Source organism: Streptomyces sp. NBC_00316, assembly GCF_036158715.1.
In the GTDB taxonomy this organism is placed as follows: domain Bacteria; phylum Actinomycetota; class Actinomycetes; order Streptomycetales; family Streptomycetaceae; genus Streptomyces.
Map to the genome: position 1 here is coordinate 7868090 of NZ_CP108023.1, position 229896 is coordinate 8097985.

Sequence of the window (229896 nt, forward strand, 5' to 3'; positions counted from 1 at the left end):
CGCACGTCTGGATGCCGAGCATGTAGCTCGGGTCGGGGCCGGTGCCCCAGCTGTCCATCAGCATGTCCCAGTCGCCCTTGGCGAGGTTGTCGTTGAGCTTGGTCATGCCGAACGGCTGGATGGTCACCTCGATGCCGATGTCCTTGAGCCAGCCCTTGACGTAGGACGAGATCTGCGCGTCGCCGGTGCTGTCGGAGTGGATACCCAGGCGCAGATTCAGCTTCTTGCCGGACTTCGGGGCCGTTCGCACCCCGTCCTTGCCCTTCTTGTAACCGGCCTCGTCCAGCAGCGCGTTGGCCTTGGCGAGATCGAAGTCCACCGCCTTGCCGGCCTCGGGCGTCCACGCCCACTGGCTCCAGGCGGGCGGAAGATAACCCACGCCGGGTGCGCCGAGGTCGTTGAGGACCTTCTTGACCAGGGTCTTCTTGTCCGTGGCGTAGGCGATGGCGGTGCGCACGGCCTGGTCGGCGAGCACGGGGTTCGCCGTTCCGATCGGCTTCTCGTTACGGGTCTTCGCCCCGGCGTTGATCTCGATGGCGGTCCAGTGGTGGCCGGGCGTCTGGAAAGCCGTGACGTCCTTCTCGCTCTGCAGAGCCTTGAACTGCGTGGAGTTCATCGAGGTGACGTAGTCGATCTGACCGCTGCGCAGGGCGGCCACCGCGGCGTCGGTGGTCTTGTACTGCTGCTCGAGCAGGTGGTCGTACTTGGGGGCGCCGAGGAAGAAGTCCTTGTTGGCGTCCAGCTTGGCGTACTGCTCGGTCTTGTACGTGACGAGCTTCCAGGGGCCGTAACCGACCAGCGGGAAACTGTTGTTCTTGAAGTTCTTCAGGTCGCCGGTGTGCTTCTCCCAGATGTGCTTGGGCACGATCGGGATGCTGCTGGGGGTGGAGACGTACAGCATGTTCGACTGCGGGGCCTTGGTGGTGATCACCAGGGTGTTCGCATCGGTCGCCTCGACCTTGGCGAAGTTGCGGACCAGCGAACCGTTGGCGGTGGCCGCGGTCTCGTTCGTCATGATCAGGTTCAGCGTCCAGGCGGCGTCCTCGGCCGTGATCGGCTGGCCGTCGGACCACTTCAGACCCTTGTGGATCTTGAAGGTCCAGCTCAGCTTGTCGGCGGAGGTGGTCCAGGAGTCGGCGAGGTACGGAGTCGCGCTGCCGTCCGGCTTGAGTGAGTTCAGCGAGGGATAGACCTGGCCGAAGATGTCCAGAGCGCCGTCGAAGTACGCAAGGAACGGGTTGAGTGTGTCCACTCCGGAGGTGTCCATGGTCACGCGGAGGGTGGTGTCGCCGGATGCGGCCGCCGGTGTGGGCAGCGCGACGAGCGGCAGGGCCAGCGCGGCGAGGGTCGCAGCGGTTCTGCGAAGTATGCGCACGTTCAACGGGGACAACTCCCTTGTATGTGAGCGGTGGAGGTCGATGTGGCGGCGCGCCTGGCGGCACCTTAGTAAGTAAAATTCGCCACACTCAGCTTTGACGTCGAAAAGTTACAAAGATTCGGTGGTCGGCTCCGCGGCGCGGAGCCGACCACCGTCACTCGCCGCGCGTCAGTCGGTGAGGTGGTAGTACCCGAGCAGGTCCGTGTGCGACGCGACGGTGTCCTGCCGGACGTACGTGCCGGTGTGCGAGGCGTTGATCATCATCGCCACCCCGTCCACCTTGCCGATGTAGACGCCGACGTGGTGCACGGTCGACGGCGTGCCGCCGAAGTACACCAGGTCGCCCGGGACCGCCGTGGCCGCGGTCACCTGCGCGAGGCGCGGGTTGACCACCTGGTCCCGGGTGGTCTGGCCGATGTTCCCGGCCCCCGCCCGCCAGTACAGCCAGCGGGTGAAGCCCGAGCAGTCCAGGCCCACCTCCTTGTCCGCCGGGCACGGCGTGATCGAGCCCGAGTAGTCGTCGCAGATGCCGATCGACGGGCCGAAGTCCGTCTCGTGGCCGCCGCCCCAGACGTACTGGATGTTCTGGCCGGTGGCCTCCTGGGCGAAGCTCACGACGGCGGCATAGCGCCCCGCGCCGAGGTCCGCCGGCTGCTGCGGCGCCGGGTCGCCGTACAGCTTCGCCTTGGTGGCCGGGTTCACTTCCCCGGTGGACGGCAGCCCCACCGAGGACTGGTAGGTGCTCACGGCGTTCGTGGTGGCGGTGCCGAGGACATGGTCCACGGTCAGCGCGGCCCCGTGCGCGTTGAGCTTGTTCTGCAGCTCGGTGACACAGCCGTCGTTCTCGTTCGGTTCCAGGTCCGCCGGGCAGCGCAGCGAACGCAGGTCGATCGCCACCGCCGGGTCCTCGTAGTACAGCGAGGCCTTGGTCGCCGGGCCGACCAGACCGTCCGAGGTGAGCCCGTGGGACGTCTGGTACGCCTGGACCGCCGCGGTGGTCGCCGGGCCGAAGTCTCCGTCGACGGTCAGCGTGGCCCCACCGAAGTTCAGAAGCGTCTGAAGCTCCGTCACACACCCGCTCGCCTGCCCCTGCTTGATGGTGCTCGGGCAGTCGGAGGAGAGCAGATTGGTCCGTGCGGGTGCGGTGGCCGCCGCCGCGGGGGCGGCGGCGCTCAGCGCGAGCAGTCCGGCCGCGACCGCGACCGCCAGACCGCGGCCTGCCCGCCGGCGAACTCCGTACGCAGACATGGTTCTCCTGTGAATCGTCATGGGGTGGGGGTCACTTGCCGGCTTGCAGGGCGGTCCAGGTCAGACTGCCGACGATGCCGTCGGCGGTGAGGCCCTGGGAGGTCTGGTACGCCTTGACGGCCGTGGTGGTCGCGGGGCCGAAGTCGCCGTCGATGGAGAGCGTCTGGCCGCGGGCCGCGATCAGCGCCCGCTGAAGACGCTTGACGTCCGTTCCGGTGGCACCGGACTGGAGTGTCGGCCGGGTGCCCGCGGACAGCAGGGCGGTCCAGGTGTGGGAGTCCACGGTGCCGGTGACCGGCAGAGCCTTGGCACTCTGGAACGCCTGGACGGCGGTGGTCGTGCCGGCGCCGAACGCCCCGTCCACCGCGCCGCTGTAGTAGCCCTGGCGCTGCAGCAGGCACTGGGCCGCGCTGACCGTGCCGCCGGAGGAACCGGCCGAGATCGAGCCGTACAGCGAGAAGTCCAGGTTGGCGGAGCAGGAGTTGCCGAACGGCCCCGTGCCCACGTCCAGGTAGTCCCGGTCGATGTTGATGGTCACGCCGCCCCAGGTCTCGTCGGTGTCCCCGGTGAGCTGGTGGATGCGCTGGTGGTCGGCCCAGTAGTCGTCCGGCACGTACGGCTTGGCGTCGGTGTCGGCCGCGCTGTTCCAGCGGGCGAACCAGATGTGGTCCGGCAGCGTGTAGGTGCCGGTGGTGTACTCCCCGGCCAGGTCCACCATGCCGGAGCCGGCGGAGGAGTAGACGCCGGAGAGGTAGCCGTTGGTGTGCAGTTCCTCGGTCCACGCGCTGAGGAACGTCATCACCGCGTCACTGCAGGCGGCGTTGTTCTGGTCGTACGCCTCCATGTCGTTGTACAGCACGCTGCCCTGCGGCAGCCCGAGCGCCGCTGCGGCGGCGAGGGACTCCTGGGCCTCGGAGCGGCCCTGGCTCGCGGCGGTGGACAGCGTGTACGACACCTTGTGGCTGAACGTGTTGCACGGCGCCTGGAGACCGACGTGGATCGGGATGATGTGCCAGCCCGCCGACGTCTGCGTCTGGATCCACGGTGCGGTCAGGTTGGGCTGGTCGCAGGCCGCGCTGATGCCGCTGATGTACACCCCGATGGCCCGGAACGGCGAGGCGGACCAGGCGGACATCTGCGCGTTGGACGGTGCGGCGCACGGGTCGAAGCCGAGCCCCGTGTACGTGCCGGGCTGCGGAGCCACGGAGGCCGCGGACGCGGCCTCCACCTGGGCCGAAGGGGCGGCCGACAGCGTGACGGCCTTGGCGTCCGTGTCCAGGACGGCGCTGTCCAGGATCGTCTGCGCGGCGGCATCGTCCGTGCCCACCGAGGCGGTGACCAGCACGCCGGCGGCGGGCACCGCCTGGTGTATCCGCCCGGACGGGGCGGCGGCGGTGCGCGGGACCGCTGCCTTGGCGGATCCCTTGGGCGCGATGCGGGTGGAGCCGTCCACCGACTTCCGGCCCGTCGCGTCCAGCGGTTCGATCACCAGTGCCTCGGTGCGGCCCACCAGTCCGGCCGGGCAGGTGGTCTGGCCGGCCGCGGTGGCGTGACCGAGGTAGACCGCGTGGCGGTCGAAGCGCACACAGGTGCCGGGGTTCGCGGCCAGGTCGATGACCGGCCAACTGCTGGGCACGCGTACGTGGTAGCCGCGGTAGGAGACGTCCTTGGCACCCTCGGCGGCGGCAGGTGATGCGGCGGCGGTACTCAGTGCGGCGGTGCTCAGTGCGGCCAGCGCGGTGAGCACCGTGCTCGCGGCGCGCAGTCGTGCTCGTGGGGGTCTGGGCAGGGTCATGACACTCCAGGTCGGCCTCTGGGACGGACAGGACAGTGCACCTCACACCCGGACTACGAGGCCGTCGAGCACCGTTGTGCGACGCCGTCGAAGGCCGGGCAGGCGAAAGGTAGCGCGTCATTGAGTTGCGTTGCACTACCTCTTCCTGAAAATTTTTAACCAAACAGCGAGCGGCAGCCGGGCCAACGGCTCGGGCCGGTACGGAACTTCGGCAACCGGCTCCTGCGGAGCGGGTCACGGGTGCGGCGGTGCCGGTCGTTTCCGCCGGGGGAATGCGCGGGGAATGACGGAATGCGCAACGGCGTTGGGCCGTCATGACCTTTTTTGTCGATGTGACGGTCCGCGGCTACGAACTCGATACACAGGGACATCTGAACCAGGCCGTCTATCTGCAGTACGCCGAGCACGCCCGCTGGGAGTTGCTGCGGGCCGCCGGTCTGCCGCAGGAGAAACTGCTGGCCGGCGGCGTGGGCCCGGTCGCGCTGGAAGTCGCGGTGAAGTATCTGAGGGAGCTGCGCGGCGGCGAACGGGTCCGGGTGACCTGTCAGTTCGTATACGGAAGCGGGAAGACCTTCGAGGTCGCACAGAAGATCATCAAGGAGGACGGGGCTGTGGCGGCGGAGATCACGGGTGTGGCGGGCATGCTCGATCTGACCGCCCGCAGACTCATCGCCGATCCGGCCGGCCATCTCGCCTCGCTGGCGGAGAATCCGGACCTGCTCAGCGGCTGACCGCGGGCCCGGCGTCGCGCGGGCGCCGGGGACCGGTGCGGATGCGGGGGACACTGCGGCGCCTGCTCTGCCGGGGTGCCCTCCCTGCTCCGCGCGTCCAGGACCGCACCTGTCCTGTCCCGTTCTGCCTCCGTGGTGCGATGCACCGCAAAGTACGATGAATCTCGTACCATGGACCCGTCCGGACGCAGCGACGAAGTGGAGCCACCGTGACCGACGCCACCGCCACCAGCGCGGCCGCCCCGGGCGCCGGCGTCCGTATTCTCGCCCACCCCGCGCGCGAGAAGATCCGGATCGAGTCGGTGCTCCACGCGCTCTCCGACCCGATGCGTCTGCGGGTGGTCCGTGAGCTGGCCGCCGCCGAGGACGAGCTCACCTGCTCCCGCATCGAGCTTCCGGTGTCCAAGTCCACGACCACGCACCACTTCCGGGTGCTGCGCGAGAGTGGCATCATCAGCCAGACCTACCGGGGCACCTCCAAGATGAACGGGCTGCGCCGCGACGACCTCGACGCGCTGTTCCCCGGGCTGCTCGACAGCATTCTCGCCGCCGCCAACCGGCAGGCGGACCGGCTGGGCGAAGGCTGACACGACGCCGCAGTACCGGTTCCGTGGCCTCGTGTCAGTGCGCGCTGCCGTGCGCGGCCTCCAGCAGTCCCGCCCAGTCCGGGATCTTCACCGGCCCACGGCCCAGCGACCGCCCCCACTCCGCCTCCGCCCGCTCGATCGACTGCCAGCCGTCCCATTGCACCGGCCGCAACCCCCATGCCCGCAGTGCGGCCAAGGGATCGGGTGCCGTCGGCCGACCGGAGAGCTGCGGTGCGTCGTCCAGCAACGACGCCACGGTCTCCTTCGCGCACGACCGGTTGGAGCCGATCACCCCGGTCGGCCCCCGCTTGATCCAGCCCGCGACATACTCACCGGGCGCGGGTACTCCGTCCCGGAGCACCCGTCCCGCCAGATGGGGCACGGTGCCGCGGGCCGGATCGAACGGCAGACCGGGCAGCGGCAGCCCGCGGTAGCCGACGGCCCGCAGGACGAGCTGGGCGTCGATGTCCTCGTACGCTCCGGTGTCCTGTATCCCCCCGCTGCCGTCCGGAGCCGTGTGCGCGAACCGCACCCCGGCGACCCGCCCGTCCCGTTCCAGGAGCTCGACCGGGCGCAGGAAGAACCGCAGGTGGATCGTGCGCATCGGGTCAGGCCCGGTGGCGTGGGTACCGGCCTCGGCCCACCCGCGCAGCACCTCTACATTGCGTCGGGCCACCGCGGACAGGGGTGCGGGTGCATCCGGTGGTGCCGCGCCGGGGGCGTATGCCGGATCGCGGGCCAGTTCCGCCTCCTCCACCACGACCCGTGCTCCGGGCAGCGTGCCCAGCTCGCGCAGCTCCTTGGTGGTGAACCTGGCCTGCGACGGTCCGCGCCTGCCCGCCATGTGCACCTCATGGACCTGGCTGCCGGCCAGCACACCGAGCGCCGGGTGCGGCACATCGGTGGGCCGCAGCTCCTCGGCACTGCGCGCCAGGATCCGCGCCACATCGACCGCCACATTTCCCACGCCGATCACCACGACCGAACGGGCCTGCAGGGCAAAGCCGTTGGCAGCCGCATCGGGGTGGGCGCTGTACCAGGAGACGAACTCCGTCGCCGAGTGGCTGCCGGGCAGATCCTCGCCCGGCACCCCGAGACTGCGGTCGGTCGCCGCCCCTACGCAGTAGACCACCGCGTGATACAGCTCCCTGAGCCGTTCGGGTGGGAGTCCGTCCCCGCCGACCTGGACATTTCCGAGAAAGGTGATCCGCTCGTGCTCCAGGACGGTCCGCAGACTGTTCTGCAGAGACTTGATCTTCTCGTGGTCGGGGGCGACGCCGTACCGAACGAGGCCGTACGGGCAGGGCAGCCGGTCCAGCACGTCCACCCGGACATCGGGCACCCGGGTCTGCGCGACCAGAGACTGGGCGGTGTAGACCCCGCTGGGTCCGGAGCCGACGACGGCGACACGGAGCACGGCGCACCTCTTCCCTGAGGGTGCCTCCAGCATCGCACCGGTTGCCCGGGCAGGGGAGAGGCGCGGCCGTGCGGCCCGTCAGGAAGACAGGGCGCGCATCCGGTCGATCTCGACCGTCTGCTGGGCGACGACATCGCCCGCCATCTCCTCGACCTGGACGTTGTTCCCCTCCGAGAGGGCCTCGGTCGCCATCGTGACCGCTCCCTGGTGGTGCGTGATCATCAGCTTCAGGAAGAGCTCGTCGAAGGCCTTGCCCTTCGCCGCCCGCAACTGTTGCAGCTGTGCCTGCGTCGCCATGCCGGGCATCCCGGCGTGGTCATGCCCGCTCTGCGGCTTCCTGCCGCCGTGGTGCGTGAGCCAGCCCTCCATGGCGCCGATCTCCGGCTTCTGCGCCGCGGAGATGCGCTCGGCGAGCCGCTTGACCGCGCCGGAAGAGGCCCGTGAGGGCACGAGGCCGGTCAACTCCACGGCCTGCGCGTGATGCTGGATCATCTGCTGCACGTAGCGGAAGTCGGCCGAATTGGGAGTGTCGTCCCCGGCCGCCTTCGTGGCCTCCTCGACGGACAGCGTCTGCGCGGGCTCGCCCGGCTTGCCCGGGGCCACCACCGAAGGGCCCCTGTCCGCCTTGGTGTTCGTGGCGGTGTCGCCATCGCCCGCTTCGCACGCGCCGAGGGAGAGCGCGACTGCCGTGACGGCGGCGGCGACCACGGATCTGCGTACCTTCGCAGCCTGACGGTAAATCAACAAAGCTTCCTCCGGCGTCACATGGGGTAGTTGCGGATCATTCGGCACGCATCAGGAATCTCACGTGTCGGAAACTTTCATTACGTCTCTGTTGCCATCTGTTGGGATACCCATGGGGAGGACGATACTGCCGGGGTCGATCGATAGTTCAACTACGTACTGGTCCAGGGGAGGACGCAGTGACTTCGTTGCACACCACCCAGGTGCGGCGCAGACGTCTGGGTGTGGCGGCTGCCGCCGCCGGACTCTTCGCCGCTCTGCTGACGGCCGGACCCGCGGCCGCGACGCCCGACCCCGGTGATTCATCCGCCACCCGTACCGGCCTCTCCGCTGCCCAGGAGGCGGTCGCCACGGCCGCCATCGAGGACGGCGAGATACCCGGCGTGGACGAGATCGTCCACAGCGACAACATCACCCCGCTGGTCAACATCCCGAAGGACGCGCTCAAGGGCCTCAACACGGACCTGGCCTTCCAGGGGAAGTACGCGTTCGCAGGGAACTACGACGGTTTCCGGATCTACGACATCAGCAACCCGAGGTCCCCGAAGACCGTCACCCAGGTCCTCTGCCCCGGGTCCCAGAACGACATCTCGGTCTCCGGGAACCTGCTGTTCCTGTCCACCGACTCCTCGCGCAGCGACAACTCGTGCGCCAGCACCACCCAGCCCGCCACGGAGAAGTCCTCCTGGGAAGGCATGAAGATCTTCGACATCAGCGACAAGCGCAACCCCAAGTATGTCGCGGCCGTCGAGACCGCATGCGGCTCGCACACCCACACGCTGGTTCCGGGGCGCAGCAGCGTGTACGTGTACGTGTCCTCGTACTCGCCGAACGAGACGTTCCCCGACTGCCAGCCGCCGCACGACGGGATCTCGGTCATCAAGGTGCCGCGCAAGGCGCCCGAGCAGGCCGAGATCGTGAACTTCCCGGTGCTCTTCCCGGACGGCGGCAACCCGGGCGCGCCCACCAACCCGGGTGTCTCGAAGACGACCGGCTGCCACGACATCACCGTGCTGCCGTCGAAGGACCTGGCCGCCGGTGCCTGCATGGGTGACGGTCTGCTGTTCTCCATCAAGGACCCGGAGAACCCGAAGATCATCGACCGGGTCCAGGACAACGTGAACTTCGCGTTCTGGCACTCGGCGACGTTCAACCAGAAGGCCGACAAGGTCGTCTTCACCGATGAGCTCGGCGGCGGTGGCGCTGCCACCTGCAACGAGGAGATCGGGCCGAAGCGCGGCGCCGACGGCATCTACGACATCGTCGGCAAGGGTGATCACCGCAAGCTGGTCTTCCGCAGCTACTTCAAGATCGACCGCCCGCAGGCCGCCACCGAGGTCTGCGTCGCCCACAACGGTTCGATCATTCCGGTCAAGGGCCGCGACCTGATGGTTCAGGCCTGGTACCAGGGCGGGGTCTCGGTATGGGACTTCACCGACTCCTCGGCACCGAAGGAGATCGGGTACTTCGAGCGCGGTCCCGTCAGCCTGGACGCCGTCACCACGGCCGGCCCCTGGTCGGCGTACTACTACAACGGGTACATCTACTCCAACGACATCGCCAAGGGCTTCGACGTGCTGAAGCTCGACGACCGGCGGACCGACCCGGCGAAGCGGGTGCGGATGCCGGAGCTCAACGTGCAGACGCAGCCGGACTACTTCGACAGGTGATCCGACTGCACGCGTGACGGTGAGCGCACGGGCCCTGACGGACCCGTGCGCTCACGGCGCCTCCCGCCGGGCGGTTCTCCGCCCGGCGGGAATCCGCTCGCGGCGGAGCGCAGTGCGACGCCTCATTGACCGATGCGCCCCGCGGGCACATGCTGTACCTCTGCGTTGACCGGTGCATGCTGTCCGTCATCGGCGCAGCCGCCGACCGGTGCCCTGCGGGGCAGGTCGACCGGGGCTGCCCGATTCCGGCGACACGGGGGATCGTCGGAATCGGCTGTTCCCCCGGGCGTCCGGGAGCATGGTTCACGCGGCCGTCCGTGCGTTCCCGCCCGTCACCGCGGCCCACTCCACGAGCAGTCGCTGGTACTGCTCCTCGTCGTCCGGGGAAAGGCATCCGCCGGAGCGCTGCCACAGGTCGCGAATCTCTTCATTCACCACGGCGGCGGAACGCACGGAATCGGATGAGTACGGAGAACGGGACATGCCTACAGGCTAAGGCCCCGGTGTGACAATCCGACCCATTGGGCGTCAGGGACATCTCTCACATGTCCCCCCGACCGCATCAGGGAACCAGCCCGAGCGCCCGCAGGCCGTCCGGCCGTTCCTCCACAGGCAGGTGGTCCACGATGCGCACCTCGCACCCCAGCGCCGCCGCTCCGCCGTCCGCGCGCCGTTCGTCACCGACCATCACCACATCCGTCGGATCCTGACCGACACATGTGCAGGCGATGTGAAAGAGCCGTGGATCCGGCTTCTGGATGCCGTGCTCGTAGGACAGGACATAGGCGTCGACGAAGCCGTCCAGACCGTGGGCGCGGAAGATCGGCCGCAGGTCCCAGCCGATATTGCTCACCACACCGATCCGGACCCCGCTCGCATGCAGCGCCCCCAGCACCCCCGCCGCATCCGGGTACGGGTGCCAGGCCGCCGGTGACCTGTGCCGGTCGTACAGCGCGTCGTACAGTCCGGGATCCGGCAGGGCCACCTGGCGGGCCAGCCCGGTGTACACCTCCCGGTGCCGTTCCGCGTTCTCGTCGCGTGTGGCCCACGCCTCGGCGAACCGGTCGGGCACGTGCTCCGGGGGCGGGCCGCCCGGCAGCGCCCCGGCGGCCGTGAGTTCCTTCACGTACCGCTCGAAGTCGGCATCGGCCACGGTCACCTCCCGCTCGGCCAGCACCGCACCCAGCCAGGACCGGACCGGTTCGATACGGAACAGGGTCCCGGAGAAATCGAAGAGCACACCCTTGATCGGCATGGACCGATCCTCGCCCGGTCAGGGGCGAGACGGCAAGGCCACCCGCTCGCGCCGCTCGTAGCCGGCGACCGAGAACGTGGCCACCGCCGCCCCCAGGAGCCAACCGCCGAGCACATCCGTCATCCAGTGCACCCCCAGGTACAGGCGGGTCAGACCCACCCCGATCACGGAGACCCACGCCGCCACGAGTGCCGCCCGCCACACGCGCCGCCCCGCGCCGTGCCGGTGCAGCAGCCACAGCAGCAGCCCGCACGTCACCGCCGCCGTCATGGCGTGTCCGGAGGGGAACGCGGCGTAGTGGGCGGAGTCCACCGGGTCCGGCCACTGCGGCCGCTTCCGCCCGACGGCGGCCTTCAGCCCCTGCTGCAGCAGCGTGGCGAACAGACAGGTCGCCGCCACCCATCCCGCGAGCATCCGGGCCCCGCGGCACCACAGCCACACCACGGCGACGGTGATCAGCACGCGCATCGTCCAGGGGTCCCACACCCAGTCCGTCAGGATCCGGTTGGCATGGACGAGCCCGGGCTCGTCCACCGCCCGCCGGTGCAGTGCGTCGGCGACGGAACGGTCCAGCGACATCAAGGGGGACCAGTGGACCGCGACCAGGACCAGCAGCGCCACACCGAGCACCCCGCAGACGATGCCCGTTCCGAGGCCCGGCACGGGGGCAGGAACGCGGACCGGCGGGGAAGGTGGCGAGGAGGGGGAGGGCATGGGGGTGATCCTCGCGGACGGACCACCGCACCGGCTATCCCAGCGCGCTGAGTCCCGGGACGAAGGCCACCAGAAGGGGTACCACCGGCACCAGGGCAGCCGCCGCCGTCAGCCGCAGCCGACGTCCGGCGGTGAGCCGCTCCACCGGGGACAGCAGCCGGTTCACCCGCAGGGGCAGCTGCGCGTCCGGCGTCGGGGCGGGGCCGAACACACCCCGGTCCTCGTTCAGTTCGACCAGCGCCAGAGCGATCGTCAGCCGGCCGAAGCGACGTGACGCCACATCGTCCGCGGCCAGTTCGACGAGCCGGTGCATCTCGTCACGGAACGCGGCGAACACCGGCACCTGCGGGAAGCCTGTAGCCAGCGCGGCGGAGCAGTGCAGCAGCCAGTCGTGCCGTGCCTGCGCGTGCCCCTGCTCATGGGCCAGCACGGCATCCAGCTGACGTCCCTTCAGCCGTCCAAGTGCCGCAGTGGTAATGACCAGTTGAGGTGCGGCCCCCGGCAGCCACCAGGCGTCCGGGCGTGCTCCCTCCAGCACCACGAGCCGGTCGCTGCCGGGCTTCTCGCCGGGCATCAACGGGGAGCGGACCAGCAAGTCGGCCCGGCGTTGCCTGCGCCGCCGCCGCGCCCGGCGGACCTCCCGGGTGAGCATCGCGCCGGTCCAGATCCCGCCCAGCGCCAGCAGTACGGCGATGACGGCGGACCACGGCCCGTACGCGGCCAGCGCATACGCCTCCACCACGGCGTGGGGCGCGGGCGCGAACACCTGCCCGCGCACCGCCTGCCAGGCGGCGGCCGCGCTGAACGTCATGGAGAGACCGAAGGACAGCAGCACCCCCGCCACCACGCACTGCCACACCCACAGCGCCACAATGGGCTCGCGCTCAGGCCATTCGGCCCGCGCCATCAGACGCGGGGTCACGACGGCGGCCAGTGCACCGAGCAGCAGAAGCGCCAGGGAGACCAACATGGGCGTCAGCCTATGAGTGGCGCACTACCCACGGGTATGGGTGCGCTCGGCAAGTGACGCACGCCACGGCCGGCGGCGCCCCCTGTCTCACAACGTGAGCAGCATGGCGAACATCGCAATTCCCATCGTCAGCCGGCAGGCCAGCGCAAGCTCCGGTCGTGCGCCCCAGGTGCGCCCCCCAGGGACCTGCCCGCCACCCGCGTCCGCCGTGGCGGCGACAGGGATCAGCCGCACCCCGGACCGCAGCACATAGACCGCGTAGTAGACCAGCAACCCCCCGGTCAGCAGCGGCAGACCCCCGGCGGCCTGTGCCATCTGATGTCCGCCGTGCCCCCCGTGGCTCGCCGCGCCACTGCCAGGCGCCGCCATCACCACCGCCATGTAGACCATCGCGAGCGAGCCGATCAGATGGTGCAGATGGTGGCCGTTGCGCCGCGCGAACCACAGGGCGCGCACCGCAGCCCCGCCGAACAGCGCCACGTACACCGCCCACCCCCACACCGGCGGTGTGATGACGGCTGCGGGCACCGCCATGGCGGCCATGCCGAAGCCCATCAGCGCCTCCGCGCGCGCCGTTCTGCGTTGCTCCTCCGTCCCGCTGCGCATCCGGAGCAGACAGTACGCACCCGTCACCCCGCACAGCGCCATCAGCAGCCAACTGGACATCGCCGGTCCGTGCACAGCGCACCTCCCCAGGACGTACGACGTCGCTGTCGACTAGTCGATGCCCCGCCCGCGCAGGTCGTACGCGGCGCACTGATGTATGAGGGGAGCGCGCCGCGGGCATGCGCCGCAGCGAGTGGCCCCGTGCGCGCCGTCGAAGGATCAGGGCCGGTACCGCATGGGATGGTCCGCCGGTACCTCGACGACGGCGATCCGCACCCCGTCCGGATCACGGATCCACATCTCCACGAGCCCCCACGGCTCGCGCACCGGCGGACGCTCGATGTCGACACCGCGGGCCGCCAGCTCCTCGTGCGCCGCGTGGACGCCCTCGACCTGGAGCCACAGCCGAAGACCGGGCGAGGGCGGCGCGGCCGAGCGTCCGGAGACCTCCAGGAAGCCACCGCCGAGGAAGTAGACCGTGCCCCGCTCGGGGCCGGTGCCGAACTCCCGGTACACCGGGAGCCCGAGGGACTCGCCGTAGAACTTCCGTGACCGATCGGGGTCCGTCGGGCTCAACAGGATCCTGCTGCTCAGCACATGCACCATGCGCCAGACCCTAAGGGCTGTCCCGTCATCCCCGGTGGATCAGCGCGCGGCGTCGGATGTGGTGCATCGCAAGGCGCGGGGAGCGTCCTCGTACGGGGTGTATTCGGGCGTTCCGGCAACGCAGCGAGGTGCCGCAACTGTCGTCGTGCGCCCGCCGGGGATGACGGGACAGCCCTTGGGCGGGCACCACCGGGATACCCTGCTGCGGCACGGCCCAGCAGAGAAACGGAGACCCTGACCATGGACACCGCCCCGCCCCGTGACTCGGGACAGCTGACCTTCCGCGACGCGACGGACGCCGATGTTCCGGCACTCGTGGCGCTGATCGAGTCGGCGTACCGAGGGGACTCCAGCCGGGCCGGATGGACCACGGAGGCGGACATCCTGCAGGGGCAGCGGACCGACCCGGACGGGGTCCGACAGGTCGTCGGTGCTCCCGGCAGCCGGCTGCTGGTGGTGGAGCGGGACGAGGTGCTGATCGCCTGCTGCCAGCTCGAGCACCGCGGTGAGGCGGCCTACTTCGGGATGTTCGCGGTGCGGCCCGACCTGCAGGGCGGCGGGCTCGGCAAGGCGGTCATCGCCGAGGCCGAGCGGACCGTACAGGAGAGCTGGGGCGCGACCGAGATGCACATGACGGTGATCTCGGTGCGCGAGGAGCTGATCGGCTGGTACGAGCGCCGCGGCTACCGCCGTACGGGAAGGAGGAGCCCGTTCCCGTACGGCGACGACCGTTTCGGCATTCCGCAGCGCGACGATCTCGCCTTCGAGCTGCTGATCAAGGACCTCGAGGCGAACCGGACCCTGACGGGCACGTGACCCTCGAGGTGAAGTAGACCCTCAAGGGCCGCCGGCGCCGTTGTGCGCGGCGGCTACGCGGTGAAGCGGCCAGCGCGGCGGATCTCCGGGAAGTCGGTGGTCGCGCCGTCCAGCCCCAGGCCGCGAGCCAGACGCAGATGATCCTGGGTGTTCACCACCCAGCCGATGACCTTCAGACCTTCGGCGTGCGCCTGCTCGACGACCTCCAGGGTGAGGCGGCGGATGTTCAGCACGAGCGTCGCCGCGCCCACCGCTTTGGCCCGGTCCACCACATCGCTCTTCCAGCGGCTGGCGACGAGCGCGGTCCGCACCCCCGGCACGAGTTGAGCGATCTCGGCGACCGCCTCGTCGTGGAACGACAACACCTCGACCCGGTCGACGAGATCGCGCCGCCGCATCACGTCGGCCAGCGCCCTGGCGGCCGCCGCATCCTTGATCTCCGCCTGCACGGGGGAGCGCACGGCGTCGAGCACCTCTTCGAAGACCGGCACCCGCTCACCCTGCCCGGCATCGAGTTCGCGCAGCTCGGCGAGGGTCTTCTCGGCGATCGGGCCCGTACCGTCGGTCGTACGGTCCACGTCGGCGTCGTGCATGACGGCGAGCGCACCGTCCTTGGTGAGATGAAGGTCCAGCTCGATGACGTCCATCCCGGCTCGTTCGGCATGGACGAACGACCGCAGGGTGTTCTCCGGTTCGACACCCATGACCCCGCGATGACCGATGGTGAGAAAAGGCAAGGCATTCTCGCTTCCGTCGACGGCGACTCCCGCGTGCTGCTCCTACCCACGCGGCGATACGGCATTACGGCAACTCGGCATGGGGCAGCCTAAGGGCTGTCCCATGTTCCCCGGTGGATTAGCGCGCGGCTTCAGACGTGGTGCATCGCACGACGGAGGAGTGTCCTCATACGGGGCGTATGCGGGTGTTCCGGCAACGCTGCGAGGCGCCGCAGCTGTCGTCGTGCGCCCGCCACGGATGACGGGACAGCCCTTAGCGACCCGGCCACGTGAGGTGACCGGTCACGCGCGGCGGATTGGCGCCGTGTCCCTGGACTTCGGCGGCGCCGAGCAGGAATCCGGTGATGACGGCAGCGACCAGGACGGCACGGATGCTCACGCGGCAGTTCTCCCGAGGGTGGTGTGCCGGGCGCAGAGCCGGCGGGTTCCATGCCGTCCGTCCTACCGGCGGCAGCCGGTGCGCCGCGAGCCGTGTCACTCGTGCGTGGGCGCGCCGTGCGCTGCCTGAACGCTCGGGTGTGCGAGTGCGGGCCTCCCCGACCTCCGGCAGGCCGACGGAAGAGGTCGCGGAACCGCCATGCGACAGGAAGAATCGCGGTGACCATGGGGGGTCGGCAGGATAATTTTCTGGGGTGCACTTGTCTGGAGGAACCACACATGGATACGGTGTCTTGACGCGAGGTTCTCCCGTAGAGGAAGTGTGATGACGGAAATTCTTGTGCATGAAGCCGCCGCCGGCGCGATAGATACTGCCCAGCGCGTTGTTGAGCAGTCGGCCTGGCCTGCGCTCAAGAATGCCGTGGAGGAGATCCGCCCCTGGCAGTCGAAGGACGGCTCGATCGACTTCGACGCCGACGGTGCCCCCGCCCCGGCCACTGTCCGGGCCGCACTGGACCGCGTGATCGCCGCGGTCGAGGAGCTCGCCCCACTGCTCCCGCACGACGCCGCGTACCACCGTGCGCTCGTCGTGGACCTGCGCCGCTGGGCGGCCGAGGGCTTCGGTGTACCGGACTTCCTGGACTCGCTGCTCGCCTTCCAGCCTGCCAAGGACCGTGCCGACGGCCGCCAGCACCTGGTCGTCTTCGCGATGTACACGCAGAACGGCAACCCGGACCGCAACCTCGAAGCGGTCGTGCTGCGGATGGTCTGGCCGGAGTGGCTCGCCCAGCTCGAGGCCACCCGTTACGACAACCCGCTGTTCTGCGGCATCACCTTCGAGGACTTCACCACCGGCTACGACACCAACTCCGCGGTGCTCTTCCCGGAGACGATCGCCGTGCGCGAGGCCCCCGAGCGGTTCAGCTGGGGCGGCATCTTCTGCGACCGCGAGGCCGCCCGCTTCCGCCGCGTCACCGAGGCCTCCGTCGACATCCTGGGCGTCCACCTGCCCGACGACATCCGCGAGATGGTCGGCGATCAGCAGCGCTGCGAGCAGGCGTTCGTGCTCTGGGACATGGTCCACGACCGTACCCACAGCCACGGCGACCTGCCGTTCGACCCGTTCATGATCAAGCAGCGCCAGCCGTTCTGGATGTACGGCCTGGAGGAGCTGCGCTGCGACCTCACCGCCTTCAAGGAGGCCGTGAAGCTGGAGGCCGACGGCTTCCCGCAGGGCCGTGACGTGCAGTTCGCCGTGCTGTTCGACCGGATGTTCCGCTTCCCGGTCACCGGCGAGCGGGTCCGCAACTACGACGGTCTCGGCGGCCAGCTGCTGTTCGCGTACCTCCACAAGCACGACGTGATCCGCTGGACCGACAACACCCTGAAGATCGACTGGGACCGGGCTCCGCAGGTCACCAACCAGCTCTGCGCCGAGATCGAGGAGCTCTACCGCAAGGGCATCGACCGCCCGAAGCTGGTCCACTGGTTCGCCGCGTACGAGCTGGTCTCGACCTACCTCGCCCCGCACCCGGGTTCCCGCTGGGCCAAGGGCCCGGACGCTCTGGACCTGTCGCAGCCGCCCCGCAAGCTCGTGGACGACGTGCTTCCGGACGAGTTTCCCCTGAGCATGTTCTATGAGGCGCTCTCCAAGAAGCTGAAGCACGTGATCGCCTCCACGCGCGGAATCACCGCGGCCGGCGCCGAGCAGGCAGCCGCATGAGCGCTCGTTCCAAGGAGGCGGTGGCCATGAACGCAAACGGCAACGGTGCGCTCGAAGGTGCCGTGATCGCGGTCGCCGGAGCCGCCGGACCGGCCGGGCGGGCGACGCTGCTCAGGCTCGCCGAGGCCGGCGCGATCGTCGTCGCCTCGGACGCCGACCCCACCCGCCTGGCGGAGGCCGTCGACGCCGCGCGCTACGCCCACGGCGGCGCCACCGTCACCGGCGACACCGTCGATCTGCTCGACCTCGCCGCAGCCCGCGCATGGGCGGACAAGACCGAGAAGGAATTCGGCCGGATCGACGGGCTGGTCCATCTCGTCGGCGGCTGGCGCGGCAGTGCCACCTTCGCCGAGACCGACCTCGCCGACTGGGATCTGCTGGAGAAGCTGCTGATCCGTACCGTTCAGCACACCTCGCTGGCCTTCCAGGCAGGGCTCCAGCGCAGCGACCGCGGCCGGTATCTCCTGATCAGCGCGGCCGGTGCGAGCAAGCCCACCGAGGGCAACGCCGCCTACTCCGCGTCGAAGGCGGCCGCCGAGGCCTGGACCCTTGCGCTCGCCGACGCCTTCCGCAAGGCGGGGGGCGACGAAGGGCCGAAGACGGCGGCTGCGATCCTGATCGTCAAGGCACTGGTGCACGACGCGATGCGCGCCGAGCGCCCGAATGCGAAGTTCGCGGGCTTCACCGACGTCAAGGAGCTGGCCGATGCCATCGCCGGCGTCTGGGAGCGGCCCGCCCCGGAAGTGAACGGAAAGCGTCTGTGGCTGACCCCGCAACCATAAGGACCGACGCGCGACGTCGCCACGACCCGCAGGTGCGCGGTTTCGCGAGTGACAACTACGCGGGCGTCCACCCGGAGGTCCTCGCGGCCATCGCCCTCGCCAACGGCGGTCACCAGATCGCGTACGGCGAGGACGACTACACCGGCCATCTCCAGCAGATCATGCACAGCCACTTCGGCCCCACCGCCGAGGCGTTCCCGGTCTTCAACGGAACGGGTGCCAACGTCGTCTCGCTCCAGGCGATGACCGACCGGTGGGGCGCGGTGATCTGCGCCGAGTCCGCGCACATCAACGTGGACGAGGGCGGTGCCCCGGAGCGGGTCGGCGGCCTCAAGCTGCTCACCGTGCCGACCCCGGACGGCAAGCTCACGCCCGAGCTCATCGACCGGCAGGCGTACGGCTGGGACGACGAGCACCGTGCCATGCCCCAGGTCGTGTCGATCACCCAGAACACGGAGCTCGGCACGGTCTACACGCCCGACGAGATCCGGGCGATCTGCGAGCACGCCCACGAGCGGGGCATGAAGGTCCACCTCGACGGGGCGCGGATTGCCAATGCCGCCGCGTCGCTGAACGTGCCGATGCGCGCGTTCACCAGCGAGGCCGGCGTCGATGTCCTCTCCTTCGGCGGCACCAAGAACGGGGCGCTCTTCGGCGAGGCCGTCGTCGTCCTCAACCCGGACGCCGTGCGGGCCATGAAGCACCTGCGGAAGCTGTCGATGCAGCTCGCCTCGAAGATGCGCTTCGTGTCGGTGCAGCTGGAGGCGCTGCTCGCCGGCGACCTGTGGCTGCGCAATGCCCAGCACTCCAACGCCATGGCCCGGCGGCTGGCCGAGGGGGTCCGCTCGGTGGACGGCGTGGAGATCCTTCACCCCGTCCAGGCCAACGCCGTCTTCGCGCGGCTGCCGCACGACGTGAGCGAGCGGCTCCAGAAGCGGTTCCGCTTCTACTTCTGGGACGAGCCCGCCGGTGATGTGCGCTGGATGTGCGCCTTCGACACCACGGAGGACGACGTCGACGCATTCGTCCTCGCTCTGAAGGAAGAGATGGCCAAGTAGCGCCACTGTTCGTATGGATATGCGGTCGACCGGAAAGTCATTGGCTTCCGGTCGGCCGCTTCCGTATGCTCTGCGCGCATGGAGCTGACGCAGCAAGTCCCAGAGATCTCCGCCTATCTCGCCGCCGACCCGGTCATCGATCATGAGCATCCGCTCGTGCGGCAGACCGTCGCCCGGCTGCGCACCGAGACGGTCGATGCATACTCATACGCGGTCGCTGCCTATGAGTTCGTCCGTGACACCGTGGTGCACTCCGTCGACTCGGGTGATCCGCGGGTCACCTGGCGCGCCTCGGACGTCCTCGCCACCCGCAACGGCATCTGTCATTCCAAGTCCCACGCGCTGGCCGCCCTGCTGCGCGCGGCGGGCATCCCGGCCGCCCTCTGCTACCAGGGCTTGGACGACGACACCGGAGCTCCAGGAGTTCTGCACGGTCTGATCGCCGTGCGCCTGCCGGGGCGGGATCGGTGGGACCGTCAGGATCCGCGTGGGAACAAGCCCGGTGTCGACGCCCAGTTCTCGCTGGACGAGGAGCGTCTGGCCTGGCCCATCGGGCCGGAGTCCAATGGAGTGGACTACCCGGTACTCTATGCAGCACCGCATCCGGCGGTTCTGCGCGCGCTGCAGTGCGCCGAGGACCGCGCGCAGCTGTGGCGCACTCTCCCGACCGCACTCTGACCGTCCCGCTCCGGACCGTCCCCGAGGCAAGACAGCCGATGACCCTGAGTTTCTCCGTTTCCGAAGACGTACGCACCGTTCCTAAGTGGTCTCGCCTGGAAGTCCTTCCGGGGTTGATCATTCGGTCTTGCCGGTGGTAGTGGTCGCTGCGCGACTGGCCGCTGATCACCCCGGCTCGGCGGCTGTGAGATCGAGCTCGAAGTACCCATCAACGCCGCGCTCAATGTCGACCTGCCACCTCTGAGATGGCCGAAGTGCTGCTGCACTCGGCCGTCTACTGCGCGATGCCACGGTCCATCAACGCCACCGTCGTCGCCAAGAAGGTCTTCGCCGAGCGTGAACTGCTCCCGGGGCTACTCCGGTGTTGGGCTTTGAGTGTCGGTGTCCTGCCCTGCCGAGGTGAGGCGGCAGGGCAGGACACCACGGCGCGGTGAGCGGGTCAGCCAAGCGAGACCAGACGCGCGCCCCCGTCGGTCTCGATGATGGTGCCGGTGAGGTTGGCATTGGTGGCGGCCAGGGCCACCACCTCGGCGATCTCCTGTGCCGAGGCGATGTGGCGGACCGGCAGAGTGGTGGCCGTTTGCGCGAAGTACTCGCGCTTGGCGTCTTCCGGCAGGCCGTTCCACCAGGGCGTGTCGACGAGCCCGGGAGAGACGGCGTTCACCCGTATCGGAGCGAGTTCCGCGGCCAGCGGCCTGACCAGGGCCTCGACGGCGCCGTTGAGGGCGGCGATGCCGGCGGTTCCTGGCATGCCGGTCCGCGCGGTGATGGCGCTGAGCAGGGTGATCGACCCGTCCGGTGTGAGGTGCGGCAGGACCGCCTGGATCGTGGTGATGTGCGGCCAGAACTTGGCCTCGAACGCGCGTCGCAACATCGTCAGGTCGAGATCGGCTACCGGCCCCGGCCCCTCGCTTCCACCAGCGGCCAGGACCAGCCAGTCGACGCTGCCGGTCGCCTCGGCGAGGGCGCTCATCTCGTCAGGGTTTCCGGCGTCGGCCCGGTGCCCGGCCAGTCCGGCGTCGGTGACGGCAAGGGCGTCCAGGCGCTCCTTGCTGCGGCCGGCGATGTGCACCGTGGCACCACGTGCTTGGAGCAGGCGAGCCGTTGCGAGCCCGATGCCGGACGTTCCCCCGACCACGAGGGCAGTGCGCTGGGACATGGGATCTCCTTATTTCGAACCGCTGCGTCTCGAATTAAGCTAGCCTCCATGGTCATGGACAAGCAACCCCCTTCGGAGTCACGCCCGGGACGCAAGCGCAGCGAGGAGAGCCGGATGGCGATCCTGGTCGCGGCGTTCGAACTGGTCGACGAGGTCGGCTATGCGGGCCTGACGATCGAAGGAATCGCCAACCGCGCCGGATGCGGCAAACAGACGATCTACCGCTGGTGGCCCTCCAGGGCCCACGTTCTCCTCGAAGCACTCGCAGTGAAAGCCGATCTGTACGTCACGAACGCCGACCATGGCTCCTATGCCGACGACGTACGGGCCTTCCTGGAGGACACGTTCCGGCTCGGCCGCCAGCAGCGCGTCGTCGACATCTTGCGCGTCCTGATGGCGGAGGCCCAGATCAACGAGGAGTTCGGCCAGCTCTTCCGCAGCGCCTTTCTGCAGCGGCGGCGCGACGCGCTCCAGGTCGTCCTCGATCGAGCCCGGACGCGGGGCGACCTGCCGCCCCGTCCTGCTGCGTCCACTGTCCTGGACATCGTGTTCGGCACCTTGTGGTACCGCCTCCTGGCCACGCGCCAGCCCATGGGCAACGACCTCGTCGAGGAGCTCACGGCCACCCTCGCGCAGGCCGCACACCCCGCGACCAACACAGCGATCGACCTGGGAGACCAGCAATGACCCTTTCCCGCGCCATCCTCATCACCGGCGCCACCGACGGCCTCGGCCTGGCCCTGGCCAAACGCCTGGCAGCCGACGGCGCCGACCTGATCCTGCACGGCCGCAACCAGGCCAAACTCGACCGCATCGCAGACCAGTTCACGGCCCGCGGCGTATCCAGGCCCCGGACCGTGACCGCGGATCTCGCCGACCTCGACCAGGTCAGCCGCATGGCCGCTGAGATTCGCGCATCGGTGGGCCGACTCGACGTCCTGGTGAACAACGCCGGCATCGGCGGCGGGCAACCGGACGGCCGCACCCGCCGCACCAGCGCCGACGGCCACGAGCTGCGCTTCGCCGTCAACTACCTCGCCGGCTTCCTGCTCACCCTCGAACTCCTGCCGCTGCTGCGCGCGTCAGCGCCGGCCCGCATCGTCAACGTCGCCTCCATCGGCCAGCACCCACTCGACTTCGAGAATCTGATGCTGGAGCACGACTACGACGGCATCCGAGCCTACGGCCAGAGCAAGCTCGCCCAGATCACGTCCGGTTTCGAACTCGCGGCACGCCTGGCCGCCGACGAGGTCACGGTCAACAGCCTCCACCCCGCCACCTACATGCCGACCAAGATCGTCCTCGCCGAGATCGGACGCAGCATCGACACGCTGGAAGAAGGAGTGACCGCCACCCGCCGGCTCGTCGCCGATCCTGCACTCGCCGGCACCACCGGACGCTTCTACGACCGCACCCGCGACGCACGCGCTCATGCCCAGGCATACGACAGCGCGGCCCGACTGCGTCTGTGGCAGGCAAGCCTGGAACTCACCAAAGCCAAGAGCCCCCTCTGCTGAGTGCAGCTGAAGTCGAGGCCGAGGGAATGGCCGCCATCCTGCCCGACACTCGCAGGACCAAGGGCAGCAGACCACGGCCCGTCGTGATCCACTTCTTGTGATCGGCCTGTCTGCATGCCCGTTGCCGCCGCCCGTCCAATCGTCCTGACCGCCTCCGAGCGGCACCGACTGAAGAAGGCGGCCTACGGTCACAAGACCGAGCACCAGGCCCGGCAACGTGCCACCGTCGTGCTGCATGCGGCCCGCGGGTGCTCCAACGCACGCATCGCCCGCGAGACCGGGCTGCACATAGACACCGTGCGGACCTGGCGCGGCCGCTTCGCCCACGGCGGGCTGCCGGCCTTGGCCGACCGCAAGCGCAGCGGGCGCCCCGCACGGTTCACCCCCGTGCAGGTCGCCGAGGCCAAGGCACTGGCCTGCCAGCTGCCCGCCGAGGCCGGGGCACCGCTGTCGCGGTGGTCGTGCCCGGAACTGGCCGCCGAGCTGACTGCGCGCGGCATCATCGATACCGTCTCGGCGTCCACCGTGCGCCGCTGGCTGCACCAGGACGCGATCAAGCCCTGGCAGTGCCGGTCCTGGATCTTCATCCGCGACCCGAACTTCCGCGCCACGGCCCAGCGGGTCCTGGACTTGTACGCCCGTACCTTCGACGGCGAACCGCTTGGCGAGGACGAGTACGTCATCTCCAGCGACGAGAAGACCTCAATTCAGGCGCGCTGCCGCTGCCACCCGACCCTGGCGCCGGGGCAGGCCCGGGCGATGCGCGTCAACCACGAATACGACCGCGGCGGCGCGTTGGCCTACCTGGCCGCCTACGACGTCCATCAGGCGAAGGTCTTCGGCCGCTGCGAGCCGAAGACCGGCATCGTGCCCTTCATGAACCTGGTCACCCAGGTCATGAGCACCGAGCCCTACGCCAGTGCCAGACGCGTCTTCTGGATCGTCGACAACGGCTCCTCCCACCGGGGGAAGAAAGCCATCGACCGCCTGACCACAGCGTTCCCGAACGCGGTCATGGTCCACACCCCCGTCCACGCCTCCTGGACGAACCAGATCGAGATCTTCTTCTCCATCGTCCAACGCAAGGTCGTCTCGCCCAACGACTTCACCGACCTGACCCAGGTCCGGGACCGGCTCCGAGCATTCGAAGACCGCTACAACGCCACGGCACAGCCGTTCCAGTGGAGGTTCACCACCTCCGACCTGGACGAACTGCTGGCCAGACTCGACCGGCACACACCCGCCGATCGACAGGAAGAATCCTCCGTCGCGCCGGCAGCTTGATCAACCCCCGAAGGACTTACGGAGCCGACCACTAAGAACTGAGCGGGAGTGAGTCCTGTTGCCAGGACTCGTGCTGCCGGGGCCCTGGCCAGGCGGGCGCTCGCGGATGGCGGTCTGCCGCGCATCAACCTGCTGGTCGACCTCCACAACGCGATCAGCGTCGCCTGTCTGGTTCCGGTCGGCGGCGAGGACGCCGACCGCATCAAGGGCGACATGCGGCTCGTGCGCTCCACCGGCCAGGAGCCGTTCCGCACCGTTGCGGGCGGTGAGGACACCGTGGAGCACCCCGAGCCCGGCGAAGTGGTCCGGTGCGACGACGAGGGCGTCACCTGCAGGCGGTGGAACTGGCGCCAGGGTGTACGCACCCGGCTCATCGAGGAATCCGTCAACGCCGTGTTCCTGCCGGAGCGCCTGACCCCCATGACCATCGGCGAGCTCGAAGCCGCAGGCACCGAACTCGCCGAGTCACTGGAGAAACTGAGCCCCGGAGCGCGGATCACCGTACGCACTCCGGAGTGACGTTTCAGCTGTGGCCGTGACCCGACCGGGTCAGCTCGCCTCACGCACCTCGGCGGGAGTCGGAGCCGTACCGCCGAGATGCGCGGGCACCCACCAGGTGTCGCTCGCGTCCCTCGGCCGCACCGGATAGGAGCGCTGGGCCGCTTCGAGGAGCTCCTGCACGCGCTCGCGCAGCCGCCGGGTGATCGCACCCGCGTACTGGTCGGTGGGGGCTTCCACCGGCTCGCCGACCCGGATCGTTACCGGGATGTGGCTGCGCTTGAAGTTGCGCTGCCGGCCCTTGGTCCAGATCCGCTGAGTCCCCCACAGGGCCATCGGGATCAGCGGTACGCCGGCCTCCTGGGCCAGTCGTGCGGCGCCCGACTTGAAGCTCTTCAGGGTGAACGACTGCGAGATGGTCGCCTCGGGGAAGATGCCGATGATCTCGCCGGACCGCAGCGAGGCGAGCGCGTGCGCATACGCGTCCTCGCCCTGCTTGCGGTCGACCGGAATGTGCTTCATGCCGCGCATCAGTGGACCGGAGACCTTGTGGCGGAAGACCGACTCCTTCGCCATGAAGCGGACCAGCCGTTTCTGCGGCAGAGCGCTCAGCCCGGTGAAGATGAAGTCGAGATAACTGATGTGGTTGCTGACCAGCACGGCACCGCCGGTCTTCGGGATGTGCTCCGAACCCTGAGTGTCGATCTTCAGGTCCAGCGCCTTGAACATGGTGCGAGCGGCGCCGATGACCGGCCGATAGACGAGTTCTGCCATCTGGGGAAGACCCTTCTTCTGCGCCTGAGGAGGGTTCTCCCGGCGGAAGTTACGCAGCCGTAGGTTTTCGGCATTGGGCCGATCGTCCCCCATGCGCGTCGCCCTGGCCAGTCTCGGCGGGCGCGGGGCGCGAGATTCTCGTCACGTGGAAGCTTCGGGAATGTCATCGCGCGCCGGGGCGCTCACCCTGTGCGAAGAGCTCTGACAGGAGGCCGAAGGTGGACGGGCAGACAGGCACGAGAAGGCTGGACGCGGCCCAACTCGGCGCGGAATTGGGGGAGAGGGCGACCCTCGTGCAGTTCTCCAGCGCCTTCTGCCAGCCCTGCCGGGCCACTCGCCGCACCCTTGTCGAGGTAGCGGGTATGGTCGACGGCGTCGCTCACGTCGAGATCGACGCCGAGGCGCATCTCACTCTCGTGCGCGAACTCGGCATCAGCCGCACGCCGACGGTGCTCGTACTCGACGCAGCCGGCCGGATCGTCCGCCGAGCGGTCGGACAGCCGCGCACGGTGGATGTGGTCGCGGCACTGGGGCGCGCAATGTGACGCACCGTGATGCATCTCCCACATTGCGGAACCCTCTTGACTGCACCCACCACGCATCGTCAGTCTGACGCTATGCCGCCGGAACTCCTTCTCTACGGCCGGGTTCATGTGGACCTGGCCCGCAACGCGAGTGCGCGCTGTCCGGGTGTCTGAGCACCCACGGCCGCGTACGCCCCCCTCGCAGAAGGACATCTCCATGACGGCTTCGCCCGAGCTCGGCACCGCCTGCACGGCATCCCCCGATCTCCTCCGTTCCGTCTTCCGGCAGCACGCCGCCGGTGTGGCCGTGATCACCGCCGCCGGTGACCGGCCGGTCGGCTTCACCGCCACCTCCCTGAACTCCGTCGCCGCCGAGCCGCCGCTGATCTCCTTCGGCGTGGGGACCGCGTCCTCCAGCTGGCCGGTCGTGGCGGAGGCCGAACACATCGGCGTCCACCTACTCGGCGAGCACCAGCAGGCGTTGGCCGCCACGTTCGCGCGCAGCGGGGCCGACCGCTTCGGGCCGTCCACCGACTGGCGTAACGGACCCGAGGGCGTGCCGCTGCTCGGCGGAGTGCTTGCCTGGCTGGTCTGCCGCGTGGTGGCGCGGATCCCGGCCGGTGATCACCGCATCGTGATCGCGCAGGCTGTGGTCGGCGATCCGGCCGGCGGAGGCCGCCCGCTCGTCTATCACCAGGGCCGTTTCACGGCGCTCCGGGACTGAGAACACCCAGGTGGCACTTGGCTACGGTGCGTTGGCTAGGTCACAGTTCCAAGCGCTTGCTTATGGGGCACGTACTGGGTGTACTGCTTAGTAATATTTCCCTCGGAGCGCCGGTCGCCCCGACCGGAAACCGCCCCATCAGGCGCCTATGCTGCGTGCAACAAGGCAGCCCAGAAATGACGATGCAGTAGGAGAGCCGGCGTGAGCTTGAGGATCGTTGTCTGTGTGAAGTACGTGCCCGACGCCACCGGCGACCGGCATTTCGCCGATGATCTGACGCTGGACCGTGAGGATGTCGACGGTCTGTTGTCGGAGCTGGACGAGTATGCGGTGGAGCAGGCGCTGCAGATCGCGGACGAGGCGGACGATGCGGAGATCACCGTGTTGACGGTGGGTCCGGAGGATGCCAAGGACGCGTTGCGCAAGGCGTTGTCGATGGGTGCGGACAAGGCCGTTCATGTCGAGGACGACGATCTGCATGGCAGTGATGTGATCGGTACGTCGCTGGTGCTGGCGAAGGCGATCGAGAAGACGGGTTACGACCTGGTCGTGTGTGGGATGGCGTCGACGGACGGGACGATGGGGGTGCTGCCGGCGGTGCTGGCGGAGCGTCTGGGTGTTCCGCAGGTGACGTTGTTGTCCGAGGTGAAGGTCGAGGACGGCACGGTGACCGGGCGTCGGGACGGTGACAGTGCGTCCGAGCAGCTGCAGGCGTCGTTGCCGGCGGTGGTGTCGGTGACGGACCAGTCCGGTGAGGCGCGGTATCCGTCGTTCAAGGGGATCATGGCGGCGAAGAAGAAGCCGGTCGAGTCCCTGGATCTGGAGGATCTGGAGATCGACGCGGACGAGGTCGGTCTGGCGGGTGCGTGGACCGCGGTGGATTCCGCGGCGCAGCGTCCGGCTCGCACGGCGGGCACGATCGTCAAGGACGAGGGCGAGGGCGGCAAGCAGCTCGCCGAGTTCCTGGCGGGCCAGAAGTTCATCTAGGCGGCTGTGGCGGGCCGGGAGTTCGTCCGGGGCCCGCGGGTTGTCATTCCCATCCGTTCCTCGTTTCTTCGCAACTCGCAGGAGAGCATTGTCATGGCTGAAGTTCTCGTCTATGTCGACCACGTGGACGGTGCCGTCCGCAAGCCCACGCTGGAGCTGTTGACGCTGGCGCGTCGGATCGGTGAGCCGGTCGCTGTTGCTCTGGGTGCCGGTGCCGCCGCGACGGCGTCGGTGCTGGCCGAGCACGGTGCGGTGAAGGTCCTGACCGCGGAGGCGGCGGAGTTCGCCGACTATCTGGTCGTGCCGAAGGTCGATGCGCTGCAGGCCGCTGTGGAGGCGGTGTCGCCGGCAGCGGTGCTGGTCCCCTCGTCGGCGGAGGGCAAGGAGATCGCGGCGCGTCTCGCGGTCCGGATCGGTTCCGGGATCATCACCGACGCCGTCGATCTGGAGGCCGGTGAGCAGGGCCCGGTCGCCACGCAGTCCGCGTTCGCCGCGTCGTTCACCACGAAGTCCCGGGTCTCGCGCGGTACTCCGGTCATCACGGTCAAGCCGAACTCGGCGCCGGTCGAGGCGGCCCCGGCCGCCGGTGCGGTCGAGACCCTCGCCGTCACCTTCGGTGCGCAGGCGACCGGCACGAAGGTGCTGTCGCGGACCCCGCGCGAGTCGACCGGGCGCCCGGAACTGACCGAGGCCGCGATCGTGGTCTCCGGTGGCCGCGGGGTCAACGGTGCGGAGAACTTCCACCTCATCGAGGCGCTCGCCGACTCCCTCGGCGCGGCGGTCGGTGCCTCGCGTGCCGCGGTCGACGCCGGCTGGTACCCGCACTCCAACCAGGTCGGCCAGACCGGTAAGTCCGTCTCCCCGCAGCTGTACATCGCGTCCGGGATCTCCGGCGCGATCCAGCACCGGGCCGGGATGCAGACCTCCAAGACCATCGTCGCGATCAACAAGGACGCCGAGGCCCCGATCTTCGACCTCGTCGACTACGGCATCGTCGGCGACCTCTTCCAGGTCGTCCCCCAGCTCACCGAAGAAGTCAACACCCGCAAGGGCTGACCCTCCGGGGACTGATTGCTGTTCCGGCGGCCGGGGCCGCGCGGTGTGTTCTCACCGCGCGGCCCCGGACCGTTTCCGATCACCATTGACGCAGATGCGACCGCCTTATAGCTTCACCATGCGGATTAATGATTCCGGAAAGCGGAAGCAGTGTGAGCGTGGAGGGTGCCGACATGGGTCAGCAGGAGAAGGTGGCAACGAGCCTCGCCGGTGCGGTCAGTGAGGAGATCAGCGCCTCCCTCACCGCGGTGGACGCCGAGCTCGCCCGCCGTTACCCCGGAGACCCCGGCACCCGTCAGCCCGTCCACACGGTCTACGTCCCTGGTGACGTCTTCACCGCCGGCACCATCCGCTCCTGGGGCGACCGGGCGCTGAAGGCCCTCGACGAACACGCCCCCGACGCGGCCTCGTTCGCCGCCGTTCTCGGCATCCCGGAGGAGCTTGCCGCGCCCGTCCACGACCGCGTGCGGGCCAAGCTGAGCCGCGAGCCCGTCGAGGACCTGCGGATCGATTTCGAGGACGGCTACGGCCTCCGCCCCGACGCCGAGGAGGACGAGGCCGCGGCCCGCGCCGCCCGGCTGGTCTCGGAGGCGTACAGGAACGGCACGGCGGCCCCGTACATGGGCATCCGGATGAAGTGCATGGAAGCCGCCGTGCGCGACCGGGGCATCCGCACCACGGACATCTTCCTCACCGGCCTGATGCAGGCGGGCGGCCTCCCCGACGGGCTGGTCCTCACCCTGCCCAAGGTGACGTACCCCGAACAGGTCACCGCCTTCGTCCGCCTCCTCGAAGCCTTCGAACAGGCCCACGGTCTGCCGTCGGGCCGGCTCGGGTTCGAGATCCAGATCGAGACCAGCCAGTCGATCCTCGCCGCCGACGGCACCGCAGCCGTGGCCCGCATGATCGACGCCGCCCGGGGCCGCGCGACCGGCCTGCACTACGGCACCTTCGACTACAGCGCCTGCGTCGGTGTGAGTGCCGCCTACCAAGCCAGCGACCACCCGGCCGCCGACCACGCCAAGGCCGTCATGCAGGTGGCCGCTGCCGGCACCGGCGTGCGCGTGTCGGACGGCTCGACCAACGTCCTCCCGGTCGGCCCCACCCACCGGGTCCACGAGGCCTGGCGGCTCCACTACGGCCTCACCCGCCGCGCCCTGGCCCGCGCCTACTACCAGGGATGGGACATGCACCCGGGGCATCTGCCGACCCGTTACGCAGCCGTCTACACCTTCTACCGCGAGGGCCTGGAACAGGCCGCCGCGCGCCTCGCGGCATACGTGGCCAAGGCCGCCGGCGACGTCATGGACGAACCCGCCACCGCCAAGGCCCTCAGCGGCTACCTGCTGCGCGGTATCGACTGCGGTGCCCTGGACACCGCCGAGGTCGCCCGCCTGACCGGACTGACCCATGCGGACCTGGACGCCTTCGCCTCGCCGCGGCGCGGGGGCCTGACGGTCACGGCGCCGTAAGACTCGCCCCGTCACCCCTGCAGGAAGGTTTCCACGGCCTGCCGGAAGCGGAGGGGAGCGTCGAGCCACGGGAAGTGGCCGGCGCCCGGTTGAACGGTCGGTTCGGTCCTGGGGAACAGCCCTGCGACGGTGGCCGCGATAGGAGGCAGCGGTCCGCTGTCCCACTCGCCCGCGAGCACCAGGACCCGGGCGTCCCACGCGGCGAGGGCGTCGCGGGCTGCCCCGGGGCCGAAGGCGCCGGGGGAGGCATGGACGTCCGCGGCCCCGAAGTTGATCTGCTCGACGTCGGCCGGGGCGTGTGCCCGGGCTGCGGCGTCCCAACGGCCTTAGAAGAAGGGGGCGACGGCGTCCCCGTCGTCGTCGGTGGCAGGCATGGCGCATTCCTGATGACCCTACGACAGACACGACAAGCGGTTTGCGAGGGTCCCTCGGCCGTGCCCGTCCGGCGCGGCCGGGAGCCGGCGCCGCGCCGTACGCGGGCATGGCCGATGGCTCAGGCCGCCAGCGTGTGGTCCACGCGGCGGGTGACGCGGCCCGCCAGGGCGAGCGGCATGACGGAGCAGAGGACACCGGCGAGCAGCGCCGTCCACCAGAGCACGGCCGGGCCGAGAGCCGTGTAGAGAGTGACGCCCAGGGTGAGGGCGGCGAACCGGGAGACCCCCCAGGTCCACTGGAACGCCCCCTGGTAGCGGCCGCGCGCGTGGGCCGGGGCGAGGTTGGCGACGATGGCCGAGGCGATCCCGGACACGCACGCCTCGCCCACGGACCACACGACCACCGACAGCGTGTAGCCCATGACACTGTCCGCGACACCCGTGAGCGCCACACCCGCGGCGATCAGAACGCTGCCCGCGGCGAGGACCGGAATCTGCGGCAGTCTGGCGAGCCGGGCTGTCGCGAATGGCTGGACGACCACCACGAGTACCGCGTTGACCGCCGCCATCGCCCCGTAGACCGCGGGGGAGAGCGCACTGTCGTGGATGGCGAGCGGCAGAGCGACCTCGGTCAGCGAGTAGACGAAGAGCTGGACCCCGAACAGCGGGAGCAGTGCGAGCATCAGCCGGTCATGCAGGACGACGCCGTATCCGACGCCGTCGCGCTCCCCGGCCTCACCCTCCGCCGGCAGGGTCTCGCTCACCCGGGTGGCGACGACGGCGGCGTACACCAGCATGGTCCCGGCGTCGACCGCGAAGAGCAGCCAGTAGCCGTGTGCGGCGAGGAAGCCGCCGAGGACGCCTGCCGCCGCCGTACCGATGTTGATGCCCCAGCCGAACAGGGCGTACGCACGCCGTCGTCGCTCCGCGTCCACGGAGTCGGCCATCAGCGCGTACACGGCCGGGCTGATCATCGCGCCGGTCGCGCTGAGCAGCAGTGCGGCGCCGGCCATCGTCAGTACGCCCGGTGCCAGGAAGAGAGCCCCCTGCGCTGCGGATGCGCCGAGGAGGCCGATGAGCATCGTCGGGCGGCGGCCGATCCGGTCGGCCAGCAGCCCGCCGATCGCCGGTCCGAGCAGGTTGCCCGCCCCCAGGGCACCGAGGACGTACGAGGTCTGGGGGCCGGTGACGCCGCGTGCGGCCAGGAAGAACACCAGGAACGGAGTGACGAGATACCCGAGCCGGTTGACGATCGTGCCGGCGAAGAGGGTCCAGACCGTGGGCGGCAGACCGCGAAAGGTGGAGAACATGCGAGGAGCGTGCGGCCCGACCGCCACGCAGGGCCATTGATTAAGCTGGGACCGAATCCGACGAGGGGTCGGCTCAGAACTTCCGGACGGGCGGGGGCACATGGAGTCGGAACTGAGCTTCTCCACCGCGGACCTGGCGCAGACCCGGTTCGCCATCTCCCCGATGTGGGAGGTCGTCACGAGCTTCAGACTGCTGCGGGCCGAGGCCGAGCCGCTGCTGCACCGGCGCTGGGCCGCGCAGGTGCGGCCCCGACTGCTGGAGGCGGGGCTCGACCGCGGGTGGCTCGCCGAACTGATTCCAGCCGGCGGCTACCTCGCGGACTTCCTCAACCCGACACCCCTCGCCCCGTTCCCGGAACTCGACGGCGAGCGGGAGGCGATCCGGCAGACGGCTCCCGAGCGGGTACGGACCGATCTCGAACGGCTCGGCGCCGAGCGGGACATCAGCGGGTCCGCGCGGCTCAGGCTGCTGGGCGAAGCCCCGGAAGCAGCGCTGAAGAAGGTCGCCGCGGAGATCGAGACCTACTGGGAGCTGGCGCTCGCGCCCTACTGGGCCCGGATCCGCCGGGTGCTCGAAGCCGACGTGTTCCGCCGGGCCCGGCAGGTGGCCGAGCTCGGGGCCGCTCAGGTCCTCAACGAGCTGCACGAGTCGGTGCGTTGGGACGAGAGCAGTCTGCGTCTGGTCCGCCGGCACTGCGGTCTGACCCGCGACGACGCGGGCGCGGGGCTGCTGCTGGTGCCTTCCGTGTTCGCCTGGCCGCGGGTGCTGACCCGCTCGGTGGCGCCGGACCCGCCCCAACTCGCCTATCCGGCACGGGGTATCGGCACCCTCTGGGAGCCGCGGAGCCCGGTTGCCGCCGAGGCGGTCGCCGCCGTCCTGGGCCGCTCCCGCACCCTGCTCCTTGCCGAGCTCGACATTCCGGCCTCGACCACCGCGCTCGCCCAGCGCTCGGGACTGTCCGCGGCCGGGGTCTCCCAGCACCTCACCGCCCTGCGGAACGCGGGCCTGGTCACCGCCCACCGGGCCGGACGCTCGGTCCTCTACGCGCGCACGTCCGTCGCGGACGCGCTGCTGACGCCCGCCGGCAGCTGATCGAGCCCCGTCCGCCGACGCCCCGGCTCAGGCCGGCGGCAGTTCGCCGGAACCGCGGGCGATGAGGGATGTCGGCAGTTCCACCCGCGCCGGGGCGTCGTCCGCACCGTCCAGCCGGCGGAAGAGGTGCTCGGCCGCCGTCCGGCCCACGGCCGCGGCGTCCTGGGAGATGACCGTGATGCCCAGCAGATCGGCGAGCTCGATGTCGTCGAAGCCCACCAGGGCGACCGGGCGCTCCCGGTTCGCCAGCACGCGGACCGCCGTGACCGTCACACGGTTGTTGCCCGAGAACAGGGCGGTGACGGGTTCGGGGCCGGACAGCATCGCCTCGGCGGCCGCAGCGACCCGCTCCGGGTCGGTCGGGCCGAGAGACACCCAGGAGTCCTGGACGGTGATCCCGGCGTCCACCATCGCGGCGTGATAGCCGCGCAACCGCTCGGTGGCGGTGTGGATACGCGGCTGGTCACCGATGAAGCCGATCCTGCGGTGGCCGTGCGCGATCAGATGGGCGACCCCCTCGCGGGCGCCGCCGAAGCTGTCGGAGAGGACGATGTCGGCGTCGATCCGGCCCGCCGGGCGGTCCACGAAGACGGTCGCGATGCCCGCCTTTATCTCGGGTTCCAGATAGCGGTGGTCGTCGCCGGCCGGGATCACGATCAGCCCGTCCACCCGGCGGGCGCACAGCGCGAGCACGAGCTCCTGCTCACGTTCCGGGTCCTCGGCGCTCGACCCGTTGATGAGCAGGGCGCCGTGCGCGCGGGCGACCTCCTCCACGGCGCGGCTCAGCGGGCCGTAGAACGGGTCGGCCAGATCCTCCAGGACCAGGCCGATGGAGGCGGTACGGCCCTTGCGGAGCACGCGCGCGCTGTCGTTGCGGCGGAAACCGAGGGCCTCGATCGCCTCCTGGACCCGACGCTCCGTGTCCGGGGTGACGCCGGGCTCGCTGTTGACCACGCGGGAGACCGTCTTGAGGCCCACCCCGGCGCGGGCCGCCACGTCTTTCATGGTCGGCCGGTTGCCGTATCGGGGCTCGGAGTGACGGGCGGTCTCGGCCACGGTGCACGTTCCTGTCGTCGGGTGCGGGCTGTCCGGACGGCCCGCAGGCGGGTGCTGTGGAACGGCCGGAAGCTGTGGCGTCGAGCATAGGCCCTGGACAACGTTGTCAGCGGAATGGAGACTATGCAGACCATGCAGTGAAGATGCAGGTCCCGCCCCTCACCCATCCGGAGCCCACACCGATGCATACCGACCTCGTCGCCGCGCTCGACATCGGCGGCACCAAGATCGCCGGCGCCCTGGTCGACGGCTCCGGTGCTCTTCTCGTACGGGCGCAGCGGCCGACGCCCGCCCGGGAGAGCGGCGAGACGGTGATGGGCGCGGTGGCGGACGTGCTGGCCGAGCTGACCGCATCGCCGCTGTGGGGCCGGGCGACCGCCGTCGGCATCGGCAGCGCGGGACCGGTGGACGCATCGGCGGGGACGGTCAGCCCCGTCAATGTCCCCGGCTGGCGGGACTTCCCGCTGGTGGAGCGGGTACGGAGGGCCGTCGGCGGGTTGCCCGTCGAGCTGGTCGGCGACGGGGTCGCGATGACCGCGGCCGAGCACTGGCTGGGTGCGGCCCGTGGCTACGACAACGCGCTGTGCCTGGTCGTGTCGACCGGGGTGGGCGGCGGCCTGGTCCTCGGCGGCAAGCTGCACACCGGCCCCACCGGCAACGCCGGTCACATCGGTCATATCAGCGTGGATCTGGACGGCGACGCGTGCCCGTGCGGTTCGCGCGGCTGTGTCGAGCGGATCGCCAGCGGTCCCAACATCGCGCGGCGCGCCCTCCAGAACGGCTGGCAGCCCGGCCCGGACGGCGACACCACCGCTGCCGCCGTGGCCGCCGCCGCCCGGGCCGGGCATCCGGTCGCCCTCGCCTCGTTCGAGCGCGCCGCCCAGGCGCTGGCCGCCGGAATCGCCGCCACGGCCACGCTCGTCGAGATCGACATCGCCGTGATCGGCGGGGGAGTGGCCGGCGCGGGCGACGTCCTCTTCACCCCACTGCGCCGCGCCCTGCGCAGCTACGCCACCCTCTCCTTCGTCCAGCACCTCACGGTGGCCCCTGCGGTGATGGGCAATGACGCCGGCCTGGTGGGCGCCGCGGCCGCGGCCTCGGTGGTCAAGCCGGGCGGGGCGACGGCCGCGGCGGTACTGAGCGGCTGAACGGGGTCCGTCAGCCGTAGCAGGGGCGGTCGCGACGGCGTGGCGGCGAGGGGAGACGGGGTGAACCACCATCGGCTCATCTCCGAGCCCCTTCCAGACCAGCCGGGGCGGAATCAGCCTGCGGCGTCGGCGGCCGGCACCGCTCCTTCCGTACGGGCGGCCGTGGTGCGCTCAGGCCGCGGGGTGAAGAAGCTGCGGGTCAGCAGCAGGACCGGCACTGCCGTCACACCCACGACCGCCGCGACGGAGACACCCAGCCGACCCGGTGCCACCAGCAACCCGGCCACCGTGGCGACGAGCAGGCCGAACGCGTCGGAAGCAGCCGAAGCCTTCGACGCCGGGCGGTTCTGATGGCCGAGCGTCCTGGCGAGTCGGCATGTGGTGATCCGTCGCCGCTCGTGAGGCCTGACTCCTCAAGACAGAGCCGGTCCCACGTGCCCAATCGGCATCATTGATGTCGTACCCGACCCGTCCTACAGGTGTGGGGCCTTTCGTTTGGATCGGGCTGGATCAGGGAGCGTGGTCCGGTGCGTGCAGCTGCAAGGCGGAGGAAGGAGCCGACGCGGAGCGTATGGGGTCCCCCTGCTCGAGCGAAGCCGAGAGCTGGGGGATGACTGACGACAACGCGGCAGATGTGCGTGCCGGACCCCGCGAGCCCAGCGTGATCCAAACGAGAGGTCCTAGAGATCACGCCGCAGACGCTGGGCTGCGCGGCCCGCGGTCGTGGCGTAGCGGACCGCGAACACCGTGGTGTCGTCGGCCAGCTGGCCGCCGGTGTGCCGCAGCGTCGCGTCCCGGATCAGCTGGACCAGTCGCACCGGCTCCGCCACGCCGGGATCGTCGGCCAGCGCCGCGGCGATCTGCTCGCGCAGCGGAAAGAACGCGCCGTCGGCGTCGCGTGCCTCCGTCACTCCATCGGTGAACAGCAGCAGTGTCTCGTCGAGCGCGAGGGGCGCGTGTTGCAGCTGCGGCCTCACGCCTGCCAGATTGCCCATACCGAGCGGCAGCCCGTCGCCCGGCGGGAGTTCGCGCACGCCGGAAGGACTCACCACCAGCGGGGGATCATGGCCGACATTGACGACATGGATGCCCCCGCCGAAGGCCGGCGGTCCGTACCGAAGGCCCGAACTTTTGTGTGGGTCCGTGTCCTGGGTCGACGGCGGGAAGTCGACCAGGACCGCTGTGGCGAAACGCTCGCTGTCGAGCGAGGCGTCGGTTCCGGCGGCATCATCGTCGGTCTGCGCAGCGTCGTATCCGGCGTTCGCTGCGCCCAACGTGTCGTCCTGGGACTGGCTGTCGTACGGGTTGTCGTGCGTGCCGTCGTATACACCGCTGCGGTCGCGGGCCGCCTGGATCCGCGCCATGTGGGAGTGGTGGCGGCGTATGCGGATCTCCAGCCGCTCCGCGACGGTGGCCAGGTCCGGTTCGTGGTAGCCGGACTCGCGGAAGGTGCCGAGCAGCACGGATGCCACGGCGACCGCGCCCAGGCCCTTGCCCTGGACATCACCGAGCAGGAGACGCGGGCCGTACGGAGTGCCTGGACAGCGGGGACCGAGCCGGCTGCTTGTGGCGTTTCCGGCCTGCGAGGAGTGGCGTTTCCGTACGCTGAGATTGCGGTACAAGCAGACCCGCAGGCCAAGGAGTTGGGGATGAGTGCGGAGATCGTTCAGTTCATGGGGCAGGCGGGCCCGTACCTGACAGCAGCCCTGGGGGCCTATGGCGCAGGAGTGTTGACCCGGACCGAGAACGCTGCGGTCGACGCGACCGCAAACGTCGGGCGGCGCATACTGCAGTCGGTGTGGCGTCGTCGGGGCGAGCAGGGGCGTGCCGAACTGGAGGCGGCTGTGCAGGACGCGGCCGAGGCAACCGACGATGAGGACGCAGCTGCAGCACTGCGGCAACAGATCAGGCGTGCGGTACGCGAGGACGCCGAGTTGCTGCGGGAACTGGCCGAGTTGCTGCCGGCTGCGGGTGGGCCGGTGACAGTGACCGCGTCGGGTGAGCGCTCCATCGCGGCCCAGACGATCGGTACCGCGGTCACCGGTGACAACGCCACGCTCAGGCCGTGAGCAGTGATGACCCGGCTGCGGCAGGCGGGCCACAGGCCTCGGGTCCGCGATCGGTCGCGGCCGCCGGCAGCATCGAAGTAGCGATCACGGGTGATGGCGCCCGGGTTGTGATGCTGCCGCCGGAGGCGGTGCGCTGGGCGCGGGAGGTGAGCGCGCCGCCGGGGGCAGCGAATCTGCCGGGATCGGCGTCCGGGGTGTTCGTGGGCCGGGACCAGGAGCTGAAGCGCCTACGGGGGCTGCTGGCCCGGGGCGGTGAGGCCGCGGTGACTCAAGCCCCCTCCGGGGCGCGGGCCATCCACGGGCTCGGCGGGATCGGGAAGAGCTCTCTCGCGCTGCACTATGCCTATGAGTACCGGTCGAAGTACACGCTGGTGTGGTGGATCACTGCTGAGTCCACCGAACAGATCGTTACGAGTCTGGCCGCGCTGGCAATGAGGCTGTGCCCGCAATGGGCGGCAGCGGTGGGAGTGGAGGACCGCGCGGCATGGGCGATCGTCTGGCTCCAATGGCACCCGGGCTGGCTGCTGATCTTCGACAACGTTGAGGACCCAACGGACCTGCGCCACTACCTTGGCGCGCTGGCGGACGGCCATCACCTGGCTACCAGCCGCAAGGCAACCGGCTGGCACACCGTCGCCCCGACCATGATTTTGGGTCTGATGGACCCGGACGCGTCAGCGGACCTGCTCTGCACACTCGCCCTCGGACAAGGACAGTCCCCCACCCCGGAACAGCGACGCCAGGCCGATGATCTGGCCGCCGAGCTCGGGTATCTGCCGTTGGCTCTGGAGCAAGTGGGCGCCTACCTGTACCAGACCGGCACCGATCTGGGCCTATACCGTCAGTTGCTGGGACGGGTCCTCGACAGGACGGCTGACGGCACCGCCCCGGAACGCACCATCGCCCGCATCTGGCTCCACACCCTGACCGCGGTCGAAGGCCGTGACCCGCTGGCCCTCAAGCTGCTGCACACGATCGCCTGGCTGGCCCCTGATGACATCCCTCGGAGTCTCCTCGCTCCGCTGGCCACCGACCCCATCGCCCTGGGCGACGCGCTGGGCGTGCTCCACGCCTACAACATGATCGCCTTCACCGCCGACCGCCAAGCCATCACCGTGCACCGCCTGGTGCAGATGGTGCTGCGTACCCGCGCCACGGCTGATCCCAGCAGCGCCGCCCCGGGCCGGCAGGAGGCCGAACAGGTTCTCAAGCAGGCCATTCCTGACGGCGACGATCGTGCCACGGAGGCGAACACGCGGTGGGAGCGTTTGCTCCCCCATATCTTCGCCCTGGCCGAATCCACATCGCTGAGCCACCCTGCCTCACCCCAGAGCGTCGGCATTCACCGGGCTGCCGCCCAATATCTGTTCCGGCAGGGCCGCGATGCTCATTCCATCCCGCTTCGCGTAGCTGTCCTTGCGCAGTCCGAGCAGGCGCTGGGTGACGCCGACCCCTCCACCCTCATCAGACGCAACAGCCTGGCAGGCGCCTATAAATCGGCGGGGGATCTGGAGCGGGCCATCGCGCTCTACGAGGCCACCCTCGCTCAGCGGGAGCGGGTACTGGGTGACACCCACCCCGACACCCTGATCAGCCGCATCAACCTGGCCGCGGCCTACGAGGAAGCGGGGGATCTGGAGCGCGCCATCGCGCTCTACGAGGCCACCCTCACCCAGCAGGAGCGGGTACTGGGTGACACCCACCCCGACACCCTGATCAGCCGCAACAGTCTGGGCCTTGCCTACGAGGAGGCGGGGGATCTGGAGCGGGCCATTCCGCTGTTCGAGTCCACCCTCGCCCAGCGCGAGCAGGAGTTGGGTGACGCCCACCGATTCACCTTGAACACCCGCAACAACCTCGCCCTCGCCTACATGGCGGCGGGGGATCTGGAGCGCGCCATTCCGCTGTGCGAGTCCACCCTCGTTCAGCGCGAGCAGGTACTCGGCGAAACCCACCCCGACGCCCTGACCAGCCGCAGCAACCTCGCCCTTGCCTACGAGGCGGCGGGGGATCTGGAGCGCGCCATTCCGCTGTTCGAGGCCGCCCTCGCCCAGTACGAGCGGGTACTGGGTGACACCCACCCCCGTACGTTGACCAGCCGCAGCAACCTGGCCGGCGCCTACCGGGGGGTGGGGGATCTGGAGCGGGCCATCGCGCTGTCCGAGGCCACCCTCACCCGACAGGAGCGGGTACTGGGTGACACCCACCCCGACACCCTGGCCAGCCGCAACAACCTCGCCCTTGCCTACGAGGATGCGGGGGATCTGGGGCGGGCCATTCCGTTGTTCGAGGCCATCCTCGCTGAGCGCGAGCGGGTACTGGGTGACACCCACCCCCGTACGTTGACCAGCCGCAGCAGCCTGGCTCGCGCCTACCGGGCGGTGGGGGATCTGGGGCGGGCCATTCCGTTGTTCGAGGCCATCCTCGCTGAGCGCGAGCGGGTACTGGGTGACACCCACCCCCGTACGTTGACCAGCCGCAGCAGCCTGGCCGGTGCCTACCGGGCTGCGGGGGATCTGGGGCGAGCCATTCCATTGTTCGAGGCCATCGTCGCTCAGCGCGAGCAGGTACTGGGCGACACCCACCCCGACACCCTGGCCAGCCGCAGCAGCCTGGCTCTTGCCTACGAGGAGGCGGGGGATCTGGAGCGCGCTATTCCGCTGTTCGAGTCCACTCTCGCCCAGCGTGAGCAGGTACTGGGTGACACCCACCCTCGTACGTTGATCAGCCGTGTCAACCTTGCGGGCGCCTATAAATCGGCGGGGGATCTGGAGCGGGCGATCGTGCTGTTCGAGGCCGTCCTTGCCCAGCGCGAGCAGGTGCTCGGCGAGACCCACCCCGACACTTTGACCAGCCGCAGCAACTTGGCCGGTGCCTACCGGGCGGCGGGGGATCTGGGGCGCGCCGTTCCGCTGTTCGAGGCCGCCCTCGTCCAGCGCGAGCAGGTGCTCGGCGAGACCCACCCCGACACTTTGACCAGCCGCAGCAACTTGGCCGGTGCCTACCGGGCGGCGGGGGATCTGAAGCGCGCCGTTCCGCTGTTCGAGGCCGCACTCGCCCAGCGCGAGCAGGTACTGGGCGACATCCACCCCGGTACATTGACCAGCCGCAGCAACCTGGCCATTGCCTATGAGGATGCGGGGGATCTGGAGCGGGCGATCGTGCTGTTCGAGGCCGCCCTCGCTCAGCGCGAGCAGGTGCTCGGCGAGACCCACCCCGACACTTTGACCAGCCGCAGCAACTTGGCCGGTGCCTACCGGGCGGCGGGGGATCTGGAGCGCGCCGTTCCGCTGTTCGAGGCCGCACTCGTCCAGCGCGAGCGGGTACTGGGCGAGACTCACCCCGACACCCTGGCCAGTCGCAACAACCTCGCCATTGCCTATGAGGATGCGGGGGATCTGGAGCGGGCGATCGTGCTCTACGAGGCCGCCCTCGCCCAGCGCGAGCAGGTGCTCGGCGAGACCCACCCCGACACCTTGACCAGCCGCAGCAACCTGGCCGGCGCCTACCGGGCGGCGGGGGATCTGGAGCGCGCCATTCCGCTGTTCGAGGCTACCCTCGCTCAGCGCGAGCGGGTACTGGGCGAGACCGACCCTCGTACGTTGACCAGCCGCAGCAACCTCGCTCGCGCCCGCAAAGCCGTCGAGACCGTACAGCAACCAGATACGGCAACCTCGGCAACCGCCCTTGGTCGTCAGTGCCCCTCAGCTTCTTCCGAGCAACCGGAATGACCCCGGCAACCGTTACGCACAGAGCTGCGGGCCAGAACGGCCTGACCGTCCTCGTCTCCGCCCGTCTCCTGACGCCGCAAGGGCGCCCCACCCGAACGTGGGGCGCCCTTCCGGTAGCGGGACGGCCCAGCGGCGGACCCGGCCGGGCGGTGCGAGTCCAGCTACGGGCCGGGCTCGCACCGCCACCGGCCCCGCGCCCGGCCTGTCTCGGTCGGCCGGACCATCCCGGCCCGCCCCGGGTTGTGCACTCCCGGGGCGGGCGTCCGCGCTCGGGCCGGGGTCGCGGGTCCTGATCAGCAGCCGATCCGCAGGTCCGCCCAGTCCGCGTGGTCGGAGTCGACCCCGTCCCCCCCGTCGGTGACCACCAGCCGCACCACCTGCGCACCGCTCACATCCGCCGTGATCGGCTGTGCGGCCATCGCATTGGTCAGCACTCCGGTCGACGCCACCTTCGTACCGTCCGCCCAGATCTCGAACGCCACGGTTCCCTTGGCGCCCTTCTCGTCGTCGACGCCGACCTGCGCGGTCACGGCGCTGCACGCGCCGCCCGCGTAGAACTCGACGGCGCTGTCCGCGTGCACCCCGAGCCCCTTGGTGAAGACCGCGCCGCCGATGGTCAGCGGATGACCGTCGCCCGCAGCGCTCTCACCGTTGCTGGTGTCCTTCTCGACCGGGCCGTAGCCGTTGGCCGCGGACAGTTGCGGCAGATCGCTCAGATAGCTGTCGCCCGCCGGTGGCGCCACCACCACATGGGCACTAAACGGGACCGAGGACCGTACACGCGTCCCGGCCGGTGAGCGGTACCGGGCGGAGAGCGTCAGATCGTACGTACCGGTGGCCGTGCCCGCGGGAGGCGTCACCTCCCAGCGTGTCGTCAGTGCCCTGCCGGTGGGCACGACGTGCGACCCGGTGGGGGACAGGGCCTTGATCCGCCAGCCGGACGGGCCGGTGAGTGCCGCGGAGACGCTCTTGGCGGGTGTACGGCCCAGATCGGTGACCGTCGTCGTCAGCGCGGCGCTGCGGTCCGCTTCGACCAACGGGCTTCCGGTCAGCCCGAGTTCCACGGCCGGCGGGTGTGCGGCCCACCTGCGGTCGGCGGCGACGCGCAGCAGTACGGTGCCGTGCGCCGGGACGGTCGCCGAGATGCCGCCCGCCGTGTTGTACGTCGTGTGCTCCCACAGGTCGCGCATCGTGTACGCGGCGGCCTCCGGCAGACCCGCCTCCTGCGCCGTCGTCGAGATGCGCTGAGCGCTGCCGGTCTCGTTGAAGAGCGCCACGACCCGGCTGCCGTCCTGCATCTCCTTGGCGACGACCCAGCGTCCGGCGGTCGACGAGAGCACGGTGCCCTGCTTGCCCAGCGGGTCCTGGTCGACGGCGATGACCTCGTCGTTGGAGAGGATCTCGAAGGTCTCCGGGGTTGCCTTGCGCAGATCGGAACCGATCAGCAGCGGCGCCGCCATCACGGACCACATGGAGAAGTGGGTGCGGTACTCGGTGTCCGTCATTCCGCCGTTGCCGACCTCCAGCATGTCCGGGTCGTTCCAGTGTCCCGGTCCGGCGGCGGAGGCGAGCGGCAGGTTCTGCTTCATGATCGACAGCATGCTGCCCCAGCTGTCGCTGATGTCGCCCGTGGTGCGCCAGAGGTTGCCGACGCCGGCCGCCCACTCCCAGGGCTTGTTCTGGCCCCATTCGCAGATGCTGTAGACGATGGGACGGCCGGTGGCCTCCAGTGCGTCACGCATGGTCGTGTAGCGCAGCTTCGCGTCGACGCCCTGGTTGTTGCAGTTGTCGTACTTGAGATAGTCGACGCCCCAGTCCGCGAACTGCTGCGCATCGCTGTACTCATGGCCGAGCGCACCGGGCAGGCCGACGCTGTCGCACGTCTTCGTGCCCGCGCTGGTGTAGATACCGAGCTTGAGCCCCTTGGAGTGGACATAGTCCGCGACGGCCTTGATGCCGTTCGGGAAGCGCACCGGGTCGGCTTCCAGCTTGCCGTCCGCGTTGCGCTGCGGCTTCGCCCAGCAGTCGTCGAGGTTGACGTACTGATAGCCGGCGTCCTTGAGGCCCTTCTCCACGAAGATGTCGGCGATGCCCTTGACCATCGACTCGTTGAACTCGGCCCGGCAGTGGGTCGAGTTCCAGTTGTTGAACCCCATCGGCGGGGTGAGCGCAAGACCGTTGTCGGACTGCGGGGCGGGCGTCTCCGCAGGAACCGGTGAGTCCGCGACGGCGGGAGCGGCCGCTCCCGCCGCGCAGAGCAGTCCGGCGGTCAGCGCTCCGATGACTCTCCTGCGGACAGTGCGGGTTGTACGGGTTGGAAGATGACGCATCGTTGCATTCCTCCGTACTCGTGCCAGATCGGATGACGTCATGCGCACGCCATTCGTGCGCGATTACGTTAGAGCGTGTTGAAGTCTGTTGGAAGGGGGGTGGTAACGGTTATTCGGTATCTCGTCAAAACCCTTGACGGCTTCAGGACTTGGGGGTGAGATCCAATCGCACGTTCGGTTGTGTTGGGTTGACATCCCGAAGGAGGGGCCGTGGCGCACTCTTCGTACGACAGTTCAGGCGTGCCAGGCAGTGTGGCAGGACATCGGATGTCCCGGCGAAGCCTGTTGCGTGGTGCGGCAGTGGGAGCAGGCGCGATCACGCTGCCTTCGCTGCTCACCGCATGCGGCAGCGGCCCCGGTGGCGACGGCAAGATGATCCACATGGGGTCGAATTCGTCCGACCCCATTCCGAAGAAGGCCTTCGCCGAGGCGTTCAAGGCGTACGAGGCGCAGTCGGGGGGGCGCAAGATCGCGGTGAACACCGTCGACCACAACACCTTCCAGGAAAACATCAACAAGTACCTGCAGGGCAACCCGGACGATGTCTTCATGTGGTTCGCCGGCTACCGGATGCAGTTCTTCGCCAAGAAGGGCCTGTTGTACGACATCAGCGACAACTGGCAGCACTACGAGGGATTCTCGGACGCGCTGAAGGCCCAGTCCACCGGCGAGGACGGCAAGCAGTACCTCACGCCGTACTACTACTACCCGTGGGCCGTCTTCCACCGCAAAAGCCTCTTCGCCGACCGGGGTTACCAGGCACCCAAGACGCTCGACGAGTACGTGGCGCTCGCGAAGCAGATGAAGAAGGACAAGCTCGACCCCATCGCGTTCTGCGACAAGGACGGCTGGCCCGCCATGGGCACCTTCGACTACATCAACATGCGGACCAACGGCTACGAGTTCCACAAGAGCCTGATGGCCGGCGAGGCCGCCTGGACGGACAAGCGGGTCAGGGAGGTCTTCGACACCTGGCGCCGCCTCCTCCCGTACTGCCAGCCGGGCGCCAACGGGCGTACCTGGCAGGAGGCCGCGACCAGCCTGCAGAAGAAGGATGCCGGCATGGCGGTCTTCGGGTTGCCCCACCCCGGTGCCCAGTTCCCGAAGGGCGAGCAGGAGGACATCGACTTCTTCCCGTTCCCGGTCATCAACCCGGAGCACGGCCAGGACGCGGTCGAGGCCCCCATCGACGGCTTCCTGCTGGCGAAGAAGTCCAAGAACCTCAAGAACAAGAAGAACGTGGAGAGCGCCAAGGACCTCCTGAAGTGGCTGGCCACCGGCAAGGCCGAGGACATCTACCTCAAGAGCGACCCCAACAACATCGCGGTCAATGACCAGGCCGACACCTCCCAGTACTCCGCGCTCCAGAAGAAGGCCGTGGAACTCGTCTCCGGTGCCAAGCAGATTTCACAGTTCCTCGACCGCGACACCCGGCCGGACTTCGCCTCGACCGTGATGATCCCGGCCATCCAGAAGTTCATCAGCACCCCGAACGATGTGGACGGCCTGGTCAACGACATCGAGCGGCAGAAGAAGACCATCTTCGCCTCCGACTGAACCTGGAGTACCGACCGTGTCGTTCCTCTCGGAGCGGCGCACCGAACGGCGGGGCCCGCGGCGATTCACCGGCCGCGACCTCGTCGTCATCGGTCTGCTGCTCGGCATACCCGTCCTGCTCGACATCGCCGTCGTGTGGGGCCCGACCCTTGCCTCCGTCGTACTCTCCTTCACCAGCTGGGACGGGATCGGCGACATCCAGTGGGTCGGTACGCGCAACTACGTGAACCTCTTCACGAACTACCCGCAGTTCTGGCCCGCCGCCCGGCACAACCTGCTCTGGCTGGCCTTCCTCGGCTTCGTCGCCGCGCCCTTCGGGCTGCTCCTGGCCGTACTGATCGACCGGGGTGTGCGCTTCAGCCGCTTCTACCAGTCGACGCTGTACATGCCGGTCGTGCTGTCGCTCGCCGTGGTCGGCTTCATCGCGCAGCTGATCTTCTCCCGCGACCAGGGAGCCCTCAACGCGATCATCGGGGACACCAAGTCGCCCACCGACTGGCTCGGTGACCCGGACCTCAACATCTGGATGGTCCTGCTCGCCGCTGCCTGGCGGCACACCGGCTATGTGATGATCCTCTACCTCGCAGGGCTCAAGGCCGTCGACCCCTCGCTGAAGGAAGCCGCCGCCATCGACGGAGCGAGCGAGGCCCAGACGTTCTTCCGCATCGTCTTCCCCACACTGCGACCGGTCAACGTCATCGTCGGCGTCATCACCGTCATCGAATCCCTGCGCGCCTTCGACATCGTGTACGCCGTCAACCACGGCCGCAACGGACTCGAACTGCTCTCCGTGCTCGTCACCGACAACATCATCGGCGAGGCCAGCCGCGTCGGCTTCGGCTCCGCCATCGCCGTCGTCCTGCTGACTGTCTCCCTCGGATTCGTCGTGACGTACCTGGTCCAGGAGCTACGAGGGGAGAAGAACCGATGACCGTCGACACCGCCCCCGCCCGCCCCGCCGCGCAGCCCGCGCCCCCGACGTCCGTCACCGGGCGCCGCGGGCTCCGCCCCGGCCGGCTCGGCGTGCACGCCTTCCTGATGGCGGTCTCGCTCGCCTTCCTCGCCCCGCTGCTGCTGGCGGTGTACGCCTCGCTGCGGCCGTACGACGAGACCTCCCGGTACGGCTACTTCTCGCTGCCGAAGCATCTCTCCTTCGACTACTACCGGCAGGCGTTCACCGACTCCGGCATGACGAAGTACTTCGTCAACACGATGATCATCGCCGTGCCCGGGGTGCTCGTCACTCTCTTCCTCGCCTCGTTCGTGGCCTTCGCGCTGGCCCGGTTGAAGATGCGCGGCGGGATCGTCCTGCTGATGCTCTTCACCGCCGGAAACCTGCTGCCCCAGCAGGTGATCGTGACGCCCCTGTACGTGGTGTTCAACCGCATCCCGCTGCCCTACTGGATGTCCGACTCGATGACGATGTACGACTCGTACTGGGCTGTCGTCGTCGTGCAGATCGGCTTCCAGATCGGCTTCTGCGTGTTCGTCCTCGCCAACTTCATGCGTACCCTGCCGCAGGAGATCCTGGAAGCCGCCATCGTCGACGGCGCGGGCGTCTGGACGCAGTACTGGCGGATCACCCTGCCGCTGTGCCGCCCGGCCCTCGCCGCGCTCGGCACGCTCCAGTTCACCTGGATGTACAACGACTTCCTCTGGGCCCTGGTCTTCGTCTCCGACGGCGACAAGCTCCCCATCACCTCGGCCCTCAACAACCTGCGCGGCCAGTTCTTCACCGACTACAACCTCCTGGCCGCGGGCTCGGTGATCGTCGCCCTGCCGACGCTCGTGGTCTTCCTGCTGCTGCAGCGCCACTTCATCGCGGGGCTCACGCTGGGGTCGAGCAAGGGGTAGCGGCGACCTGTGCAACTGTGGTCACGTGCTCGCCTCTGCCAGGAGCGTGTGAGTTGCTGGTACTCCGTCAGGAGTGGCCCGGTCTTGGGGGATCCAGGCCATTCGGAGCTCTTGCGGCAACCGCCATGTACAGGAGACTCGATGGCTGACAACCCGCCGCCACGTGTGGACGAACCGCCGCCGCGGCCGCAACACACAGACATGTTCGTTGAACTGGACCTGCCGCCCGTCGACGAAGCAGAGTGATCGTGAATGCCCCCACTGCCCTTCTGGGACAGTGGGGGCATCGCTGTGTTCTGACGCCCTGAGCAGCTGTCAGGCGGCGGCGTGCCAGCGAGAAGCCGGGCGGCAGGCCCGGTGCCGCCTACTCGCAGCCCACTCCGTCTCCGTCGCGGTCGAGGTGGCGCCCGTAGCCGGGGTCTCCCGCGTGGATGGGTGCGGCACCAGCAGCCCTCACCGCCGAGCAGTTCGCGTAGTACGTCGACTCACTGCCGCCGCCCGACCTGGACTCGTCGCCACCGTCGGGCGCGACGGTGACCTTGACGGTCTTCGTCTTCGTCACGGTGGGCACAGGCTTCGGACTGGCGGTGACAGTCTCGGTGACGGCGGGCTCGGGCTCAGCCGTCTCGGTCGTCGTCACGGTTGCCGCAGGCGCGGCCTTCGCGCTGGCGACCTCTTCAGTCTTCGTGCTGTCGCCGGAGCCGCCGATGCCGACACCAATGAAGAACAGCAGCCCGGCCGCAGGGAACAGAACCCGCTTCCGCGTCCACTTCGGCCGTCCCCCGACCGGCCCGGGAACGACATACGGGTTGGAGCCGGCAGGCTCCGGCGGCTGCCCCCAAGGAGGCTGCTGCGGCGGCGGATTATGCGACATGTGTCCCCCTGAGAAGTTCGTGGAGGGATGACCGTAGCGACGCCGTCCGAGGCGAGGGAGTCAGATGCTCCGGTAGTGATGCAGTTGTGACCGAATCGTGGAGGAGTGAAGGCGATGTGGTCTACGACACTTCGTGAAATGTTCAGAGATGCCACCCCGTGTCCCGAGCTGGATTCGGCGCGGGGCCGACAGAAAGAGGGACCACGCTCAACGTCCCCGACCGCACTGCCGACCTCTTCGGCGACCAGGCCATCCGCGACGAGTTCGAGCAGGCGCTGAAAGCCGCCGGACGTTTCCACCAGCGCCAGCGCGTCTACCTCGAGGGCGGGCCCATTCCGGCGCCGTCCAAGTCGTAGACCGATCCATCGAAGACCTGGACCTGACCATGACGGGCCAGCACGTTGTGCCGATCGAATCGTCGATCCGTGCGAGCAGATCCTGTCAACCGCCGGGCTGGGCCCGGTCGGCGACGACTCGGCCCTGCTGCCGTCACTGCTGACCCTTGACGACGTGTACGGCACCGGCTACCACGCCGCCGAGCAGGACCGGAATTTCTGTTGCTGCCAAGGGAGTTGACAGCCATGACCCATGGGTGTCGCGCACCCCCCGACCTCGAACGAAGGACTCCGACCGTGGCAGCCGAACTCTCCGACGAACTCAGGAAGTACCTCGACAACTCGAAGGCATTCGCCACCGTGGCCACTCTCTCGCCGGACGGGCAGCCGCACCTGACCGTCGTCTGGATCACGCGCGACGGTGACGACCTGCTGTTCTCCACGACCGTGGACCGGCTGCAGGGGAAGAACGCCGCCCGCGAACCGCGCGTCACGCTGCTGATCAGTCCGCCCGACAATCCGTACACGTATGCCGAGATCCGCGGCACCGCCACCGTCACACCCGACAGCACGCACGAGCTGCTGAACGAACTGGCGCACAAGTACACCGGTCAGGACTACGCCACGTTCAACCCGGCCTCGAAGGACGACGGCCAGCGGGTGGTCGTGCGTGTCACGCCCGTCAAGGTCGCGGGCAGGCTCTGACACCACGACACATCCGGCCCTGCCGACCGCATCGGTGGGGCCGGATCAGTGAGTCCGGTCCGCCGACTGCTGTGGTACGACCACCAGGAACGCGTCCTCCTCCAGGTCCATCACGACTTCGGCCGCCACACCCTCGCCGCGGCGTGCTGCCGCGAACTCCTCCGCAGGCCAGCTGCCCCGCGGACCGCCCGCCGGAAACCGCTCCAATACCGTGCGCCGCACGATGTACCCCCTTGCCCTCGACGGCTCCAACGACCTCCCGCCGCCGCCGTTACGGCCGGGCCGAGGCCTGGACTCGTACAGTGGGACGCCCGCTGAGGGCCTCCGGCGGTTCCTTTCGTGCAACAGGATCGCCACAGCCGGGTTTCCGCGGCAGGGTGTTACGGGCAAGCCACAGAGGGCTACGGAAGAGGGGGAACCGTGATCGTCTGGATCAACGGTGCGTTCAGCGCGGGCAAGACGAGCGCCGCGCGCGAACTGATCGATCTGATCCCGAACAGCACCTTCTACGACCCCGAACTGACCGGTGGGGCGCTGCGGTACCTGTTGCCTCAGAAGAGACTGGCCGAGGTGACCGACTACCAGGATCTTCCGATCTGGCGGCGGATGGTGGTGGACACCGCGGCCGCTCTGCTCGCAGAGCTGCCCGGGGTGCTCGTGGTGCCCATGACGTTGCTGCGCCAGGAGTACCGCGACGAGATATTCGGGGGGCTCGCTTCCCGGCGCATACCGGTGCGTCATGTGCTGCTCTCACCTGAGGAAACGATCCTGCGGCGGCGGATAGCGGGTCGTGAAGACGTGCCGGACGACCCGGAAGCGAGTGCACGCGTACGGCAGTGGGCCTACGAACACATCGAGCCCTACCGGACGGCTCTCGACTGGATCACCGCGGACGCCCACACCATCGACACCAGCACACTGACTCCGCAGGAGACGGCCGAGCGCATTGCCGAGGCCGTGCGCACCGGAGCGGCCGGCGCGTGTGAGATCGTGCAGACGCCCGAACCGACCGCCGAGACCCTCGCGGCCGGGGTGCTGCTCTTCGACGAGCACGACCGGGTGCTGCTCGTGGACCCCACGTACAAGCCCGGCTGGGAGTTCCCCGGGGGAGTCGTGGAGCCCGGCGAGGCGCCGGCGCAGGCCGGGATCCGGGAAGTGGCCGAGGAGATCGGGATACACCTCGACCGGATCCCGAAACTCCTCGTCGTCGACTGGGAGCCGCCGAACCCGCCCGGATACGGAGGTCTGCGGTTGCTCTTCGACGGCGGTCTGCTGCGCTGCGACGACGCGGAACGGCTACTGCTGCCCGGATCCGAACTGCGCGGCTGGCGGTTCGTCACCGAGGCGGAGGCCGCCACGATGCTTCCGCCGGTCCGGTACGAGCGGCTCCGCTGGGCGCTGCGGGCCCGCGAGCGGTCAACCGTGCTCAACCTGGAAGCCGGAGTCCCGGTCGGGTGACGCCCGAGGCACCGCCGTCGCGTCGACGGTGCGCCTGGCCGACGGGGAAGCGGAACATGCGCAGTTGAGGGGGCACCTCTACGGTTCCGTGCGGCGAACGTGTGCAACCACGGCCGTCCGCCGCACGGATCCTCGCTCCGGGTGAACCCCCGCAGTGCGAACCCCGGCCCCGGAGCGCGCAATGCGGGATCAGGCCCGCTTGGACTCCGCGTAGTTCTGCAGGAACAGCGCCTCGGCGATCGACAGCCGCTCCAGCTCCTCGGGCGACACGCTCTCGTTCACGGCGTGGATCTGGGCCTCCGGCTCGCTCAGCCCGATCAGCAGGATCTCCGCCTCCGGGTAGAGCGCCGCGAGGGTGTTGCAGAGTGGGATCGAGCCGCCCATGCCGGACGACTGCATCTTCTCGCCGGGGTAGGCGGCCTCCATCGCCTGAGCCATCGACGTGTACGCAGGGCTGGAGGTGTCCGCACGGAACGCCTGGCCCTGTCCCACCTGCTCGACGGCCACCCGCGCGCCCCACGGGGCATGCGCCTTGAGATGGGCGGTGAGCAGCTTCGTCGCCTCGGCGGCGTCCTGGCCCGGCGGCACCCGCAGGCTGATCTGCGCCCGTGCGGTCGCCTGCAGCGACGGCGTCGCGCCGACCACCGGCGGGCAGTCGATGCCGATGACGGTGACGGCGGGCCGGGCCCAGATGCGGTCGGCGACCGTGCCCGTGCCGATCAGCTCTACACCGTCGAGGACCTTCGCATCCTTGCGGAACTCGTTCTCCGGGTACTGCAGCCCCTCCCACTCGGCATCCGTGGTGAGCCCGTCGACCGTCGTGGTGCCGTCCTCGGCGCGCAGCGACGCGAGCAGCTGGATCATCGCGGCCAGCGCGTCGGGCGCGGCGCCGCCGAACTGCCCGGAGTGCAGGTTGCCTTCGAGGGTGTCGAGCGTGACCCGGAGCATCGTCATCCCGCGCAGCGTCGAGGTGACCGTCGGCAGGCCGACGCGGAAGTTGCCCGTGTCGCCGATGACGATCGTGTCGGCGGCCAGCAGTTCGGGGTGCGCCTCCGCGTACCGCTCCAGACCGCCGGTGCCCTGCTCCTCCGAGCCCTCGGCGATCACCTTGACGGAGACCGGGACGCCGCCGTTCGCCTTCAGCGCGCGCAGGGCGAGGAGGTGCATGATGAACCCGCCCTTGCAGTCCGCCGCGCCGCGGCCGAACCACCGGCCGTCACGCTCCGTCAGCTCGAACGGAGGGGAGAGCCAGGCGGACTCGTCGAGCGGCGGCTGCACGTCGTAGTGCGCGTACAGCAGCACGGTCGGGGCGCCCGCCGGGCCGGGCAGGAAGCCGTAGACCGACTGCGTGCCGTCGGGGGTGTCGAGCAGGGCGACGTCCTGGAAGTCCTCGGCGCGCAGTGCGTCGGCGACCCAGTTGGCGGCCGCCTCGCACTCGCTCTTCGGGAACTGCGCGGGATCCGCCACCGACTGGAAGGCCACCAGCTCGGCCAGCTCCGCCTGGGCACGGGGCATCAGCGAGGCGACGGTCTCGGAAATCGGATGGGCGGTCATGGGTACGCTCCTCGTGGGTGCGACGTTATGTGTACGAATCCGTCTCACGAACGCCGTGGATGCGGCGTTGCATGTATGGCGAAGGCGTGGTCGATCCTCCCACAGCGAGGCGCGGCCGCAACGCGCCGTAGGATGCCGTGAGCAGTGTGGGCCACTGGTCGGGATCGGGAGCAGAAGCACATCGTGAGCAGCGAGAACGCAGACGCCGGACGTGAGCTGGAAGAGTCGTCGGTGTGGGATGTCGTCGTAGTCGGCGCCGGACCGGCCGGAGCCTCCGCGGCATACGCGGCCGCAGTTGCCGGCCGACGGGTACTGCTGCTGGAGAAGGCGGAACTGCCCCGGTACAAGACCTGCGGCGGCGGCATCATCGGGTACTCCCGTGATGCGCTGCCACCCGGATTCGAACTGCCGTTGCAGGACCGGATCCACGCGGTGACGTTCTCGCTCAACGGAAGGCTGGCGCGGACCCGCCGGTCCAAGCGGATGCTCTTCGGGCTCATCAACCGGCCCGAGTTCGACGCGGGCCTGGTGGAGCAGGCGCAGAAGGCGGGCGCCGAACTGCGCACCGGAGTGACGGTGACGCGGGTCGAGCAGCACGGCGCCGCGGTCCCCGACCGGCGCACGGTCGCCGTGGTGCTGTCCGGCGGCGAGACCGTCCTTGCCCGTGCGGTCGTCGGCGCCGACGGCAGTGCCGGCCGGATAGGCGCTCATGTCGGGGTGAAGCTCGACCAGGTGGACCTCGGCTTGGAGTCGGAGATCCCGGTGCCGGCCACGGTTGCCGAGGACTGGGCGGGCCGGGTGCTGATCGACTGGGGTCCGTTGCCCGGCAGTTACGGCTGGGTGTTCCCGAAGGGCGACACCCTGACCGTCGGCGTGATCTCCGCACGCGGTGACGGCGCAGGGACCAAGCGGTATCTCGAGGACTTCATCGCCAGGCTCGGTCTCGCCGGATTCGAGCCGACGATCTCCTCCGGTCACCTCACGCGCTGCCGCAGCGACGATTCGCCGCTCTCGCGCGGGCGGGTGCTCGTCTGTGGCGACGCGGCGGGCCTGCTGGAGCCGTGGACCCGCGAGGGCATCTCGTTCGCGCTGCGCTCCGGGCGGCTCGCCGGTGAGTGGGCGGTCCGTGTCGCGGAGTCGCACGACGCGGTGGACGCCCGCCGCCAGGCGCTCAACTACGCCTTCGCCATCAAGGCGGGTCTGGGCGTCGAGATGGGCGTCGGGCGGCGCATGCTGAAGCTGTTCGAACGCCGCCCGGGCCTTCTGCACGCGGTGCTGACCGGATTCCGCCCGGCCTGGAAGGCGTTCGCCGGGATCACCCGGGGGACGACGTCGCTGGCCGAGCTGGTCCGTACGCATCCGCTGGCGCAGCGGGCCCTGTCGGCGATGGACCGTTAACCGCACGCCGCACGCCGCACGCCGCACGCCGCACGCCGCACGACGGCGGACGCCGGCCGGCCGGCGACGGACGGCGGGCGGGACCGAAGGGCCGGACGGGGCCGGGGCAGCAGGTCGGGCCGGATGGCCGGGCCGTCGGTGGCGAGCCGGTGGTCCGGCGGGTTCTGACGGCCGGCTGCGGGTGTACCGGTCCTTCAGGCCTTGAGCGTGATGCGGAAGACCGGGTGGTCGGGGGCGATGCGGCGCAGTTCCTCGGCGGACGAGTCCGGGCCGACGCCTCCGAAGAAGACGCCGACCTCCGCCTTCCAGCGCTTGAGGTAGGCGCGAAGCAGCTCGGGCTTCTCGTCGTCGGGAACCTCGGCGGCGGTGAAGGCGTCGACCTTCTTGCCGAGGTGGAGCTCGCCACCGCCGGCGGCGCGCATGTTGTGCGTCCACTGGACATGGCCACGGGGCGCGACAAGGTACTGCTGCCCGTCCACGGTCAGGAGGTTCACCGGGGTGCGGCGCCACTCGCCGCTCTTGCGGCCGCGGACCGCCAGGACCCGGGAGCCCCAGACGCTGATGCCGCGCCGGGTGATCCAGGCGACGGTGCGGTTGAAGACGTTGACCGTGAACCAGCCGGGCTTCTGAACGTGCACGGACATGAGACTCCCCTTTGGAAAGTGTGAGCGCTGCTCTCGCTTGAGATCAGTGTGCATGTGTTCGGTGTTCAAAAGCAAGAGCACTGCTCTGGTTATTGGTCGGTGCTCCAATTTCGTGGCAGACTGAACTCCATGAGCACCATCCGAGGAGCCAGGGAACGGGCCCGTATCGAAGTCACCGCCGCGATCAAGGACGAGGCGAGAAAGCAGCTCGCAGCCGATGGCGCCGCGAGACTTTCGCTGCGCGCCGTCGCCCGTGAACTGGGCATGGTGTCGTCCGCGCTCTACCGCTACTTCCCCAGCCGTGACGAGCTGCTCACCGCCCTGATCGTGGATGCGTACGACGCCGTGGGCGAGGCCGCCGAGGCCGCCGACCGCACCGCGTGCGCCGGCCCGCCCGGACCCGCTCCGCATCTCGCCCGCTGGACCGCGGTCGCCTGTGCCGTCCGCGACTGGGCCCTGGCCCACCCCCATGAGTACGGCCTGATCTACGGTTCACCGGTGCCCGGTTACACCGCACCCGAGGCGACGATCGGCCCCGCCTCCCGCGTCGGCCTGGCCCTCATCGAGATCGTCGGCGATGCCCACCGCACGGACGGCCTCGCCCTGCCGCCGCTCCCCGCCGAGCTGCGCCCGGAGGGCGAGCGGATGGCCGCCGACTTCGCCCCCGACCTTCCTCCGGCGGCCGTGGTTCCCCTGGTGGCCGCCTGGTCGCAGCTCTTCGGGCTGATCTCCTTCGAGATTTTCGGGCAGTTCCACCGGATCGTCGAGGCCCGGGAGGACTTCTTCCGGCGGGCGGTCGGCGATCTGGCACGGCACGTGGGTCTCCTCGGCGGCCGACCCGTGCGTACGGCCGGCGCCTGAGCCGGCCGTACGGACAGGACGGCCGCCGGCGGCGGCGAGGTACTCCGCCGGGAGTATGCGTGATCACCTCGCCCGGCTGACGCCGCCGCCGGGGCCTGCGGTCTAGCGTTGCCGGTATGGAAGAGCAGCGCTCACACGGAAGCGGCGTCCCCTCCCGGGAGCAGGGCGGACCGTCGCCGCGGAGGCCCTGGGCGCACGCGGGCCCCGGCGGACCCGGGGAGCCCCGCGGGCCGTTCGAGCACGCCGGACCGCTGGGCAGGCTGGTGGGCATGCGCGGGCGGTCGTCCGCCCGCCTGCCGTGGCCGTCCACCCTTCTGCTGGGCGCATTCGTCATGGTCGGCTCGTCCCTCGCGGCCCGTGGGCAGCTCGACGAGCGTGCTCCGCTGGACCTCTTCGCCCGGATCCTGCTCTTCATCGCCGTTGCCGTGCTGCTGCTGCGCCACCGCCGGCCCGTCCTGGCGGTGTTCGTCTCCTCGGCCGCGGCCATGGTCTATCTCGGCGCCGGCTATCCGTACGGTCCGGTCTTCCTGGCCGTCGCAGTCGGTTGCTTCAGTGCCGTCGTCGCGGGGCACCGGAGAGCCGCGTGGGCAGCAGTGGGAATGGTGTGGGTGGGCCATCTGCTGGTAGCGCACTGGCTCTACCCCTGGCTGCCGCCGAGCGGCGACTCGGCCGCGCCCTGGGGGCAGGAACTGGGCGTCGCCGCCTGGGTGGTGGCGATCGTCGCGGCAGCGGAGTTCGTGCGGGTGCGCCGCGAACAATGGGCGGCGCAGCGTGCCGAACGGGAGGCCGCGGAGAAGCGGCGGGCCGACGAGGAACGGCTGCGGATGGCCCGGGAGCTCCATGACGTGCTCGCCCACAGCATCTCCGTCATCAATGTCCAGGCGGGTGTCGGACTTGCGCTCCTCGACACCGACCCCGAGCAGGCGCGCACGGCCCTCACCACGATCAAGGCCGCGAGCAAGGAGGCGCTGGGCGAGGTCCGTCAGGTCCTCGACACGCTCCGTACCCCCGGTGACGCCCCCAGGGCCCCGGCACCCGGTCTCGACCGGCTGCCCGAACTGGTCGACCAGGCGTCGAGCGCCGGACTGACCGTCACGCTGGAGACGGACGGCATACGGAATGCCGTCCCGCCCGGTACGGATCTGGCGGCCTTCCGGATCGTGCAGGAGGCGCTCACGAATGTGGTGCGGCATTCGGGCTCGCGCAGCGCACGCGTCCGGATCGGATACGGGACCGGCCGGATCCGGCTCCGTATCGACGACGACGGACCCGCCACCGGCAGCGAGGCCGGAGGCAGCGGCAACGGACTGGCCGGCATGCGGGAGCGGGCCGCCGCGCTGGGCGGCACGATCGAGGCGGGCCCCCGGCCCGACGGCGGCTTCCGGGTGCGGGCCGAACTCCCTCTGCACCCGCAGTCACGGGAAGGCACCGCGCAGGACGCGACGGAGGACACTGTGCAGGACACGAAGGAGGAGGCACCGTGATTCGCGTACTGCTCGCCGATGACCAGCTTCTGGTCCGGGCCGGCTTCCGCGCCCTGCTGGACGCCCAGCCGGACATCGAGGTGGCGGGGGAGGCCGCCGACGGTGAGGAGGCCGTACGTCTGGTGCGCGAACTTCGGCCGGACACCGTGCTCATGGACATCCGGATGCCACATCTCGACGGCCTGGCCGCCACCCGCACCATCACCGGGGATCCGGAGCTGAACGACGTCAAGGTGGTCATGCTCACCACCTTCGAGCTCGACGAATACGTTTTCGAGGCGATCCGTTCCGGGGCCTCCGGCTTTCTGGTCAAGGACACCGAGCCGGAGGAACTGCTGCGGGCGGTGCGGGCCGTGGTGGGCGGCGACGCCCTGCTCTCGCCAGGAGTGACCCGGCGGCTGATCGCGGAGTTCGCGGCCCGCTCCAAGGAGCCCGCGGCTGCCACGGAGCTGAGCGAACTCACCGAACGGGAGAGGGAAGTGATGGCGCTGGTCGGCATCGGGCTCTCCAACGAGGAGATCGCCCGCAGGCTCGTCGTCAGCCCGCTCACCGCGAAGACCCACGTCAGCCGCACCATGGTGAAACTCGGCGCCCGCGACCGGGCCCAACTCGTCGTGCTCGCCTACGAGTCGGGGCTCGTACGCCCCGGCTGGCTCGGCTGAGGCGGATCCTGCGGGCGGAGCGGGGCCACCGGGCGACGGCTCCCCCGACGGGGGAATCCCCACAACACGTCGACGAGGCGGGCGACGAAGACGAGGGCCGCGACAACGGCTCCGCTCATGAACACCACGTGCTCTGCCGCGCGCGACAGATCGAGGTACACGGAGGTCGCGCCGATGGCAACGAACGCGGCCGCGGCCAGAACGGCGCCGCTGACCAGGGCGAAGCCGATCTCGACGGTCATTGCGTCCCGGTCTTCCTGGCTTCGTCGCCCCATGCCCGAAGTGTCACAGGGTCGGTGGGCCGCGGGCAAGGACGCCCCGCGGCCCACCGCCCGTTCCCTCTGCCGTTCGGTCGGCGGGGCGGCGGACCGGCCGGTCAGTCCCGGACCGTCACCTTCTCAACGGCTGCCGCCTCGGCGGCCGCCCGGTCGCCCGCGGACGACGCGACCAGCACGGAGTGCCCCACGGTCCTGCGGCGGCGCAGCCCGGTCAGGGTGATCAGCAGCCCGCCGAACGCGATCACCGTCACGACCACGAGACCGGGCCGGTAGCTGTCGAGGACCGCCTGCGGGGAGCCGTCCCCGCTGCCGTGCGCGGTGATCACCGCGGTGACGACGGCCAGGAAGATCGCTCCGCCGACCTGGATGGACGTGTTCAGCAGGCCCGACACCATGCCCTGCTCGTCGTCGTCGACGCCATTGGTGGCCTGGATGTTGAGGGACGGGAAGGTCAGTGCGCAGGCCGCGCCCAGCAGCAGCATCGACGGGAGGATGACCGCTGCGTACGACGGAGTGAGGGTGATCCGCAGGAAGAGCGCGTAGCCGACGACGAGGAAGGTGAAGCCGGCCGCGATCACACGCGGCGTCCCGAACCGGTCCACCACGTCGCCGATCTTCGTCGACGACAGGGCGACCAGCACACCCGCGGGCAGGAAGGCCAGTGCCGTCTGCAGGGCCGACCAGTCGAGCAGCGACTGCATGTACTGCGTGACCAGGAACTGGAAGCCGACGTAGCTCCCGAAGAACGCTGCGGCGCCCAATTGCGCCCTGATCTGGCTGCCCGAGCGCAGCACTCCGAGCCGGACCAGCGGGTTCGCGGTGCGCCGCTCGATGGTGACGAAGGCGGTGAGGAGTACGGCGACGGCGAGGAAGGACAGCAGGGTGCGGGCGGAGGCCCAGCCGGCCTCCGGGGCCTGGACGACGGTGAACACCAGCAGCAGCATGGAGGCCGTGCCGGTGACGGCGCCCGGCAGGTCGTATCCGCGGTGGGTGTTCTCGCGCTCGCTGTGCGGGATCAGCCGCAGCCCTGCGACGAGGGCGATCAGTGCGATGGGGGCGGGCAGCAGCATCGTCCAGCGCCAGGAGAGCTGGGTGAGCAGACCCGACAGGACCAGGCCCATGGAGAAGCCGGTGGCCGCGCAGGTGGTGTAGATGGACAGGGCGCGGTTGCGCTGCGGGCCCTCCTTGAAGGTCGTGGTGATGATCGAGAGCCCGGCCGGCGCGGTGAACGCGGCGCTCAGTCCCTTGATGAAGCGGCTGGCGATCAGGAGGGGGCCGGAGTCGACGAATCCGCCGAGCAGCGAGGCGAGGGCGAAGACGCCGAGTGCGATGAGGAAGACCCGGCGCCGGCCGAGCAGATCGGCGGCGCGGCCGCCGAGGAGCAGCAGTCCGCCGTAGCCGAGGATGTATCCGCTGACGATCCACTGCAGGGTCGAAGTGGTCAGATCGAGATCTTCGGCGATGGACGGCAGGGCGACGCCGACCATGGAGACGTCGAGGGCGTCCAGGAACATCGCGGCGCAGAGCACGAGCAGCGTGCCCCACAGGCGCGGGCTCCATCGGGCAGGGGAATCGGGGCCGTTGAGCGGAGTGGTCATGAGCAAGAAGATACATGCACATGCATTGAGTGCAAGTGCATTTAATTCCGATGCAACAAACGGCCTCATCTCTGCTAACGTGCGGATATGGCAGCGAACAAGCCCGAGCGGGTGCTCGTGGAAGAGTGGCGGGACATCCTTGCGCTGCACGCCAGGACGCTCTGCGAGCTCGATCGCGAGCTGCATCGGCACGGCCTCGGCGCCAGCGACTTCGAGGTGCTCGACGTCCTGGCCGAAGGCGCGTCGGAGGACGGCGCCGCCTGCCGCGTACAGGAACTGGCCTCCCGGGTCCATCTGAGCCAGAGTGCGCTGTCGCGGCTGATCGCCCGGCTGGAGAAGGACGACCTCGTGCGCCGCGGGATGTGCAGTGAGGACCGGCGCGGCGTCCAGGTCGAGCTGACGGCGAAGGGCCGTGCGCGCCATGCCGAGGTGAAGCCGTTGCAGCGGTCGGTGCTGGCCCGGATGCTGGACGGCGCAACCGGCTGACTGCGGTCCGGAACGCGGCCGGGGGCCACCCGGCCGTCGCTCCCATGTGTCCGTCAGGACCAGGTGACCCCGGAGTTCTCGCACCACAGGCGGGCGAGTCCCCGGTCACCTGTCACGGTGACCGCGGTGAGCGGCAGCCTGTTCCAGAGTGTGAGATAGAGCCCCTCGGCCGTCCCGCTCAATTCGCAGTCGACGGATCCCGGTCGGTGCGAGTCGGCCGCCGGCTCGTGTACGGCCTGCGGCGGCTCGGGCGAGAGCCGTACGGTCCATGCGTCGCCCGTGTCCGTGGCGCGCACCCGTAGCGTGCGTGGTGCATCGGTGCGCACCTTGCTCTTCGGGCGGGCGTGGAAGCCGAGCAGCAGCTCGTCGATCCCGTCCAGGGCCTGCCCGGGCGCCACAGGCGAGAGCGGACCGCCACGCGCGGATTCGGCGTCCACCCGGTGAATCGTCGTCTCGTGGGCCTGCCGGCGTGCCCAGAACGCCAGCGGGGAGGGCGCGGGCAGAAAGGCCCAGCACTCCAGGTCCGCCGGGGCGCTCGCCAGTGCGTTCACCAGCAGACCGTGTCCCTCGCGGAACCAGTCGAGCAACTCCCCGCCGTCCAGGTCGGGTTCCCCGCCGTCGGGATGGTACGAGGTGTGGCCTTCGGTGACGTACGCGGCGGCCCAGCGGTGCACCATGCCGGTGTGCCGGAGCAGGTCGCGTACCTGCCAGCCCGGACACGTCGGCACCGACGCGCCGGGCCCGGCCTGTTCCGCCGCGTCGGTCAGCAAGTGTCCTGAGTCCGTGAGGGACTTGATGTGGTCCATGGTCTCCATGGCGCAGATTGTGCCAGTGGCTCAGACGCCCTGAGGGCGGGCGGTACGGGACCGTCCCCCGCCGCGCACCAGCCGTACGAACCAGCCGAGGGTGAGCGCCTGCACGAGGACGGACACGACGAGAGCGAGATATATGAACCAGGCCGGTCCGGCGGCGTCCGTTCCCCACAGCTCGCTGCCGACGAAGAACACGAACACCGTCGGCGCCGCGAGCAGGAACAGCCAGACGCCCGCGAACGAGGCGTCCTCGTGCGGGACGAACAGGGTGTCCACGGCGACGAACACCGCTGTCGCCAGCACCACCCCGAGGTACGTCAGCGAGGCGGCATTGCCGAAGGTCAGCCGTGCGAGCGTGCGGAGGTGCTGCTTGTTCATGACCGGCTTGTCCATGGCCTGCTCCCCGTAGACGGTCGATGCCTCCATCGTGCGGCCGGGGAGCCGGTCCTGCCTGAGTACGCCTACTCAATCGGGCGGGCCTGCGTGCGGCGGAGGTCTCTCGTGCGTACGGCGATCAGGCGCGGGCCGTCGCATGGCGTGCCGCGTACCCCAGCGCCGCCGCAGCACCGGCGAGCACCGCCACCGTCGTGAGGGCCAACGGCAGCGAGACCCAGTCGGCCAGGAACCCGATCACGGGCGGCCCGAGCAGCAACCCGCCGTAGCCGATCGTCGAGGCCGCGGCCACTCCGCTCGGGCCGGCCAGCTCGCCGGCCCGGCCGACCGAGACGGGGAAGATGTTCGCCAGGCCGAGTCCGGCGACGGCGAAGCCGAGAAGGGCCAGCCAGGCCGTCGGCGCGAGCGACCCGAGGAGCATTCCGGCCGCGCCCGTCGCGCCGCCCACCACGAGCGTGCGGGTCTGCCCGAGGCGTTCCAGCAGTGCGGTGCCGGTGAGCCGGCCCGCGGTCATGGCCAGGGCGAACAGGGAGTATCCGGCGGCGGCGATGCCCGGGCGTGCGTGCAGGTCCTGCTCCAGGTGGAGAGCGCTCCAGTCGGCCAGGGCGCCTTCCCCGTACGCGGTGCAGAGTGCGATCACGCCGAACAGCAGCACCACGTTGCGGGTGCGTCCGGTCATCCGGCGTGGCTGCTCGGTGCGGTCGGCCACGGACACGGTTCGCGGAGCCCGGTGCCGCAGCAGGGTCGGTCCGGCGGCGGCGGTGACGAGCAGTCCGACCCCGGTGAGGACGAGGAGATGGGTGGCGGGGGAGAGCCCGCCGGCGACCAGTCCGCCGAGGCCGGCGCCGAGCATGCCACCGAGGCTGAACGCGGCGTGGAAGCTGGGCATCACGGGACGCCGCAGGCCCGCGACCATGTCGACCGCGGCGCTGTTCATCGCGACGTTCATCGCGCCGTACGCGGAGCCGAAGACCAGCAGGACGAGACCGAGCGAGAGCGCCGAATGCGTCTGTGCGGGCAGGGCGATGGCCAGTGAGAGCAGCACCCCGCAGACCACGGTCACGGGGTGGCTGCCGAACCGTCGGCAGAGCCCCCCGGCGAGCATCATGGTGATGACCGCCCCGGCGGAGACGCCCAGCAGTGCGAGGCCGAGCGTGGAGGCGGAGGCGCCGGTCTGGTGCTTGATGGCCGGGATGCGGACCACCCAGCCGGCGAAGAGGAACCCGTCGAGGGCGAAGAACACGGTCAGCGCGGTACGGAGGCGGGCCGACGAGGGTGGGACGGTGTCTCCGTCTGGTCCCCCCGACTGGGCCGTCCGCAGTTTGTTTAGTTGCGGCACAAAAGAAGCATAGGGGCCTCCGGGCGACGGATGCAAGACGGCCGGACACCGTGGATGCCATGACCGCACAGGGGTGACGGTAATGACCGGAAGGGGCGACCGCGGTGGGCGCACGAGGCGATCACCATGGGCCGCGGGGCCGTCCGCCGTGGCCGGAAGCAGGCAGGAGCCCGCCACCGGGGCGTCGGCAGTCGCTCAGGATCATGGGAGACTCGCCCCCATGAACGGCAAGGCGACCACCACCCGGACGAAGCTGGAGAGGGGCCGGAGCGCGCTCGGGCCCGCGCTGGAACTGGTCCACACAGGGCGCGCACCCACGCGCGCCGTGCTCACCTCCGAGCTCGGCGTCACCCGCGCGACCGCCGGTGCGGTCGCCGCGGAACTTGAGGCGCTCGGCCTCATCCGCGTCGACTCCAGCCCCGGTTCCGCGGCGGGCTCGCAGGGCCGCCCCTCCCACCGGCTGGCCATTCGGGAGTCCGGCCCGGTCGCCATCGCCGCGCAGGTGCATGCCGACGGGTTCCGTGCCGCACTGGTGGGTCTCGGCGGCCGGCTCGTTGCCACCGACCCCGGCTGCGTCACGGTCACCTCGGACCCGGCGCAGGTGGTGGGCGAAGTCGTCGATGCCTGCGCCCGGTTGCTGCGCGACAGCGGACTGCGCTGCGTCGGCGCGGGTCTCGCCGTCCCCTCCGCCGTGGCCGAACCGGAGGGCACCGCGCTCAACCCGCTGCACATCGCCTGGCCGGCAGGCGCCCAGGTCCGTGAGATCTTCGCCACGTGTGTACGTGAAGCGGGCATCTCCGGCCCCGCGTTCACCGGCAACGACGTCAACCTCGCCGCGCTCGCCGAGCACCGCCACGGCGCCGGCCGCGGAGCCCAGCATCTGCTCTGTGTGGCCACCGGCCACCGCGGCGTCGGCGGTGCCCTCGTGCTCGACGGGCGTCTGCACACCGGAAGTTCGGGACTGGCCCTCGAGGTCGGCCATCTCACCGTGAACCCCGAAGGACGCCCCTGCCACTGCGGCGGACGCGGCTGCCTCGACGTCGAGACCGACCCGCTCGCCTTCCTGACCGCCGCCCGCCGCACCCCGGGGCCGGAGGAATCCCTGCTCAAGCAGTCGAGCGACCTGCTGCGTACGGAGTACGAGGACCCGGCCGTACGGGCCGCGGCCGAGGAGCTCATCGACCGGCTCGGCCTGGGACTGGCCGGACTCGTCAACATCCTCAACCCGGACCGCATCATCCTCGGCGGACTGCACCGCGCACTGCTCGACGCCGCCCCGGACCGGCTGCGCGCCGTCGTCGCCGACCGCAGCCTGTGGGGGCGCAGCGGCAGTGTGCCGATCCTGCCGTGCACGCTCGATCACAACAGCCTGGTCGGCGCAGCCGAGCTGGCCTGGCAGCCGGTTCTCGACGACCCGCTGGGCGCACTGGCCTGAACAAGTGCCGTGGAGCGTCGGCAGGACATCCCTCGTGCCGCTGCTCCACGGCCGCCGAGCCCGCATAGCGGCAGTTCCGCGACGCGAGCTCGCCCATCGGCGGCAGGATCAGGGCGTCGGCCCGAAAACGAAAGCCCGCGCCGGGTTCTCGATCAGTATCGCGTCCAACTGTCGCCTTCCCAGGGTGTGTTCGAGCCGAGGACCGTACGGACCGTGGCTACCACTGCCTGCGCTCCCCGAGCTTCCCGCGCTCCGGCATGCACAGACGCAACACCTCGTAGCGGTCGCCGGGCGTCTCGGGCGCGTCGTGCGCCCAGAGCGTGAAGTGGAGCAGTTCCCAGTGGCGGGGGTCGACGGCCAGCGCCGTGGCGACCGCGCCGGGGGTCCTCGCCAGCGCCCCGCTCTCCTCCAGTGCGGCCTCGACCGCGTCCGCCGGGGCGGCCGAGGCCGGGATCGGCGTGCGGCGGCGGGTCGCCGTGCGGGGGAGTGCGCCCGACGCGGGGCCCTCCGTGTACGACAGGCCGGTCCGGTGCTGCACCTCGGGACGGCCGAAGTCATCGACGACGCCCTGGAATCCGGGCCCCCGGAGAAAGGCGTTCATGCCCTCGGGGGCCGTCCACAGGTACAGCGGCGCGTACTGGTTGACCGGTGAGTACGCACCGTGCTCGCGCGCCAGGTACGCCTTGATCCCCAGGCCCGGGAAGGTGTCGAGGAAGTGGCCCTTGGTGGCGACCCGGGTGCGGATGATCCCATGTCGTAATCGGCGGGAAGGGTGATCTCGTACTGCATGGCATGCATCGCGTACTCCTCGGGCCGTAGTGGTGCATGGCAGGGGTCAGGCGGAGCCGGTGCGCGGGGCGAGCAGCGCGAGCAGGCCCCTGACGCCGGCGTCGAAGGCCGCCGGTGAGCCCGAGGCGCGGGCCAGCACATAACCGCCCTGTACCGTCGCGAGCACCGTCGCCGCGATCTCGTCAGGGTTGACCGAGCGGTCGAACTCGCCCTGGTCCAGGCCCTGCTGGACGACCTCGCCGAGTCGTCCGCGCAGCCAGCCGATCGTCTCGTCGACGGGTGCGCGCAGCAGGTCGCTGGCGATGACATCGGGGTCCATCGTCAGCCGGCCGACCGGGCAGCCGCGGAGCACGTCGCGCTCGCGCAGGAGGTACGCCGAGATCCGTTCGTACGCCGATCCCGGGCCGTCCAGTACCTGTTCGGCGGTGGTGCGCAGTTCCGCCGCCGTGCGCACGATGGCGGCGAGCGCCAGATCGGGTTTGCCCGCGAAGTGGTGGTACATGCTGCCCTGGCCGGCGCCCGCGTGCTGCTGGATGGCCTTGGGGCTCGTGCCTACGTAGCCGCGCTCCCACAGGAGCTCCCGGGTGGCCTCGATCAGTCGGTCCGGAGTGCTCATGCGAGGGAGTGTACATACCAGTAGGTACAGAACCCATGGACCTCGGCCTGCCCACAGGAGCAGCCGCCCGAACGCCGCGTACTCCCACAGGGGTACGCACACGGCCGCTGGCCGTACGACGACTCGCACCCCCACCCGGAGCCACGCTCGGAAGCGACAGAGAACAGCACACGGAACAACCGAGCAACCGAACCCCGTACCGAGGGAGCTGACCGAGATGAACACCCTGGCGCACGCCGGTGGACCCGGACCATGGATCCTCCTCTTCCCACTGATCTGGGCGGCCGTCGCCGTCGCCGTCGTCACCGTGCTGCGCCGTACCGCCCGGCGCGGCGGCCGGCGCGGCCCCTGGAGCCAGCGCACCGCGGATGTGCCCTTCGAGCAGTCGCCCGTCACCCTGCTCGGCCGCCGCTTCGCCGCGGGCGAGATCGACGAGGACGAGTACTGGCGACGACTCTCCGTCCTGGACGAGCAGTTCGGGCGTACGGGCCGCGGCGGTGCCGCATGACCACCACGGTCCGCACCACGGCCACGTCCACCGGCGCCGTCACCGCCGCCCGCGTCGTCGACGCCGTGAAGATCTACGGCAGGGGTGGGCCCGAGGTCCGGGCCCTGGACGGGGTGAGCGTCGACTTCCCGGCCGGCCGCTTCACCGCGATCATGGGGCCCTCCGGTTCCGGGAAATCCACCCTGATGCACTGCGCCGCCGGACTCGACACCCTCACCTCCGGCTGCGCGTTCATCGGCGACACCGACCTCAGTGCGCTCGACGACCGCCGGCTCACCCTGTTGCGCCGGCAACGCATCGGCTTCGTCTTCCAGGCCTTCAACCTCGTCCCGACCCTCACCGTCGCCGAGAACATCACCCTCCCCATGGACCTCGCGGGCGAGCGCGGCGACGAGGAGTGGCGTGCGGCACGCCTGGACGTGCTCCGCGCGATCGCCGCCGATTAGGGCCTCTTGCCGGCCGTCGACGACAGGTGGGCCGGACGGAGAGCGGGGCGCCCGGAGGCGTCCCGCTCTCCGTCCAGGGCCCTTCGTCCGGCTCGGGCCCGCTGCGGAGGAGCTGCTGTCACCGTGGTGCGTGCAGCTGCGTGGCGGGAGAGGGACGCGATGCGAGGGGAGTGCCCCCATGCCTCCATGGCTGCGGGGGATTTGGAGACCGACGACAACGCGGCAGTTGTGTGTGCCGGACCCCGTTCGCCCGGCATGATCCGAACGAAAGGCCCCGAGGGCTGTCCCGTCATCCCTGGTGGATCAGCGCGCGGCAGATGTGGTGCATCGCAAGGCGCAGGAGCGTCCTCCTACGGGGCGTATTCGGGCGTCACGGCAACGCAGCGAGGTGCCGCAGCTGTCGTCGTGCGCCCGCCAGGGATGACGGGACAGTCCTCAGCCGACCGCGGCCGACCGGGCGTCGGTGTGGGCCACCTTCTCCAGGGACGGGGGATCGACGTCGCCGAACGGCCCGTCAGTTGTTGCTCCGTACACCGAATGCAGGGGAAGCTCGGCGAACAGTGAAGGCGCCGGCAGCGTGAACCAGACGACCTTCCCGGCCCCGCCCCGCGGCCGGACCCCCCAGCTCTCGCTCACCGCGGCGATCAGCGCGAGGCCGCGCCCGGAGGTGCTGGACGCGTCGGGATCACACACGGTGGGCAGCCGTGGGTCATGGTCGTGGACGGAGACCGTCAGCCGGTCGAGCAGCAACTCGATCTCGACGGTGCACGTTTTGTCCGGCTGTGCATGCCGGTGGACATTGGTCAGCAGTTCGGTGACGCCGAGCGCTGCCTGGTCGATCAGAGGATCCAGACGCCAGTAGCGCAATTGCGCCGCGATGATTCTGCGGACTTGACCGATCCGCGACGGCAGGGCCTGGAGCTCCACCGTGCAGTGCCTGCTTGGCTCGCTGATCACGGCTGCGACTCCCCGAAATAGGTCCGGAAGAAGACGGCGGAACGGAGTCGGCGGACGGCCGGCTTCCTGATTCCTGTTCCGGCGGACTGGATCGCAGTGTCACCGCCGGTGAACCATGAGTGACGTGAGACCAATGTCGCTCAGGGGGTACGGCTCCGCAACTCACGGTGTTCCATCGGTGCCGCTCCGCAGTCCCGCCCGGCCGGGCCCGCGAAATCGGCGCGGCGAGGCCGCCCCGCGATGTCAACTCAGCCGGGCGCCCGCGCTGTGCAGCGCTTCGAGGAAGCGGCGCGACGGTCGCTCGCGGCCCGGCCCGCGCTGTTCCATCGTCAGTCGATAGCGCGTCCCGTTGAACCGTGCCACCGCAGCGTCCGCACCGGCGAACCACGGTCTGCCCGCACTGACCGCTCCCACCGGAGCGCTGTCGATCTCCCGGCCGTAGCTGGTCAGCAACGCCACCCGGCCGTCCTGGACGACGACCTGCCCGGCCCTCGTGAGTGAGCGGGCCCACCGATCGATCCGTACCCCCGTCGCACTGAACTCCGGTTCCGCCATGGTTGCTTCGCCCCCTTCGTCACGCTTCCGACGGCCAGTCTGCATGCGCCGCGACCGGCGCACCAGACCGGATCCGGACCGGATGCCGCATATGCGCCACGATGAACGGCGGCCGCCCGGAGCGCTGGGGCCAAGGCAGTGCTATGGATCCCCAAAGTCAACGTTTGCGCAGGTAGGGGGCATATCGTTGAGGTGCGGAATCGGGCGGTCCGAAGGCCCGGCCGTTCGGCCATCGAGGTGACGACGAGCAGGAGCGTGCTGATGGACACCAGTGAGCACAGGCGCGGCGGTGCGGTCGTGGGGACCGTCGACATCGACCGCTCCGACCCCGAGTACCGGGCCTGGCTGAAGGAGGCCGTGCGCAAGGTCCAGGCCGACGCCAACCGCTCAGCCGACACGCATCTGCTGCGTTTCCCGCTGCCCGAGGCCTGGGGGATAGACCTCTACCTCAAGGACGAGTCGACGCATCCCACGGGCAGCCTCAAGCACCGGCTGGCCCGCTCGCTCTTCCTCTACGGGCTCTGCAACGGCTGGATCCGGCCGGGCAAACCGGTGATCGAGGCGTCCAGCGGATCGACGGCCGTCTCGGAGGCGTACTTCGCGAAGCTGATCGGTGTGCCGTTCATCGCCGTGATGCCGCACACCACCAGCCCCGAGAAGTGCCGGCTGATCGAATTCCACGGCGGTCAGTGCCACTTCGTCGACGACGCCCAGAAGCTGTACGCGGAGTCGGCCAGACTCGCCGCCGAGTCCGGCGGTCACTACATGGACCAGTTCACCTACGCGGAGCGGGCCACCGACTGGCGCGGGAACAACAACATCGCCGAGTCGATCTACCAGCAGTTGCGGCTGGAGCGCTACCCCGAACCCACCTGGATCGTCGCCACCGCCGGGACCGGCGGCACTTCCGCGACCATCGCCCGCTATGTGCACTACATGCAGTACGACACCCGGATCTGCGTGCCCGACCCGGAGAACTCCTGCTTCTTCGACGGCTGGACCCACCACAACGCCCTCGCGACCAGCGACTGCGGCTCACGCATCGAGGGGATCGGCCGCCCCCGGATGGAGCCGAGCTTCGTGCCCGGCGCCATCGACCGGATGATGAAGGTCCCCGACGCCGCCACGGTCGCCACCGTGCGCGCCCTGGAGCAGGCCACCGGCCGCAAGGCGGGCGGCTCCACCGGCACCGGGCTGTGGAGTGCGTTCAAACTCGTCGCCGAAATGGTGGAGGAGGGCCGCACCGGCAGCATCGTCACGCTGCTCTGCGACCCGGGCGACCGCTACCTCGACAAGTACTACTCCGACAGCTGGCTCGCCGAACAGGGCCTCGACATCGCTCCGTACGCCGCGACGATCGAGCACTTCCTGGCCACCGGCAACTGGCCCCGCTGAGGCCCGTTCCCCGTCTGCGGCACGCGGCTCAGGCCGGGGCCCCGGCCAGACGCGTGCCGAGCCGGCGCACCGCGTTCCGGAACGACCGGCCCAGCGCCGGCCGGATCAGTCGCACGGCGAACCGGAACGGTGCGGGTCCGTCGGCGGCGAAGGTCCACTGCACCCGGGTGCCGGTCCTGGTCAGGGTGAGCCGCCACTCCTCCAACAGTGCTTGCACGGCAGGTGCATTGGTCTCGTCGACCCGGTAGGCGTACCGCTCGCCCGGCTCGGTCGCGAGAACCGTCTCCTGGAACACGGTGCCGCCCCTGAGCCGGATCTCGCGGCCCGCGCCCGCCGCGGTGGGGCGGGCCGACGTCACCGCGGTGAACCAGCCCGGCCACCCCTCGACGTCCTCTGCGAGTGCCCGGTACACCGCCTCGGCGGGCGCCGGCACCTCGGCGGTGAACACCAGCCGCAGCGGAGCGGCCCGGGCGAAGTCGAGATCCACGGAGCGGAGCCGACGTGCCATGGGACGCACCTCCTGTGCGATCGGCAACGGACGCACCCCGTCCGCGAGGAGCCATACCTTAGCCGTCATGCCGTCAGATGTCCGTACCCTTACGTGCTACGGGTACGGCTGCACCGGGCTGTCCAGGAGACCGTCCAGCACCCGGCCGAAGACCCGGCGGCCCGCGCCGGAGATCAGCGCATCTCCCCAGTGCGGCAGCAGCCGGATGCGGAGCTCCTCCACCCACACCACATGGGATCCGCACTCCGTCGGGTAGACATCGATCGATGCGCGGCCCAGTACCACCGATCCGCGCTTCTCCAGCCGGCAGAGCCCGGCCCGGCCGGCCGCGGGCGGTGTCCAGCGCACCACTTCCATCGGATCGTCGAAGCCCAGCGGGCCCAGCCCCGTGCGGGCCACGAAGACGGTCCCGATTCCGCTGGGCAGCCCCGCCGGGACACTGATCCGGGTGAGCGGGACATGAGCGGCGTGCCGTGCCCAGTCGGTCACCCGCCGCCAGGACTCGGCGGCGGGCAGGGGGCTGAATCGCTCGATGCGGAAGATGGCCACAGCGCGATCCTAGGACGTGACGGGCGCGGCGTGAGCTGAGCGGAATATGCGGTCCGCCGCTGCGCCGCCCGCTGCTCAGCCGTCCGAGGGCTCGTCGTGCGCGGTCGCGCCCGCGACCACCAGGCCCGGCAGATGTTCCTCGATCTCCTCGCGGGCCCTGGCCGACAGACCGGAATCGGTGACGAACGTGTCCACCTGCTCCAGCGTCGCGAACGAACTCAGGCCCACGGTGCCCCACTTGGTGTGGTCGGCGACGACCACCACCCGCCGCGCCGAGTGCACGAAGCGCCGGTTGGTCTCGGCCTCCGCCAGATTCGGCGTCGACAGCCCGGCCTCGACCGAGATCCCGTGCACCCCGAGGAACAGGACATCGAAGTGGAGCGAACCGATCGCCTGATCGGCGACCGGGCCGACCAGTGAGTCCGACGGAGTCCGTACCCCACCGGTGAGCACCACCGTGGCGGCGCCGGCCCGCGGGCCGCCGGTCGCCGCCGAACGCTGGGCGGTGTGGAACACGTCGGCGACCCGCACCGAGTTCGTCACGACCGTCAACTCCGGTACGTCCAGCAGATGCTGGGCCAGCGCGTACGTCGTCGTGCCACCGGAGAGGGCAATCGCGCTGCCGGGCACGGCCATGGCCGCTGCCGCCCGTGCGATGTCCTCCTTGGCGGAGAGCTCCAGCGCCGACTTGGCCTCGAAGCCGGGCTCGTGCGTGCTCGCCTCGACGACGGGCACCGCGCCGCCGTGCACCTTCTCGATGACGCCCTGGCGGGCGAGCGCGTCCAGATCGCGGCGGACGGTCATGTCGGAGACGTTCAGCCTGCGGGTCAGCTCATTGACCCTGACCCCGCCGCGCCTGCGCACCTCGTCGAGGATCAGGGCGCGCCGCTGCTCCGCGAGGAGGTTCTGATTCTCGCTCAACGCCGGGTCCGGTCCTTCCGTCTGGCCGCACAACAGTCTGTCGGACGGGGTCATCCTGCCACGCAGCTCCTTGCGGTGCCGCACTGGGGAGATTCGGTGAGACGGGTGCCACCACGGCCGCTGTTCCGCGATTCTGGTGACAGTGCATCAGCACGCCGCCCGGGATCCTGAAAACATGCAGAATGCCCGTAATGCCGCGAGAGCGAGAGAGCGAGTCACCCACGTGCCCCCTGTCACCCAGGCCCCGCAGAGCACGGGGGCCGCGCTGGAACTGCTCGTCCACGGCGTCGGCGGAGCCACCCCCCAGGGCATGCTCGATGATCCCCGGATCACCCGGGTCACCGGTGATGCGACGGCCGCCGTCTACCGGCGCACCGGGGACATCGACGCCGAGCAGCACCCCGAGCGGTACCGGGCCCGGCCCATCGAGGAAGCCTACTGCTGGTCCAACCTCACCTCCGGCAACGGCTCCCGCGCGCTCTGGCTGCTGCTGCTCCCGTTCATGGTGGTCAACCTCGCCCACTGGATGCGGCCCACCGCCAGGGGGCGCACCCGCGCGGTACAGCTCTACGGCGTACTCGTGCGGCTCGTCGCCCTCAGTCTCACCGTGCTGCTGACCGCCGCGGCCTGCGAGGTCGCACTCGACCTGGTGGCCTGGCAGTGCGCGGGCGTACCCGACTGCTCGAACCAGCGGTCCTGGCTCGGCTTCCTGTCGACGGCGCAGGGCGGCTGGTGGTCGCAGCCGGGCCGCCGGCTCGCGCTCGCAGCCGTGGTGCCGACGGCGCTGGTGGGGCTGCTCTGGTACCTCTCCAACCGGACCTGGAGCGCCTACGAGTCGCAGCGCCCGCTCACCGGCGCGGAGCCGGACGACGGCGATGCTCCCGACGACGCCACGACCGACGACCGCACGACCGACGCTCTTGCGACCGGCGACCGCACCGCCGGTGGAGGCGACCCCGGCCCCGGCCCCGCCCCCACCGCAGTCGTCCGCCCCGCCCTCGGCCGCCCCGGCTTCTGGTACGGCCGACGGCTGGTCGCCCGGCTGCGGGCCGCGCACACCGCCGCCGGCTTCCTGACCGTGGCGGCCGCCGTCGCCGGCGCCGCGGCCCGGCACGACCGCGCCGCCACCGGCCCCGTACCCGGCTTCCTCGGCAGTCTGATCGAGGCAATGCTCGTGCTGGGAACGCTCGTTGTGCTCTGGGTGGTGTGCCGCCGCGGCCGCAGCGAGCGCCGGCTCGACAACCGGCTCGACAGCGCCCTCATCAGCTGGCTGCCCGGCGCCGCCCTCGCCCTGCTCGCCCTCGCCGCCGTGTACGCCGCCTGGCCCCGTCCCGGCTGGGTCTCCGCGGGCTCACTCCCCGGCGATGTCACGTTCCGCGTCCTCACCGTCGGCCAAGGGGCTCTCGTGGTCGTCCTCGCGGTGGTGGCGCTCGGCCTGTACCGGCGGACACCCGAACCGCGCACGGTCCTGTACGGACTCGGCGGCCCCGCGGTCGCGATGCTCGCCTGCGCCCTCGGCGGTGTCATGTCCGGCGGGGTCGCCCAGCGCGTCGCCGACTGGCTCGACGGCTCCGGCACCCCCGGCATGGGCCGGGCGTCCCTCATCGAAGGGCCGCCGGTGCTGCTCAGCTGGCAGGCCTCCGTCATCCCCGTGCTCCTGGTGCTGCTGGTGGTCCCCGCCGCCGTGCTGGGCGTCCGCACCTGGCTCGCCGCCCGCGCCCTGGAACCCGAGGTCGACCAGGAGTACGGGCAGAAGTGGCCGGACGCCGCTCGCACCCGGCAGATCGCCAGGACTCGGGCCACGGCCGCGCTGACCGACTCGGCACCCTGGCTGCTCGGCCTGGTCTCCGGCGCCACCCTGCTGCTCGGCGCGGGGGCCGTCGCCGGAGCGTGGGTGAGCGGACAGGTGCCGGGACGCGCGATGGACGGTGCGGGACCGTTCATCGAATCGGTGGCGGAAGCGGCCCAGTCGACCGGGTCCTGGATGGTCGGCTTCGGCTTCATCCTCTTCGTCACCTGGGGGCGGCGCGCCTATCGCGATGCCTCCGCCCGGCGCACCATCGGCATCCTCTGGGACGTCGGTACGTTCTGGCCGCGCGCCGCTCACCCCTTCGCGCCGCCGTGCTACGCCGAGCGTGCCGTCCCCGACCTGGCGTCCCGGATGTCCGGCTGGACCGGCCTCACCCGCGGCAGGCTCGTCATCTCGGGCCACTCCCAGGGCAGCGTCCTCGCGGCGTCCGCGGTCTGGCAGCTGCCCGCCGAGACCCGCGGGCGGGTCGCCCTGCTCACCTACGGTTCGCCGATCGAGCGGCTGTACGGGCGTTGGTTCCCGGCCTACTTCGGCGCCGGACCGCTGCACGGACTGCACCGGTCCGTGCACTGCTGGCGCAACCTGTGGCGGGCCACCGACCCCATCGGCGGCCGGGTCCGGCTCGATGACGGGCCCGGGCCCGAGGTGGACCGGGGCCCCCTGCGGGACCCGCTGGTCTACGGACGTACGCCGGAACACCCGCTTCCCGAACCGGTGCTGGGACACTCGGACTACCAGGCGGACCCGGTCTTCGCCGAGGAGCGGGCCGCGCTGCTCGCCCGGCTCGGACCGGTCCTGCCCCGTCAGGGCGACGGGGGCGCCGAGGAGACTCAGGGGAGCTCCGGCAGGTCCTCCGGGTAGAGGAGCGTGAGGTCGTCCGTGCTCGCCTCGGCGAGCTGGGCGACCCGGCCCGCATGCCGCTCGACCATCGACTCGAAGGTCTGACGGGCCGTCCGGCCGTTGCCGAACGCAGGGCCCTTGGGCAGCTCGGTGAAGTACTTGAGCAGCGCGTCCCCGGTGCCCTCGGCCAGGCTGTACTCGTGTTCCTCCGCCTGCTGCCCGACGATCCGCAGCAGTTCGCCGGGCTCGTAGTCGCTGAAGGTGATGGTCCGTGAGAAGCGGGACGCCACACCGGGGTTGACGGTGAGGAACCGCTCCATCTCCCGGGTGTAACCGGCGACGATGACGACCACCGCGTCCCGGTGGTCCTCCATCAGCTTCACGAGCGTGTCGATCGCCTCGCGGCCGAAGTCCCGGCCCGAGTCCTCCGGCGACAGCGCGTACGCCTCGTCGACGAACAGCACCCCGCCGCGCGCCCGGTCGAAGGCCTCCTGGGTGCGGATGGCGGTCGATCCGATGTGCTCGCCGACCAGATCGACCCGGGACACCTCGACGAGATGCCCGCGCTCCAGCACGCCGAGCGAGGCGAGGATCTCGCCGTACAGCCGGGCCACCGTCGTCTTGCCGGTGCCGGGGGAGCCGGTGAAGACGAGATGGCGCCGCACCGAAGCGGCTTTGAGCCCGGCCTCCAGACGGCGGCGGCCCACCTCGATCATGTCGGTGAGGGCCCGCACCTCACGCTTGACGCTGTCCAGGCCCACCAGCGCGTCGAGTTCACCGAGAACGGCGCCCGACGTGCGTACCGGCTCGGCGGGCACCTCGACGGCGGTGGCCACGACCGCACGCTGCGTGGGCACCGCACCGAGCAGCCCGGGGGCCGTCTCGGTCGCCGTCACCACCGCGGGCGGCGGAGGAGGGGGAGTGCGCAGTCCGCTCTCGTCGCTGGTGCAGTCCTCCACGACCGGGCCCGCCCCCTGACCGTCGCCGTGCGAGCCGCCGTCGGCGAACTCGTAGCCCCCCCGGGCGCACCGCTCCGTGCGGCACCGGGTCAGCGTCGTACGGCAGCCGTCCATCACATGGAAGCCGTACCCGTCGCTGCCGGTGACCCGGCAGCTGTGGAAGGTGCCGCGGCCCTCGGCGGAGACGTAGAAACCGGCCTCGGCGGGCGAGGTGACCGTGCAGCGCTCGATGGTCGGGTCGGCGCCCTTGGTGACGATGACGCCGGTCTGCGCCGCGTCGATGGTGCAGTTGTTCAGCGTGCCGCCGCTGCCGTGGTCACGGAACCAGGCACCGGTCGACGCCTCGCGGATCCGGCAGTCGTCGAGCTGCGCGGTCGCCCCGTCGCTCACCGACACCGCCGTGTTGCGGACCTGGGTGAGATCACTGTCGACGACGTCGGCGCGCGAGCCCCGGTCGAGGACGAAGATCGCGTCCGGCACGTCGTGGACCCGGCAGGAGTCCAGTATCACGGTCGCCCCGTCGCTCACCCAGACCGCCGGGTAGTCGCCCGTACTGTCGTGGATCTCGCACTGGTTGGCATCGACCCGGGTGCCCGGGTCCCACACCGACAGGCCGTTGCGGCCGAATCGGCGCACCGTGGAGCGGGTCAGCGTGAGAACCGAACGGGAGCGCAGATCCACCGCGTTCTCCGGGATGTCATGGATGTCGCAGTCGGCGAGCGTCAGCACCGCGTCGGTGTCGAGCGTGACCCCGTCGGACGAAGTGCGATGCACCGTGCAGTCGGTGAGATGGGCCGAGGCGCGAGCGGTCACCTGTATGCCGCTGCCCTTGATCTCGTACACCTCGCAGCCGACGCCCTCCAGACCGCTGCCCTCACCGGTGATGCTCAGCCCCGCGCCCGAGGCGTGATGGATCCGGCAGCGCTCGAGCCGTGGATGCGCCCCGTCGCGCACGGCGACACCGGACTGTCCGGCCGAGACGATCTCGCACTCCTCGAACACCCCGCCCGCACCGTCGAGTACGGCGATGCCGACACCGGCGGGATTGTCGACCGTGCAGCGGCGAACGCTGGGGCGGGCCGCCCCGCGCACCTCGATCCCGGCGGCGGAGCGCGTCACGATCCGCAGATCCGCCAGTTCCGGAGCGCCGTCCTCGACGAGTACCGCGGGGGCCGCCGAGTCCTGGCCCTCCACATGCAGATCCTGGACGACGGCGGAGGCGCGGACCGTCAGTGGTACGCCGTCGACCGGCGCGATCCGCACGGAACCGACGGAGCCCTCGGGGCCGCGCAGCGTCACCGCGCGGTGCAGGACCAGATTCTCCCGGTAGGTGCCCGGCGCGACGGTGAGGACGTCACCGTCCGCCGCGGCCTCGAGGGCTGCGGTGAGGGAGGCGTATTCGCCCGTGCGGCGCCGCCACCGCGATGTGCCGGTGTGCGTCACCTGGACCGTGCCCTGTGCCATGGCGCTGCTGTGCCCCCACCTCGTGCGTGTGTGATGCCCTGACCACCGGCCCTTCGGCAGCGGTCATTCCGGGTCCGCCCGCCGAAGAGGCGGGCGGGCCGGTCCACCGTAGCGCGCGCGGGGGGCGGGAGTTGACCCGATCAGCAGCTCTTCAGCTGCCGGTGCCCGTCCTGCCCCAGTCCGGGCCCGACTCGGCCCAGTCCCGGTCGAGTCGCGCATACCGCCGCTGCACCATGCGCCATACGATCACACGCCGCCCGGCCTCGATCAGCCCGACGCCGATCAGTGTCACCCCGAACCCGGCCAGTGCCGCATGCGTGCGGGCTGTCGTCCCGTCCATGGGGGGCAGCACGGCACGGCCCTGCCGGTCGGTCCAGATCCGTACCCGGGAGCCGGGCTCCGTGACCCGGGACGAGGTCGCCACCGTATCCCTGCGGGGCGTGCCGTCCGGGGCCTTCCAGCGTGCCAGCACCGTCGTCCGGGTCGTGCGCTCCGAGGAGACCTCAGGATCCGCGGCGAGATTCGACGCCCCCGGCACGCGGCGTACCACCACGGCCGTGATGACATGGCGCTGCGCCTGCTGGGCCCGCACCGATTCCTGCAGGGCGCCGTCGGTGACCACCCCGCACAGCCAGCCGCACACAGGCGCAGCCAGGACCATCAGCAGCAACGCGACCAGGGCCAGCCATGCCTCGAGCCGGTCAGTGGCGCGGCGCAGAGGATTGTGCCGCCAACGCCAGACTCCCGAAACCGCTCGCACCGTTCTGCACCCCCTTCCGCATCCGTCATAACCTGATACGGCACCGTTCGCGCGCTGGAGCAGCGAAGAGAGAGCTACTTCACTCTGTGCAACGCACGGGTCACCCCGGCGAGTTCCCCCCTCCACCGGTCCTCGTGCGTCGGCGTGATGATGAGACGACCGGCGCCGTGCGCGGCTGCCGGATCGCGCGGGTCCCGCCCCGCGGACGTGTTCCATCGGCGGCCGTCGTCGAGTCCCCACGGCTCGACGACGCCCCGACCGGATGCATGGGTACAGCACGCAGTGCCGGAGGGTGCATGCCCCCGGCAAGCACCCTCCGGACGGCCCGGTGTGCGGCGGGTCGTCCGGCTCGGTGCGCCCGGCCGGCAGCGCCGGCCGGTGCCCCCGGCTTCAGTGACCCCGGCTCAGTACCCCCGGCCCTGGTACGGGCGGTTGTACGGGTCCTCGTACGGAGAGGGCGCCGGCACGGGTCGCGGCGACGCGGGACGCATCGACTCGTACCCGGTGCTCGGTGCGGGGCGCTGCTGCTGGGGCTGCGGCGCCTGGTAGCCGCCACGCATCCCCGTCGGCTGCTGCGGGATGTACGGCGCCGGAGCGTGCTGCAGATGAGCCGGCTGTATCGGCGTGTAGCTCTGCTGCTGCGCGGCCATCGGCTGCTGGTAGCCGTACGACGGGCCGGACTGGGAAGGTCCCGCGGGCAGGGCCGGCAACGCCGACGGGAGCGCCGGCAGATAGCTGCTGCCGGTGTCATAGGCGGCAGGCACTCGGATCGGGGCGATCTGAGGGGTGCCCCGCTCCGCGACCAGGGAGTCGTAGATCGGAGTGTCGGGGAACGACGGTGCGGCGTAGTAGCCGCCGCCGTAGGTGGAGCGGGGGGAGGTCATGGCACATAAGTTAAGCCCACGATGTGCTGGTTGGGGAGCCCGATAAGAGGGTTGGTTTACGAGATGTGAGTGAACTGGGATCCCCAATGCGAGCGAACTTGGGAAAAAAGGGCGCCCGGGTGCGTAGTAATCGTGTAAAGGGCGAGTTCACGGGGGGTTACCGGCGGATCGTCGGACGGGGTACGGCATGGCTGTGGGCTCCGCGGCGGGCACGGATTAGGTTGGCCCGGAAAGCCTTTGGTGGCCGGACTCGCGATGGGGGCGGACATGACCATGCTAAAAGGAGCCAATGTTCCGGTGGCGGCTCAGGCCGTGCGGGTCGAATTGGGGTGGCGTGCCGCCCCCGGCACACCGGACGTGGACGGATCGGCGCTCCTTCTCGTGTCGGGAAAGGTGCGCAGCGACGCGGACTTCGTCTTTTACAACCAGCCGGTGCACGGATCGGGTGCGGTCCGTCACGAAGGGCGACGGAGCGTGGCCGGTGGTGTTACGGACAGCATCGCGGTCGACCTGGCGCGGGTGGAGCCCGCCATCGAGCGCATCGTCCTGGCTGCCTCCGCGGACGGCGGCACGTTCGGGCAGGTGGCAGGGCTGTACGTGCGGATCATGGATGCGTCCGACGGTGCCGAGATCGCGCGGTTCGACAGCGCCGATGCGACGGTGGAGACGGCATTCATTCTCGGTGAACTGTACCGGCGGCAGGGGGCGTGGAAATTCCGAGCCGTCGGCCAGGGATACGGCACCGGTCTCGAAGGACTCGCGACGGACTTCGGGATTTCCGTCGACGAACCACAGCGGCCCCAGCCACCGCAACAGCCTCAACCGCCGCATAGCGCAACGAGAGTTGACCTGCCGGCGCCGGCGCCGGCGCAGGCGCCCGCGGGGCAGTACCTCCCCACCTTGCCCGCCGTCCCGGCGGCGCCGCCCGTACCCCCGGCCGCCCCGCCGGCCCCTCAGCCCGTCCGGCTGTCCAAGGTGACGCTCACCAAGGAGGCGCCCTCGGTCTCCCTCGCCAAGCAGGGCGGCACTTCGGGAGCCATGCGCGTCAATCTCAACTGGCAGGTGCGCAAACAGTTCACGGGCTGGGGCAGCAAACTCGGCAGAGCCGTCGCCCACCACGCGGACCTCGATCTTGATCTCTGTGCGCTCTACGAACTCACCGACGGCAGGAAGGGAGTTGTACAGGCGCTCGGAAACGCCTTCGGCGCGTTGGCGCAGCCGCCCTATATCCATCTCGACGGAGACGACCGCACCGGCGCCGTGTCCACCGGCGAGAACCTGACCATCAATCTCGACCACAAGGACCGGCTCCGCCGCGTCCTGATCTTCGTCACCATCTATGAAGGCGCCCGGAGTTTCGCCGATCTGCATGCGACCGTCACCCTCCAGCCGCAGCACGGTGCCGCGATCGACTTCTCGCTCGACGAATGCACCGTCCCCTCCACGGTCTGCGCGCTCGCACTCCTCACCAACAACGGGGGAGACCTCACCGTCCGGCGCGAAGCCCGCTATCTCGTACCCGAACGCGGGGTGAGTCCGCAGCGCACCATCGACTACGCCTACGGGTGGGGGATGAACTGGACACCCGGTCGTAAATGACCCCCGGTCCGTCCGGTCCCGCCACCGCCGAAGGACCGGTACCCCCACCGCTCACCGCTCCGGTGCGGCCTCGGGACGGGCGTAGGTACGCCCCTTCCAGGCCGCACCGCGGCCGCGGTGGTGCTGTACCGCCGAATCGACCGTCATCAGCAGATACAGCACGGCGGTGAACGGCAGCAGCGGCCCCAGCCAGAGCGACTGCCGGTAGTAGCCCAGCATCGGCATGTACGTGCCCGCCATCACGGCCCACGCCGCGCCACCGGCCCACGCCGCCGCCGGATCACCGGCCGTCAGCCCCACCGCCAGTGTGACCGGCGGTGCCAGGTAGACGAGCGCGAGACCCAGTACCGTCCCGGCGAGCAGCAGTGGGTTGTGCCGCAGCTGGGCGTACGCGCTGCGCGAGACCATGCGCCACAGATCCGCCAGCCGCGGATACGGGCGCACACTGTCCACCCGCTCCGCGAGCCCCAGCCAGATCCGGCCGCCGCTGCGCTGCACCGCGCGCGCCAGCGACACGTCGTCGATCACCGCCTGCCGGATCGACTCGGGCACCCGCGCCCGCTGCGCGGCCTCGGTCCGCAGCAGTACGCACCCGCCGGCCGCCGCCGCGGTCCGTGCCCCCGCCCGGTTCACCCACCGGAACGGATAGAGCTGCGCGAAGAAGTACACGAAGGCCGGCACGACCAGGCGCTCCCAGGCGCTCGCCACCCGCAGCCGCGCCATCTGCGAGACCAGGTCGAACCCGCCGGAGCAGGCTGCGGAGACCAGCTCCCTCAGGCTGTCCGGCTCATGTGCGATGTCCGCGTCGGTGAGCAGGAGATACTCCGGCGCCGGCTGCCGGGCCTGCGCCAGCGAGATCCCGTGCCGGACGGCCCAGAGCTTGCCCGTCCAGCCGGGCTCGGGCTCCCCGGGCGACACGACCGTCACCGGCAGCCCGCCGTGCCGTACGGACAGCGCACGCGCGAGATCACCGGTGCCGTCCTTGCTGCAGTCGTCGACCAGGAAGATCTCCGCGGCCCCCGGATAGTCCTGCGCCAGCAGCGACGGCAGGCTCACCGGCAGCATGTCCGCCTCGTCACGTGCGGGCACGACGACCGCCACCGACGGCCAGCGGTCCGGGGCCGCGCGCCGCGGCAGCCGCTGGCCGGTACGCCAGAAGAAACCCTGCCCCAGCAGCAGCCACAGCCATGCGGCCAGCGAACCCACAGCGATCCACGCAACGGCGCTCATCCGCCGCAGTCTGCCCCACTCCGGCGTGAGCGCAAGGGCGGTCGACTATGGTGACCGGGTGAAGATCGCGCTCATGGACTCCGGAATCGGCCTGCTCGCGGCGGCCGCCGCGGTACGCCGGCTGAGGCCCGACGCCGACCTGGTGCTCTCGTCCGACCCCGCCACCATGCCGTGGGGACCGCGCACGCCGCAGGACGTGACCGGCCTCGCCCTCGCCGTCGCCCGTGCGGCCGCCGCCCACCGGCCCGACGCACTGATCGTCGCCTGCAACACCGCCTCCGTGCACGCTCTGCCGGCGCTCCGCGCCGAGCTCGAGCCCACGCTGCCGGTCATCGGCACCGTCCCCGCGATCAAGCCGGCCGCGGCCGGTGGCGGCCCCGTCGCCATCTGGGCCACTCCCGTCACCACGGGCAGCCCGTACCAGCGCGGACTCATCCGTGACTTCGCCGGCTCCGTCGACGTCACCGAGGTCCCGTGCCCCGGTCTCGCCGACGCCGTGCAGAACGCTGACATGGCTGCGATCGACCGGACCGTCGCCGCGGCGGCCGCCCTCACTCCACCGGACGTACGGGCCGTCGTCCTCGGCTGCACCCACTACGAACTGGTCGCCGAGCGCATCCGGGCCGCCGTTCAGCAGCCCGGCCGGCCGCCCGTCGCCCTGTACGGCTCCGCCGGGGCCGTCGCCGCCCAGGCACTGCGCCGGATCGGGGCCGCACCCGCTCCGGCGGCCGAACCGGCCACCTCGCTCACGGTGCTCCTCAGCGGCCACGACGCCCAGCTGCCGGAAGCCGCCCTGACCTACGCCGAAGGGCTTCTGCTGAGCGCCGTCAGCCCCGCCCGCTGAGGCTTCGGCGGTCCCGCGAGAGCTGTCGTACCCATCCCCGCCGTGCGGATTCTGAGTACGCTGCTGGCATGAGGGACCACCCCCGAAAACCGAGGCACGAAGCGGCCGAGGCGTCTCCCACCGTTTGGACCGGGCGGGCCAGCAACAGGGCCCAGTGGGTTCTCGCCGCAGCCGGTGCGGCATGCCTGGCCCTGGGTGTCGTGCTCGCGGTGAGCTCCAACTGGACCTCAGGCATCGTCCCGCTGCTGATGGCGGTCATCGGCTGCGTGGCGGCCGGCCTGCTCATGCTGTTCGGCACGCTCGCCTTCGTCAACGTGGCCGTGCGCGTCGACGGGCACGCCCTCGAAGTGCGCTGCGGCCACATGGGCCTGCCGCGCCGCCGGATCCTGCTGGCCCATGTGGTGGGCGCGGAGTTCGTACCCCAGGTCACCCCCCGCCAATGGGGCGGCTGGGGCTACCGCTGGCGACCGGAACAGGGGACGGCCGTGGTGGTCCGCCGGGGAGAGGGCCTGGTGCTCCGGCTCGGTGACGGCAGGACGTTCACGGTCACGGTGGACGACGCGGAGGAGGGCGTGCGCTTCATCCGCGAGCGGCTCCAGCTCCCCGCGGCGGGCGCACCGGCCGGAGGCTGAGCGCGCCCGCCCGACCGGCCTGAATGCGAACGGACGGCGCCCGGCGGCAGGAGCCTGAGGGGCCGCGGCGAGGAGCGGCGCTCCCGTCGCTCAGAGCGGGGTGTGGTCCGCCCGCGGACCGCGTTCGGCCGTGGCATCCGGCCCGTACGCGCCGAGGCCCGCACTCTCGCCGCTCGCCTGCCGTGGGACGTCCGCTGCTGCTGCAGGGTCCGGTGCGGCGGCGCCGTCGCCGATGGGCCGCCGGGCCGATGCCAGCCCCGCGAGCAGCCCCGCTCCCGCCGTGACCGGCGTGAAGCTCAGTGCGTTCCCGACACTCGCCAGGGTCGCGAGCGCGGTGAGCGCCGCGCCCGCCGTCAGGACGACCGCCGTGGTGCGGGGCGAGCGCCAGAGCACGTACAGCAGCCAGCCGTAGGCCACCCCCAGCAGCGCCACCCCCACCACGCCCTGCTCGGCCGCCTGCTGGAGGGGGGCCGAGTGCGGTTTCCCGTCGGACCGCAGGGACTGCCGGGCGGTCGGGCTCAGCTCGGCGAACCGGTCAGGTCCGATGCCGAGCGCCGGATGCTCCTCGGCGAGCGTCACCGCGTCCTGCCACAGGAGCACCCGGTTCCGGGTGAGCTGGCCCTCCAGGGAGATCGTCAGGCCGTCGGGCAGCGCATCCTCGGCCACCGCCCAGGACGTCCCGACCACCAACGCCGTGACGAGCGCGAATCCGGCGAGACCGAGCAGCCTGCGGCGCATTCTCGCCGCGGCCAGCGAACAGAGCAGTACCCCGAGCGCCGCCACGAAACCGGCCACCGAACGCAGCGTCAGCGCGGCGCAGGCGGTACCGAACGCCAGCAGGTGCAGGGTGAGACGCAACGGAAACCGCCGGGCCGCCGCGGCCGCGCAGCAGGCGGCTCCCGCAGCCAGCACCAGCAGCGCGGCCGCCGCCCCCGTGTGCCCGGGCGCGATGTCGGCGGCGGCGGTGGCGCCCGGCAGGCCGCTGCGTGACAGGAGGGCCATGGCGAGGGCGGCCCCGGCGGCGGCGGTCGCGGCGGCCACCGGCAGCAGCGTGCCGCAGATACGGCCGCAGGCGAAGCCCGCGGCGACGGCCAGCAGCGCCAGCAGCACCCCCTCCGGCCGGGTCTCCCGCCCGGCCGCGCTGATCAACGACCAGATCGCGCAGGCGGCGAGTATCACGGCTCCGGCGGCGTCCGACGCGCTGCCGCGTTCACGGGCCGCGTACCGGTCCGCTGATGCAGTCATCCCGTCCGACCCCCCGAACTGTGACCGTCCTGTCCGCGACGGCCGGAGGCGGCCGGTCGACGGCGACTGGCGCACACGCTAACGGCAGTGGTGCGGGTTTGTGGAGGAAAAGCACAGGAACGATCCGGCAGGGACGATTCCGGCCACCGAACGCGACTGCCCCGCGCACAGCCGACCACCGTAGACTCCGCCGGGTGAGCGCCACCATCACCCCAGTCGACGACCTGCAGTCCGCCCGCGCATCCCGAGGCGGACGGCTTCTGCCGCGGCTCGCCCGGCCTGCCGCGGCCGTGCTCGCGGGCGTGCTGCTGTACCTGAGCTTCCCGCCCCGCCCCCTGTGGTGGCTGGTGCTGCCCGGCTTCGCGCTGCTCGGCTGGTGCCTGCACGGCCGCCGGCTACGCGCCGGGTTCGGCCTTGGCCTGCTGACCGGTCTCGGCTTCATGCTGCCGCTGCTGCACTGGACCGGCGAAGAGGTCGGACCCGTGCCGTGGCTGGCGCTCGCCGTCGCCGAGGCGCTGTTCGTCGCGGTGGGCTGCATCGGGATCGCCGCCGTGTCCAGGCTCGCCTGGTGGCCGGTGTGGGCCGCCGCGGTCTGGACCCTGGACGAGGCGGTCCGCGCCAGGGTGCCGTTCGGCGGCTTCCCCTGGGGCAAGATCGCGTTCGGGCAGGCGGACAGCGTGTTCCTGCCCCTGGCGGCCGTCGGCGGCACACCGCTGCTCTCGTTCGCCGTGGTGCTGTGCGGGTTCGGCCTGTGCGAAGCGGTACGCCGGTTCCTTGCGTACCGCAGCACCGGTGAGCTGCCGCGTGCCGCCGTCGCAGCCGTGGCCGTCACCGTTCTCGCACCCCTCGCCGGGGCGCTGGCCGCGCTGCCGCTCGTCGACGACTCGGCGGAGGACGGCACCGCCACCGTCGCCGCGATCCAGGGCAACGTGCCGCGCCTCGGACTCGACTTCAACTCCCAGCGCCGCGCCGTCCTCGACAACCACGCACGCCGCACCGAACAGCTTGCCCGAGAGGTCAAGGCGGGCAAGGTGCCCCAGCCCGACTTCGTTCTGTGGCCGGAGAACTCCTCCGACCTCGATCCCTACCGCAACGCGGACGCGCGGATCGTGATCGACGACGCCGTGAAGGCGATCAACGCCCCCACCGTGGTCGGCGCGGTCGTCGAACCCGACACCGGCAAGCTGCGCAACACCCTCATCCAGTGGGACCCGACGGGCGGCCCCGTCGCCACGTACGACAAGCGCCACATCCAGCCGTTCGGCGAGTACATGCCGATGCGCTCGATCGCACGCATCTTCAGCTCGGACGTCGACCGGGTGGCGCGCGACTTCGGACCGGGCAAGAAGGTCGGCGTCTTCGACCTCGCGGGTACCCGGGTGGGGCTCGTCACCTGCTACGAGGCCGCTTTCGACGACGCCGTGCGCGACACGGTCGAACACGGCAGCCAGCTGATCGCCGTCCCCAGCAACAACGCCACCTTCGGCCGCAGCGAGATGACGTACCAGCAGCTGGCCATGAGCCGCGTGCGGGCCGTCGAGCACAGCCGGTCCGTCGTCGTCCCCGTCACGAGCGGGGTCAGCGCGGTCATCCGCCCGGACGGGACGATCGTCCAGCAGACGAAGATGTTCACCGCGGACGCGCTGGTGGACGAAGTGCCGCTGCGCTCGTCGCTGACCCCGGCGACCCGGCTGGGCACGCTCCCCGAAGGGCTGCTCGTGCTCGTGGCCGTGGGGGGACTGGGCTGGGCGGCCGTCCTGTCGGTACGGGTCCGCCAGGGGCGGTGAGCCGCCCCGCGGGCCACGTAGGGTCGTGGTCATGGCCACTCCTGACTTCATCCGCGAACTCCGTGCCACTGCGGGCACCCAGCTGCTCCTTCTGCCGGGCGTCACCGCAGTCGTCTTCGACGACGAGGGCCGGGTCCTGCTCGGGAGACGCACCGACACCGGCAAGTGGTCGCTCATCGGCGGCATCAGCGAACCGGGGGAGCAGCCTGCGGTGACGGCGGTCCGCGAGGTGTACGAGGAGACCGCCGTGCACTGCCTGACGGAGCGGGTTGTGCTCACGCAGATGCTCGATCCCGTGCAGTACGCGAACGGCGACCGGTGCCAATTCCTGGACGTGACCTTCCGCTGCCGGGCGACCGGGGGCGAAGCGCGCGTCAATGACGACGAGTCGCTGGAGGTGGGCTGGTTCCCGATTGACGCCCTGCCGCCGTTGAACGAGTTCGGGCTCCTGCGGATCAAGCAGTCGCTCACGGACGAACCCACCTGGTTCGAGCCCGCCGGGCAGCAGTGACGCACCAGTGCCGCTCATGCGGACGCCGGACGGGCTCGACCACTCAGCCCGTCCGGCGATTCCCTGGCTCATACAGTCAGATGCTCATGCGGTACGGGCATCGGCGGCCACAGCCGCGGACGCGTCCGACTCCGGTGCCGCCTCGATGTTCTCGAGGTCGCGCTGCCGGGTCTCCTTCGCACAGACGACCGCCAGCACGGTGATGAGTGCCGCGGCGATCACATACAGCGAGATCATCGTCGAGCTGTGGTAGTTCTCGAGCAGCGCGGTGGCGATGAGCGGCGCCGGGGCACCGGCTGCGACCGACGAGAACTGAGCACCGATCGACGCACCCGAGTACCGCATCCGGGTCGCGAACATCTCCGAGAAGAAGGCCGCCTGAGGCGCGTACATCGCCCCGTGGAAGATGAGTCCGACCGTGACGGCGAGCAGCAGGCTCCCGAAGCTGCGGCTGTCGATCAGCGCGAAGAACGGGAACATCCACAGCCCCACACCGATCGCGCCGATCAGATAGATGGGCTTGCGGCCGAACCGGTCCGACAGCGCGCCCCACACCGGGATGACCGCGAAGTGGATGGCGGAGGCGATGAGCACGGCGTTCAGTGCCGTCTGCTTGCTCAGCTCGGCGGCCGTCGTCGCGTACACGAGGATGAACGCCGTGATCACGTAGTAGCTGATGTTCTCCGCCATCCGGGCCCCCATGGCGATGAGGACATCCCGCCAGTGGTGCCGCAGCACGGCGACGAGCGGCATCTTTTCGGCCGCCGCGGCGGCCCCCTTGCGCGCCTCGGCCTGCGCCAGCGCAGCCTTGAACACCGGTGATTCATCGACAGAGAGACGAATCCACAAGCCGACGATCACGAGCACACCGGAGAGCAGGAACGGGATGCGCCAGCCCCAGGAACCGAAGGCGGAATCCGACAGCAGCGCGGTGAGCGCGGAGAGCACCCCGGTCGCGAGCAGCTGCCCGGCCGGCGCCCCGGTCTGCGGCCAGGAGGCCCAGAACCCACGGCGCTTCGCATCCCCGTGCTCCGATACGAGGAGCACAGCCCCGCCCCACTCACCACCGAGGGCGAAGCCCTGCACCAGTCGCAGGACCGTGAGCAGTACCGGAGCGGCGACACCGACGGTGGCATGCGTCGGCAGCAGCCCGATGGCGAAGGTCGCCCCACCCATCAGCAGCAGGCTCAGCACCAGCAGCTTCTTGCGGCCGAGCCGGTCGCCGTAGTGTCCGAACACCAGGGCGCCGAGCGGCCGTGCGGCGAAGCCGACCGCGTAGGTGAGGAAGGAGAGGAGCGTTCCGACGAGCGGGTCGGACTCGGGGAAGAACAGCTTGGGAAAGACGAGAGCGGCTGCTGACCCGTAGAGAAAGAAGTCGTACCACTCGATCGTGGTTCCGATGAGGCTGGCGGCGACGATGCGCTTGAGGCTGGCGGGGGGTGGGGGAGCGGTCGCGGGGGAGGACATCGGTACCACTTCCAAGGGGTTGACGGGGACGTGTTTGTGTCGCCATACCGTAGGAATCCGCAGGTCAGGCGCACATGTGACGGGGCAACATAGTTCGAGAGTCGGCTATGCGTGTGGCCACCATGCCGGCTCACGGAAAGGCGGTTCAGGGGCTCGATGGTGGGTCGAGACGAGTGCCCTCCGGGATGTGTAGTTCGGGGTGATTTGACGGGGCGGTGCTGACTCCCGTGCTGGTTCGGTGCTGACTAAAAGCCCACGTCATCACCCGTGTTCACCCCTCCCGTGCTGACTTATGCCGCACATCCCGCGCCGGCGGAGCCCACTCCCGTCAAGGCACCGAGCGCCGACGAGGTCACCAGAACGCCCAGCAAACCGTCGGCGTCGGCGTCCGATAGCCACCCGCCGGCTACGCCCAGGAGAGGAAGAACCGTATGCCAGACGAAGACCGAGAGAGCCGAAACCAGCGGCTGCGGGTCCAGGATGAGGATCGGAGGCGTAGGAAGCTTGCGGCAGACGTCCGGCTTCAGAAACAGGAGCGCGAGCGCCTGGCCCAGGAGGAAGCACTGCGGGCCAGTGAGCGGACCCAAGCAGCCCCCGAGAGCTGCGCGCAGCTCCCCACGCGCTCCTACCCCGGCATTCGCTGATACCACGTGGCTCGGTCGGCATGGGTTCGGCTGGCCGGTCCGGTGGTGGGGTCGCTGCCGTTGCCGACGGTCGGTCAGAGCTGTGGGCCACTACGGTTGGAGTGGGTGCCCTGACAGGACGGTACTCTGCGGTCCTGCGGATCCTCTGCGTTCCGCGGGGCCCGCTGGTGAACAAGACCAGACGTTCCCCATGCAAGTCCGGTGCGAGCGAAATGCGTCGTGGTCCTGTCTTGTCGTTTTGAGCGGCCAGCAGCACCTAGTTTGAGCGCAGAGGGTACGTATGGCAGCTCAGCTCAGCTCGAACGAGCTGGCCCGGTTCTGGCAGCCGTCCTTGCGTAGGTCCGCCTGCATGTGAATCCACCGGTTGCCGCACTCGCCCTCGAAATTGATGTCGGACGAGAACCACACATCGCAGTGAGTGCCGTTGCCCATCTGAGTGGTCACCGAACTGACCCTGTCGTTCCAATCTCCAGGCATCTCCGCGAGACGCAAGTCCTTGTCACCGGTGGAGGCGGTGCAGTCCCTCGGCATGATGATGACCAGCGTGTCGCCGGTCCTGTTGTTGTACCCGAGCCCGTCGTAGAACACAGCCACGCCATAGCCCACAGAATTGGCGTAACTCAGTGACTCCGCATACGAGATGTGGGTCCCCATCGCCCCGTTCAAGGCGTTGTAGGTCTCATGGAACGGAGCAGGCTGAGCCCCATCCTGCGCGGTTGGTGCGCCGGCAGGACGCGCGAACGGAGCAACAGGCGCCGCGAGAGACGACCCCTGACTCAACGCTGTCGCCCCCATAGCCAGGACCATGACCGCCAGGATCCGGCCAACCACATGTGTGATCTTCACGCGCTTCCCCTTTACCCGCGGACCTCACAACACGTGAGCCCGGCCACCGCCACAGCGGAATGCTCTGAGGTATACCCGCGAGTCCATACCCACCCTCAGCATTCGTCATCCGGGCACACCGACTAAAGCCGGCCACCCCGGCCCCTACGATGACGACGGGCCCTCTCGAGTCACGGACTTCGTCGATCGCGACACCGTGAAGGTCCGGCGTAGCGGCAAGGAAGTCACGCTTCGTCTCATAGGTATGGACACCTCCGAAACCCGCGACACCCGCAAGCCCGTCCAGTGCTTCGGCCGCGAGGCGTCGCAAGGGGCGCATCAGCTCCTGATCGCGTGGCGTGAGCCCGCCTCGGCGAGCAGGTCCGAGCAGAACGACCGGATGGCACCGTTGACGAGGCGTGGCTTCTCCCAGCACAGGAAGTGCCCGGCTCCCTTGATCCAGAACGGGCCGACGAGCTGCGGATAGGCCACCTCGAGCTTGGCTTCCACGTTCTCCCCGAGGAGGATCGAGTCGGCGCCGATCAGTACCAGCACTGGCTGCCGCACCTTCTGGTCCTCGATCGTCGGCATGGACGGCTGACGGCGGCCCATCACGATCTCGTAGTCGGCGAAGGCGACCCGGAGCCGGTCGTGGTCGGCATAGGCTGCGGTGAGCATATCGCGGTCGGCGTCGTCGAAGGCGTGGGCTGGTGCCCACAGTCGGTGCCCGAAGAACTCGCCGATGTAGCGTCGGCGGCGCTGCGGGGTGTTCAGCATGTCAAGGAGCTCCTCGGCGTGCAGGCCCTGGTTGACGTGGTAGTCGAGCACAGCCCTGCGTCCGGCGTTGTGCGTGTCGGTGACGCCGGCGGCGGCGAAGTCCTCGCGTAGATCGGGCGTGGTGTCGTCCAGGAGCACGATGCGGTCGACACGCTCGGCAAACCGGTTGGCGAAGTCCATGGTGGTGGCCGCGCCGAGGTCGTGGGCGGCCACCACGGCCTTGTCCCAGCCCAGGGTGTCCATGAGCTCGGCAAGATCGGTGCTGAACGCCGCGAGGTCGTAGATGTCGTCGGACACGAGGTCGGACTGGCCGTAGCCGCGCAGGTCCGGGGCCGCGACGTCGAAGCCCGCTGCGGCGAGCGGGGCAACGTTCCGCGACCAGATCAGGCTCGTGCACGGGAAACCGTGGACGAGCAGGAGCGGGACACCTCCGTGGCCGGCGTGCCGGACGGCAAGGCGGTGACCTGCGGGCAGTCCGATCATCTCAACGGTCGCAGTCACGAGAGCATCTTGGCAGCTGGTTCCGACACTGCGGGCCGGTCACTGCAACTCAGGTGGGCTCAAACTGGGCCGGCTGGCGTCGCAAGGCGAGATTCTCGCCCCGTACAGGCTCCAGTCTTTGGGGGCCGACTTCTCGCAGCACCGAAGCTCTGCCGGTTCCGGTGGGATGGGAAGTGCGGGTACCGGATGCCCGTGGTGCGCGAGGCCGGACCATGTTGTCGACGTTTTCTCCCGCTGGGCGGGAGCCCTTGAAACAAGCCCTTGATTAAAGCCCGCCTGTTGGATGCGCCCGCCGGGCCGACCTCCGCCCTGCTGTTCTGCCAACAGGCCGTCACCGAGCTCCTCGGCCTGACCACCACCGATCCCCAGGCAGGGTTCAGGGCCTTCAACGCGGCCGCCCTCACCCCCGTCCTGCCCACTGACCACCGACTCTCCATCGACACCGAGTTGCTCGCCGTTGTCCAGTACACCGGCAGCAACATCGCCGAAGTCGGCGTCGCATCCCACTTTGAAGCAACCCCTCCTCGCGAGTGGACGGTTCCGTTCTGGCAGGATCGTGCGCTTGAACGATGGCCTGGCTGTGGGGCTACGCCCCTAGCCAGGCCGCCATTGCTTTAACGGGGAATGCGAGGAAGACATGCGCACGTGGAATCGTGCCGTGCCGGTGGCGGTGGGCACTCTGGTGCTGGCCTTGGCACTGACTGGCTGCAACGACTCGGGTTCGGGGACGGGCGGGCAAAGCTCCGGCTCCGACTCATCGAACGGCAAGACGAGCTACCGTCTGGGTGAGTCCAGCCCGCCGCAGGAAAGCACCATGCAGAAGTCGAAGGGCAGCACGTTCACGGTGACGCCCACGAAGGTGGAGACCGGGACGACGGCTGACATGGACAAGTCCGGGCTGGAGAAGGACAAGGACGAGGCCTCCAAGGTGCCTGTGTACGTGTGGGCCACCCTGACGCACAAGAGCGGCAAGGCCATGGAAGTCGGCGACATGGACGACGACCTGATCGTCAAGACGAACAAGGGTGAGCGCACCAGGGCCCTCATCGTCCTCATGGGCGAGGCCAAGTGGCCAAACTGCCCGGCCCCCGACACCGGGAAGAATCTGAGCGCGGGGCAGTCGGAGAAGATCTGCAAGGCGTTCCTCATCCCCGAGGGCCAGCGGGCCGCCGCCGTCGAACTGAGCCGGGGCTTCAACGCGGCCCCGCTGGAGTGGCCGGTCAAGAACTGAACTCTTAGCCCGGGGCCTCGACCAGCCTGGTGGCTGGGAACTCGCCTCTTGGCGGCGTGCGTGCACCCGAGATGGAGGGGCGCGCGCACGCCGCCGCCTTACACGAACCGGGTACTTACGTCGGCTTCCCCGCAACCAGCTGTCGCGGAGCCGCGATACTCGGGGGATGCGCATCGTGGCCCCTGTAGAGCCGCCCGATCAGGGTGAGGTTCGGTTTGCCCTCATGCCCTGACGGAATCGTGCTCTTCGACAACCCCGACGCGATGCTGATCTGCGCATTCAAACGGGACAACGCGCTCTGCGAACCCGACCCCGACGCGACAGCTCCGCGGCAGTACGACTGCAGACCCGGCTGCGGCAACGCGGTCCGCACCGACACCCACGCCCGCCAGCTGCTGGCACGGGCCGACGAGATCGACCAGCTGGCCGCCTCAACACCGGGCCCGCTCGGCAAGCGCCTACGGATAAACGCCAACAAGCTCCGCGCCACCGCCGACACCCACGACGCCACCGCCCAACCCGCCGAGGCCATCGCATGAACCAGCAGCACCAGGACGAACGCTCTCGCATCCGTGAGGCCATGGACCGGCTCCTGGCCGGACAGGCCACCGTCTCCAACGGCAGCCTCACCATCGTCGCCCTTGCCGCCGAGGCCGACGTTCATCGCATGGCACTCATGAAGCGGCACGCGGACCTGAAGAACCACTTCTACGAACGCGTCCGGACCGAGACCACCCAGATCCCCGAGTCCGAGAAGAAGCTGCGGGAGACCATCACCCGGCTCCGGCAGACCGTCAAGAACCAGAACGCCGCGATCGAAGGACTCCGCCAGCGGGTTACCCAGCTGACGCTGGCCGCCGCCGTTCTCACCCAGACAGGTGACGCACCGGTTCCACCTCCCAAGGGCCCTGTCCCGGACAACGTCATCCCTCTCCACCGCACCACTTGACCAAACGATCACCATGCGTCAGGCGGCAACTCCGAGTTCCTTGCGGTTCCGGTGGATGAACTCGCGGACAGCCGGCTCGCGCCGCCAAGGAGCGAGGGCCGCGTTGAACTCGCTGACGTAGTCCTCGGCCCGAGAGGACTGGACCTGGGCGAGGATGTCCACGCTGCGGTTGCCCAGCTCCAGGCCGCGATCCAGATCCTGGGCCTGGAGGACTCCGTTGGAAAATGCGTAAACCGGGCTCGTCGGCTTGCTGAGGTTGACATGATCGTTCTGTTCGTCGGAGCGAGGGGGGCTGGGTGTCGCTGGAGTCTCGGGACGACCGTGGGGTGCCGGAGCTGACTGCTCGGGTCGTGCGGGCATCGTTCCCGAAGGGGACACTGGCTGTCCGCGTGCGTGAAGTGCTGGGCCCGCTGTTCGAAGACGATTCCTTCGCTGGGGCGTTTTCGTCACGGGGTCGTCCGGCGGTGTCGCCGGGGGCGCTGGCGCTTGTGTCGGTGCTGCAATACGCAGAGGGGCTGACCGACAGGCAGGCCGCTGACCAGGTGCGGGCCCGCATGGACTGGAAGTTCCTCCTTGGTCTGGAGCTGGACGATTCGGGGTTCGACTTCTCCGTGCTGAGCGACTTCCGCGCCCGGCTGATCGAGCACGGCCTGGAGGAAAAGGTCCTGGACCTGATCCTGGAGCGGATATCTGACCTCGGGCTGCTGCGTTCCGGGGGGCGTCAGCGCACCGACTCCACCCATGTTCTCGCGGCCGTGCGGACGTTGAACCGGATGGAGTTCGTCGGCGAGACCCTGCGCGCGGCGCTGGAAGCCCTGGCCGCCGCCGCCCCAGCATGGCTGTCGCCGCTGGTCACCGCCGACTGGGCCAAACGCTACGGCGCCCGGATCGACTCCTACCGCTTCCCCAAGGGCGACAACGTCCGCGCCGAGTGGGCCGGGCAGGTCGGCAGGGACGGCCTCACCATCCTGGAGGCCGTCTACGCACCCCAGGCTCCCGCGTGGTTACGGGAAGTCCCCGCTGTCCAGGTCCTGCGCCGGGCCTGGGTGGAGCAGTACCACCGCGACGGCGAGGAGGTGCGCTGGCGGGAGGGCAAAGACCTCCCGCCGGGCAGACGCCGCCTCGCCTCGCCCTACGACCCCGACGCCCGCTACGCGACCAAGCGCGGATCGGGCTGGTGCGGCTACAAGACCCACCTCAGCGAGACCTGCGAACCCCACGCCCCGCACCTGATCACCCATGTCGTCACCACGGACGCCACCGTCGCCGACACCGAGGTCACCGCAGCAGTCCACCAGGGCCTGGCCACACGTGAACTGCTACCCGATGAGCACGACGTCGATGCCGGCTACGTCACCGCCGCCCACATCGTGGCCGCGCGCGACGCACATGGGATCGAGCTGCTGGGGCCGGTCGGGCTGGATACGTGCCACGAGAACTACGAGGGTGAGCACTTCACGCAGAGCGCGTTCACGATCGACTGGGAAGCCAAGAACGCCGTCTGTCCCCAGGGCAAGATCAGTGCCAGCTGGTCCGACCAGCGCAAGAGCAGTGGCACTCCCGTCTCACGGGTGCACTTCACCGCCCAGGACTGCGCGGCCTGCCCGGTGCAGGACAAGTGCACCAAGGCGGCGAACGGCAAGTGGGGCCGAAGCCTGACCCTGCTGCCCCAAGACCAGCAGGCAGCACTGGAAGACCGACGCCGCGAACAGCTCACCGACCAGTGGCAGCAGCGCTACAACATCCGCGCCGGAGTGGAGGGCACCATCTCCCAGGCAATCCGGCGCACCCGCATCCGCCGGACCCGTTACACGGGCCTGCCCAAAACCCACCTCGGACACATCTTCGCCGCCACCGCCATCAACATCATCAGACTCGACGCCTGGCTCAGCGAAACACCCCTCGGCCAAACCCGCACCTCATACCTCGCCCGACTCCAACTCGCCGCCTGACGACAAGATCACACCCGCCGGTTTACGCATTTTCCAACGGAGTCCTGGAGGTGGGCGGTTCCGACGATGGCGAGCCGCATGCCGACAGAGCGGGTGAACACTCCGGGCAGCATTGCGGCGGCCTGCTGGTTCCAGGTCAGGGCCATCTTGGGGTTCTTCAGGTCTCGGAAGATCTCGGCAGCGTCCGCCGAGAGGCGGGCGTGGTGATAAAAGTCGATCCACGCAGGTTCGTCGCCGCTGTCGTCCTTCGCCCGGCCGAGGAGGTCTTCGGAGGCTTTAGGGCCCGGGAGGCAGCCCGGGGGTCGCTTTCGCGGGCATGAGCGCGGGCCTCGATGAGCTTGGTGAACGCCAGTACTCGGGGCACGGCCCGGCCCTTGGCCCGCTCGAAGGCCCGCAAGCCGGGATAGCTCGGCGGTCACCGAGAAGAGTTCACGGCCGATCTCGTCGGAGAAGCTGCCTTGCAGCAGGGGACCGGCCCGGTGGTCGAGGCAGACGGTGACGGAGTTGGCCTTCCAGTTCCCGCCGCCGTATTTGGAGTCCCAGCGGCGGGCGTCGTCGGCGGCCTCATGCAGTTCGTCGAGGTCGGCCCGTCCGACCTGCTGGCCGCCGGTGTGGTCGGAGGTCTCGTCGGCGGGGGTGACGAGCCATCTGGTGACGGGGGTGGTGAAGGCAGAGGCGGCGAAGCCGGATCCGGCCAGGAAGTCGCGGCGGTTAACGGTGCTCCAGAACGAAGTGGCGACGGGACGGCGTCGGCGGGGTCTCGCGGGAAATCCAACCCCACAGAGGCGTCGGTTGTCTCCGCCTCACCCATCCCGATCTCGCTCAGGTTGACCGGCCGGCCGAGCCTTTCGCTGATGGCCTGCGCCAACAGCTTGGGGACCGGCCATTTTGTGCGTGCCGCCGCCGGGGCCGGTCGGCTGTTGGCGAAGCTCAGGACCCGTTCTTCGTGGGAGCTGCACCACCGCAGGGCCACCTCCAACGTCCCTGCCATCCGAGGATCCTCACGGTCGAAGCCGATGACGTCCGGGTGAACGGGCGCCCCAGCCTGTGCGTTGAGGAAGGCGACGAAGTCCCGTGCCCCGCCCGGAAACCGGAACTGCTCCGACCGGGACTGGCCCGGGGGGCGTTCGTCGGTCAGCGTGATGTCCAGGTCCCGGTTCAGGAAGGCCAGTTCCCTGAAGCGCTTCGCCAGCGCGGTGAACGAGAACTCCGCCGTTCCGAAGATGTCGGGGTCGGCCAGGAAGACACCGAGACTGCCGGATCTACAACCTGCAGGCGGTCGGGCGGCAGCCCCAGTCGTCCCTCCGCCGCTTCGATGCGGCGCCTCCGCCTCGTCAACAGACGCCGGGGGCGGACGAAGTCCCAACCCCGGTCGTGCAGCTCCCAGCCCCGGCTCGCCGCGGGCACGGCTATTCGAAGCGTGTCGTGTCGCCTGCTCCTCGGCGTACGATCTCCGCTTCGCCCTCGGAGAAGTCGATGACCGTGGTCGGTTCGGTGCCGCAGTCTCCCGAGTCGACCACGGCGTCCACCACGTGGTCGAGCCGTTCCTTGATCTCCCAGCCCTGCGTCATCGGCTCGTCCTCGTCGGGAAGGAGCAGTGTGCTGGACAGCAGCGGCTCGCCGAGCTCGGCGACCAGGGCCTGAGCAACAGCATGGTCGGGAATACGCACTCCGACCGTCTTCTTCTTCGGATGCAGCAGCTGGCGCGGCACCTCCTTGGTCGCGGGGAGGATGAAGGTGTAGCTGCCGGGTGTAGCCGCCTTGATCGCGCGGAACACATCGTTGTCGATATGTACGAACTGGCCCAGCTGTGCGAAGTCCTCGCACACCAGGGTGAAGTGGTGACGATCGTCGAGGTTCCGGATCGACCTGATCCGGCTGATGCCGTCACGATTGCCCAGCTGACACCCCAGGGCGTAGCAGGAGTCCGTGGGGTACGCGACGAGCGCACCGGAGCGGATGCTGTCGGTCACGCTGCTGATGGCGCGCCGCTGAGGATTGTCGGGGTGCACGTCGAAGTACCTGGCCATCCGCCGAGCCTATGCGATCCGGACAGCCGCGGTCAGGAACTGGACCCAGACGGTGAGGTGGCCGGCCTCTGCGGTGCTTGAGGTTTCACGCTCCTGGTGAGGACCGGCTGCTACCGTTAATGGTCACCATCAACTTCACTTGCCCGTTCTTGCGGTTTGCCGGCGTCACCGTCTGCCGGGAATTCCTCGATACGTGCCACACATCGAGGAAGGCTCTCCATGACGCGCTCAGCTCGCACGAACGCCCCGAAGGGCGCATCCGCCCTGCCGGATACGGTCACCCCGGGGCTCCCGGCAGCGGCGTCGTTCGCTGACCTGGACCTGCCGCACCAGCTGCGGGAGACGCTCACCAACCTCGGCGTGGACGAGCCGTTCCCGATCCAGGCGGCGACGCTGCCAAACTCCCTCGCGGGCCGGGACGTCCTGGGCCGGGGGCGCACCGGATCGGGCAAGACCCTCGCTTTCGGCCTGGCACTGCTCACCCGGATCGCGAGCCGGCGTGCGGAGCCGAAACAGCCGCTCGGGCTGATCCTCGTCCCCACCAGGGAGCTGGCCCAGCAGGTCGGGGAGGCGCTCACGCCGTACGCCCAGGCTCTGAAGCTGCGCATGGCCACCGTGGTCGGCGGCATCTCGATCGGCAGGCAGGCTAGTGCGCTGCGGGCCGGGGCCGAGGTCGTCGTGGCGACTCCCGGACGGCTGCACGACCTCATCGAGCGCAAGGACTGCCGCCTGGACCGGGTGCGGATCACCGTGCTGGACGAGGCCGACCAGATGTGCGACATGGGCTTTCTGCCCCAGGTCACCGAACTGCTCGATCAGGTGCGGCCCGACGGGCAGCGCATGCTGTTCTCGGCGACCTTGGACCGTGATGTCGATCTGCTGGTCCGCCGCTATCTCCACGACCCGGTGGTCCACTCCGTCGACCCGTCGGCGGGGGCGGTCACGACGATGGAACACCATGTGCTGACCGTCCACGGCGCCGACCGGTACGCCGTCACGACCGAGATCGCGGCCCGCGACGGCCGGGTGCTCATGTTCCTGGACACCAAGCATGCGGTCGACCAGTTGACCAAGCACCTGCGGGCCAGCGGTGTCCGTGCGGCCGCGCTGCACAGCGGAAAGTCCCAGCCGCAGCGCACGCGCACCCTCGCCCAGTTCAAGAACGGGCAGGTCACCGCGTTGGTGGCCACCAATGTCGCAGCCCGGGGCCTGCACGTGGACGACCTCGACCTGGTGGTCAACGTCGACCCGCCCAGCGACCACAAGGACTATCTGCACCGTGCGGGGCGCACCGCCCGGGCCGGTGAATCCGGCAGCGTCGTCACCCTGGTCCCCTCGAGCGGGCGCCGCGAAATGAGCAGGCTCATGGCTGACGCCGGCATCACGCCGAAGATCACCGCGGTGCGCTCGGGCGAGGCGGAACTGAGCCGGATCACCGGTGCCCGGGCCCCCTCCGGCGTTCCTCTCGACGGCGGTCCCGCCGCTGCGCGCCCCAAGAGCGGCCATGCCCCGTTCCGCGGCATGGGCACCGCCCGGGGCGAGTCCGGGCGCACCGATGGCGGGTCCCGCCGGGGCAGTGAGTCCCGCAAGATGGCCGAGGCCCGCAGGGCCGCACGGGTGCGCCGCGGCGCCTAAGGGCTGTCCCGTAACCCCTGGCGGGCGCACGACGACAGCTACGGCACCTCGCCGCGTTGTCGGAACGCCCGTATACGCCCAGTATGCGGACGTCCCTCCGCCTTGCGATGCACCGCATCTGACGCCGCGCGCTGATCCACCAGGGATTACGGGACAGCCCTTAGGCGCTCTTCGGCTTCCGGCCGGCCTTCTTCTTGGCCGCGGTCTTCTCGGGGCATGACCCAGATACGCCACGAGATGATCTTGGAGACCAGATCGCGTCTTTGACGGCCTCGGCGCCGCGGCCGACCAGCGCCGGGCCGCTCTTCACCCACGGCTCGACGCCGTAGCCGTTCATCCGCGGCAGGTGCAGCAGCAATGGTGACCGGGTCGTACGCTCCACGAGCGTGCCGATCGCGGACCGGCTGGTGCCGATGATGAGGTCCCCCTCCCAGTGGCCCGGGACCGCGCAATCCTCCGCCTCGGCAGGCCGCTCGCTGATCACCACCTCGGGCGTGACGTGGCCGTTGGCGCGCCGTAGGGAGCGTGCTCGCGGGACCCGCAGCGCACACCCGGTGCGCAGGCAGGCGACCAACTCGCGCTTGAGTGCCCCGCGCCCTCGGATGTAGAAGGCCTGATAAATCGCCTCGTGCGAGATGCGCATGGAGTCATCATCGGGAAGTCAGCCTTGAGCCGGTTCGCGATCTGCTCCGGGCTCCACGCCGGTCCTGTCGCCGGGGCTTGTTGAGTCCGTTCCAGCGTGGCGCCTGCGGCCCCGACAGCTGGTGTTCCGTCCGAGAACCGGCCGACGCTCCCGCTCCCGTCGCCAGCCGATATTGCGCGTGACGGCTGGCCCACGACACGGTAGAAGCCGACGTATGACTGCGACACCCGTTTTAGGAGTTCGATCATCCGGGAGCTACTGCATGTTGTAGTGAAGAGTGCGGCGGCGTTGCGGACTTCTGGGAATCGTGGGGGTACGCCGTCGTCGATGTCAGCTGTGGATGTCAGGCAGTCCGAGGCACGATGCTCACCGCGCGGTAGTCGTACCCGTCCTGCTTGAAGGACTCCGTTGGAAAATGCGTAAACCGGCGGGTGTGATCTTGTCGTCAGGCGGCGAGTTGGAGTCGGGCGAGGTATGAGGTGCGGGTTTGGCCGAGGGGTGTTTCGCTGAGCCAGGCGTCGAGTCTGATGATGTTGATGGCGGTGGCGGCGAAGATGTGTCCGAGGTGGGTTTTGGGCAGGCCCGTGTAACGGGTCCGGCGGATGCGGGTGCGCCGGATTGCCTGGGAGATGGTGCCCTCCACTCCGGCGCGGATGTTGTAGCGCTGCTGCCACTGGTCGGTGAGCTGTTCGCGGCGTCGGTCTTCCAGTGCTGCCTGCTGGTCTTGGGGCAGCAGGGTCAGGCTTCGGCCCCACTTGCCGTTCGCCGCCTTGGTGCACTTGTCCTGCACCGGGCAGGCCGCGCAGTCCTGGGCGGTGAAGTGCACCCGTGAGACGGGAGTGCCACTGCTCTTGCGCTGGTCGGACCAGCTGGCACTGATCTTGCCCTGGGGACAGACGGCGTTCTTGGCTTCCCAGTCGATCGTGAACGCGCTCTGCGTGAAGTGCTCACCCTCGTAGTTCTCGTGGCACGTATCCAGCCCGACCGGCCCCAGCAGCTCGATCCCATGTGCGTCGCGCGCGGCCACGATGTGGGCGGCGGTGACGTAGCCGGCATCGACGTCGTGCTCATCGGGTAGCAGTTCACGTGTGGCCAGGCCCTGGTGGACTGCTGCGGTGACCTCGGTGTCGGCGACGGTGGCGTCCGTGGTGACGACATGGGTGATCAGGTGCGGGGCGTGGGGTTCGCAGGTCTCGCTGAGGTGGGTCTTGTAGCCGCACCAGCCCGATCCGCGCTTGGTCGCGTAGCGGGCGTCGGGGTCGTAGGGCGAGGCGAGGCGGCGTCTGCCCGGCGGGAGGTCTTTGCCCTCCCGCCAGCGCACCTCCTCGCCGTCGCGGTGGTACTGCTCCACCCAGGCCCGGCGCAGGACCTGGACAGCGGGGACTTCCCGTAACCACGCGGGAGCCTGGGGTGCGTAGACGGCCTCCAGGATGGTGAGGCCGTCCCTGCCGACCTGCCCGGCCCACTCGGCGCGGACGTTGTCGCCCTTGGGGAAGCGGTAGGAGTCGATCCGGGCGCCGTAGCGTTTGGCCCAGTCGGCGGTGACCAGCGGCGACAGCCATGCTGGGGCGGCGGCGGCCAGGGCTTCCAGCGCCGCGCGCAGGGTCTCGCCGACGAACTCCATCCGGTTCAACGTCCGCACGGCCGCGAGAACATGGGTGGAGTCGGTGCGCTGACGCCCCCCGGAACGCAGCAGCCCGAGGTCAGATATCCGCTCCAGGATCAGGTCCAGGACCTTTTCCTCCAGGCCGTGCTCGATCAGCCGGGCGCGGAAGTCGCTCAGCACGGAGAAGTCGAACCCCGAATCGTCCAGCTCCAGACCAAGGAGGAACTTCCAGTCCATGCGGGCCCGCACCTGGTCAGCGGCCTGCCTGTCGGTCAGCCCCTCTGCGTATTGCAGCACCGACACAAGCGCCAGCGCCCCCGGCGACACCGCCGGACGACCCCGTGACGAAAACGCCCCAGCGAAGGAATCGTCTTCGAACAGCGGGCCCAGCACTTCACGCACGCGGACAGCCAGTGTCCCCTTCGGGAACGATGCCCGCACGACCCGAGCAGTCAGCTCCGGCACCCCACGGTCGTCCCGAGACTCCAGCGACACCCAGCCCCCCTCGCTCCGACGAACAGAACGATCATGTCAACCTCAGCAAGCCGACGAGCCCGGTTTACGCATTTTCCAACGGAGTCTTGAAGCCAGGGGCTTCCCATGTGAGGTCGACCTGCTGTCCGGCCGACAGCGTGCGGAAGCCGGTCGCCTGGATGTCGGCGTAGTGGCCGAAGCAGCCGCCGGGGGTCTGGGGGGAGTCGAGAACGCCCCACCCTTGCTCGTCGTCCCACTCGCGGACAGTCGCAGTCACCATGGAGGGAAGCCTACGGCTTCCACCACGCAGACGCGCCTGGCGCATAAGGTTGGGAATCACGGGCTTTGTACCCTCATCAGCGACCTCGCCAGTGGAAACGGGTGCCATGGAGAACCTTCGGGCTCGCCGGGGCACCCGTGGTTGACCGTGGCTGCCCGCCCTGTCGGGCACGGATCGGGCACGGACACCTTCTGATCCGTAGCTGGATGTGGATCGGTCAACGGCGGCCACAGCGGTCGCGTCGAAGTCTCCAAGGGACGCCACAGGCCATGGGCCATTGCTGGGGCTGCTGTACTCCGGTGTTGTACCGCAACCGAGCTCCGTCGCCCCCTCTTCACGGGCGGCCGTCTGCCGTTTCCAGCGGGTTCCCTGCCGTCGCCACTCGACGCAGGCGGTCAGACACACCCTTCGCCGAGACATCGCGGCAGAATGCGCGAAAAATGGCTGATGGGGCTGTTTGGTATGTGCCAGGGAGCCACAAATGGATGCCTCGGACGAACTCCTTCGAGGGGATGACCCGGCAGCTCTTTTGACGCTGGACGGTGCCATCCGCAGCCTCAACGCTGCGATGGCCACAGCGCTGGGCAGGCCGGCGGAGCAGTGCCTGGGACGTGATTTCGCTGAGCAGTGCCTGGGACGTGACTTCGGTGATCTGTGGCCCGCAAGCCAGCGGATGTCGGCCGAGAGTCTCGTGGTGGCCGCCGCCAGGACGAAGACGGTCGCGATGCGGGTGCTGGACTTCGCCGGGCGAGGCGGAGCCCCCGTCGCCTGCTTGGTCGAGGCACGGACGGTCGAGGATCCCACTGGTGACGAGCAGCTGGTCTGGGTGCATGCCCTGGATGCGCGAAACGACCTGGCGAGCCTGCTGATCCCGTTCCGGATGGCCACCACGGCCGCACACCTCGGCCTGTGGATGTATTCACCCCATGAGCACCAGCTGGAGTGGCTCGGTGGCGCACCCGCCCTGGCCGCGCTCTTCCCGGGTCCCACTGCGTCGCTTTCCAGAGTGATCTCGGCAGTGCACTCTGACGACCGGGAGTCATTGCGGCGGCTCCTGCGCTCGACCTCCGCCCAATCCCCCTGGCTGACGTTGCGGTACCTCCCCCAGCACGGCGGCTGGCACCAACTGGCCGCTCAGACCCGTCGGATCCGGTTGGGATATGGCGGCCCCGAGCGGATCTTCGGGGTGATCCGCGACGACACCAAGCAGGAGAGGCGCAAAGAGAAGGCGCAGGCCGCGCTGGCTGCCGAGCGACAGCGCGCCAAAGACATCGCCGACTTCTCCTCCGCCTTGATCACTGCAGCCACGGAGCAGGAGCTGCAGCAGGTCGTCCTGACCCGGCTCGCCGCCACCTTCGGCGCCAGCGGCGCCCTGCTCGCGCTCGTCGACGAAGGCCGCCTGCGCGTCTCCACCGATGCTGGGATAGCCATGGGGGAGGTCAGCCCCATGCACGGCCTGTCGCTGGACCATCCGAGCCCGCTGCCCGAGGCGATCCGCACCGGCAAGCCACAGTTCATCCCCGACCGAAGGGACTACATCCATCGCTGGCCAAACGGGGCCGAATTTCCGCGGCTCGGCCGACTCGGCTCCGACTACGCCGTCTCCATGACCCCCCTCAGCGAGAGCGGCAATCAGCCACTCGGGGCGTGGGTGGTGACCCACGGCAGCGGATACCGGCCGTCCTTGGACGAGATGACCCTCATGGGTACTCTGGCCGACCTGGCAGGCCAGGCACTGAGGCGCATCAGGTTGCAGCAGGCACGAGTCGAGTTGGCCGCGGCGCTGCAGAAGACCATGCTCCCCACGTTGCCCGAGCACCTCGCGGGTCTGGAGGTCGTCTCCCGCTACCGGCCGAGCCGGGACGGGCTGGACATCGGCGGAGACTGGTACGACGCCTTCGTGATGCCCGACGGCGCGATCGCGCTGGAGATCGGCGACGCCCAAGGGCACGACGTGGACGCCGCCGCCTTGATGGGACAGGTGCGCCTGTCCATGCGCGCGATCGCCGCCCAGGAACCGGATCCGGCAACCGTGCTGACGCGCACCAACGAGCTGCTCGTCACGATGGACGCGGCACGATTCGCCAGCTGCACCATGCTGCATATCGACCCGGGCGACGGACGGGTCACGGGCGCCAGCGCCGGCCATGTGCCGGTGCTGTGCGCGCGCAAGAACGGCAGCCACAGCATCCACGAGCTGCCGGGCGGGCCGGTCCTGGGAGTCGTGCCCGACATCGAGTACCGCGAGGAGATCTTCACCCTGGACATGGACAGCGTGCTGGTCATGGTCACCGACGGCGTGGTCGAGGGACCGGGCCTCACACTGGAAGCCGGACTGGAGCGAGCCGGAACACTGGCCGGCGCGGCCCTCCACGACGGACTGAACGCCGAGGAGACCGCCGACCGCATCCTCGACGCCGCGGTCGCGGTGGACCACCTCGACGACGTGGCCGTGCTGGTCATCCGACGCACATGACGGCGCCCGCGTCCTCTCTCTGCGGACCCCGCTGCAAGACCATCCCTCGCGCTCATTCGCCGAGCGGCGTGTTCTCGATGACTCAGCCAAGCCAGCCGCGGAAGGCGGAAGGACCATCCGGCCCCAGTCACCCATGGCCCCAGCTTGGAAGAGCCCGTATGTGGATGGCCCCTGACCTGCACGCTCGTAACCTGGATCTGGCGGCGATCCTGCCGTCTGTCCCTGTCGTTCCCCGCTGTTTTTCAAGGGTGTGGCCCCCTCCGCGGATCTGCTGGTCGGCAAGGTGCTCAACAATGCCGGGCAGGGCCAGAGTTCATGGATCCTTGCGGGCATGGAATGGGCCGCCGCCCAGGGCGCCGACGTCGTCAGCATGAGCCTCGGCGGCTCCACGTCGTCGGCGAGTGCCCGATGACCGAGGCCGTGGACCGGCTCAGCTCTTCCGCCGGCACGCTCTTCGTGATAGCTGCCCTCCTTCTACGGTGGCGACGACATCCGCCGCACCTACGCCAAGATCGTCGACCTGTGGCGCGCGGGGCGCATCGACCTCGAGTCGATGATCACGCACCATGTCCCACTCACCGGGATCAACGAGGCGATCCGCCAGATGCACACCGGCGAAGCGCTGCGGACCATCGTCGACATCGCCTGATCCGACCTGCAGTACCTGACTGCCGGGGCTCGCACTGTGCAGGCCCCGGCGGTTCATCCAGCCCAGGAGAACGCCCCCCCCGTGAACCAACCCGCCGTTTCGTGGGCAACGTCCTCACAGCCACCGGCCGTAGTCACGGCTGCTCCGCCGCACCCTCTACCCCGAGGTAGCGCCGCAGCGCCTGGCCCGCTTCACGGACGTGGCGGCGGATGTGCTGCTCCGCGGCGCGCGGGTCGCCCTCCCTGATCGCCTCCAGAATGGCCTGATGCTCGTCGAGGGCGACCGGCAGCCGGCCGGGTGCCTGTGCGGAGAGACGGTTACCCAGGCGCACCTGAGCGACGAGGTTCTCCGCGACGGGGATGAGTCGTCGGCTGCCTGAGCCCTCCCAGATGAGGCGGTGGAACGCGAGGTCCAATTCCCCGTAGTCGTGCAGGTTGTTCGCCTCGACGGCCCTGCGCTGCTCGGCCAGCAGCCGGCGTAGCTGTGTGGCGATCTGGTCGTGATCGGGCGCCCCGGCCGCCCGGCGCGCGGCGATTCCGTCGACGGCCTCCCGCAGCTCGTACAGTTCCAGCAGGTCGTCGGTGCTGCCTTCGGGGACGAAGTAGCCGCGGTGCGGGACGGCGATGAGGAAGCCTTCGCGCTCGAGCGCGGCGAGGGCGGTCTTGATGGGGGTCGGGCTGAGGCCGAGCTGTTCGGTCAGGGGGCGGACGGTGACGCGGGAGCCCGGGGTGAGGGAACCGTCGAGGATGGCGGCCCGCAGGTGGTCGTAGGCGGCGTTCAGCAGGGTGTGGCGCGGGACGGTCATGATCGCCGGTGCCCCCTTTCTCCGTGAAGGTGTCGGTACCGAGGACGCTGTCTTCGCCCGACGCGGCCGGCGGGAGGCCGGACACGTCAGTGCAGTCTGCGCTCGTACCAGCGGGACAGCATCGTCAGTGGCAGGCAGATGATGAAGAAGACGGCGAGTACGGTGCCGAGGATCGGCACTGCGTGGGTGGACCCGCCCGAGAGGGTGAGTCGTTCGATGGAGCGTTGTGATGCTTCGAGGATATCGAGCAGTCCGATGACGGCGGCCAGGGAGGTCTGTTGGATGAGGTTGACGACGAGTCCGATCAGCGGCGGGAGTGCTCGCCGGGCGGCCTGGGGGAGGAGGACGTGCCGCATGCGTCCTGTCCAGGAGAAGCCCAGCGCCGCGGCGGCCTCGGCCTGCCCGCGGGGTACCGACTGGACGGCGCCGCGGACGACTTCGGCCATGTTGGCGCTGCCCCACAGGGACAGTCCGATGGCGGCGGCGGCGAAGGTGTTCACCCGTACGCCGATGATGGGCAGGACGAAGAAGATGAAGAACAGGATGATGATGATCGGCAGGCCCCGCCAGACTTCGACGTAGGCCCGGACCGCCCCCCGGACCGGCCTGCTGGGCAGTGTGAGTACGGCGCCGAGCAGGATTCCGGCCAGGAGGCTGGCGGCGATGCTGACCAGGGCCAGCAGGACGGTTTCGCGCAGGCCGCCGGCGAGGTAGTCGGCCACGGGCCCGACCCATGGGGGCATCAGTGTCCTCCTGATATCGCGAAGCGACGCTCGATGGCCCCGGCGCCCAGTGACATGAGCCAGACCAGTCCCAGGTAGACGACGCCGATGGCGAGAAACATCTCGAACACCCGGAAGGTGACGGCGACGACGTTGACAGCGGTTTCGGTGAGCTCCGGGTAGCTGATCGCGACCATGAACGATGAGTTCTTGAAGACGGAGATGAGGGTGTTGGTGACCGACGGGAGTGCGATGCGGGCGCCGAGGGGGAGGGTGGCATGTCGAAAGGCGGCCAGGCGGGGGAAGCCGAGGGCCCGGCAGGCTTCGACGTAGCCGCCTTCGACCGCTTCGAAGCCGGCGCGGAAGTTCTCGACGTTGTAGGCGCCACCCCACAGAAGCAGGGACAGCCAGCCGACGGTGAAGCCGTCCAGTTGCAGCCCGGTTTCGGGTAGCGCGAAGTAGAGGAAGAAGATCTGCACCAGGAGCGGGGTGTTGCGGAACAACTCGACGTAGAACGCGATCAGTTGTCGGGCGACCGGTATGCGGAGCGTGCTGATCGCGCCGAGCAGCACACCGACGAGCAGGGATCCGGCCATGCCGATGGCACTGATCGCCAGCGTTCGCAGCAGGCCGGTTCCGAGATCGCCGAGATGGTGGACGATGAAGCCCGGGTCGAAGTGGTAGTCGGAGACGTCGAGCATGCTCAGCACTTCAGGGTGGAGCCGGACGGGTAGGTCAGGCTGCGGCCGGGCCGGGGCACGTACTTGGCGAACTGCTGCTGTACGGACGGGTCGGTGACGGTCTTCTGGAAATCGGTCCAGAGGAAGTCGGTCTGCTGCATGTGGGCCAGGGCGCCGTTGACCCAGGCCAGCATCTGTGCGTCGCCTTTGCGCACGCCCATTCCCCAGGGACTGCCGGCCTTGGCGTCGCCGACGGTCTTGAGCTTGGAGTTCTTCGCCGCCAGGTCGAGCAGAAGGGCGTCGTCCTGGGCGAAAGCGACACCGCGCTTCTGGTTCAGTGCGGTCAGTGCCTGGCTGGTCTGGGTGAACAGCGTCTGCTTGACGTCTTTCTTGCACTGGGTCAGCCAGAGGCTGGCGGTGGCGCCGCTGGTGCTGATGACCGTCTTGCCGGCCAGCTGGTCGAAGGAGGTGACCGGGGAGTCCTTGGGTACCAGCAGTTTCACACCGCTCTGGAAGTAGGGGGTGGAGAAGTCGATGGTCTGGGCGCGCTCCTGGGTGTAGTTCATCGTCGCTTCGATCAGGTCGATGCGCTTGGAGGTCAGGAACGACACCCGGTTGGATCCGGTCACGCAGGTCAGGGTCAGCGCGTTGGGGTCGCCGAATGCGTAGGAGGCCATCTGGCGGGCGATGTCGATTTCGAAGCCCGCGTTCTTCGATGATTCGTCGATGTATCCGAACGGCGGGTAGTCGCACTTGACGCCGACGGTCAGCTTGCCTCTGCTCTTCACCTCGTCGGGCAGCGGCGCCCCGACGTCCACGGGGGTACCGGAGGCGGCGTCGGAGCCGCCCGAACCGCCGCCCGACGAGGATGCCACGTCGGACGACGAGGAGCAGCCGACGGCGAGGGCCAAGATCATCGCCGTACCTATGAGCATGCCGAATTTCGATCTCACAACACAACTTCCTTCTGCCCGATCGGGCGGGTTATCGGAGAACTTTGCGGAGGAACTGGCGGGTACGTTCGTTCTGGGGGCGGTCGAGCACATCGGCCGGGCGGCCCTGCTCCGCGATCACGCCACCGTCGACGAAGACCAGACGGTCACCGAGTTCGCGGGCGAAGCCCATCTCGTGGGTGACACAGAGCATCGTCATCCCGGAGCGGGCGAGGTCGCGCATCACGTCGAGGACCTCGCTGACCAGCTCCGGGTCCAGTGCGGAGGTCACCTCGTCGAACAGCATCACGTGCGGGTCCATCATCAACGCACGGGCGATGGCGACCCGTTGCTGCTGCCCACCCGACAGCTGCCTCGGGTACGCGTCGGCCTTGCCGGCCAGCCCCACGCGGGCCAGCAACGCGACGGCCCGCTCCCGCGCCTCGTCTCCGGGCATCCGCAGCAGCTTGCGCGGCGCCAGGGTGAGGTTGTCGATGGCGGAGAGGTGAGGGAAGAGGTTGAACTGCTGGAACACCATGCCGATGCGTCGGCGTATTTTGTTCAGGTCGACGCCGGGAACGGTCAAGTCCACGTCTTCCAACAGCACTTGGCCGGAGGTCACCGACTCCAGCAGGTTGGCGCAGCGCAGCAGGGTGCTCTTGCCGCCACCGGACGGACCGATGACGGCGACCACCTCACCCCGGGCCACCGTCAGGTCGACGCCCTTGAGTACCTCGACATCGCCGTACGACTTGTGTACCCCGCGCAGCTCCACCATCGCCGTCTGCGTGCCGGCGGGTGCCGGGGCGAGCGGACCATCCGCACTCCGCGACTCCGTCATCGCGGTGTCCGACGGCTTCGGGGCGTGCCGGTCGTTCCGGCCGCGGAGGTCGCCTCCGGCGGCAGGGCGGCGTCGCGCAGCAGGCGGGGCGGCTCGCAGACCTGCAGGGCGTCGGCGTACTTCAGCGCACTGCCGGTGTTGAGCACCAGCACTTCCTCGTCCCCGTCGAGCCACCCGTCGGCCCGCAGCCGGCGTACCGCGGCCAGCGTCGCCGCCCCCTCCGGGCACATCAGCAGACCGTCGGAGGCCGCGCAGGCCGCCTGCTCCTCAAGGATCTCCCGGTCGTCGACGGCGACCGCCGTGCCCTTGCTGTCCCGCAGCGCGGACAGGATGAGGAAGTCGCCCAGCGCGCTGGCGACGTTGATACCGAACGCGACGGTGCGTGCCTGGTCCGCCGGCCACGGCTCGGCGGTCCCGGCCCCCGACTCGAAGGCCTGCACGATCGGCGCGCAGCCGCTGGACTGCACGGCGACGAACCGGGGCAGCCGCCCGGTGATCCAACCCAGCGCGGTCAACTCGTCGAGCGCCTTACGGATTCCGATCAGGCCCACGCCGCCACCGGTCGGGTACACCACGACATCCGGCACCCGCCAGCCGAACTGTTCGGCGATCTCCAGGCCCATCGTCTTCTTGCCTTCGATGCGGTAGGGCTCGCGCAGCGTCGCGGCGCTGAACCAGCCGTCCTGCACCGCCTGTCCCGCGATGCGGCCGGCGTCGCCGATCAGACCGTCCACGATGTACACCCGGGCGCCGGCCGCCAGGCACTCCTTACGGGTCACCTGCGGAGCGTCCTCGGGCATCACCACCAGACATTGCATACCGGCCCGCGCGGCATAGGTGGCCCAGGCGGCGCCGGCATTGCCGTTGGTCGGCAAAGTCAGGCGCTGCACCCCCAGTTCGTGCGCCCGGGAGACGCCGACCGCCGCGCCCCGCGCCTTGAAACTTCCGGTCGGCAGCATTCCCTCGTCCTTGGCCAGCAGGCCCGGTACACCGATCCGTCGGCCGTACCCGGGCAGCGGCACGATCGGTGTCCAGCCCTCGCCGAGGGCGATCACGTTCGCGGGATCCCGTACCGGCAGCAGCTCCCGGTACCGCCACAGGTCCGTGCTGCGTGACGCGATGTCCTGTGGCCGGACGGTGGCACGGACCCGGTCGAGGTCGTAGCGGACGAGCAGCGGCGAACCGCAGCGGCACACGTTCTGGGGCACGTCCGCGTCGTACCGCTCGGCGCATCGACCACACTCCAGGTGGGTCAGCGCGCTGGTCCAGGTTCCGTCGTCATCGGGGTACAACCGGTGTCTTCCTCTCTGTTCTGTCCGGCGGGGGTGGTCGGTGCTGGGGGCGGGGAGACCCGCCCCCAGCACGCGATCTACTTGCCGAAACGCTGGAACTGGGCAGCGGTGAGCTTCGTGGACGGCCCGTAGTAGGCGGCGTTGAAGAGCATCCGCTGCTCGGACCGGTTCCAGGTGCGGAACCCGATCTCGTTGCCGAAGGTGACGACGTAACCGTCGCCGATCGTCCAGGACAGTCCGTTGACCGCCGCGTCGAGGTGTTCGCCGCCGATCAGCCAGCCGCTCTGCAGCTGATCGCCGCTGTCGGGGTACTTGGCGACCACGTCGACCGGGTACGTGCTCGTGCTGGTCAACTTGTACGCATCGTTCGACACGAACCACACCGGGTTGTTCGCCGGCACGCCCCAGGCCGCTGGGTTGTTCGTGTCGAACTCCTGACTCAGCAGCGCTCCCGGGCAGTAGAAGTCCGAGGAGGAGCCGCTGGGCAGGGTGGAGGTGATGGGCAGGCTGAACAGCGACTGGGCCGTGGCGGTCGCGCTGCCGTAGGTGACCAGCGTGCCGCCACCGGTGACGAAGTCGTGCAGCTGGTTCCAGCCGGTCGTGCCCACGCCGAACGCCCAGGCCCAGTCGGACGGGTACTTCGCCGAGCTCAGTCCGTTGACGATGGAGTTCTTGCTGACCCCGTCCGGCATGATGAGGGCGTCGTACTTACTGGCGAGGTCGGCGTAGTCGCCCGCCTCCACGATGGAGTAGTTCACCCCGTACTGGTCGAACATCCACATCAGCCAGCCGGCCGGCATGTTGTCCGGGGGCTTGATCAGGCCGATCTTCGTGCCCGGCTTGAGCTGGATGCCGGCCACGTCCGGCACCGCGCTGAGGGCGGACACCGGGATGCCGGTGCTCTCCGACTGGGTGTGCAGGAGCTGCCGGGCCGCCGAGGACGGCGGGACGAGGAAGGTGCCGACGGGGAAGGTGCGACCGCCGTCGGTGAACTGGGCGGCGGCTCGGAACGTGGGGATGTTCTGCTTCTGCAGCGCGGCGACGATCCGGAACACCCCGTAGGACTCCGGCCCGATCGCGTACGCCCCGGAGCTCGGCGGCGCGGACGCCGTGGCGACCACCGGCGGCTTGATGGAGCTCAGCAGCTTGGTGTCGGCCGAGAAGGACGTGGAGATGAGGTCGGCCTCGAAGCCGAGCAGCATCGGCAGGGTCTGCGCGGTGGTGTCGTACGGCCGCTGCGGTGGGCCACCGGGGTACTGCAGCAGCTGCGGGTACTCCTGCACCTCCAGCAGCGTCTTGGCGAACCCGGCGTAGGGCTGCTGCATGTAGATGACGTACGACCCGGCAGGGTACTGCTTGCCGTCGGCGGTGAACGCGGCCCGTGCCTGGCGGATCTCCACCGCGCCGCGGTGGAAGACCTCGAGGGCGTCGTGGACCGCCTGCGGGTCACGCTGGCCGGCTGGGATGACGTAGGCGTACGGGCTGGTCCGGGTCACCGCCTTCACGCCGATGCGGTAGGAGTTGTAGAGCCAGTTGTAGTGGTCGTAGGCGACCGCTTCCAGCCCTGAGTAGAAGGCCTGGGAGACCCAGTCGATGATGTTGCGCAGCGTCCAGGTGTTGGAGTCGTACGGCTCGATGAAGTTGATGTCGGTGGTCTGCTGGCCGAGCGGTCCCGTGCCCACCTGGGGGTAGGCGAGGTTGGAGGCAGCCGCCGCCTCGGTCAGGATGCGCGCCGAGCCGTGGTAGACGCAGTACTGCCGGGATGCAGACCAGTAGTCGTATGTCGAGCCCCAGCCGTTGCCCTTCATGCCGGCGACGGTCATGCCCCGCTGCATCGCCATGCCCACCGTGTTGGTCTGCTGCACCAGGATGCTGTCGATGTTGGGGTCGTACGGCGACAGGTACGGCGGCGTGAACAGCCGGGGAGCGCCGGCGCCGGCGCCGTGGGAGTCCTGGAAGACCTGGGGCCGGTACTTGTTCAGGATCGAGACGTTGTATCTGCTCTCGATCTGGGTCAGCATGATCCAGTCACGGTTGTCGTCGTGGCCGGTGTACTTGTTGTACAGATCGGGGTAGGTGCGCGAGTAGTTGGTGCCGGCCGTGGCGGCGAAGTAGTCGTTGACGAGGACGATGCCGTCCGGGTTCTGGCACGGCTGAAGCAGGATGACCAGGTTGTCCAGGATCTCCTCGATGTAGTCGGACTCCTCCGTGGCCAGCCGGTAGGCCCATTCGATGGCGGCCTGGGAGTTGCCGACCTCGGTCGCGTGGATGCCGGCCTGCACGAAGTGGAAGGGCTTGCCCTCGGTGGCCAGCTTCTTCGCGTCGGTCTCGGACAGTCCCCGGGGGTCGGCCAGCCTGGCGTTGGTGGCGACCAGCTTGTCGAGCTCGGCCAGGTTCTTCGGCGAGCTGATGGTCAGCAGGACGTACGGGAATCCCCGGGTGGACTTGCCGATCTCCTCGTAGTGCACCCGGTCGCTGCGGGCACCGATCAGCTCGAAGTACGGGACCATCTTGTCCCATTGAGCCAGGAAGCCCTCGGTTCCGATCGGGGTTCCGAAGTACTCCGCCGGGGTCGGGATGTGTCCCTTCTTCCGTGTTCCGGCGGACGGTCTGTCGGTCCGAGTCGGGGGTATCGCGGGCGCCGCCGAGGCGGTGCCCGGGTGGATCAGTGTCGTCGCGGCCGCTGCGGCGCCGGCCGCCGCGGTGGTCCGAAGAAGCGCTCGACGGGACAGTGCTGAGCTTTCGCTGCTGGTCATCTAACGACATCGCCTTTCACGGTCCGGGTGAGCCGGTCCGTTGTCCGTCGCGAAGCAGGGGTGAGCCGGCTCCGCTGCCGTGGGGATGGCATGCAACGCCGCGGGGGCGCGGCGCCTCGATGGTTGTCGCGATGCCTGGGTGCCGCGCGCTGCTGTCGGGCAGACCCACGTGATCCGCGAGCACCCCGACCCCTGGCCGTGAAAACCTTGTCGTGCCCACGCAATCTGTCAGCCGACGGTGAGTCAGGACAACGATTCGATACTGGATTTAATATTGAAAGCATGTTGCCGCAACATTTGACTGGGGCGGTGTCGGCGGTGCGCGGAGGCAGGCAACCGCTGGTCAGTGGGGCTCCGTTGAACGCGCCCACGGCCTTCTGCGGCCCAAGCGCCCGCCGGTGAAGGCTTCAAGCGCGACACCCTCCGCCCGGGTTGCACAGATACGAATCCCCGCTTGACCGTTTCGCGGGATCGGGCGCACTCCACGGGGGCCGGCCGGTGATCCACAGCGGGTCGAGTCATGGATCGGTGTCGGCGGAGACGAGCGGAAACGAACGGTGACGGGGCGGTGCGGAGAGAGCATGCTCATGCCCATGTGTATCCGTCGTGCTGCGCCGCACATGAGGCATGAAGACCGGGTGAACGATCTCCTGCGCAGGATCACTGACCGAGCGCGGTGCCGGTGCCCCCACGGCGTTGGCCCCGTGTGCCGCGCCAGGTAGGTTTGGCCCTGCCGGCCGGTGGTGTGGCCTGATGGTGTCGCCCCACTCGGGGATGAGGAGACGGAGAGCGAGTGACGGACGGAATTGCCTGGATCGCGGATGCCTTCGACACGTACTGCCTGACGTGCGTACGCGGTGTCACCGGGGTGGAGTTGGTGACGGCCCTCGGTGGTGATCCGGCCCATGTGGTCGACGCGGCGGTGGAGACCGACTTCCTCACCCTCGAGGACGACTGGGGTGGGGCCGCTCGCTTCGGCGAGGACGGCTCGTGGGCGTGGGTACTGGAGCGCTGGAGCGCAACAGGTCTGGACAGGCCGCGACTGCTGGCACTCTCATCGGGGACGGACGCCATCTGCCTTCTGGAGACCGGAGCTTCACCGCGGTGGTTCGTACATGCCGGCGACGGGCGGATTGCCGCCGATTTCGAGCCCGGGGTCGAGCCCGACCAGTGGGGCGGACAGGACCGCGCGCCGATGGTGGCCGCTCTCCAGGAGGCCGGAGCTCTTCGGCCTGACGGCACGGCGGTGGAGGACTGCGACGTACAGCGGTCCGTCCTGCGTGCGGTGGAGATCGCCTTCGGGGTCTCACTGCCCCGCGACGCACTCCTCCACGGAGCCACTGCGGCCGTGCCGTTCGGCCGCATCTAGTGCCGCGTCAACCAAGGTTCGCCCCGTCGCGACGCCCGGAACGCACTCTCGCCGCACCGGCCGAAAGCCCAAGTACGTCCAGTACGAGGACTTCCGGCCGGTACGCCGACAGCACGCACCGGACGCCGCTCCTTGGCGGGCAAACCTTGGCTGACGCGGCACTAGCATCATCGCGTGCCGGCAGCAACGAACTCGGGGTGTCCCAGCACATGGTGTGCTGCACATCCCTGCCCCTCGTGGCCAGTCGGTCCGCGTACACGGACGGGGCGGGCCCCGCGCCGGCACCAACTGGACCGGATGTCACCGCACGTCCGGCCGCCACGACCACCCAGCCGGCGCACACCGGCCGCGGTCCGTCCCCCGTCCCCGCCGTGGCGAACGGGGGACGGACCGCGGTCCGGCGTGGCCGGTCAGCTCCGTGAACGCATGAAGCAGATCTGGGACAGGTCCGAGCAGTCCTCGAAGCCCGGAGTGCTCACGAAGAACTTGTCCTTGTCCAGCATGCGGTTCTTGGGCACGAAGACGAGCCCGATGCGCCAGGCGGCCCCGGAGTTCTCGTCACCGGGGATGGTGGCCCGGCCGCAGATCTCCGTCCAGGTGTTGACCCGGGAGTAGTTCGGGTCCTCCAGGACGGTCCACCCGCTGCTGAGGGGCTTGGCGTACATCTGCGTGCAGTCCTTGCCGCTCAGCACTTGCTGGGGTGGCATTCCGCCGCTCTGGTACGTGGCCGCGAAAGGGTACTCGTCGCAGCTGGCGGAGGACCCGGACTGGAGTGTCTCCGGGTTGCCGACCCACTTGTCCGCACCGCTCTTCGGGCAGATCACAGCCCGGTTGGCGTCCTGTCGCTCCTTGCTCGCCAGGTAGTTCAGCGGCTCGTTGTGGTCCCTGCTGCCGGGGTGACTGGGCAGCTTCTGCATCAGGATCCAGTAGAACGCGGCGGCGGAGGGGTTCTCGTACGAGTTGACCACGTACGTCGGCGTGTACTCGGGGAAGACGCACCCCGGAACGCTGACGCCCTTGGCCTCCTTGTCGCACCGGATGGTCATCTCGGTGTCGGCGTCGTAGTCGTGGCTGGTGGTCGGTTTCCCTTCGACGGTGCCGGAGATGATCCAGTTGAGGTGCATCCGGTCGCTGCCCGACGTCCCCGTCCAGCTGTGCTCGATGGTCGCCGTGGCCGTATGCGTGTCACCCGGGACCCACAGAGGTGCCCCGGTGAACGTCGGCCCGGCCGGTGAACAGTTGGGCTGACAGAACGACTGGATGTTGAGGCCGACCTCCAGCATCTTCGGGTCGATCAGCTGCGGTGTGAGCGACACCGTCTGGACGAAGGTGCCACTCCTGATGTCCAGGTCGATCACATGCCGGTAGGTGAAGGTGGACGACGCCACCGGAACCTCGTCGACCAGCTTCACCACCGCGAAGGCGTCCTTGAGGCAGGCCGAGGTCCGGGTGAGGTACTTGTCCTCGGACCTGGCCGAGCAGAATGAGGTGTCACCGGCGATGCGGGCTACGCCGGCGGGTGCCTCCTGCGCCTTCTTCTCGGCCGCGGCACTCGCCGGGCCGATGCACAGCTCGGTGTGTGCGCTGCCCTTGACGGGCCGGCAGTCCTGGAAGGCCGTGGGGGTCTCCCCGGCGGAGCGCTGCGCCGACTTGGCCGGCGCGACCCCGGGGAAGAGCTCACCAGGAACGACCTGGATCGGCTCCTCGTCGGCGGGTTCGGGGGCGTTGGGGTCCCCGGCCGGCAGACGGATGTCGGGGATGAGGTCGTAGTTGCCCGGCACGAACGCCACGGCATCGAACGCGATGTCCTCGTCACCGGTGCCGTCCGAGGCGATGGTGTCGAGTCGAACCTCGGGCGTGTTGTTGAACCGGAAGGCGCCGAGGGAGACCCAGCGGTTGCCGTTGCCCGGCTGGGCGATCTGGCGCCGCTCGGTGCCGTACGCGGTGTCGATCTCGTAGGTGGCGTACTGCGTCTGGGCTCCGTGGTCCGGAAGGTGGACCATGACCTTGGCCTCACTGGTGAGCTTGTCCCGCAGCCGCCAGGTGCCCTGGATCTTCAGCCGCTCCCCCTTGGCGTCGGCCAGACGGGTGTGCCCGAACCAGAAGTGCCCCCCGAACCCGGCACCGAGCTGGTGCAGGTCGGCCTTGGAGGGGTAGACCGACTCGGTTCCGTTGTTGGAGAAGTCGAAGGAGAACGTGCCGGCGTTGTCCCAGCCGCTGTTGGAGCAGCCGGGCCGGACGACAGGGGTGTCCTCGGGAACGTCGTCGATGATGAGGGCACCGGAGGGCAGCCCGCTGGTGGTGCAGACCGGCGGGTAGGCCGTGCCGTCCGCCTCCTCCGGGTAGCTGCTGTTGAAGCGGACGAACTCGAAGCCGCAGGTGGTGGGACAGTCGGTCTTCCAGGTGACAGGCTCGTGCCACCAGCACATGAAGTCTTCCCGGGCGCAGGGGCCGGAGGAGCCGTTGTCGTTGCTCGCACTGTCGGAGATACGGCCGGGGAAGCAGTCGTTCGAGGTCGGCACGCAGAAAGCGTCCTCGGGCGCCTTGACGTGGGCCCGGTTGTACAGGGCGCTGCCCTTGACGCTGACGGCCTCGTTCGTGCCGTTCCAGCTGGAGGGCCGGAAGGCGGGGACCAGCACGCCGGGGGACTCCAGGAACGACGGCGGGTGGGCGGCGAAGCCGAGGACCTTCTCCTGGTAGGGCCAGTCCTGGGGATGCGCGGCGGCGGCGGCGTTCTCACCGCCGGCGGCGTTCTCCATGAAGGGCAGGCGGCCTGCGTCCCATTCGGGGTTGGCGGGGTTGTTGGCCCAGCCCAGGCCCCATGGGGCGCCGTCGCCCGTGTTCGGGTGGAAGCCGGAGTTGTAGGCCCACAGGGCGAAGTACCAGTTCTCCGGGCGGCCGTCGGCGCCGTGGTTGGCGACCAGGCCGGCGGCGCGGGTCTCATTCCACTTGGAGACCAGGATCTGAAGGCCGGCGGCGATGTTGGCGGTGTAGTCCAGGGCGACGGCGCGCTGCTTCTGGTAGTCCCAGGCGGCGCCGCCGTGGCCGTCCTCGCGTCCGGCCATGCGCATGTGGTCGGTGACCTGGGTGATGCCGTAACCGCAGTCGGCTTCGGCGAAGTTCACGTCCCAGTCGTTGGAGCTGTCACCGTCGTAGAGGTCGATGCCGTAGTAGTTGCCGATCAGCGGGTTGCCGGTCACCCCCGGAACCGCCTCGCGACCGGCCTGCCACATGTTCGACTCCTGGGTGGTGACCCCCAGCATCACCTGCGCCATGGCGCGGCCGCCGCCGTCCAGGACGGGGTTGAGGAAGAGCTCCTGCGGCATGTACGCGGGCATGCCGAGGTTCTTCCAGTCGGCAGGCCGCTGCACATGGGTGTTGAGGTAGCCGGTGATCGCCTGGTCCACCGCCCACTCGACCTGACGCGGTTTCGGCTGCATGGCCTGATTGCGCGGGTCGTTGCGCGGCACCGAGCAGGTCCGCTCGTCCTCCACCGGGTCGGTGGGCGAGGACGGTCCGATCGCCAGCGAGCGGGCGGCCGCCTTCGCCTGTGCGTGGCCGGTCAGTCCTGGCGACATGGCCATGCCCTCGGCCAGATGCTCGGACTCGTGCCGCTCCGGGTCGACGACGAAGGAGGTCTTCGCCTTCGAGTCGGTGACGGTCATGCTCAGCTTCACCGCGCGAGCCTTGTCGGCGTCGCCCTGCAGGACCATCGTCCCCTTGCCGTCACCCCAGGTGGTGCCGGTGATGACCGACGCCCCGCGGGTGGAGACGGTCGCGTCCTTCGGTACGTTCGCCAGGCGCCGCACCACCGAGGGCAGCGCCTTCGTGGACTTCGGTCGGGTGGTGCTGCCGGTGATGTAGACGGTGCCGGCGCTGCGGGTCAGGCCGGTTCCGGCGGCCGGCCCCTGCGCCAGGACGGCGGCCTCGGCCGGCTCTGCCGCCGGGTGCGCGAGGGCCTCGGCGCCGATCCGCTTGACCTTGGTGGTGTCCTTCCGCTTGTCGAGGAAGGACAGGCCGCCCTCACCGTCCGGGGTGATGCGGTAGGGCACGCCGTCCGTCCGTACCAGCGGCGTGCGTTTGCCGGTACCGGAGATGCGCACCACCTGGGCGCCGGAGGCGCCCACCAGGGTCCCGTCGGGCGCCGGCACCGCGGAGGTGACCTGCCCGGTGACCTTCACCGGGTCCGACAGCTTTCCGGTGGCGGCGTCCAGGCGTATCAGACGCGTGCCGGGCATGTCGTCCCCGCCCGACTGCGTCAGCACCGCCGACTCGTCGGTGCCGCAGCCCGGGTTGTAGTACGACAGCGACGCCTTGAGCGGCAGTTTGGTCACCTTGCCCGAGGCGAGGTCCACCACCGCCGTGAATCCACCGCGGGCCATGAGCTGCGGCTTGTTGGTGAAGGTGCGTGGCGCGTAGACCACGACGGCCCGCCTGCCCGAGCCCGTCACGCACACGTTGCCGATCCACGCGTCGACGTCTAACCCCGGTTCCGACAGGGTGGCGGTGGTCTTCCAGGTGTAGCCGTCCTTCTCCTGTGCCGTCAGGATGTGGAAGCCCTGCGCGTCACCACTGGTCGTCCACGCCACGTCCGCGGACGTGGACCAGTCCGGCCCCAGCAGTGCTTCGCGGTTGTTGGCCGGCACAGTGTCAGCGCTGGCTGGTACAACGGGCGTTGTCGTCGCCCGAGGAGCATTCGGTACCTGTTCCGCGGCGACGGCAGACCAATCCGCCAGCGACAGCAGTGTCGCTGCTGCGGCCAACGCGGACAGGGCCTTCCGCGACTGTCTGAGTTTCACATGAACTCCGTATGCAAGATGAATTGTTTATTGCAGACGCATGTGACCGACGCGGATCAGCAACTGCCGTCGGCACGAGCGAGGTTGGGCAAAGGGGTGGAACGCGCCTTTGTCGCAAGGAGGTTGCACGAAAACGACACATGCCGACCAAGGCTGCAATTTGACATGTCCCTGCCCCTTCATGATCGAAAACTACATGCCCTTCACGGCTTCTGCAATGACGGGAGGATCTGGGGTCGGGCGAGGTCAAGGGCGGTGGCCGTACATGGGCCATGGGGTCGGTCGGTCCGGTGAGGTCTTCTCGGCACCGTGACGGTCGCGGCGCGTGAAGGCCTGCGGGCGGCCATGGGGCATCGGGTGACGTGACGTCGGATATGAGTCGGCAGGGCCACCGCCGAGCACTTTTCTCAGCTCCTGCACGAGCACCGCGTCCGCGCCGGAACGCGCAAGGGCACATGAAAGCCGGGCGTCTTCGAGCGGGCGGGGGGCATTCTGCGCTGGTTCGTCGACGGCACCCGCGTTGCGCGACTCGTCCGCCACAAAGGGGGAAATTCTCCTGCTGTGTGCGGTGACGCAGTTGGCGAAAAAGCGGCGTGTCGACCGATGCCCGGGCGGGCGGAAAAGCGCAGACCGTTCATGTGCCGAGGGTTCGTAAAGCCGAGCTCGGCGTTCGTCCCGGCAGGTACCGGTTCTTGCCGGCGTTCGCTGTCCGCCGGAGCGGCCGGCATCCTTGCGTTCACCCGTATGCGGTATTCCGAACCGAGCGGACCGCGGAGGAGCTCGGGCCGCCCCGGTCGAACCCGCCTCGGCGGTGGAGGCAGATACTGCTTCCGTCCACCGGGCAAGGGCCGCCGGGACGGCCGGGATCAGTCGACCTCGCGTGCGATGTTCAGGGCGAGCGCCTGCAGGATTCCATCGGTCGAGTGGTCGGGCTCCGTCCGGTCGTACGCGTCCGCAACCGCCTCGAATGCCAGAACGAATCCGTTGACCAAGGCGCTCAGCGGGTCGGAGAGCTGGTCCAGCACGGCCAGCCCGACCTCGCGCGGGTCCGCCGTGTCGGGAACCACGAAGTGCGTCGGGATCACCTCGCCCAGCAGATCGGAGACGTAGTCCGCTCCCACGTCACTCCGCAGCGCCGTGAGCGCCGCGATCGCCTTGAGCTTGATCTCGTTCTCGGTCATGCAGAGAGCGTAGAAGCACCTGCGGGCAAAAGACGTGCGACCGAGGCCCGGCACACGTGCGAGTCGACGTGTACGTCCCGCGCGATCAGGCCGGGTCAGGGCAGCGTGGCGGGCAGGCAGCCCCGGGGGATGAAGTACCAGCTCTGCAGGCCTGTGCCGTCCGTGCCGCCGCTGCGCGGGTCGCGGACCATCACATAGCGGCCGTCACGGGAGACGTAGCGCCACAGTACGGTCCGGCCGATGGCGACCTGGCTGTTCAGCGGCGCGGTCGCGGTGGTGGGCACCTCCCAGGGCCGGACGTTGCCGTACGCGGTGATACGGCTGCCGTCGTACATCGCGCAGCCGGAGCCGGCCGTGGTTGTCACCGTGGCTCCGTCCGAGGTGCCGCCGCCGATCTGGCCGTTGGTGAACTCCGAGACGGGCATCGTCACCGGGTCGCTGCAGCTGTCGGCCTGTGCGGCGTCCCCGGAGACCGCTCCGCTGTGGATCCACAGGCACTTGTTGAGGTTTCCGTACACCCGCGCCCGGCGGTAGCCGTCCTGCTGGTCGCCGTGGACGTCGGCGGTCCAGTCGCGGTAGGCGGCGCCGATGACGTACGAGGCGGGGCGCGGCGCAGCAGTGTGAAGTCGGTGTCGATGTGCTTGCGGACGGCCGCGTGGGCCGTGGGGGTCGCTCCGGTGAACGGTGCGGCCATGCAGACGGCGGCCGCGGCCAGGGCGGTCGGCAGGCCAGGCCTGCGGCCGGCTCGCGTCAGACGTCCGATTCTCATGAGGCCTCCTGATTCGAGGCGGACGCGGATGCTTGCATCAGGGCCGGCGCGGCGAGGTCAGGGCCGCGGCCTCGCCGGCTGCCAGGGTCAGGGTCGTGCGATGTCCGGTGGCGCGGACCGTGGCCGGGTGGAAGCCGGGCCAGGTGCCGTCGGCGGCCACCTGGCGTCCGTCGATACGGACGTGGGTGGCGTCCAGGGCAGGGGTGCCGCCGTCCGGGTCGTACGGGCTCATGCGGTCGACTTCGGCCTCGGTGCCCCGCAGGGGGACGGTCACCGTCACCGGATGGTCGGCCTTGTTGATGACGAAGAGGCGGCGCTCGCCGGACTCCGTGTCCAGCTGCCAGGCCTCGGGTGTGCGGTCGGCATCGGTATCGGTGGCGACGGACACCGGGCGCAGCCCCGACGTGTCCTGGGCGAGGCGGGCGAAGAACAGCAGGGCGTAGTACAGGGGAGCGGCGGTGGGGGCTCCCCTCGCCTCGGTGGGGTCGTAATCGATCGCGTTGTAGTACGCGTTGCCCTCCTCGGGATGGAAGAAGGCGCGCACCTCGGCGTTGTGGAAGTTGACGCCCTTGGCGGCCGTGGTGCAGCCGGCGTTCGCTTCGGGCCGGTCCGGGGGCCGGGGGCAGGCGAGGTGGAACATCAACGACAGCGCGTACGTGGCGGAGGCGGCGACGTTGCTGACGCCGTCCGCGCCGCGGTTGGCCGCTGTGTTCGTCTCCTCGAGGCGATAGCCGAGGCCGTGCCCGGCCGCCTCGGTGGCGTGGGTGTAGACCTCGTAGTCGAGACCCGCCAGGTGCTCGTCTGAGAGCAGGGCGGTGGTACTGGGACAGCGGTACGGCTTGCCGGCGCAGGTGCGTGCCAGGGGATAGAAGTGGTCGGAGGCGTACGCGCCGAAAGTCCCGGACCGCTGTGTCATGAACGGGGCGCCGGTGTCCAGGATCTGCGGCCAGTCGTGGAAGTAGCGGGTGGCGGCGGTCGGGTCGGCGAGGGTCGTCCAGGGCAGGATGTCCTCACTGGTGTTGGGCGCGATGACGGGGAAGCCGGCCGACACGGACGGGTCGGCGTAGGTGGCCAGGTCGCCGAGGTAGCGGTCCAGGTTCGAGCCGTACGAGAGGTCCGGCTCGTTGCCGAGTTCGATGCCCGCGATCTTCCTGGCAGCCTCGCCGGGGAAGGCCGGCCCGACTCCCTGTGCCAGGAAGGTTCTGGCGTGCTCCGGGCCGGCCCAGGGCCGGGTGTCGATGGGCGGTGACATGGCCGTGCCGAGGACCGTGCCCCAGCGGGGCTTCCCGTGACCGTGGTCGGAGGGCTCGCCGGCGGCGTCCAGGGTGGCCCGTACGTAGGCCAGGTCCTCCGGGGTGATCACGCGATCGGTGTTGGGAGCCGTCGCGTCGAAGGGCATCTGGTCCTGCGAGGAGCCGCCGATGCGGAGGATTCCGGTGTGCAGGTTGCGCAGCAGGTTGACGAAGGCCGGCCGGGCGGAAGGGTTCATGTACCGCTCGACCAGGGACCATTCGATGCTGAGGCCGACGAAGTGGTCGGGGATCCGGCCGCCTTGCACGGCAGCCGCAGCCGGCCGGACCGTGGCGCCGCTCGGCGTGACGGCTGCCGTGGCCGCGGTCAGGGCGAGGGCGCAGACCAGGGCTCGTGCGCGATGCCGTTTCATGCGGCTCCTTCCGGGTACGGGCTGCCGTTCACCCGTGGCTTGCCTGACGGGGGTGTACGGGCGGCCGGGGTCCGGGGCTGTCCCCGGACCCCGGCCGGCGGTCACTCGACGGCCGGCGCGGCAGGCACAGGAGCCTTCGCCGCAGCACCCCGTGGGCCGTCGGAGCCCACTGCGGCGACGATCGCGTCCGCCTCGTCGTTCGGTTCCGGCTTCAGCAGGCCGACGCCGACGTACACGACCAGCGAGGTGATCAGCGGTGTCGCCACGATGGCCGTCTGGCCGGACGGCTCGATGCCGTACTTCAGCAGGAAGTACGCTCCCAGGCCCAGCGCCCACGAGCTGAGCGCCGCGACCGGGCCGCAGCGTCGGAAGGCCGGCAGCAGGCCGAGGAGCATGGGGATGGAGATCGGCCCCATCACGGCTGCGACCAGCGCCACGATGATGCCGAGGACGCCACCGAAGTGGTCGGCCTCGATCGCCACGACCATGCTGATCGAGACGAAGACGACCGTGCACACGCGGGCGGCCAGCAGCCCCGCCCGCGTGCTCATCGTGCGGGCCCGGCGGGACACGACCGGCAGGATGTCGCGGGTGACGACCGCGGAGATGGCGTTGGCATCGGACGAGGCCATCGCCATGGTGTGCGAGAACATTCCGGCGAGCGTGAGGCCGACGAGCCCTGCGGGCAGGTACGCCTTCGCCATCAGCGCGTACACCTGCTGTGCGTCGGCGACGTTCGGCATCAGCACCCCGGCCGCGACGGACGGGAAGAGCAGCACGAGCGGCCAGATCAGGTAGAGCACGGCGGACAGTCCGGCCGAACGGCGGGCGGAGGCTGCGGAGTCGGTGGCCATGTAGCGCTGGGCCAGGTTCCACATGCCGCCGTTGTATTCGAAGAGCTTGATGACGAGGTACGCGGTCAGGAAGCCGGCGGTGTACGGGCCGACCAGCGGGTGGGAGTGCCCCGCGGGAAGCTTGTCCCACATGCCGGCGAGCCCGCCGTGACCGTTCAGCTTGACGATCACGGCGATGAGCATGGACAGCGCGGCGACGCCCTGGATGATGAACTGCCCGAAGTCGGTGAGCGCGTCCGCCCACAGGCCGCCGACCGTGCAGTACAGCAGGGTGATGATGCCGGTGATGATGATGCCGGTGGTCATCGGCATGCCGGTGAAGACCTTGAGGAGGATCGCCACCGAGGCCCACTTGGCGGCGACGTCGAAGACCTTGAGGAGCGCGCCGCTCCAGGCGAGCGCCTGCTGGGTCGGGATGTTGTAGCGCTTCGCCAGATACTCCAGTGGCGAGACCACGGAGAAGCGGGCCCGCAGCCGGTTCCAGCGTGGTGCGAAAAGGAACGCGCCGACGCCGGTGCCCACCGCCAGTGGCACGAAGGCCCAGAAGTAGACGGTGATGCCGTAGCTGTAGGCGACGGCCGCGTAAGCGACGAACACCGCGGCGCTGTAGCCGGACATGTGATGGGAGATGCCGGACAGCCACCACGGCATCCGGCCGCCGCCGGTGAAGTAGTCGCCGACCGTGCTGATACGGCGGTGGGACCAGAGGCCTATCAGCAGCATCACCAGGAAGTAGCCGGCAAGGGCTACCCAGTCGAGCCATGCCATGAGAACTCCTTACGAGGAGGCCGTCGCCTGCCGGTGCGGCGAGCGGAAGCGGTGATCGGGGTGGAGCCGTTGCATGGAAGCGGTGCCGTCCCTGTTGCGCAGTCCGCACGCCGGGTACGGCTCGTGCAGCCGGGCGACGGCGTCGCGGTCCCGCTCGATCCCCGGGGCGGGGGCACGCGGTACCCGTGACGCCCCGAGGGGGAGAGCGAGCACGCCCGGCCGGATGACGGCGCCGGCAGCGCGGGCGAGGAGGCGCAGCGGGCCCTGGCCGGCGTATGTCTCGCCCAGGCCGCTGATTCCCTTGTCCGTGGCCGTCCCGACGATCGCCCGCAGCGCGTGCGGCTCGTGCACTCCGACGGCGTCGAGCTGCGGTGCGTCGCGGAGGGCGACGGGCGTGACGATGATGCGCGGCCCGTCCGTCATCGCACACCCGCGCGGTCGCACACGGCCAGCCCGGCCTCGGTGATCCGGCGGAGTTCTTCGAGGTGGTCCGGAGCCGGGTCGACGAGCGGTGGCCGGACGCCGCCGACGTCAAGCCCGCGCTGCCGCACGGCGGCCTTCACCAGCGAGACCGCATAGCCGGGAACCTTCTCCCGCAGGGCGACCAACGGGTGGAAGAACCGGCTGAGCAGGGCCTCGACGAGTGCACCGTCGCCTTCGCGCACCGCGTGGTGGAATGCCAGCGAGATCTCCGGTGCGAAGCAGAAGACGGCCGACGAGTACAGCTCGACGCCGATGCCGCGGTAGGCGCGGACCGTGGCCTCCGCGGTCGGCAGGCCGTTGAAGAACTGGAACGGCTTGCCGACGCCGCGCAGTTCGCACTCGACGGCGGAGACGATGCGGGAGAGGGTACCGAGGTCTCCGACGCCGTCCTTGAAGCCGGTGACGTGCGGGAGCCGGGCGACGTCGACCGCGGAGGCGGGGTCGAAGCGGGCGTTGTCGCGGTGGTAGACGACGAGCGGCAGTTCGGTGGCTGCCGCGACCGTGTCGACGTACGCAACCAGGCCCGTGGCCGGAGACTTGACCAGGTAGGGCGGGAGCAGGAGGAGGCCGTCCGCGCCGACGTCCCGGGCTGCGCGGGCGAACTGCCGGGCGAGCGGCAGCGGGCCGCCGGCGCCCGCGTAGACCGGCACCCGACCGGCGGTGACCTCGACGGCAACGCGGACGACCTCGGTGTACTCCTGTGGCTCCAGGGCGTGGAACTCGCCGGTCCCACACGCCACGAACACGCCTCCGGGCCCGGCCGCCAGGCCGGCCCCGACGTGCTCTGCGAGAGCGGCGGTGTCGACCGCTCCGGAGGCGTCGAAGGGGGTTACGGGAAAGAACAGCACGCCGTCGAGATTCGGCACAGGGGACTCCTCACGCCGAGCAAGTGCATGTATGCGAACGCAGATTGTGTCTGCGAACACTCGGCGTGGACCTTAGGGACCCCTTCGACGCCGGGTCAATCCCTTTGCATCGTCTAAAGTCCTCGCATGGCCCAGGTGATACGCAAGCCGACCATCGTCGATGTCGCCCGAGTGGCGGAGGTGTCGACGGCGACTGTTTCACGGGTCCTCAACGGCAGACGCGTGACGGACCCCGAACTCGTGCGCCGGGTGCGGCTCGCGGCGGCCGAGCTGCATTACCGGCCCAGCGGCACCGCGCGCAGCCTCAAGGCGGGTGTCACCCGGCTGATCGGCGTCGTGGTGCCCGACCTGGGCAATCCCTCGTTCTCCGAACTGCTGCGCGGGCTGGCGGACGCCGCCGGCACCCAGGACCACCGGCTGCTGGTCGCCGACGCCAAGGAGAGCCAGGACGAGGAGCGCGCACTGATTCAGGAACTCGCCCTGCACTGCGACGGGTTGGTGCTCTGCTCGCCCCGGCTGCCGCTGGAGGAGCTGGCGCGCTTCGAGGTCGGCCCGCTGGTGTGCACCAACCGGGCGGTCGGCGACCTGTCGATGAGCTCGGCCGGTGTGGACTCGTACGCCGGCATGGCCGCGGTCGTACGTCACCTCGCCGGGCTCGGACACCGGCACATCGGCTATCTCGCCGGCCCGCCGACGTCCTGGTCGAACGCCGAGCGGCAGCGCGCCTTCGGCGACGCGGCCGCCTCCCTGCGGATCCGGGTGAGCGAGGCGCAGGCCGGCTCCACCAGCGACGACGGCCACCGCGCCCTGCCCGAGCTGCTGGCAGCGGGGGTGAGCGGCGTCGTCGCGTTCAACGACCTGGTGGCGATCGGCGCCCTGGCCCGGTTGCGCGAGGAGGGGCTCGAGGTGCCGGGCGACATCTCGCTGGCCGGGTTCGACGACATCCCGGTCGCCCAGTTCCTCGCGCCACCGCTGACGACCGTGCGGCTGCCGACCGAGGAGGTCGGCCGGCATGCCTGGGCGCTGCTGCGTGACCAGCTGGAACGGGCCGGCCGGCACGGCACGGTGCGACTGCCGACCGAGCTCGTGGTGCGGGCGTCCACGGGTGCCGCAGCCCGGACCTGAACCGCGCCGTCGCAATCGCCAATTCCGTCATGGGCGTTGACAGCGACCGGGGCGCCCCGGCAAGGTCCCTCGGCGAGAAAACGTTTACTCAGTGGATCTTGTTCGTCGAGGCGTCCGCCCCGGTCCAAGGAGCCCCCGTCATGCGTCTTCGCCCGTCGCCCGCAACGTTCGTCCGTCCGGCAGCACTCGCAGCCGCCGTCGCCCTGTTCGCCTGTACGGGGCAGGCCGTCGCCGACCCGGCGCCCGGCTCCGACACCACGGCGCCGGCGGCGACTCCGTTCGCTCTGGACGCCACGGGCGCCGCGTCGCCGGTCGAGTTCGACGGTGGCATGCAGGGCTTCTCCGTCGAGTCCGCGGACTTCGCCCACGGCTACCTCACCGAGGACCTGCTCGCCGAGCGGCTGAAGACCCTCGGCCCGCGTGGCGTGCTGCGCCTCGGCGGCTACTCGATGGACCTGGTGTGGCCCGCCTTCGGCGCGTACCGCGACGCCTCCGCTCCGGCGCAGGCCATCGGCGGCACGGTGGACCAGGCGGATCTGGACGGCCTGAAGCGGCTGCTGGACGCGACCGGATGGAAGGTCACACTCGGTGTGCCGCTGAAGTCGCTCATCGATCCGGCGAAGGTGAAGAACCCGCTCAAGGACCCGGCGCCGCAGGTCACGATGGACCAGGTGGTGGCGGAGGTGAAGGCCGCACACGTCACCCTCGGCGACGACCTGCTCTCCGTCGAGGTGGGCAACGAGTACGACAACGTCACCACGCTGACCCCCGCCGAGATGTGGTCGACCGTGAAGCAGTACCAGGCGGCGATCGACGCCGCACTGCCGCACGCGCACCTGAAGATGACCGGCCCGTCGGCCAACACGGCCCTCACCAACTCCGTCATCGACGGCTTCGCCGATGCCGCGCTCGCCGACGGCGCCGGCGCCCCGCGGCGGACCCTCGCCGAGCTGTCCTCCCACCTGTACGCCGGCAGCCACTGCGGCACCTCGACGGCCACCATGGCGCAGCTCATGTCGCCCGACACGTACGTCAAGGCCCGTGCGAAGCTCGAGGGCATCAAGGCCGTCGGTGAACGGCTGCACCACACCGTGCCGATGACGCTCAACGAGTCCAACAGCGCCTCGTGCAGCGGCCAGCCCGGGGTCAGCAACGCCTACGGATCCTCGCTGTGGGCGCTCGACCACCTTCTCGAAACGGCACGGAACGGCGTCAGCCGACTCCTCTTCCACACCAACACGGCTGCTGTTTGCGGCGACTTCAAGCCCCGCGACTCGGCCGACTACCCCATCTCGTACCGCTACTACGGCGCCTTCTGTGCCGCCGACCAGGCGCAGCTCGACGCCCACCGGCTCTCCGCCTCGCCGCTCTACTACGGCCTGTGGGCCTTCCGGCAGCTCCCACAGGGCCACTTCGTCGACCTCGGCCTGCCCGACGACGACCTCGGCAGGTTGCGTGCGTACGGGATCGAGGACAAGGACGGCAAGCTGCACGTCGTCCTCATCAACGTCCAGGACCCGGCCGCGGCGGACGCCACCGACGACACGGTCACGCTCGAACTTCCCCGCAGGATGCACACGGCCCGCACCACCGCCCTCGTGAGCTCCGCCGCCGGCGGCCTGTCCTCCCTGGATGCCGGATCCATCACGCTCGGCGGCGCCAAGGTGACCTCCGAAGGGACCGCGGACCGGGCCCCGCGCAGCACGCCGTTGCGGGTCGGCGCGGGCCGGTCCACCGTCACCGTGGCACCGGGCACCGCGCAGATCATCAGCGTCTCCCGATGAGCGAGGCCGGTGCGAGGAGGGCCGTCGATGCACGTTCGACGTGTCAGCCGGTGATGTGCACGGCGGACGGTCAGTACGTCACCGTGATCCGCCGGGCAGGGCCGTCCACTCTCACACTGCCCCCGTACGGGATCACGAGCTGGGGATCGGTGTGCCCGAAGTCCACGTCGAAGACTGCCATCGTCCCAGGGGCGTACGCCGCCAACGCTCGCAGCACGGCTTCGCGTTGCTCGACGGCGTAGCGACGCTTGGCTTCCGGGTCGTTCGGCTTCTCGAAGGACCATGCCTTCGCGCGTGCCATCAACAGGGCGGGGAAGCGGGCCAGCAGGCCGCGTTCGCCCATGTTGCGCAGGATGCGGAAGACCTCCTCCCCACCGGGCATCTCCTCAGAGGTCTCCAGGAACAGGACGCCGCCCTCGTAGGCGGCGGGGTCGCGCTCGATCTCGCGGTCGGCCATCAGCAACCAGGAGAGGATCTCCAGGTTTCCGCCCCACGCACAGCCTTCGACGACCTGCTCGGGCCGGTGCCAGATCCAGCCCTCGGCGGGCTGCGAGTCCGGCTCCTTGCCGAAGGTGGCCGGGTCTGCCCAGTCACGGCTCGAGTCCCGGTAGCGCTCGGCGCAGCGAAGCTCATAAGGGCCGGAGGTGAAGAGGGCGGCACGCACCGAATCCGCGGTCATCGGGTGAAGGGTGTGCGGGCGGCCGATCTCGGTCATCACGCAGGCGCCGTGATAGCCGACGATTCCCAGGTTGTGCAGAAGGATCAGCAGGTTGGTGTTGTCGCTGCTCCCGAAGAACGGCTTGGGGTTGGCGCGGATCAACTCCCGGTCGAGCAGGGGAAGCACGGTGATCTGGTCGTCGCCACCGATAGTGGCCATCACCGCCTTGATGGTCGGATCGGCGAATGCCGCGTGGATGTCGTCGGCACGTTCCTGGGGTGTGGAACCCATTCTTCGCGTGGCCGGGTATTCCACTGGTTCCAGACCGAAGTCCTCACGCAGCCGCTTGAGTCCCAGCTCGTGTGGCAGGGGCAGGACTCCAGCGAGACCGGCGCCGGGCGAGATGACCGCTATGCGGTCGCCGGGCACGGGCTTGGGCGGATACGCAGATGACCTCATGCGCACGAGAGTACGGCGCCGGCCTCACGCTTTTCACCTCCATTTGACTGCGAGGCGCGTCCTGACCGACGCCGCGGGGACCCCCGAGCTCGCAGTCACCGGTCCCGGTCCGTCTCCGCGCTCGGTGCAGCCGCCTCCCTGCCGGCAGCCCGGAGCGTGTTGATCCCCAGGACGATCCGAACGACCCCGCCCGCCACGTGCACCACGGCACAGGCGCCGGGATCGGCCGGGAGGACGGCCGGCAACCCTGCCGCGGCAGCGGTGGACCGGATCACCAGTCCGGTGGCGTCGGCCGCGATGCCGGCCCCGGCAAGGCGAGAACTGTCCCGCGTGACTGCGCCGACGACATCACCGCCACCTCGATGGGCCCGCAGCAGGACGCTGCCGGCACCACGGGCAAGGTCACCCACAGCGTCGGTCAGCGGTCAGCGGTCAGCGGTCGGCGTCTGCGTCGCCCGTCGTCCGTCGGAGCCCGGGCAGCGCGGCCGGGGCGGGCTCGAGCGGCGGCCGCTCGGCCACAGCCACGTCTGCCGCACGCACCAGGTGCGCGCCGACCCGGTAGCCGGGGCGCAGCACCTGGGCACAGGTTGCGCCGGTGGTCCGGGGGCTGCCGGCGCAGGTACGGGAGGCGGCAGTGTAGGTGAGGGCCTCGTGCATGCGGGGGTCGAAGGGTTCGCCCGCTTCGCCGATGCTGCGAAGTCCCAGTGCGGCCAGTCGGGCCTCCAGGATCCGGGTGACGTGGTGGAAGCCGCCGGCGACGTCGCCCAGGGCCCGGGCCCGGTCGATGGTGTCCAGAACGGGCAGCAGCCCGGCCAGGACATTGGCGACCGCCGCCTCGCGGATCGCGAGGCGGTCCCGCCGCACACGCTTGCGGTAGTTGTCGTACTCCGCCTTGACCCGTTTCAGGTCGGCGGTGCGCTCGGCCAGCTCCGCCTCCAGCTGCCGGATGCGGTCCTCGGGAGTTACGGGACCGTGGGCGGGACGCCCGCCCCCGGTGGCCGGGCGGGCCGTGGCGGTCGCGTCCGCCGTCGGTGCGCCCTCCTGCCGCTCGGGTCGGTGGGGCGGAAGCGCGGCCGGGCCGGTGTCCGAGTGGGCGCGGACGACAACGGGAGACCGGGAATCCGGATGCGGGGGCTGGACCGACTGCTTCATCGTGTCCCTCCTTCTGCGGTGTCGTCGTCCACGATTTCCGCGTCGACGACGTCGTCCCCGCCGCCCGTCCCCGCCTGGTCCGCGGCGCCGGGGGGCTGATCCGTCCCGGCCTGCGAGTAGAGGGCGGTGCCGATCTTCTGAACGGCGGTGGTCGCCCGTTCCACCGCGGAGCGGAGGGCAGTGGTGTCGTCGCCCTTCGCCTTCTCCTTGACGTCGGCGAGCGCGGTCTCGACTTCGGCCTTGACGTCCGCGGGCAGCTTGCCGGCGTTCTCGGCCAGGAGCTTCTCGGTGGTGTAGATGAGCTGTTCGGCGCTGTTGCGGGTGTCGGCGGCCTCCTTGCGGCGGCGGTCCTCCTCCGCGTGTGCTTCGGCATCGCGCATCATCTGCTCGATGTCGTCCTTGGGCAACGCGGAGCCGCCGGTGACGGTCATCTTCTGCTCCTTGCCGGTGCCGAGGTCCTTGGCGGCGACGTGCATGATCCCGTTGGCGTCGATGTCGAACGTGACCTCGATCTGCGGCAGGCCCCGCGGCGCAGGTGGCAGACCCGCCAGGTCGAACACGCCGAGCTTCTTGTTGTACGCCGCGATCTCGCGCTCGCCCTGGAAGACCTGGATCTGCACCGACGGCTGGTTGTCCTCGGCCGTTGTGAAGATCTCGGACCGCTTGGTCGGGATCGTCGTGTTGCGCTCGATGAGCTTCGTCATGATGCCGCCCTTGGTCTCGATACCGAGGGACAGCGGGGTGACGTCGAGGAGCAGAACGTCCTTGACCTCGCCCTTGAGGACACCGGCCTGGAGCGAGGCGCCGATGGCGACGACCTCGTCCGGGTTCACACCCTTGTGCGGGTCCTTGCCGGTCAGTTCCTTCACCAGGCCCGTGACGGCCGGCATGCGGGTCGAGCCACCGACCAGAATGACGTGGTCGATGCCGGAGACCTGGATCCCGGCGTCCTTCACCGCCTGGTGGAACGGGTCCCTGCAGCGCTCCAGGAGGTCTGCGGTGAGCTGCTGGAACTCGGCTCGGGTGAGCTTCTCGTCGAGGTGCAGCGGACCTTCGGCCGAGGCACTGATGTAGGGGAGGTTGATGGTCGTCTCGGTCGTCGCGGACAGTTCGATCTTCGCCTTCTCGGCAGCCTCACGCAGCCTCTGAACGGCCATCTTGTCCTTGGCGAGGTCGACCCCGTAGTTGTTCTTGAACTGTTTCACCAGCTGGTCGACGACGCGCTGGTCCCAGTCGTCACCGCCCAGGTGGGTGTCGCCATTGGTGGACTTCACCTCCACGACGCCCTCCCCGACGTCCAGGAGGGATACATCGAACGTGCCGCCGCCGAGGTCGAAGACGAGGATCGTCTGGTCGTTCTCCTTGTCCAGCCCGTATGCCAGGGCGGCCGCGGTGGGTTCGTTCACGATCCGCAGCACCTTCAGACCGGCGATCTCACCGGCCTCCTTCGTGGCGGTGCGCTGCGCGTCGTCGAAGTACGCGGGCACGGTGACCACCGCGTCGCTCACGTCCTCGCCCAGATACGCCTCCGCGTCCCGCTTCAGCTTCTGCAGCACCCGTGCGGAGATCTCCTGCGCGGTGTAGCGCTTCCCGTCCACGCTGCCGGACTCCGGGAACCGCCAGTCCGCCTCACCCATGTGCCGCTTCACCGACCGGGCGGTGCGCTCCACATTGGTCACCGCCTGCCGCTTGGCGACCTCGCCGACCAGCACGTTGCCATCCTTGGCGAAGGCCACGACGGACGGCGTGGTCCGGGCGCCCTCCGCGTTCGGGATCACCGTCGGTTCGCCGCCCTCCAGAACGCTGACGACCGAGTTCGTCGTACCGAGGTCGATACCGATCGAGCGAGCCATGATCCCGCTCCTTCCCGCACGCCCCACGTCGGGCGCCGGGCTGCCGCGCAGCGCCCCTCAGATTCCGGGATACGTCGCCTCACACACGCTGTCAACGCGTCCCCGTGCTGCGGCTCCCCGGAAGCGGCGACGCGGATCCCGGCCCCGCCCGACAACACGGGATCCACCGCGGGCACAGCGGTGCTGAAGTGCGGCGGAGCACTGCCGGGTACAGGGTGAGGTCAGGAGCCCGATCAGCCGGTCGTGAGGTCGGCCGGGCGGCCGGGCCGTCAACGCGCCCAAGACCGTTCATCGGAAGGAGCACCGGATGCCTGCCCTCGAACAGATCGTGCCGGTGACCGGTGCACCCTGCTGGGTGATCCTGATCGCACAGGATCTGCAAGCCGCACAGTCCTTCTACGGGGCAGTGATGGACTGGACGTTCCGTGGCACCACCCTGGGCAGCAACTTCTCGGTGGCCCTGTCGCACGGAGAACCCGTCGCCGGGATCGGAGCCTGCTCATCAAGCGGACTTCCCACCCTCTGGACACCGTATTTCGCCGTCGGCAACGTCGACGAGACGGCGGGCCGCGTCCGGGAGCGCGGTGCCACGCTCGCCGTCGGGCCCGTGAAACTCGGCAAAGGACGTGCTGCGCTCGCTGCCGACCGTGACGGGGCGACCTTCGGTTTCTGGGAGGGTCCGGCCCTGGCCTGGTCGGTGGGGCAAGGCAGTGCTCCCGCACGGCTGGACCTGCAGACGCGCGACGCCTTCGAGGCGGCCATCTTCTACGCAGAGGTGTTCGACTGGGCCAAGCCGCCCGGCGACTGCACGGTCGACTACGCGGACGACCACGTACTCGTCCAGGTCGCGGGACACACGGTCGCCACCCTGTGGGGTGGAGGCGTCGAAACCGCCCCGGACCCGAAGATCCGTCCCCGATGGATCGTCGACTTCCGCGTCGATGACAGCAAACGCGCCGCGGCCGCCGCCGTCGCCGCCGGAGGGGACGCCTCACCCGCCCCACCGCTGGGCCGTTCCTCGAAGGATGCTTTCATCATCCGTGACCCTGACGGCGGCCTGTTCACCGTCTCCGACGCCTGACGGGAGCGCCCGGCACTCGCACGCGCCCGTACCGGCCCGCGTGGACCGGCAGCCCCTGCGGTGCAGGGGCTGCCGGGGACTACGCGTGCCGGATCAGGGGCGGACCGGTGCCCTTGATCTGGGTCCAGTTCGAGGAATGGGGTCCGGACGACAAGTGGGAGCCGGTCACCTTGGCCGGCCAGGATTCGCCGGAGTCGAAGATCAGGGTGACGTCGCCGCCGAGCAGCAGCGCTTCGCCGCCGCGGGCCGTCAGCTGCGCTGTCCAGGGCGGCCTGTCGGCGGCCCCGTCGATGCCGTCGGATTTCTCACCGATGGACACTTCGGCCCACACCCGGAGCTCCGAGCCGTCGGCACGCTGCACCGTGGCCAGCCCCTCATACGGGTTCATGTCCCCAGTCTCGGTCGGCATCCGGACCGCCGCCTCCCGGGACCGGCCCTGCCGCCCAGCCCGCCGTCCCGGCGGTCAGGACCTGCGCCGCCCTGTGCCCGGGTGGTGACCGGGAACGCAATTCAGCAGGCGACCAGTGCGGCCGCGTCCGCGGTGAAGACGGCCCGCCCGGCGGCGATCCGCCGGGCCCGGACGGGACCGGGGCGCACCAGCCGGTCCAGGGAGCGGAGCAACGCGTTCTCGTCGCCAACCTGCTCGGTGAGGCCTGCCGCGGCCATCTCGTGGACACCCTCGGCGCCGTGGCCCGCGATCGGCCGGTACCCGATGACCGGTACGCCCGCGGCGAGCGCCTGTACGGCCGTCTGTCCTGCGGCGTTGTCCACGAGGGCGCTCGAGGCCGCCATGAGGTCGGGCAGGTCCTCGACCCAGCCCAGCGCCAGAACGCCGGGGAGCGTCGCGGCGCGGGCCCGCAGACGTTCGTCCCTGCCGCACAGCAGCACCGGAAGGTGCCCGGTGGCGGTGAGCAGGCGCGCAGTGGTGATCAGCCCGTGTCCCACGCCCCAGGCACCGGCCGAGATGAGCACGGCCGGGCGGCCCCGGCCGTGCCGCGCGAACTCCCGCGCCCAACGGGACGGCTTCCCGACCGTGTACTCGTGGCCCACTGCCGCGAAGGCCGGGGGCACGACCGGGCCGCACACCTGCGCCGGGCGTCCGGTCGCAGCGCGGACGCGTGTCGCGGCGGCCTCGGTCAGGCACAGGTACTGGTCATTGCCGGGATGGAGCCACTGCCGGTGCACGGCGAAGTCGGTGACCACGACCGTGCTGGGCGGGCAGTCACCGTACCGGGCCCGCAGCCGGCCGGTGACCTGGGCGGCCTGGTGAAAGGTGGAGACGAGCGCGTCCGGCCGACGGCGTTCGACGACCCTGCGCAAGCGCGGCTGCAGGGCTGCGGCCAGCGGCCCGGTGTCCGGCGCCCAGCCGTTCCTTTCGCCCGGTTCTGCGCCGTCGCGGAAGAATGCCGCGTAGACCGCTCCGTAGACCCACGGGCAGCGGTGGAGCGCCGTGCGGTACGCGGCGCGCAGCCCGCGCCCCACGCCGGGGGGCAGCATGTCGAGGAGGTCCACACGTGCGATCAGGTGTCCGCCGGACCGCAGCCGCCGGGCCAGTTCGGTGGCGACTGCATCGTGTCCGGCGCCCATGCTGGCGCTGACGATCAGAATCCGGCGTCCCATTCCTTGGATGTTCCTCGCATGGCAGCCGGTGTGCCATATGCGGACGGGAGGCGGACCGTTAGCCCAGTGCGGTCGGTGCGTTTGCCGATGCGTCGGTTGCATGAAGGAATACCCGGTACGGGCCGGTCAAGGCGGTGCCCGCAGCGGAGCACCAGGAAGCCGGCGGTCCCGGAGGACGGAAAGGCCTATGCGCAAGAGCCCCCCACCCCGCGGCACCCCCGCAGCCAGGGCCGACGCGACGCTGTCGGCCGCGGGCCGCCCGCCTGCCCGCAGTCCGCGGCCGGTCGTCCTGATCACCGGGGCCTCCTCCGGTATCGGCGCCGAAGTCGCGTCACGGCTCGCCGCCCGCGGCCGGTGGGAGCTGCTGCTCAACGGGCGGAACGAGGATCGGCTCGACGGTGTCGCCGCCCGCACCACCGGTACGGCGCTGCCGATGGACCTGGCCGCCGAGGACGGCTGCCGCAGGCTCGCGGAGGCGGCGCTGGCGCACAGTGGCCGGGTCGACGCGCTCGTCGCCGGAGCGGGGCTCGGCTGGGCAGGCTCGTACACCGCCATGCCGGCCGCCGCGGTGGACCGCCTGGTGAGTGTCAACGTCTGCGCCGTGCTCCACCTCGTCCGTCTGGTGCTGCCGCAGATGGTGTCGCGCGGGTCGGGCAGGCTGGTGCTGATCGGCTCTGTGGCGGGCCGGTTCGGCGTGCGCGGTGAGGCGGTGTATGCGGCGACGAAGGGGGCGCTGATCGCGTTCGCGGAGAGCCTTCGCTACGAGCTCCGGGGCACCGGCGTCCAGGTCTGCCTGGTCCTGCCGGGTCCTGTCGACACACCGTTCTTCACCCGCCGCGGCACCCCGTACTCGCGGACCTGGCCACGGCCGGTCCCCGCCGGGCTGGTCGCCGCAGCGGTCGAGGAGGCATTGGCCGGAGGCCGGGACGAGATCACCGTGCCACGGTGGCTTGGCGTGCCCGGCCGCATCCAGGGCGTGGCCCCGCACCTCTTCCGCAGGCTGGCCATGCGCTTTGGCTGAGCGGGCACCCGGCGACGGACACGCGCGCAGGGGTGGTGGCACGTGATCATCGTCTCCGTCGTACTGGCGCTGTTGGCCTCGCTCGGGAACGCGGCCGCCTCCGTGCTTCAGCGCCGTGCTGCGGCGACCGACCCTGCCGGCCCTCCGGGCAGCCCTCTCCTCGGGCGGCTGCGGTTCATCCGCCGGCGTTCCTGGCGCTGGGGTGCGGGGCTGCTGGTCGTCTCCGGGGCGGCGCAGGCCCTTGCCCTGGCGACCGGGCCGCTGTCGGTGGTGCAGCCGGTGATGACGACGGAGCTCCTGTTCACGCTGGTGCTGGCCGCGGTCGTCTTCCGGCGGCCGCCGGGGGCGCGGACCTGGTGGGCGTTCCTCGGGATGGCACTCGGCCTGGCCGCTTTCCTCCTGCTGGCCAGTCCGGCCGGCGGTGTGGAGACCGTGCCGCCAAGGAGGTGGCTGGCCGGCGCCGTGCCCGCCGCCGCCGTGTCGATCGTGCTGGCCGTGGTGGGCATGAGACTGCAGGGCTCGGCCCGGGCGGCGGTGCTGGGGTCGGTGACCGCCATCGGCTTCGCCTTCACCGCAGCGCTGATCAAGGACACGCTCGGCTTGGTGTCCGGTGGAGCCGGGGCGCTGTTCGCGACGTGGCAGATCTACACGGCCGCGGCCGTCGGCCTGGGCTCCTTCCTCATGCTGCAGGCCACTTTGCGGGCCGGCTCGCTGGCGGCGTCACAGCCCGCGCTCACTCTCGGCGACTCCTTGCTGAGCGTCGTTCTGGGCGTCGCGCTGTTCGGGGAGCGGATCGATCTGGGCTGGCGCATGCTGCCGGAAGTCGCGTCGCTGGGGCTCATCGCATTCGCCAGTGTGCAATTGAGCAGATCACCTCTGGTATCCGGGAAGGAGGAGCAGCGATGGTGAGACGCTTCGGGACGGGGTGGACGACGGTGTCGCCCGGCGCGGCAGCGGCCGCGGTGGGGCTGGCCGCGGGTGTGGCTGCCGCGTGCCACATCGGACCCGCCGCCACCTGGCTGCCACCTGTACGGAGGATCCTCGACCCCGCTCTGGACGGCCGCGGCCATCGAGCCCACGTGGCACTGACCTTCGACGACGGGCCTGACCCGGCCAGCACCCCGCATTTCCTGCACGTCCTGGAGGAGCACCGGGTACGGGCCACCTTCTTCGTCGTCGGCAGCTCGTTGGAACGTCATCCCGCCCTCGGCCGAGCGCTCGTGGCGGGTGGTCACGAGGTCGCGGTGCACGGCTGGCATCACGTGCGCCCCTGGTTCCCCACGCCGCTGCGCGACGTACGCGAGGTGACGCGAACCGCCGCCGCGGTGCAGGACATCTGCGGGACCGCCCCGCAGTGGTACCGGCCGCCGTACGGCATTCTCACCGGCGGCCGCCTGGCCGCCGCCCGCCGCGCCGGCCTGCGTCCGGTGCTCTGGTCGGCATGGGGCCGGGACTGGACGGCACACGCCGATGCCCGTTCCGTACGGGCATCCGTCCTGGCCGATCTGACCGGTGGCGGCACCGTGCTGCTGCACGACGCGGACGGGTGGAGCGCGCCGGGCGCCTGGCGCGCCACGCTCGCTGCACTGCCCGGACTGCTGGCCGAGTGCCGCCGGCTCGGCCTGACCGTCGGACCGCTGGCGGAGCACGGCATCGGCCACGTCCACATCGGCACACACCGTCGCCGGGCACGGCTGCCACGCTGACGCCGTCCGACGCCGACCCGCCTACCTCGAACAGCGGTATGAGGAGTCGCCGTTCTGCACTCGACGGCAGGCACCGGTGCGCACCACCTGATCAGGGCAGTACGGAGGGCTGCCGATGGACGGGGCGCGCCCGGCCACGAGACGGCCGCGCCGGCAGTGTCTGCGATACCTGCCGAGGGGCGCCGGACTCCGATGCCCGCCCGGATCCGCATCTTTCCGACCGGAACGAGGCGCTTACCGGGCGAGGGGAGTCGCCCCACCGGTGCCCCGCCTGCCGGGGCACCGGTGGGACAGTCGCGCAGGGATCAGACGGCCGGGGCCGGGTAGGTCGGGTACTCCACCCCGGAGACATGCTGGACGACCCGGATGACCTGGCAGGAGTAGCCGAACTCGTTGTCGTACCAGAGGTAGAGGATCGCGTTGTCGCCCTCGACCTTGGTGGCGCCGGCGTCGACGATCGAGGAGTGCCGAGAGCCGATGAAGTCGTTCGAGACGGCGTCGGGGGCGCTGGTGAAGTCGATCTGACGCTTGAGCGGCGAGGTCAGGGACACCTCGCGGAGGTGGTCGAGGACTTCCTCGCGGTTGGTCTCGCGGGCGAGCTGCAGATTGAGGATCGCGATCGACACGTCCGGCACCGGGACGCGGATCGAGCTGCCGGTGATCCTCGCCTTGAGGTCGGGCAGCGCCTTGGCGACGGCGGAGGCGGCGCCGGTCTCGGTGATGACCATGTTGAGCGGCGCGGAGCGGCCGCGACGGTCGGACTTGTGGTAATTGTCCAGCAGGTTCTGGTCGTTGGTGAACGAGTGGACGGTCTCCACGTGGCCGCGCAGCACGCCGTACTCGTCCGCCATCGCCTTCAGCGGCGGGACGATCGCGTTGGTGGTGCAGGACGCGCAGGAGATGATCTGCTCGTCCGGCTTGATCATGTCGTGGTTGACGCCGTGGACGATGTTGGGGACGTCGCCCTTGCCCGGCGCGGTCAGGACGACCTTTTCGATGCCGGGGCGGAGGTGGCTCGACAGCCCCTCGCGGTCGCGCCACTTGCCGGTGTTGTCGATGAGGATGGCGTCCTTGATGCCGTACGCCGTGTAGTCCACCTGCGACGGGTCGTCGGCGTAGATGAACGTGATCTCGTTGCCGTTGGCGATGATCTTGTTGTTCGCCTCGTCGACGGTGATCGTGCCCTGGAACTGGCCGTGGATCGAGTCACGGCGCAGCAGCGAGGCACGCTTGACGATGTCCTCGGCGCCGCCCCTGCGGACGACGACGGCGCGCAGCCGCAGGCCGTTGCCGGAGCCGGACTTCTCGATGAGCAGGCGGGCCAGCAGGCGGCCGATGCGGCCGAAGCCGTAGAGGACGACGTCGCGCCCCTCGCGACGCTCGATCTTGTTGGCGCCCGTGGCGCCGGCGACGGCTCCGGCGGTGAACTCCTCCACCGTCAGGCCGCGGTCGTCGGCCTTGTACGTCGCGGCGAGCATGCCGATGTCGATCTGGGAGGGACCGAGATCGAGCGTGGTCAGAGCCTGCAGGAACGGCAGCGTCTCGGTGACCGAGAGTTCCTCACCGGCGATCTGCCGGGCGAATCGGTGGGTCTTGAGAATGCTGACCACCGACTTGTTCACCAAGGAGCGGCTGTGGAGCAGGATCGTGACGTCCCGCTCCCGGTGCAGCTTCCCGATGATCGGGATCATCGACTCCGCGATCTCCTCGCGGTTCTTCCAGTTGGTGAACGAGTCCTCGTTGACAGTCACAAGTTTATCTTTCGAGCTAGGGGGCGCTCATATGCTAACCCCCTGCCACTTTGATCATTCAAACGGACCCGTCCGGCCGGGATGCGGTGATCGGCCCCTGGTCGTATCGAGGGCGGAATGGGTCATATTGCGAGGTCTGAATCTTTTGTTTTGCTGCATTCATGCCGATTTGATCTCTGTGTGAACTCGTCGGACTCCGTCGACGTGATCTGCGTCGCCCGGCTCGGCGGACCTCTGCCGGGCGGCGTTCCCGCGAAAGCGGGGCGGCGGACGGTCGAGTTCACGGCCGGACTCTGGCAAGAACTCCTCGATCACGGCCTCGCAGAGATGGGCAAGGACGATCTGCTCTTCCACGACGGCTGCGGCGGCCGGCTCCCCTACTCGACGTTCTACGACCGGTGGATGGCGGGCGTCGCCGAGGCCAAGAAGCGGGGAGTGCTGCCGCAGTGGAAGTTCCCCACAATCCATGATCTGAGCCACTCGCACGTTGCAGCGCTGCTGTCGGACAGGCACAGCCTGACCTACGTACAGCGGCGCCTGGGGCACGAATCGATCACAACCACCTCAGACACGTACGGGCACCTGCTGGAGACGGCGCACACGGCCGCTCTCGTGACGATCGATCGGGTCATGGGGTTCACGCCGCCCGCTCGGGCTGCGTTGGAGGAGAACAACCGCGGGCACGACGGGGGCGCGCGGTGTACGTCGCCCACATCGGTTCGCAGCGGATCGCCTTCCGGGAGTCGGGCGATGCCGAGGGGACAGCGGAGCGCTGGGTGCGCGAGCGCGGCGGCTCGGTGCACGTCGAGAAGACGACGAGCGACGGGTGGCTCGGCGCTGTAGGCGATGGGGCCAGCGCGGACGCCGCGTTGAAGTCCGTGCGTACCCAGATGCCGCGTCGTGCCTGGGTATGGGAGGTGGGGCCGGTCCTGTACGCCCCGAACGGCTCGGAGGTCGTCACGAATCCGAATGGGGTGGAACTGCGCGGCTCATGGCGGTAGGACTTCGAAGACCTCTATACCGAGGAACTTTCGCAGCCGGTCGTTGAGAGGGGTTCGGTGTGGCGTCAGCGTTGGAACCACACCGAGCCCCGCGTTTCAGATCAGGAGCCGTCGATCAGTTTCTGCACCTCGGGCGGGAGCTCTGAGCCGGAGTGAACGGCGAAGAACCTGGCTGTCTTCGGTGTGTCCCCGATGGCGATGGCGACCTTGGGAGAGATGCCGTCCACTTCGTAGGCAGTCCCCGTCGTAACCGGCTCCTCGCTCTTGCCCAGGCCGCCGGTGTCTTCGCAGGGTGGTGCGGTGACGACGCCGAGCTTCTTCCCGAGTGTGAACTTCACGTTCCCCACGCCTTGATACGTAATGTCCTGGTAGGTGTACTGAGCGACGCAGGAGGCTCCACCGCCACCGCTGTCGGCCGTGCACGCGGCTACTGACGTCACCATGGCCGCCGCCACTAGCAAGTCGGCGGATCGCCTGGTCCAGCTCATGTGTGTCCCCCTCAGTAGATGCGGCAAAGAAGAGGAGTGCTCCTCTTTGCCGAGTGACCTCGCCATCGCTCAGCACGGGAATGAAACCGTGCCCATGGCGAGGCCTTCGTGTTCCGCAGTTCGATGTCCGCAACTCGGATCAGGTTCCCTTGCCGCGCGTTTTTTCAGCCCGAGATGTGATCTTGCAGCGTGCTGACCGCTGCCCCGGGGCGCTGCTCGTACTGCGGATCCCTCGCGGTTGAAGGCGCCCCTATCTGCCAGGAGACCCGCAAGCCGCTGCCATGGGCGCACATCGGGCGCAGGATCGGCAGCCTCGATCACGTCGTGGCCTGGATCGACGGGGGCCCGAATACAAACGACAACCTGCGCTGGTCCTGCCACTGGTGCAACACCTGGCCTAGCGAGCGGATCCCCGGCGCGAAGGACCAGGGGGCGATCCAACCGGGCGGCGCCTGACCGTGCAACATGATGCCTCCGGCCAAAGTGAAGTTGGTCGGGAGCATCGCCGCGTCAGGGTAACGGGCGCCGTCTGTCACTGCGCTACATGCCGAGCCTCTCGCGGGCCTGCTCTGGCACGCACGGCGGCACGTCCTTGAACCTCGATATCCGTCACCCGCGTCAGCTCGGCGGGCTGCCATTATGCTCAGATGGCCCACGACATAGTGTTCTTCCTCGCCGCCGACGACGAGACCGCTGCTGCGACGCGCCTGCGGGGACCTGGTGAGGCCTTTGAGTCAGTGACCTGCCGTTTCATTGAGTCGGACAGTGCCATCGCCGAATGAGACATGTACTTCGAGGAGCCTTCGGCCGAGGCTCCGCCGGTTGAGCAGCTCCTTGGGTGGGCGTGGCCGGAGTGGGTCACTGCCCCCTTGAACGACGGCGTTGAGGTGTTCGCTCTGCCGCAGCGGTTGACCCGGGCGCTGGCCAACGCGAGCTCCGCCGAGCTGGAAGAGCTTGCAGGCCGCTGGACCACGCGGGTCCGGTCTGAGGACGGGGACGACATGACCGACGATGATCTACTGGCGGTCCTGCAGGGAGTTGCCCGGCTTGCGGCGTCTGCGGTGGACACGGGTGGCGGCCTCTACAGCTGGAGCTCCTGACCATTCTCCTGCGAGGGACGCTCGTTTTTGAGGCCACTGCATGCCAAGAGCTCGGTCCCGGTGGAGTCGAAGTACAGGGTGAAGAACCAAGATCGGTCTGCTGCGACGATGTTGCCGGTACGCAATTGCTCGTCGCGGTGCCGAGCGCGGAGGATCTCAACGGTCTCGTCGAGGCCGAGGGTCGTCAGGCCGATCTTCAACGACCGCTTCAGCCTTGTCGCGGCGATGCCGACGACCATCCACTGTGGCGGCTGTCCGTCGTAGAGCACTACCTCGCCGCCGGCGGCGATGGCGTCGCGTGCTGCCTTGCAGGCACTGGTTTGTTCTTTGAGCATCACGGTGATGTCGGGCGGACTTGGGCTCTCGTCCTCGGTGGGCATGTGGCGACTGTAGAGACCGAATGCAGGCGTTGCTACAGGATTCGGCGTGACCTGCGCAGGGCTCAGGGACAGAGGCGGTCGTGACAGGTAGAACTGCGGACCGGCAACATGGTGGTCAATCGGTCAACACCAAACCCTGGCTGCAAGATCCCCTCAATGCCCTGCGCTTGCAGCGCCCGGTACCAACGCTCTGCTGTCTCGTAGTCGTCAGTGGCTGGCGCGGCCTGAATCGGCCGGCCGACGTCGGCAAGCAGGTCCAGCAGCAAGGTGCGGCGCTCAACGTAGGGGCGGCTCCGGCAGTCCCCGATCGCTGGGTCGGGGTGATGTAGGACGTCCCAGCAGGAAGCGCGCGAGTTCGCGGATTCCTGTTGGCCTCAACCGCTGAACATGCACGCTGGTCGCCGTTTGAGCCGGGGACCGCGACCGGTTCGTCGACACCCGCGGTGTTTTCAGCTTTGCTGGGCTCGGTGGCGTACTGTGCCGGCGGCTGTCCACGGTGCGACGAGTGCGGCGGTCAGGGACATGGCGGCCAGGCGGGATGGTCGGTCTCGGCGGCGCGGAGTCCCGCCTGCCGCTGCTGATCAGCCTTTTCGGGTTCGCCGCGCTCTCTGCCGTCATCCTGAACAAACGGCTGAGCCCGCCCCATCGACGCGGACGCCGTGCCTGGCCACTGCGTGGCCGCCCGGCCTGCGGCTGCTGACCTGCGGTGCTGGCGTTGCTGAAGCCGTTCGAAGGCGAGCCGGTCGTTCTCCCACACGACATGACACCGTCCAGTGCCGTCGCGTCCGGCAGTTGGCTGCTCCCGGACTCGATCTCCGGGAACGAAGCCGCCAGGCTCGTGCCCCGCCGTGAGTGCAGCACTACCCGGCCCACGTCGACGGAGACCAGGGCCGGCCCCCCGTCCCACTTCGGCTCACCACCCCGGCAGCAGCGCAGGGTCGGACACAGGGGAGGCGAGCATCGGTTCCGGCAGTGCCCACGTCACAGCCCATGCCTTCCACCCAGCCCGCCCGTCGGCAAACCGAGTGCGCGTACGCACCCGACTACCGGTCCGACCACGGCAGGTCAGCGCACTACAACACTTCGCCGGGGGCTGTGTGCTGAGCTCCTGGCGCACGTCCAGGCAGCGCAGCCGGATACCGGGCTGCCCGGATCCCGTGTCGTACGGTCTGATGTCGGCCGCCCACCGTCCGCAACGGATCTCAGAGAACCCGGCGGTGCCGCCGGCACGGCCGAAAGATCTGAACCAATAGCGGGAATCAGGCCGCGACGAGCTCCTGCTCGCGGTCCGGCGTCTTGACCTTGGGCTTCTTGTTCGGCAGCGAGAGCCGGAAGACCTTGCGCCACGCGGAGAACACCTGCTTGGGCAGCGGACCGGTGACGTACTCCAGCTCGTACTTCTCGAACAGCGCGCGCACCTTCACCGCGACCTCGGCGTACCGGTTGCTCGGCAGGTCCGGGAACAGGTGGTGCTCGATCTGGTGCGACAGGTTGCCGGTCATGAAGTGCAAGGCCCTGCTGCCGCTGATGTTCGCCGAGCCCATCATCTGGCGCAGGTACCACTGGCCGCGCGTCTCGCCCTTGATCGACCGGCGCTCGAAGACCTGCACGCCCTCGGGGAAGTGTCCGCACATGATCACCGAGTGGGACCAGATGTTGCGGACCAGGTTCGCGGTGAACGTGGCGGCGAGCGTGGTGAGGAACGACGGGCCCGACAGCAGCGGGTGGATCACGTAGTCCTTGAGCACCTGCTTGCGGATCTTGCGGCCCACGGCCTTGGCCCGCGCGCGGAACTCCGGGTTCTTGCGGCGGCGCTTGTGCAGGTTCTTGCCGAGCTCCAGGTCGTACGCTGCGATGCCGTACTCGAAGAAGCAGGCGTTGATGAAGTTCCACAGCGGCTGGCCGAGGTGGAACGGGTGCCACTTCTGGTCCTCGTCGACGCGCATGATGCCGTAGCCGAGGTCGTTGTCCTTGCCGATCACGTTGGTGTACGTGTGGTGCAGCTCGTTGTGCGAGTGCTTCCACTGCTCGGACGGCGAGACGTGATCCCACTCCCACGTGGTGGAGTGAATCTTCGGGTCTCGCATCCAGTCCCACTGGCCGTGCAGGACGTTGTGGCCGATCTCCATGTTGTCCATGATCTTCGCCACGGACAGACCGGCGGTGCCCAGCAGCCACGCGGGCGGGAAGATCGAGAACAGCAGCACGCCCCTGCTGACCAGCTCGAGCTTGCGCTGCGCCGAGATGACCTTGCGGATGTAGGCGGCGTCTTTCTCGCCGCGGCTGGCGATCACCTCGTCGCGGATCGCGTCCAGCTCGCGGCCGAGCTCCTCGATCTGCTCCGCGGTCAGGTGGGCGGTGGGGTCGATGGCGGTCAAGGTGCTCCTACCGTTCGATGTCGCAGGGGCCCGCCGCGGCGGACACGCAGGTCTGGATGAGGACGCCCGGCTCGGCCTCGGTGATCTCGCCGGTGCGCAGGTCGCGGACGGCGCCCGCCTTGAGCGGCGTGACGCAGCCGAAGCAGATGCCCATGCGGCACCCGGAGGGCATGAGCACGCCGGCCTCCTCGCCGATGTCCAGCAACGGCGTGGCGCCGTTCGCGTCGACGGTCTTGCCGGTGGCGCTGAACGTGACCTCGCCACCGTCGCCGGCGACGGCGATGCTGGGGCGGAAGCGTTCGGTGTGCAGGCGCTCTTGTACGCCGTGCTCGGTCCAGTGCTCTTCGGCGGCGTCGAGCAGGCCCGCGGGCCCGCAGGCCCAGGTCTCGCGCTCGGCCCAGTCGGGCACGAGTTCGTCGAGACGGGCGATGTCGAGCATGCCGTCTGTGTCGGTGTGCACCTCGCTGAGCCGCAGCTTCTTGTCTGCGACCAGGTCGTGCAGTTCGTTGCGGAAGATCACGTCTTGCGGCTGTGGCGCGCAGTGGACCATGACGACGTCGTCGAACTCGATGTCGCGCAGCATGCCCATCACGGGCGTGATGCCGCTGCCGGCCGTCAGGTAGAGCACCTTGGCGGGCTTGGCCTGCGGCAGCACGAAGTCACCGGTCGGCTGGTCGAGCTGGATCAGCGTGCCCGGTTTTGCCCTGCGGACCAGGTGGTTGCTGACCTTGCCGTCCGGGATCGCCTTCACGGTGATCGTGACGCGGCCGTCCTGGCGGTTTGTCGGCGAGGTGAGGGAGTAGGCACGCCACAGGCGCACCCCGTCGACGTCGACCCCGATCCGCACGTACTGACCGGCTGTGTGGCCGCGCCAGCCCCGTCCCGGCCTGATCACGATAGTCGCGGCGTCACCCGTCTCGGGGTGCACGGCCTCGATGCGCCCACGCAGGTCAGCGCCCGCACGCAGCGGGCTGACCAGGTCGAGGTAGTCCGACGGCAGCAGCGGCGTCGTGACCATCTCCAGCAGTTTCCACGCCCTGCTGCGGAGGGCTGTACTCGTCATGACTACAGCTTGCTGCGCCTCACGGCGTAAAGTCCTGACCGCAGGACGTAAATCTGGTCGGCTGAATTGTTCGCAGGGAACAAAAACGTGAGCCATGCAATCCGGAGGGCCAGCGAACTGGCCCTGGATGAGAGGACGGTCACCGCACTTCGGGCCGCGCTGAAGACCACCGCCGACGAGGTCGTCCAGGCGATCATCGACAAGGTCCCTCCCTACGCCAACGCCCTTTCGGGCCGCATGGGCGCCACCATCCGCCGAGCCGTCCGCACCGCCCTGGGGCACTACCTGGACCTCGCGAGCGGGAACGCCACAGGCGGCGACGCCGGTGACGCAGCCTACGAGCTGGGCCGCGGCGAGGTGCGCGACGGCCGTTCGATGGACGCCCTGCTCAGCGCCTACCGCGTCGGCGCCCGCGTGGCCTGGCGATGCCTGGCAGCGGGTGCCGTACCCGCAGGTCTGCCCGCCGCCGAGGTCGCCAAGTTCGCCGAGCTGACCTTCGCCTACATCGACGAGCTCTCCGCCGCGAGCGCCGCGGGCCACGCCGACGAACTGGCCGCCCGGGGCCGGGCCCACGAGCGCCACCTGGAACACTTGGCCCGCGACCTCCTCGCCGGCGCGAGCCCGGACGTGCTGCTGGCCTCTGCTCAGCGGGCCGGGTGGCAGCCTCCGGTTTCACTGACCGCGGTCCTGCTGCCCGCCGCCCAGGCCCGGCCTGCCTACCGCGCGCTCGACCCGAGCACCCTCGTCCTCGACGATCTGCCGGACGCCACCGGTGCGCTGCTCGTCCCCGATGCCGACCGATCACATCTCTTGCGGCAGCTGACCGACCGCACCGCCGTGGTCGGCCCGGCCCGGCCATGGACTTGTGCGTCCGCCTCGTACGCACGAGCCGTACGCGCGCGCTCCCTCTCCTCTGATATTCGCGACACCGAGGACCACCTGCCCGAGCTGGTGCTGAGCGCTGACGCGGACGCGTTCGCAGAGCTGCGTGCCCGAGCCCTCGCACCGTTGCGGACCTTGCCTGTCGCGACCGCACGGCGGCTGGAGGAGACGTTGCGGGCGTGGCTGCTGCACCAGGGCAGGCGGGACGAGGTGGCGGCGGCGTTGTTCGTCCATCCCCAGACAGTCCGGTACCGGATGTCGCAGCTGCGGGAGCTGTTTCCGGATCTCGCATCGCCACAGCGGGTCCTTGAACTGACGCTGGCGGTTGGTCTTCGGGTCAGCTGACGCGTACTTCGACCATCCACGCCCGCGTCCGCGAGCAGTCCAGGAATCGTGCCTCGTTCTCGGTGCCATCAGCTGGCTCATGCGGCCCGGGGAAGAGCGGTATTAGCCAGCTGAGACCGGGGGTTGATGTGAAGACCGGACAAGGCCTCGAGAAGCCCGTCGGGGGCGCTGTCTCTGAGAAGCGCGGTGACGGATACGGCTCGACTGGATCCGGTGGACGATGCGCACCGGCCCGCTCGTCGACGCGCTCATCGAGCATCTGGTCGATGATCTGGGCCGCTACGCCCTGGAAAATGGCTTTCATGTCGTCGTGGAGGGCGCTGTCCTGGCACGAGCTAACCCACGGGCGCGCGGCGGGCTGCAGCTGGGTGACAGGCGGGGCGGCCAGGCCGGGTCACCAGGGGCGGGGGGCCGGGCCGCTCGTGTCGGGGACCACCGTGGTTCTGCGACGGCCCCGTGCCTCCCTTCCGACAGGTCAAGCGGACGACCGATTGGGCCGGCTTGGCACACCGCGCGAGGGATAATGGGGATGGAATGACGGAACGTGAGGTCAGGAGCTTCCATGACGAAGCGGGTTCACCGACCCCGTGAGGACGCGGAGTTCGATTTCATCCTCGGGATGAGCGGAGTTCCGGTCCTCGCATACTTCACCGGGACATGGCCCAAGGCAATCGAGCCCTGCCGGGTGATGGACCTCGTCGTGGGTGGCATCGCCGACGACTACACGGGCCGCCTGACGGCCGTCCGCGCCGACATTACGCGTTGTCCGGCCGCAACCGAGCGATACGGGATCACCGGAGCCCCGTCCTACGTCCTGCTGAAGGAGGGAGAGGCGGTGGCGCACGGCACGGGGCCTATGGCCATCGCCGAGGTACGGAAGTTCCTGGACGGCCACCTCTGAGCGGCCGCTGCGGCACGTGGCCGCGACGCCCGTCACGTCTCGTCTATGGGAGCTGCGCCGCCTGAGACACCTTGGGGCTGAGACACCCCCGCCGGTCACGTCACACCGTCCAGGACGGTGCCCGGGCGCAGCTCCATGCCAGCCATGGCAAGGTCCATCCACTGCGGGGTGACGACCCGCCCAGACCGGGCATACAAGATCACCGTGTCGTCGGTGCGGCGCAGCACCGTCCGGTGCCAGTCGAACTTCGGCTCGAACCACCAACCCAGCCCGTCAGGCAGGGTCGGGACAGCCAGCGCCAGCGCCACCTTGATCGGAAACGCCACACGTCCAGCCTGTGACAGCTCTCCGCTCACAGCGCGCCCAGTTCGGTGTCGGGCCGACAGTGGATGCGGGCTCGGATCCCTTCATCGAGGGCGGCTACACCCTGCTCGCGGGTGATCGGTCGCTGCCGCTTTCCGGCTGCGTAGCACCCGCCGACGTGCACCTCGATGGGGCGCCGGCCGACGGCGATGCCGAACTCCATGATCCAGTCCGGGGTCGGCGGCCGTCGCTCCTCGCCCTGCCGCTTCTCCCGTTCCCGCTGCTCGGCTGTCGCGATGGCTTCGTTGATGCGCACCACCCACATGGCGTGCCAGGTCCGCAGGGTGCGGAGGCGAAGCAGGTCGATCAGGAAATCGAATATGAGTTCGAGTCTATGTCGAGCGCTTGAGTACCATCGGGCGGCGCATGTTTCCGAGGTCGAGGAGGAGCTGCATGAACGGCACTGATTGAATGCGATGTTTCTGAGTCCAGCTCCTCCAGTAGCTGCCGTTCCTCGTTCGTGGGGCCCGGGTTCGATTCACGGAGCCATGCGGAAGCCAGGATCTGTCGCCGCCGGTGGATGTCCGCCGGGCGTCGGCCCCGTGCACGGCTGTGAGGCTCGGTGCACATCGGCCAGGGTTCGTCCACCGGCCACAGCAGCGGGCAGCCCACGGAACTGGCCGCCACATCAGGTCGGCCCGGGCGCGGATGGAGCCGGGTGGTAGTGCCCCGATGGGTAGCCAGCTCCGGGAAAAGCGCCTCGACATCGAGCGGGCGGGGCGGTGTGGTCCTCGACATGCACGTGACCCTAGACAGTCGCTGGCCGCCATGATTCGGCGCCCCCGAAGGCGCCCACCTCTACCAGCGCTGTCGGAACCCGTGAGCATTTCGATTCCCACGTAGGTGTTGGCTGCCTCCCACACTGGTGCACAACTGCTGTCCGGTCTCGCGAACAGAGCCAGCCGCACCACGACCGGTGTGACCACCACCGACCGATCCGGCTAGAGCTACGGATCAGCGGTTCCCCCGTGCCACGACCGCGCCAGATCGAGCGGGGACTCACGGGGAACTGCGGCTGCTGGCGGTGGCCGAGGCCAGTAGCCGCCGACGTCGGCATCTCACAGGTCAGGACCCAACTCGCCCCACCACGCTCCTAAAGCGGGTGTCGGTTGACATCAGCGGCCGACACCAACAGATGCGGACAGCCTCGATCTCGCCGCGGCCACGCTGCCCAGCCCCCGCACCGCAGAAGCCGAGTCCAAAGACCGCACCAGCAGCGCCTTGAACCGGGCCCCAAGTTGATCGCCGAGGGAGACCGGCAGAGCGCCTGCCCCAGTGGTTAGTTCTCCAGGCGGACAGGCATCAGTATCGAAAATGTGTCCTCGGTGTCGGTCCGGCGGATCGCCAGGGGCGCTGTAGGGGCATCGAACTCCAGAATCAGTTGATCCCGGGCTCCGGCGGCGAGGGCATCCAGTAGGAACTCGCGGTTGACGGCGATGTGGTCCTGATCGTCGTCACCGTCTTCGCAGACGGTCACCACGCCGTCGGCCGCCACCTTAAGCACGCTGAGATCACAGGGCACGCCGTCCTGCTCGCGCACCTCGCTTGCACGGACGGGGCCGGTTTCCACCACCTTCCGGAAAGCCGGGACATCGACAAGGGCCCGGCGCCCTGCTGGCAGGCGGACGAGGCGACGGTAATCAGGAAAGTCGTGATCGAGGCGCTGGCCAGCCGCCTGACGGTCCCCCGTCTCCAAGGCCACGCGGTCACCATCCACAGTTAGCTGAACGGATGCGTCGTCACTCAGCAGCGCCCGCATCGCGTCGGCGAGCGGGGACGGCACGATGATCTGCACACGGGGCCCGCCATGCCCGGTGGTAGCGGCCTGTGCGACAGCCATCCGGTACCGGTCGGTGGCCACGACACGGAGCACGTCGCCCTCGATGTCGAACAGGACACCGCCGAGCATCGGCAGCTCCGGGTCGGTACTGGCGGCGAAGCGGACCGCGTCCAGCGCGGCGGCCAGCTCAGGTGCGAAGACAGCCGACCGGACGATCGTGGTTCGGAGCGAAGTCATGGGGTTCTCCCTGCATTCGAGTAGCGCTCGGATCGTGGAGAACTCATTGCGGGCATCGGACAGCCCGAGTTCGAGACGGCGCAGATGCGCCTGGAGCAGCTTCCGCACCAGGTCGGTGTCCGCACCTGACCATCCGGCCAGTACTAGCCGAATGTCCGCCAACGGCATACCAGCCCGGCGCAGCCGGGCCAGCAACTGGGACTCCTCAAGCTGCTCGGGGCCGTACCAGCGGTAGCCGCTCACCGGATCCACCCAGGCCGGGACCAGCACGCCAGCACCGTCGTAGAACCGCAGGGCGCTCACGCTCAGTCCACTGTCCCGGGCCATCTCACCAATACTGCGCATCTCGCTCTCCACACCCCGCACTCTGAGCCCTCCACCAAGTCGAGGGTCAACAGCCGGCCGACTCGAACACTGAACAGCATGCGGGTACAGAGGCGAGACCGGCCGATGGAGGGCAGGACGAACGGTCCATGCGAAACGCGCGGCGGCGCGCTCCACGGTGTGCGGGTCGAAGGCGGACGGGACGGGAGCCGGGGAGAGTGGTGGGTTGATGGAGTGCTTCAGCGCATGTGTCTGACACCAACGAGCGCGAACAGCCGCGATCGACGCCCAACCCCAGCGTGCAGTCAGTCGAGGGACGGGGCGGGTGGACCGACGTCGACGGCTCTCCGTGATCGACCTGATAAGGCTGAGGGCCGGACCTTCAAGCCATCTCTATTGGGTGGAAGACCGCGTTCTCGGGCGGCTGACCCCGGCTGGGCAACCTTCGGGAGTCCGCGCGGATACTGGAGCGTCTCGTCAGTGCTGACGCCGGGGAGGGGCTGTGGCAGACATCAGTTTCGGGATCTTCGTCCTTCTCTTCATGGTTGCGGTGAGCCTGTTCTCCGTGCGGGCGGCCTGGCTTCACTGGGCCGACTCGGATCGGGCGCCCGACGCGGCGACGCACCGGTACTCGACGAACCCGTCGGTCATTAGGGGACATGAACGCGGCATCGTTGCCCTCGCGGGCTGGCTGATGTCCATGACGATCGGCATCGTGGCAGCTACCGCTGCCGCCGGCGGTGCGGGCCCCGCTGTTGAAGAGGTCGGCGCCTTCTTCATCCTGGGCTCGTTCCCGTTGCTGATGCTGCACGCCACGATCGTGTGGTTCAACTGGCCGAAGTTCTTGGTACCGCCTCACCAGCGCAGCGAGACGGGCTCGGTGATCGAGTGGTGGCGTCACCGCCGAGACTTCCGCGCGGCGATCAAAGAGGCTGGGCAACGTGATACCCAAGGGCAACATTCGACCGACCCTCCGAAGCAGACGTGACCTGCGCGGCCAGACCTTGATGCATCGCGGCCTGTTGACACCCATCGCTGACATCAACGTCGGCGAACAGCCTCGGAGTCCAGCAACTAGGCAGGGACCAGGCGTCCTAGGACGTGTTTGAGATGTGGTCACAGCGCCTGCCGTATGAGGGTGAGCTGGACGGTCGACTCGTAGCGGACGGCGAGCTTGTCGTACCTGGTCGCAACGCCTCTCGCCTGCTTCAGAAGGCCGATCCGGCACTCGACTTTGTGCCTGCGCTTGTACATTTCGCGGTCGAAGCCGGGCGGACGGCCTCCGGCGGAACCGCGGCGGAGTCGGTGTCCGGCCTGGTCTCGCTTCTCCGGGATGGTGTGCGCGATCCCGCGTTTGCGCAGGTAGGAGCGAATCTGACGGGAGGAGTACGCCCGGTCGGCAAGCACATGTCCGGGCCGGGTGCGGGGGCGTCCACCGCTGATCCGGGGGACACGAATTCGGTCCATCACCTGCTCGAAGGCGGGCGCGTCGCCTCGTTGGCCGGCGGTGATGACCGCAGCGAGGACGTGGAAGGAGGCGTCGACGGCGAGGTGAATCTTGGTGGTCAGTCCGCCGCGCGAGCGTCCCAGACCGTGGTCGTCCGGCTCGGCCGCGAGGCCGTTCGGACGCGTCCGGCCCGGATCGTCAGCCCCCTTTTGCGGGCCCCGGCGGCGTGCTGGTGGGCCCGGCAGACGGTGGAGTCGACCGAGATCTCCCACTCGATGATCCCATCTGCATCTGCCTTGACCTGCAACTTCTTCAGGACGCGGGCCCATGTTTCGTCGATCTGCCATCGTCGGAACACCGCATACGCGGTCTCCCAGGGGCCGTATCGCTCGGGCAGATCCCTCCAAGGCGAGCCGGTCCGGGCCCGCCACCAGATCCCGTCGAACACCTGCCGCCGATCCCTCGGAGGTCGGCCCATCTTCGGTATCGGCGGCAACACCGCTTCCAGCCGCTCCCACTGTGCATCCGTCAGATCGCCACGAGACATCTGAAGATCGTTTCACGACCTTGATCAACATCTCAAACACGTCCTAGGCGGAGGTGCGTCAGGGCATCCAAGGATCGAACTCATAAAGCGGATGTCGAGCAGGCGGGGTTACCGCTTGCTCGATGGATTCCATGATCGTGGGCCAGGGTAGCTCTCGAACTTCTGGTCCCTCACGCGGTTCATACAGTGGCCAGACGTCAGGGCCGTAGACAAGATCCACCTTGGCCTTCCGCAGTGACTCGATGTGCCCCTGCCATGCCGGATGTCTTGCATGAGCTGCGTTGACCCGGGGGAACGACGGGGACGCCGATCGTGCCGAGCGCTTCACTCACCTGTGTCAGGGCTTGGCCGGCTGCCAGATGATCAGCCAGCCCTCAACGCGCTCCGAGCGGCCATGCCTTGTGAACCTGGTCGAGTCTCCGACGATGGGCATCGACCCAGTCATCGGGCAGGCGCACCAGAACACGGACCGAGGTGAGGGAAACTGAGGCGTCTCTCACCTCGACCACCACAGCGTTGAGGGTCTCGCCCTGAGAAAAGTAGGGGCCCTTCAGCTCGATCCGGACCTCCGGGTTGCGCCCATCCTCCATCCAGCTGACCGACTGGCCTGCCGCTAGCAGATCCAGCGCCTCAGCCCAGTCGTCGAGATCGTCGGGGAGCAGATACACCTCTGCGAGGCGACCGTTCGCGAACTCGCTGGCAGCCACGATCTCGGCGATGAGGCAGCCGTCCCCAGGGAGGCCGGCACTCGTCGCTCCCACCACTCGAACGATCACGCTGTTCTCGCTATCAACGAGGTGGATGAGCTCCACTGGCCCCTGCTCGGTCATGCCCCTGCCCCTTCAGCCACACAGATATGGCGACTCATCATGCATGCTGCATTGGATCCCCACCCTGCGTGCCGCGAGCAGCACGTGCCCCTGGCGTGCCCGATCGGGCGGCATCAAGGGGGGCCACGGTGAACACGAGTGAAAGTACCGACCCACCGCAGGCCAGCGCCACGGCAGCTCAGCAGGCATCCGCATACGGGGTCTTCAAACTGGGTGCTTTTGAGTGGTGGCCGGTCACCGAATCAGGGCGACGACGGCTGCCTCGATGGGTTCGATATCCGGATCACCACCATCTGAGGTATCGACTTCAACGACTGCATCGACTCCACCCGGCGGATCGAAAATCGACCGCTTCATCTCGCCTCGCTGGAACTGAGATGAGAGCTGTTGGTCGACCGCCCCGCCTTCGGCCGCTCGGGCGCGGAGGCGCTCACCGATGACCGATTCGTGGGCGACGACGTGAACAGCGAGCACTCGGGCGTCAGATGCGAGTAGCGCATCTAGCAGCTTGTGCGACAACACGGAGGATTCCACGACGAAGCTCGCCCCTGAGGAGGTGAGGAGCCGAGCTGCGTTGACCATCACGGTCTCAGCGCGGAGGCTCAAAGGACCGCCGGCGATGTGGAAGTCCGGGTTGAGCTGAACACCGCCGTCCTTGGCTACGGAAGCGGAGGACAGCCCGAGACCGACCTTGATCGCATCCCGGGTCAGGAACAGCACACCGAGGCGGCGCGCCGTTACGCAGGCAACGGTGGTCTTTCCGGCCCCCGGGGACCCACATACGGCGACCACCAACGGCCGTTCCCATCTCAACATCCGCCGATCCTGTCGGACCTTGACCGTACTGTCTACGAGCCGATCACGGTCAGCCAAGCAGCCCTCAGCCACCGCACCGCCCGTAGTTCGCATCGAGGGAGCCCAAGTACCGATCGTGGACTCTGTCGATCGAACGGGAGTCTCGATCGGGTGATCGCGGGCACTGCCCGGCATGAGAGCAGGGCTGGCGGTATACGGGGAAAATCCAGGGGAGCGGACGGCCGTGCGCTGCTACGGTCGGGCGTTATGAGCTGGCTCCCCGATGACTTCGTCCATCCCGTCCTGGTACCGCTGCCGGGCAGTGGTCATCACCTGCGGCCGATCCGGGAGGCGGACACCCCGCTCGACTATCCGGCTGTGATGGGTTCGCGCGAGCGGCTGTGGACCATCTTCGGCCCAGCCTGGGGCTGGCCCGCGGCCACCATGACCTACGAGGCCGACCAGGTCGACCTGTTGCGGCACGAGAAGGAGATCGCCGCACACCAGTCTTTCAACTACGCGCTGTTCGACGCGGCGGAGACAGCTCTGCTCGGCTGCGTCTACATCGACCCACCGGAGAGGGCCGGCGCGGACGGCGAGATCTCCTGGTGGGTGGTGGACGAGCTGGTGGGCAGCAAGGTCGAGCAGGCCCTCGACGAGCTGGTGCCGCAGTGGATCGCCGCCGACTGGCCGTTCGAGCAGCCGCGCTTCCTCGGCCGCGAGATCTCCTGGTCGGACTGGCTCGCCCTGCCGGAGCACCCCGACGCGTAAGTAGCTTTTGTCTTAATGCTCTGGGGACTTGGTGCTCGAACGGCCGTCTCGACTGGATGGTCGTCGGTTGCTCGGCGCATGCGAGGAGGGCCTCCTGAACAGCTCGCTGGTGTCGAATCACCGAGCATCAGGAGGCCTTGGTGTCGCAGTCTTGCGTGCCGATGCCCGTGCAGTCCACCGCGGGTACTCGGGAGTGCGACTGTCTGGCTCACCGGTTCGGAAACGCTGCCGACAATCGCCTGCGAGAGCGTCGGTATCCGAGCGACATGACGGACGCGGAGTGGGTGGTGGTGCGGCCGCTGCTGCTGGTGCCGGGTGGGATGCAGGGCCAGGGCGGGCAGCCGGAAGCGTACTGCCACCGGGCGATGCTGGACGCGATCGGCTATCTCGTGGACAACGGCATCGAGTGGCGGGCGATGCCGGCCGACTTCCCGCCGTGGGACCGGGTCCATGCGTTCTTCCGCCGCTGGCGCGATCGCGGCCTGGTCCGGGAGTTCCATGACCGGGTGTGCGGGCAGGTCCGGGAGAGGGCAGGGCACGATGCCCTGCCGACGGCTGGGGTGATTGATTCGCAGTCGGTCAAGGCGGATGCCGTGGTCGGCGCCGGCATCCGTGGCTTCGACGGCGGCAAGCTGGTCAATGGACGCAAGAGGCACGTCGTGGTCGACACCCTTGGCCTGCTGCTGGGCGTGGTGGTCACCGCTGCGGATGTGGGCGATCGCACCGCTGCCCACATCCTGCTGGAACAGGTGGCTGCCGCTCACCATGGCCTGGCCCTGGTCTGGGCCGACGGCGGCTACACCGGCAGTCTGATCGAGCACTGCCTGGCCGCGTTCGCCCTGGTCCTGGCGATCGTCAAGCGCAGCGACAACATGAAGGGATTCGTGATGCTGCTCAAGCGGTGGATCGTCGAGCGTCTCTTCGCGCACCTGATGCGAAGCCGCCGCCTGGCCCGCGACTTCGAGCGTCGTATCGCCAGTGCCGAGGTGATGATCTACTGGTCGATGGCCGCCCTCATGACCCGTCGCCTGGCCCGGCCACATCGGGGCCGAGGGTGAACCGGCCGGGTGCGGGCTCGGCCAGCCAGCCTCGGGCGACCAGGCGTTTCGCCTTCGACCGCAATGCGTCCACCCGCGCCGGCACCACGTCCATGCCGAACACTGCGGCCATTTCCTGGCAGGTCAGCGGCCCCTGGCCGAGACGGACACGGTCCGCGACGGCTTGAAGGATGCGCTGGTAGTCGACCGACAGCACCGAAGAGGCGACCTCCTCACGCCACACCAGCACCTGCGATTTCGGGTTGGCCGCATCACGGGACGCCGGCTGCCTGTCCGCCTCCCGAGGCCCGGCGGCGGCTGGGGGCCGGCGTCAGCGGCGCTGTCCGGAGCCAGAACCGTATCGACCCGCCGCCGGGCATCATCGGGAGGGCCCGGGCCGTCGGCGTGACGCCGCCCAGGCCGCGCGACCGCAGGAGCGGGGCCACCGCGACGACCGGTGGGGCGCTGTCGTCCAACCCATGGCTCAGCCGATGAGGGCCTCGGTGATCTGACGGGTGGTCTGCTCGGCGGCCCGGGGGCTGACAGCGGCGTACGAGGTGGAGGCGTTCAGACCGGTGGCAAGCGCACAGCCGCGCCCCCGGACCCAGGTGGCGTCGTCCACGCCGAGCGCGGCGCGGAAGAGAGCCCGGCTCCCGGCCGACATCAAGGTGAAGGCGATCATCAGAATCGATCCGGGGACGGACGTCCGCGGTTCTCTCCGTTGTCAAGCCCGGCTCCTGTGTCCGCCCACTCCGTGCAGCGGGCAGCCGAAGCCATGGCAGTGCGACGGAGGCCCGTCTGCCGACCGTATTGCGCACGTGGCCGTTGTCCGCCGGGCGACTCCACGCGCCGCCCGCCGGAAGACGGTCCCTTCCGCGCGGGTACGGGGTGCGCCGTGATCGGCTCGCGCGGGAGCGGGCGGAGGGCGCCCGGGCCGCGCTCACGGCCGACGGCACCTCGTCCGATAGGCCCAACCGGAAACGGCATCACCCGTCTGACCAGCCTGACCTGCCATCGGCTGACGTACACGGAAGTCTAGGATCCGTCACCAGAGACGGAGATGCCGCCTGCCCGCGCCCGACCTGGGCGGGCCCATTTCCATGACCGGAGGAGACGGGATGTTGCACCGCTCCGGCAGGACCTGCTGGAAGCGCTTCGCCGCTGTTCTCGTTCCGGGTGTCACGGCCGCCACTGTTCTCGGGATCGCCATGGCGCAGGGAGCGCTGGCCGCGTCCTTCTTCATCTCCGGCCAGAGGTTCCAGGTGGCCGTGGACACTCTGAGGTCCCGCGGTGTGAGCATCTACGGCATGGTGGATGTGAGCCGGGCGGGCGCCCTCGTGCCGGTCGTGGTCATCGGGGCCCGCAACGCGACGATCAGTGGACTGTGCCAGTCCGTGGTGGTACAGGTCCCCGTCCTGGGCCCGTACACCCTGAGGTTCACCGGCGGCGAACAGAGGCCGGTGGAGGCCAGGAACCTGTTCCTCGACGTGACGTCCGCGACGGTCGGACAGGCGAATCTCGAAGGCCTGGACATCGGCGTCGCAGCGGGTGCGGTGACCAAGGGCCCGATCAGCCCGGAGGACAGGAACTCGCAGTTCTTCGACCCCAACGGCTTCGCCCAGCAGGCGGTGTCGAGCACTTTGACCGACGTGCGCGTGACCGCGGTCGCGGTCACGGCCGCCACGTTCAACGTTCCCGATTTCGGTGTGCGGCTCAAGCAGGGCCGTCACGAATGCTTCTGATCCTTCCGCAGGGAGCACGCGTGTTCTTCGAGCCTTCCGGCAGACGGCAGAACCTGCGCGTGACCGCCGCCGACGTCCGACGGAGATTCAGGACCTGGCGGGGTGAACGGCCCTTCTGGGCCGGCCTGTTCACTGCCCTTGCGGGCCTGCCCATCATCTACTTCCCTTATGCTCATGTGACGCTGGGCGGCATTCCCCTGGCTCTGTCGACCACGGCCGGCGCGGGAGCGCTGGTCATCGGGGTTCTGCTCCTGGTCCTGGGCTTCTCCCTGTGGTTCCATCGGCAGGTGCGCATGTTCGCCGGGATCGCAACCATGCTGCTCGCTCTGATCTCGTTTCCCGTCGCGAATTTCGGTGGCCTCCTCCTCGGGCTGCTCTGCGGTCTGATCGGCGGTTCCCTGGCCTGTGCCTGGACTCCTCCCACGGACGTCGACGGGGCGCCGCCCGCGGTGGGCCCTGTGCCGACGGCCGGCCCGCTGGGCGAGGACCAGGGTGGGATGTGACGACCTGACCGGTCACGCGGCGGGCGGACAGCGGCCCGAGCCTTTCCCCCCGAGCAGTACCGTGCCGGGAACCAGCACGGCGGGCACGATGCAGCGGCCGCTCGCCTGCGCGCTGGCGGTGACCGCCCTGCCCGCGGCCCTGCACCTCTTCGCACCAGCGGGCTCGAGCGCGCTGCGCCCCTCCGGCGCCGTCCGCACGTCCGAGGCACCGGTCGACCGCTCGCCGGCCCGTCTGGCAGGCGTGCTCCCGGAGCTGCGCGCCGGCAGACTCGTGCTTCACGGCAGCACCTTCCGCGGCGTGGTCACCGTGCGTACCGCAGCCGGGTCCGAGCGGGTGCTGAAGTTCACCGCTCGGTCGCTGGACATCGGCGGACTCGACCTGAGAGCGGGCCGCGACGGCGCGGCCATGCGTCTGCGCACCGGGCCCGCGACGACGTCCACGGTCAAGGGCAGAGACGTGGTGACGCTCTACACCCGAAAGCTGTCCGGCACACTCGCCGGACTGGGCGGGGCTCCGCTCCCGGCCGACCGCAGCGTTGCCATCACCCCCGACGCCCTGCCCCCTTGGCTCACCCATCCCGCCGTTCCCACCCGTACGGTCACCTTCGAGGACGTGACCGTTTCACAGCTCGCCCGGCTCAGCGGCGACATGTCCCTCACGGGAACGGTCCTGCGCCCCGGGGCCGGGTGACCGGCGCAGCTGCGCCGGTCAGAAGCGGGGCCTCGCCGATGCCCAGGACGACGGAGCGCTGCACGACCGGTCGAGCCGGCCGAGCGGGGCCGTCGTGTCGTCCGCATGTGCTCCCACCGATCAGACGGCAGAGCCGGCGCGTATCAGGGCAGGAAGTTCGCGAAGCGAGGTGATCTCGTGAGACGGGGGCCGCAGCCGGGGGTCGCGCGTCACGCGCGACCTGTTCAGCCATATCGAGGCCCCCAGTCCCGCGTTGTGCGCTCCGCCGACGTCGGTCACCAGACTGTCGCCCACGTGGCAGACGTCGGCGGCGCCGAGCCCCAGGCGGTCGAGCGTGATGTCGAAGATCCTCCGGTCGGGCTTGGACACGGCCACCTCGCCCGAGATCACGGTGAGGTCCAGGAACTCGTCCAGACCGGTCGCCGTGATCTTGTCCCGCTGTGCGTCCCCCGGACCGTTGGTGACAAGAACCAGTCGGCACGAGGCGCTGCGAAGCGCACTGAGTGTGTCCGTCACGTCGTCGAACAGGGCGTAGCGCCGACGGCGCTGCCGCGTGTACTCGTCGGTCGCCGGCCCGGCGAGTTCCGCGTGCCCGCACTCGTCCAGTGCCTGCCGCCAGAACTCCCTCCAGAGGGAACTGGCATCAGGGATCCGGCCGGGCGGGTGCGGTGCACCGTCCCCGGCGGCGCGCATGTGGTCGAGGTAGCGGCGTACATAGGCGCCGTAGAGCGCGTCGCCATCGAGGTCGGGGGCCTGTCCGCGCAGCGCAGCGCACACGTCCCGCACCGTCGCACGCCAGGCGGGCATGCCGTAGTCGAGCAGGGTTGCGTCGAGGTCGAGCAGTACTGCCTGGATCATGCACCGATCATACGCACCGGCTGCTTCACGACATCGCCGTACTGCTACGGCAGTTGAGGAGGCTGCTCGTCGCGACCGCTGCTCACGGGTACGGGTGGAGGTCCGGGCACCGTCCTCAGCGGGCGCGGGCGAGCCGGGTGCCGTTGCCGTTAGGGGGCGGTCACGGGCATCGGCGCGCGCGGCCGCGCCGACCGGTTCAGCGCAGTCCGCACAGTGCTCATGGTGGGCCTCCGACGCTTCCTTCTCAGGCTCCCGCCGGGCCGTGTGCTCCGGGAGGGCCTCAGGTGCCCACCGTGGGGCCCATCCGGCCCCGTCACCGGACCGGCACTGCTCTCCGGTCGCCCGACGGGGTCACGTACGCGCCCACGCCCCTCACCCCCCGCGGCTCGGCGGGGCGCCCGAGGAGCCGTCGACGCGCCCCGTCGGTGCTCGTCCACCACCGGAACGCCGCTGTTGTCGTGCTGTGCGGGCAACTTCGCGACATCCTTGTAGGAAGCGGCGGTCACCACCGGGACGACCGCGTACGCCGTTGCGCCCCCGCCCCGCTGCAGGGCGGTGCCTCCCGCCACCCGGAGTCTTCCCGGAGGGCAGCCCTCACCGGTGGGCCCGCAGTCCTACGATCCGCCCGGCTCGGCCGGAGCGGGAAGGGCGAACGGTCCTCCGCAGAGGCAGTTCGGGTCGCCCGTGGCAGCGGCGGCGTCTCCATGGGGACCTGAGCAGTCCTCGCGCGAGGGCGGTACCGGTGCCGGCGTGGAGGTTGTCCTTACCGGTTCGGCGAGGAGGAACCATGGAAGGCACGATCCGGAACCCGGACGACAGCTCCGTCGTCCTCGGTATCGACGGGTCCGAGGCCGCACGCAGCGCGGCGCTGTGGGCCGCCGCAGAGGCCGCTCGGCGTAACCAGCCGCTCCACATCGTCTACGCGGGCGACACGGACAGCAGGGCCCTGTACCTGTCGGCGGAGAGCATCGAAAGGGTCCGTGAGGCCGGCAGCACACTCCTCAAGGACACCGCCGATGCGGTCGTGGCCGCTTACCCCGGGCTGCATGTGACGAGGGAGTTCAGCCGTAGCGACCCCGTGACCAGCTTGCACAGATCAGCCGGCCTGCACGGCACGGTCGTGGTCGGCAACCGCGGCCTCGGAGGTTTCAACTCCCTCATGCTGGGCTCCGTCGGCCTCAGGAGCGCGGCCATCGCCAGGACGCCCCTGGTCGTGGTGCGGGGCACCGATGACGCGACGGAGAGGGGGGTGGTGCTCGCCGCCGTCCGCGACGAGCACGACCTCGCATGCGCCCGCTACGCCGCACGCGAGGCGGAATTGCGCGAGGCCTCCCTGCGGCTGCTCCACGTGTGGAACATGTTGCAGTCCGTCGGCACCGTCGTCAGCATGCTCGACGCCGTCGACGAGATCGCGGGGCAGCAGGTTCAGTCTCTGCACGCCGTGACGGCACGGATCCACGACGAATTCCCGGACCTCACCGTGGCGGCGGACGCGGAGAAGAGTGTCTCCGTGGCCGGCGTCCTGGTCGAGGCGTCGGCTCATGCGGACCTGCTGGTCATGGGCGGGCGCCGCCGCTCGCCCGGACACTTCGGGCCCTCGCTCGGGCGGGCCACTCACAGCCTGTTGCACCATGCGAACTGCCCCGTGCTCCTCATTCCCCGGCACGGCGACGGGTCCGCGAGCGGGACGTGAGTCACCGGGCCGCCGCAAGCCGCAAGCCGCAAGCCGCAAGCCGCGAGCCCCGCCCCGGCCGGGGCACCTGCCCGCGGCAGGGCGGCCGACGAGGGGTGTCCGGAAGGAGTCGTCTCAGAGGGGGCTTCGGCTGCTGCGAGGGGCGTAGACGTCGAGGAGCCGAACGCGTGTCGTCTGCAGCCGGTGGGCGAGAACCTGCGCCACCCAGTTCGCGACCGCGAGACCGAAAGCCGGGTCGGCGTCCATCATCATCCGTACGGCCGTTGCGTCGAATTCGTGCGTACGGATGGGTGTCATCGCCTCGGCGCTCAGCTGCCACGTGTACGGCCGGAACATCCAGGACCAGCCGACCAGCTCGCCGGGTCCGAGGCTCTCGATGACCACGGCCGGTCTGCCCGGGACGGGCATGTCCAGCGTGACGGAGCCGGACCGCACGATCCAGAACCGGTCGGCCACACCGCCCTCGTCGAAGAGGCGCGTGCCCTCGGCGAAGTTGACCTCGCAGGCCTGCTTCATCAGGCGGGCGCGGTACTCCGTGGACAGTGCCCTGCTGATACGGGTGGGGGAAGGCGTGCTCATGGGGACCTCCCTTCGACTCCAGTTTCCAGTCTCGTCGAATGGTCTGCTCCTCGCGAGGGGCCGTCCGGCCCATCCGCGGGTCCCGACCGGCCCTGTCGGCCCATGCGACGAGAGCGTCACGCTGGACACCCGGAGTCGGCCGGACACGCCGCAATGAGCAAGGGGGCGCATGCGATGAACCCCGCGGCCAGGCAGCCATCGAAGATACGCGCGCAGGACAGCACCACCCCCCGGTCCCTCGTGCAACTCGAGCCGGGCGAGGCGCTCCGGCTGCTCGGCACCGTTGGAATGGGCCGGGTGATCTTCTCGCAGCATGCCCTTCCGGCCGCGCGCCCGGTGAATCACATCGTGGACGGCGAGGACATCGTCGTCCGGTTGGAGGACGGCGGTGCGCTGGCCGCGCTAGCGGCCCCGCATGATGCGCCCGGCACCGTCGTGGCCTACGAGGCCGACACCATCGACCCCGGGACGCGTCTCGGATGGAGCGTCGTCGTCACGGGATACGCCAGCCTCGTCCCGGACAGTGACGACAGAAGGTGCTACGCCGACCTGCTGAGACCGTGGGTCGAAGGCCCGGCGAGCAGGGCCCTGCGCATCCGGCCCCGCCTTGTCACGGGATTTCGCCTCGACGTGGAGCAGCCGTCCCCGACGGACCCATGACGGCGGCCGGCGTCGCGGGACGGTCCCGGGTTCGGTGGCCGGCGGTCAGGCAGAGGCGGGCGCGCCGCTGGACCGGCGCAGCGTGGCGGCGAGCGGGTCCCAGTCCTCGGGGAGTGCGGCCGGCCGGGGGCATCGGGAGGTGACGGTGCGGAACTCGTCGCGGGCTGCGGAGTGTTCGATGGCCGTCATGGTGTCGAGGACGTGCTGCGCCAATGCGCCGGAGGCGCGGTGCGGTTGTCCCGCGCGGAGCGCACGGGCCATCTCCAGGACGCCGATGCCGCGCCCCATGTCCGTGCCGGTGACCGGCAGCAGGCGCCACTCCTGGTCGGCGGCACCCCGTATCCGCAGCGGACCGGTGAAGGTGTTGGGGTCCGGCAGCGACAACGTTCCCTCCGTCCCGGTGATTTCGAACTGCGTGCGGGGGAGCGCCGAATCGAAGCTGAACGTGGACGCGGCGCTCGCCTCCGCCGTCGCGAAATCGACGAGCGCGGCGACATGCGTGGGTATCTCGACCGGGAAGCGGGTGCCGGCCTTCGGGCCGGAGCCGATGACGCGTTCGGCACGGCCCCGGCGGGCGCGTGCGGCGACCCTGGAGACGGGACCGAGAAGGGCGACCAAGGCGGTCAGGTAGTAGGGACCCATGTCGTGCAAGGGGCCGGCGCCCGGCTGGAAGAGGAACTCGGGGCTGGGGTGCCAGCGTTCGGGACCGAAGTTCAGCATGGCGGTCGTCACGGCGACCGGGGTGCCGATGGCACCCGATGCGATCGCCCGCATGGCGCTCTGGATGCCCGCGCCGAGGAACGTATCGGGGGCGCCGCCCACCCGCAGGCCGCGGCGCGCGGCGTCGGCGAGCAATGTCTCGCCCTCCGCAGGGTCAAGGGCCAGCGGCTTCTCCCCGTAGACGTGCTTTCCGGCAGCCAACGCTGCAGTCGCGACGGCGACATGGGCGGCCGGGACCGTCAGATTGACGACGATCTCCACCTCGGGCAGCGCCAGTACGGTCGCGAGGTCGCCGGCGACGGGCACACCGTATTCCGCTGCCGCGGCCTGTGCCCGGGCGGTGTCGAGGTCGGCGATGCCGAGGACCTGCAGGTCGGGGAAGGCGGTCAGGTTGCGCAGGTACTGCCTGCTGATGACACCGGCGCCGACGATCGCGACACCCACCGGTCCTGTGGTCATGCCTGCTCCAGGGAGTCGAGGTAGGCGTGGCTCGCGGCCAGCGCTTCGAGCATGTCGGTCGCGCAGGAGTCCAGTTCCACGATGCGCCAGGCGTCCCGGGGCGCGGCGGCCAGGATCGCGGGCACCGGCATCCTGCCCCGTCCCACGGCGCTGTGCGGCTCCTGCTTGACGACAGGGCCGTCCTTGATGTGCAGCGCGCGGACGCGCTCGCCGAGGTTGCGCAGTACGGCCGGGACATCCGCACCGGTCACGGCGGCCCAGTAGGTGTCGATTTCGAGGAAGACGTCCGGGGCCAGCAGGCCGGCGAGGACCTCCAGGGCGGGCCGGCCTTCGATCTTCGGCTCGAACTCCCACCAGTGGTTGTGGTAGCCGATCCGCTGCCCGAACGAAGCGGCCTGCTCGGACAGGGAATTGAGGGTGTCGGCGGCGCGCTCCAGGCTGTGGGCCGTGGTGAAGTCCTCCGGGGGGATTCCGGCCGGGAGGATCACCAGATCCGTGCCCAGGACGGCGGCGGCCTCGAACACCGCGGCCGGGCTGTCACCGATCAGCTCCATGGAATGGACGCTCGATACGACCAGGCCCAGGTCGTCGGCAGCCTTGCGGAAGCCGTGCGGGTCGGTGGTCGGCCGGAAGGGCTCCACCGCGCCGTAGCCGATCTCTGCCAGGCGGCGCAGCACGCCGTCGCGGTCGTCGGCCAACTCCTCGCGCACGGAGTACAGCTGGACCGAGAGGGGCTTCGTCATCGGGCGTTCCTTCCCTTGCATCCATGGGGGCGGGGAGCGCACGGGACGCGCTCCGGCCGGCCGGTCTGCTGGTGGACGGGGAGTGCGGGACGTTTCCGGTGTCCGTGACCTGAGCGCCGCCCCCATCGGCCTGGTGCGGTACGGCGTCGAGCAGGTCCGGCCTCCGCCCCGTCCGGACGAAGGGTGTTCACCGGCGTCCGATGGGGGAGTGCCGTGTCACAGCGGGAAGGTGCGGGGAAAGACGCGTCGGCCATGCCTAGTCGGTTCCCTGCCGGATCGGAACGTAACTCGGAAGACGGTCCGGGTTGCGGTCGACGCCGCGCCGCCGGGGCCGGCCGTCGGTGGGCACGGCTGCACCCGGTCCGCCGGCCATGATCGGGAGACGGTACCCGGCGCTGGTAGATTTTCCCTGTGCATCAGGGTGTCTGGGTCCGGCGGGGACGTGTTTGCGCGGTGCCGCTCGACGAGCCACCGCAGGTGGTCGCGGCCGGGGTCGGGGTGCACGGGACGGCGAGTCTGCTCGACGTGTTCCGGCTGCCCGATCTGTGGCAGCTGCACCTCTACCGGTACGCCGCGGAGCTCACCGTCGACGGCGTGGCCCACGCCGTCCGGCCCGGCCATGTGAGCCTGGTGCCGCCCGGGGCGGTGGTGCGGTACCAGTACCGGGGGCGGTCCGAGCACCTCTACGTCCATCTCGGGCTGCCCGGAACCGGCGCGCCGTCGACGGTGCCGGTGGTGCAGGACGCCGGGGCGCTGACGCCGGTGCTGTCGGAGCTGCTGCTGCGGGCGATCGCGACCGCAGCGCGCAGTCCGCGGCGGGCGGACGCCGAGGTGTGGTCCGCCTTGTGGCGGGTGGCCGACCTCGCCGAACCGGCCGGGGGAGCGGCCCGGCCGCACGCCTCGGTCGCCTCGGCCATGGCGTACATCGAGTCCCATCTCGCCGGGCACCTCACCGTCCCGGACGTGGCCCGGGCGGCCAGGGTCTCGCACAACCACCTCATCCGGCTGTTCCGGGCCGAGACCGGTGCCACGGTGGTGGCCTACATACGTCGGCGCAGGATGGAGCGCGCCCGGCATCTGCTGCGGGAGTCGACGATGCCGATCCCCGCGGTCGCGGCGGCGATCGGCATCGAGGACCTGCAGGCGTTCAACAAGGCGTGCCGCCGCGAACTGGGCGCGTCCCCGAGGGCGGTCCGCGCCGGCGCATGAACCCGGGCGGAACTCAGTCCCGGCCCGTGCCCCGGTACACGTCGAGCTCGCCGCCGAGTTCGACGGCCAGCACGGTGGCGAGCTCGTCGGCATCGGCCGCCTCGGGCGCGTCGATCCACAGCACGCCCGGCACGTCCCCCAGACCGCCGATGACCCGGTGCCCCAGCTCGGTACCGGTGCCGACCACGCGCACACGTGTGACCGGCGTCCGCAGGCCGCGCAGCGAGACGGTCTCACGCGGCGTGTCGAAGCACATCAGATAGAGCGTGCGGCGGTCGGCGGACAGCGTGCTCGGACCGTAGTGGTGCCCGGCCGGCAGGCCGGCCACCGTGCCGTACACCGCCTCGGAGTGCTTGGCGATCCACGTGCCCAGGCCCTCCAGCCGGGCGGCCTGCTCGGCGGGGATGGTCCCGTCCTCCCGCGGGCCGACGTCCAGGAGGAGATTGCCGCCCATGCCGATGGTCTCCGCGAAGTAACGCACCAGCTGGCGCACCGACTTGTGGTGGTGGTCCTGGGGCTGGAAGCCCCACGAGTCGTTGACCGTCAGGCACAGCTCCCAGGGCCCCTCCGGCGGCAGCAGCGGGACGCCCTGTTCGGGAGTGGAGTAGTTGCCGTAGCTCAGCATGCGCGCGTTGAGCACGGTGTCCGGGTTCCCCGCGAGGATCAGTTCGGACAGTTCGCGCATTTCCCACTGCTCCTCGCTGCGCTCCCACTCGCCGTCGAACCACAGCAGGTCGGGGCGGAAGCGCGTGACCAGCTCGCCGACCTGCGCGTTGCGGTACGCGAGGAACCGGGCCCAGGCCTCCGGGTCCTCCTGGCCGGGCGCGGCAGAGGCGTAACGGTTGGCACGGACCTCTTCGTTCGGCGGATCCGGGTGAACGGCGCTCGCGTAGTCGGGGTGGTTCCAGTCCGAGTGCGAGTAGTACAGGCCGACCTTCAGGCCCTGTTCGCGCAGCGCTTCGGCGTATCCGGCGAGCAGGTCGCGGCCGGCGGGCGTCTGCCGGACGACCGACAGATCGCCCTGGTCGGTGTCCCAGAGGGCCACGCCGTCGTGGTGGCGGGCGGTCAGTACGGCGTACTTCGCACCCGCGCGGGCGAAGAGACCGGCCCAGGCCCTGGGGTCGTAGTCCGAGGCCGTGAAGCCGTCGAGCTGCTTCATGTAGCGGTCGTGCGGTACCTGCCCGGTGTAGAAGGACCAGGACTCGGGCACCCCGTCGACGGCGTAGATGCCGTAGTGGACGAAGATGCCCAGTTTGGCTTCGGAGAACCAGGGCTGCATCGGCATGGGATCAGATCCTCGGTGCGGGACGGCGAAGGGGCGGCGGCCTGCTGCCACCACCGCCGAAGCTATGCCGGACCGGATGCTGCACGCGTGGGGTGTACTCACCCTCACTGGTTCATTTTCACCCTGCGGACCCCGGCAGTCGCTGCGGCGAAGCGCGGAGGCCGGGCGCCGGCTCGCCGGTACCGTCCTTGCGTGCCCCGCGCGCCCGTGCGGGGCCGGGAACGGTTCAGACTGTGGGGACGGCCGGCCGGATCTCCCTGACGCGGCCGTAGCGGCGGCTGATCGGCTCGGCGCTGAGACCGTGCAGCACGATGCTGAGCATGACGGTGATGGTCATCACCTGGGCGATGAAGTCACCGCTCGGAGTGGGAAGTTCGATGACCGCGAGGGAGCCGAAGACGATGGATGTCACGCCTCTCGGACCCATCCATCCGAGGAACAGCTTGTCCGTCAGTCTCATCCCCGTCCCCGCGAGCGCGATGAGGACGGGAAGCATGCGGACGAGCGTGAGGGCGACCAGCGCGTACAGGATCACCGAGAAATTGAATCCGTCCCAGAACGCGTCGTTGACGATCTGCCCGAAGAGGAACCACAGCGCAATGGTCATGAGCGCGGCCAGATCGTCGGTCATCTCCACCGCGCCCCCGGGAAGCCGGCGTGCCGCCGGGGCGAAGCAGACACCCGCGACGAAGGCGGCGACGAACCCGTTTCCCCCCAGGGAGCCGGACAAGGTGTAGGCCGCCACGGGCACGGTGAGTACGCCGAGCCTCAGCGCCGAGGGCCGGGTCCAGCCACACGACCAGGACCGGCGCAGCAGCCATCCGGCCGCGTAGCCGATGACCAGACCCGTGGCGATGGCCCAGGCGGCGGCCTGGACTGCTTCGAGCAACGCGCCCGCGTAGTCGGTGGCCCGTCCGAACGACTCGGCGCTGGCGGCGATGCACAACAGAAAGACCGGCGAGAGGATTCCGTCGTTGAGGCCTCCTTCGACGTTGAGCACCTCACGAAGCCGCGCGGGAATCCTGCTGTCGCGGATGACGGCCGAAGCGGGCGCCAGATCCAGCGGGACGACGACGGTCGCCAGGACCGCGAGGATCCACCCCGGCTGATCGGGAAAGAAGGTGAGTGCGGCCAGGAACGCCGCGCACAGCGTGAGCGGCAAGGCGCCTCCGATCAGGCGCAGGACCAGGCCCTTCTCCCTTCCGAGGATCCCTCCCGGCACTTCGATGGCATCGACGAAGAGCAGCAGCGCCAGGATGACCTCCACCGTGTGCTCGAAGGTGGCCGTATCGAGGTCGAAATGGAGCGGGGGATCCGAACCGCCGGTCAGCGCGATGCCCGCAGCCATCATGGCGATGGGCGCGGTGATGCTCCATCGGGCGAGCCGGTGCGCGAGAAGCGCCCAGACGAACAGGATTCCCGCGATGACCGCGACGGCAAGCATGGACCCTGCTTTCCGACGGTGACCGTCCCTCGAACTCGTGCAGCATGTGACCGCCGCGGGCACAGTGCCATCCGACCGGCCGCGCAGGCGCCGGGCAACAGACCCGACCCGAATGGGTGGCAGCGTCCCGCCCTCGCCGATCGAAGCGGCTAAAGGGCAGCATAGGCGGCTAATTGGTTCATAGCGCGACAAAATGATTGAACGGCACTAGATTTGCCTCTCGACGGACATGCGGTGTCGCGGTCGGCACGGCCCCTGTGCGAACCGGAGCTGATGTGACAGACGATGACCAGGCAGGTCGTAGGCCGGCGGCCCGGATGCCGTCAGCGCCGACGCGGTCGTCCCCCCTCGCGCCGGCCCTCCCGGTGGCCCGCTCGTTCGCGACGGTCCCGCAGACCGGATACCGCCGCGCGCACCCGGCCGACGTGGTCGACCCCGCCGTACCCCGCACGAAGGAACGTACCGGTCACGACCGGTACGGACGACCGCGCACAGCAGGTTCGCCGTCCAGCAGGGCGCGTGGGAGGGGGAATTGATGACCGACCCCGACACCTGGGCCACCACCCCCACCGCTGCGGCTGAAGGGCGGCCTGCGGCCAAGCTGACGATGTTCACGCTGACGGCGATGGTCGTCGGTTCGATGGTGGGCGCCGGGGTGTTCTCCCTGCCCCGGAGGTTCGCCGAGGAGACGGGAGTCGCCGGAGCGCTGATCTCATGGGTCATCGCGGGCGTCGGCATGCTGATGCTGGCGTTCGTGTTCCAGACGCTCGCGGTACGCAGGCCCGACCTCGACGCCGGTGTCTACGCCTACGCCAAGGCCGGCTTCGGCGAGTACCTCGGCTTCTTCTCGGCGTTCGGGTACTGGGCCAGCGCGTGCGTCGGCAACGTCACCTACTGGGTGCTGATCATGTCGACGATCGGCGCCCTCGCACCCGCGCTCGGCGACGGTGACACGCTCCTCGCGGTCGTCCTGTCCTCCATCGGCCTGTGGGCGTTCTTCCTCCTGATCCGGCGCGGGGTGAAGGAAGCTGCGGCGATCAACAGGGTGGTGACCGTGGCCAAGGTCGTCCCGATCCTGGTCTTCGTCCTCCTCGCCCTCTTCTGCTTCGACCCGTCCGTCTTCGCGGACAACTTCGGCGGGGCCGACTACGCCGGCTCCCTGTTCCACCAGGTCCGCGGCACCATGCTCGCCACCGTCTTCGTCTTCCTCGGGGTCGAGGGCGCCAGCGTCTACTCCCGCCACGCCAAACGGCGCGAGGACGTCGGCAGGGCCACGGTGCTGGGGTTCGTGAGCGTCTTCGCCGTCTTCGCCTCGGTCACGATCGTGTCGTACGGAATCCTGCCGATGAGCAAGATCGCCGAGCTGCGGCAGCCGTCCATGGCGGGCGTGCTCGAGGCGGCGGTCGGCACCTGGGGCATGGTCTTCGTCAGCGTCGGGCTCATCGTCTCCGTGCTCGGCGCCTATCTGGCGTGGACGCTGATGGCGGCCGAGGTGCTGTTCGTCGCGGCCAAGGACGACGACATGCCGCGCTTCCTCGGCCGGTCCACCGCTGCCGACGTCCCCGTCCCGGCGCTGCTCCTGTCCACCGCACTGAGTCAGATCGTGCTGGTCGTCACGATGTTCTCGGACGACGCCTTCAATTTCGCCCTCGACCTGACCAGCGTGCTCAGCCTGATCCCGTTCCTTCTCGCGGCCGCCTTCGCCGTCAAGATCGCGTCCAAATCGGGCCCGGAGGGAGGGGCGGGCGGCGGAACCCGTCGGGACCTGGTCGTCGCCGTGCTGGCCACGGTCTACACCGCGTTCCTGGTGTACGCCGCGGGCCTGAGGTTCCTGCTGGTCTCCCTGATCATCTACGCCCCCTCGACGTTCTTGTTCGTCAAGGCCCGGCGCGAGCAGAACAAGCGGCTGTTCTCGCCCGCCGAAGCGGTCATGTGCGCCGTCTCGGTCGCGGGCGCCGTCGTGGGTGTGATCGCCCTGGCGGCCGGCTGGATCGAGCTCTGACAGCACGTCTCACCCTGTCTCCCTCCCGCGAAAAGGCACATCGTGACTGACACCACCACCCCCGCGCAGGCACTCGGCGTCCATTCCGAAGTCGGAAGACTGCGCAAGGTACTGGTATGCGCGCCCGGCCTGGCGCACCGCCGGCTCACCCCGACCAACTCCGACGACCTGCTCTTCGACGACGTCATGTGGGTGGAGAACGCCCAGCGTGACCACGCCGACTTCGTCGGCAAACTGATCCAGGGCGGTGTCGAGGTCGTCGAACTGCACGACCTGCTCGCCCGGACCATGGCGATTCCGGAGGCCCGTACCTGGCTGCTGGACCGGAAGATCACCGCGAACGAGGTGGGCATCGGACTCATCGACGACACCCGGGCCTTCCTGGAGTCACTCGATGACCACCGGCTCGCCGAGTACCTGATCGGCGGGCTTGCCACCATGGACCTGCCGGACGCGTTCCGCTCGGGGTACCTTGCCCTCGCCCGCGATTCGACGGGGGCGCGCGAGTACCTCATGCCACCGCTGCCGAACACCCTCTACACCCGCGACACCACCTGCTGGCTCTACGGCGGTGTGACGCTGAATCCCCTCTACTGGCCCGCCCGGCACGGTGAGACCCTCCTGATGAAGGCCATCTACACCTTCCACCCGGACTTCAAGGGCTCCACGGTGTGGTGGGGCGACCCCGAGCAGGACTGGGGGCAGGCCACGTTCGAGGGCGGCGACATCATGCCCGTCGGCAACGGCGTCGTCCTCATGGGCATGAGCGAACGCACCTCCCGCCAGGCCATCACCCAGGTCGCGGCCTCGCTCTTCAGGAACGGCGCCGCCGAACACGTCATCGTCGCGGGCATGCCCAAACTCCGTTCGGCGATGCATCTGGACACCGTCTTCACGTTCGCCGACCGCGACATCGTGACTGTCTACCCGACGATCGTGGACGCGATTCACACCTTCTCCCTGCGCCCCAGCGACAAGGCGACGGGCATCGAGGTCACCGACGAGGGGTCGGCGGCCTTCGTGGACGTCGTCGCCAAGGGGCTCGGTCTGCCCGGCCTGCGGGTGATCGAGACGGGTGGCGACGTGTACGCCTCCGAGCGCCAGCAGTGGGACAGCGGCAACAACGCGGTCGCCCTGGAGCCGGGTGTCGTCTTCACCTACGACCGCAACACGCAGACCAACGCCCTTCTGCGCAGGGCCGGGGTCGAGGTCATCACCATCGTCGGCGCCGAGCTCGGGCGTGGGCGCGGCGGCGGTCACTGCATGACGTGCCCGCTCGTCCGCGAGGCCGTCGACTTCTGACACCGGGACGGCCCGGGGAGCGGGTCGACCGGCTCTGGACGGCGGCGGACACGGAGGCAGAGGCTGAGCATGGCGGTTGCGGAGATCGACTACGCGGCAGTGTTCCAGGGGCTGCCCGGAATGGTGGCGCTGCTGACTCCGGAGCTGGTGTACGCGGACGCGAACGAGGAGTTCCTCCGTATGTCCGGACGCACGCGCGAGCAGGTGGTCGGGCGGTATCTGTTCGACGTGTTCCCCGACAATCCGAACGCGACCACCCCGAGCGGCATGCGGAATCTGGAGGCGTCGCTCAAGCGGGTGCTGGCCGGCGGTGAGCGGGACGCCATGGCGTTGCAGCGCTATGACGTCCAGTCCTTGCACCGGCCCGGCGAGTGGGAGGAGCGGTACTGGAGCCCGGTCAACGCCCCGGTGCGCGGACCGGACGGCCGGGTGGTCCTGCTGGTGCACCGGGTGGAGGAGGTGACCGAGCTCATCAAGGCCCGCGGGGGATCGGACAGCAGCCGGGCCCGCGTGCTGGAGGCCGAGCTCTACACCCGGGCCCGGGAACTGCAGGAGGTCAACGAGCGGCTGCGGCAGGCCCACGCCCGGGAACGCGAAGTGGCCCTCACCCTGCAGAAGGCGATGCTGCCCGCGCCCGGGCCGGTCGGTCACCACCCGGTCGCCGTGCGCTACCGGCCCGCCGTCGGCACGCTGAACGTGTGCGGCGACTGGTACGACCTGGTCGACCTGCCCGGCGACCGCGTCGGCGTCGCCGTGGGTGATGTCGTCGGCCACGGCCTGCAGGCCGCCGGCAGCATGGGTCTGCTCCGCAGCGCACTCAGCGCCGCCTCCCGCGTCGCCGACGGCCCGGCCCAGGCCCTGGAAGTCCTCGACCTGTACTCCCGCTCGGTCGACGGTGCCGAGAACACCACGGTGGTCGATACATGCATCGACTGGGAGACGCACATCCTCACCTACAGCAGCGCCGGGCACCCCCCACCCGCCCTGCTGCGCACCGATGGCACGGTGGAATTCCTCGACCGGGCCACCGACCCTCCGCTCGGTGCCCGCCCCGATCAGGTCCCGCGGCCCCAGGCCGCCACCGCTTTCACCGATGGCGACACGCTCGTCCTGTACACCGACGGCCTGATCGAGCGCCGTCGCGAGGACATCGACATCGGCCTCGACCGCCTCGCCGCCTCCCTCGTCCGGCACCGGGAATCCACCCCCGAGCCCCTTGCCGACGCCGTCCTGCACGAACTGCTCCCGCCCGATGGCGCCACCGATGACACCGCCCTGGTCATCGTCCGGCTCTGACACCCCCTCCCGGGTCGGACGTCGCGGGATTTCCGTACGCGTACAAGAGAAGGCCACGGAGGGGGGACGGGAGGACAATGGAGTGGTGTCGGGTGCAGAGAAGAAGCAGGCAGCGGGCCGGCGGTCCGTGGGTCGGCCGCGCAGGCTCGACCCCGACACGATGGTCGCCACCGCGCGCCGCATCCTCGAGGAGGAGGGCCTGGACGCCCTGAGCATGCGACGGGTGGCGAAGGAGCTCGGCAGCACGCCGATGGCGCTCTACCACTACGTACGGGACAAGGACGAGCTGCTGATGCTCACCCTGTCCGGGACCACGGGCGCCTTCCCGCGTCCCGAACTGCCTGAGGACCCCCGCGAACGTCTGCTCGCCGTCGCTGTGCACGCACACGGGGTCCTCAGCCGTATCCCGTGGGTCCTCGACGTCCTGGCGCTGGGCGAACTCACCGACAGAGATGCCCTGTGGATGGTGGAGGAGATTCTCGACTGTGCCCAGAACTGCGGTCTCTCCCCGGCCCGGTCGGTACGTGCCTGCTGGACGATATGGCAGTACATCTACAGCGACCTGATCTTCCGCAGGGCCGCTGCCCGCCGCGCGGAGCACCCGCCGAGCAGCCAATGCTTCCCCGAGATGATCACTGAGGAGGACGCGGAGGAGTTGCCGCGGCTCACCGCGATCAAGGACCAGTGGCGTACCTATGCCGCCGACTACTCGGTCGCCGACGAACTCGAGGCGATCATCGACGGGCTGATCAGCCGGGGCGCTCGTGGGTCGACCGCTCTCACCGCGCCGCCCTGAGGCCTTTCGGGACTTTTCGGGCGTGGTCTGCGGGTGTGGGTGACAATGGAAGGCGCAGGCAGCCTGGTCGCCGTCGCCGATAGTTGTCCGGAGCCCCTCATGGATCACCCGGAAAGTTACGAGCTGGTATTTCAGGCGTCCGCGGTCGAGGACGACGCCGTGATCGTCCGGCGCACCGCCAGGGAGGGGGCGGGCGGATATCCCATCTACGAGGACGAGACGGGGATCGTACGCGCAGAGATCAGTGATGACGGGGAGGTGCGGATGCTTGCGAGCGGTGGTCACCAGGTGCTCGGCTCGCCGCTGGTCCGCACGGTCGGCAGGCCCTGAACGCCCCGTGAGTGCATGACCCCTTGCTGATGGGCGATCAGATACCCGTCGCTGCAAGCGAGTTCCGTTGTGGCACGGGGATGGCCGGCCGGTGTGCACATGCAGTGAGAGTGTGGTCATCACGCTCCGGAGTGTGATCAGCCAACCACGCTCCGGAACATCATCAACGGCAGCGGCCGATGGTCCGCCGCCCACTCATGGACAGAGCGGCGAACCATCGGCCGTGGTGCGGTCCTACTTGTGCGGGCGCGTCTCGCCGCTCATGTTGCTGAGCTGCTCGCTCTGCTCCTGCAGCTTCCGAGCCTTCTCCTGGAGTCGCGAACGCTGCTCCGGGTCGGTTGCGCGTTCCGCGGCCTCGGTCATCTGCCTGGCCTTGTCGCGCATCTGCTGGGCTCGGCCACTGGTTTCGCCTGCAACGCTCATCGTCACTCCTTGGACGCTAGGGAAGAGCGGGCTCCATCAGAGAACCAGCGTCGCGGACTCTTCGCATTCCGAAGCGTCACGCTCCGTCATCGTCGGGCCTGGGCGTCCGCCGGCGCTCCTGGCGCTGGCATGATCGAGGGCATGAACGAGCGCATGATCGCCGCGTGTGACGGGGCATCGAAGGGAAATCCGGGGCCTGCGGCCTGGGCGTGGGTCGTGGCCGATGCACAGGGGCGGCCCGAGCGTTGGGAGGCGGGGCCGCTGGGCACCGCCACCAACAACATCGCCGAACTCACCGCGCTCCAGGAGCTGCTGGAGTCCACCGACCCGGGTGCGGCGATCGAGGTGCGGATGGATTCGCAGTACGCGATGAACGCGGTGACGAAATGGCTTCCGGGGTGGAAACGCAACGGCTGGAAGACCTCGGCCGGCAAGCCCGTGGCCAACCGCGATCTGGTGACCCGCATCGACGCGTTGCTCAGCGGCCGGACCGTGAACTTCGTCTACGTGCCCGCCCACCAGGTGGATGGGGACCCGCTCAACGCCCTGGCCGACCAGGCGGCCAGCGAGGCTGCCGTGACGCAGCAGGCGGCCGGTACCCTGCAGGGCTCCCCGCTGCCGACGCCCGCTCCTTCCAGGGCGTCCGGGAGCCGGAGCGGCGGTGGTGACGCGGCGAAGAACGCGACTGGTGCACCACGCGCCGTGGCCACCATCCGGGCCAGGTTCGCCGGGCGATGCCACTGCGGAAAGCCCTACGCGGCCAAGGACATGATCGCCAAGAACCCGAACGGCTGGGGCCACCCCGAGTGCCGGTCCGCGCCCGCCTGAGACGGCTGTCCGCCGGTCCGACCCCGGGAGTGGCCGCACGGCGGTGGCTCTCCATGCCATGATGCGGCTCCGACCGCAGCGTCCGCGGTGCTCCGCCGGCGCTGCGGGAACGGCTGGACGCTGGGGGGCGTATGGAATCCACAGGCACGGTGCTGCGCGAACTGCGTGGCGCACAGAAGACCGCCAAGGGTGTGTCGCTCTACTCGCGGTACGTGAACCGCCCGGCCGGGCGGGTGCTCGCGGCGGGCGCCTATCGGTGCGGACTGACACCCAATCAAGTCACGCTGATCAGTGCGGCGTTCACCTTCGCCGCTCTCGCGTCGGTGGCGCTGGTCCGCCCGTCCTGGGGGCTCGCGGTCGCCGTCTACGCGGCTCTGGCCGTCGGCTTCGCCTTCGACTCGGCCGACGGGCAGCTCGCCCGGCTGACCGGACGGGGCGGGCCCGACGGCGAGTGGCTGGACCATGTCGTGGACTGCGCCAAGATGATTCTCGTGCACACCGCCGTGCTGATCTCGTTCCACCGGTTCTTCGAACTGCCCGGTGACGGCTGGCTGCTGCTGCCGCTGGGCTTCCTGTTCGTCGCCGTACTCACCTTCTGCGCCGGTCTGCTGCGCGAACAGCTCGGCAAGGCCGCCGCCCGCCCCGCGCCGGCCGGCAGTGCCACGGCTCCGGTGTCCCGGGTGCGGGCCGTGGCCCTGCTTCCCGCGGACTACGGGGTGTTCTGCCTGGTGTTCCTGCTGTTCGGTGACGAGACGGCGTTCCGTGCCGGCTACGCCGTGCTCGCCGCCGTGCACACGCTGTTTCTGGTGGCGTTTCTCGGCAAGTGGTTCAGGGAACTGAAAGCGCTCCGGACTGCGGGCTGACGAGCGTGTCCAGCGCCCGGCGCAGCTGGGTGCTGGACGTGTGCACGGTGTACGGGAAGTAGACCACCTCCACGCCGACCTCCGCGAAGTCGCGCTCCAGTCGCTTCCCCTTCTCCGTGCCCCGCCAGTCGTCCCCCTTGAAGATGACGTCGAACCTGACCTGTTGCCAGGTCTCGACCTTGTCGGGCACGGTCTCGACGAACGCCGCGTCCACGTAGCGCACGCTGCGTACGATCTCCAGCCGCTCCGGCAGTGGAATCACCGGCTTGTGGCCCTTGGCGAGCGCGGCCATCTCGTCCGAGACCACCCCCGCCACCAGGTAGTCGCACTGGCTGCGGGCGTGCCGCAGGATGTTCAGGTGTCCTACGTGGAACAGGTCGTAGACCCCCGGCGCGTAGCCGACTCTGTGCACCATCCGTTCTCTCCCCCCACGGTGAACGTGATGTCCGTGTCCCGGATGCAGGTGTCCGGACATGGCATCCGGTCCTGCGGGATATCGGTATCGGTGTTGATGGTGCAATGACCTTACTGTGAAGACCACTTGCGCATCACGTGAACGGATAAGCTCACTTTTGGGGCTGTTCCTTGAAGGGAGCAGAGGGTGTACCAGGGGGAAGGCGATCGTCCGATGTCCGATGCTGATCACCACAAGTCGTTCGAGCACCGCAGGCTTCTCGTGGTCTCGACCAACTATGCGCCGGAGCTGACCGGCATCGGTCCGTACGCGGCTCAGCTCGCCGAGCACTGGGCGGCCTCAGGGGCCGACACGCACGTGCTGACCGGGATGCCGCACTACCCCTCCTGGCGTACCGAGGCCGCATACCGGGGCGTGTGGCGGACCGCTGAGAGCCGTGCCGGTGTGACCGTCCACCGGCGAAGACACTATGTGCCGCCTCGTCAGACCGCCCTGCGCAGGGGCGCGTTCGAGGCCACGGTCCTCGCCCACGGCCTGCTCGCACCACCGGGGGTGCGGCCCGACGCGGTGATATCGCAGCTGCCGAGCCTGGCGGGCGGTGTCATCGGTGCCCGACTGGCCCGCCGCCACCGGGTCCCCTACATACCCGTCGTACAGGACCTGATGGGCGCCGCCGCCGCGCAGAGCGGCATCCGGGGCGGGGGCCGGGCGGCGGCCGTCGCCGCGCGGGCCGAACGGTACGCGCTGCGAGCCGCTGCCCTCGTCGGAGTCATCCACGAGAGCTTCGTCCCCCGGGTCACCGCCTACGGCGTGGACCCGTCCCGCATCCGGCTGGTTCCCAACTGGACACATGTGGAAGGCCCTTCGGCCGTACGCGCCGCCACCCGGGCCCGGCTCGGCTGGCGCGAAGGGACGCCGGTGGTGCTGCACTCCGGGAACATGGGACTCAAACAGGGCCTCGAAGTCCTCGTCGACGCCGCCCGGCTGGCCCCGGAGATGCGCATCGTGCTGATGGGCGACGGCAACCAGCGCGATGCGCTGCGCGCCCGCGCGGCGGGCCTGCCGAACCTCGACATCCTGCCGCCCGCCGACGCCGACGAGTTCACCGACGTGCTCGCCGCGGCAGACGTGCTCGCGGTGACGCAGCGTGCGTCCGTGCTCGACATGAGCGTCCCGTCCAAACTCACCTCGTACTTCGTCTCCGGCCGTCCCGTCGTCGCCTCCGTGGCCGACGAAGGGGGCACCGCCCAGGAGGTGCGCCGCTCGGGCGCCGGGGTCCTCGTCGCACCCGAGGACCCCGGCGCACTGCTGGCAGCCGTACGCAAACTCGTCGACGGGCCGGCCGAGGCGGACGCGCTGGGCGCCCGCGGACCGGAGTACGTCGCACGTCACCTCAGCCGCGAAGCGGGCCTCGCCCGGTTCGACGCACTGCTCACCGAGGTCCTCGACGACGCGCAAGGGAGAACACGCCGATGACACATCCGATCCGCGCCCTGGAGGACCAGGACGAACCCGCGCTGCTGCGCGATCAGTTCAGACAGCTCCTGCGCTACCGGGCGCTCCTCGCCACCGGCGTGGTCCTCGGTCTGCTCGGCGGCGGCTGGCTCGCGCTCAGCGGCGAGGCGAGCTACACCGCCACCGGCGAGGTGTTCGTGCGCAACGCCACTTCCGACCCCTTCGCCACCGGCGCCTCCGCGGACAAGGGGATCAACATCGGCTCCGAGCGGCAGACCGCCGTCAGCGACGCCGTGGGCACCATCGCAGCGAAGTCCCTGGCCGGTGGGGGCGACCGGGTGGAGGTCGGGAAGCTGCTGACCGGTCTCCAGGTCACCAACCCGCCGAACACGCTCGTCCTGCGGTTCTCCTACACCGGCCGCACCCCCGCGCTCGCCAAACAGCGGGCCGAGGCACTTGCCGACGCCTATCTGGAGATTCGCCGTGAGCGCACCGAGAACAGCATCGACAACATGGTCGACGGCTACCGGGCCCAGCTGAAGCCGCTCACCGAGCAGCGCGACAAGCTGGCCGCATCGGCCGGAACCAGCGGCGACGACGTGACCAGCGCCCGGGCCAACCTGGTCGTCGCGATCTCCGAACTGAGCCGCAAGATATCGGAGTTGCGCGCTCTCGACACCACCCCCGGCTATCTGAACAAGAAGCCCGTGGCACCGGAGAAGCCCAGCGGGGCGGGACTGCCCCTGCTGCTCGGGCTCGGTGGCGTCGTCGGGCTCGCGCTCGGTCTGCTGCTGTCCTGGGTGCGCCTCGTCTTCGACCCGGCGGTCCGCTCCACCCGTGAACTGGTCCGCTCGCTCGGCGCCCCGCTGCTCGGCACCCTGCCCAGGGAACGCGGCTCGGCCGACGTGCTGCTGGCCATCGGCCGCAGTGGCAGCCGGCTGGCCGAGGAGTACCGGGCCGTGGCATTCCGGCTCGCCTACGACCCGTCGTTCGAGGAGCGCCGCCGCGTCCTCGTCACCGCCCCGCGCGGGGACAACGAGGCGGCCGCCGCCGCGGCGGTCAACCTGGCCGCCGCCTTCGCCGAGATGGGCCGTGACGTGCTCCTCGTCGAGGCCGATCTGCGCACGCCGGCCCTGGCCCGGGACCTCGGTCCGGCCGTGCAGGGCCGGCCCCGCTGGGCCGCCGAGGGCGACGACCGCGCATGGCCGTCGGACAGCCGCACCAACGTGGACGTACCCGGCTCCGGTGCCTTCACGCTGGTCGCCGGCCGTCGGGTCGAGAACGTGCCGCGGGCGCTGACCTCGGCGCCGGTCGGCCGCATCGTCGCCGGGGCCGACCGGCCCGGCGCCGTGGTCATCGTGCTCGCCCCGCCCGTGCTGTCGTACGCCGACGCCGTCGCGCTGATCGACCGCGTCGAGGGCGTCGTCGTGGTCTGCGATCCGCGCGAGGTCCACCGCAGCGACCTGGAGCGGATCCGCGAGATCATCGGGGCGGCCGGAGGCACCGTACTGGGTACTCTGCTGCACCCGGGCCGGAGCCGGTTGGAGCGCAGGTCCCGGAAGAAGAAGGCCGGCCGGCGTCGCAGCGGCGAGGGCGGGCCGGGCAACGACGGCCAGGCCGGCCGCGGCGGATCCGAGGGCCCGGAACACACCGGCGACCCCACCGAGACACTGGGCCTGCGTACCTTCGACACCCCCGCATCCCGCAGGTGAAGGCACGCACCGCGATCGTCAGCTCCGTCGCGGACCAAGGGGTGGCGGCCCTCACCAACATCCTGGTGCTGGTGGCCGCCGCCCGGCTGTCCACCGTCGACGGTTTCGCCCGCTTCTCCGCGGTCTATCTCGTCTTCACGGTGCTGCTGGGCATCTCCGGCGCCTACACCGGGCAGCCGCTCGTGCTGAGGCGCGGCGAGCGCGACGAGGTGCGCAGCGCCTGCCGGTCGGCGGTCGCCTTCACCCTGCTCGTCGCGTCGGTGCTGGGCGTGCTCCTCGCCGCGGTCTGTCTGTTCGTGCCCGGAGAGACCGCCCGCGCTCTGCTGATGCTCGGTCTCGTCCTGCCCGTCGTCCTCGGGCAGGACGCCATGCGATACGCCTTCTCCACCCTGCATCTGCCGCACCTGGCGCTGGCATCCGACGTGCTGAGGCTGGTGTGCGTGCTGGGCACCCTGGCCGTCCAGCCGCACGGCGCCTCGGCAGCGCGGCTCGTCGCCGTCTGGGGTCTCTCCGCCCTGCCCGCCCTCCTGCTGTCCGCAGCCCTGATGCGCCGGCAAGTCGCGGACGCTCCAGTGCAGTTGCGGGTCCTGATGAGGCGAGGACACCTCGGGCAGCGGTTCGTCGTCGAATTCGGCGTGGGGAACGCGACCAGTCAGCTCTCCGTCCTGGGCCTCGGCGTGTTCGGCAACCCGCTGGTGGTGGGGGCGTTGCGCGGCGCGACCACACTCTTCGGGCCGCTCAACGTGCTGTTCACCTCCGCCACCAGCTTCGGCCCGCCGCTGCTCGGACGGCTTGCCTCCGAGCGGCGGCGGATACGCGCCACCGCAGGCCTGTCCGCGGCTCTGGCGGTGACCGCGGCAGCCTGGGCCACCGCGCTCGCACTGCTGCCCGACGGGGTGGGCCGCCATCTGCTCGGTGACACCTGGCCTGCCGCCTCGGCCCTGCTGCCGGCGACCGGCAGCCAGTACACGGCGATGGCCGTGGGCACCTGCGGTCTGCTGGCCCTGCGCATGCTCGACCCGCGCACCACCCTCACCATTCAGGTGGTGTTCTCGCTCGCCGCCGTCGCCTTTCTGGCCGGTGGCTACGTACTCGGCGGCGTCCCCGGCGCAGCCTGGGGCCTCTGCCTGGGGTCCGCCTGCAAGGCGGCCGCGACCTGGATCCGGGTGGCCCGGCTGCGCCGCCGCAGCGCACCTGAGCGCACACCGGTCAGCGTGCCCGCCGTCCGCTCCGGCCACTGAAGCTCGTGACCAGCAGCAGACACAGGGCCCCGATGGCCAGCTTCCCGACGGACTGCAGCAGCGGTCCACGCAGCAGGATGAAGGCGTACCCGGCGATCAGCGGCGCCGCGATCGCCAGCACACTGCCCGGCCCAGGGCCGTCCCGGGAGACCGCGCGCGCGTAACGGCGGTCGGTGCGCGCGGCGGCGTACCCGATCAGCGCCAGACCGCCGATCATCCCCGGCGCACCGAAATCCACCCAGAGCTCGGTCCACAGCGGGGCGGAGAGGTTCGTCATGTTCATCCCCATCCACTGGCCGACCCGGACCCCGGTGTCCTCCGGTTTGCCGCTCCACACCGCCCGTGGCACGAAGAACAGCGCTGAGCCCGCGAGCTGGCGGCCGTAGGTGTGGTCACGGGTGCCGACCCAGGAGATGGTGTTGGCGAACATCACCGTCTGGTCGTAGTCCTTCGTCGCCAGCGGTTCGAAGACCGACGACGACTGCACCGGGTGGTACCCCGCGCTGTCGTACCGGAACCGGTCCGCGTACGGGAACAGCACCAGCGCCCCCACCACCCCCATCGCGAGCACCGACCGGTACATCGCGGCGCTGCTCGGGAACGCGGTGAACAGCAACGAGACCAGCACCGTAAGGAACCAGTAACGAGCGTTGGAGACCGGGTTGTTGACGATCACGTTGAGGATCGCCAGGGCGATCCAGACCAGGACCGTCGAGGGAGAGCGCCGGGCCCGCCGCGAGGTCACCAGACGACGGGTGTAGAACAGCAGCGCCAGCAGCGCGGGGACCGTGCCGAAGCCCTTGAGGAAGGCCGAACCCACATTGGACTCGGATGTGGCGACCGAACTCACCGCGACCGAGGCGCTGATCTCCTGGCGGCTGGTGAAGAAGATGGCGGGCCCGCCCAGCTTCAGGATGTAGTAACCGCTCGCCGCGAACGCCAGCAGCACCAGCAGCCGGAGCCGGATCCGGTTCGCGGTGGCGGGACCGCCGGTGCTGCGCGCCGTTGAGCGACGGCGCAGTGGCCGCCGGGACGCGAGCAGCGCCCCGAGGTCGAAGGCCGCGCAGCCCACCAGGATCAGCGAGATCGCCGTCACCAGGTCGGACCGGGGCCCCACCATGGGCGTCGGGGTCTGCCCGATGACCGCCTGGGCGAACGGCGCCACCCCCATGGCGATGTACACGAACATCCAGAAGACGCCCTGCAGGAGCCGCCGTCCGGTGGACAGGATCATCGTGGCCAGCCGTGCCCCCGCGTAGCAGGTCAGCACGAGCTGTAGCCAGTACGCGTTGTCCCGGACGCCTGTGCCCGGCTGGGCGGCGATCACCGCGGGCAGGAAGCAGACCAGCCCCAGAATGAGGGGCACGGCCAGCGCCCGCGAGAGCATCGCCCAGGACATCGGCCTCGCGGGCGGCTGGACCTGCTCACCCCGGCCGCCCCGCCGCATGGGTACGGGCGTCGCCGTCTCGTGCACGGACGTCATGCGCCCCCCGTTCCGTGGACCGGTGAACACTCTAACGAATCAACCCACTTGGGGTGATCAGGATGACTACTCTGTGAAGAGTGGGCCGAGGTCGAGGGGAACCCTGGTGAAGATCCTGCACATTGTCACGTTGCACACACCGGACCATGCGTTCGGCGGTCCGACCCGGGTGGCGCTCAACCTGTCGAAGGTCCAGCGGGCCCACGGCGACGACGCCCGGATCATGGCGCTCGGGGACGGGTTCGACGACGGGCTGCCGGGCGAGGTCGAGGGCGTGCCCGCCCACCTCTTCCGGGCCCGCCATCTGCTGCCGATGTTCGAGGTCAGCGGCATCACCTCGGGCGCGCTGCTGCTGGCGGCCCGGCGCATGATGCGGGGGGCCGATCTCGTCCATGTGCACCTGATGCGCGATCTGGTGACCCTGCCGGCCGCTCTGCTCGCGCTGGCGCTGCGCAGGCCGTTGGTCGTCCAGACGCACGGCATGGTGGACCCGACCGAGAAGCGCGTCGCCCAGCTGACCGATCTGCTCGGCGTACGCAAGGTGCTGCGTGGTGCCGACGCGGTGCTGCATCTGACCGAGATGGAGCGCCGCGACGTGAATGCCGTGGCCGCTCCGGTGACGCTCACCCGTACCGTGCGGCTGGTCAACGGAGTCCGCCCGCAGGAACGCAAGCCCGCCCGGGACCCCGGGCGGCCGCCGACGGTGCTCTTCCTGGCCAGGATCCAGGAGCGCAAGCGCCCGGAGGACTTCGTCGCCGCGATGCCCGCGGTCCTCGCGAAGTACCCGGACGCCCGGTTCGTCCTGGCAGGACCCGACACGGGAGCTCTCCCCGGAACGCTGGAACTCGCCGCGAAGCTCGGGGTGCTGGAGTCGCTCGACCATGTCGGACCACTCGGTCACGAAGAGGTGCTCGCCGCCGGACGGGAAGCCGATGTGTACGTCCTGCCGTCGATCGAGGAACCCCTCGGGGTCTCGGTCCTCGAAGCGATGTCGGTCGGCACCCCTGCGGTCATCACCCGTACCTGCGGACTGGCCCCCGATGTCGCGGAGGCCGGGGCGGGGCGGGTGATCGACAGCCGGGTCGGGGACGACGGAGCCAATGCGCAGAAGGTCGCGCAGGCGATCCTCGAGCTCCTGGAGCCCGAGGCCAACACCGAGGCGGGGCAGGCCGCGTGGCGGCTGGTCAATGACCATTTCACCATCGAGGCCGTGACGCAGACCCTCCGGCGGACCTATGAGGACGTGGTCCGCCGGAAGGCCGCAGCCCGTTGACACCGAAGACGGTGCGGGCGGGTCATCCCACGGTGCCCTCACGGGACTTGAGCGCGATCTGCCACCGGTAGAAGCTCATCGCCAAGGCGAAGTCGAAGCCCGCCCGCCCGTCGAGGAACCCCCGCCGGTACACGTACATGTACGCGAACGACACCAGCGGCTTGAACGGCGCCTTGTGGAACAGCTGTCCCTGGCGCGACTTCACCTTCCTGACCTGCTCCTTGACGTCAGGATGGTGCTCCAGCCACGCCTCCCAGTCCGAGTAGCGGTTGTGCCGCTCGAACCACGCGGACACCGGGTCGAGGTCCTGGTGCTCGATCGGGTTGCGGAGCGTACCGGCCGTCGGGGCGACCGGCTGATAGTGCCCTTCCACCTCGCCGATGCCGGGCGCCGCGAGATCACCCACCTCCGGGTAGTGGCACCGCGTCCGGTCGGTCAGCGACCGCTTCCGGATGGTGTACCCGTGGCGCAGCCGCCGGCCCGAGAACCAGTAGCCCAGCGGTATGTCGTACGCCGCAGGCTTCGGCGCACCGGGATCGGCGAAGATCTCCCGCAGCTCCGCCAGCAGACCGGGGCTGAGCCGCTCGTCGCCGTCGAGCAGCAGGATCCAGTCCAGGTCCGTGCGGACGTGGTCCAGGCACCACTGCTTCTTCCGCGGATGACCGCCGTCCCAGGTGTACGTGACCACCTCGGCCCCGCACTCCTCGGCGATCTTCGCCGTTTCGTCCGTGCTGTGCGAGTCGACGACGACGACCGCCTCGAAGTGGCCGAGGACCGATTTCACCGCCTCGGCGATGTTGAGGGCCTCGTTCTTCGTGGGGATCGCCACGGCTATCGGCAGCTTGTTCATCCGTTGTCTCCTTCCGGCAGCCAGGCGTAGCAGCCCGTGGACGTGAACGCACGGGCTGTCTGCGCGACGGTGATCGCCACCCGCTTCCCGCTGTCGGACGTGCCCGAAGCCAGGCTCTTGCCACCTGCCCCGGTGATCTGCCAGGTGCAGCTCTTGGTGGGGGTGACGGCGTAGTAGCGGCCCGGCCGCGGGCTCTTGTGAGTGCCGTCGGCGTAGCCGAGGGCGGCCCGTGCCACCAGGTCCCTGTGCTCGGTACACAGATGGGCGACGGCGGGCTCCGCACCGGTGACCTCGCCGGTGACGATCCCCGCGACAGCGGTGTCCTTGTCGACCTTGACCAGGTACGACAGCTTGTCGCAGGTCTCCTGGCCGGTCTGCAGGACGGCTGCCGGGTCCATTCCCTTCGGGACCCGGTTCACCAGGTACTCCTTCTGCTTCTTCGTGAAGGAGCCGGTGGCCGGGGTGAGCTGGTCGGTGGGCAGCTTCGGCGGTTCGCTCGTCGTCGTGGAGGACGGACCGGCCGGGGCGTCGGGCCCGGCCGCCGGCCCCGCGACGGGGGCGCCGGTGGCCGACGGCTTCGCGCTGCCCGCCTCCGGCTGGTCCCCGTCGGAGGACGAGCCACACGCGGCCAGCGCCGCCGTCAGTACCACGACGGCGGCGCCGGCCAGGAACGGATACCTCATCCACCGGTCCTCAGGGCGTAGTGGGCACTGATCGTGGAACCGCTGAGCGCGGTCGGGTACACGGCGGTCTCGTCGATCTGCCCGGCGAAGAAGTCGCTCGTCGGACGGTTCGGCCAGCTCGACAGGTTGTCCCCGCCGACCCGCCAGTACCCGCTGTAGCTCTCGTTCCCGGTGTACAGGAAGTTGGACGCACGCAGCTGCCCGTCCACGTACAGCGCCATGCCCCCGCTGCCCTGCGTGGCGACGACATGGTGCCAGGCGCCGTCGTTGTAGGCCCCGGTGGTCGTGACGGTCCGGGTGCCGCCGCTGTAGACCCCGAACATCAGCCGCCCGTCATTGCGCATGTACACATGCTTGTCGTACTGGCTGCTGTTCTGCATCGTCAGGTTGCCGAAGCCGACGATCTTTCCGCCCCTGGTGGTCGTGGTCTTGATCCAGGTCTCCACCGAGAAGGTGGTCGGCTGCGAGTGCCGCTTGTTGCTGTACGCGTACTGGGTGGAGCCGTTGAAGCCGATCGCGGTCGACGGACCGGCGACCGCCGCCGGAGTCTGCCGGTAGGCCGGGGCGTTGCGCAGGAAGCCGTTGTCCAGACCGGTTCCGGAGTCGGCGGCGAACGTCGATGTGCCCTCGTCGTACCGCCAGTACAGCGACGCCCCGTCGGCGATCACGCGGGCGGGGTAGGCCTCCGCGGCGGAGGCCACGGTGGCCGTCTGCGCGGGGGACTTGGCGCTGGTGTTGGTGCCGTCGCCCGCGCTGATCCGGTACGTGTGCGTCTCGCCCGGAGCCACGTCGGTGTCGGTCCACCTCAGCTGCGGCCGGTCCCAGAACACCGAGGACCCCGTCGTCGTGTACACGGGGGTGCTCGCACCGTCCTTGTAGATCCGGTACGTGAGCTCCCCGTCGTCGGTGTCGAAGCTGGTCTGCCAGTTCACCTCGACCTTGTCCGGAGCGACCGTGGACACGCTGACGTTGGGCACCCACGGCGCCCCGGTGTCCGGGCCGTCGGCGAACCGGGTCAGGCTCTGCTGGGCGGAGCCGTTGACCGTGGTGAACTCGCCGCCGACCCACAGGTAGTGATGCCCGCCCAGATCGGTCTGAGCCATCACCCGCGGTCCGACCGGCTCACCGATGCCGTCGTTCGTGTCCGGGAACCACGGCAGCAGCTTGGGGTCGTCCACCGACTGGGCGAGCAGGTGCTTGCGCGGCTGGTCGGGGAACTCGCCCATGCTGGAGCAGTCGTGCGCGTGACTGCCGCTGTACAGCACCCCGTCATGGACCAGGATGGCCTGGGTCGCCCCTAGGCAGGTGTCCCGCCACCGCTGCTCGAAGGTGCTGAGGTTCAGGGCGATCCGGCCGTCGAAGACCCCGCCTCCGGTGCCCTCGTTGGCGGTGTACAGACCGGTGGCGTCCGTGGTCAGGTCCTGCACCGTGGAGGTGTTCGGGATGAACCCCGGGTAGCTCTTGGTGACCGCACCCGTGGTGGCGTCCACGACGGCGAGGGCGTGCGAGGTGGTGCCGTTGACGGTGAAGAAGTCACCGCCGATCGCCACGTGCTGCCCGTCCGGCGTCACCTGCACGGCGCGGCCCACCTCGTCCGTGTTGGCCGTCCACGGCTTCAGCTGGGCGTCGGTGGTGACCGCGGCGAACATGTTCCGGGTCTGTCCCGCCACCGTGTTGAAGTCGCCGCCGAGATAGACGGTGTCATCGGTGACGGACAGCGCCCGTACGGTCGCGGAGACGGAGACCTTGAAGTCCTGGCGCGGGGTGCAGGTCGCCGTGTCGATCGCGGCGATATTGCTCACCCCCACGCCGTTCACCGCGCCGAACTGTCCGCCCGCGTAGAGCGTCTGCTCGTCGGGGGAGAGGGCCAGCGCCCGTACGGTCGCCGTCCCGGAGGTCATCGTGAAGGAGAGGCTGCAGCCGGTCGGTGCGCCGGTGGCGGCGTTGAACGCGGCGAAGTTGACCGCGGGCTGTTCGGATGTGCCGGCCGCCGCATCCGGTGGCCGGACGGTGGAGAAGGTGCCGCCGGCGTACACGACTCCGTTCGCCGAGGCCGCCATCGACCAGACGATGCCGTTCGTCTGCCAGGTGGAGAGGTCGTCCGCGGTGAGGGAGACCGGTGGCGTGAGAGCCGCCGCCGGGGAGGCCCCGGCCGCGGTCGCGGCAAGGGCTCCGGCGAGCAGGCAGAGCGCGGCGGCCGCGGCACGCACCCGGCCACGTCCCACGGGTCTGCGCCCCGTACTTCCGTTCATCATTCAGCTCCGAAGGTGAGAACGAGCTGCGGCCGGTAGGCCGCCGTTGATACCTCGCTCGACCAGATGCGGAGACTGTCCGTCCCGCTGTTGGTCAGGGCGAGTGAGTAGGCGGAGCCGAGGGCTCCGCCCAGTGCCGACGCGTTCAGCTCCACCGAGTAGTCGGTGGAGACCGAGGCCGCGCCGGAGATGGTCCCCAGCACCGTCGAGGAGAGCGACGGCCGGGTGTTGTAGGTGACCGCCGACTCGGTCCAGGCGCCGGTGACCGGCACCACGGTGTGATTCTCGGAGGACCCCGCCGTCGAGTCCGACGAGGTACGGAAGGTGAGCCGGGCGTTCTTGAGGACCTGCCCGGCCGGGGCTGCGGGCACGGTGAAGCGCAGATAGCTCAGATAGGCCGTGGTGCCCCGTGAGGCGAGCTGGCTGTCGTTGTAATTGGTGTTTGACGCAACGCTGTTGACGTATGCGTCCTCGTTCGGCGTGAGCGTCACCGTGGTGTCGCCGGGACCGGACGGGGTGCCCGCCAGATCGTGGTGCGCGGCGGCCTGGGCGGCGGTCAGCGCCGTCGGGTACACCGCGGTCTCGTCGACCTGCCCGGCGAAGTAGGTACTGGTGGGACGGTTCGGCCAGGTGGTCGGCATGGCGTCGCCGCCCACTCGCCAGTACCCGTTGTACGAGCGGTTGCCCGCGGTCGTGTTGGAGCCGACGGCGACCCCGTCCACGTACAACCGCATGCCCGACGGTCCCTGGGTGGCGACGACATGGTGCCAGGCGTTGTCGTTGTAGGAAGCCGTCGTGGTGAGGGTGGGCCGGCTGTTGGTGCTGCCGACCTGGACGCCGAACGCGAGGCGCCCGTCGTTGGTCATGTATACGATCTTGTCGGAGATGCTGCTCGTGTGGCCCTGGGCCGTACCGATGTTGTTGCCGTACCCGACGATCCGTCCGCCGCTGGTGGTGCCGGTCCGGAACCAGGTCTCGATGGAGTACGGCGTCGGTGAGGTGTAGTGGTGCAGCCGGTCGCTGTACACGTACTCGTCCGTGCCGTTCAGGGACAGGGCCGCCGAACCGGCCACGGCGGACGGGGTGGAGCGGTACGTCGGGCTGTTCATGTACACGCCGCCGTCGTCGCTGTCCGACGCGTCCGAGGCGAACTGCCCGCCCGCCTCGTCATAGCGCCAGTACAGGTCGGCGCCGTCCGCGAGCACCCGCGCCGCGTAGGGGCTCGCCGAGGTGGCGGCGGTGACGGAGGCGGCGGCGGAGAGCGCGCTGGTGTTGGTACCGTCGCTCGCCGTCACCCGGTACGTGTACGTCCGGCCGGCCACCACATCGGTATCGGTGAACGTCAGCTGCGGACGGCTGAAGAACAGCGAGGACCCCTGCGTCGTGTACACGGGCACCGAACCGCCGTCGCGGTAGACCCGGTAGGTGAGCAGGCTGTCGTCCAGATCCAGAGCGGACCGCCAGCTGACACGTACCTCACCGGCCCGCGGCGCGGACACGCTGACGGCGGGCGCGGCGGGTGCCCCCGTGTCGGGCGTGTTGGCGAACCGGGTCAGTGACTGCTGGGCGACACCGTTGACCGTGGTGAACTCGCCGCCCACCCAGAGGAAGTCACGGCCGTCCCGGGACGCCACGGTCAGTGCACGTGGCCCGACCGGCTCCCCGATGCCGTCATTGGTGTCCGGGAGCCAGCCGAGCATCGCCGGATCGTCGACGGACTGGGCGGTGAGGTGCTTGCGGACCTGGTTGGGGAAGCCGCCCATGGTGGAGCAGTCGTGAACATGACTTTCCGCGTAGAGCACCCCCTGGTAGACCCGCAGCGCCTGCGTCGCGCCCTGGCAGGTGTCCCGCCAGCGCTGGTCGAACGTACCGAGCCGCATGGCGAGCCGGCCGTCGAAGGAGCCGCCCCCGGTGCCCTCGCCCGCGACGTACCAGCCGTCGGAGGCGGTGTCGGTGATGATGTCCTTGATCACCGCGGTCGACGGGATGAAGCTGCCGGTGTAGGCCCGGGTCAGCGCACCCGAGGCAGCGCTGGTCACGGCGAGCGCGTGCGAGTCGGCGCCGCCGACGGTGAAGAAGTCGCCGCCGATCAGGACGTTCTGCCCGTCCGGCGTGACCTTGAGCGTCCGGCCGGGCTCGTCGGCGTCCGGGTTCCACCCGGTCACCGTGCCGGCGGCGGTGACGGCGCCGAAGAAGCGCCGAGGCTGGCCGTTGACGGTCTGGAAGTCGCCTCCGGCGTAGACCGTGCCGTTCGCCGCCACGTCGAGCGCCCGCACGGTCGCCGAGAAGTTCGGTGCGAACCCCGAACGGAGCGTGCAGGTGGCGGTGTTGATGGCCACCAGGCCGTTGGCGGCCGTCCCGTTGACGGCGCTGAAGTAACCGCCCGCGTAGAGCGTGGACTTGTCGGGGGAGAGCGCGAACGCCCGGACCGTGGCGGTGCCGCTGCTGCGCGTGAACGACAGCGAGCAGCCGGTGGGCGCGCCGGTGGCCGCATTGAACGCGGCGAAGTTGACGGCGGGCGTCGTACCACTGCCCGCGGGCGACCCCGCCGGCCGGACATTGGCGAAGGTACCGCCTGCATAGACCACGCCGTTCGCCTCGGCGAGCGCCCAGACGATGCCGTTGGTCTGATAGGTGGAGAGGGAGTCGGCGGTGAAGCCGACCGGCGGTGTCAGCGCCGCGACCGGGGGAGCGCTGGCGGCCGAAGCGGAGAGCACGCCCGCGGCGAGTGCGAGGACCGTGGCGAACACGCCACTGCGGCTCCGTCGGGGGCGTCCTGGCCCGCTCATCGGTCCACCCGCACAGTTGCTCCGGTGAGTTGGTCGGCGAGTTGCCGGATGTCCGCGTCGACCATGATCCTGGCCAGCTCCTGTGCCTTGACGGCGGGCTTCCAGCCCAGCAGTTCCTCGGCCTTGGTCGCGTCCCCGATCAGTGCGTCGACCTCGCTGGGGCGCTCGTACTTCGCGTCGTAGCGGACGTGGTCGTGCCAGTCCAGGCCCGCATGCTCGAAGGCGTACTCCAGGAACTCCCGGACGCTGACCCCTTCGCCGGTGGCCACCACATAGTCGTCGGGCGAGTCGCACTGCAGCATCCGCCACATCGCGTCGACGTACTCGGGGGCGTAACCCCAGTCGCGCACGGCATCGAGATTGCCGAGGTGGAGGTGCTGCTGCAGGCCGGCCTTGATCCGGGCCACCCCACGGGTGATCTTGCGGGTCACGAAGGTCTCGCCCCGGCGCGGGGACTCATGGTTGAAGAGGATCCCGTTGACCGCGAACATGCCGTACGCCTCGCGGTAGTTGACCGTCGCCCAGTACGAGTAGACCTTGGCGACGCTGTACGGACTGCGGGGATGGAACGGGGTCGTCTCGTTCTGCGGCGGCGGGGTGGCGCCGAACATCTCGGACGACGAGGCCTGGTAGATCCGGGTGTCGATGCCGCTGGCGCGGACCGCTTCCAGCAGCCGGATGGTGCCGAGCCCGGTGATGTCACCGGTGTACAGCGGCGCGTCGAACGAGACCCGGACATGTGACTGCGCGCCCAGGTTGTACACCTCGTCGGGCTGGATGTCGCGCAGCAGGTTCACCAGCGCGACCCCGTCGGCGAGATCGGCGTGATGCAGGACGAAGGAGCGGTTCTCCTCCTCCGGGCCCTGGTAGATGTGGTCGATCCGCTCGGTGTTGAAGCTCGACGAGCGGCGAATGAGGCCGTGCACGGTGTACCCCTTCTCGAGCAGCAGCTCCGAAAGGTACGAACCGTCCTGCCCGGTCACACCGGTGATGAGTGCGGTCTTCGCCACAACTTCCCCCTTCCTTGGTCGCCTGAAAGGCTGTTGGTTCTCCGAAATATCGGAATTCGAGCGATCTGCGGCAAAACATCACCGCGGCGTACAGCTGCTGGCACAATCCGAGCCATGACGACCGATCTCCCCGGCCCTCCCCAGGAATCCGACCGCCCCCTCCTACGACCCGGCTCCCGCATATTCGTCGCGGGACACCGCGGGCTCGTCGGCTCGGCAGTGGTGCGCCGCCTCACAGCCGAAGGCCACGAAGTGATCACCAGCGGCCGCGACCGGCTCGATCTGCGTGACGCGGCACCGACCGAGGCCTTTCTGCGCGACATCCGCCCGGACGCCGTGGTGCTGGCCGCCGCCAAGGTCGGCGGGATCATGGCCAACAGCACGTATCCGGTGCAGTTCCTCGAGGACAACCTGCGTATCCAGCTGAGCGTGATCGCCGGAGCGCATGCCGCCGGGACCGAGCGTCTGCTCTTCCTCGGCTCGTCCTGCATCTATCCCAAGCGCGCCCCGCAGCCGATCCCCGAGAACGCCCTGCTCACCGGCCCGCTGGAACCGACCAACGAGGCGTACGCGCTGGCCAAGATCGCCGGCATCGTGCAGACCCAGTCGTACCGGCGGCAGTACGGCGCCTCGTACATCAGCGCCATGCCCACCAATCTCTACGGACCAGGCGACAACTTCGACCTGGAGTCCTCGCACGTTCTGCCCGCCCTGATCCGCCGCTTCCACGAGGCGCAACGGGACGGCGCGCCCGAGGTCACCCTCTGGGGCTCCGGCAGTCCGCGGCGCGAGTTCCTGCATGTCGACGACCTTGCCGCCGCGTGCCTCCTGCTCCTCGAGCGCTACGACGGTGACGAACCGGTCAACATCGGTTGCGGTGAGGACCTGACGATCCGGGAACTCGCCTCCACCATCCAGGATGTGACGGGCTATCAGGGACGCATCGCCTGGGACACGTCGAAGCCCGACGGCACCCCCCGCAAGCTCCTGGACGTCTCCCGACTCTCCTCTCTCGGATTCAAACCGAAGATCGCGCTGCGCGACGGCATCGCCCGGACCTACGCCTGGTGGCTGGACCATCGGCGCGACGGGAGCTGAAGGCTTCCGCCCGGTCCGCCCTGGCCGGGCGGCCGCCGCAGCGCGACGGCCGCCCGCCCGTCCGGCCCCGCACGGCCGGCCGGGGTTCACTTCTCTCATCCGGTGTCCCCGCCGCTCTCAGTAGGCCCCGCGGCCGTCGGTGACGGCGCGCAGTGTGCGGGCCATGAGACCCAGGTCCGTGGCCACCGACCAGTTGTCGACGTACCACAGGTCCAGCGAGACGGTCTCCTGCCAGGACAGGTCCGAGCGTCCGCTGACCTGCCACAGGCCGGTCAGTCCGGGCCGGACCGCGAGCCGCCTGAGCTCGCGCTCGTCGTACCGTGACACCTCCTCCGGAAGAGGAGGACGGGGACCCACCAGTGACATCTCGCCGCGGACCACATTGAACAGTTGCGGGAGCTCGTCGAGCGACGTCCGGCGCAGTACCCGGCCGATCCGTGTCACCCGGGGATCGCGCCGCATCTTGAACATCGGACCGTCGTTCTCGTTCGCCGTCGCCAGCTGCGCCTTGCGCGTCTCGGCGTCCTCCACCATCGTGCGGAACTTCCACATGGTGAACGGCCGGTTGTGCTGACCCTGGCGGATCTGGCGGTGGAACACCGGGCCCTCGGAGGTGAGCCGTATCGCCGCCCCGACCAGGAGCAACAGCGGTGCCAGTAGCACGAGTCCGAGCGCCGCACCGATGCGGTCCACCGTGGCCTTCAGCGCCATCTGCGGGCCGCGGCGCAGCGGCGGCACGATGTGCAGGAGCGTCAGCCCGGCCGCGGAGGCCGGGCGGACCCGGCCCGCCGCGATCTCCGAGAGGTCCGACAGCACGGACAACTGGAGCCCGCCGTCGTGCAGCCCCCAGGACAGATGCCGCAGCCGCTCCCCGGAGAGCTGCGGTCCGGGTACGACGAGCGCGAGGTCCGCGTCATGGGCGAAGGCTCCGCCCAGGACCGTCGTCACGTCGTCGTCGGCCGGCGCGGGTGCGAGCCGCCCCGGCACCGGAGCCCCGCAGTCCAGTGACGCCGTCCCGACGGGTACGACGGCCACCACGGTGTAGGCGTGGTCCGAACGGGAACCGAGCAGCCGAACCGCCCGTTCCACCCCCGGAGCCTCACCGACCACCAGCACGCGGTGATCGACGTGCTTCTTCCGTCCCGGCCAAGGGAACTGACGTGCCGTCGACACTACGAAGGTCACCAGCAGGCCGGGTACCAGCGCCACGACCGCGGTCACCGGCTGGACCGGCTCCCTGAACACGGTCGTGAGAACCGCAAGCACACCTATGAGCAGCAGCCAGTCCCCCGGAGCGGTCAGCGCCCCCCTGAAGCCCCCCGGCTGACGGTCCGCGTAGCGGCCACCCACCGCCCGGACGCCGCACCATGCCAACGCGGCCACTGTCGCGGCGAGTTGGGCCCGCGGCTGCTCATAGGCGCGCAGGACGAGCCAGGCCGGAACCCCCAGGCCGACGAGGTCGGCGCAGATGATGAGCGGCAGGTGCCGCCCGGGTCTTCTCTTCGGTGCCCGCCCTTGGTCGGTGCGGTCGCGCTGTACGGTCGGGGCACTCCACAGCTGTTCGAGTTCCTTGCTGTGAGGCCGGTGTGCAGCGGTCCGCGGATGTGGCGCCCCCGCCGGTCCCGCGGGCCTTGATATGTCGGATTCGGGTAGCTCGACATGCCCCATGAACCCCCCAGTCACAGTTGCATCTCCACAAACGGGACGCATCCGCCGATCCCATGGACTGACGGATGCGCCCTCGCTCGGTGCACGATATCCACACACGTGCCATTTCGCTGGAGTTCTCGTGAAGTTCAGAACATGGGCCGAGCCCATGGACTCGTCCCGATCCGCGCTGGATCGCAGCTTCTGCGGACGAGTGGTGGCATTTGTGGGATTTCGTGCTGGGATTCTGCGCGGACATGTCACACCTGCATGTCCACGCCGGGCCTTGCAGGACTTCGCATCCTCTTCTGGGAGAATGGATCACCGGGCGGCGACGGCCGGCCACGATCGAAAGAGGGACGTGCGGTGACTCCCGCGGAGAAGAACTGGGCCGGCAACATCACCTTCGGTGCGCAGCGGCTGCGCACCCCCCGCTCGGAGGCCGAGCTCCAGGAGATCGTCGCCGGCGCCACGACGGCACGGGCGCTGGGCACCCGGCACTCCTTCAGCACCGTCGCCGACACGGCCGGCGACCTCGTGTCGGTGGCCGGACTGCCCCGCACCGTCGAGATCGACCGGGACGCGCAGGCGGTCACCGTCAGCGCGGGCCTGCGCTTCGGGGAGTTCGCCGGCACGCTCCAGGAGAACGGCTACGCCCTGCACAACCTGGGTTCGCTCCCGCACATCTCGGTGGCCGGCGCCTGCGCGACCGGAACGCACGGTTCGGGCGTGGGCAACCGCTCGATCGCCGGTGCGGTCCGGGCGCTGGAGATGGTCACGGCCGACGGATCCCCGGTACGGCTGGCCCGCGACGACGCGGACTTTCCCGGAGCCGTGGTCGCCCTGGGCGCACTGGGGGTGGTGACCCGGCTGACGCTGGACCTGGTGCCCGCCTTCGACGTGCAGCAGTGGGTCTACGAGGACCTACCGCAGGCCCGGATCGCCGACGGGGCCGGATTCGACGAGGTGATGTCGGCCGCGTACAGCGTCAGCCTCTTCACCGACTGGCGCGGCGGCCCCGTCAACCAGGTCTGGCTCAAGCAGCAGGTCGGTGCGGCCGGGGTGCTCCAGGCCCCTGACGAGTGGCTCGGCGCCCGGCTTGCGGACGGACCGCGCCACCCGATCCACGGCATGCCGGCCGAGAACTGCACCCGGCAACAGGGCGTTCCCGGCGCATGGCACAAGCGCCTGCCGCACTTCCGGCTGGAGTTCACCCCGAGCAACGGGGACGAGTTGCAGTCGGAGTACTTCGTGGCGCGGCGCGACGCCGCGGCCGCCTTCGAGGCGCTGGACCGGATCCGGACCCGGATCGCACCCCTGCTGCTGGTCAGCGAGATCCGCACGGTGGCCCGCGACGACCTGTGGCTGAGCCCGGCGAGCGGAAGGGACTCCGTGGCCTTCCACTTCACCTGGGCGCCGGACACCGAGGCCGTCACTCCGGTGCTGGGGGCGATCGAGGAGGCACTGGCACCGTTCGGTGCCCGGCCGCATTGGGGCAAGGTGTTCACGACCGCTCCCGAGACGCTGCGCACGCTGTACGGGCAGTACGCCGAGTTCGAGAAGCTGATGGCCCGGTACGACCCGACGGGCATGTTCCGAAATGCTTTTCTGGACCGCCACTTCCCGCACCATGAGCAGTGACGCACGGGGGTCTTACCTTTGTTTCCGCAAAGAGCGCGACGCTGCACCCGCTCACGGTCCGTGGCTGTTGCGCCGGTCCTCGTACCGCGACGGCCACGCGGCCGCCGACCGGCCCGGCGCGAGTTGGTCCACCACCTCGGCCAGGTCGTCGCAGGCCTGCTCGATCCGGCGCCGGACGTTCATGCTCTCGGTGACGATCGCTGACAGCAGCAGCGCGGTCAGCGCCACGGACCCGTTGAAGATCGCCAGATTGAGCATGACCTCCAGGAGGCTGTGCTCGGCGAACGGTCCCACGCCCTCCGTCCCCGAGAGGATCGCCAGGACGGACACCAGCAGCGCAACGGGCGCGCTTCCCGCCAGCTGAAAGCGCAGGGCGGCCCAGATGAGCAGCGGGAACACCAGGTAGAACAGAGAGAGTTCGCTCCTGGTGGCCAGCAGCCCGATTGCGACGGAGGCGACCGCGAGCGCGGTCGCCTCCAGCCATCTGTCGCCGGCCCGGGGCAACCGCGCCTTGCGCAGGACGAGCAGCACCGGGGTGACCACCAGCACCCCCATGGCGTCCCCCGCCCAGTACGCCGCCCAGACCGGCCAGAAGTGGCGGACGGGCAGTTTGCCGTCGAGTACGAAGAGCACGGTGCCCACCGTTGCGCTGATCAGCATGCCGGTCATCGCGCCGAGAAACACCAGGACGACACCGTCGCGCAGCCGGTCCAGCTCGATCCGGAACCCGAACCTGCGGAGCATGAGGTACGAGCAGACGGGAGCCAGGGTGTTGCCGGCCACGATGCCGAAGTCGGAGAGGGTGAGCGAGTCGGCGAGCGTGGCGCTGCTGACCAGGGAGCCGAGCGTGATGCCGGGCCAGATGCCGATGCCCAGGTACAGCAGGCAGCCCACGGCGATACCCGTCGACGGCCAGAGCGGTGTCACGGTGGCGCCATGGATGGTCACCCGTCTGAGCAGACCGATCTCGCCTGCCCCGTAATAGGCGGCGGCGACGCCCAGGATGCGCAGAGCGGCGGATGCCTTGCGTCTGGTTTCCTGGCTGCGGATCACAGAACTCATCAGACACCGGGGCCATGGCGTCGCCGCTGTGTGACACGCTCGGCCCCGACGTCCGGCTCACCCGGCGCCGCCGGGGAAGCCGCTGTGGCGCAGGACGAGAACGGCGGCGTCGTCCTCGTGACCGGTGCGCTCCGCCATCCGCATCACCTCGTCGGCGAGCCGCTCGGCCGCGGCCGACACGTGCGCCGTCACCAGCCGCATCACCGCTTCCAGTCCCTCGTCGATCGGCAACGACCGCCCTTCGACGACACCGTCGGTGACGAGCACGAACGCCCCCGGTGCGGTCAGCCGGTGCCGGGTGACCGGGTACTCCTGCTTCGCCTGGATACCCAGTGGCAGACCGCCCTCGTCCTGGGCGATGCCCGACCGTCCGTCGACCGCAGCCCAGATGGCAGACACGTGACCGGCCCGGGCGGTGCGGAGCTCCCGGGCGCGCGGGTCGAGCCGGACGAATGTGCAGGTCGCCAGGAGCGTGGAGCCGATGGACAGCAACAGGTCGTTGGTCCGGGCCATGATCTGGCCCGGATCCGCGGTGGTGGCGGCAATCGCCCGCATGGCGATCCGGATCTGCCCCATGAAGGCGGCAGCCTCGACGTCATGGCCCTGGACGTCACCGATGGCGAAGGCGAGCGTGCCGTCCGGCAGCCGGAAACCGTCGTACCAGTCGCCGCCGATGTTCAGACCGCTGCGGGCCGGTGAGTAGCGGGCCGCGGTCTGCAGTCCAGGGAGCGCGGGGAGACTGCCGGGCAGCGTCTCGCGTTGCAGCGCCTCGGCCAGCTCCACCCGCGCCTGATGCACCTGGACCTCGTGACGCGCCCGCGCGGTGAGCTTCTGCAGTGTGGTGAGCAGCTCCTCGGCACTGGCGGAACGGCGAGGACGACGCCGGTTCATGGGCCGCTCCACGGTGCATTCGTTCGCGAGCCGCACCACAGGGCCTGACGGCACGGGTGGATCGGGGACGCCTGCCGGGCATTGCGGTGGGGCCCTCGGTGGCACTTGCCCCCTGCATCATATTTCGGCGGTGCCCTCCGCGCAGGGCGGGCCACCGTGACGGAGCCCGTCCGGAGCGCGCGGACAGGCCCGGCCGGGTGGATGCTGAGTAGAGGACCGCGTCGTGGCGGCGCACCGTGGCCGGACGCGGGTGAGGGAGGTGTGCTATGACACGCACACGCGAATGGAACGTCCACCTCGACCTGTCCGAGGACAACGGCACGACCAAGGCCGAAGCCGTGCTGGACACCGGCTCCGGGAAACTCACCGGCCATGGGGTGGCCCGCTGCAACCCGCAGGACGTGGACATCCCCACCATCGGTGACGAACTCGCGGCCAGCCGTGCCATGAAGGATGTGGCCGGCCAGCTGATGAGAGCGGCCGACCACGAAATGGAGGCGGTGGGGGCCGGACCCACGAAAGGCCCCATCAGCAAGCCCTACGCCTGGACGGATGTGACGAGTTGAAGCCGTAGGCGGATGCGTATGTCGCAGGGACCGGGTCCCGGTCCGAGGGCGGACACGGATCCGCACGTCGGGGCCCGGGCCGCCGAAGAGGCCGCCCGGGGCACCCGCCCCGCGCCCGGCCGAGTACCGCGAGTACGTGGCACGGGTGCTCGCCCGTGGTGCGGCGCCGGCCGCGGCCGTCAGGGTGTGACAGGGTGACGGGCACGCGGGAGGCGCCCGCGGACGCTGAGCGCCATGCGTGAGATCCTCCCGGCGCTGCGCCGCTGGTACGCCTCCGGGGAGCCGTTCGGCCTCGCCACGGTCGTCGCCGTCACCCGCAGCGCGCCGCGCGGCCCCGGGGCGGCGATGGCGGTGGGCCCCGGCGGCGAAGTCGCGGGCAGCGTCTCCGGCGGCTGCGTCGAAGGAGCCGTTTTCGACCTGGCCACGGAGGTCGTCGAGACGGGGCGGGCGCAGCTCAGCACCTTCGGCTACAGCGCCGAGGACGCCTTCGCCGTCGGACTCACCTGCGGCGGCGAGATCACCCTGCTGGTGCGCCCCGTGTCGGCCGCGACCGACCCCGCGTTCGGCGAGGTGGCCGCATCGGTCGCCGAGCACCGTCCGGTGGTGATGGCCACCGTGACCGACGGCCCGGCCCCGCGCGGGGCCGCGCTGGCCGTGTGGCCGGACACCGTGGCCGGTTCGCTCGGCACGAGCGGCCTCGACGCGGCCGTCACCGCCGACGCACGCGGTGAACTGGCACAGGGGGCAACGGGCCTTCGCCACTACGGCCCGCGCGGCGAGCGGCGTGAGGACGATGTGACCGTGTTCCTGCAGTCGTTCGCCCCGCCTCCGCGCATGCTCGTCTTCGGCGCGATCGACTTCGCCGCCGCGGTCGCACGGATCGGTGCGTTCCTCGGCTACCGGGTAACCGTCTGCGACGCACGCCCGGTCTTCGCCGACCCCCGGCGCTTTCCGGCCGGAGCGGAGGTGGTCGTCGACTGGCCGCACCGCTACCTGCGCGCCACCGACACCGACGAGCGGACCGTCATGTGCGTCCTCACGCACGACCCGAAGTTCGACGTCCCGCTGCTGGAGGTGGCCCTGCGCCGGCCGGCCGCGTACATCGGAGTGATGGGCAGCCGCCGGACCCACGACGACCGCCTGGCACGGCTGCGGGAGACCGGACTCGGAGAGCCGGAACTGGCGCGACTGCGCTCGCCCATCGGCCTCGACCTCGGCGCCCGCACCCCGGAGGAGGTCGCCGTCTCCATCGCGGCGGAGATCGTCGCCCTGCGCTGGGGCGGCACCGGCGCCCCGCTCGCCGACAGCACCGGGGCGATCCACCGGCCACGGCCGAAGCCCGTGTGAGGGGGAGACCGGACAGCTGAACCACTCATGCACCGCGGCTGTCCCCATACCGGTGAATGAAGAGGCCCGCCCCGGGAATTCGCCGAACCGGGGCGGGCCTCCTGTCAGGTGACGGAACAGGTCGCGTCAGTCGACGTAGGTGATGTCCGAGGGGGAGTAGATGCAGTTGGTGCCATCCGCCCCAGTGCCGATCTTGGTCGGCTCGCCGCTCGTCACACCCTTGTACTTGGTGCAGATGTCGATATCGGCATCTGCGTCGTCATAGATCGTGATGCCGGAGAACCGCGCCGTGTCACCGTAGTTGGTGTTGATGCCGACGATGGTGTCGCCCGGCGAGGTGACCCAGACATTCTGTACCTCGACGTGCCGGCCGTACATCGTGGAGCAGTTGCCGCACGAGCGGTACAGCTTGCCGAAGTCCGCGACCTGGAAGTTCTTGATGATCAGGGTGCCGCCGCCGTTGTGCTGGAACACCTTGTCGTCCGCCAGCCTCGCGCCGCCGCCGTCGACCGTGCGCACCAGCGAGGAGGAGCTGCCGAGGAAGGTGGCGGCGTCCTCGCCCACGTCCTCCCACCACACGTTCTTGAGCGTGCAGGCGCCGAGGCAGTGGACGCCGTCGGCGGCCGGAGCGCCGAGGATGACGTTCTGCAGCGTGGCGCCGTCCGCCAGTTCGAACATGGCCGGCTGGTCCTCGTCCTGGCCGTCGCTGCCCAGGTCACCGCTGCCGTAGAAGCGCTTCAGGCCTCCGTCGTAGGTGCCGGACACCGGGACGGTCGCCGACACGGCCTGGCTGCCGTTGGCGGTGGGCCATGCGGGCGGCGCTCCGGGTGTGGTGGGCGGCGTGGTCGGCGGCGTCGTGGGAGGTGTGGTCGGAGGATCGGTGGGGACCGAGCCGGCCGCGGTGAAGGTCCAGCGCTTGCTCGTCACCGAGTCGCAGGAGTTCTGCTGGACCAGGGCCCCGGCCGCCGTCGAACTGTCCTTCGTGTTGAGGCACTTGCCGCCGTTGCTGTTGACGACCTGGTAGGTGTTGCCGCTGACCGGAGTGAGCGTCCACACCTGACTGGGGGCGCCGCTGCAGGTCTGCTGCTCCACGGCTTTGCCGGCGCTGGTGGAGGCACCACGCACTCCGGCGCACTTGCTGCTGTGCGAGGCGGTCAGCGTGTAGCCGCTCCCGGAGGCCGTGAGCCGCCACGTCTGATGTGCGGCGCCGGTGCAGGTGTTCTGGCCGAGCTGGACTCCGTCGGAGGTTCCCGAGCCGGGAACCTCCAGACACAGTCCGCTTCCGGCGTTCGACAGGCTGTACGAGCCCGCTGCAGGCGCGGCCGCGGCCGAGCCGGTGCCGAACAGCGCGGTGAGCGCCGCGGCGATCAACGAGACGACCGCGACGAACGAGGCGGCTGCCCGACCGCCCCGCCTTCTGGCATGCTGCTTCTCTGTGCGCACTCGGTGTTCCTTTCACCGCCTGCGGTGTCCCCCGCAGGCACCCATGAGGTGGTTGGTGCGGTGGTAAAGGCAATCGCCCGGCCAGGAATGATGTTCCGTATTCTGAACCGAGTTCTTGTACGCGAACATCGGTGACGGTACGTCAACCGGATCCGGTGGTCAATGAGTTGGCAGAACACCGACAATGCTGTGATCGGTCGTGGCACCCGGGGTGCGGTCGGTGAGAGTCCGGACACCGCTGGAGGAAGGCCGATTCATGCGTTCTCGAACCCAGGGGTGACGTCATGTGCTGGAGTGCGACTGCCGATCTGGTGGCCGGTGCCGGCATTGCCGCGATCGGTGTGGCCTGCGTCGCGCGAACGCGCCGGGTCCGCGATCTGCCGCTCGCGGCGCTGCCGCTGCTCCTCGGGGCCCATCAGGTCATCGAGTCCTTCGTCTGGCGCTCCGGCGGCGGTACGGGGCCCGCCGTGGTCGCCTGGGCCGCCATCGCCCTTCCGGTGCTGGCGCTCTGGGTCCCGCTCGGCGTGCTGGCCGCCGCGCCGCCGCACGCCCGGCGCCGGCTGTTCGTCCCCGTCGCGGCCGGCGCCGCGACCGCCGCCTCGCTCGTGTACTGCCTGGCCACCGGCCCCGTGACCGCCGAGGTCCGCGGCCACACCCTCGGCTACGTCCTCGGCCTTCCCCGCCCGGAACTGCTCGTCGCGGGTTACCTCGTGGCGACGGTCGGATCCCTGCTGCTCGCCGGTGACCCGCTCCTGAGGCTCCTCGGTGTGCTGGTCGCCGTCGGGGCCGCGATCTGTGCGGCGCTGTGGCGGCTGGAGTTCGTCTCCGCCTGGTGCGCGTTCGCAGCGGTGTGCTCGGTCGTCCTCCTCTGCCGGACGCGTCGCCCGCCCGCGCCGGCGGGGATGCCGGCGCCGAAAGGCTGAGTTTCCCTTCACCGGCGGCCGCGGCGGGCCGATGGGGTGGGCGACGGCGGAGACGACGAGGCTGCGGCGCTCTCCGGTCGGACTGGAAGGTGTTTTAGTGCGCGCGAACCTTTTTTCCCTTTTCTTCCGGTAATGGAAAGCCTGTTTGGGGTTGCGTGCGGGGTGGCTGTTACAGAGTTCAAGGCCCGACGCGCGGGGTGGGTCGTGGCGAGCGGCAAGTGCCGTGAACGTGCGCAGGGCCGGGCGAACCGGTATCGAACGGGTGGATGTAGAGGTCAGTGATTGACGGGCGACCGGGGACTCACTGCGTGCCGCGTGCAGGCGTGTGTGACGGAAATGTCTGTATTTCGTAACACGTATCGGGGCGTCTGTCATGAGTCGGGTTACCGGGTCAAAGTGTGCGATCTCGGCATCACGCCGGGATCGAACAACGCCCGGACCGCAAGGTCTGGGCCTGCACCTGAGGGGTTTTCATGTCCCGTTCCGCACGGCGGCTCACCGCCACCGTTATCGCTGCCGGCGCCATGGTGGGCGCCGCAGCGCTGCCGGCCGTCGCCGCCGACCACGATCACGACCGCGGCCGGACCGGCGGCTACTCGTCCATCGTCCTGGGCCAGATCCAGTACGACAGCCCCGGACGTGACGACGGCTCCAACCGCAGCCTGAACGACGAGTGGGTCACCGTCACCAACACCAGTTGGCGCACGGTCAACCTCCGTGGCTGGACGCTCAGCGACGAGAGCCGCCGCACCTACCGGTTCGACCTGCAGCTGGCCGGCCGTTCCTCGGTGCGGGTCCACACCGGCATCGGCCGCGACACCCGTTACAACGTCTACCAGGACCGGCGCAGCTACGTCTGGGACAACAGCGACACCGCGACCCTGCGGGACAGCCGCGGATACAAGGTCGACTCGAAGTCCTGGGGCCGCCACTACGGTGGCTACGACTACGACTACGGCTACGGCTACGGCAACGACCGCGACTACGGCCGCGACCGCGACCACGGCAAGGGTCACGACCGCGACCACGGCAAGGGTCACGACCGCGACCACGGCAAGGGGCACGACCGTGACCACGGCAAGGGTCACGACCGTGACCACGGCAAGGGTCACGACCGCGACCACGGCAAGGGTCACGACCGCGACCACGGCAAGGGTCACGAGCGCGACCACGGCAAGGGTCACGACCGCGACCACGGTCGGGACGGTCGCCGCTGATCCTCTGACGACCGCTCCCTGATCCGGGAGCCGGTCCTTCTGCCTCCCCATCCAGCGGCGTACCACGGCCCCCCCGGACGTGGTACGCCGCACTCGTCAGGGGCGGCCGCCGGTGGTTCAGCCGGCGGACCGGTGCGCGACACGCTCCGAGTCGAGCGTGTCGACCGCCCCGCGGGTGGCCCGATCGTCGTGCGGTCCACCGCGATGACGCTGACCGGGCTGCCGCGCTGCGCCGCGCAGCGGTGCGCCCGGTGCAGCACCCGGTCGCGGGCGTTGACCTTCCCCGCGCCGATCCGGCTGCCGCCCGCCACGGTGATGAAGTGATGGAGCAGGAAGAGCCGTTTTCCGGTGCCGCCGCGGTGGGAGACGCAGCTCATCTCCGCGGGGCTCCGGAAGGAGAACGGCGTCGGCATCGGCCGGCGGCCGGAGCCGCCCGGTCCGGCGAACCAGAGGAGGGCGAGCGCGGCCACGCCCAGCACGGTGGCGATGGCCTCCACCAGGGGGTTGCGCGCCACCGTGGATGCCCTTACGCCCGTCCCTCCACGGCCGGGCGCGAGCGGAGGCACCCCTGCACCCCCTGCGCGGCGCCCCGCCCACCGCTGCTCCGGGCCGGCTTCGTCACAGGGGAGGCGAGACCTCCTGCTCGGTCCAGAGCGCCTTGCCGTGCAGGCTGTACCGGGTACCCCAGTGGGTGGCGAGCTGGGAGACGATGAACAGCCCGCGTCCGCCCTCGTCGACGGTCCGGGCATGGCGCAGGTGAGGTGCCACCGCGCTACTGTCATGGACTTCACACGTCAGTGACCGGTTCAGGATCAGCCGCAGTTGGAGGGGCGGAGTGCCGTAGCGGACGGCGTTGGTGACCAGTTCGCTCACGATCAGTTCCGTCGCCTGGACCGTCTCGTCGTCGAGATTCCAGCCGTCGAGCCGGTCGCGCACGAGGGTGCGGGCGATGGCTGGGGTCGTCCGGTCGTGGGCCAGCTCCCAGGTGGCGACGCGGTCGGGCGGGACGGTGCCGGTACGGGCGACGAGGAGAGCCGCGCCGTCGGGGAGGCTGTCAGCCGGCAGGGTGTAGATGACGCCGTCGCACAGCTCCTGCAGATTGCGTTCGGGGCCCGCGAGTGCGCTCCGAATCCGCGTGGCGGACTTGTCGTCGGACAGCAGGGCGTCGGTTCCGAACGCGAGAATGCTGCCCTCCTCGAGGTCGAGGGTGGCGGTGGCGAACGGAGCGCGGTCGGTGGAGAGGAGCGAAGGCCCCTCCGGTACGTCCACGGCCGGCGTGCTGCCGTCGGGCGCGATGACGATCGGGGCGGAGTGCCCGGCCCGGGCGATCGTGCAGGTGCGCGAGAAGGGGTCGTAGACCGCGTAGATGCAGGACGCCCTCAGCGACTCCCGGTGCAGCGCGTCGCCCGGCGGCAGCGAGGCGCGCTCGTCGGCCAGCCGGTCGGCCGTGTCGTTGAGCCGGGCCATGACCTCGTCCGGCTGCAGGTCGAGAGCGGCCAGCGCCTGGATGACCGTACGCAACTGCCCCATGGCGATCGCCGTCTGCAGACCGTGCCCCGCGACCTGGCCGACGACCAGTGCGGTGCGGGCCCCGGACAGGCCGATGGTGTCGAACCAGCAGCCGCTGTTGTGACCGGGCAGAAGGACGTGAGCGGTCTCGATGGCGGCTCTGTCACGGTCGCCCTGCGGAAGCAGCCGGCGCTGGACTGTCGATGCGATCACATGGTCGCGCTCGAACCGGCGCGCGTTGTCGATGTTCAGCGCGACGTGAACGGCCGCGGTCTGCGCGAGCGCGGTGTCGTTGTCGTCGTACGGCTCCGATCCAGGGCACCGGTACAGGCTCACCAGCCCGAGGACCGCGCCGTGCACGGTCAGAGGGACCACCATCAGTGAATGGGCCCCGAGCGTCCGGATCAGCCGGGCGGTCTGCGGGTCAGCGGCAAGCCACGGGGTGTCCGCGTCGAGTGCGACGTGCCGGAGCTGCAGATCCGACACCGCCAGCGCGAAGGGGGTGCGGGCGGGCAGCCGCCGCGTGTCACCGACCTGCCCGTCCTGGTCGCCGACGCTCGTGAGACCGCGCAGGGCGGCCCGGCGCAGCGGGACGTCCGCTCCCAGCGGGCCCACCGGAGGATCCGCGCCGCGCAGCACATCGTCCACGACCTCGACCACGGCGGAGTCGGCGAACCCCGGCACGATGGCCTCGACCAGCGCCTGGCACGTGGTCGCCACATCGAGAGACCGGCCCATGCTCCTGAGCAACCTTGCCCGGTGCATCGCCCGGGTGCGTGCCTTTTCGCGTTCGGTGACATCGACGACGGCCGCGAGCAGACCGAGGATCTGGCCCTTCCTGCCGTTGAGCCGGTAGACGGTGACCAGGAAGCTGCGGCTCGGACCGGGATCGCTCCTGATACGACCGTGGATCAGCCGATCGTGTACCGGCACACCCGTGTCCAGCACGCGCTGCAGCAGCTCCCTGGCGGAGTTCGGCCGGTCGAGACGGTACGCATCGGTGAAGCGGCGGCCGATCACCCTCTCGCCGCTGTCGGAACCGGCCAGAGGGCTGATCCGTACGACCCGCAGCTGCGGATCGAGCACATGAAGACCCACCACGGACTGGGTGAACAGTCTGTCGAGGAGCGCCGCGTCCATACCGTCCGCAGGCTCGGGCGCGGGGCCCGGTGCCCCTTCGTCCGGCACGCTGTCACCCCCATCAGACTCTGCACCACCGCTGCGATGGAGCACGTACGCGATCAGCGTCCGCGCTTCCTGCGTGCCACGCCAGCGAAGCGCAGCAGACGGGTGACTCCCCGTCCGGCCGAGAACATGCGTCGGTGCCCGGACACTCAGGCGTACACCGAACCGGCCGGGAATGTGTTCCCGGAAGCCCGGGACGGCGCGGAGGTCTCCGTCACGGGCCCGGGCGGCGGAGGTTCGGGGGCCGGCCGGGAGGCGGGCGACTCGGTGACCGGCGGTTCCTCGGAGGGCGGTTCCTCGGGGGGAGGCGGGCTCGACGGCTCGGCGGACGGGGATTCGGAGGCGGGGGGCGGGGAGGACGGCGGTGCGGAGGGTGTCGATTCCGGGGACTCGGAGGACGGGGACTTCGAGGCCGACGGGCACGGTTCGGTGGACTTCGCGCCGGGCGCCTCCGGGCAGGGCGACGGCGTGCGGTGGGCGGGCGGCTTCGTCTTCTTGTCGCTGCCACCGGTGTCGCCGGCCTTGCGGGAGAACCAGCCACCGCTCTTCGGGTCGTGCATGACGAACGCCTTCACCGTATGCGCCGAGGGCTCGACCACGACGACGTTCGAGGAGCGGTACCCGGGCCAGGCCTCCCCCTTCTGCTGGGGGTTGCCCTTCAGCGCGACCGGCGGCAGCAGCGGATTCCCGCATGCGCACCGCACCCGTGGTACGCCGTGGTCGTCGACGAGGACGGCCGTACCGGCCTGGAGCACCGCCTGGTAGCTGGTGGCGGCTCCGTCCCGGAACCCGTGGTTGGTGACCCGGGTGTCCAGCCGCAGCTGGACGGGGGTCAGCCCTCGCAGGTACGCGGGAACCCTGGACGGATCGATGTCCAGGACCGAGGCGAAGGCGTTGTTCTTGTCCGGTTCGGCCGTCAGCACGGCGATCTGCTTCTCCACGTCGCAGCTGGCGACCTTGCGGGTCCCGCCGTACAGACCGGGGGCCGAACCGTCCACACCCTGCGTGACGTTGGCCCCGGTCATGGTCGGGCTGGGCGCCGTGGCCGGTGTCGCCGGCGCACTGGCGCGCGCCGTCGACGCGGTGAACGGGTCCTGCCCGGCCGCGCCCGCCGGCTGCAGGAAGATCTCACCGGGCGCCCCCGAACCGCCGTCGGGGCGTGTGAGGACGACGGCCAGCACGACCGCCGCCACGGCCACCGCGGCGACCGTCGCCAACGTGGGCACGGACCGCCACCAGGGGCGACCCGAGCCGCCGGACCCGCCGGGACCACCTGGCCCTGATGGTCCGCCCTCGCCGCCGGAGCCGCCGACTCCGCCGCTGGGCGGCCCGCCGGGGGAACCGGGCGGAGTACCGGGCGGCACCGAACCGGGTGGCGGATGGCCCGAGAGAGGGCCGGAAGGGGGGCCTGTCGGGCGGTCGGGCGACGGCGGTCGGGTACTCACGGGCTCTTCTTCCCCAGGTAGCGATCAGCCCCCTTTTATCCCCCGGATGCCCATTGTGTGCGCGCGGACCACACGCCTCGCAAGCGGACGCCACGCGCCGGCTGCGGGTGGCGGAGCACTGCATCCGATGCAGTGCTCCGATCCGCCGGGACCACGGGACAGCCCTTAGCGTGGCGGCATGAGCCAACAGGGTTTCAGCGAGCCCGGCCGCACGCCGCGCCCCGCGCACGGCTGGGGCGACGCCCTCCTGACGGTGCTCGCCGGGCTGGTGGTCATGGCCGTCACGGCCGCCCTCGGCCTGTGGGCGGCGGGTGCGGCCGACCTGCCCGGCGGCGCGTTCCCCCATGTCGTCGCGGCCGTCGTCGTGATGGCGGCGGGCGGCTCCGTCGCACTCTCGGGCAATGCGGGGGACCTCGCCAGGACGCATGCGGAGATCTCGGTGCTTCCGCTGTCGGTGACCCTGGCCGGCGCCCTGGTGATGGCCGCGGGTTTTCTGCGGCCGCTGCGCCACCGGGCCGTTGCGGACGCCCGCGAGCTGGCCGGCTGGGCCGCTCGGGTGGCGGTGCTCTGGGCCCTCGTCCTCATCGGCCTCTCGTTCCTGGCCGGCGAGCGCTTCGACATCCCCTTGCAGGACGCGGGGGAGGCGGCCGTCGGGGACCTGCTGGGTGCCTCCCCGGAGGTCGGGTTCCGGACCGACGTCCTCCTCACCCTCGTCCTCGGCCTGGTCTGGCTGGCGGGCATCCTCGTCCTGGCCCTTCTCGTCTCGCGCAGCGCCCCGCTCCCGGCCCGGCTGGTCCGTGTCCAGGAGACGGTGCGTCCGCCCGCGTTCGCCATGGTGGCGCTGCTGCTCGGGTACGTCCTCGTGGGCCTGGTCGTCGCACTCGTCGTGGCGGCGACCCGAGGGCACCCGGCGCAGACGTTCGCCGTGATCCTCCTGGGGCTGCCGAACCTTGTCTGGCCCGCCTACACGCTGGGGCTGGGTGCGTCCTGGGAGGGGAGGGCCGACGGCCCGTTCGGGCTGCCGATGCCGCAGCTGCTGGACTCGGTGCTGCGTACGCCGGACATCTCCACCGTCGACGTCGCCACACTCGCCGACCGGGACGGACGGGCCTGGTGGCTGGTGGTCGCGGCCGCGCTGTTCACCCTCGCGGCCGCGTTCCTCATGGCGGTCCGCTCACCGGCCCGGATGCGTCCCTGGCAGCACGCCGTACACATGGCGGTGGCGCTCGTGCTGACGGTGCTGACCATCTGTCTCGTGGCCCGGGTCTCCGCCCACTACGGACTGTCGCTGCTGGGCATCGGAGACCTCGGCGGCGGCCTCGGCGCAGAGGTCACACTGCGCCCGCGGCTGTGGAGCGCGCTCGCCATTGCTGCCCTCTGGGGCCTGGTCACCGGGTTCCTCGGCGGCGTGCTGGCGTCCGGGGTCCTGCGCCGGGGCGAAGTGCCGGCCGACGGCTGAGGCCGGCGCCGGCTATCGGATGAGCCCGGGGAACACCGGTAGTGCCCATCGCGGCGGCGGGGGCGGCGGATCGGGCCCGGTGGACCGGACACCGACCGGCGGGCCGACCTGCGTCGGTGGATGGGCCTCCCGTGCCGCGCTCCGTGCTGCCGTACGCAGAGCCGCCACGAACTGCAGACAGGAGTCGTACCGGTCGTCCGGGCTCTTGGACAGGGCTTTCGCGATCACGCCGTCGACGGCGGCCGGGAGGCCGGGGCACCGGCTGGTCAAAGGTGGTGGCGGGTCGAACTGATGCGCCCACAGCAGCGCCATGTCGTCGTCGCGCCGGAACGGCGGTGTCCCGGCCAACGTCTCGTACACGACGCAGGCGAGGCTGTAGACATCGCACCGCCCGTCCACCGGACGCCCCGAGATCTGCTCGGGCGCCACATAGTCGAGCGTGCCGACGAACTGCCCCACCGATGTGAACCCGGTCAGCGAGAGCGACTTCTTGGTCAGCCCGAAGTCGGTGAGGTACACATGCTCCGGATGGTCGCTGTCCGTGCCCGCCGCGACCAGGATGTTGCCGGGCTTGACGTCCCGGTGCACCAGCTCGTGGTCGTGTGCGGCATCGAGCGCGGACGCCACCTGCGCGGCGATGCGGACCGCGGCCCCGGTCTGCAGCGGCCCCTGACGGTCGATGAGGGCACGGAGATCCTGTCCGGCGACGTACCGCATCGCGATGTAGAGGATGCCCTCGGCCTCACCGGCCTCGAAGACCGGCACGATGTGCGGGTGGTCGATGGCGGCGGCCACCCGGGACTCATGGGCGAACCGCTTCCGGAAGGTGTCGTTGCGGGCGAGTTCGGGGGCGAGCAGTTTGAGGGCGACCGTGCGGTCCAGCCGGAGATCCCTGGCGCGGTACACGACCGCCATGCCACCGCGGCCGATCTCGCTCTCCACCCGGTATCCCGCGATCTGCCTGCCGAGCAGGTCCGATGGCCGGCCCACGGGCAGTGTGGCGTCGTGCCGCGGCACGGAAGCCTGCGGCGCACCGGGGTCCGCGGGCATCACCCCTCACCCCGGGCGGTGGGCGGATGCGAGGGAGCGTCGCCGGACCCGCCGACCGGCGGCAGGAGCTGCGTCGGCTCGGCGTCGGCGGGTTCCGTCGGGCGGTGTCCGGCCGCCGGCGCGATGTCGACGACCTGCGTCGGCTCCGGCGCCGCGACCTCGTCCGTGGCGCGCGGTCCGCCCTCGGGCGCCGGGGCCTCGTCCGTGGCGCGCGGTCCGCTCTCCGCCGGCGCTCCGTCCGGCCTGCCGGGTTCCGCCGAGGCGGCATACGTCTGCAGTCGCGTTCCGTCGCTGTACACCCAGCGCTCGTGCGCGGCGTCGTACAGCCACACCGCCTCGCCGTCGACGACCATTCCGACCCGCAGCCCCCGGGTGCGCACGCCGAAGGTCTCCGCGTCGATCCGGCCGTCCGCCAGTTCCTCCGCAGCGCGCCGGTACCGGCCCAGCGACTCCTCGGCCCGCGCCATCAGCGGCCGTGGGTCGGCCGCATGGGCGAGCGGCTGCTGGGACTGCGGCGGGTTCTGCGGTACGGACACGAGCAGGCGGCCGTCGACCCACGCCGACCAGCCGTTGGCGCACAGGATCTGCCCCCAGTCGCCGCGCCGGGTGATCAGCTGGACGGGGAGCAGCGGGTCGAGCGGCTCGGTGGGCAGGGAGACGTCCGGCGCCTCCCAGGCCGGCAGCCCGTCCTGGGGAACGACGTGTGTCGGGCGGAACTCCGGCGTCGCCATGGGCCCTACTTCCGCATGACGGCGGGTTCATGCCGGCGCAGCAGCCGCGCGACCGCGTAGCCGAAGACGGCCGAGAGCACCACCAGCATGCCCATGTTCAGCAGCCATACCGCCGCGGAGTGCTCGAACAGCGGATCCGAGCTCACCTTTCCCGGCACGATCCTGGCGAGTCCGATGGTTCCGCCCATGGCCGCCAGCGCCCACCGGGACGGCACCAGCCACGCCAGCTGCTCCAGCCCGGGCACGCCGTTCAGCTTCAGCAGCGCACCGCAGAAGACGACCTGGACGATGGCGAGGAGCACCAGCAGCGGCATGGTGACCTCCTCCTTGCGCACCAGAGCGGAGACGAGCAGACCGAGCATCATCGCCGTGAACGACAACAGGGCCACGGCCAGCGTGATCTCGACCAGTGGTGGCATGAGTACGCCCTTGCCGCCCGGGGCGTTCAGATCGACGCCCACCAGTCCGACGAGGGTCAGGACGACGGCCTGCAGCACCGTGATGGTGCCCAGCACCACCACTTTGGACATCAGGTACGCCGATCTGGAAAGCCCCACGGCACGCTCCCGCTGGTAGATCGCCCGTTCCTTGACCAGTTCCCGTACGGCATTGGCGGCGCCGGTCAGCACTGCGCCCACGCAGAGGATCAGCAGCGCGTTGATCGCCGTGTCCTGGGTGAGCCGGCTGCCGGCCAGGGCCCGGGTCATTGCACCCATCACGAACGGCAGAGCGATCATGATGGCCAGGAAGGTCCGGTCGGCGCTCAGCGCGGCGGCGTACCGGCGGACGAGCGTCCGCAGCTGAGCGCCTCCGCTCCGGGTCTTGGGGGGTGGCGCGACCGGGGCCACCGGGGCGTGCGGCAGCCGTGGCTGCGCGCTGGAGTTCGCGATGTACTGCCGGTGGAACGGGGACGCGCGGTACTCCGCCGACCAGTCCCGGTCCCGGTCGTTCTCGAACGCCTCGAACGCCTCGGGCCAGTGCGCGAACCCGAGGAAGGGGAGTGCGTCCTCCGGCGGCCCGTAGAAGGCGGTCTTCCCGCCGGGGGCGAGGACCAGCAGCCGGTCGCAGACATCGAGACTGAGCACACTGTGCGTGACGACGATGACGGTGCGCCCGTCGTCGGCGAGCCCGCGGAGCATATGCATGACCGAGCGGTCCATGCCGGGGTCGAGCCCTGACGTCGGCTCGTCGAGGAAGAGCAGCGACGGCTTCGTCAGCAGCTCCAGTGCGACGCTGACACGCTTGCGCTGGCCGCCGGAGAGGCTGTGGATCGCCTGGGCCGACCGCTTCTCCAGACCCAGCTCACGGATCACTTCGGCAACCCGGGCCCGGCGTTCGGACGGGGCGGTGTCGTGCGGGAAGCGGAGCTCGGCGGCGTACCCGAGGGCGCGGCCCACGGTCAGCTGGGAGTGCAGGATGTCGTCCTGCGGGACGAGCCCGATGCGATGGCGCAGCTCGGCGTAGTCGTGGTAGAGATCGCGGCCGTCGTAGAGAACGCTGCCCTCGTCGGCGGGACGGAGGCCGGTCAGCGCGTTGAGCAGGGTGGACTTGCCGGAGCCGCTCGGCCCGACCACGCCGAGCAGACACTTCTCGCCCACCGGGAAGGAGACGTCGTCGAGCAGGGTCTTGCGGCCCCGGTCCACGGTGACCGCCAGGTCCTGCACATCGAGCGAGACCTCACCGGTGTCGACGAACTCCTGCAGCACGTCGCCGATCAGGGAGAACTCGGAGTGACCGATGCCGACGATGTCACCCGCGGCGACCGGGGCGCGGCCGACCAGCTGGCCGTTGAGATACGTGCCGTTGTGCGAGCCGAGGTCGACGATCTCGTACGTGCCGTCCGGATGCGCCCGCAGTTCGGCGTGCTGGTGCGAGACGGTCAGGTCGTCGACGACGAGGTCGTTGTCGGGGCTGCGGCCGATGCGCACGGTATGGACGGGCCGCGGTCGCACCGTGGTCGGCTGCCGGAACGTGCCGGTGGCCGCGGGCATGGAGACGGCGGTCGGGCGGTCGGCCGGATGCAGCGCGGGGGCCGGCGGTTCCTGGCCGACCAGCACGGCGCACGGCCCGTCCGCGGGATGACCGAACCGGATGACGCTGCCGGGGCCCACGCCCGACTCATGGATGCGCTTGCCGCCCGTGAACGTGCCGTTCGTACTGTTCTCGTCCTCCAGGGACCAGTGGTCGGCCACGGGCCGGAGCACCGCGTGGTGCCACGAGACCCGGACATCGTCGATCACGATGTCGCTCAGGGGGTCGCGGCCGACGTGGTAGTCCCGGCTCGGACTCATCACCGTGGGTCCTGCGTCGGTTTCGAGCACAAGTTCAGGGGCAGTCGGTGCGACAGGCCGCTCTACCATGCTCGAATTCTATCTATTGGTCCCTTTATGTGCTTGTGGGTCATCGTCGGCATTCCCGGACGCCGCGGCACATGCCTCGGCCGTCGCGGAGCCGCCTCCCGCGACGGCCGAGGTCACGGGAGGCCGCTCGCCGACCGGCCTCAGGCGCCCAGGGCCGCCGAGACGACCGCCTCGGCCTCCTCCTGCACCCGGCCGAGGTGATCAAGTCCCAGGAACGACTCCGCGTAGATCTTGTAGACGTCCTCGGTGCCCGAGGGGCGGGCCGCGAACCAGGCGTTCTCCGTGCTCACCTTGATGCCGCCGATCGGTGCACCGTTGCCCGGAGCCGAGGTGAGGACGGCCGTGACCGGATCGCCGGCCAGCGTGTCGGCCGTGACCTGCTCGGGGGAGAGCCGGCCGAGGACAGCCTTCTGCTCGCGGTTCGCGGGGGCGTCGATCCGGGCGTACGCGGGTTCGCCGAAGCGTGCGGTGAGCGCCGCGTACTGCTCCGAAGGCGACTTCTCCGTCACGGCGAGGATCTCCGAGGCGAGCAGCGCCAGGATGATGCCGTCCTTGTCCGTCGTCCACACCGAACCGTCACGGCGCAGGAACGACGCGCCCGCCGACTCCTCACCCCCGAACCCCAGCGACCCGTCGACCAGACCGTCCACGAACCACTTGAAGCCGACCGGCACCTCGACCAGCCGCCGTCCGAGATCGGCGGCGACCCGGTCGATCATCCCCGACGACACCAGTGTCTTGCCGACGCCGGCCGCGCCCGGCCACCGACTGCGGTGCGCGAACAGGTAGTTGATGGCGACCGCGAGGTAGTGGTTCGGGTTCATCAGCCCGCCGTCCGGGGTGACGATGCCGTGCCGGTCGGCGTCGGCGTCGTTGCCGGTGGCGATCCCGAACCGGTCGCGCTGCTCGATCAGCGACGCCATCGCATGCGGCGAGGAGCAGTCCATCCGGATCCTGCCGTCCCAGTCCAGCGTCATGAACCGCCAGGTGGGGTCGGTCAGCGGATTGACGACGGTCAGGTCGAGTCGGTGCTGTTCGGCGATACGTCCCCAGTAGGCGACCGAGGCGCCGCCCAGCGGGTCGGCGCCGATCCGTACCCCGGCGGAGCGGATCGCGTCCAGGTCGAGCACGGACGGCAGATCGGCCACGTAGCTGCCGAGGAAGTCGTATGTCGACGTGGTGGGCACCGCCAGCGCGCGGACGTACGACAGCCGCCGTACGTCCTTCATGCCGGCCGCGATGATCTCGTTGGCCCGATCCTGGATCCAGCCGGTCGCCTCGGATCCGGCAGGGCCGCCGTTCGGCGGGTTGTACTTGAACCCGCCGTCGCCGGGCGGATTGTGGGACGGCGTCACCACGACACCGTCGGCGAGGCCCGAGGTGCGGCCCCGGTTGTGGGTGAGGATGGCGTGCGACACCGCCGGGGTCGGGGTGTAGCCGTCGGCGGAGTCGATCAGCACGGTCACGTCATTGGCGGCGAACACCTCGATGGCGGTGACCCGCGCGGGCTCCGACAGAGCATGGGTGTCGGCCCCGAGGAACAGGGGCCCGTCCGTGCCCTGCAGGGCGCGGTACTCGCTGATGGCCTGGCTGGTCGCGGCGATGTGGTCCTCGTTGAACGCGGTGGCCGTCGACGACCCGCGGTGACCGGAGGTGCCGAACGCCACCCGCTGGTCCGGCACGGCCGGATCGGGATGCAGCGCGTAATACGCTGTCACCAGCCGGGCCACATCGGTGAGGTCCTCCGGCCGCGCCTGCTGTCCGGCTCGTTCGTGCGGCATCTGCCCACTCCTCCATGTCGGTCGGTCGTCCTGCTCTGCCCATCGGATCATTTTCGCTGGTGGCCGCCCTGGACCGATGACTGCCCCGCCGTACGGACCGCCACCGCGGCGGCATAGCCGGCCGGGACCTGCACGTCGGTGAGGCTCCAGCCCGCCGGGCCCGGCCGCGGCACGGGTCCGGTGCCCACATGGTCGAGCGAGAGGTCCCGGGCCAGACCGATCCCCTCGCCCTTGAGATACGCCTCCTTGCGCGTCCAGGTCCGGGCGAAGGCGGCGGGCCGGTCCGCCGCCGGGAGCGCGGCCAGCTCCCGCGCCTCCACCGGATGCAGCATCGCCCTGATCTCCGCCGTGGCCTCCCCGTCGGGCACCGCCTGCACATCGACGCCCAACGGCACGGCGGCGAACGCCAGCAGTGACACGTCCCGGCTGTGCGAGAGCGAGAAGTGCACCCCGCCACCGGTCGCCGGCCTGCCGTGCGGACCACCGCAGGACGGGCACGACTCGCGGACGATCCGTACATCGCGGGGGTCCACGCCCATCCGGTCGCCCAGGAGGATCCGCAACGCCACGTGGGCCGCGACGTAGCAGCGCCGATCGGCCGGCCGGACAAATCGCTCTGCGCGCCGCTGTTCCCCGGTGTCGAGGATTGCGGGAGCGAGCCGTTCCGCTCCATCACCGTGCCGCACGGCGTCCACGATCCACAGGGCGGGCATCTCGGTGAGCCCGGACGGCCATGCACTCCGGATGTCGTCCTGCGGGTCGAAATCGATGGCCTGGAGCACCGGCCGGGTCATCCCTTCACTGGTGAGGCCGCCAGGAAGCGTCGACTGCGAGCGGCCGGTCCCCATCCTATGAAGGCCCACGGGGGGCCACGGCTCGGGTTCGTCCGCGATGTGGAGCAGCTCACGGCGGCGGGGCGGGCGGGACGGACGACGGACGCCGTGCATGCGGACACCCACGAGTTGCGCTGTCCGGCTGATCGCGCTCAAGGCGCAAGCGGGTCCCGGACGAAGGAGCAGGTGTCGGCGCGCCGCGGAGCCCGTCCCGTCCGCCCCTGTCCGCGCCCGGTCCAGGCATTCAAGGAGTCATGCATGCGTATGCGTACACGCTGGGCGTCGGCCGCCCTGCTGCTGCTCGTACCGCTGATCGGCGGCACCGCCGCCGCCCGTCCGGCTGACGGCGGTGTCGCGGTGGAGCATTCCGCGCGGGCCGTCCCCGGTCAGTACATCGTCACCCTCACACCCGAGTACTCCGCTTCTTCCGTCATGCAGCAGTTCGGCGTGGATCCCCTGTTCACGTACGACAGCGTGCTGCACGGATTCGCCGCCACGCTCAGCCCCGCCCAGCTGACGGTCGTCCGTTCGTCGCCCGGTGTGGCGGCGGTCGAGGAGGACTCCGTGGTCACCGTGAGCGAACCGGCGGCCGCGCCGCCACGTTTCGCGGTCACGGCGGCGGACTGGGGACTGGACCGGATCGACCAGCGGAATCTGCCGCTCGACAACACGTTCAACAGCTCGGCCACCGGCAAGGGCGTCACGGCGTACATCGTCGACACCGGAATCGACACCCTGCACAGTGAGTTCGGCGGGCGCGCCACCGTCGGATTCGACGCCGTCGGCGACGGCCGGGCCGGTCAGGACTGCAACGGCCACGGCACCCACGTGGCGGGCACGGTGGGCGGCGCCACCTATGGAGTCGCCCCGTCCGTCTCCCTCGTCGCCGTGCGCGTTCTCGACTGCCAGGGCAACGGCACCGGTGCGGGGATCCTGGCCGGTCTCGACTGGGTCGCCAGGAACGCCAAGCAGCCCGCGGTGCTGAACGCCTCATTCGGCGGCCCCGCGTCCGCGTCGGTCGACAATGCCGCCGACGCCATCGCGGCCGGCGGGATCCTGCCCGTCGTCGCGGCAGGCAACAATGCGGCGGACGCCTGCGGCGTCTCACCGGCGCGTGCCCCGCGGGTGGTCGCCGTCGCGGCCAGCGACGGCAGCGATCGGGGGACCGGCTTCAGCAACTACGGCACGTGCGTGTGGATGTACGCCCCCGGTGCGGCCATCGTCTCCGCCAAGCTCGGCGGCGGCTCCGTGGCCATGGACGGAACGTCCATGGCCAGTCCGCATGTTGCCGGTGTCGCCGCCCTCTACAAGGAGATGAACCCGGATGCGGCGCCGGACGGCATCGCCCGCTGGCTCGCCGACGAGTCGACCAAGAACGTCCTGTCCTCTCTGGGTGCGGGTTCGCCCGACCGCCTCCTCTACACCGGGGGGCTCTGACCCTGCAGGTCGAAGCCGCGCGAGGAGCGGGGCGCGCGGTTGCGGGCCCCGCTCGTGCCTACCGGCGGTGCGGAACGGCAGCCCTCGCTTCCCGACAACCCGAACACCCTGTCACGCATGCCACATGCGTATCGCTGTCAAACTTTTACGAAATCTGCGCGAGATATTGCGCTGAGATGGGGGCGGTGGTTGAGTGTGCCGCGCCCCGGCAGAGAGCCGGCCGAGGGACTTCCACGCTCATGCCCGAAGGGACCACCGATGAGAAGTGCTGGGTTCCGCCGTACACGCCGTACACGCCGCACCTCCGCGGCCGCCCTCGTCACCGCACTCGCCCTGACCGCTCTCGCGTCCTGCGGTACGAGCAGCAGCAGCGACGACAACGACGGCGGCGGTTCCGGCGGTTCGTCCGATCCGTCAGCCCCGCTGGACCCGAAGGCGAAGGTGACGCTCTCGATCGACTGCATGCCGCCTGCCGCGAAGGCCGCGGAACTGCGGGAGTGGAACGAGGACATCAAGACGTTCAACAAGAAGTACCCGAACGTCACGATCAACGGAAAGTCCACCCCGGGTCAGTGCCTGGAGCCGCCGCGTTTCACCGCCATGCTCAAGGCGAAGTCGCAGCCCGACGTCTTCTACGCGTACTTCACCGACCTGGAGCAGGTTCTGGACAACGACGGGGCGGCGGACATCTCCGCGTACGTCACCGACACAACGGTCCCGGCTCTCAAGGACATCCAGCCGCAAGTTCTCGACGTGGCCCGCAAGGACGGCAAGCTCTACGCGCTGCCGACCAGCAACTACACCATGGGCCTGATGATCAACCGGAAGCTCTTCACCCAGGCCGGTCTCGACCCGGACACGCCGCCGGCCACCTGGGAAGAGGTCCGGGCCGCCGCCAAGAAGATCGCGGCGCTCGGCAAGGGCATCGCCGGCTACGGCGAGTACAGCGCGGCCAACACCGGCGGCTGGCACTTCACCGCCGCCCAGTACTCCCTCGGTGGCGACGTGGTCGACTCCACCGGCAAGAAGGCGGCTTTCAACGACGACACCGGCAAGCAGGTCCTCCAGCAGCTGCACGACATGCGGTGGGAGGACGACAGCATGGGTCAGACGCAGCTGCTGAAGTGGGGTGATCTCCAGAAGCAGATCGCCAGCGACAAGCTCGGCATGTTCCTTGCCGCACCCGACGACATCACGTACATGGTCCAGCAACTCGGCGCCAAGTACGAGAACTTCGGCATGGGCCCGATCCCTGGTGCCAAGGGCACCCTGTTCGGCGGCAACAACTACATGATCAAGAAAGGCAGTTCGCCCGACAAGATCAAGGCCGCCATCGCCTGGCTCAACTTCAAGAACCTCACCCAGGGCAAGGGCCAGTTCGACTGGGCGCGCACCAAGGCCGACCAGTTGCCCGTAGGACTGCCGCAGCCGAACTTCTTCCTAGGCGCCACCAAGACGAAGGACGACGCGGAGCGCGTCACCAACGCCACCATGCCGGTCGAGAACTTCAAGGCCTTCATGGACAACCCGGTGACCGGCAAGGCCGAGCCGCCGAAGGCCCAGGAGATCTACAAGATCCTCGACAACGCCATGTCCGGCGTACTGACCAACAAGAACGCGGACATCGACAAGCTGCTCTCCGACGCCGAGAAGCAGGTCAATCAGGTCCTCGCGGCCCAGTGACGGACGTGCGGGGCCGGGTCACGCGGACCCGGCCCCGCATCCGGAGCGTCCACATCCGGAATGTCCATCGCGTATGACGCACACCGGCACCGAGGAGAGACCATGTCGGCCCCCACCCTGTCCACCAGCAAGGCGACCAGGCCACGCCGCGGACACCCGGGCCCCGCCCGTACGAGCCCCGCCCGCGAGGAGTTCGTACGCGCCCTGCGCCGCAACATGACGGCGCACGGCTTCCTGATCGGAGCGGTGCTCTGCTTCTCGTTCTTCTCGTGGTATCCGATGGTCCGCGAATTCGTTCTGGCCTTCCAGAAGAACGAGGACGGCAGGACCACCTGGGCCGGCTGGTCCAACCTCAGCTACGTGGTCAACGACCCGGCCTTCTGGCAGGCCTGGCGCAACACCCTGCTCTTCACCGGCCTCGCCCTGCTGCTGGGCTTCGCGGTCCCGTTCGTCGTCGCCGTCGTGATCAACGAGTTCCGGCACGGACAGGGCTATCTGCGGCTGCTGGTCTACCTGCCGGTGATGCTGCCACCGGTCGCCTCCGTCCTGCTCTTCAAATACTTCTACGACCCCGGGTACGGACTCTTCAACCGGATCCTGGAGGTCTTCCACCTCCCCGCCCAGCAGTGGCTCCAGTCCACGGACACCGCCATGCTCTCCGTCGTCATCGCCGCCACGTGGATGAACATGGGCGGCGCCACCCTCATCTACCTGGCCGCGCTCCAGTCGATCCCCGGCGAGCTGTACGAAGCGGCCGAACTCGACGGCGCCGGAGTGCTGCGCAAGGTCTGGCACGTCACCATCCCGCAGACCCGGCTCATCCTCTCGCTGCTCCTGCTGATGCAGATCATCGCCACGATGCAGGTGTTCACCGAACCGTTCCTGCTCACCAACGGCGCGGGCCCGGAGGGCTCCACCACGACCGTCGTCTACCTCATCTACCAATACGCCTTCAATTTCAACAACTACGGCAGTGCGGCCGCCCTCGGGCTCGTCCTGCTCGTCGTCCTCGCGGGCTTCTCCGCGGTGTACGTACGGCTCAGCCGCGGCAGCGAAGATCAGTAGGGGGCCCGACCATGGCATCGAACACCTTCGTCTCCCGACGGCCCGCCCCTGCACAGCCCGTCCGCCGACGGCGCGGGGCCGGGCGGGGCCCCGCCGACCAGCAGCGCCAGCGGACCCTGATCTCACCGGCCCAGCTCGCCCGGCCGCGCGGCAGAGCCGCCTACTGGATCGTCCTCGCCCTGGTGACCGTCCTGTTCACCCTTGCCTTCCTGGGGCCGCTCTACTGGATGGTCACCGGTGGACTCAAGACCACCCAGGAAGTCGTGCAGAGCCCGCCCACCGCCTTCCCGACGTCCCTCCACACGGAGAACTACTCCCGGGCGTGGACCGTGATGGACCTGTCCCGGCTCCTTTTCAACACCCTCTACTACGCGTTCGGCGCGCTCGCCTTCCAGCTGCTCTTCGACGTCGCCGCCGCCTACTCGCTCTCCAAACTGAGGCCCGTCCTCGGCAAGGTCATCCTCGGGATGATGCTGGCCACACTGATGATCCCGGCCACCGTCCTCGTCGTGCCGCAGTACCTCACCGTCCTCGACGTGCCGATCGTGCAGCGCAATCTGCTCAACTCGCCCTGGGCGATCTGGCTGCCGTCCGTCACCAACGCCTTCAACATCTTCCTGCTGAAGCGGTTCTTCGACTCGATCCCGCGCGAACTCCTGGACGCCGCCGCCATCGACGGGGCCTCCGCGCTGCGCACCCTGCGCTCCGTGGTCCTGCCGATATCCCGGCCGATCCTCGGTGTCGTCTCCATCTTCGCGGTCGTCGGCGTCTGGAAGGACTTCCTCTGGCCCATGCTCACCCTGCCCGACCCCAGCAGACAGACCCTCAACGTCGGCATCTACTCACTTGCCAGCGGAGTCCCCGAGAACGTGCTGATCGCCGCGCTCACCATCGCCTCCGTCCCGACGCTGATCGTCTTCCTGCTGTTCCAGCGCAACATCATGGGCGGCCTCACCGCGGGCGGTCTCAAGGGCTGACGTCACCCGCTCCCTCGCAACCGACTCCTCCCCAGCACTCCGCCGCCGGCTCACCCATCCAGCGCCCCGCTGTCCGGGGCCGGCGGCGGAGTCCCACCTGCCCGAAAGGAACGTCACGTGGCAGTCAACCGTCCGTCCGACGCCACCGCGCACTGGTGGCGCGACGCCGCCATCTACCAGATCTATGTACGCAGCTTCGCCGATGGCGACGGTGACGGCACCGGAGATCTCGCAGGAGTACGGTCCAGACTTCCCCACCTCGTCGAACTGGGCGTCGACGCCCTCTGGTTCACCCCCTGGTATCTCTCGCCGCTCGCCGACGGCGGATACGACGTGGCCGACTACCGCACCATCGACCCCGCCTTCGGCACCCTCGCCGAGGCTGAGAAGCTGATCGCGGAGGCCCGTGAACTGGGCATCCGTACGATCATCGACATCGTTCCCAACCACGTCTCCGACCAGCACACATGGTTCACGGAGGCCCTCGCGGCCGGCCCCGGCAGCCCTGAACGGGAGCTCTTCCACTTCCGTTCCGGCCGCGGCCCGGACGGCGCCCTGCCGCCGAACGACTGGGTATCCGAGTTCGGCGGCACACCCTGGACCAGGCTCGACGACGGCGACTGGTACCTCCACCTCTTCGCCGCGCAGCAGCCCGACCTCAACTGGGCCCATCCGGCCGTCCGTCAGGAGCACGAGGACGTGCTGCGCTTCTGGTTCGAGCGGGGCGTGGCAGGCGTACGGATCGACTCGGCGGCCCTGCTCGCCAAGGACCCCGCACTGCCCGACTTCACGGCCGGCCACGGCCCCCACCCTTATGTCGACCGGGACGAACTCCACGACATCTACCGCTCCTGGCGCGCCATCGCCGACGAGTACGGAGCGGTGTTCGTCGGCGAGGTGTGGCTCCCGGACGCCGAGCGGTTCGCCCGCTATCTGCGCCCCGACGAGCTGCACACCGCCTTCAACTTCAACTTCCTGGCCTGCCCCTGGGACGCCGGACTGCTCCGCTCCGCGATCGACGGCACGCTCGCCGAGCACGCAGCGGTCGGCGCCCCCGCCACCTGGGTGCTGTGCAACCACGATGTGACCCGGACCGTCACCCGCTACGGCCGCGAGGACACCGGCTTCGACTTCGCTGCGAAGACCTTCGGAACCCCGACCGACCTGCGGCTCGGCACCCGGCGCGCGCGGGCCGCCGCACTGCTCTCGCTGGCACTGCCGGGGGCGGCCTACCTCTACCAGGGCGAGGAGCTGGGCCTCCCGGAGGCGGACATCCCCCGCGACCGGATCCAGGACCCGATGCACTTCCGTTCGGGCGGGACCGACCCGGGACGCGACGGCTGCCGGGTCCCGCTGCCCTGGTCGGCCGGGGCTCCGTACGCAGGCTTCGGCTCCACCGTCGAGCCGTGGCTGCCGCAACCCGCCGGCTGGGCCTCGTACGCCGCCGATCTGCAGCGCACCGACCCGGACTCGATGCTCAGCCTGTACCGCGAGGCGCTCCGGCTGCGCAGGACGGAGCCCGGCTTCCGCGACACGGGGACGGCGGGGGAGCGTCTTGAGTGGCTGCCGACCCCGCCCGGGGTGCTCGCCTTCACCCGCGCCGACCGGCTGATCTGCCTGGTCAACCTGACCGAGGAGCCCGTCGAACCGCCCGCTCACACCGAGGTCCTGCTCAGCAGCGGCCCGCTGACCGACGGGGGGAGGATCCCCAACGACACGGCGGCCTGGCTGCGCGGCTGATCCCGGCGACCGACCAGCGGGCACCCGCAGGCCGACACGCGGGTGCGCGGGCGGATCGCGGCGGTCGTGGGGCTGCGGCAGAGTGGGCACATGGATGATCTCAACGCCCTTGCCGACGAGCATCTGGCCGCCGCGCGCACGTCCCCGCACGGACGCAGCGCCCACCTCCTGCTGCGGCAGGAGCCGCTGCGGCAGACGGTCATCGCGCTCACCGCGGGCTCGGCCCTCGACGAGCACAACGCGCCGCCCGCGGCCTCGCTCCAGGTCCTGCGCGGAGCGGTCCGCCTCACCGCCGCCTCCGGCGACGTGGAACTGACCGTCGGGGGCCTGCAGCCCATCCCGCACGAACGGCACGGACTGCTGGCGATCGAGGACGCCGTGGTGCTGCTGACCGCGGTCAACGACTGACCGCGAGGACGTGGACGGCACCGCGCCCGGGCTCGGGGCGAAGGGCTGCTGCCGACGGGCCTTGACGCCTCCTCAGCCAGGGGGCAGCGCCCGGCGGCGGCGGAGCAGGAACTCCTGCTCGGCGGTGTTCTGCGTGCGGGCGAGGGCGGCGTCGTACGCCGATGCCGCTTCGGCGGAACGCCCCAGCCGCCGCAGCAGGTCCGCCCGCACGGCATGGAACACGTGGTACCGGTCCAGCCCGAGCTCCTCCACGAGCGCGAGCGCCGGACCCGGACCGTCGACCTCGGCCACCGCAACGGCGCGATTGAGCGCCGCCACCGGAGTCGGTACCTGCGCCAGCAACTGGTCGTAGAGCCGCAGGATCTGCCCCCAGTCGGTGGCGGCCGCGGTCGGAGCATCACTGTGCACCGCATGGATCGCCGCCTCGATCTGGTACCGGCCCGGCCGGTTGCGGCGCAGACACCGGCGTACGAGTGCCTGACCCTCGGCGATCAGCTCCCGGTTCCATCGGCCGCGGTCCTGCTCGGCCAGAGACACCGGTTCGCCGTCCGGGCCGCACCGGGCGGTGCGGCGCGATTCCGTCAGCAGCATGAGGGCGAGCAGGCCGAGCACCTCCGGTTCGTCCGGCATCAGACCGGCCAGCAGCCGGCCGAGACGGATGGCTTCCGCGCAGAGGTCCTCGCGTACGAGGCGCTCGCCCGAGGTCGCCGTATGCCCCTCGTTGAAGATCAGGTACACGACGGCGAGCACCGCCCCGACCCGGTCGGGAAGGTCTGCATCGGCCGGAACGCGGTAGGGGATGCGGGCGTCACGGATCTTGCCCTTGGCGCGCACCAGCCGCTGCGCCATGGTCGGCTCCGGCACCAGGAACGCGTGCGCGAGCTCCGCGGCGGTCAGTCCGCCCAGCAACCGCAGCGTCAGCGCGACCTGCGCGGCGGTGGACAGCGCGGGGTGGCAGCAGGTGAAGATCAGCCGCAGACGGTCGTCCTGCACAGGTCCCTCCTCGGCCGGTTCCTCGCGGGCACCCGAGGCCTGCGCCGGCGCCGCACGGGCCTGGCGGCCGGCGCGGGACGCCTCCCGGCGCAGGCGGTCGATCGCCCGGTTGCGCGCCGTGGTGATGATCCAGCCGGCCGGGGCGGGCGGCAGCCCGGCGGACGGCCAACGGGTCAGCGCGGTGGCAAACGCCTCCTGGACGGTTTCCTCCGCGAGGTCGATGTCGCCGAAGGCGCGCACGAGCACGGCGACCGCGCGCCCGTACTCCTCGCGGAAGAGGCGCTCGATGTCCGCGGCGAGTACGGCCGGTGCACCGCCCGGTGCGTCGTGCGGCGTGTCGTGCGGCGCGTGAGGTGAGCCGTGCGGCGTGTCGTGGGGTGCGCCGTCCGCTGAACGGGCCGCGTCGGCGGCGCCGGACGGGCCGGGAGCGCCGGACATCAGCCCTCCACGTCACCCTCGAACGGCCGGACCTCGACGGGCAGTGTGATCGCCCGGGCCGCCCTGCGGCCCCAGTCGAGGGCGGCATCCAGGTCGGGCGCCTTGATGATGCACAGCCCGCCGAGATACTCCTTCCCCTCGGCATACGGGCCATCGGTGATCAGCAGGTCCCCGTCCTTCGGCCGCACCACCGTGGCGGTGCTCGGGGCGTGCAGTCCGCCCGCGAACACCCAGGCCCCGGCCTCCTGGAGCTCCTGGTGGAAGTCGCCCACGTTCCGCATGATCCCCTCCAGCACCTCGGGTGCGGGCTGCTCGCCGCCGGTGGGCGTGATCACGCTCAGCAGGTAGTGCTTCATGGTGTGCCTCCTCGTGCGGGACGCCGGCGCCGTGCCGGTGTCTCACCTTCCATACGAACGGCTTCCGCCCGGATCGACACGGAACACGCCGCGACCCGAGGAAATTCTCCAGCCGGCTCCCGGCCCGCGCGGACTCTCGGGGCACGTGTTGCTGTTCGGACTCTTGTGGGAGCGCTCCCAAGCCCGGCACGATGGGGCGATGACCAAGCCTCCCGGCCTACGGGCCTACCATCCCGACGACCGTGCGGCCCTTGCGGACATCTGTGTCCGGACGGCCGACAACGGCGGCGACTCGCGGCACCTGTTTCCGGACCTCGACCTGATGCCGTCGATCTTCGCCGCGCCCTATGCGTACCTCGAACCGGATCTGACGTTCGTGATCGACGACGGTAAGGGCCGGGCGGTCGGGTACATCCTGGGGACCGCGGACACACCGCAGTTCGTGGCTGCATTCCGCAAGCAGTGGCTCCCGCTCGTCGAGGACCGCTTCCCGCAGCTCGACGGCGCGCCGCAAACCCCCAGCGAGGAGATGATCGCCCTGCTGCACGACCCGGAACGCATGGTCGTCCCCGAAATGGCCGCCCACCCCGGCCATCTGCACATCGATCTGCTGCCCGCATGGCAGCGGAAGGGATACGGCAGGGAGCTGATGCGAGCCTTCCTCGGCGCGCTGAGGGCGAAGGGGGTCGAAGCCGTGCACCTGTCCATGCTCACGGCGAACACTCCGGCCAGGGCCTTCTACGACCGCCTGGGCTTCGAGGAGATCGACGTATCGGACCCCGGCCCCCTGACCTATCTGGGGCGCAGCACCGCAGCGGACCTCTAGCGCTGTGCCGCCCCGCCCCGGCAGTCGCATGCGCCATGGCGGGATCTCGGCCCGGCAGGGGTGTTGCGGCGAACAGCTGGGCAGGTACTGGTGTGTACGGGCCCGGAGCGGGGTCGGGTCAGTCGGCGCAGAGGGGTGTGTGGCGTGAGGGAGCAGACCGTGTGGCAGTTCTCCGACGACCGTGGGCAGCTGTCGACCGCCGGGCGGCGTCCGTCGAGGGTGCTCGCCTACGTCCAGGCCGGCGCCACCCTGTGGGACCACGGCATACATCCCTGGGCGATCTTCGGCTCGGACCACGACGGCGACACGCCCGACCCGGCGAAAACCGGATCCCTGCCGCCGGCCGCTGTCGAGTACCTCGGTGCGGGCAGCGCCCTCGACGCGGACACGCTGCTGCGCGGCGAGCCGGACCTCGTGGTCGCCGTCAGCTACGGGGGAGGCCGTGTCTACGGCCTTGCCCCCGAGACCGCCAAACACGTGGAGGAGCACGTCCCGGTCGTCGTCATCGACGTGGGACAGGCGCGCACGCTCGCCGACATCGGTGACCGGTTCGCCGGGCTGGCCCGCTCGCTGGGGGCCGATCAGACCCCGGCCGCGACGCAGGACCTGGACGCCGCCCGGGACCGGCTCCGCACCCTCGCCGCCGGTCCGTCAGGGCCCCGGGTGCTCGCCCTGTCGCCGGCCGGGCAGGACCAGGCGCATCTTGCTCGCCCGCGCATGTGGCCGGAGCTTCGCGTGCTGATGGAGCTCGGCGTCGACGTCGTCGAACCGGCCGCCGGGCCCGGGGCCAACTGGTCCACCGTCGGATGGGCGGAAGCGACGGCCCTCCGGCCCGGGATCCTGCTCACCGACATCCGGTCCAACGCGACCCCCCTGGAGGCACTCGGGCCGAACGCGCTGTGGGCGGCGCCGGAAGGGGCGGCGGCGGTGGTGCCGTGGAATCCGGAGCCGGTGTGCAGCCCTCAGGCCCATGCCCGGTTCCTGGCGCTTGTGGCGGACGCGGTGGAGGCGGCGCAGCGGCGGTAGGGCGCGCGGAACCGCCGCATCGCCCCGTACGTCCGACCGGCGGGCCGCAGGGGCCGGGGACGGACAGGGGTGGGGCATGAACGGAATCGGAGTCAGGTCGGGTGCAGCGGTCGCGGGAGTCCTGGTGACCGCGCTGGCAGCGGTGGCGTGCGGGAGCGGATCCGAGGACCTCGTGATTGAGGGGACCTCGCCGGCCGCGCCCTACAGCGGCCCGCTCGACCTGCCGCACCCGAAGGTCGAGGCCGACACCGCGCAGGCCAGGATGACGGAATCGGGTGCGGCCGGCCGCGCTCTGGAGTGCGACGGGGTCATCTACTCCGGTGGCGGCAGCGAACCCTGGAGCAAGGGCGACGGCGGGGCGACGCCCGAGGAAGGGCTCAAACTGTACTTCGAGATCGAGCAGCCGGATCTTCCGCAGTACGGCTACCGCGTGGAGCGCAGGGAAGCGGACCGGGTCCTGTACTCGTTCGACGTGGCCGGCAGAACGAAGATCGCCGTCATCGTCGCCAAGGACGGCAAGGGGCGCCCGGGCTGGGGTCCGGAGACCGCCGCCTCGTGCGACCCGTCGGAGCTGCCGTCGAGCTATACGGACAAGCAGTCGTACCGGGTCTGGACGGACAAGGACGGCCACCGGGTTCCCGTGGCCGAGCTGAGCAGCTCGGCAGGCGCGGCGCACTGCGACTGGCAGGAGGCGGACTTCCTTGAACGGGGCGCGGGTCCGGGGGAGGGGCCGGCCGGCCGGAAGGTGTACGCACGCGATCCGAAGGGCGTACTCCCCGCGGGCATGCTCACCTCGGCCTACGACGGGGACGTGACGATGCCCGCCGGTGCGCGGTCGACGGGTTACCACCTGGACGACTGGGAACTGTGGCTGACGGACGACATGTCCAGGGTCTATGTCCGCACCCAGGACGGGGTGGAGGCGTGGCCCGCCATGAAGGAGCACATGGGGTGCCGGTGAGCTGTCCGGCGTGCCGGGCCCACGGGCCCGAGAGACCGTCCCTCGGACGCCGGACCGGCACCGCACGGCACCGGGGCACGGCACAGCCCCCCGTACGGACCGTCTGCGATCGCGCCCACCCGCTTCGTTCGCGAGGCTGGGCGGGAGCCGAGTCCGTACGTACGTCCCCAGGAGCAGGCATGCAGCAGGACAAGCACCCTTCCTACCGTCCCGTCGTCTTCCGCGACCGCTCCGCGGGCTATGCCTTTCTGACCCGGTCCACCGCGTCCAGCGACCAGACCATCGACTGGGACGACGGCAACACCTACCCCGTCATCGATGTGGAGATCTCCGCCGAGAGCCATCCCTTCTTCACCGGCAAGGCGCGTGTGGTCGACACAGAGGGGCAGGTCGCCAAGTTCGAGCGTCGGTACGGGGAGGAGGGGCGCGAGGACGCCTCCTGACCCCAGCGGCCTCCGGAGTCCCCCGCATGCGCCCCACGGCCGGTCGGGGGACTCCGGCCGTCCACGTCCGGGCACCACCGGATCGCAGCCCCCGCACGCTGCCGCTCGCTCGTCGCTGCCACCGGCGACGAACGGCTGCTGCGCGTACGGCCGTTCAGGACCCACCGCCGTCGTCGACGGTCCGCGGGCACACCGACGGCCGGCCGGCCACCGCCATGACGGGTATTCGCCGTCCGGCCTTCCGCGCGGGCAGGGCAGGATCGGACCCGACGGGTCCGGTGGCCGCGCCGCCGGCCGCCACACGTACGTACGCGCACGCAAGGAGACATCCCGCCCATGCCCGACACGGCCGACCTCCTCGACTCACCGGACTCGCCCGGCTTCCTGGTCATCGGCGAATGCGTCGCCGACATCGTCCGGCTGCCCGGCGCGGCCGACCAGGTCCACCCCGGCGGCAGCCCGGCCAACGTCGCATACGGCCTTTCCCGGCTGGGCCGGTCCAGCACTCTGCTCACCCAACTCGGCCCGGACGACGAGGGCAGGCTGATCGCGGACCATCTGACGTCGGCCGGGGTCGTCCTGCGTACCGACGGTTCCACGACGCCCACCCCGACCGCATCGGTGGCGCTGGACGAAGCCGGCCGGGCCGCCTACACCTTCGACATCACCTGGACGCTGTCCCCGGTGGCGCCCGAGCGGTCACCGGACCATGTGCACACCGGTTCGATCGCGACGGTGATGGAGCCCGGCGCGGCCACCGTCCTCGCCGCCGTCGAGTCGCTGCGTGCCTCCGCGACCGTCAGTTACGACCCCAATGTGCGGGCGGCGCTGATGGGCGACCACGACGGGGCCGTCCGCCGGGTGGAGCGCTGCGTCGCACTCAGCGACGTGGTCAAGGCCAGCGACGAGGACCTGGACTGGCTGTACCCGGGGCAGTCCCCGGAGTCCGTCGCCGCGCGCTGGCTCGGCTCGGGCGGTCCCGCCCTCGTCCTGGTCACCCTCGGCGCCGACGGCGCACGTGCCTTCACTCCGGGCGGGCGGGCGACCGTCGATGCACCCGCCACCGAGGTCGTCGACACCGTGGGCGCAGGCGACGCGTTCATGTCGGGCACGCTGCACGCCCTTGCCGCACACGAGTTGCTGGGCGCCACCGGGCGCGAACGGCTGCGCGCCATCGACCCGGCGACCGTGACCGACGTACTGCGGCATGCGGCGGCCTCCGCGGCGCTCACCGTCGCACGGGCCGGGGCGAACCCGCCCGACGAGCCGGAGCTGCGGGCGGCCCTGGCCCACGCCTGAACACGGCCGGGTCATCGCCCTCCCGGCGGCGGTGGCCCCGGGCGCCACGGCTACCCGTGCGGAGCCGGAGTCAGATGCGGTGTGCTGTCGTCGTCGAGGAACTCCACGACCACGAGGGCGGACAGCGCCGCGATCGCGATCCATACGGTGACCAGCGCCGTCGGCCGGTTCCACACGATCAGTACCACGGCGGCCACCACGACGGCCGTCCAGTTCAGCGGGGTCTTCGCCCGGTGCACCCAGGCGCCGACCGGGCCACCGGTGAGACCTGCCGCATCGCGCACGGCACCGATGCCGCCGCCCCACATCGCCTTGACCCGGACGGCGGCGCGGCCCTCACCCGTCAGCCAGGCGGCGAGCGCCACCACCACGCCGAGCGTGATCACCATCCGGACCCCGGCGCGGAGATATCCGACCAGTGCGTCGAAGACCGAACCGGCCGCCGGCTGCGACACCGACGCCGGAAGACTGTCCAGATAGAACGCGCGGAAGACCAGGAGCGCCAGGCCGAGCACCGCGGCGCCCACCGCGACCGCGAGGGCCGCAGTGATGAGCGCGCGACGCCGGCGCACGGCGAGCAGCACCCCGACGGCAGCGAGCACGAGGGTCAGCACCGGCAGCCAGAAACCGACGATCTGCAGCAGCCGGAACCCCTTCTTGGCCTTGCCGATCGCGTCGGACGTCAGCACCGTGAAGTCGGTGTGGATCTCGGGGATCTTCGCCGCGATCGTCAGCCCCCGGTCGACGAGGCGCTGTTTCACCCGGTCGATGACCGGAGCGAGGTCGATGACCACGGTGTCGTTGGTGAGTTTCACCGCGCCGCCGCCGCTGCCCGAGAGCGCCTTCACCACGGCTGCGTGGGCATCCCGGTTGAGATCGACCCACAGCTTCTCGAAGGCGTCCGACGACACGAACCTGTCCACCGTCCCGCGCACGAAGTTCGAGACCCCGGTGGTGATCGGGCCGCTCAGCCGCCCCAGCGCCTTGTCGACCACCGGCCGGTCCGCGGGGGCCACCTGTTCGAGGAGGGAGTGCACGTCCAGATGGGTCATCACGACATCGGTGACCCGGTTCGACACCGCCGCCTGCACGTCGGGGTCGGAGGCCAGGGGTCTCACCATCGCCACATAGCGGTCGGTGTCCCCGATGTCGTCCCTGGCCCAGGCGGCGACCACGCTCAGCGGGGTGAGTACGGCCGCGACGAGGATCAGCAGTACGGCGAAGAACGGCCGGATCCGGTGCCGGGACCGCGCCGGAGCGCGCGCCTCCAGCTGCGCCACCCGTGCGCGCAGCGCATCGAGATCGCCAGGGGAGGCGGAGGAATCCGAGTGGCCTGGGTCCGGTGATGCCATGACTCCAGGGGATGCTCTGCGCGCCCGCGCAGCGCGGCGGGCTGCTGCGTACGGGTGAGCACATGGAAGGTGCGGGGGGTACGGCCGTTCTCACCCCCGGACCGCACGTGCGCCCGTTCGGCGCAGTGCACGCATCCTCGCGGGGGCGACCACCGTTCGACAGCCGACAACCGGGCGCTGGTCACCGCCTTCGACGGCGGACCGCCCCGGGGTCCGCGGTGCTGCGCCGGCCGGGCCCCGCACGAACATGCACGGTGCCCGACGGAGGGAATGGGACATGACGCAGAATGACACCGGGGTCGCGGTGACGGGAATGGGGCTGGTGACTCCCGCGGGCTCCGACGAGCCCACCTTCTGGGCGGGACTGTGCGCGGGACGCTCCATGGCGCGGAGTATCGACGAACTGGCCGGACTGCCCGTCGACTTCGCCTGCCGGATCGACGGGATCGACCTGGACCGGGCGGTGGGCGAGCGCACGGTGTGGCGGATGGCACGGTTCGTGAAACTGGCTGTGATCGCCGCCCGGCAGGCCGTGGCGGATGCCGGGCTCTCCCCGGAGGGCTGGGACGGGTCCAGGGTCGGCGTGGTCCTCGGCGTCGGCGTCGGCGGCGTGTCCGTGCTCATCGACAACCTCCGCAAGCTGGACGACGCGGGACCGGAGGCGATCTCTCCGCTCCTGGTGCCGATGATGATCCCGAACGCGGCGGCCGGGGAGGTCGCGATCGCGCTGCACGCCCACGGGCCCAGCCTGGCGACCGCCACCGCCTGCGCCTCCGGGGCCA

The 229896-nt window shown here is 70.0% G+C and carries 206 protein-coding genes and 10 pseudogenes (2 of these 216 only partly in view); 105 read left to right on the forward strand and 111 right to left on the reverse strand.

Annotated features, from left to right (window positions below; genetic code table 11):
* The 3 genes from OG878_RS34990 to OG878_RS35000 all read right to left on the reverse strand — a co-directional run.
* Positions 1-1375: the 5' portion of an ABC transporter substrate-binding protein gene (locus tag OG878_RS34990; protein WP_328891483.1), read on the reverse strand. 431 nt of this gene lie to the left of the window's left edge; 1375 of the gene's 1806 nt are visible here — the first part of the coding sequence; it begins with the start codon at positions 1373-1375; the stop codon falls past the left edge of the window.
* A gap of 171 nt (positions 1376-1546) precedes the next feature.
* Entirely contained in the window at positions 1547-2626 is a 1080-nt protein-coding gene (locus OG878_RS34995) for a C40 family peptidase (RefSeq protein ID WP_328890481.1), read from the reverse strand.
* A gap of 31 nt (positions 2627-2657) precedes the next feature.
* Positions 2658-4421 carry a glycoside hydrolase domain-containing protein gene (locus OG878_RS35000; RefSeq protein WP_328890482.1) on the reverse strand — a complete coding sequence of 588 codons (1764 nt, stop codon included), beginning with the start codon at positions 4419-4421 and terminating at the stop codon, positions 2658-2660.
* Positions 4422-4735: 314 nt separating this feature from the next.
* Between OG878_RS35000 and OG878_RS35005 the strand changes: the two genes are divergently transcribed.
* Together OG878_RS35005 and OG878_RS35010 are read left to right on the forward strand one after the other, a co-directional pair.
* Positions 4736-5152 (forward strand): acyl-CoA thioesterase, encoded by a 417-nt coding sequence (locus OG878_RS35005; protein WP_328890483.1) that lies wholly within the window; start codon positions 4736-4738, stop codon positions 5150-5152.
* Positions 5153-5361: 209 nt separating this feature from the next.
* Positions 5362-5739, forward strand: coding sequence for an ArsR/SmtB family transcription factor (locus OG878_RS35010; RefSeq protein WP_328890484.1), 378 nt, complete (start codon positions 5362-5364; stop codon positions 5737-5739).
* 34 nt (positions 5740-5773) lie between these two features.
* Here OG878_RS35010 and OG878_RS35015 read toward each other — a convergent pair whose 3' ends face one another.
* Complete coding sequence (locus OG878_RS35015; RefSeq protein ID WP_328890485.1) at positions 5774-7156, reverse strand: FAD-dependent oxidoreductase; 1383 nt, start codon at positions 7154-7156, stop codon at positions 5774-5776.
* A gap of 78 nt (positions 7157-7234) precedes the next feature.
* Positions 7235-7903: a DUF305 domain-containing protein gene (locus OG878_RS35020; protein ID WP_328890486.1), complete on the reverse strand. Its 669-nt coding sequence runs from the start codon at positions 7901-7903 to the stop codon at positions 7235-7237.
* A gap of 176 nt (positions 7904-8079) precedes the next feature.
* Here OG878_RS35020 and OG878_RS35025 point away from each other — a divergent pair, with 176 nt between their 5' ends.
* Positions 8080-9570 (forward strand): LVIVD repeat-containing protein, encoded by a 1491-nt coding sequence (locus OG878_RS35025; protein WP_328890487.1) that lies wholly within the window; start codon positions 8080-8082, stop codon positions 9568-9570.
* Between the two features lie 303 nt (positions 9571-9873).
* On the opposite strand, the gene OG878_RS35030 is transcribed toward OG878_RS35025, so the two are convergent.
* The 6 genes from OG878_RS35030 to OG878_RS35055 form a co-directional block, all read right to left on the reverse strand.
* Complete coding sequence (locus tag OG878_RS35030; protein ID WP_328890488.1) at positions 9874-10053, reverse strand: hypothetical protein; 180 nt, start codon at positions 10051-10053, stop codon at positions 9874-9876.
* 79 nt (positions 10054-10132) lie between these two features.
* Positions 10133-10825, reverse strand: a complete 693-nt coding sequence (locus OG878_RS35035; protein ID WP_328890489.1) for an HAD family hydrolase — start codon at positions 10823-10825, stop codon at positions 10133-10135.
* A gap of 18 nt (positions 10826-10843) precedes the next feature.
* Positions 10844-11539, reverse strand: a complete 696-nt coding sequence (locus OG878_RS35040) for a phosphatase PAP2 family protein (protein ID WP_328890490.1) — start codon at positions 11537-11539, stop codon at positions 10844-10846.
* 34 nt (positions 11540-11573) lie between these two features.
* Positions 11574-12509: a M56 family metallopeptidase gene (locus OG878_RS35045; RefSeq protein WP_328890491.1), complete on the reverse strand. Its 936-nt coding sequence runs from the start codon at positions 12507-12509 to the stop codon at positions 11574-11576.
* Positions 12510-12596: 87 nt separating this feature from the next.
* Positions 12597-13190, reverse strand: a complete 594-nt coding sequence (locus tag OG878_RS35050; RefSeq protein ID WP_328890492.1) for a DUF5134 domain-containing protein — start codon at positions 13188-13190, stop codon at positions 12597-12599.
* Between the two features lie 144 nt (positions 13191-13334).
* The gene (locus OG878_RS35055) at positions 13335-13721 is read right to left on the reverse strand and encodes a VOC family protein (protein ID WP_328890493.1); all 387 of its coding nucleotides are present in this window, start codon (positions 13719-13721) and stop codon (positions 13335-13337) included.
* A gap of 240 nt (positions 13722-13961) precedes the next feature.
* Between OG878_RS35055 and OG878_RS35060 the strand changes: the two genes are divergently transcribed.
* A complete protein-coding gene (locus tag OG878_RS35060; protein WP_328890494.1) occupies positions 13962-14537 on the forward strand; it encodes a GNAT family N-acetyltransferase in 576 nt (191 codons plus the stop codon).
* A 53-nt stretch (positions 14538-14590) separates the two neighbouring features.
* On the opposite strand, the gene OG878_RS35065 is transcribed toward OG878_RS35060, so the two are convergent.
* Both OG878_RS35065 and OG878_RS35070 read right to left on the reverse strand, forming a co-directional pair.
* A complete protein-coding gene (locus OG878_RS35065; protein ID WP_328890495.1) occupies positions 14591-15274 on the reverse strand; it encodes a glycerophosphodiester phosphodiesterase in 684 nt (227 codons plus the stop codon).
* Positions 15275-15527: 253 nt separating this feature from the next.
* A complete protein-coding gene (locus OG878_RS35070) occupies positions 15528-15653 on the reverse strand; it encodes a hypothetical protein (protein WP_328890496.1) in 126 nt (41 codons plus the stop codon).
* Positions 15654-15977: 324 nt separating this feature from the next.
* Here OG878_RS35070 and OG878_RS35075 point away from each other — a divergent pair, with 324 nt between their 5' ends.
* From OG878_RS35075 to OG878_RS35095, 5 genes are all read left to right on the forward strand, one after another.
* Positions 15978-17375 carry a DUF6421 family protein gene (locus OG878_RS35075; protein ID WP_328890497.1) on the forward strand — a complete coding sequence of 466 codons (1398 nt, stop codon included), beginning with the start codon at positions 15978-15980 and terminating at the stop codon, positions 17373-17375.
* Positions 17372-18157: an SDR family NAD(P)-dependent oxidoreductase gene (locus tag OG878_RS35080; protein ID WP_277324645.1), complete on the forward strand. Its 786-nt coding sequence runs from the start codon at positions 17372-17374 to the stop codon at positions 18155-18157. Before OG878_RS35075 ends, OG878_RS35080 begins: the two co-directional genes overlap by 4 nt.
* A complete protein-coding gene (locus OG878_RS35085) occupies positions 18154-19215 on the forward strand; it encodes a threonine aldolase family protein (protein WP_328891484.1) in 1062 nt (353 codons plus the stop codon). The genes OG878_RS35080 and OG878_RS35085 overlap by 4 nt, the downstream gene beginning before the upstream one ends.
* A gap of 78 nt (positions 19216-19293) precedes the next feature.
* Positions 19294-19893 (forward strand): transglutaminase family protein, encoded by a 600-nt coding sequence (locus OG878_RS35090; protein ID WP_328890498.1) that lies wholly within the window; start codon positions 19294-19296, stop codon positions 19891-19893.
* A gap of 245 nt (positions 19894-20138) precedes the next feature.
* Positions 20139-20327 (forward strand): hypothetical protein, encoded by a 189-nt coding sequence (locus tag OG878_RS35095; RefSeq protein ID WP_443049198.1) that lies wholly within the window; start codon positions 20139-20141, stop codon positions 20325-20327.
* Positions 20328-20332: 5 nt separating this feature from the next.
* Here the strand turns inward: OG878_RS35095 and OG878_RS35100 are convergent, their stop codons facing one another.
* A complete protein-coding gene (locus OG878_RS35100) occupies positions 20333-21052 on the reverse strand; it encodes an SDR family oxidoreductase (protein WP_328890499.1) in 720 nt (239 codons plus the stop codon).
* Between the two features lie 54 nt (positions 21053-21106).
* Between OG878_RS35100 and OG878_RS35105 the strand changes: the two genes are divergently transcribed.
* The 4 genes and pseudogenes from OG878_RS35105 to OG878_RS35120 form a co-directional block, all read left to right on the forward strand.
* Complete coding sequence (locus OG878_RS35105; RefSeq protein WP_328890500.1) at positions 21107-21739, forward strand: TetR/AcrR family transcriptional regulator; 633 nt, start codon at positions 21107-21109, stop codon at positions 21737-21739.
* Positions 21736-22569, forward strand: coding sequence for an SDR family NAD(P)-dependent oxidoreductase (locus OG878_RS35110; protein WP_328890501.1), 834 nt, complete (start codon positions 21736-21738; stop codon positions 22567-22569). Before OG878_RS35105 ends, OG878_RS35110 begins: the two co-directional genes overlap by 4 nt.
* Before the next feature lie 114 nt (positions 22570-22683).
* Positions 22684-23853 (forward strand): IS630 family transposase, encoded by a 1170-nt coding sequence (locus tag OG878_RS35115; protein ID WP_328890502.1) that lies wholly within the window; start codon positions 22684-22686, stop codon positions 23851-23853.
* Between the two features lie 75 nt (positions 23854-23928).
* A pseudogene (locus OG878_RS35120) lies at positions 23929-24372 on the forward strand (B3/B4 domain-containing protein); the annotation flags it as partial.
* Positions 24373-24402: 30 nt separating this feature from the next.
* Here the strand turns inward: OG878_RS35120 and OG878_RS35125 are convergent.
* Entirely contained in the window at positions 24403-25125 is a 723-nt protein-coding gene (locus OG878_RS35125) for a lysophospholipid acyltransferase family protein (RefSeq protein ID WP_328890503.1), read from the reverse strand.
* Positions 25126-25343: 218 nt separating this feature from the next.
* On the opposite strand from OG878_RS35125, the gene OG878_RS35130 reads away from it, so the two are divergent.
* The 5 genes from OG878_RS35130 to OG878_RS35150 all read left to right on the forward strand — a co-directional run bounded on the left by OG878_RS35130 (position 25344) and on the right by OG878_RS35150 (position 29888).
* Positions 25344-25670 carry a TlpA family protein disulfide reductase gene (locus OG878_RS35130; RefSeq protein ID WP_328890504.1) on the forward strand — a complete coding sequence of 109 codons (327 nt, stop codon included), beginning with the start codon at positions 25344-25346 and terminating at the stop codon, positions 25668-25670.
* A 196-nt stretch (positions 25671-25866) separates the two neighbouring features.
* Complete coding sequence (locus OG878_RS35135) at positions 25867-26373, forward strand: flavin reductase family protein (protein ID WP_328890505.1); 507 nt, start codon at positions 25867-25869, stop codon at positions 26371-26373.
* A gap of 201 nt (positions 26374-26574) precedes the next feature.
* Positions 26575-27360, forward strand: a complete 786-nt coding sequence (locus OG878_RS35140) for an electron transfer flavoprotein subunit beta/FixA family protein (RefSeq protein ID WP_328890506.1) — start codon at positions 26575-26577, stop codon at positions 27358-27360.
* 93 nt (positions 27361-27453) lie between these two features.
* Positions 27454-28416, forward strand: a complete 963-nt coding sequence (locus OG878_RS35145) for an electron transfer flavoprotein subunit alpha/FixB family protein (RefSeq protein ID WP_328890507.1) — start codon at positions 27454-27456, stop codon at positions 28414-28416.
* Between the two features lie 173 nt (positions 28417-28589).
* Entirely contained in the window at positions 28590-29888 is a 1299-nt protein-coding gene (locus OG878_RS35150) for a DUF6986 family protein (protein ID WP_328890508.1), read from the forward strand.
* A 493-nt stretch (positions 29889-30381) separates the two neighbouring features.
* Here OG878_RS35150 and OG878_RS35155 read toward each other — a convergent pair whose 3' ends face one another.
* Positions 30382-31572 (reverse strand): MFS transporter, encoded by a 1191-nt coding sequence (locus OG878_RS35155; protein ID WP_328890509.1) that lies wholly within the window; start codon positions 31570-31572, stop codon positions 30382-30384.
* A 100-nt stretch (positions 31573-31672) separates the two neighbouring features.
* On the opposite strand from OG878_RS35155, the gene OG878_RS35160 reads away from it, so the two are divergent.
* The gene (locus tag OG878_RS35160; RefSeq protein ID WP_328890510.1) at positions 31673-32665 is read left to right on the forward strand and encodes an ArsR/SmtB family transcription factor; all 993 of its coding nucleotides are present in this window, start codon (positions 31673-31675) and stop codon (positions 32663-32665) included.
* Positions 32666-32692: 27 nt separating this feature from the next.
* Here the strand turns inward: OG878_RS35160 and OG878_RS35165 are convergent, their stop codons facing one another.
* On the reverse strand, positions 32693-33721 hold the full coding sequence (locus OG878_RS35165; protein ID WP_328890511.1) for a LacI family DNA-binding transcriptional regulator: 1029 nt from the start codon (positions 33719-33721) through the stop codon (positions 32693-32695).
* Between the two features lie 182 nt (positions 33722-33903).
* Between OG878_RS35165 and OG878_RS35170 the strand changes: the two genes are divergently transcribed.
* Positions 33904-34869, forward strand: a complete 966-nt coding sequence (locus OG878_RS35170) for an ROK family protein (RefSeq protein WP_328891485.1) — start codon at positions 33904-33906, stop codon at positions 34867-34869.
* A gap of 113 nt (positions 34870-34982) precedes the next feature.
* Here OG878_RS35170 and OG878_RS35175 read toward each other — a convergent pair whose 3' ends face one another.
* A complete protein-coding gene (locus OG878_RS35175) occupies positions 34983-35147 on the reverse strand; it encodes a hypothetical protein (RefSeq protein ID WP_328890512.1) in 165 nt (54 codons plus the stop codon).
* Between the two features lie 402 nt (positions 35148-35549).
* Positions 35550-36401, reverse strand: a pseudogene (locus OG878_RS35180) (PP2C family protein-serine/threonine phosphatase); the annotation flags it as partial.
* Between the two features lie 117 nt (positions 36402-36518).
* Here OG878_RS35180 and OG878_RS35190 point away from each other — a divergent pair.
* Entirely contained in the window at positions 36519-36938 is a 420-nt protein-coding gene (locus OG878_RS35190) for a hypothetical protein (RefSeq protein ID WP_328890513.1), read from the forward strand.
* Complete coding sequence (locus OG878_RS35195; protein ID WP_328890514.1) at positions 36935-40669, forward strand: tetratricopeptide repeat protein; 3735 nt, start codon at positions 36935-36937, stop codon at positions 40667-40669. Before OG878_RS35190 ends, OG878_RS35195 begins: the two co-directional genes overlap by 4 nt.
* A gap of 293 nt (positions 40670-40962) precedes the next feature.
* Here OG878_RS35195 and OG878_RS35200 read toward each other — a convergent pair whose 3' ends face one another.
* Positions 40963-42999, reverse strand: coding sequence for an NPCBM/NEW2 domain-containing protein (locus OG878_RS35200; protein WP_328890515.1), 2037 nt, complete (start codon positions 42997-42999; stop codon positions 40963-40965).
* Between the two features lie 267 nt (positions 43000-43266).
* On the opposite strand from OG878_RS35200, the gene OG878_RS35205 reads away from it, so the two are divergent.
* The 3 genes from OG878_RS35205 to OG878_RS35215 are packed head-to-tail and all read left to right on the forward strand — an operon-like array spanning position 43267 to position 46410.
* Entirely contained in the window at positions 43267-44556 is a 1290-nt protein-coding gene (locus tag OG878_RS35205; protein WP_328890516.1) for an ABC transporter substrate-binding protein, read from the forward strand.
* Positions 44557-44572: 16 nt separating this feature from the next.
* Positions 44573-45487: a carbohydrate ABC transporter permease gene (locus OG878_RS35210; RefSeq protein WP_328890517.1), complete on the forward strand. Its 915-nt coding sequence runs from the start codon at positions 44573-44575 to the stop codon at positions 45485-45487.
* The gene (locus OG878_RS35215) at positions 45484-46410 is read left to right on the forward strand and encodes a carbohydrate ABC transporter permease (RefSeq protein WP_328890518.1); all 927 of its coding nucleotides are present in this window, start codon (positions 45484-45486) and stop codon (positions 46408-46410) included. The genes OG878_RS35210 and OG878_RS35215 overlap by 4 nt, the downstream gene beginning before the upstream one ends.
* Positions 46411-46774: 364 nt before the next feature.
* Here the strand turns inward: OG878_RS35215 and OG878_RS35220 are convergent, their stop codons facing one another.
* Complete coding sequence (locus OG878_RS35220) at positions 46775-47284, reverse strand: excalibur calcium-binding domain-containing protein (RefSeq protein ID WP_328890519.1); 510 nt, start codon at positions 47282-47284, stop codon at positions 46775-46777.
* Between the two features lie 158 nt (positions 47285-47442).
* Here OG878_RS35220 and OG878_RS35225 point away from each other — a divergent pair, with 158 nt between their 5' ends.
* Positions 47443-47640: a hypothetical protein gene (locus OG878_RS35225; RefSeq protein WP_328890520.1), complete on the forward strand. Its 198-nt coding sequence runs from the start codon at positions 47443-47445 to the stop codon at positions 47638-47640.
* A gap of 276 nt (positions 47641-47916) precedes the next feature.
* On the forward strand, positions 47917-48324 hold the full coding sequence (locus OG878_RS35230; RefSeq protein ID WP_328890521.1) for a PPOX class F420-dependent oxidoreductase: 408 nt from the start codon (positions 47917-47919) through the stop codon (positions 48322-48324).
* Positions 48325-48369: 45 nt separating this feature from the next.
* Here OG878_RS35230 and OG878_RS35235 read toward each other — a convergent pair whose 3' ends face one another.
* Complete coding sequence (locus OG878_RS35235; RefSeq protein ID WP_328890522.1) at positions 48370-48546, reverse strand: hypothetical protein; 177 nt, start codon at positions 48544-48546, stop codon at positions 48370-48372.
* Positions 48547-48744: 198 nt separating this feature from the next.
* On the opposite strand from OG878_RS35235, the gene OG878_RS35240 reads away from it, so the two are divergent.
* The gene (locus tag OG878_RS35240) at positions 48745-49782 is read left to right on the forward strand and encodes an NUDIX hydrolase (protein ID WP_328890523.1); all 1038 of its coding nucleotides are present in this window, start codon (positions 48745-48747) and stop codon (positions 49780-49782) included.
* A 189-nt stretch (positions 49783-49971) separates the two neighbouring features.
* Here the strand turns inward: OG878_RS35240 and OG878_RS35245 are convergent, their stop codons facing one another.
* On the reverse strand, positions 49972-51336 hold the full coding sequence (locus OG878_RS35245) for a dipeptidase (protein WP_328890524.1): 1365 nt from the start codon (positions 51334-51336) through the stop codon (positions 49972-49974).
* A 183-nt stretch (positions 51337-51519) separates the two neighbouring features.
* On the opposite strand from OG878_RS35245, the gene OG878_RS35250 reads away from it, so the two are divergent.
* Entirely contained in the window at positions 51520-52734 is a 1215-nt protein-coding gene (locus tag OG878_RS35250) for a geranylgeranyl reductase family protein (protein ID WP_328890525.1), read from the forward strand.
* 194 nt (positions 52735-52928) lie between these two features.
* Here the strand turns inward: OG878_RS35250 and OG878_RS35255 are convergent, their stop codons facing one another.
* A complete protein-coding gene (locus OG878_RS35255) occupies positions 52929-53378 on the reverse strand; it encodes a nitroreductase family deazaflavin-dependent oxidoreductase (RefSeq protein ID WP_328890526.1) in 450 nt (149 codons plus the stop codon).
* Between the two features lie 129 nt (positions 53379-53507).
* Here OG878_RS35255 and OG878_RS35260 point away from each other — a divergent pair, with 129 nt between their 5' ends.
* The 3 genes from OG878_RS35260 (at position 53508) to OG878_RS35270 (ending at position 56385) form a co-directional block, all read left to right on the forward strand.
* Positions 53508-54239 carry a TetR/AcrR family transcriptional regulator gene (locus tag OG878_RS35260; protein WP_328890527.1) on the forward strand — a complete coding sequence of 244 codons (732 nt, stop codon included), beginning with the start codon at positions 53508-53510 and terminating at the stop codon, positions 54237-54239.
* Positions 54240-54355: 116 nt separating this feature from the next.
* A complete protein-coding gene (locus OG878_RS35265) occupies positions 54356-55723 on the forward strand; it encodes a sensor histidine kinase (RefSeq protein WP_443049199.1) in 1368 nt (455 codons plus the stop codon).
* Entirely contained in the window at positions 55720-56385 is a 666-nt protein-coding gene (locus tag OG878_RS35270) for a response regulator transcription factor (protein ID WP_328890528.1), read from the forward strand. The genes OG878_RS35265 and OG878_RS35270 overlap by 4 nt, the downstream gene beginning before the upstream one ends.
* On the opposite strand, the gene OG878_RS35275 is transcribed toward OG878_RS35270, so the two are convergent.
* Both OG878_RS35275 and OG878_RS35280 read right to left on the reverse strand, forming a co-directional pair.
* The gene (locus OG878_RS35275) at positions 56346-56660 is read right to left on the reverse strand and encodes a DUF6332 family protein (protein WP_328890529.1); all 315 of its coding nucleotides are present in this window, start codon (positions 56658-56660) and stop codon (positions 56346-56348) included. The two genes, OG878_RS35270 and OG878_RS35275, sit on opposite strands and share 40 nt — an antisense overlap.
* A 101-nt stretch (positions 56661-56761) precedes the next feature.
* Positions 56762-58261, reverse strand: coding sequence for an MFS transporter (locus tag OG878_RS35280; protein ID WP_328890530.1), 1500 nt, complete (start codon positions 58259-58261; stop codon positions 56762-56764).
* A gap of 87 nt (positions 58262-58348) precedes the next feature.
* On the opposite strand from OG878_RS35280, the gene OG878_RS35285 reads away from it, so the two are divergent.
* A complete protein-coding gene (locus OG878_RS35285; protein ID WP_328890531.1) occupies positions 58349-58747 on the forward strand; it encodes a MarR family winged helix-turn-helix transcriptional regulator in 399 nt (132 codons plus the stop codon).
* A 53-nt stretch (positions 58748-58800) separates the two neighbouring features.
* Here the strand turns inward: OG878_RS35285 and OG878_RS35290 are convergent, their stop codons facing one another.
* The 3 genes from OG878_RS35290 to OG878_RS35300 form a co-directional block, all read right to left on the reverse strand.
* Positions 58801-59562, reverse strand: a complete 762-nt coding sequence (locus OG878_RS35290) for a maleylpyruvate isomerase family mycothiol-dependent enzyme (protein ID WP_328890532.1) — start codon at positions 59560-59562, stop codon at positions 58801-58803.
* Positions 59563-59583: 21 nt separating this feature from the next.
* The gene (locus OG878_RS35295) at positions 59584-59952 is read right to left on the reverse strand and encodes an SCO4225 family membrane protein (RefSeq protein WP_328890533.1); all 369 of its coding nucleotides are present in this window, start codon (positions 59950-59952) and stop codon (positions 59584-59586) included.
* A gap of 121 nt (positions 59953-60073) precedes the next feature.
* The gene (locus tag OG878_RS35300) at positions 60074-61291 is read right to left on the reverse strand and encodes an MFS transporter (RefSeq protein WP_328890534.1); all 1218 of its coding nucleotides are present in this window, start codon (positions 61289-61291) and stop codon (positions 60074-60076) included.
* Between the two features lie 220 nt (positions 61292-61511).
* Here OG878_RS35300 and OG878_RS35305 point away from each other — a divergent pair, with 220 nt between their 5' ends.
* Entirely contained in the window at positions 61512-62726 is a 1215-nt protein-coding gene (locus OG878_RS35305; RefSeq protein ID WP_328890535.1) for an ROK family protein, read from the forward strand.
* A gap of 217 nt (positions 62727-62943) precedes the next feature.
* Here the strand turns inward: OG878_RS35305 and OG878_RS35310 are convergent.
* Positions 62944-63524, reverse strand: a pseudogene (locus OG878_RS35310) (DUF4865 family protein).
* Positions 63525-63561: 37 nt separating this feature from the next.
* Positions 63562-64131, reverse strand: coding sequence for a TetR/AcrR family transcriptional regulator (locus OG878_RS35315; RefSeq protein ID WP_328890536.1), 570 nt, complete (start codon positions 64129-64131; stop codon positions 63562-63564).
* A 217-nt stretch (positions 64132-64348) separates the two neighbouring features.
* Between OG878_RS35315 and OG878_RS35320 the strand changes: the two genes are divergently transcribed.
* Positions 64349-64639: an SHOCT domain-containing protein gene (locus tag OG878_RS35320; RefSeq protein ID WP_328890537.1), complete on the forward strand. Its 291-nt coding sequence runs from the start codon at positions 64349-64351 to the stop codon at positions 64637-64639.
* A pseudogene (locus OG878_RS35325) lies at positions 64636-65064 on the forward strand (ATP-binding cassette domain-containing protein); the annotation flags it as partial. The gene OG878_RS35320 and the pseudogene OG878_RS35325, both read left to right, overlap by 4 nt.
* A gap of 456 nt (positions 65065-65520) precedes the next feature.
* Here the strand turns inward: OG878_RS35325 and OG878_RS35330 are convergent.
* The gene (locus OG878_RS35330; protein ID WP_277324600.1) at positions 65521-66042 is read right to left on the reverse strand and encodes an ATP-binding protein; all 522 of its coding nucleotides are present in this window, start codon (positions 66040-66042) and stop codon (positions 65521-65523) included.
* Between the two features lie 243 nt (positions 66043-66285).
* Positions 66286-66597 carry a hypothetical protein gene (locus OG878_RS35335; protein WP_328890538.1) on the reverse strand — a complete coding sequence of 104 codons (312 nt, stop codon included), beginning with the start codon at positions 66595-66597 and terminating at the stop codon, positions 66286-66288.
* 261 nt (positions 66598-66858) lie between these two features.
* Here OG878_RS35335 and OG878_RS35340 point away from each other — a divergent pair, with 261 nt between their 5' ends.
* Positions 66859-67992, forward strand: a complete 1134-nt coding sequence (locus tag OG878_RS35340; protein WP_328890539.1) for a PLP-dependent cysteine synthase family protein — start codon at positions 66859-66861, stop codon at positions 67990-67992.
* 28 nt (positions 67993-68020) lie between these two features.
* On the opposite strand, the gene OG878_RS35345 is transcribed toward OG878_RS35340, so the two are convergent.
* From OG878_RS35345 to OG878_RS35355, 3 genes are all read right to left on the reverse strand, one after another.
* Entirely contained in the window at positions 68021-68500 is a 480-nt protein-coding gene (locus tag OG878_RS35345; protein WP_328890540.1) for an SRPBCC family protein, read from the reverse strand.
* Between the two features lie 96 nt (positions 68501-68596).
* Entirely contained in the window at positions 68597-69049 is a 453-nt protein-coding gene (locus OG878_RS35350; protein ID WP_328890541.1) for an SRPBCC family protein, read from the reverse strand.
* Positions 69050-69124: 75 nt separating this feature from the next.
* Complete coding sequence (locus tag OG878_RS35355; protein ID WP_328890542.1) at positions 69125-69970, reverse strand: DeoR/GlpR family DNA-binding transcription regulator; 846 nt, start codon at positions 69968-69970, stop codon at positions 69125-69127.
* Positions 69971-70145: 175 nt separating this feature from the next.
* Between OG878_RS35355 and OG878_RS35360 the strand changes: the two genes are divergently transcribed.
* Positions 70146-72641, forward strand: a complete 2496-nt coding sequence (locus OG878_RS35360) for a hypothetical protein (protein WP_328890543.1) — start codon at positions 70146-70148, stop codon at positions 72639-72641.
* Here the strand turns inward: OG878_RS35360 and OG878_RS35365 are convergent.
* The 3 genes from OG878_RS35365 to OG878_RS35375 all read right to left on the reverse strand — a co-directional run bounded on the left by OG878_RS35365 (position 72611) and on the right by OG878_RS35375 (position 76687).
* Positions 72611-75043, reverse strand: a complete 2433-nt coding sequence (locus OG878_RS35365; RefSeq protein ID WP_328890544.1) for a right-handed parallel beta-helix repeat-containing protein — start codon at positions 75041-75043, stop codon at positions 72611-72613. The genes OG878_RS35360 and OG878_RS35365 overlap by 31 nt on opposite strands.
* 151 nt (positions 75044-75194) lie before the next feature.
* Positions 75195-75803, reverse strand: coding sequence for an Rv1733c family protein (locus tag OG878_RS35370; protein ID WP_328890545.1), 609 nt, complete (start codon positions 75801-75803; stop codon positions 75195-75197).
* A gap of 404 nt (positions 75804-76207) precedes the next feature.
* Positions 76208-76687, reverse strand: coding sequence for a DUF6643 family protein (locus OG878_RS35375; protein WP_328890546.1), 480 nt, complete (start codon positions 76685-76687; stop codon positions 76208-76210).
* 255 nt (positions 76688-76942) lie between these two features.
* Here OG878_RS35375 and OG878_RS35380 point away from each other — a divergent pair, with 255 nt between their 5' ends.
* Positions 76943-78286 carry a TerD family protein gene (locus OG878_RS35380; protein ID WP_328891488.1) on the forward strand — a complete coding sequence of 448 codons (1344 nt, stop codon included), beginning with the start codon at positions 76943-76945 and terminating at the stop codon, positions 78284-78286.
* Between the two features lie 51 nt (positions 78287-78337).
* Here the strand turns inward: OG878_RS35380 and OG878_RS35385 are convergent, their stop codons facing one another.
* Positions 78338-79516, reverse strand: coding sequence for a glycosyltransferase (locus OG878_RS35385; RefSeq protein WP_328890547.1), 1179 nt, complete (start codon positions 79514-79516; stop codon positions 78338-78340).
* Between the two features lie 58 nt (positions 79517-79574).
* Here OG878_RS35385 and OG878_RS35390 point away from each other — a divergent pair, with 58 nt between their 5' ends.
* Together OG878_RS35390 and OG878_RS35395 are read left to right on the forward strand one after the other, a co-directional pair.
* Positions 79575-80360: a glutamate racemase gene (locus OG878_RS35390; protein ID WP_328890548.1), complete on the forward strand. Its 786-nt coding sequence runs from the start codon at positions 79575-79577 to the stop codon at positions 80358-80360.
* 68 nt (positions 80361-80428) lie between these two features.
* Positions 80429-80992 carry a hypothetical protein gene (locus OG878_RS35395; RefSeq protein ID WP_328890549.1) on the forward strand — a complete coding sequence of 188 codons (564 nt, stop codon included), beginning with the start codon at positions 80429-80431 and terminating at the stop codon, positions 80990-80992.
* Between the two features lie 90 nt (positions 80993-81082).
* Here the strand turns inward: OG878_RS35395 and OG878_RS35400 are convergent, their stop codons facing one another.
* Positions 81083-82237, reverse strand: coding sequence for an O-antigen ligase family protein (locus OG878_RS35400; RefSeq protein WP_328890550.1), 1155 nt, complete (start codon positions 82235-82237; stop codon positions 81083-81085).
* Positions 82238-82431: 194 nt separating this feature from the next.
* On the opposite strand from OG878_RS35400, the gene lnt reads away from it, so the two are divergent.
* Together lnt and OG878_RS35410 are read left to right on the forward strand one after the other, a co-directional pair.
* Entirely contained in the window at positions 82432-84024 is a 1593-nt protein-coding gene (gene lnt, locus OG878_RS35405) for an apolipoprotein N-acyltransferase (RefSeq protein ID WP_328890551.1), read from the forward strand.
* A 31-nt stretch (positions 84025-84055) separates the two neighbouring features.
* Complete coding sequence (locus OG878_RS35410) at positions 84056-84535, forward strand: NUDIX hydrolase (RefSeq protein ID WP_328890552.1); 480 nt, start codon at positions 84056-84058, stop codon at positions 84533-84535.
* Between the two features lie 84 nt (positions 84536-84619).
* Here OG878_RS35410 and OG878_RS35415 read toward each other — a convergent pair whose 3' ends face one another.
* The 3 genes from OG878_RS35415 to OG878_RS35425 form a co-directional block, all read right to left on the reverse strand.
* Positions 84620-86002: an MFS transporter gene (locus OG878_RS35415; protein WP_328890553.1), complete on the reverse strand. Its 1383-nt coding sequence runs from the start codon at positions 86000-86002 to the stop codon at positions 84620-84622.
* Positions 86003-86934: 932 nt separating this feature from the next.
* On the reverse strand, positions 86935-87492 hold the full coding sequence (locus OG878_RS35420; protein WP_328890554.1) for a hypothetical protein: 558 nt from the start codon (positions 87490-87492) through the stop codon (positions 86935-86937).
* A 318-nt stretch (positions 87493-87810) separates the two neighbouring features.
* Positions 87811-88749 carry an alpha/beta fold hydrolase gene (locus OG878_RS35425; protein WP_328890555.1) on the reverse strand — a complete coding sequence of 313 codons (939 nt, stop codon included), beginning with the start codon at positions 88747-88749 and terminating at the stop codon, positions 87811-87813.
* 261 nt (positions 88750-89010) lie between these two features.
* On the opposite strand from OG878_RS35425, the gene OG878_RS35430 reads away from it, so the two are divergent.
* The 4 genes from OG878_RS35430 (at position 89011) to OG878_RS35445 (ending at position 90929) form a co-directional block, all read left to right on the forward strand.
* On the forward strand, positions 89011-89367 hold the full coding sequence (locus OG878_RS35430) for a hypothetical protein (protein WP_328890556.1): 357 nt from the start codon (positions 89011-89013) through the stop codon (positions 89365-89367).
* Positions 89368-89386: 19 nt separating this feature from the next.
* Positions 89387-89980 carry a hypothetical protein gene (locus OG878_RS35435; RefSeq protein WP_328890557.1) on the forward strand — a complete coding sequence of 198 codons (594 nt, stop codon included), beginning with the start codon at positions 89387-89389 and terminating at the stop codon, positions 89978-89980.
* A 239-nt stretch (positions 89981-90219) separates the two neighbouring features.
* Positions 90220-90519: a hypothetical protein gene (locus OG878_RS35440; RefSeq protein ID WP_328890558.1), complete on the forward strand. Its 300-nt coding sequence runs from the start codon at positions 90220-90222 to the stop codon at positions 90517-90519.
* Positions 90516-90929 (forward strand): hypothetical protein, encoded by a 414-nt coding sequence (locus OG878_RS35445; protein ID WP_328890559.1) that lies wholly within the window; start codon positions 90516-90518, stop codon positions 90927-90929. Before OG878_RS35440 ends, OG878_RS35445 begins: the two co-directional genes overlap by 4 nt.
* 18 nt (positions 90930-90947) lie before the next feature.
* Here OG878_RS35445 and OG878_RS35450 read toward each other — a convergent pair whose 3' ends face one another.
* Entirely contained in the window at positions 90948-91289 is a 342-nt protein-coding gene (locus OG878_RS35450) for a hypothetical protein (protein WP_328891542.1), read from the reverse strand.
* On the opposite strand from OG878_RS35450, the gene OG878_RS35455 reads away from it, so the two are divergent.
* Complete coding sequence (locus OG878_RS35455; RefSeq protein ID WP_328886378.1) at positions 91226-92881, forward strand: IS1182 family transposase; 1656 nt, start codon at positions 91226-91228, stop codon at positions 92879-92881. The genes OG878_RS35450 and OG878_RS35455 overlap by 64 nt on opposite strands.
* A 1409-nt stretch (positions 92882-94290) precedes the next feature.
* On the opposite strand, the gene OG878_RS35460 is transcribed toward OG878_RS35455, so the two are convergent.
* On the reverse strand, positions 94291-94911 hold the full coding sequence (locus tag OG878_RS35460) for an L-threonylcarbamoyladenylate synthase (protein WP_328890560.1): 621 nt from the start codon (positions 94909-94911) through the stop codon (positions 94291-94293).
* A 219-nt stretch (positions 94912-95130) separates the two neighbouring features.
* Here OG878_RS35460 and OG878_RS35465 point away from each other — a divergent pair, with 219 nt between their 5' ends.
* A complete protein-coding gene (locus OG878_RS35465) occupies positions 95131-96546 on the forward strand; it encodes a DEAD/DEAH box helicase (protein WP_328890561.1) in 1416 nt (471 codons plus the stop codon).
* Between the two features lie 253 nt (positions 96547-96799).
* Here the strand turns inward: OG878_RS35465 and OG878_RS35470 are convergent.
* From OG878_RS35470 to OG878_RS35480, 3 genes and pseudogenes are all read right to left on the reverse strand, one after another.
* A pseudogene (locus OG878_RS35470) lies at positions 96800-97307 on the reverse strand (IS30 family transposase); the annotation flags it as partial.
* 327 nt (positions 97308-97634) lie between these two features.
* On the reverse strand, positions 97635-99290 hold the full coding sequence (locus OG878_RS35475) for an IS1182 family transposase (protein WP_328886378.1): 1656 nt from the start codon (positions 99288-99290) through the stop codon (positions 97635-97637).
* A gap of 64 nt (positions 99291-99354) precedes the next feature.
* Positions 99355-99549, reverse strand: a complete 195-nt coding sequence (locus OG878_RS35480; protein WP_328890562.1) for a cold shock domain-containing protein — start codon at positions 99547-99549, stop codon at positions 99355-99357.
* A gap of 481 nt (positions 99550-100030) precedes the next feature.
* Here OG878_RS35480 and OG878_RS35485 point away from each other — a divergent pair, with 481 nt between their 5' ends.
* The 3 genes and pseudogenes from OG878_RS35485 to OG878_RS35495 all read left to right on the forward strand — a co-directional run.
* Positions 100031-102025 (forward strand): SpoIIE family protein phosphatase, encoded by a 1995-nt coding sequence (locus tag OG878_RS35485; RefSeq protein WP_328890563.1) that lies wholly within the window; start codon positions 100031-100033, stop codon positions 102023-102025.
* Between the two features lie 250 nt (positions 102026-102275).
* Complete coding sequence (locus OG878_RS35490) at positions 102276-102437, forward strand: S8 family serine peptidase (protein WP_328890564.1); 162 nt, start codon at positions 102276-102278, stop codon at positions 102435-102437.
* Positions 102438-102488: 51 nt separating this feature from the next.
* Positions 102489-102674, forward strand: a pseudogene (locus OG878_RS35495) (Zn-dependent alcohol dehydrogenase); the annotation flags it as partial.
* Between the two features lie 133 nt (positions 102675-102807).
* On the opposite strand, the gene OG878_RS35500 reads toward OG878_RS35495, so the two are convergent.
* The 7 genes from OG878_RS35500 to OG878_RS35530 form a co-directional block, all read right to left on the reverse strand.
* Positions 102808-103479 carry a GntR family transcriptional regulator gene (locus OG878_RS35500; protein WP_328890565.1) on the reverse strand — a complete coding sequence of 224 codons (672 nt, stop codon included), beginning with the start codon at positions 103477-103479 and terminating at the stop codon, positions 102808-102810.
* 86 nt (positions 103480-103565) lie between these two features.
* Entirely contained in the window at positions 103566-104222 is a 657-nt protein-coding gene (locus tag OG878_RS35505; protein WP_328890566.1) for an amino acid ABC transporter permease, read from the reverse strand.
* Complete coding sequence (locus OG878_RS35510; protein ID WP_328890567.1) at positions 104222-104902, reverse strand: amino acid ABC transporter permease; 681 nt, start codon at positions 104900-104902, stop codon at positions 104222-104224. The genes OG878_RS35505 and OG878_RS35510 overlap by 1 nt, the downstream gene beginning before the upstream one ends.
* Positions 104903-104904: 2 nt before the next feature.
* Positions 104905-105834, reverse strand: a complete 930-nt coding sequence (locus tag OG878_RS35515; RefSeq protein ID WP_328890568.1) for a transporter substrate-binding domain-containing protein — start codon at positions 105832-105834, stop codon at positions 104905-104907.
* A 31-nt stretch (positions 105835-105865) separates the two neighbouring features.
* Complete coding sequence (locus OG878_RS35520; RefSeq protein WP_443049200.1) at positions 105866-106654, reverse strand: amino acid ABC transporter ATP-binding protein; 789 nt, start codon at positions 106652-106654, stop codon at positions 105866-105868.
* Complete coding sequence (locus OG878_RS35525; RefSeq protein ID WP_328890569.1) at positions 106651-107946, reverse strand: threonine synthase; 1296 nt, start codon at positions 107944-107946, stop codon at positions 106651-106653. Before OG878_RS35525 ends, OG878_RS35520 begins: the two co-directional genes overlap by 4 nt.
* 77 nt (positions 107947-108023) lie before the next feature.
* On the reverse strand, positions 108024-110702 hold the full coding sequence (locus tag OG878_RS35530; protein WP_328890570.1) for a M14 family zinc carboxypeptidase: 2679 nt from the start codon (positions 110700-110702) through the stop codon (positions 108024-108026).
* A gap of 793 nt (positions 110703-111495) precedes the next feature.
* On the opposite strand from OG878_RS35530, the gene OG878_RS35535 reads away from it, so the two are divergent.
* On the forward strand, positions 111496-112071 hold the full coding sequence (locus tag OG878_RS35535) for a DUF6461 domain-containing protein (protein ID WP_328890571.1): 576 nt from the start codon (positions 111496-111498) through the stop codon (positions 112069-112071).
* A 410-nt stretch (positions 112072-112481) separates the two neighbouring features.
* Here the strand turns inward: OG878_RS35535 and OG878_RS35540 are convergent, their stop codons facing one another.
* From OG878_RS35540 to OG878_RS35570, 7 genes are all read right to left on the reverse strand, one after another.
* On the reverse strand, positions 112482-116717 hold the full coding sequence (locus tag OG878_RS35540; RefSeq protein WP_328890572.1) for a golvesin C-terminal-like domain-containing protein: 4236 nt from the start codon (positions 116715-116717) through the stop codon (positions 112482-112484).
* 1019 nt (positions 116718-117736) lie between these two features.
* The gene (locus OG878_RS35545) at positions 117737-118051 is read right to left on the reverse strand and encodes a hypothetical protein (protein ID WP_328890573.1); all 315 of its coding nucleotides are present in this window, start codon (positions 118049-118051) and stop codon (positions 117737-117739) included.
* Positions 118052-118146: 95 nt separating this feature from the next.
* Positions 118147-118569: a hypothetical protein gene (locus OG878_RS35550; protein WP_328890574.1), complete on the reverse strand. Its 423-nt coding sequence runs from the start codon at positions 118567-118569 to the stop codon at positions 118147-118149.
* A 288-nt stretch (positions 118570-118857) separates the two neighbouring features.
* A complete protein-coding gene (locus OG878_RS35555) occupies positions 118858-120483 on the reverse strand; it encodes a hypothetical protein (protein WP_328890575.1) in 1626 nt (541 codons plus the stop codon).
* Between the two features lie 101 nt (positions 120484-120584).
* Positions 120585-122105 carry a sodium:solute symporter family protein gene (locus OG878_RS35560; protein ID WP_328890576.1) on the reverse strand — a complete coding sequence of 507 codons (1521 nt, stop codon included), beginning with the start codon at positions 122103-122105 and terminating at the stop codon, positions 120585-120587.
* Positions 122106-122114: 9 nt separating this feature from the next.
* Positions 122115-122528, reverse strand: coding sequence for a hypothetical protein (locus OG878_RS35565; RefSeq protein WP_328890577.1), 414 nt, complete (start codon positions 122526-122528; stop codon positions 122115-122117).
* Positions 122525-123454 carry a 5-dehydro-4-deoxyglucarate dehydratase gene (locus OG878_RS35570; RefSeq protein ID WP_328890578.1) on the reverse strand — a complete coding sequence of 310 codons (930 nt, stop codon included), beginning with the start codon at positions 123452-123454 and terminating at the stop codon, positions 122525-122527. The genes OG878_RS35565 and OG878_RS35570 overlap by 4 nt, the downstream gene beginning before the upstream one ends.
* Before the next feature lie 126 nt (positions 123455-123580).
* On the opposite strand from OG878_RS35570, the gene OG878_RS35575 reads away from it, so the two are divergent.
* On the forward strand, positions 123581-124579 hold the full coding sequence (locus tag OG878_RS35575) for a LacI family DNA-binding transcriptional regulator (RefSeq protein WP_328890579.1): 999 nt from the start codon (positions 123581-123583) through the stop codon (positions 124577-124579).
* A 140-nt stretch (positions 124580-124719) separates the two neighbouring features.
* Positions 124720-126363, forward strand: a complete 1644-nt coding sequence (locus OG878_RS35580) for a hypothetical protein (RefSeq protein WP_328890580.1) — start codon at positions 124720-124722, stop codon at positions 126361-126363.
* Positions 126364-126433: 70 nt separating this feature from the next.
* Here the strand turns inward: OG878_RS35580 and OG878_RS35585 are convergent, their stop codons facing one another.
* From OG878_RS35585 to dnaK, 4 genes are all read right to left on the reverse strand, one after another.
* Positions 126434-127480 (reverse strand): S66 family peptidase, encoded by a 1047-nt coding sequence (locus tag OG878_RS35585; RefSeq protein WP_328890581.1) that lies wholly within the window; start codon positions 127478-127480, stop codon positions 126434-126436.
* Positions 127481-127575: 95 nt separating this feature from the next.
* Positions 127576-127890, reverse strand: a complete 315-nt coding sequence (locus OG878_RS35590; protein WP_328890582.1) for a hypothetical protein — start codon at positions 127888-127890, stop codon at positions 127576-127578.
* Between the two features lie 22 nt (positions 127891-127912).
* Positions 127913-128632 (reverse strand): nucleotide exchange factor GrpE, encoded by a 720-nt coding sequence (grpE, locus tag OG878_RS35595; protein ID WP_328890583.1) that lies wholly within the window; start codon positions 128630-128632, stop codon positions 127913-127915.
* On the reverse strand, positions 128629-130485 hold the full coding sequence (gene dnaK, locus OG878_RS35600; protein WP_328890584.1) for a molecular chaperone DnaK: 1857 nt from the start codon (positions 130483-130485) through the stop codon (positions 128629-128631). Before dnaK ends, grpE begins: the two co-directional genes overlap by 4 nt.
* 307 nt (positions 130486-130792) lie before the next feature.
* On the opposite strand from dnaK, the gene OG878_RS35605 reads away from it, so the two are divergent.
* A complete protein-coding gene (locus tag OG878_RS35605; protein WP_328890585.1) occupies positions 130793-131566 on the forward strand; it encodes a VOC family protein in 774 nt (257 codons plus the stop codon).
* A gap of 79 nt (positions 131567-131645) precedes the next feature.
* Here the strand turns inward: OG878_RS35605 and OG878_RS35610 are convergent, their stop codons facing one another.
* Positions 131646-131954 (reverse strand): hypothetical protein, encoded by a 309-nt coding sequence (locus OG878_RS35610; RefSeq protein ID WP_328890586.1) that lies wholly within the window; start codon positions 131952-131954, stop codon positions 131646-131648.
* A gap of 122 nt (positions 131955-132076) precedes the next feature.
* On the reverse strand, positions 132077-133186 hold the full coding sequence (locus OG878_RS35615; RefSeq protein ID WP_328890587.1) for an MGDG synthase family glycosyltransferase: 1110 nt from the start codon (positions 133184-133186) through the stop codon (positions 132077-132079).
* Between the two features lie 187 nt (positions 133187-133373).
* Between OG878_RS35615 and OG878_RS35620 the strand changes: the two genes are divergently transcribed.
* The 3 genes from OG878_RS35620 to OG878_RS35630 are packed head-to-tail and all read left to right on the forward strand — an operon-like array spanning position 133374 to position 135913.
* Complete coding sequence (locus OG878_RS35620; protein WP_328890588.1) at positions 133374-134207, forward strand: SDR family NAD(P)-dependent oxidoreductase; 834 nt, start codon at positions 133374-133376, stop codon at positions 134205-134207.
* 42 nt (positions 134208-134249) lie between these two features.
* The gene (locus OG878_RS35625; RefSeq protein ID WP_328890589.1) at positions 134250-135116 is read left to right on the forward strand and encodes a DMT family transporter; all 867 of its coding nucleotides are present in this window, start codon (positions 134250-134252) and stop codon (positions 135114-135116) included.
* Positions 135110-135913 carry a polysaccharide deacetylase family protein gene (locus OG878_RS35630; protein ID WP_328890590.1) on the forward strand — a complete coding sequence of 268 codons (804 nt, stop codon included), beginning with the start codon at positions 135110-135112 and terminating at the stop codon, positions 135911-135913. The genes OG878_RS35625 and OG878_RS35630 overlap by 7 nt, the downstream gene beginning before the upstream one ends.
* A gap of 305 nt (positions 135914-136218) precedes the next feature.
* On the opposite strand, the gene OG878_RS35635 is transcribed toward OG878_RS35630, so the two are convergent.
* Entirely contained in the window at positions 136219-137664 is a 1446-nt protein-coding gene (locus OG878_RS35635) for a glyceraldehyde-3-phosphate dehydrogenase (protein ID WP_328890591.1), read from the reverse strand.
* A gap of 117 nt (positions 137665-137781) precedes the next feature.
* Here OG878_RS35635 and OG878_RS35640 point away from each other — a divergent pair.
* Together OG878_RS35640 and OG878_RS35645 are read left to right on the forward strand one after the other, a co-directional pair.
* Positions 137782-138240: pseudogene (locus OG878_RS35640) on the forward strand (tyrosine-type recombinase/integrase); the annotation flags it as partial.
* A 122-nt stretch (positions 138241-138362) separates the two neighbouring features.
* Complete coding sequence (locus tag OG878_RS35645; protein ID WP_328891543.1) at positions 138363-138665, forward strand: hypothetical protein; 303 nt, start codon at positions 138363-138365, stop codon at positions 138663-138665.
* 101 nt (positions 138666-138766) lie between these two features.
* Here the strand turns inward: OG878_RS35645 and OG878_RS35650 are convergent, their stop codons facing one another.
* Entirely contained in the window at positions 138767-139153 is a 387-nt protein-coding gene (locus tag OG878_RS35650) for a DUF6281 family protein (RefSeq protein ID WP_328890592.1), read from the reverse strand.
* Positions 139154-139477: 324 nt separating this feature from the next.
* On the opposite strand from OG878_RS35650, the gene OG878_RS42400 reads away from it, so the two are divergent.
* The 3 genes from OG878_RS42400 (at position 139478) to OG878_RS35660 (ending at position 140253) form a co-directional block, all read left to right on the forward strand.
* Positions 139478-139609, forward strand: coding sequence for a hypothetical protein (locus OG878_RS42400; protein WP_443049285.1), 132 nt, complete (start codon positions 139478-139480; stop codon positions 139607-139609).
* A 191-nt stretch (positions 139610-139800) separates the two neighbouring features.
* Positions 139801-139935: a hypothetical protein gene (locus OG878_RS35655; RefSeq protein ID WP_328890593.1), complete on the forward strand. Its 135-nt coding sequence runs from the start codon at positions 139801-139803 to the stop codon at positions 139933-139935.
* Positions 139936-139938: 3 nt separating this feature from the next.
* Complete coding sequence (locus OG878_RS35660; RefSeq protein ID WP_328890594.1) at positions 139939-140253, forward strand: hypothetical protein; 315 nt, start codon at positions 139939-139941, stop codon at positions 140251-140253.
* Here the strand turns inward: OG878_RS35660 and OG878_RS35665 are convergent.
* The 3 genes from OG878_RS35665 to OG878_RS35675 form a co-directional block, all read right to left on the reverse strand.
* Positions 140235-140633 (reverse strand): hypothetical protein, encoded by a 399-nt coding sequence (locus OG878_RS35665; protein ID WP_328890595.1) that lies wholly within the window; start codon positions 140631-140633, stop codon positions 140235-140237. The two genes, OG878_RS35660 and OG878_RS35665, sit on opposite strands and share 19 nt — an antisense overlap.
* Positions 140634-141892: 1259 nt before the next feature.
* Positions 141893-143011: a fatty acid desaturase family protein gene (locus tag OG878_RS35670; protein ID WP_328890596.1), complete on the reverse strand. Its 1119-nt coding sequence runs from the start codon at positions 143009-143011 to the stop codon at positions 141893-141895.
* Between the two features lie 7 nt (positions 143012-143018).
* Positions 143019-144074: a ferredoxin reductase gene (locus tag OG878_RS35675; RefSeq protein WP_328890597.1), complete on the reverse strand. Its 1056-nt coding sequence runs from the start codon at positions 144072-144074 to the stop codon at positions 143019-143021.
* An 87-nt stretch (positions 144075-144161) separates the two neighbouring features.
* Between OG878_RS35675 and OG878_RS35680 the strand changes: the two genes are divergently transcribed.
* The gene (locus OG878_RS35680; protein WP_328890598.1) at positions 144162-145301 is read left to right on the forward strand and encodes a PucR family transcriptional regulator; all 1140 of its coding nucleotides are present in this window, start codon (positions 144162-144164) and stop codon (positions 145299-145301) included.
* Between the two features lie 562 nt (positions 145302-145863).
* A complete protein-coding gene (locus OG878_RS35685; protein ID WP_328890599.1) occupies positions 145864-146202 on the forward strand; it encodes a thioredoxin family protein in 339 nt (112 codons plus the stop codon).
* A gap of 95 nt (positions 146203-146297) precedes the next feature.
* Here OG878_RS35685 and OG878_RS35690 read toward each other — a convergent pair whose 3' ends face one another.
* The 3 genes from OG878_RS35690 to OG878_RS35705 all read right to left on the reverse strand — a co-directional run bounded on the left by OG878_RS35690 (position 146298) and on the right by OG878_RS35705 (position 148939).
* Complete coding sequence (locus OG878_RS35690; RefSeq protein WP_328890600.1) at positions 146298-146528, reverse strand: hypothetical protein; 231 nt, start codon at positions 146526-146528, stop codon at positions 146298-146300.
* Between the two features lie 26 nt (positions 146529-146554).
* Complete coding sequence (locus OG878_RS35695) at positions 146555-146830, reverse strand: DUF6233 domain-containing protein (RefSeq protein WP_328890601.1); 276 nt, start codon at positions 146828-146830, stop codon at positions 146555-146557.
* Between the two features lie 1014 nt (positions 146831-147844).
* The gene (locus OG878_RS35705; protein WP_328890602.1) at positions 147845-148939 is read right to left on the reverse strand and encodes a DNA polymerase III subunit beta family protein; all 1095 of its coding nucleotides are present in this window, start codon (positions 148937-148939) and stop codon (positions 147845-147847) included.
* Positions 148940-149408: 469 nt separating this feature from the next.
* Here OG878_RS35705 and OG878_RS35710 point away from each other — a divergent pair, with 469 nt between their 5' ends.
* Complete coding sequence (locus OG878_RS35710; RefSeq protein WP_328890603.1) at positions 149409-149894, forward strand: hypothetical protein; 486 nt, start codon at positions 149409-149411, stop codon at positions 149892-149894.
* Positions 149895-150022: 128 nt separating this feature from the next.
* Here the strand turns inward: OG878_RS35710 and OG878_RS35715 are convergent.
* From OG878_RS35715 to OG878_RS35725, 3 genes are all read right to left on the reverse strand, one after another.
* Positions 150023-150900 (reverse strand): IS5 family transposase gene (locus tag OG878_RS35715; RefSeq protein WP_328890604.1). Its coding sequence is split into 2 segments (ribosomal slippage): positions 150023-150507 and positions 150507-150900, totalling 879 coding nucleotides; the frame shifts between segments, so codons are not numbered across the junction.
* Positions 150901-151274: 374 nt separating this feature from the next.
* Positions 151275-151730, reverse strand: a complete 456-nt coding sequence (locus OG878_RS35720) for a DUF5959 family protein (RefSeq protein ID WP_328890605.1) — start codon at positions 151728-151730, stop codon at positions 151275-151277.
* 234 nt (positions 151731-151964) lie between these two features.
* Positions 151965-152720 (reverse strand): AAA family ATPase, encoded by a 756-nt coding sequence (locus OG878_RS35725; RefSeq protein ID WP_328890606.1) that lies wholly within the window; start codon positions 152718-152720, stop codon positions 151965-151967.
* A gap of 72 nt (positions 152721-152792) precedes the next feature.
* On the opposite strand from OG878_RS35725, the gene OG878_RS35730 reads away from it, so the two are divergent.
* Both OG878_RS35730 and OG878_RS35735 read left to right on the forward strand, forming a co-directional pair.
* Positions 152793-153296, forward strand: a complete 504-nt coding sequence (locus OG878_RS35730; protein WP_328890607.1) for an N-acetyltransferase — start codon at positions 152793-152795, stop codon at positions 153294-153296.
* Positions 153297-153562: 266 nt separating this feature from the next.
* The gene (locus tag OG878_RS35735; RefSeq protein WP_328890608.1) at positions 153563-154354 is read left to right on the forward strand and encodes an IS5 family transposase; all 792 of its coding nucleotides are present in this window, start codon (positions 153563-153565) and stop codon (positions 154352-154354) included.
* On the opposite strand, the pseudogene OG878_RS35740 reads toward OG878_RS35735, so the two are convergent.
* Together OG878_RS35740 and OG878_RS35745 are read right to left on the reverse strand one after the other, a co-directional pair.
* A pseudogene (locus OG878_RS35740) lies at positions 154311-154604 on the reverse strand (hypothetical protein); the annotation flags it as partial. The gene OG878_RS35735 and the pseudogene OG878_RS35740 overlap by 44 nt on opposite strands.
* A 213-nt stretch (positions 154605-154817) precedes the next feature.
* Positions 154818-155030 (reverse strand): annotated as a pseudogene (locus OG878_RS35745) (phosphotransferase); the annotation flags it as partial.
* 421 nt (positions 155031-155451) lie between these two features.
* Here OG878_RS35745 and OG878_RS35750 point away from each other — a divergent pair.
* The 3 genes from OG878_RS35750 (at position 155452) to OG878_RS35760 (ending at position 157269) form a co-directional block, all read left to right on the forward strand.
* Positions 155452-156075 (forward strand): DUF6230 family protein, encoded by a 624-nt coding sequence (locus tag OG878_RS35750; protein ID WP_328890609.1) that lies wholly within the window; start codon positions 155452-155454, stop codon positions 156073-156075.
* Positions 156076-156095: 20 nt separating this feature from the next.
* A complete protein-coding gene (locus tag OG878_RS35755) occupies positions 156096-156578 on the forward strand; it encodes a DUF6114 domain-containing protein (protein WP_328890610.1) in 483 nt (160 codons plus the stop codon).
* Positions 156579-156639: 61 nt separating this feature from the next.
* Positions 156640-157269, forward strand: a complete 630-nt coding sequence (locus OG878_RS35760) for a hypothetical protein (RefSeq protein WP_328890611.1) — start codon at positions 156640-156642, stop codon at positions 157267-157269.
* Positions 157270-157389: 120 nt separating this feature from the next.
* On the opposite strand, the gene OG878_RS35765 is transcribed toward OG878_RS35760, so the two are convergent.
* Positions 157390-158127 carry an HAD family hydrolase gene (locus OG878_RS35765; protein WP_328890612.1) on the reverse strand — a complete coding sequence of 246 codons (738 nt, stop codon included), beginning with the start codon at positions 158125-158127 and terminating at the stop codon, positions 157390-157392.
* Between the two features lie 787 nt (positions 158128-158914).
* Between OG878_RS35765 and OG878_RS35770 the strand changes: the two genes are divergently transcribed.
* Positions 158915-159820, forward strand: coding sequence for a universal stress protein (locus OG878_RS35770; RefSeq protein ID WP_328890613.1), 906 nt, complete (start codon positions 158915-158917; stop codon positions 159818-159820).
* 114 nt (positions 159821-159934) lie between these two features.
* Here OG878_RS35770 and OG878_RS35775 read toward each other — a convergent pair whose 3' ends face one another.
* Positions 159935-160399, reverse strand: coding sequence for a cyclic nucleotide-binding domain-containing protein (locus OG878_RS35775; RefSeq protein WP_328890614.1), 465 nt, complete (start codon positions 160397-160399; stop codon positions 159935-159937).
* Between the two features lie 240 nt (positions 160400-160639).
* Here OG878_RS35775 and OG878_RS35780 point away from each other — a divergent pair, with 240 nt between their 5' ends.
* Complete coding sequence (locus OG878_RS35780) at positions 160640-161059, forward strand: pyridoxamine 5'-phosphate oxidase family protein (RefSeq protein ID WP_328890615.1); 420 nt, start codon at positions 160640-160642, stop codon at positions 161057-161059.
* 45 nt (positions 161060-161104) lie between these two features.
* On the opposite strand, the gene OG878_RS35785 is transcribed toward OG878_RS35780, so the two are convergent.
* Together OG878_RS35785 and OG878_RS35790 are read right to left on the reverse strand one after the other, a co-directional pair.
* Positions 161105-162238 (reverse strand): Gfo/Idh/MocA family protein, encoded by a 1134-nt coding sequence (locus OG878_RS35785; RefSeq protein ID WP_328890616.1) that lies wholly within the window; start codon positions 162236-162238, stop codon positions 161105-161107.
* The gene (locus OG878_RS35790; RefSeq protein ID WP_328890617.1) at positions 162235-162981 is read right to left on the reverse strand and encodes a sugar phosphate isomerase/epimerase family protein; all 747 of its coding nucleotides are present in this window, start codon (positions 162979-162981) and stop codon (positions 162235-162237) included. The genes OG878_RS35785 and OG878_RS35790 overlap by 4 nt, the downstream gene beginning before the upstream one ends.
* 453 nt (positions 162982-163434) lie before the next feature.
* Between OG878_RS35790 and OG878_RS35795 the strand changes: the two genes are divergently transcribed.
* On the forward strand, positions 163435-164190 hold the full coding sequence (locus OG878_RS35795; protein ID WP_328890618.1) for an AraC family transcriptional regulator: 756 nt from the start codon (positions 163435-163437) through the stop codon (positions 164188-164190).
* 13 nt (positions 164191-164203) lie between these two features.
* Here the strand turns inward: OG878_RS35795 and OG878_RS35800 are convergent, their stop codons facing one another.
* Together OG878_RS35800 and OG878_RS35805 are read right to left on the reverse strand one after the other, a co-directional pair.
* Positions 164204-165475 (reverse strand): alpha-L-fucosidase, encoded by a 1272-nt coding sequence (locus OG878_RS35800; protein ID WP_443049201.1) that lies wholly within the window; start codon positions 165473-165475, stop codon positions 164204-164206.
* Between the two features lie 226 nt (positions 165476-165701).
* Positions 165702-166919, reverse strand: a complete 1218-nt coding sequence (locus OG878_RS35805; RefSeq protein ID WP_328890620.1) for a cation:proton antiporter — start codon at positions 166917-166919, stop codon at positions 165702-165704.
* A 535-nt stretch (positions 166920-167454) separates the two neighbouring features.
* Between OG878_RS35805 and OG878_RS35810 the strand changes: the two genes are divergently transcribed.
* The 5 genes from OG878_RS35810 (at position 167455) to OG878_RS35830 (ending at position 172645) form a co-directional block, all read left to right on the forward strand.
* Positions 167455-168921, forward strand: a complete 1467-nt coding sequence (locus tag OG878_RS35810) for a basic amino acid/polyamine antiporter (RefSeq protein WP_328890621.1) — start codon at positions 167455-167457, stop codon at positions 168919-168921.
* Positions 168922-168963: 42 nt separating this feature from the next.
* Complete coding sequence (locus OG878_RS35815) at positions 168964-170223, forward strand: arginine deiminase (protein WP_443049202.1); 1260 nt, start codon at positions 168964-168966, stop codon at positions 170221-170223.
* Positions 170224-170292: 69 nt separating this feature from the next.
* Positions 170293-171519, forward strand: a complete 1227-nt coding sequence (locus tag OG878_RS35820; protein ID WP_328890622.1) for a PP2C family protein-serine/threonine phosphatase — start codon at positions 170293-170295, stop codon at positions 171517-171519.
* 85 nt (positions 171520-171604) lie between these two features.
* Complete coding sequence (locus OG878_RS35825; protein WP_328890623.1) at positions 171605-172315, forward strand: TetR/AcrR family transcriptional regulator; 711 nt, start codon at positions 171605-171607, stop codon at positions 172313-172315.
* A 99-nt stretch (positions 172316-172414) separates the two neighbouring features.
* Positions 172415-172645 (forward strand): DUF6296 family protein, encoded by a 231-nt coding sequence (locus tag OG878_RS35830; RefSeq protein WP_328890624.1) that lies wholly within the window; start codon positions 172415-172417, stop codon positions 172643-172645.
* 234 nt (positions 172646-172879) lie between these two features.
* On the opposite strand, the gene OG878_RS35835 is transcribed toward OG878_RS35830, so the two are convergent.
* A complete protein-coding gene (locus OG878_RS35835) occupies positions 172880-173068 on the reverse strand; it encodes a DUF6381 family protein (RefSeq protein ID WP_277324543.1) in 189 nt (62 codons plus the stop codon).
* Between the two features lie 141 nt (positions 173069-173209).
* Here OG878_RS35835 and OG878_RS35840 point away from each other — a divergent pair, with 141 nt between their 5' ends.
* The gene (locus tag OG878_RS35840) at positions 173210-173896 is read left to right on the forward strand and encodes a ribonuclease H family protein (RefSeq protein ID WP_328890625.1); all 687 of its coding nucleotides are present in this window, start codon (positions 173210-173212) and stop codon (positions 173894-173896) included.
* A gap of 131 nt (positions 173897-174027) precedes the next feature.
* The gene (locus tag OG878_RS35845) at positions 174028-174759 is read left to right on the forward strand and encodes a CDP-alcohol phosphatidyltransferase family protein (RefSeq protein WP_328890626.1); all 732 of its coding nucleotides are present in this window, start codon (positions 174028-174030) and stop codon (positions 174757-174759) included.
* On the opposite strand, the gene OG878_RS35850 is transcribed toward OG878_RS35845, so the two are convergent.
* The gene (locus tag OG878_RS35850; RefSeq protein WP_328890627.1) at positions 174725-175174 is read right to left on the reverse strand and encodes an adenylyltransferase/cytidyltransferase family protein; all 450 of its coding nucleotides are present in this window, start codon (positions 175172-175174) and stop codon (positions 174725-174727) included. The two genes, OG878_RS35845 and OG878_RS35850, sit on opposite strands and share 35 nt — an antisense overlap.
* A gap of 213 nt (positions 175175-175387) precedes the next feature.
* On the opposite strand from OG878_RS35850, the gene OG878_RS35855 reads away from it, so the two are divergent.
* The 3 genes from OG878_RS35855 to OG878_RS35865 are packed head-to-tail and all read left to right on the forward strand — an operon-like array spanning position 175388 to position 179582.
* On the forward strand, positions 175388-176650 hold the full coding sequence (locus OG878_RS35855; RefSeq protein WP_328890628.1) for a glycosyltransferase: 1263 nt from the start codon (positions 175388-175390) through the stop codon (positions 176648-176650).
* The gene (locus tag OG878_RS35860; protein WP_328890629.1) at positions 176647-178341 is read left to right on the forward strand and encodes a lipopolysaccharide biosynthesis protein; all 1695 of its coding nucleotides are present in this window, start codon (positions 176647-176649) and stop codon (positions 178339-178341) included. Before OG878_RS35855 ends, OG878_RS35860 begins: the two co-directional genes overlap by 4 nt.
* Entirely contained in the window at positions 178338-179582 is a 1245-nt protein-coding gene (locus tag OG878_RS35865; RefSeq protein ID WP_328890630.1) for a hypothetical protein, read from the forward strand. The genes OG878_RS35860 and OG878_RS35865 overlap by 4 nt, the downstream gene beginning before the upstream one ends.
* On the opposite strand, the gene OG878_RS35870 is transcribed toward OG878_RS35865, so the two are convergent.
* Entirely contained in the window at positions 179551-181065 is a 1515-nt protein-coding gene (locus OG878_RS35870) for a hypothetical protein (RefSeq protein WP_443049203.1), read from the reverse strand. The two genes, OG878_RS35865 and OG878_RS35870, sit on opposite strands and share 32 nt — an antisense overlap.
* A 106-nt stretch (positions 181066-181171) precedes the next feature.
* On the opposite strand from OG878_RS35870, the gene OG878_RS35875 reads away from it, so the two are divergent.
* Positions 181172-182338: a glycosyltransferase gene (locus OG878_RS35875; RefSeq protein WP_328890631.1), complete on the forward strand. Its 1167-nt coding sequence runs from the start codon at positions 181172-181174 to the stop codon at positions 182336-182338.
* A gap of 22 nt (positions 182339-182360) precedes the next feature.
* Here OG878_RS35875 and OG878_RS35880 read toward each other — a convergent pair whose 3' ends face one another.
* From OG878_RS35880 to gmd, 5 genes are read right to left on the reverse strand one after another with little or no spacing between them, the layout of a single operon-like run.
* Positions 182361-183188 (reverse strand): glycosyltransferase family 2 protein, encoded by an 828-nt coding sequence (locus OG878_RS35880; protein ID WP_328890632.1) that lies wholly within the window; start codon positions 183186-183188, stop codon positions 182361-182363.
* On the reverse strand, positions 183185-183871 hold the full coding sequence (locus OG878_RS35885) for a hypothetical protein (protein WP_328890633.1): 687 nt from the start codon (positions 183869-183871) through the stop codon (positions 183185-183187). The genes OG878_RS35880 and OG878_RS35885 overlap by 4 nt, the downstream gene beginning before the upstream one ends.
* Positions 183868-186123: a LamG domain-containing protein gene (locus tag OG878_RS35890; protein WP_328890634.1), complete on the reverse strand. Its 2256-nt coding sequence runs from the start codon at positions 186121-186123 to the stop codon at positions 183868-183870. Before OG878_RS35890 ends, OG878_RS35885 begins: the two co-directional genes overlap by 4 nt.
* The gene (locus OG878_RS35895; protein WP_328890635.1) at positions 186123-188912 is read right to left on the reverse strand and encodes a DNRLRE domain-containing protein; all 2790 of its coding nucleotides are present in this window, start codon (positions 188910-188912) and stop codon (positions 186123-186125) included. Before OG878_RS35895 ends, OG878_RS35890 begins: the two co-directional genes overlap by 1 nt.
* Positions 188909-189922, reverse strand: coding sequence for a GDP-mannose 4,6-dehydratase (gene gmd / locus OG878_RS35900; protein WP_328890636.1), 1014 nt, complete (start codon positions 189920-189922; stop codon positions 188909-188911). The genes OG878_RS35895 and gmd overlap by 4 nt, the downstream gene beginning before the upstream one ends.
* Positions 189923-190036: 114 nt before the next feature.
* On the opposite strand from gmd, the gene OG878_RS35905 reads away from it, so the two are divergent.
* Entirely contained in the window at positions 190037-191020 is a 984-nt protein-coding gene (locus OG878_RS35905; protein WP_328890637.1) for a GDP-L-fucose synthase family protein, read from the forward strand.
* 117 nt (positions 191021-191137) lie between these two features.
* On the opposite strand, the gene OG878_RS35910 is transcribed toward OG878_RS35905, so the two are convergent.
* Positions 191138-192688 carry a sugar transferase gene (locus OG878_RS35910; RefSeq protein WP_328890638.1) on the reverse strand — a complete coding sequence of 517 codons (1551 nt, stop codon included), beginning with the start codon at positions 192686-192688 and terminating at the stop codon, positions 191138-191140.
* A 345-nt stretch (positions 192689-193033) separates the two neighbouring features.
* On the opposite strand from OG878_RS35910, the gene OG878_RS35915 reads away from it, so the two are divergent.
* Positions 193034-194308, forward strand: a complete 1275-nt coding sequence (locus OG878_RS35915; protein WP_328890639.1) for a D-arabinono-1,4-lactone oxidase — start codon at positions 193034-193036, stop codon at positions 194306-194308.
* A 51-nt stretch (positions 194309-194359) separates the two neighbouring features.
* Here the strand turns inward: OG878_RS35915 and OG878_RS35920 are convergent, their stop codons facing one another.
* Positions 194360-195361, reverse strand: a complete 1002-nt coding sequence (locus OG878_RS35920; RefSeq protein ID WP_328891493.1) for an MASE1 domain-containing protein — start codon at positions 195359-195361, stop codon at positions 194360-194362.
* Between the two features lie 66 nt (positions 195362-195427).
* On the reverse strand, positions 195428-196261 hold the full coding sequence (locus OG878_RS35925; RefSeq protein WP_328890640.1) for a PP2C family protein-serine/threonine phosphatase: 834 nt from the start codon (positions 196259-196261) through the stop codon (positions 195428-195430).
* A 266-nt stretch (positions 196262-196527) separates the two neighbouring features.
* Between OG878_RS35925 and OG878_RS35930 the strand changes: the two genes are divergently transcribed.
* A complete protein-coding gene (locus OG878_RS35930; RefSeq protein ID WP_328890641.1) occupies positions 196528-196827 on the forward strand; it encodes a DUF1876 domain-containing protein in 300 nt (99 codons plus the stop codon).
* Positions 196828-197061: 234 nt separating this feature from the next.
* Complete coding sequence (locus tag OG878_RS35935) at positions 197062-198174, forward strand: XdhC/CoxI family protein (protein ID WP_328890642.1); 1113 nt, start codon at positions 197062-197064, stop codon at positions 198172-198174.
* Between the two features lie 126 nt (positions 198175-198300).
* Here the strand turns inward: OG878_RS35935 and OG878_RS35940 are convergent, their stop codons facing one another.
* Positions 198301-199617: a pectate lyase gene (locus tag OG878_RS35940; RefSeq protein WP_328890643.1), complete on the reverse strand. Its 1317-nt coding sequence runs from the start codon at positions 199615-199617 to the stop codon at positions 198301-198303.
* A gap of 284 nt (positions 199618-199901) precedes the next feature.
* On the opposite strand from OG878_RS35940, the gene OG878_RS35945 reads away from it, so the two are divergent.
* Both OG878_RS35945 and OG878_RS35950 read left to right on the forward strand, forming a co-directional pair.
* On the forward strand, positions 199902-200540 hold the full coding sequence (locus OG878_RS35945) for a DUF6629 family protein (protein WP_328890644.1): 639 nt from the start codon (positions 199902-199904) through the stop codon (positions 200538-200540).
* Positions 200541-201013: 473 nt separating this feature from the next.
* Positions 201014-201481: pseudogene (locus tag OG878_RS35950) on the forward strand (lamin tail domain-containing protein); the annotation flags it as partial.
* Positions 201482-201720: 239 nt separating this feature from the next.
* Here the strand turns inward: OG878_RS35950 and OG878_RS42405 are convergent.
* The 3 genes from OG878_RS42405 to OG878_RS35965 form a co-directional block, all read right to left on the reverse strand.
* Positions 201721-202272, reverse strand: a complete 552-nt coding sequence (locus OG878_RS42405; protein ID WP_443049204.1) for a hypothetical protein — start codon at positions 202270-202272, stop codon at positions 201721-201723.
* Positions 202273-202375: 103 nt separating this feature from the next.
* Positions 202376-204454 carry a SpoIIE family protein phosphatase gene (locus tag OG878_RS35960; protein ID WP_443049205.1) on the reverse strand — a complete coding sequence of 693 codons (2079 nt, stop codon included), beginning with the start codon at positions 204452-204454 and terminating at the stop codon, positions 202376-202378.
* Between the two features lie 146 nt (positions 204455-204600).
* Positions 204601-205896, reverse strand: a complete 1296-nt coding sequence (locus OG878_RS35965) for a DUF6777 domain-containing protein (protein WP_328890645.1) — start codon at positions 205894-205896, stop codon at positions 204601-204603.
* Positions 205897-206074: 178 nt separating this feature from the next.
* Between OG878_RS35965 and OG878_RS35970 the strand changes: the two genes are divergently transcribed.
* Positions 206075-207355, forward strand: a complete 1281-nt coding sequence (locus OG878_RS35970; RefSeq protein ID WP_328890646.1) for a streptophobe family protein — start codon at positions 206075-206077, stop codon at positions 207353-207355.
* A 12-nt stretch (positions 207356-207367) separates the two neighbouring features.
* Here the strand turns inward: OG878_RS35970 and OG878_RS35975 are convergent, their stop codons facing one another.
* The 5 genes from OG878_RS35975 to OG878_RS35995 all read right to left on the reverse strand — a co-directional run bounded on the left by OG878_RS35975 (position 207368) and on the right by OG878_RS35995 (position 214071).
* The gene (locus tag OG878_RS35975; RefSeq protein WP_328890647.1) at positions 207368-208405 is read right to left on the reverse strand and encodes a serine/threonine-protein kinase; all 1038 of its coding nucleotides are present in this window, start codon (positions 208403-208405) and stop codon (positions 207368-207370) included.
* Positions 208405-209136: a hypothetical protein gene (locus OG878_RS35980; protein WP_328890648.1), complete on the reverse strand. Its 732-nt coding sequence runs from the start codon at positions 209134-209136 to the stop codon at positions 208405-208407. The genes OG878_RS35975 and OG878_RS35980 overlap by 1 nt, the downstream gene beginning before the upstream one ends.
* Before the next feature lie 5 nt (positions 209137-209141).
* A complete protein-coding gene (locus tag OG878_RS35985; protein WP_328890649.1) occupies positions 209142-211496 on the reverse strand; it encodes an FHA domain-containing protein in 2355 nt (784 codons plus the stop codon).
* A gap of 140 nt (positions 211497-211636) precedes the next feature.
* Positions 211637-213277, reverse strand: a complete 1641-nt coding sequence (gene pgm / locus OG878_RS35990; protein ID WP_328890650.1) for a phosphoglucomutase (alpha-D-glucose-1,6-bisphosphate-dependent) — start codon at positions 213275-213277, stop codon at positions 211637-211639.
* A gap of 47 nt (positions 213278-213324) precedes the next feature.
* Complete coding sequence (locus tag OG878_RS35995) at positions 213325-214071, reverse strand: 4'-phosphopantetheinyl transferase family protein (protein ID WP_328890651.1); 747 nt, start codon at positions 214069-214071, stop codon at positions 213325-213327.
* Positions 214072-214368: 297 nt separating this feature from the next.
* Between OG878_RS35995 and OG878_RS36000 the strand changes: the two genes are divergently transcribed.
* The 6 genes from OG878_RS36000 (at position 214369) to OG878_RS36025 (ending at position 221420) form a co-directional block, all read left to right on the forward strand.
* The gene (locus tag OG878_RS36000; RefSeq protein WP_328890652.1) at positions 214369-215547 is read left to right on the forward strand and encodes a S8 family peptidase; all 1179 of its coding nucleotides are present in this window, start codon (positions 214369-214371) and stop codon (positions 215545-215547) included.
* Positions 215548-215805: 258 nt separating this feature from the next.
* The gene (locus OG878_RS36005) at positions 215806-217230 is read left to right on the forward strand and encodes an extracellular solute-binding protein (protein WP_328890653.1); all 1425 of its coding nucleotides are present in this window, start codon (positions 215806-215808) and stop codon (positions 217228-217230) included.
* Positions 217231-217332: 102 nt separating this feature from the next.
* Entirely contained in the window at positions 217333-218295 is a 963-nt protein-coding gene (locus OG878_RS36010; protein ID WP_328890654.1) for a carbohydrate ABC transporter permease, read from the forward strand.
* 11 nt (positions 218296-218306) lie between these two features.
* Positions 218307-219272 (forward strand): carbohydrate ABC transporter permease, encoded by a 966-nt coding sequence (locus tag OG878_RS36015; RefSeq protein ID WP_328890655.1) that lies wholly within the window; start codon positions 218307-218309, stop codon positions 219270-219272.
* A 117-nt stretch (positions 219273-219389) separates the two neighbouring features.
* Positions 219390-221012 carry a glycoside hydrolase family 13 protein gene (locus tag OG878_RS36020; RefSeq protein WP_328890656.1) on the forward strand — a complete coding sequence of 541 codons (1623 nt, stop codon included), beginning with the start codon at positions 219390-219392 and terminating at the stop codon, positions 221010-221012.
* A 90-nt stretch (positions 221013-221102) separates the two neighbouring features.
* Positions 221103-221420 carry a cupin gene (locus OG878_RS36025; RefSeq protein ID WP_328890657.1) on the forward strand — a complete coding sequence of 106 codons (318 nt, stop codon included), beginning with the start codon at positions 221103-221105 and terminating at the stop codon, positions 221418-221420.
* A 72-nt stretch (positions 221421-221492) separates the two neighbouring features.
* On the opposite strand, the gene OG878_RS36030 is transcribed toward OG878_RS36025, so the two are convergent.
* Both OG878_RS36030 and OG878_RS36035 read right to left on the reverse strand, forming a co-directional pair.
* On the reverse strand, positions 221493-222851 hold the full coding sequence (locus OG878_RS36030) for an RNA polymerase sigma factor (protein WP_328890658.1): 1359 nt from the start codon (positions 222849-222851) through the stop codon (positions 221493-221495).
* Complete coding sequence (locus OG878_RS36035) at positions 222851-223207, reverse strand: YciI family protein (RefSeq protein WP_328890659.1); 357 nt, start codon at positions 223205-223207, stop codon at positions 222851-222853. Before OG878_RS36035 ends, OG878_RS36030 begins: the two co-directional genes overlap by 1 nt.
* Positions 223208-223406: 199 nt before the next feature.
* Between OG878_RS36035 and OG878_RS36040 the strand changes: the two genes are divergently transcribed.
* The 5 genes from OG878_RS36040 (at position 223407) to OG878_RS36060 (ending at position 227762) form a co-directional block, all read left to right on the forward strand.
* Positions 223407-224033, forward strand: coding sequence for a GNAT family N-acetyltransferase (locus OG878_RS36040; protein ID WP_328890660.1), 627 nt, complete (start codon positions 223407-223409; stop codon positions 224031-224033).
* A gap of 144 nt (positions 224034-224177) precedes the next feature.
* Positions 224178-225059 carry an ABC transporter substrate-binding protein gene (locus OG878_RS36045; protein ID WP_328890661.1) on the forward strand — a complete coding sequence of 294 codons (882 nt, stop codon included), beginning with the start codon at positions 224178-224180 and terminating at the stop codon, positions 225057-225059.
* 76 nt (positions 225060-225135) lie between these two features.
* The gene (locus OG878_RS36050) at positions 225136-226020 is read left to right on the forward strand and encodes a hypothetical protein (protein ID WP_328890662.1); all 885 of its coding nucleotides are present in this window, start codon (positions 225136-225138) and stop codon (positions 226018-226020) included.
* 179 nt (positions 226021-226199) lie between these two features.
* The gene (locus tag OG878_RS36055; RefSeq protein ID WP_277324506.1) at positions 226200-226463 is read left to right on the forward strand and encodes a type B 50S ribosomal protein L31; all 264 of its coding nucleotides are present in this window, start codon (positions 226200-226202) and stop codon (positions 226461-226463) included.
* Positions 226464-226799: 336 nt separating this feature from the next.
* Positions 226800-227762, forward strand: coding sequence for a carbohydrate kinase family protein (locus tag OG878_RS36060; RefSeq protein WP_328890663.1), 963 nt, complete (start codon positions 226800-226802; stop codon positions 227760-227762).
* A gap of 50 nt (positions 227763-227812) precedes the next feature.
* On the opposite strand, the gene OG878_RS36065 is transcribed toward OG878_RS36060, so the two are convergent.
* The gene (locus tag OG878_RS36065; RefSeq protein WP_328890664.1) at positions 227813-229114 is read right to left on the reverse strand and encodes a hypothetical protein; all 1302 of its coding nucleotides are present in this window, start codon (positions 229112-229114) and stop codon (positions 227813-227815) included.
* 277 nt (positions 229115-229391) lie between these two features.
* Between OG878_RS36065 and OG878_RS36070 the strand changes: the two genes are divergently transcribed.
* A protein-coding gene (locus tag OG878_RS36070) for a beta-ketoacyl-[acyl-carrier-protein] synthase family protein (protein ID WP_328890665.1) crosses the window boundary here: on the forward strand, positions 229392-229896 show its start. The gene runs 725 nt beyond the window's last position; the window shows 505 of its 1230 coding nt (coding positions 1-505); it begins with the start codon at positions 229392-229394; the stop codon falls past the right edge of the window.

Coding starts and splice junctions, on each gene's coding strand:
- OG878_RS34995 (WP_328890481.1), bottom strand. CDS start 2,626: ATGTCTGCGTACGGAGTTCGCCGGCGGGCAGGCCGCGGTCTGGCGGTC.
- OG878_RS35000 (WP_328890482.1), bottom strand. CDS start 4,421: ATGACCCTGCCCAGACCCCCACGAGCACGACTGCGCGCCGCGAGCACG.
- OG878_RS35005 (WP_328890483.1), top strand. CDS start 4,736: ATGACCTTTTTTGTCGATGTGACGGTCCGCGGCTACGAACTCGATACA.
- OG878_RS35030 (WP_328890488.1), bottom strand. CDS start 10,053: ATGTCCCGTTCTCCGTACTCATCCGATTCCGTGCGTTCCGCCGCCGTG.
- OG878_RS35035 (WP_328890489.1), bottom strand. CDS start 10,825: ATGCCGATCAAGGGTGTGCTCTTCGATTTCTCCGGGACCCTGTTCCGT.
- OG878_RS35040 (WP_328890490.1), bottom strand. CDS start 11,539: ATGCCCTCCCCCTCCTCGCCACCTTCCCCGCCGGTCCGCGTTCCTGCC.
- OG878_RS35045 (WP_328890491.1), bottom strand. CDS start 12,509: ATGTTGGTCTCCCTGGCGCTTCTGCTGCTCGGTGCACTGGCCGCCGTC.
- OG878_RS35055 (WP_328890493.1), bottom strand. CDS start 13,721: ATGGTGCATGTGCTGAGCAGCAGGATCCTGTTGAGCCCGACGGACCCC.
- OG878_RS35060 (WP_328890494.1), top strand. CDS start 13,962: ATGGACACCGCCCCGCCCCGTGACTCGGGACAGCTGACCTTCCGCGAC.
- OG878_RS35075 (WP_328890497.1), top strand. CDS start 15,978: ATGACGGAAATTCTTGTGCATGAAGCCGCCGCCGGCGCGATAGATACT.
- OG878_RS35080 (WP_277324645.1), top strand. CDS start 17,372: ATGAGCGCTCGTTCCAAGGAGGCGGTGGCCATGAACGCAAACGGCAAC.
- OG878_RS35090 (WP_328890498.1), top strand. CDS start 19,294: ATGGAGCTGACGCAGCAAGTCCCAGAGATCTCCGCCTATCTCGCCGCC.
- OG878_RS35095 (WP_443049198.1), top strand. CDS start 20,139: ATGGCCGAAGTGCTGCTGCACTCGGCCGTCTACTGCGCGATGCCACGG.
- OG878_RS35100 (WP_328890499.1), bottom strand. CDS start 21,052: ATGTCCCAGCGCACTGCCCTCGTGGTCGGGGGAACGTCCGGCATCGGG.
- OG878_RS35105 (WP_328890500.1), top strand. CDS start 21,107: ATGGACAAGCAACCCCCTTCGGAGTCACGCCCGGGACGCAAGCGCAGC.
- OG878_RS35110 (WP_328890501.1), top strand. CDS start 21,736: ATGACCCTTTCCCGCGCCATCCTCATCACCGGCGCCACCGACGGCCTC.
- OG878_RS35115 (WP_328890502.1), top strand. CDS start 22,684: ATGCCCGTTGCCGCCGCCCGTCCAATCGTCCTGACCGCCTCCGAGCGG.
- OG878_RS35125 (WP_328890503.1), bottom strand. CDS start 25,125: ATGGCAGAACTCGTCTATCGGCCGGTCATCGGCGCCGCTCGCACCATG.
- OG878_RS35135 (WP_328890505.1), top strand. CDS start 25,867: ATGACGGCTTCGCCCGAGCTCGGCACCGCCTGCACGGCATCCCCCGAT.
- OG878_RS35145 (WP_328890507.1), top strand. CDS start 27,454: ATGGCTGAAGTTCTCGTCTATGTCGACCACGTGGACGGTGCCGTCCGC.
- OG878_RS35150 (WP_328890508.1), top strand. CDS start 28,590: ATGGGTCAGCAGGAGAAGGTGGCAACGAGCCTCGCCGGTGCGGTCAGT.
- OG878_RS35155 (WP_328890509.1), bottom strand. CDS start 31,572: ATGTTCTCCACCTTTCGCGGTCTGCCGCCCACGGTCTGGACCCTCTTC.
- OG878_RS35160 (WP_328890510.1), top strand. CDS start 31,673: ATGGAGTCGGAACTGAGCTTCTCCACCGCGGACCTGGCGCAGACCCGG.
- OG878_RS35170 (WP_328891485.1), top strand. CDS start 33,904: ATGCATACCGACCTCGTCGCCGCGCTCGACATCGGCGGCACCAAGATC.
- OG878_RS35190 (WP_328890513.1), top strand. CDS start 36,519: ATGAGTGCGGAGATCGTTCAGTTCATGGGGCAGGCGGGCCCGTACCTG.
- OG878_RS35200 (WP_328890515.1), bottom strand. CDS start 42,999: ATGCGTCATCTTCCAACCCGTACAACCCGCACTGTCCGCAGGAGAGTC.
- OG878_RS35205 (WP_328890516.1), top strand. CDS start 43,267: ATGTCCCGGCGAAGCCTGTTGCGTGGTGCGGCAGTGGGAGCAGGCGCG.
- OG878_RS35215 (WP_328890518.1), top strand. CDS start 45,484: ATGACCGTCGACACCGCCCCCGCCCGCCCCGCCGCGCAGCCCGCGCCC.
- OG878_RS35220 (WP_328890519.1), bottom strand. CDS start 47,284: ATGTCGCATAATCCGCCGCCGCAGCAGCCTCCTTGGGGGCAGCCGCCG.
- OG878_RS35245 (WP_328890524.1), bottom strand. CDS start 51,336: ATGACCGCCCATCCGATTTCCGAGACCGTCGCCTCGCTGATGCCCCGT.
- OG878_RS35255 (WP_328890526.1), bottom strand. CDS start 53,378: ATGTCCGTGCACGTTCAGAAGCCCGGCTGGTTCACGGTCAACGTCTTC.
- OG878_RS35260 (WP_328890527.1), top strand. CDS start 53,508: ATGAGCACCATCCGAGGAGCCAGGGAACGGGCCCGTATCGAAGTCACC.
- OG878_RS35265 (WP_443049199.1), top strand. CDS start 54,356: ATGGAAGAGCAGCGCTCACACGGAAGCGGCGTCCCCTCCCGGGAGCAG.
- OG878_RS35275 (WP_328890529.1), bottom strand. CDS start 56,660: ATGGGGCGACGAAGCCAGGAAGACCGGGACGCAATGACCGTCGAGATC.
- OG878_RS35280 (WP_328890530.1), bottom strand. CDS start 58,261: ATGACCACTCCGCTCAACGGCCCCGATTCCCCTGCCCGATGGAGCCCG.
- OG878_RS35285 (WP_328890531.1), top strand. CDS start 58,349: ATGGCAGCGAACAAGCCCGAGCGGGTGCTCGTGGAAGAGTGGCGGGAC.
- OG878_RS35290 (WP_328890532.1), bottom strand. CDS start 59,562: ATGGAGACCATGGACCACATCAAGTCCCTCACGGACTCAGGACACTTG.
- OG878_RS35295 (WP_328890533.1), bottom strand. CDS start 59,952: ATGGACAAGCCGGTCATGAACAAGCAGCACCTCCGCACGCTCGCACGG.
- OG878_RS35305 (WP_328890535.1), top strand. CDS start 61,512: ATGAACGGCAAGGCGACCACCACCCGGACGAAGCTGGAGAGGGGCCGG.
- OG878_RS35315 (WP_328890536.1), bottom strand. CDS start 64,131: ATGAGCACTCCGGACCGACTGATCGAGGCCACCCGGGAGCTCCTGTGG.
- OG878_RS35320 (WP_328890537.1), top strand. CDS start 64,349: ATGAACACCCTGGCGCACGCCGGTGGACCCGGACCATGGATCCTCCTC.
- OG878_RS35335 (WP_328890538.1), bottom strand. CDS start 66,597: ATGGCGGAACCGGAGTTCAGTGCGACGGGGGTACGGATCGATCGGTGG.
- OG878_RS35340 (WP_328890539.1), top strand. CDS start 66,859: ATGGACACCAGTGAGCACAGGCGCGGCGGTGCGGTCGTGGGGACCGTC.
- OG878_RS35345 (WP_328890540.1), bottom strand. CDS start 68,500: ATGGCACGTCGGCTCCGCTCCGTGGATCTCGACTTCGCCCGGGCCGCT.
- OG878_RS35360 (WP_328890543.1), top strand. CDS start 70,146: ATGCAGAATGCCCGTAATGCCGCGAGAGCGAGAGAGCGAGTCACCCAC.
- OG878_RS35365 (WP_328890544.1), bottom strand. CDS start 75,043: ATGGCACAGGGCACGGTCCAGGTGACGCACACCGGCACATCGCGGTGG.
- OG878_RS35375 (WP_328890546.1), bottom strand. CDS start 76,687: ATGACCTCCCCCCGCTCCACCTACGGCGGCGGCTACTACGCCGCACCG.
- OG878_RS35380 (WP_328891488.1), top strand. CDS start 76,943: ATGGGGGCGGACATGACCATGCTAAAAGGAGCCAATGTTCCGGTGGCG.
- OG878_RS35385 (WP_328890547.1), bottom strand. CDS start 79,516: ATGAGCGCCGTTGCGTGGATCGCTGTGGGTTCGCTGGCCGCATGGCTG.
- OG878_RS35395 (WP_328890549.1), top strand. CDS start 80,429: ATGAGGGACCACCCCCGAAAACCGAGGCACGAAGCGGCCGAGGCGTCT.
- OG878_RS35400 (WP_328890550.1), bottom strand. CDS start 82,237: ATGACTGCATCAGCGGACCGGTACGCGGCCCGTGAACGCGGCAGCGCG.
- OG878_RS35410 (WP_328890552.1), top strand. CDS start 84,056: ATGGCCACTCCTGACTTCATCCGCGAACTCCGTGCCACTGCGGGCACC.
- OG878_RS35415 (WP_328890553.1), bottom strand. CDS start 86,002: ATGTCCTCCCCCGCGACCGCTCCCCCACCCCCCGCCAGCCTCAAGCGC.
- OG878_RS35435 (WP_328890557.1), top strand. CDS start 89,387: ATGCGCACGTGGAATCGTGCCGTGCCGGTGGCGGTGGGCACTCTGGTG.
- OG878_RS35445 (WP_328890559.1), top strand. CDS start 90,516: ATGAACCAGCAGCACCAGGACGAACGCTCTCGCATCCGTGAGGCCATG.
- OG878_RS35450 (WP_328891542.1), bottom strand. CDS start 91,289: ATGCCCGCACGACCCGAGCAGTCAGCTCCGGCACCCCACGGTCGTCCC.
- OG878_RS35460 (WP_328890560.1), bottom strand. CDS start 94,911: ATGGCCAGGTACTTCGACGTGCACCCCGACAATCCTCAGCGGCGCGCC.
- OG878_RS35465 (WP_328890561.1), top strand. CDS start 95,131: ATGACGCGCTCAGCTCGCACGAACGCCCCGAAGGGCGCATCCGCCCTG.
- OG878_RS35480 (WP_328890562.1), bottom strand. CDS start 99,549: ATGGTGACTGCGACTGTCCGCGAGTGGGACGACGAGCAAGGGTGGGGC.
- OG878_RS35485 (WP_328890563.1), top strand. CDS start 100,031: ATGGATGCCTCGGACGAACTCCTTCGAGGGGATGACCCGGCAGCTCTT.
- OG878_RS35500 (WP_328890565.1), bottom strand. CDS start 103,479: ATGACCGTCCCGCGCCACACCCTGCTGAACGCCGCCTACGACCACCTG.
- OG878_RS35505 (WP_328890566.1), bottom strand. CDS start 104,222: ATGCCCCCATGGGTCGGGCCCGTGGCCGACTACCTCGCCGGCGGCCTG.
- OG878_RS35510 (WP_328890567.1), bottom strand. CDS start 104,902: ATGCTCGACGTCTCCGACTACCACTTCGACCCGGGCTTCATCGTCCAC.
- OG878_RS35520 (WP_443049200.1), bottom strand. CDS start 106,654: ATGACGGAGTCGCGGAGTGCGGATGGTCCGCTCGCCCCGGCACCCGCC.
- OG878_RS35530 (WP_328890570.1), bottom strand. CDS start 110,702: ATGACCAGCAGCGAAAGCTCAGCACTGTCCCGTCGAGCGCTTCTTCGG.
- OG878_RS35545 (WP_328890573.1), bottom strand. CDS start 118,051: ATGACCGAGAACGAGATCAAGCTCAAGGCGATCGCGGCGCTCACGGCG.
- OG878_RS35555 (WP_328890575.1), bottom strand. CDS start 120,483: ATGAAACGGCATCGCGCACGAGCCCTGGTCTGCGCCCTCGCCCTGACC.
- OG878_RS35560 (WP_328890576.1), bottom strand. CDS start 122,105: ATGGCATGGCTCGACTGGGTAGCCCTTGCCGGCTACTTCCTGGTGATG.
- OG878_RS35565 (WP_328890577.1), bottom strand. CDS start 122,528: ATGACGGACGGGCCGCGCATCATCGTCACGCCCGTCGCCCTCCGCGAC.
- OG878_RS35575 (WP_328890579.1), top strand. CDS start 123,581: ATGGCCCAGGTGATACGCAAGCCGACCATCGTCGATGTCGCCCGAGTG.
- OG878_RS35580 (WP_328890580.1), top strand. CDS start 124,720: ATGCGTCTTCGCCCGTCGCCCGCAACGTTCGTCCGTCCGGCAGCACTC.
- OG878_RS35585 (WP_328890581.1), bottom strand. CDS start 127,480: ATGAGGTCATCTGCGTATCCGCCCAAGCCCGTGCCCGGCGACCGCATA.
- grpE (WP_328890583.1), bottom strand. CDS start 128,632: ATGAAGCAGTCGGTCCAGCCCCCGCATCCGGATTCCCGGTCTCCCGTT.
- dnaK (WP_328890584.1), bottom strand. CDS start 130,485: ATGGCTCGCTCGATCGGTATCGACCTCGGTACGACGAACTCGGTCGTC.
- OG878_RS35605 (WP_328890585.1), top strand. CDS start 130,793: ATGCCTGCCCTCGAACAGATCGTGCCGGTGACCGGTGCACCCTGCTGG.
- OG878_RS35610 (WP_328890586.1), bottom strand. CDS start 131,954: ATGAACCCGTATGAGGGGCTGGCCACGGTGCAGCGTGCCGACGGCTCG.
- OG878_RS35615 (WP_328890587.1), bottom strand. CDS start 133,186: ATGGGACGCCGGATTCTGATCGTCAGCGCCAGCATGGGCGCCGGACAC.
- OG878_RS35620 (WP_328890588.1), top strand. CDS start 133,374: ATGCGCAAGAGCCCCCCACCCCGCGGCACCCCCGCAGCCAGGGCCGAC.
- OG878_RS35630 (WP_328890590.1), top strand. CDS start 135,110: ATGGTGAGACGCTTCGGGACGGGGTGGACGACGGTGTCGCCCGGCGCG.
- OG878_RS35650 (WP_328890592.1), bottom strand. CDS start 139,153: ATGAGCTGGACCAGGCGATCCGCCGACTTGCTAGTGGCGGCGGCCATG.
- OG878_RS35655 (WP_328890593.1), top strand. CDS start 139,801: ATGGCCCACGACATAGTGTTCTTCCTCGCCGCCGACGACGAGACCGCT.
- OG878_RS35660 (WP_328890594.1), top strand. CDS start 139,939: ATGTACTTCGAGGAGCCTTCGGCCGAGGCTCCGCCGGTTGAGCAGCTC.
- OG878_RS35665 (WP_328890595.1), bottom strand. CDS start 140,633: ATGCCCACCGAGGACGAGAGCCCAAGTCCGCCCGACATCACCGTGATG.
- OG878_RS35675 (WP_328890597.1), bottom strand. CDS start 144,074: ATGACGAGTACAGCCCTCCGCAGCAGGGCGTGGAAACTGCTGGAGATG.
- OG878_RS35685 (WP_328890599.1), top strand. CDS start 145,864: ATGACGAAGCGGGTTCACCGACCCCGTGAGGACGCGGAGTTCGATTTC.
- OG878_RS35695 (WP_328890601.1), bottom strand. CDS start 146,830: ATGTGGGTGGTGCGCATCAACGAAGCCATCGCGACAGCCGAGCAGCGG.
- OG878_RS35720 (WP_328890605.1), bottom strand. CDS start 151,730: ATGACCGAGCAGGGGCCAGTGGAGCTCATCCACCTCGTTGATAGCGAG.
- OG878_RS35725 (WP_328890606.1), bottom strand. CDS start 152,720: ATGCCGGGCAGTGCCCGCGATCACCCGATCGAGACTCCCGTTCGATCG.
- OG878_RS35730 (WP_328890607.1), top strand. CDS start 152,793: ATGAGCTGGCTCCCCGATGACTTCGTCCATCCCGTCCTGGTACCGCTG.
- OG878_RS35735 (WP_328890608.1), top strand. CDS start 153,563: ATGACGGACGCGGAGTGGGTGGTGGTGCGGCCGCTGCTGCTGGTGCCG.
- OG878_RS35750 (WP_328890609.1), top strand. CDS start 155,452: ATGTTGCACCGCTCCGGCAGGACCTGCTGGAAGCGCTTCGCCGCTGTT.
- OG878_RS35765 (WP_328890612.1), bottom strand. CDS start 158,127: ATGATCCAGGCAGTACTGCTCGACCTCGACGCAACCCTGCTCGACTAC.
- OG878_RS35770 (WP_328890613.1), top strand. CDS start 158,915: ATGGAAGGCACGATCCGGAACCCGGACGACAGCTCCGTCGTCCTCGGT.
- OG878_RS35775 (WP_328890614.1), bottom strand. CDS start 160,399: ATGAGCACGCCTTCCCCCACCCGTATCAGCAGGGCACTGTCCACGGAG.
- OG878_RS35785 (WP_328890616.1), bottom strand. CDS start 162,238: ATGACCACAGGACCGGTGGGTGTCGCGATCGTCGGCGCCGGTGTCATC.
- OG878_RS35790 (WP_328890617.1), bottom strand. CDS start 162,981: ATGACGAAGCCCCTCTCGGTCCAGCTGTACTCCGTGCGCGAGGAGTTG.
- OG878_RS35800 (WP_443049201.1), bottom strand. CDS start 165,475: ATGCCGATGCAGCCCTGGTTCTCCGAAGCCAAACTGGGCATCTTCGTC.
- OG878_RS35805 (WP_328890620.1), bottom strand. CDS start 166,919: ATGCTTGCCGTCGCGGTCATCGCGGGAATCCTGTTCGTCTGGGCGCTT.
- OG878_RS35810 (WP_328890621.1), top strand. CDS start 167,455: ATGACCGACCCCGACACCTGGGCCACCACCCCCACCGCTGCGGCTGAA.
- OG878_RS35820 (WP_328890622.1), top strand. CDS start 170,293: ATGGCGGTTGCGGAGATCGACTACGCGGCAGTGTTCCAGGGGCTGCCC.
- OG878_RS35830 (WP_328890624.1), top strand. CDS start 172,415: ATGGATCACCCGGAAAGTTACGAGCTGGTATTTCAGGCGTCCGCGGTC.
- OG878_RS35835 (WP_277324543.1), bottom strand. CDS start 173,068: ATGAGCGTTGCAGGCGAAACCAGTGGCCGAGCCCAGCAGATGCGCGAC.
- OG878_RS35840 (WP_328890625.1), top strand. CDS start 173,210: ATGAACGAGCGCATGATCGCCGCGTGTGACGGGGCATCGAAGGGAAAT.
- OG878_RS35845 (WP_328890626.1), top strand. CDS start 174,028: ATGGAATCCACAGGCACGGTGCTGCGCGAACTGCGTGGCGCACAGAAG.
- OG878_RS35850 (WP_328890627.1), bottom strand. CDS start 175,174: ATGGTGCACAGAGTCGGCTACGCGCCGGGGGTCTACGACCTGTTCCAC.
- OG878_RS35855 (WP_328890628.1), top strand. CDS start 175,388: ATGTCCGATGCTGATCACCACAAGTCGTTCGAGCACCGCAGGCTTCTC.
- OG878_RS35860 (WP_328890629.1), top strand. CDS start 176,647: ATGACACATCCGATCCGCGCCCTGGAGGACCAGGACGAACCCGCGCTG.
- OG878_RS35870 (WP_443049203.1), bottom strand. CDS start 181,065: ATGACGTCCGTGCACGAGACGGCGACGCCCGTACCCATGCGGCGGGGC.
- OG878_RS35880 (WP_328890632.1), bottom strand. CDS start 183,188: ATGAACAAGCTGCCGATAGCCGTGGCGATCCCCACGAAGAACGAGGCC.
- OG878_RS35885 (WP_328890633.1), bottom strand. CDS start 183,871: ATGAGGTATCCGTTCCTGGCCGGCGCCGCCGTCGTGGTACTGACGGCG.
- OG878_RS35890 (WP_328890634.1), bottom strand. CDS start 186,123: ATGAACGGAAGTACGGGGCGCAGACCCGTGGGACGTGGCCGGGTGCGT.
- OG878_RS35895 (WP_328890635.1), bottom strand. CDS start 188,912: ATGAGCGGGCCAGGACGCCCCCGACGGAGCCGCAGTGGCGTGTTCGCC.
- OG878_RS35905 (WP_328890637.1), top strand. CDS start 190,037: ATGACGACCGATCTCCCCGGCCCTCCCCAGGAATCCGACCGCCCCCTC.
- OG878_RS35910 (WP_328890638.1), bottom strand. CDS start 192,688: ATGGGGCATGTCGAGCTACCCGAATCCGACATATCAAGGCCCGCGGGA.
- OG878_RS35925 (WP_328890640.1), bottom strand. CDS start 196,261: ATGAACCGGCGTCGTCCTCGCCGTTCCGCCAGTGCCGAGGAGCTGCTC.
- OG878_RS35930 (WP_328890641.1), top strand. CDS start 196,528: ATGACACGCACACGCGAATGGAACGTCCACCTCGACCTGTCCGAGGAC.
- OG878_RS35935 (WP_328890642.1), top strand. CDS start 197,062: ATGCGTGAGATCCTCCCGGCGCTGCGCCGCTGGTACGCCTCCGGGGAG.
- OG878_RS35945 (WP_328890644.1), top strand. CDS start 199,902: ATGTGCTGGAGTGCGACTGCCGATCTGGTGGCCGGTGCCGGCATTGCC.
- OG878_RS35970 (WP_328890646.1), top strand. CDS start 206,075: ATGAGCCAACAGGGTTTCAGCGAGCCCGGCCGCACGCCGCGCCCCGCG.
- OG878_RS35975 (WP_328890647.1), bottom strand. CDS start 208,405: ATGCCCGCGGACCCCGGTGCGCCGCAGGCTTCCGTGCCGCGGCACGAC.
- OG878_RS35980 (WP_328890648.1), bottom strand. CDS start 209,136: ATGGCGACGCCGGAGTTCCGCCCGACACACGTCGTTCCCCAGGACGGG.
- OG878_RS35985 (WP_328890649.1), bottom strand. CDS start 211,496: ATGGTAGAGCGGCCTGTCGCACCGACTGCCCCTGAACTTGTGCTCGAA.
- pgm (WP_328890650.1), bottom strand. CDS start 213,277: ATGCCGCACGAACGAGCCGGACAGCAGGCGCGGCCGGAGGACCTCACC.
- OG878_RS35995 (WP_328890651.1), bottom strand. CDS start 214,071: ATGACCCGGCCGGTGCTCCAGGCCATCGATTTCGACCCGCAGGACGAC.
- OG878_RS36000 (WP_328890652.1), top strand. CDS start 214,369: ATGCGTATGCGTACACGCTGGGCGTCGGCCGCCCTGCTGCTGCTCGTA.
- OG878_RS36005 (WP_328890653.1), top strand. CDS start 215,806: ATGAGAAGTGCTGGGTTCCGCCGTACACGCCGTACACGCCGCACCTCC.
- OG878_RS36010 (WP_328890654.1), top strand. CDS start 217,333: ATGTCGGCCCCCACCCTGTCCACCAGCAAGGCGACCAGGCCACGCCGC.
- OG878_RS36015 (WP_328890655.1), top strand. CDS start 218,307: ATGGCATCGAACACCTTCGTCTCCCGACGGCCCGCCCCTGCACAGCCC.
- OG878_RS36025 (WP_328890657.1), top strand. CDS start 221,103: ATGGATGATCTCAACGCCCTTGCCGACGAGCATCTGGCCGCCGCGCGC.
- OG878_RS36030 (WP_328890658.1), bottom strand. CDS start 222,851: ATGTCCGGCGCTCCCGGCCCGTCCGGCGCCGCCGACGCGGCCCGTTCA.
- OG878_RS36035 (WP_328890659.1), bottom strand. CDS start 223,207: ATGAAGCACTACCTGCTGAGCGTGATCACGCCCACCGGCGGCGAGCAG.
- OG878_RS36040 (WP_328890660.1), top strand. CDS start 223,407: ATGACCAAGCCTCCCGGCCTACGGGCCTACCATCCCGACGACCGTGCG.
- OG878_RS36050 (WP_328890662.1), top strand. CDS start 225,136: ATGAACGGAATCGGAGTCAGGTCGGGTGCAGCGGTCGCGGGAGTCCTG.
- OG878_RS36055 (WP_277324506.1), top strand. CDS start 226,200: ATGCAGCAGGACAAGCACCCTTCCTACCGTCCCGTCGTCTTCCGCGAC.
- OG878_RS36060 (WP_328890663.1), top strand. CDS start 226,800: ATGCCCGACACGGCCGACCTCCTCGACTCACCGGACTCGCCCGGCTTC.
- OG878_RS36065 (WP_328890664.1), bottom strand. CDS start 229,114: ATGGCATCACCGGACCCAGGCCACTCGGATTCCTCCGCCTCCCCTGGC.